Source organism: Streptomyces sp. NPDC004327 (assembly GCF_042873935.1).
Taxonomy (GTDB): Bacteria; Actinomycetota; Actinomycetes; order Streptomycetales; family Streptomycetaceae; genus Streptomyces.
Map to the genome: position 1 here is coordinate 446185 of NZ_JBIAME010000003.1, position 189931 is coordinate 636115.

Annotated in this window: 183 protein-coding genes and 4 tRNA genes (1 of these 187 cut by a window edge); 126 read left to right on the forward strand and 61 right to left on the reverse strand. The window is 72.1% G+C overall.

The annotated features are described in order from the left end of the window. A protein-coding gene (locus ACFYU9_RS12535; RefSeq protein WP_389204847.1) for a YccF domain-containing protein crosses the window boundary here: on the forward strand, positions 1–297 show its 3' portion. The gene continues 114 nt to the left of window position 1, outside the view; 297 of the gene's 411 nt are visible here — the last part of the coding sequence; the start codon falls outside the window, past its left edge; the stop codon is at positions 295–297. Positions 298–479: 182 nt separating this feature from the next. Here the strand turns inward: ACFYU9_RS12535 and ACFYU9_RS12540 are convergent, their stop codons facing one another. Beyond that, a complete protein-coding gene (locus ACFYU9_RS12540; RefSeq protein WP_389204846.1) occupies positions 480–1715 on the reverse strand; it encodes an APC family permease in 1236 nt (411 codons plus the stop codon). A gap of 69 nt (positions 1716–1784) precedes the next feature. Between ACFYU9_RS12540 and ACFYU9_RS12545 the strand changes: the two genes are divergently transcribed. Next, positions 1785–2054 carry a GlsB/YeaQ/YmgE family stress response membrane protein gene (locus tag ACFYU9_RS12545; protein ID WP_389204845.1) on the forward strand — a complete coding sequence of 90 codons (270 nt, stop codon included), beginning with the start codon at positions 1785–1787 and terminating at the stop codon, positions 2052–2054. On the opposite strand, the gene ACFYU9_RS12550 is transcribed toward ACFYU9_RS12545, so the two are convergent. Next, entirely contained in the window at positions 2051–2584 is a 534-nt protein-coding gene (locus ACFYU9_RS12550; protein ID WP_389344517.1) for a methylated-DNA--[protein]-cysteine S-methyltransferase, read from the reverse strand. The two genes, ACFYU9_RS12545 and ACFYU9_RS12550, sit on opposite strands and share 4 nt — an antisense overlap. A gap of 74 nt (positions 2585–2658) precedes the next feature. Next, entirely contained in the window at positions 2659–3150 is a 492-nt protein-coding gene (locus tag ACFYU9_RS12555; RefSeq protein WP_389204843.1) for a YajQ family cyclic di-GMP-binding protein, read from the reverse strand. 171 nt (positions 3151–3321) lie between these two features. On the opposite strand from ACFYU9_RS12555, the gene ACFYU9_RS12560 reads away from it, so the two are divergent. After that, a tRNA-Tyr gene (locus tag ACFYU9_RS12560) sits at positions 3322–3403 on the forward strand. 174 nt (positions 3404–3577) lie between these two features. Here ACFYU9_RS12560 and ACFYU9_RS12565 read toward each other — a convergent pair. The 4 genes from ACFYU9_RS12565 to ACFYU9_RS12580 all read right to left on the reverse strand — a co-directional run bounded on the left by ACFYU9_RS12565 (position 3578) and on the right by ACFYU9_RS12580 (position 6811). Further along, on the reverse strand, positions 3578–3982 hold the full coding sequence (locus ACFYU9_RS12565) for a hypothetical protein (RefSeq protein ID WP_389204842.1): 405 nt from the start codon (positions 3980–3982) through the stop codon (positions 3578–3580). Between the two features lie 3 nt (positions 3983–3985). Continuing rightward, entirely contained in the window at positions 3986–4657 is a 672-nt protein-coding gene (locus ACFYU9_RS12570; protein ID WP_389204841.1) for a DUF6313 family protein, read from the reverse strand. A gap of 202 nt (positions 4658–4859) precedes the next feature. Then, the gene (locus ACFYU9_RS12575; RefSeq protein WP_389344519.1) at positions 4860–5516 is read right to left on the reverse strand and encodes an SDR family oxidoreductase; all 657 of its coding nucleotides are present in this window, start codon (positions 5514–5516) and stop codon (positions 4860–4862) included. A 2-nt stretch (positions 5517–5518) separates the two neighbouring features. Continuing rightward, complete coding sequence (locus ACFYU9_RS12580; protein ID WP_389204839.1) at positions 5519–6811, reverse strand: amidohydrolase family protein; 1293 nt, start codon at positions 6809–6811, stop codon at positions 5519–5521. A gap of 233 nt (positions 6812–7044) precedes the next feature. Here ACFYU9_RS12580 and ACFYU9_RS12585 point away from each other — a divergent pair. The 6 genes from ACFYU9_RS12585 to ACFYU9_RS12610 all read left to right on the forward strand — a co-directional run bounded on the left by ACFYU9_RS12585 (position 7045) and on the right by ACFYU9_RS12610 (position 9612). Further along, positions 7045–7117: transfer RNA gene (locus ACFYU9_RS12585), tRNA-Thr, on the forward strand. 44 nt (positions 7118–7161) lie between these two features. Beyond that, a tRNA-Met gene (locus ACFYU9_RS12590) sits at positions 7162–7234 on the forward strand. A gap of 88 nt (positions 7235–7322) precedes the next feature. Continuing rightward, positions 7323–7487 carry a 50S ribosomal protein L33 gene (gene rpmG / locus ACFYU9_RS12595; protein WP_003956487.1) on the forward strand — a complete coding sequence of 55 codons (165 nt, stop codon included), beginning with the start codon at positions 7323–7325 and terminating at the stop codon, positions 7485–7487. Positions 7488–7613: 126 nt separating this feature from the next. Then, the gene (locus ACFYU9_RS12600) at positions 7614–8066 is read left to right on the forward strand and encodes a MaoC family dehydratase N-terminal domain-containing protein (RefSeq protein WP_389204838.1); all 453 of its coding nucleotides are present in this window, start codon (positions 7614–7616) and stop codon (positions 8064–8066) included. A gap of 2 nt (positions 8067–8068) precedes the next feature. Next, positions 8069–8497: a MaoC family dehydratase gene (locus tag ACFYU9_RS12605; protein WP_389344760.1), complete on the forward strand. Its 429-nt coding sequence runs from the start codon at positions 8069–8071 to the stop codon at positions 8495–8497. A 56-nt stretch (positions 8498–8553) separates the two neighbouring features. After that, the gene (locus tag ACFYU9_RS12610; protein ID WP_389344520.1) at positions 8554–9612 is read left to right on the forward strand and encodes a UDP-N-acetylmuramate dehydrogenase; all 1059 of its coding nucleotides are present in this window, start codon (positions 8554–8556) and stop codon (positions 9610–9612) included. Between the two features lie 124 nt (positions 9613–9736). On the opposite strand, the gene ACFYU9_RS12615 is transcribed toward ACFYU9_RS12610, so the two are convergent. Further along, a complete protein-coding gene (locus ACFYU9_RS12615) occupies positions 9737–10369 on the reverse strand; it encodes an NAD(P)-dependent oxidoreductase (protein ID WP_389344522.1) in 633 nt (210 codons plus the stop codon). A gap of 103 nt (positions 10370–10472) precedes the next feature. Here ACFYU9_RS12615 and ACFYU9_RS12620 point away from each other — a divergent pair, with 103 nt between their 5' ends. After that, a complete protein-coding gene (locus tag ACFYU9_RS12620) occupies positions 10473–11069 on the forward strand; it encodes a TetR/AcrR family transcriptional regulator (RefSeq protein ID WP_389204835.1) in 597 nt (198 codons plus the stop codon). A 9-nt stretch (positions 11070–11078) separates the two neighbouring features. Here ACFYU9_RS12620 and ACFYU9_RS12625 read toward each other — a convergent pair whose 3' ends face one another. Next, positions 11079–12110, reverse strand: a complete 1032-nt coding sequence (locus tag ACFYU9_RS12625) for an adenosine deaminase (protein ID WP_389344524.1) — start codon at positions 12108–12110, stop codon at positions 11079–11081. 128 nt (positions 12111–12238) lie between these two features. Further along, a complete protein-coding gene (locus tag ACFYU9_RS12630; protein WP_389204833.1) occupies positions 12239–13465 on the reverse strand; it encodes a pyridoxal phosphate-dependent aminotransferase in 1227 nt (408 codons plus the stop codon). A gap of 259 nt (positions 13466–13724) precedes the next feature. Between ACFYU9_RS12630 and ACFYU9_RS12635 the strand changes: the two genes are divergently transcribed. The 10 genes from ACFYU9_RS12635 (at position 13725) to ACFYU9_RS12680 (ending at position 27000) form a co-directional block, all read left to right on the forward strand. Further along, positions 13725–13797: transfer RNA gene (locus ACFYU9_RS12635), tRNA-Trp, on the forward strand. A gap of 106 nt (positions 13798–13903) precedes the next feature. Further along, the gene (secE, locus tag ACFYU9_RS12640) at positions 13904–14188 is read left to right on the forward strand and encodes a preprotein translocase subunit SecE (protein WP_389204832.1); all 285 of its coding nucleotides are present in this window, start codon (positions 13904–13906) and stop codon (positions 14186–14188) included. Positions 14189–14232: 44 nt separating this feature from the next. Beyond that, entirely contained in the window at positions 14233–15126 is an 894-nt protein-coding gene (gene nusG, locus ACFYU9_RS12645; protein ID WP_389344525.1) for a transcription termination/antitermination protein NusG, read from the forward strand. 159 nt (positions 15127–15285) lie between these two features. Further along, complete coding sequence (rplK, locus tag ACFYU9_RS12650; RefSeq protein WP_018543896.1) at positions 15286–15720, forward strand: 50S ribosomal protein L11; 435 nt, start codon at positions 15286–15288, stop codon at positions 15718–15720. A 105-nt stretch (positions 15721–15825) separates the two neighbouring features. After that, on the forward strand, positions 15826–16554 hold the full coding sequence (gene rplA, locus ACFYU9_RS12655) for a 50S ribosomal protein L1 (RefSeq protein WP_389204830.1): 729 nt from the start codon (positions 15826–15828) through the stop codon (positions 16552–16554). 160 nt (positions 16555–16714) lie between these two features. Further along, a complete protein-coding gene (locus tag ACFYU9_RS12660) occupies positions 16715–17647 on the forward strand; it encodes a hypothetical protein (protein WP_389344527.1) in 933 nt (310 codons plus the stop codon). Positions 17648–17932: 285 nt separating this feature from the next. Further along, positions 17933–18463, forward strand: coding sequence for a 50S ribosomal protein L10 (rplJ, locus tag ACFYU9_RS12665; protein WP_389204828.1), 531 nt, complete (start codon positions 17933–17935; stop codon positions 18461–18463). 116 nt (positions 18464–18579) lie between these two features. After that, on the forward strand, positions 18580–18966 hold the full coding sequence (gene rplL, locus ACFYU9_RS12670; RefSeq protein ID WP_389344529.1) for a 50S ribosomal protein L7/L12: 387 nt from the start codon (positions 18580–18582) through the stop codon (positions 18964–18966). 544 nt (positions 18967–19510) lie between these two features. Continuing rightward, positions 19511–22993, forward strand: a complete 3483-nt coding sequence (gene rpoB / locus ACFYU9_RS12675; RefSeq protein WP_389204826.1) for a DNA-directed RNA polymerase subunit beta — start codon at positions 19511–19513, stop codon at positions 22991–22993. Between the two features lie 107 nt (positions 22994–23100). Next, positions 23101–27000: a DNA-directed RNA polymerase subunit beta' gene (locus ACFYU9_RS12680; protein WP_389204825.1), complete on the forward strand. Its 3900-nt coding sequence runs from the start codon at positions 23101–23103 to the stop codon at positions 26998–27000. 68 nt (positions 27001–27068) lie between these two features. Here the strand turns inward: ACFYU9_RS12680 and ACFYU9_RS12685 are convergent, their stop codons facing one another. The 14 genes from ACFYU9_RS12685 to ACFYU9_RS12750 form a co-directional block, all read right to left on the reverse strand. Then, a complete protein-coding gene (locus ACFYU9_RS12685) occupies positions 27069–27332 on the reverse strand; it encodes a hypothetical protein (RefSeq protein ID WP_265863996.1) in 264 nt (87 codons plus the stop codon). Next, positions 27319–27567, reverse strand: a complete 249-nt coding sequence (locus ACFYU9_RS12690) for a hypothetical protein (protein ID WP_389344531.1) — start codon at positions 27565–27567, stop codon at positions 27319–27321. The genes ACFYU9_RS12685 and ACFYU9_RS12690 overlap by 14 nt, the downstream gene beginning before the upstream one ends. Positions 27568–27606: 39 nt before the next feature. Beyond that, positions 27607–28518, reverse strand: a complete 912-nt coding sequence (locus ACFYU9_RS12695) for a peptidoglycan-binding protein (protein WP_389204823.1) — start codon at positions 28516–28518, stop codon at positions 27607–27609. A gap of 79 nt (positions 28519–28597) precedes the next feature. Further along, positions 28598–28972 carry an ATP-binding protein gene (locus ACFYU9_RS12700; protein WP_389344533.1) on the reverse strand — a complete coding sequence of 125 codons (375 nt, stop codon included), beginning with the start codon at positions 28970–28972 and terminating at the stop codon, positions 28598–28600. 10 nt (positions 28973–28982) lie between these two features. Then, the gene (locus tag ACFYU9_RS12705; RefSeq protein ID WP_389204821.1) at positions 28983–29555 is read right to left on the reverse strand and encodes a hypothetical protein; all 573 of its coding nucleotides are present in this window, start codon (positions 29553–29555) and stop codon (positions 28983–28985) included. Then, a complete protein-coding gene (locus tag ACFYU9_RS12710) occupies positions 29555–30694 on the reverse strand; it encodes a hypothetical protein (RefSeq protein ID WP_389204820.1) in 1140 nt (379 codons plus the stop codon). The genes ACFYU9_RS12705 and ACFYU9_RS12710 overlap by 1 nt, the downstream gene beginning before the upstream one ends. A gap of 12 nt (positions 30695–30706) precedes the next feature. Then, positions 30707–31852 carry a hypothetical protein gene (locus ACFYU9_RS12715; RefSeq protein ID WP_389204819.1) on the reverse strand — a complete coding sequence of 382 codons (1146 nt, stop codon included), beginning with the start codon at positions 31850–31852 and terminating at the stop codon, positions 30707–30709. A 48-nt stretch (positions 31853–31900) separates the two neighbouring features. Next, a complete protein-coding gene (locus ACFYU9_RS12720; protein WP_389204818.1) occupies positions 31901–33115 on the reverse strand; it encodes a hypothetical protein in 1215 nt (404 codons plus the stop codon). A 46-nt stretch (positions 33116–33161) separates the two neighbouring features. Beyond that, positions 33162–34355 (reverse strand): hypothetical protein, encoded by a 1194-nt coding sequence (locus ACFYU9_RS12725; protein WP_389204817.1) that lies wholly within the window; start codon positions 34353–34355, stop codon positions 33162–33164. Positions 34356–34392: 37 nt separating this feature from the next. Then, a complete protein-coding gene (locus tag ACFYU9_RS12730; RefSeq protein WP_389344535.1) occupies positions 34393–35325 on the reverse strand; it encodes a phage distal tail protein in 933 nt (310 codons plus the stop codon). Between the two features lie 44 nt (positions 35326–35369). Then, a complete protein-coding gene (locus ACFYU9_RS12735; protein ID WP_389204815.1) occupies positions 35370–36626 on the reverse strand; it encodes a tape-measure protein in 1257 nt (418 codons plus the stop codon). After that, the gene (locus ACFYU9_RS12740; protein WP_389204814.1) at positions 36623–37819 is read right to left on the reverse strand and encodes a phage tail protein; all 1197 of its coding nucleotides are present in this window, start codon (positions 37817–37819) and stop codon (positions 36623–36625) included. The genes ACFYU9_RS12735 and ACFYU9_RS12740 overlap by 4 nt, the downstream gene beginning before the upstream one ends. Before the next feature lie 75 nt (positions 37820–37894). Continuing rightward, positions 37895–38617, reverse strand: coding sequence for a hypothetical protein (locus ACFYU9_RS12745; protein ID WP_389204813.1), 723 nt, complete (start codon positions 38615–38617; stop codon positions 37895–37897). Positions 38618–38758: 141 nt separating this feature from the next. After that, a complete protein-coding gene (locus ACFYU9_RS12750; RefSeq protein WP_389344537.1) occupies positions 38759–38950 on the reverse strand; it encodes a hypothetical protein in 192 nt (63 codons plus the stop codon). Between the two features lie 247 nt (positions 38951–39197). Between ACFYU9_RS12750 and ACFYU9_RS12755 the strand changes: the two genes are divergently transcribed. Beyond that, entirely contained in the window at positions 39198–40043 is an 846-nt protein-coding gene (locus tag ACFYU9_RS12755; RefSeq protein WP_389344539.1) for a hypothetical protein, read from the forward strand. A gap of 51 nt (positions 40044–40094) precedes the next feature. Here the strand turns inward: ACFYU9_RS12755 and ACFYU9_RS12760 are convergent, their stop codons facing one another. The 4 genes from ACFYU9_RS12760 to ACFYU9_RS12775 form a co-directional block, all read right to left on the reverse strand. Continuing rightward, the gene (locus tag ACFYU9_RS12760; RefSeq protein ID WP_389204810.1) at positions 40095–40358 is read right to left on the reverse strand and encodes a hypothetical protein; all 264 of its coding nucleotides are present in this window, start codon (positions 40356–40358) and stop codon (positions 40095–40097) included. 149 nt (positions 40359–40507) lie between these two features. Further along, on the reverse strand, positions 40508–40798 hold the full coding sequence (locus ACFYU9_RS12765) for a hypothetical protein (protein WP_389204809.1): 291 nt from the start codon (positions 40796–40798) through the stop codon (positions 40508–40510). A gap of 103 nt (positions 40799–40901) precedes the next feature. Beyond that, positions 40902–41513 carry a phage tail protein gene (locus ACFYU9_RS12770; RefSeq protein ID WP_389204808.1) on the reverse strand — a complete coding sequence of 204 codons (612 nt, stop codon included), beginning with the start codon at positions 41511–41513 and terminating at the stop codon, positions 40902–40904. A gap of 132 nt (positions 41514–41645) precedes the next feature. Then, positions 41646–42056: a hypothetical protein gene (locus tag ACFYU9_RS12775; protein WP_389204807.1), complete on the reverse strand. Its 411-nt coding sequence runs from the start codon at positions 42054–42056 to the stop codon at positions 41646–41648. 309 nt (positions 42057–42365) lie between these two features. On the opposite strand from ACFYU9_RS12775, the gene ACFYU9_RS12780 reads away from it, so the two are divergent. Further along, the gene (locus ACFYU9_RS12780; protein WP_389344541.1) at positions 42366–43208 is read left to right on the forward strand and encodes a hypothetical protein; all 843 of its coding nucleotides are present in this window, start codon (positions 42366–42368) and stop codon (positions 43206–43208) included. Positions 43209–43271: 63 nt separating this feature from the next. On the opposite strand, the gene ACFYU9_RS12785 is transcribed toward ACFYU9_RS12780, so the two are convergent. The 3 genes from ACFYU9_RS12785 to ACFYU9_RS12795 are packed head-to-tail and all read right to left on the reverse strand — an operon-like array spanning position 43272 to position 44792. Then, positions 43272–43481, reverse strand: coding sequence for a hypothetical protein (locus ACFYU9_RS12785; RefSeq protein ID WP_389204805.1), 210 nt, complete (start codon positions 43479–43481; stop codon positions 43272–43274). After that, positions 43475–44449, reverse strand: coding sequence for a hypothetical protein (locus ACFYU9_RS12790; protein ID WP_389344543.1), 975 nt, complete (start codon positions 44447–44449; stop codon positions 43475–43477). The genes ACFYU9_RS12785 and ACFYU9_RS12790 overlap by 7 nt, the downstream gene beginning before the upstream one ends. Beyond that, the gene (locus ACFYU9_RS12795) at positions 44442–44792 is read right to left on the reverse strand and encodes a WhiB family transcriptional regulator (protein ID WP_389344545.1); all 351 of its coding nucleotides are present in this window, start codon (positions 44790–44792) and stop codon (positions 44442–44444) included. The genes ACFYU9_RS12790 and ACFYU9_RS12795 overlap by 8 nt, the downstream gene beginning before the upstream one ends. Before the next feature lie 254 nt (positions 44793–45046). Between ACFYU9_RS12795 and ACFYU9_RS12800 the strand changes: the two genes are divergently transcribed. The 6 genes from ACFYU9_RS12800 (at position 45047) to ACFYU9_RS12825 (ending at position 51665) form a co-directional block, all read left to right on the forward strand. After that, on the forward strand, positions 45047–45505 hold the full coding sequence (locus ACFYU9_RS12800) for a helix-turn-helix domain-containing protein (protein WP_389204803.1): 459 nt from the start codon (positions 45047–45049) through the stop codon (positions 45503–45505). Positions 45506–45928: 423 nt separating this feature from the next. Further along, entirely contained in the window at positions 45929–46300 is a 372-nt protein-coding gene (rpsL, locus tag ACFYU9_RS12805; RefSeq protein ID WP_003948652.1) for a 30S ribosomal protein S12, read from the forward strand. A 2-nt stretch (positions 46301–46302) separates the two neighbouring features. Next, on the forward strand, positions 46303–46773 hold the full coding sequence (gene rpsG, locus ACFYU9_RS12810) for a 30S ribosomal protein S7 (RefSeq protein ID WP_389204802.1): 471 nt from the start codon (positions 46303–46305) through the stop codon (positions 46771–46773). 39 nt (positions 46774–46812) lie between these two features. Continuing rightward, on the forward strand, positions 46813–48939 hold the full coding sequence (gene fusA, locus ACFYU9_RS12815; RefSeq protein WP_389204801.1) for an elongation factor G: 2127 nt from the start codon (positions 46813–46815) through the stop codon (positions 48937–48939). Positions 48940–49099: 160 nt separating this feature from the next. Continuing rightward, positions 49100–50293 carry an elongation factor Tu gene (gene tuf / locus ACFYU9_RS12820; protein ID WP_389204800.1) on the forward strand — a complete coding sequence of 398 codons (1194 nt, stop codon included), beginning with the start codon at positions 49100–49102 and terminating at the stop codon, positions 50291–50293. A gap of 115 nt (positions 50294–50408) precedes the next feature. Beyond that, a complete protein-coding gene (locus tag ACFYU9_RS12825) occupies positions 50409–51665 on the forward strand; it encodes a peptidoglycan recognition protein (RefSeq protein ID WP_389344547.1) in 1257 nt (418 codons plus the stop codon). Between the two features lie 24 nt (positions 51666–51689). Here ACFYU9_RS12825 and ACFYU9_RS12830 read toward each other — a convergent pair whose 3' ends face one another. After that, entirely contained in the window at positions 51690–53696 is a 2007-nt protein-coding gene (locus ACFYU9_RS12830) for a PIG-L family deacetylase (protein WP_389344762.1), read from the reverse strand. A 91-nt stretch (positions 53697–53787) separates the two neighbouring features. Beyond that, entirely contained in the window at positions 53788–54564 is a 777-nt protein-coding gene (locus ACFYU9_RS12835; protein ID WP_389204798.1) for an RNA repair domain-containing protein, read from the reverse strand. Positions 54565–54696: 132 nt separating this feature from the next. On the opposite strand from ACFYU9_RS12835, the gene ACFYU9_RS12840 reads away from it, so the two are divergent. The 36 genes from ACFYU9_RS12840 (at position 54697) to ACFYU9_RS13015 (ending at position 79371) form a co-directional block, all read left to right on the forward strand. Further along, positions 54697–55890 (forward strand): hypothetical protein, encoded by a 1194-nt coding sequence (locus tag ACFYU9_RS12840; RefSeq protein WP_389344549.1) that lies wholly within the window; start codon positions 54697–54699, stop codon positions 55888–55890. 423 nt (positions 55891–56313) lie between these two features. Then, the gene (rpsJ, locus tag ACFYU9_RS12845) at positions 56314–56622 is read left to right on the forward strand and encodes a 30S ribosomal protein S10 (RefSeq protein ID WP_003948644.1); all 309 of its coding nucleotides are present in this window, start codon (positions 56314–56316) and stop codon (positions 56620–56622) included. A 13-nt stretch (positions 56623–56635) separates the two neighbouring features. Then, positions 56636–57280 (forward strand): 50S ribosomal protein L3, encoded by a 645-nt coding sequence (gene rplC, locus ACFYU9_RS12850; RefSeq protein ID WP_189948240.1) that lies wholly within the window; start codon positions 56636–56638, stop codon positions 57278–57280. A gap of 4 nt (positions 57281–57284) precedes the next feature. Next, entirely contained in the window at positions 57285–57935 is a 651-nt protein-coding gene (gene rplD, locus ACFYU9_RS12855; protein WP_389344551.1) for a 50S ribosomal protein L4, read from the forward strand. Next, the gene (rplW, locus tag ACFYU9_RS12860) at positions 57935–58252 is read left to right on the forward strand and encodes a 50S ribosomal protein L23 (RefSeq protein ID WP_282694359.1); all 318 of its coding nucleotides are present in this window, start codon (positions 57935–57937) and stop codon (positions 58250–58252) included. Before rplD ends, rplW begins: the two co-directional genes overlap by 1 nt. A 39-nt stretch (positions 58253–58291) precedes the next feature. Further along, on the forward strand, positions 58292–59128 hold the full coding sequence (gene rplB / locus ACFYU9_RS12865) for a 50S ribosomal protein L2 (RefSeq protein WP_282694360.1): 837 nt from the start codon (positions 58292–58294) through the stop codon (positions 59126–59128). Positions 59129–59140: 12 nt separating this feature from the next. Next, positions 59141–59422: a 30S ribosomal protein S19 gene (rpsS, locus tag ACFYU9_RS12870; protein WP_389204795.1), complete on the forward strand. Its 282-nt coding sequence runs from the start codon at positions 59141–59143 to the stop codon at positions 59420–59422. A gap of 44 nt (positions 59423–59466) precedes the next feature. Beyond that, the gene (rplV, locus tag ACFYU9_RS12875) at positions 59467–59814 is read left to right on the forward strand and encodes a 50S ribosomal protein L22 (RefSeq protein WP_030359020.1); all 348 of its coding nucleotides are present in this window, start codon (positions 59467–59469) and stop codon (positions 59812–59814) included. Continuing rightward, positions 59814–60647 (forward strand): 30S ribosomal protein S3, encoded by an 834-nt coding sequence (gene rpsC / locus ACFYU9_RS12880; protein ID WP_365337568.1) that lies wholly within the window; start codon positions 59814–59816, stop codon positions 60645–60647. Before rplV ends, rpsC begins: the two co-directional genes overlap by 1 nt. 5 nt (positions 60648–60652) lie before the next feature. Next, positions 60653–61072 carry a 50S ribosomal protein L16 gene (gene rplP, locus ACFYU9_RS12885; RefSeq protein ID WP_030494257.1) on the forward strand — a complete coding sequence of 140 codons (420 nt, stop codon included), beginning with the start codon at positions 60653–60655 and terminating at the stop codon, positions 61070–61072. Further along, positions 61072–61296: a 50S ribosomal protein L29 gene (rpmC, locus tag ACFYU9_RS12890; RefSeq protein WP_265864047.1), complete on the forward strand. Its 225-nt coding sequence runs from the start codon at positions 61072–61074 to the stop codon at positions 61294–61296. Before rplP ends, rpmC begins: the two co-directional genes overlap by 1 nt. Next, positions 61296–61577 carry a 30S ribosomal protein S17 gene (gene rpsQ / locus ACFYU9_RS12895; protein ID WP_386863973.1) on the forward strand — a complete coding sequence of 94 codons (282 nt, stop codon included), beginning with the start codon at positions 61296–61298 and terminating at the stop codon, positions 61575–61577. Before rpmC ends, rpsQ begins: the two co-directional genes overlap by 1 nt. A 104-nt stretch (positions 61578–61681) precedes the next feature. Beyond that, positions 61682–62050, forward strand: coding sequence for a 50S ribosomal protein L14 (gene rplN / locus ACFYU9_RS12900; RefSeq protein ID WP_003956455.1), 369 nt, complete (start codon positions 61682–61684; stop codon positions 62048–62050). A 2-nt stretch (positions 62051–62052) separates the two neighbouring features. Then, positions 62053–62364: a 50S ribosomal protein L24 gene (rplX, locus tag ACFYU9_RS12905; protein ID WP_030494259.1), complete on the forward strand. Its 312-nt coding sequence runs from the start codon at positions 62053–62055 to the stop codon at positions 62362–62364. Beyond that, a complete protein-coding gene (gene rplE / locus ACFYU9_RS12910) occupies positions 62361–62918 on the forward strand; it encodes a 50S ribosomal protein L5 (RefSeq protein WP_265864084.1) in 558 nt (185 codons plus the stop codon). Before rplX ends, rplE begins: the two co-directional genes overlap by 4 nt. A gap of 5 nt (positions 62919–62923) precedes the next feature. Beyond that, positions 62924–63109 carry a type Z 30S ribosomal protein S14 gene (locus ACFYU9_RS12915; protein WP_003956452.1) on the forward strand — a complete coding sequence of 62 codons (186 nt, stop codon included), beginning with the start codon at positions 62924–62926 and terminating at the stop codon, positions 63107–63109. Between the two features lie 223 nt (positions 63110–63332). Next, positions 63333–63731, forward strand: coding sequence for a 30S ribosomal protein S8 (gene rpsH / locus ACFYU9_RS12920; protein WP_041130779.1), 399 nt, complete (start codon positions 63333–63335; stop codon positions 63729–63731). Positions 63732–63751: 20 nt separating this feature from the next. Next, the gene (gene rplF, locus ACFYU9_RS12925) at positions 63752–64291 is read left to right on the forward strand and encodes a 50S ribosomal protein L6 (RefSeq protein WP_389204794.1); all 540 of its coding nucleotides are present in this window, start codon (positions 63752–63754) and stop codon (positions 64289–64291) included. Between the two features lie 3 nt (positions 64292–64294). Continuing rightward, positions 64295–64678, forward strand: coding sequence for a 50S ribosomal protein L18 (gene rplR / locus ACFYU9_RS12930; RefSeq protein WP_030759358.1), 384 nt, complete (start codon positions 64295–64297; stop codon positions 64676–64678). 45 nt (positions 64679–64723) lie between these two features. After that, entirely contained in the window at positions 64724–65329 is a 606-nt protein-coding gene (gene rpsE / locus ACFYU9_RS12935) for a 30S ribosomal protein S5 (protein WP_005313527.1), read from the forward strand. Then, a complete protein-coding gene (gene rpmD, locus ACFYU9_RS12940; protein WP_005313525.1) occupies positions 65329–65511 on the forward strand; it encodes a 50S ribosomal protein L30 in 183 nt (60 codons plus the stop codon). Before rpsE ends, rpmD begins: the two co-directional genes overlap by 1 nt. 2 nt (positions 65512–65513) lie before the next feature. Further along, positions 65514–65969 (forward strand): 50S ribosomal protein L15, encoded by a 456-nt coding sequence (gene rplO / locus ACFYU9_RS12945; RefSeq protein WP_169088488.1) that lies wholly within the window; start codon positions 65514–65516, stop codon positions 65967–65969. Between the two features lie 214 nt (positions 65970–66183). Beyond that, the gene (gene secY, locus ACFYU9_RS12950) at positions 66184–67503 is read left to right on the forward strand and encodes a preprotein translocase subunit SecY (protein WP_389204793.1); all 1320 of its coding nucleotides are present in this window, start codon (positions 66184–66186) and stop codon (positions 67501–67503) included. Then, a complete protein-coding gene (locus tag ACFYU9_RS12955) occupies positions 67503–68150 on the forward strand; it encodes an adenylate kinase (protein WP_389204792.1) in 648 nt (215 codons plus the stop codon). Before secY ends, ACFYU9_RS12955 begins: the two co-directional genes overlap by 1 nt. Before the next feature lie 98 nt (positions 68151–68248). Then, the gene (gene map / locus ACFYU9_RS12960) at positions 68249–69100 is read left to right on the forward strand and encodes a type I methionyl aminopeptidase (RefSeq protein WP_389344553.1); all 852 of its coding nucleotides are present in this window, start codon (positions 68249–68251) and stop codon (positions 69098–69100) included. 151 nt (positions 69101–69251) lie between these two features. Beyond that, complete coding sequence (gene infA, locus ACFYU9_RS12965) at positions 69252–69473, forward strand: translation initiation factor IF-1 (RefSeq protein ID WP_003956442.1); 222 nt, start codon at positions 69252–69254, stop codon at positions 69471–69473. A gap of 63 nt (positions 69474–69536) precedes the next feature. Then, on the forward strand, positions 69537–69650 hold the full coding sequence (gene rpmJ, locus ACFYU9_RS12970; protein ID WP_003956441.1) for a 50S ribosomal protein L36: 114 nt from the start codon (positions 69537–69539) through the stop codon (positions 69648–69650). Between the two features lie 186 nt (positions 69651–69836). Beyond that, entirely contained in the window at positions 69837–70217 is a 381-nt protein-coding gene (rpsM, locus tag ACFYU9_RS12975; RefSeq protein ID WP_015035595.1) for a 30S ribosomal protein S13, read from the forward strand. A 98-nt stretch (positions 70218–70315) separates the two neighbouring features. Beyond that, positions 70316–70720: a 30S ribosomal protein S11 gene (gene rpsK / locus ACFYU9_RS12980; RefSeq protein WP_003956432.1), complete on the forward strand. Its 405-nt coding sequence runs from the start codon at positions 70316–70318 to the stop codon at positions 70718–70720. Positions 70721–70878: 158 nt separating this feature from the next. After that, on the forward strand, positions 70879–71901 hold the full coding sequence (locus ACFYU9_RS12985) for a DNA-directed RNA polymerase subunit alpha (protein WP_003966937.1): 1023 nt from the start codon (positions 70879–70881) through the stop codon (positions 71899–71901). Between the two features lie 80 nt (positions 71902–71981). After that, complete coding sequence (gene rplQ / locus ACFYU9_RS12990) at positions 71982–72461, forward strand: 50S ribosomal protein L17 (protein WP_389204790.1); 480 nt, start codon at positions 71982–71984, stop codon at positions 72459–72461. 94 nt (positions 72462–72555) lie between these two features. Continuing rightward, positions 72556–73410, forward strand: a complete 855-nt coding sequence (truA, locus tag ACFYU9_RS12995; RefSeq protein WP_389205280.1) for a tRNA pseudouridine(38-40) synthase TruA — start codon at positions 72556–72558, stop codon at positions 73408–73410. 402 nt (positions 73411–73812) lie between these two features. Next, the gene (locus ACFYU9_RS13000) at positions 73813–75240 is read left to right on the forward strand and encodes a glycosyltransferase family 2 protein (protein ID WP_389344764.1); all 1428 of its coding nucleotides are present in this window, start codon (positions 73813–73815) and stop codon (positions 75238–75240) included. After that, entirely contained in the window at positions 75240–76247 is a 1008-nt protein-coding gene (locus ACFYU9_RS13005; protein WP_389204789.1) for a glycoside hydrolase family 26 protein, read from the forward strand. Before ACFYU9_RS13000 ends, ACFYU9_RS13005 begins: the two co-directional genes overlap by 1 nt. Beyond that, on the forward strand, positions 76244–77899 hold the full coding sequence (locus ACFYU9_RS13010; protein ID WP_389204788.1) for a glycosyltransferase family 39 protein: 1656 nt from the start codon (positions 76244–76246) through the stop codon (positions 77897–77899). The genes ACFYU9_RS13005 and ACFYU9_RS13010 overlap by 4 nt, the downstream gene beginning before the upstream one ends. Continuing rightward, positions 77896–79371, forward strand: coding sequence for a glycosyltransferase family 39 protein (locus ACFYU9_RS13015; protein WP_389344555.1), 1476 nt, complete (start codon positions 77896–77898; stop codon positions 79369–79371). Before ACFYU9_RS13010 ends, ACFYU9_RS13015 begins: the two co-directional genes overlap by 4 nt. Here the strand turns inward: ACFYU9_RS13015 and ACFYU9_RS13020 are convergent. Continuing rightward, positions 79365–80321: a hypothetical protein gene (locus tag ACFYU9_RS13020; protein WP_389344557.1), complete on the reverse strand. Its 957-nt coding sequence runs from the start codon at positions 80319–80321 to the stop codon at positions 79365–79367. The two genes, ACFYU9_RS13015 and ACFYU9_RS13020, sit on opposite strands and share 7 nt — an antisense overlap. Positions 80322–80377: 56 nt before the next feature. Between ACFYU9_RS13020 and ACFYU9_RS13025 the strand changes: the two genes are divergently transcribed. Further along, entirely contained in the window at positions 80378–82000 is a 1623-nt protein-coding gene (locus tag ACFYU9_RS13025; RefSeq protein WP_389344559.1) for an ABC-F family ATP-binding cassette domain-containing protein, read from the forward strand. Between the two features lie 45 nt (positions 82001–82045). Here ACFYU9_RS13025 and ACFYU9_RS13030 read toward each other — a convergent pair whose 3' ends face one another. Next, a complete protein-coding gene (locus ACFYU9_RS13030) occupies positions 82046–82984 on the reverse strand; it encodes an NADP-dependent oxidoreductase (RefSeq protein WP_389344561.1) in 939 nt (312 codons plus the stop codon). A gap of 113 nt (positions 82985–83097) precedes the next feature. Here ACFYU9_RS13030 and ACFYU9_RS13035 point away from each other — a divergent pair, with 113 nt between their 5' ends. From ACFYU9_RS13035 to glmM, 4 genes are all read left to right on the forward strand, one after another. Next, on the forward strand, positions 83098–83505 hold the full coding sequence (locus ACFYU9_RS13035) for a winged helix-turn-helix transcriptional regulator (protein WP_389204783.1): 408 nt from the start codon (positions 83098–83100) through the stop codon (positions 83503–83505). A 205-nt stretch (positions 83506–83710) separates the two neighbouring features. Continuing rightward, a complete protein-coding gene (gene rplM, locus ACFYU9_RS13040; RefSeq protein WP_389204782.1) occupies positions 83711–84154 on the forward strand; it encodes a 50S ribosomal protein L13 in 444 nt (147 codons plus the stop codon). 44 nt (positions 84155–84198) lie between these two features. Beyond that, positions 84199–84711, forward strand: a complete 513-nt coding sequence (rpsI, locus tag ACFYU9_RS13045) for a 30S ribosomal protein S9 (RefSeq protein ID WP_389204781.1) — start codon at positions 84199–84201, stop codon at positions 84709–84711. Between the two features lie 129 nt (positions 84712–84840). Continuing rightward, on the forward strand, positions 84841–86199 hold the full coding sequence (gene glmM, locus ACFYU9_RS13050) for a phosphoglucosamine mutase (protein WP_389204780.1): 1359 nt from the start codon (positions 84841–84843) through the stop codon (positions 86197–86199). Positions 86200–86375: 176 nt separating this feature from the next. Here the strand turns inward: glmM and coaA are convergent, their stop codons facing one another. Further along, entirely contained in the window at positions 86376–87386 is a 1011-nt protein-coding gene (gene coaA, locus ACFYU9_RS13055; protein WP_389204779.1) for a type I pantothenate kinase, read from the reverse strand. A gap of 195 nt (positions 87387–87581) precedes the next feature. Here coaA and ACFYU9_RS13060 point away from each other — a divergent pair, with 195 nt between their 5' ends. The 8 genes from ACFYU9_RS13060 (at position 87582) to ACFYU9_RS13095 (ending at position 95259) form a co-directional block, all read left to right on the forward strand. Further along, a complete protein-coding gene (locus ACFYU9_RS13060; protein WP_389344563.1) occupies positions 87582–88265 on the forward strand; it encodes a hypothetical protein in 684 nt (227 codons plus the stop codon). A gap of 63 nt (positions 88266–88328) precedes the next feature. Then, a complete protein-coding gene (gene glmS / locus ACFYU9_RS13065; protein WP_389204777.1) occupies positions 88329–90176 on the forward strand; it encodes a glutamine--fructose-6-phosphate transaminase (isomerizing) in 1848 nt (615 codons plus the stop codon). A 16-nt stretch (positions 90177–90192) separates the two neighbouring features. Further along, entirely contained in the window at positions 90193–90561 is a 369-nt protein-coding gene (locus tag ACFYU9_RS13070; protein WP_389204776.1) for a holo-ACP synthase, read from the forward strand. Between the two features lie 4 nt (positions 90562–90565). After that, the gene (locus ACFYU9_RS13075; protein ID WP_389344565.1) at positions 90566–92029 is read left to right on the forward strand and encodes an NAD(P)H-hydrate dehydratase; all 1464 of its coding nucleotides are present in this window, start codon (positions 90566–90568) and stop codon (positions 92027–92029) included. A gap of 72 nt (positions 92030–92101) precedes the next feature. Continuing rightward, positions 92102–93250 (forward strand): alanine racemase, encoded by a 1149-nt coding sequence (alr, locus tag ACFYU9_RS13080; protein WP_389204774.1) that lies wholly within the window; start codon positions 92102–92104, stop codon positions 93248–93250. 11 nt (positions 93251–93261) lie between these two features. Beyond that, positions 93262–94416 carry an alpha/beta fold hydrolase gene (locus ACFYU9_RS13085; RefSeq protein ID WP_389204773.1) on the forward strand — a complete coding sequence of 385 codons (1155 nt, stop codon included), beginning with the start codon at positions 93262–93264 and terminating at the stop codon, positions 94414–94416. A 13-nt stretch (positions 94417–94429) separates the two neighbouring features. Continuing rightward, positions 94430–94939, forward strand: a complete 510-nt coding sequence (gene tsaE, locus ACFYU9_RS13090) for a tRNA (adenosine(37)-N6)-threonylcarbamoyltransferase complex ATPase subunit type 1 TsaE (protein ID WP_389344567.1) — start codon at positions 94430–94432, stop codon at positions 94937–94939. Positions 94940–95049: 110 nt separating this feature from the next. Continuing rightward, positions 95050–95259 (forward strand): hypothetical protein, encoded by a 210-nt coding sequence (locus ACFYU9_RS13095; protein WP_389204771.1) that lies wholly within the window; start codon positions 95050–95052, stop codon positions 95257–95259. Between the two features lie 42 nt (positions 95260–95301). Here ACFYU9_RS13095 and ACFYU9_RS13100 read toward each other — a convergent pair whose 3' ends face one another. After that, on the reverse strand, positions 95302–95871 hold the full coding sequence (locus ACFYU9_RS13100) for a hypothetical protein (RefSeq protein ID WP_389204770.1): 570 nt from the start codon (positions 95869–95871) through the stop codon (positions 95302–95304). A 119-nt stretch (positions 95872–95990) separates the two neighbouring features. Between ACFYU9_RS13100 and tsaB the strand changes: the two genes are divergently transcribed. The 8 genes from tsaB (at position 95991) to ACFYU9_RS13140 (ending at position 101905) form a co-directional block, all read left to right on the forward strand. Beyond that, the gene (tsaB, locus tag ACFYU9_RS13105; protein ID WP_389204769.1) at positions 95991–96647 is read left to right on the forward strand and encodes a tRNA (adenosine(37)-N6)-threonylcarbamoyltransferase complex dimerization subunit type 1 TsaB; all 657 of its coding nucleotides are present in this window, start codon (positions 95991–95993) and stop codon (positions 96645–96647) included. Positions 96648–96664: 17 nt separating this feature from the next. Further along, positions 96665–97135, forward strand: a complete 471-nt coding sequence (gene rimI / locus ACFYU9_RS13110; protein ID WP_389205278.1) for a ribosomal protein S18-alanine N-acetyltransferase — start codon at positions 96665–96667, stop codon at positions 97133–97135. Then, positions 97125–98240, forward strand: a complete 1116-nt coding sequence (gene tsaD, locus ACFYU9_RS13115) for a tRNA (adenosine(37)-N6)-threonylcarbamoyltransferase complex transferase subunit TsaD (RefSeq protein ID WP_389344569.1) — start codon at positions 97125–97127, stop codon at positions 98238–98240. The genes rimI and tsaD overlap by 11 nt, the downstream gene beginning before the upstream one ends. Then, positions 98237–98527, forward strand: coding sequence for a hypothetical protein (locus ACFYU9_RS13120; RefSeq protein WP_389344570.1), 291 nt, complete (start codon positions 98237–98239; stop codon positions 98525–98527). Before tsaD ends, ACFYU9_RS13120 begins: the two co-directional genes overlap by 4 nt. Positions 98528–98563: 36 nt before the next feature. Beyond that, entirely contained in the window at positions 98564–99421 is an 858-nt protein-coding gene (locus ACFYU9_RS13125; RefSeq protein WP_389344572.1) for a polysaccharide deacetylase family protein, read from the forward strand. A gap of 125 nt (positions 99422–99546) precedes the next feature. Continuing rightward, a complete protein-coding gene (locus ACFYU9_RS13130) occupies positions 99547–99903 on the forward strand; it encodes a YciI family protein (RefSeq protein ID WP_389204765.1) in 357 nt (118 codons plus the stop codon). A 42-nt stretch (positions 99904–99945) separates the two neighbouring features. Next, complete coding sequence (locus ACFYU9_RS13135; RefSeq protein WP_389344574.1) at positions 99946–101208, forward strand: RNA polymerase sigma factor; 1263 nt, start codon at positions 99946–99948, stop codon at positions 101206–101208. 10 nt (positions 101209–101218) lie between these two features. Beyond that, positions 101219–101905, forward strand: a complete 687-nt coding sequence (locus tag ACFYU9_RS13140) for a hypothetical protein (protein WP_389204762.1) — start codon at positions 101219–101221, stop codon at positions 101903–101905. On the opposite strand, the gene ACFYU9_RS13145 is transcribed toward ACFYU9_RS13140, so the two are convergent. Then, positions 101850–103034, reverse strand: coding sequence for a methyltransferase domain-containing protein (locus ACFYU9_RS13145; protein ID WP_389344576.1), 1185 nt, complete (start codon positions 103032–103034; stop codon positions 101850–101852). The genes ACFYU9_RS13140 and ACFYU9_RS13145 overlap by 56 nt on opposite strands. A 101-nt stretch (positions 103035–103135) precedes the next feature. On the opposite strand from ACFYU9_RS13145, the gene ACFYU9_RS13150 reads away from it, so the two are divergent. The 3 genes from ACFYU9_RS13150 to groL all read left to right on the forward strand — a co-directional run bounded on the left by ACFYU9_RS13150 (position 103136) and on the right by groL (position 106770). After that, positions 103136–104227 (forward strand): polysaccharide deacetylase family protein, encoded by a 1092-nt coding sequence (locus ACFYU9_RS13150; RefSeq protein ID WP_389204760.1) that lies wholly within the window; start codon positions 103136–103138, stop codon positions 104225–104227. 479 nt (positions 104228–104706) lie between these two features. Continuing rightward, on the forward strand, positions 104707–105015 hold the full coding sequence (gene groES, locus ACFYU9_RS13155; protein WP_389204759.1) for a co-chaperone GroES: 309 nt from the start codon (positions 104707–104709) through the stop codon (positions 105013–105015). A gap of 126 nt (positions 105016–105141) precedes the next feature. Then, positions 105142–106770 carry a chaperonin GroEL gene (gene groL / locus ACFYU9_RS13160; protein WP_389204758.1) on the forward strand — a complete coding sequence of 543 codons (1629 nt, stop codon included), beginning with the start codon at positions 105142–105144 and terminating at the stop codon, positions 106768–106770. 135 nt (positions 106771–106905) lie between these two features. Here groL and ACFYU9_RS13165 read toward each other — a convergent pair whose 3' ends face one another. Beyond that, entirely contained in the window at positions 106906–107604 is a 699-nt protein-coding gene (locus ACFYU9_RS13165) for an ester cyclase (protein WP_389204757.1), read from the reverse strand. An 86-nt stretch (positions 107605–107690) separates the two neighbouring features. Between ACFYU9_RS13165 and ACFYU9_RS13170 the strand changes: the two genes are divergently transcribed. Continuing rightward, positions 107691–111146 (forward strand): hypothetical protein, encoded by a 3456-nt coding sequence (locus tag ACFYU9_RS13170; protein ID WP_389344577.1) that lies wholly within the window; start codon positions 107691–107693, stop codon positions 111144–111146. Here ACFYU9_RS13170 and ACFYU9_RS13175 read toward each other — a convergent pair. From ACFYU9_RS13175 to ACFYU9_RS13195, 5 genes are all read right to left on the reverse strand, one after another. After that, a complete protein-coding gene (locus ACFYU9_RS13175) occupies positions 111123–112154 on the reverse strand; it encodes a hydroxyacid dehydrogenase (RefSeq protein ID WP_389204755.1) in 1032 nt (343 codons plus the stop codon). The genes ACFYU9_RS13170 and ACFYU9_RS13175 overlap by 24 nt on opposite strands. A gap of 17 nt (positions 112155–112171) precedes the next feature. Then, the gene (locus tag ACFYU9_RS13180; RefSeq protein ID WP_389204754.1) at positions 112172–113035 is read right to left on the reverse strand and encodes a carbohydrate ABC transporter permease; all 864 of its coding nucleotides are present in this window, start codon (positions 113033–113035) and stop codon (positions 112172–112174) included. Next, positions 113032–113925, reverse strand: a complete 894-nt coding sequence (locus tag ACFYU9_RS13185) for a carbohydrate ABC transporter permease (RefSeq protein WP_389344579.1) — start codon at positions 113923–113925, stop codon at positions 113032–113034. The genes ACFYU9_RS13180 and ACFYU9_RS13185 overlap by 4 nt, the downstream gene beginning before the upstream one ends. Before the next feature lie 4 nt (positions 113926–113929). Further along, a complete protein-coding gene (locus tag ACFYU9_RS13190; RefSeq protein WP_389344581.1) occupies positions 113930–115255 on the reverse strand; it encodes an ABC transporter substrate-binding protein in 1326 nt (441 codons plus the stop codon). 121 nt (positions 115256–115376) lie between these two features. Then, positions 115377–116468 carry a substrate-binding domain-containing protein gene (locus ACFYU9_RS13195; protein WP_389344583.1) on the reverse strand — a complete coding sequence of 364 codons (1092 nt, stop codon included), beginning with the start codon at positions 116466–116468 and terminating at the stop codon, positions 115377–115379. A gap of 183 nt (positions 116469–116651) precedes the next feature. Between ACFYU9_RS13195 and ACFYU9_RS13200 the strand changes: the two genes are divergently transcribed. Further along, positions 116652–118589, forward strand: a complete 1938-nt coding sequence (locus ACFYU9_RS13200) for a DUF2264 domain-containing protein (RefSeq protein WP_389344585.1) — start codon at positions 116652–116654, stop codon at positions 118587–118589. Positions 118590–118737: 148 nt separating this feature from the next. On the opposite strand, the gene ACFYU9_RS13205 is transcribed toward ACFYU9_RS13200, so the two are convergent. Next, positions 118738–119511, reverse strand: a complete 774-nt coding sequence (locus ACFYU9_RS13205) for an SDR family NAD(P)-dependent oxidoreductase (protein ID WP_389204749.1) — start codon at positions 119509–119511, stop codon at positions 118738–118740. A gap of 67 nt (positions 119512–119578) precedes the next feature. Continuing rightward, positions 119579–120253 (reverse strand): MOSC domain-containing protein, encoded by a 675-nt coding sequence (locus ACFYU9_RS13210; RefSeq protein WP_389344766.1) that lies wholly within the window; start codon positions 120251–120253, stop codon positions 119579–119581. Positions 120254–120341: 88 nt separating this feature from the next. On the opposite strand from ACFYU9_RS13210, the gene ACFYU9_RS13215 reads away from it, so the two are divergent. Then, complete coding sequence (locus tag ACFYU9_RS13215) at positions 120342–121277, forward strand: LysR family transcriptional regulator (protein ID WP_389204748.1); 936 nt, start codon at positions 120342–120344, stop codon at positions 121275–121277. Between the two features lie 582 nt (positions 121278–121859). On the opposite strand, the gene ACFYU9_RS13220 is transcribed toward ACFYU9_RS13215, so the two are convergent. Continuing rightward, positions 121860–122192 (reverse strand): WhiB family transcriptional regulator, encoded by a 333-nt coding sequence (locus tag ACFYU9_RS13220; protein ID WP_389204747.1) that lies wholly within the window; start codon positions 122190–122192, stop codon positions 121860–121862. A 439-nt stretch (positions 122193–122631) separates the two neighbouring features. On the opposite strand from ACFYU9_RS13220, the gene ACFYU9_RS13225 reads away from it, so the two are divergent. The 4 genes from ACFYU9_RS13225 (at position 122632) to ACFYU9_RS13240 (ending at position 126990) form a co-directional block, all read left to right on the forward strand. After that, positions 122632–123243 (forward strand): response regulator transcription factor, encoded by a 612-nt coding sequence (locus tag ACFYU9_RS13225; protein ID WP_003948568.1) that lies wholly within the window; start codon positions 122632–122634, stop codon positions 123241–123243. Positions 123244–123492: 249 nt separating this feature from the next. Then, complete coding sequence (locus tag ACFYU9_RS13230; protein WP_389204746.1) at positions 123493–124095, forward strand: sigma-70 family RNA polymerase sigma factor; 603 nt, start codon at positions 123493–123495, stop codon at positions 124093–124095. 164 nt (positions 124096–124259) lie between these two features. Beyond that, on the forward strand, positions 124260–125759 hold the full coding sequence (gene guaB / locus ACFYU9_RS13235) for an IMP dehydrogenase (protein WP_389204745.1): 1500 nt from the start codon (positions 124260–124262) through the stop codon (positions 125757–125759). A gap of 106 nt (positions 125760–125865) precedes the next feature. After that, positions 125866–126990: a GuaB3 family IMP dehydrogenase-related protein gene (locus ACFYU9_RS13240; RefSeq protein WP_389204744.1), complete on the forward strand. Its 1125-nt coding sequence runs from the start codon at positions 125866–125868 to the stop codon at positions 126988–126990. Between the two features lie 83 nt (positions 126991–127073). Here ACFYU9_RS13240 and ACFYU9_RS13245 read toward each other — a convergent pair whose 3' ends face one another. Further along, complete coding sequence (locus ACFYU9_RS13245) at positions 127074–128327, reverse strand: nucleotide sugar dehydrogenase (RefSeq protein WP_389204743.1); 1254 nt, start codon at positions 128325–128327, stop codon at positions 127074–127076. A gap of 274 nt (positions 128328–128601) precedes the next feature. Between ACFYU9_RS13245 and ACFYU9_RS13250 the strand changes: the two genes are divergently transcribed. The 6 genes from ACFYU9_RS13250 to ACFYU9_RS13275 all read left to right on the forward strand — a co-directional run bounded on the left by ACFYU9_RS13250 (position 128602) and on the right by ACFYU9_RS13275 (position 141451). After that, entirely contained in the window at positions 128602–130314 is a 1713-nt protein-coding gene (locus tag ACFYU9_RS13250) for a glycerol-3-phosphate dehydrogenase/oxidase (RefSeq protein WP_389344587.1), read from the forward strand. 199 nt (positions 130315–130513) lie between these two features. After that, positions 130514–132847: a serine/threonine-protein kinase gene (locus tag ACFYU9_RS13255; protein ID WP_389344589.1), complete on the forward strand. Its 2334-nt coding sequence runs from the start codon at positions 130514–130516 to the stop codon at positions 132845–132847. Between the two features lie 81 nt (positions 132848–132928). After that, on the forward strand, positions 132929–135868 hold the full coding sequence (locus tag ACFYU9_RS13260) for a serine/threonine protein kinase (RefSeq protein ID WP_389344591.1): 2940 nt from the start codon (positions 132929–132931) through the stop codon (positions 135866–135868). A 211-nt stretch (positions 135869–136079) separates the two neighbouring features. Continuing rightward, complete coding sequence (locus ACFYU9_RS13265) at positions 136080–137762, forward strand: serine/threonine-protein kinase (RefSeq protein WP_389204739.1); 1683 nt, start codon at positions 136080–136082, stop codon at positions 137760–137762. A 114-nt stretch (positions 137763–137876) separates the two neighbouring features. Next, entirely contained in the window at positions 137877–139562 is a 1686-nt protein-coding gene (locus tag ACFYU9_RS13270; protein ID WP_389344593.1) for a succinic semialdehyde dehydrogenase, read from the forward strand. Between the two features lie 41 nt (positions 139563–139603). Then, positions 139604–141451, forward strand: a complete 1848-nt coding sequence (locus ACFYU9_RS13275; RefSeq protein WP_389344595.1) for a GMC oxidoreductase — start codon at positions 139604–139606, stop codon at positions 141449–141451. A gap of 638 nt (positions 141452–142089) precedes the next feature. Here the strand turns inward: ACFYU9_RS13275 and ACFYU9_RS13280 are convergent. Next, complete coding sequence (locus tag ACFYU9_RS13280) at positions 142090–142419, reverse strand: chorismate mutase (protein ID WP_389204736.1); 330 nt, start codon at positions 142417–142419, stop codon at positions 142090–142092. A 357-nt stretch (positions 142420–142776) separates the two neighbouring features. On the opposite strand from ACFYU9_RS13280, the gene guaA reads away from it, so the two are divergent. From guaA to ACFYU9_RS13300, 4 genes are all read left to right on the forward strand, one after another. Then, the gene (gene guaA, locus ACFYU9_RS13285) at positions 142777–144369 is read left to right on the forward strand and encodes a glutamine-hydrolyzing GMP synthase (protein WP_389204735.1); all 1593 of its coding nucleotides are present in this window, start codon (positions 142777–142779) and stop codon (positions 144367–144369) included. A 150-nt stretch (positions 144370–144519) separates the two neighbouring features. Then, positions 144520–145320: a class II aldolase/adducin family protein gene (locus ACFYU9_RS13290; RefSeq protein WP_389204734.1), complete on the forward strand. Its 801-nt coding sequence runs from the start codon at positions 144520–144522 to the stop codon at positions 145318–145320. A gap of 174 nt (positions 145321–145494) precedes the next feature. Beyond that, on the forward strand, positions 145495–146742 hold the full coding sequence (locus tag ACFYU9_RS13295) for a hypothetical protein (RefSeq protein ID WP_389344597.1): 1248 nt from the start codon (positions 145495–145497) through the stop codon (positions 146740–146742). Between the two features lie 277 nt (positions 146743–147019). Further along, positions 147020–147478: a DoxX family protein gene (locus ACFYU9_RS13300; RefSeq protein ID WP_389205276.1), complete on the forward strand. Its 459-nt coding sequence runs from the start codon at positions 147020–147022 to the stop codon at positions 147476–147478. Between the two features lie 156 nt (positions 147479–147634). On the opposite strand, the gene ACFYU9_RS13305 is transcribed toward ACFYU9_RS13300, so the two are convergent. Continuing rightward, positions 147635–149161, reverse strand: coding sequence for a PspC domain-containing protein (locus ACFYU9_RS13305; RefSeq protein ID WP_389344599.1), 1527 nt, complete (start codon positions 149159–149161; stop codon positions 147635–147637). Positions 149162–149318: 157 nt separating this feature from the next. On the opposite strand from ACFYU9_RS13305, the gene ACFYU9_RS13310 reads away from it, so the two are divergent. Continuing rightward, the gene (locus ACFYU9_RS13310; protein WP_389344601.1) at positions 149319–150581 is read left to right on the forward strand and encodes a PspC domain-containing protein; all 1263 of its coding nucleotides are present in this window, start codon (positions 149319–149321) and stop codon (positions 150579–150581) included. Beyond that, positions 150578–151282 carry a LuxR C-terminal-related transcriptional regulator gene (locus ACFYU9_RS13315; RefSeq protein ID WP_389204730.1) on the forward strand — a complete coding sequence of 235 codons (705 nt, stop codon included), beginning with the start codon at positions 150578–150580 and terminating at the stop codon, positions 151280–151282. The genes ACFYU9_RS13310 and ACFYU9_RS13315 overlap by 4 nt, the downstream gene beginning before the upstream one ends. An 83-nt stretch (positions 151283–151365) precedes the next feature. Here the strand turns inward: ACFYU9_RS13315 and ACFYU9_RS13320 are convergent, their stop codons facing one another. Further along, positions 151366–152463 carry an NlpC/P60 family protein gene (locus tag ACFYU9_RS13320; RefSeq protein ID WP_389344768.1) on the reverse strand — a complete coding sequence of 366 codons (1098 nt, stop codon included), beginning with the start codon at positions 152461–152463 and terminating at the stop codon, positions 151366–151368. Between the two features lie 340 nt (positions 152464–152803). Between ACFYU9_RS13320 and ACFYU9_RS13325 the strand changes: the two genes are divergently transcribed. Then, positions 152804–153157, forward strand: coding sequence for a hypothetical protein (locus ACFYU9_RS13325; protein WP_389204729.1), 354 nt, complete (start codon positions 152804–152806; stop codon positions 153155–153157). Positions 153158–153176: 19 nt separating this feature from the next. On the opposite strand, the gene ACFYU9_RS13330 is transcribed toward ACFYU9_RS13325, so the two are convergent. After that, on the reverse strand, positions 153177–154328 hold the full coding sequence (locus tag ACFYU9_RS13330) for an NlpC/P60 family protein (protein WP_389344603.1): 1152 nt from the start codon (positions 154326–154328) through the stop codon (positions 153177–153179). Between the two features lie 306 nt (positions 154329–154634). Here ACFYU9_RS13330 and pcrA point away from each other — a divergent pair, with 306 nt between their 5' ends. Further along, on the forward strand, positions 154635–157085 hold the full coding sequence (gene pcrA / locus ACFYU9_RS13335) for a DNA helicase PcrA (protein ID WP_389204727.1): 2451 nt from the start codon (positions 154635–154637) through the stop codon (positions 157083–157085). A 69-nt stretch (positions 157086–157154) separates the two neighbouring features. Here the strand turns inward: pcrA and ACFYU9_RS13340 are convergent, their stop codons facing one another. After that, positions 157155–158609: a peptidoglycan DD-metalloendopeptidase family protein gene (locus tag ACFYU9_RS13340; RefSeq protein WP_389344605.1), complete on the reverse strand. Its 1455-nt coding sequence runs from the start codon at positions 158607–158609 to the stop codon at positions 157155–157157. Between the two features lie 241 nt (positions 158610–158850). Then, complete coding sequence (locus ACFYU9_RS13345; protein ID WP_389344770.1) at positions 158851–159651, reverse strand: esterase/lipase family protein; 801 nt, start codon at positions 159649–159651, stop codon at positions 158851–158853. Positions 159652–159996: 345 nt separating this feature from the next. Here ACFYU9_RS13345 and ACFYU9_RS13350 point away from each other — a divergent pair, with 345 nt between their 5' ends. Then, positions 159997–160404, forward strand: a complete 408-nt coding sequence (locus ACFYU9_RS13350; protein WP_389204725.1) for a cobalamin B12-binding domain-containing protein — start codon at positions 159997–159999, stop codon at positions 160402–160404. A gap of 221 nt (positions 160405–160625) precedes the next feature. On the opposite strand, the gene ACFYU9_RS13355 is transcribed toward ACFYU9_RS13350, so the two are convergent. Continuing rightward, positions 160626–162236, reverse strand: a complete 1611-nt coding sequence (locus ACFYU9_RS13355) for a DUF5691 domain-containing protein (protein WP_389344607.1) — start codon at positions 162234–162236, stop codon at positions 160626–160628. A gap of 48 nt (positions 162237–162284) precedes the next feature. Further along, complete coding sequence (locus ACFYU9_RS13360; RefSeq protein ID WP_389344609.1) at positions 162285–163793, reverse strand: SWIM zinc finger family protein; 1509 nt, start codon at positions 163791–163793, stop codon at positions 162285–162287. Between the two features lie 149 nt (positions 163794–163942). Between ACFYU9_RS13360 and ACFYU9_RS13365 the strand changes: the two genes are divergently transcribed. The 5 genes from ACFYU9_RS13365 to sucD all read left to right on the forward strand — a co-directional run bounded on the left by ACFYU9_RS13365 (position 163943) and on the right by sucD (position 171746). Then, positions 163943–165064 carry an AAA family ATPase gene (locus ACFYU9_RS13365; RefSeq protein ID WP_389344611.1) on the forward strand — a complete coding sequence of 374 codons (1122 nt, stop codon included), beginning with the start codon at positions 163943–163945 and terminating at the stop codon, positions 165062–165064. Positions 165065–165222: 158 nt separating this feature from the next. Beyond that, complete coding sequence (locus ACFYU9_RS13370) at positions 165223–168030, forward strand: DUF5682 family protein (protein WP_389344772.1); 2808 nt, start codon at positions 165223–165225, stop codon at positions 168028–168030. Positions 168031–168052: 22 nt separating this feature from the next. After that, positions 168053–169210, forward strand: a complete 1158-nt coding sequence (locus ACFYU9_RS13375) for a VWA domain-containing protein (protein WP_389204719.1) — start codon at positions 168053–168055, stop codon at positions 169208–169210. Positions 169211–169662: 452 nt separating this feature from the next. Further along, positions 169663–170841 (forward strand): ADP-forming succinate--CoA ligase subunit beta, encoded by a 1179-nt coding sequence (gene sucC / locus ACFYU9_RS13380; RefSeq protein WP_389204718.1) that lies wholly within the window; start codon positions 169663–169665, stop codon positions 170839–170841. Positions 170842–170861: 20 nt separating this feature from the next. Further along, complete coding sequence (gene sucD / locus ACFYU9_RS13385; protein ID WP_384677300.1) at positions 170862–171746, forward strand: succinate--CoA ligase subunit alpha; 885 nt, start codon at positions 170862–170864, stop codon at positions 171744–171746. Between the two features lie 162 nt (positions 171747–171908). Here sucD and ACFYU9_RS13390 read toward each other — a convergent pair whose 3' ends face one another. Then, entirely contained in the window at positions 171909–173219 is a 1311-nt protein-coding gene (locus ACFYU9_RS13390) for a sigma factor-like helix-turn-helix DNA-binding protein (RefSeq protein ID WP_389204717.1), read from the reverse strand. 111 nt (positions 173220–173330) lie between these two features. Between ACFYU9_RS13390 and ACFYU9_RS13395 the strand changes: the two genes are divergently transcribed. Continuing rightward, positions 173331–174992, forward strand: coding sequence for a DUF6350 family protein (locus ACFYU9_RS13395; protein WP_389344613.1), 1662 nt, complete (start codon positions 173331–173333; stop codon positions 174990–174992). A gap of 5 nt (positions 174993–174997) precedes the next feature. Here ACFYU9_RS13395 and ACFYU9_RS13400 read toward each other — a convergent pair whose 3' ends face one another. Continuing rightward, on the reverse strand, positions 174998–175651 hold the full coding sequence (locus ACFYU9_RS13400) for a hypothetical protein (protein WP_389204715.1): 654 nt from the start codon (positions 175649–175651) through the stop codon (positions 174998–175000). A 274-nt stretch (positions 175652–175925) separates the two neighbouring features. Here ACFYU9_RS13400 and purN point away from each other — a divergent pair, with 274 nt between their 5' ends. The 3 genes from purN to ACFYU9_RS13415 all read left to right on the forward strand — a co-directional run bounded on the left by purN (position 175926) and on the right by ACFYU9_RS13415 (position 179694). Beyond that, the gene (purN, locus tag ACFYU9_RS13405; protein ID WP_389344615.1) at positions 175926–176546 is read left to right on the forward strand and encodes a phosphoribosylglycinamide formyltransferase; all 621 of its coding nucleotides are present in this window, start codon (positions 175926–175928) and stop codon (positions 176544–176546) included. Further along, positions 176530–178095 carry a bifunctional phosphoribosylaminoimidazolecarboxamide formyltransferase/IMP cyclohydrolase gene (gene purH / locus ACFYU9_RS13410; RefSeq protein WP_389204713.1) on the forward strand — a complete coding sequence of 522 codons (1566 nt, stop codon included), beginning with the start codon at positions 176530–176532 and terminating at the stop codon, positions 178093–178095. The genes purN and purH overlap by 17 nt, the downstream gene beginning before the upstream one ends. A gap of 132 nt (positions 178096–178227) precedes the next feature. Next, a complete protein-coding gene (locus ACFYU9_RS13415) occupies positions 178228–179694 on the forward strand; it encodes a DUF2079 domain-containing protein (RefSeq protein WP_389204711.1) in 1467 nt (488 codons plus the stop codon). A 123-nt stretch (positions 179695–179817) separates the two neighbouring features. Here the strand turns inward: ACFYU9_RS13415 and ACFYU9_RS13420 are convergent, their stop codons facing one another. Next, complete coding sequence (locus tag ACFYU9_RS13420; RefSeq protein ID WP_389204710.1) at positions 179818–180402, reverse strand: hypothetical protein; 585 nt, start codon at positions 180400–180402, stop codon at positions 179818–179820. Positions 180403–180682: 280 nt separating this feature from the next. Between ACFYU9_RS13420 and ACFYU9_RS13425 the strand changes: the two genes are divergently transcribed. From ACFYU9_RS13425 to ACFYU9_RS13450, 6 genes are all read left to right on the forward strand, one after another. Then, the gene (locus tag ACFYU9_RS13425; protein WP_389204709.1) at positions 180683–181543 is read left to right on the forward strand and encodes a bifunctional methylenetetrahydrofolate dehydrogenase/methenyltetrahydrofolate cyclohydrolase; all 861 of its coding nucleotides are present in this window, start codon (positions 180683–180685) and stop codon (positions 181541–181543) included. Then, on the forward strand, positions 181444–182034 hold the full coding sequence (locus tag ACFYU9_RS13430) for a DUF3017 domain-containing protein (RefSeq protein ID WP_389205273.1): 591 nt from the start codon (positions 181444–181446) through the stop codon (positions 182032–182034). The genes ACFYU9_RS13425 and ACFYU9_RS13430 overlap by 100 nt, the downstream gene beginning before the upstream one ends. A 398-nt stretch (positions 182035–182432) precedes the next feature. After that, positions 182433–183422 (forward strand): malate dehydrogenase, encoded by a 990-nt coding sequence (locus tag ACFYU9_RS13435; protein WP_389204708.1) that lies wholly within the window; start codon positions 182433–182435, stop codon positions 183420–183422. Positions 183423–183615: 193 nt separating this feature from the next. Continuing rightward, the gene (locus tag ACFYU9_RS13440) at positions 183616–185436 is read left to right on the forward strand and encodes a hypothetical protein (RefSeq protein ID WP_389344617.1); all 1821 of its coding nucleotides are present in this window, start codon (positions 183616–183618) and stop codon (positions 185434–185436) included. Beyond that, complete coding sequence (locus ACFYU9_RS13445; protein WP_389204706.1) at positions 185429–185806, forward strand: hypothetical protein; 378 nt, start codon at positions 185429–185431, stop codon at positions 185804–185806. Before ACFYU9_RS13440 ends, ACFYU9_RS13445 begins: the two co-directional genes overlap by 8 nt. 457 nt (positions 185807–186263) lie before the next feature. After that, the gene (locus ACFYU9_RS13450) at positions 186264–186893 is read left to right on the forward strand and encodes a hypothetical protein (protein WP_389344619.1); all 630 of its coding nucleotides are present in this window, start codon (positions 186264–186266) and stop codon (positions 186891–186893) included. Here the strand turns inward: ACFYU9_RS13450 and ACFYU9_RS13455 are convergent. Then, positions 186877–187641 carry an isocitrate lyase/phosphoenolpyruvate mutase family protein gene (locus ACFYU9_RS13455; RefSeq protein ID WP_389344621.1) on the reverse strand — a complete coding sequence of 255 codons (765 nt, stop codon included), beginning with the start codon at positions 187639–187641 and terminating at the stop codon, positions 186877–186879. The genes ACFYU9_RS13450 and ACFYU9_RS13455 overlap by 17 nt on opposite strands. Continuing rightward, on the reverse strand, positions 187638–188150 hold the full coding sequence (locus ACFYU9_RS13460; protein ID WP_389204702.1) for a carboxymuconolactone decarboxylase family protein: 513 nt from the start codon (positions 188148–188150) through the stop codon (positions 187638–187640). The genes ACFYU9_RS13455 and ACFYU9_RS13460 overlap by 4 nt, the downstream gene beginning before the upstream one ends. A 46-nt stretch (positions 188151–188196) precedes the next feature. Between ACFYU9_RS13460 and ACFYU9_RS13465 the strand changes: the two genes are divergently transcribed. Next, a complete protein-coding gene (locus tag ACFYU9_RS13465) occupies positions 188197–189654 on the forward strand; it encodes a PLP-dependent aminotransferase family protein (RefSeq protein WP_389344623.1) in 1458 nt (485 codons plus the stop codon). Positions 189655–189931: the final 277 nt, after the last annotated feature.

The following is a 189931-nucleotide window of genomic DNA, read 5'->3' on the forward strand; positions in this document are numbered from 1 at the left end:
ATCGCCGCCTTCCGCATCGCCCGCTACGCCCTGTGGCCCTTCGGCCACACCGTCGTCGACCGCCACGACGCGGGCGCGCCGTCCTGCGTGGGCAACGTGCTGTGGCTGATCCTGGCCGGCTGGTGGCTGGCCATCGGCCACATCGTCACGGGCATCGCGCAGTGCATCACGATCATCGGCATCCCGCTCGGCATCGCGAACTTCAAGATGATCCCGCTGTCGCTGATGCCACTGGGCAAGGAGATCGTGTCGACGGACGCACCCCACCCGGCGTACGGCGGCCCGCGGCCGTACTAGGGGGTGTCCTGCGCGCCCCTGAGCCAGAGTTGGCTCAGGGGCGCGAGGGCGCGTGGTTGGCTGCCAGGGGCCCGCGAGGGCGTGTGGCCGGCGGTGCGCCGGGTGCGGGAGGCTCAGCGGTGCGGCCGGCTCCCGGGGGCCCGGGAGGGCGTGTGGCCGGCGGTGCGCCGGGTGCCGGAGGCTCAGCGGTGCGGCGGGGCGGTCGGACGGCCCCGGCTGAGCGCGTACGCCACCACGCCGACCGCCAGCACGCCCGTGCCCGCGAGCACGGCGGCCGGCGGCAGCGCGAAGGCGAGCGCCGCGCAGCCGGCGAGGCCGAGCAGCGCCAGCGGCCGGTCCCGGCGGCTCAGCGTCCACGCGGAGGCGTTCGCGATGCCGTAGTAGACCAGCACGCCGAAGGACGAGAAGCCGATCGCGCCCCGCACGTCCGCCGTCGCGGCCACCACCGCCACCACCGCGCCCACCACGAGCTCCGCCACGTGCGGCACCTGGAAGCGCGGGTGGACGGCGGCCAGCGGGGCCGGCAGATAGCCGTCCCGGGCCATCGCGAGGGTCGTCCGGGACACGCCGAGGATGAGCGAGAGCAGCGAGCCGAGGGCCGCGACCGCCGCGCCCGCGGTGACCACCGGAACCAGCCAGTCCGCGTCCGCCGCCCGTGCCGCGTCCGCGAGCGGGGCGGGCGAGGCGGCCAGGCCGTGCGGGCCGAGGACGGCGAGGACGGTCACGGCGACGGCCGCGTAGACCACGAGCGCGATGCCGAGGGCGATCGGGATCGCCCTCGGAATGGTCCGCTCCGGGTCGCGGACCTCCTCGCCGAGCGTCGCGATCCGCGCGTACCCGGCGAAGGCGAAGAACAGCAGCCCGGCCGCCTGGAGCACCCCGCCCGGCGGGATCTCACCGGCCAGCGCGAGCCGTTCGGCCCGCCCGGCCCCGGCGCCCGCCACCACGACGGCGGCCAGGACGGCGAGGACGAACGCCACGATCAGCCGCGTCAGCCACGCCGACTTCCGGATCCCGCCGTAGTTGACGGCCGTCAGCGCCACGACGGCGGCGACCGCCACCGCGTGCGCCTGCGCGGGCCACAGGTACGCCCCGACGGTCAGCGCCATCGCCGCGCACGAGGCGGTCTTGCCGACGACGAACGCCCAGCCCGCCATGTACCCCCAGAACGGCCCGAGCCGCTCCCGCCCGTAGACGTAGGTGCCGCCGGAGGCCGGATAGCGGGCGGCGAGCCGCGCCGAGGCCATCGCGTTGCAGTACGCGACCACCGCGGCCACCCCGAGGGCCGGCAGCAGCCCCGGGCCGGCCGAGCGGGCCGCGGGGCCGAGCGCCGCGAAGATCCCGGCACCGACCATCGAGCCGAGCCCGATCACGACGGCGTCGAACACCCCGAGGGTGCGGCGCAGTTCCTGTGTCATGCACCGCACATTAGGGGGTGCGGAAGTCGCCGGGGCAACCGCCCGGGAACGCCGGGCGTCCTTCCTGACATGAGCATCATCGGATGGATCGTTCTCGGACTCCTCGCCGGAGTCATCGCCAAGATCCTGCTGCCGGGCCGCGACCCGGGCGGCCTGATCGGCACCACCGTCATCGGCGTCATCGGCGCCTTCGTCGGCGGCTGGCTGTCGGCCCACTTCCTGGACCGCCCGATCACCCGCGACTTCTACGACGGCGCGACCTGGCTTTCGGCCATCGGCGGCTCGCTGGTGCTGCTGATCGCCTACCGGCTCCTGTTCGGCAACTCGCGCGAACGCTAGGCGCGCGAAGGCCGGTCCGGGAGCGGCCGCTCCAGGGCTCCTTCGAGCCCCAGCAGCCACTCCTTGCGGTCGAGGCCGGCCGCGTAGCCGCGCAGGCTGCCGTCGGCCCCGATCACCCGGTGGCAGGGCCGCACCACGAGCAGCGGATTCCGCCCGATCGCGGTGCCCACGGCCCGTACCCCGGCGCCCGGCGAGCCGATCCGGCAGGCGATCTCACCGTACGAGACGGTCGTCCCGTACGGGATCTCGTCGAGCGCCCGCCACACGCGCCGCTGGAACTCCGTGCCGGACTCCTCGTCGCACGGCAGGTCGAAGCCGTCCCGCCGCCCCGCGAAGTACGCCCCCAGCTGCTCCACGGCCTCCTCGAAGGCCCCGTCCGCGCGCACCCAGCCGTCCTCGACGACGGCCGCGCCCTTCTGCCCCTCCAGGGACAGCGACCGCAGCACGACCCGGCCCCCGTCGGCGACCCGCCCCACCAGGAGCATCGCGCCGAGGGGTCCGTCGGTTCGGGTGTAGAGAGTGCTCGTCATGCGATCCAGTGTGCGCGGCCGCCAGGGGAGGCGGCTGGCGGTTTTCGGACGCCGGGCTCCGTGGTCCTGCCGGCTTACCGGTAGTTCACGAACTGCAGGGCGAAGTCGAAGTCCTTGCCCTTGAGCAGCGCGATCACTTCCTGGAGGTCGTCGCGGCTCTTCGAGCTGACGCGCAGCTCGTCGCCCTGCACCTGCGCCTTGACGCCCTTCGGGCCCTCGTCGCGGATGACCTTGGCGACCTTCTTCGCGTTGTCCTGGGAGATGCCCTCCTGGATGGAGGCGAAGAGCTTGTACTCCTTGCCGGACAGCTGCGGCTCGCCCTCCACGTCCAGCACCTTCAGCGAGATGCTCCGCTTGATCAGCTTGGACTGGAAGATGTCGAGGATGGCCTTGACCCGCTCCTCGCCGCTCGCCTGCATCAGGATCTTCTCGCCCGACCAGGAGATCGAGGCGTTGGTGCCCTTGAAGTCGTAGCGCTGGGTGATCTCCTTGGCGGCCTGGTTGAGGGCGTTGTCGACCTCCTGCCGCTCGACCTTGGAGACGATGTCGAAACTGGAGTCGGCCATGAGGTGAGGCTCCTTGCTCGGATGCGTTCGGGTACAGCACAAAGCGTAGCCACTGGCACCGCTGCCAACCCGTGATCAATCCGGTGGCGAAGCACCCCTGGGGATCGGGTATTGTTTTCCTCGTTGCCAGGGAGCGCAGCCGAAAAGCGGCTCCGAGGCAGCGAATCCCATGGCGGTGTGCCCGAGTGGCCAATGGGAGCGGACTGTAAATCCGTCGGCTTAGCCTACCCAGGTTCGAATCCTGGCGCCGCCACGCGATGAGAACGGCCCCCGTTCTGCGAAAGCAGAGCGGGGGCCGTTCTGCATGCCGTCCCCCGGATGCCGTCCCCCGGATGCCGTCCCCCGGATGCCGTCCCCCGGATGCCGTCTCCCGGATGCCGTCCCCCGGCTGTGACGCGCCCCTCAGGGCGCGCCACGGGCGCGGAACCTAGCCGCGCGGGGTGGTGGTGCCGAAGCCGTCGGGGCCGTCGCCGCGTTCCTCGCCGCGGTCCGGGTAGCGGGAGGAGGTCGTCGGGTCGTCCAGGGGGCGCGGGTAGAACGGCAGCGGGGCCAGGACGTCCGTGCGGGACCAGATGCGGTACTGCGCCGGCTCGGACGCGCGCTCGATCCACTCCTCGTCCGCGGGCTGGTAGTCGGCGTGCGGGACGTCGGCGATGTCCAGCAGGTCCTCCAGCATGCGCGTCGTCAGCGGGCCGTTCAGGTGCTCGGCGACGTCCTCGGAGCCCCAGCGGAGCACGCTCTCCGCGGCCCGGGTCAGACCCTCGGCGCTCGCGGTCGGGAAGGCCAGTGCGAGCGATGCCCGCACGATCTCGACGGCGTCCTCGGAACGCATCGCTCATCGCCTCCTTTCGCAGACGACGCAGAGCCCTCTGCGCGCGGTGAACACAAGACCCATCTTGCCGGAGTTCTGGGCCTGGCGGAGGCACTCGTGCCGGTCGAGATGGGCGTACTGCTGCGTGGACATCATGTCCCTCACGTACACCTCCCAGTGGTCCTGGGCCTTCGCCCAGTCGTTGCGGTGCGCGACCCGCACCCAGCTGTCGACGAAGTCCTGGCGGGCGTAGGAACCGTGGAAGTACGTGGCCAGGTCGTCGATGAGGCCCGGCGGGCGCAGCCGCTGCTTCAGCCCGCGCTGCTGGAAGAGCGTGCTGGTCGAGATCGACTTCACCCGGCTGATCCGCTCGGCGATCACATGACCGGCGAAGCCACCGATGATGGCCGGCACGAGCAGCCAGCCGATCAGCGACGCCGCCCACAGCAGGTTGTGCTCCGGCGCGTCGATCAGCGTGAACACGCGGTACACCTTGCTGGGGCTGGTCGCCCGGGCCGCCGAGACGTACACCACGACCAGGGCGACCGCCATCGGCAGCCCCCAGTCCACGATCCACTGGGTCACGCCCTTCAGTGCCTTCCGTGACCGCCAGACGCGGCGCAGGCTCCGGAACGGGCCCCGGCTCTTGGGTGGCAGGTTGAGCTGGGCCGGGACCGGAATGGGTCCGAAGGTCACGTGATCCCCCATGCGTCGTCGCGTTCGCGCGCAACCCGTGCTGACGACTCGCCAACTCGGCTACGGCGACGGCTGATTGTTACGCATGGGGGTGAGGTGTGGGGAACGGTCGACCGAAGAGGAACCGGAAGAAGAAGAACCGAAAGGGAGCCGGACCGGGCTCAGTTCCCCGCGATCGCCCTCACCGGCCGTTGTTCCGGGCTCAGTTGCCCGCGATGTCCTTCGCCGCCACCGACACCGGCACCGTGCCCGAGACGAGTTCGAGGGTCAGGCCGGCGGTGGCCGGGGTGTCCAGGAGCTCGGCGAGGACGGCGGCGACGTCGTCGCGCGGGACGGGCCCGCGGCCCGTGTGGGCCTCCAGGCGGACCAGACCGGTGCCCGCGTCGTTCGTGAGCATCCCCGGCCGCAGGATCGTCCAGTCGAGGCCCTCGTGTGCCCGTACGGCGTCGTCCGCGGCGCCCTTGGCCCGCAGATAGGCGTCGAAGACCTCGTCCCCCTGGTGCCCGGCGTCGGCGCCCATCGACGAGACGACGAGGAAGCGCCGCACACCCGCCGCCTCCGCCCCGTCGGCGAACAGGACCGCCGCCGCGCGGTCCACGGAGTCCTTGCGGTCCACGCCGCTGCCCGGTCCCGCGCCGGCCGCGAAGACGGCCGCGTCGGCGCCCCGCAGGGCCCCCGCGACCTCGTCGACGGACGCCGACTCCAGGTCCAGGACCAGCGGTTCGGCGCCGGCCGCCACCAGGTCGGCCGCCTGTTCGGGGCGGCGGATGATCCCCACCGGTTCGTGTCCGCCCGCGGCGAGCAGCCGCTCAAGACGCAGGGCGATCTGTCCGTGTCCTCCAGCGATGACTACGCGCATACTCACGACCGTACGGCCCCCGGCCCGCCCGGGCCTCCCGAGTCGGGCCTCTCCGGCCGCTCCGGCCGCACCTGCCGGGGCAGGTCGAGCGCCGCCGCCGAGTCGCAGTACTCCCGCACCGCGCTCGTCCGCGCCACCACCCGCCCCCGGTGCACCACGATCCGGCTGTACGCGAGCGAGAGCACGCCCGACAGCCGCTCGCCCCGCACCGCGAGCAGCTCCGCCGGGAAGCCCGCCTCGACCCGCACCTCCGGAAGGCCCATCGCCGCCCGCGCCGCCGCGCTCACCGCCCCGTACGCCTCCGCCTCCGGCAGCCCGCCCAGCGAGGCCAGCAGATAGGCCGGCTCCAGCGGGTCGCCGCGCCCCACCGGGTTCGACGCGTCACGCAGCGCCCCGCCGCCCGCCGCGACCCGCACCCCGGCGGCCCGCAGCAGCCGGACGGGGGCCGTGCCGCGCACATCGGTCGCCGCGCAGCCGCCCTGGGGCAGGCAGACCACCGTCACGCCGGCCGCCGCCAGCTGGTCCGCCGCCCGCCGGGCCGCGTCCGCGGGCAGCCGGGCCAGGCCCGCGCAGGGCCCGATCGTCACCCCGGGCCGCAGCCCCCCGGCCATCGCCGCGAGCCGCGCGAGCCGGGCCGGGTCGTCGCCGTCGGTGTGCAGGTCCACCGGGCAGCCGTGCTCGGCGGCCACCTCCAAGGCCGCCTCCACGTAGCCGGTCGGGTCCGGATCCAGGTCCGGGCGGCCGCCGACCACCGCCGCGCCCATCTTCACCGCGTCGCGCAGCATCGCGAGCCCGTCCGCCCCGGCCACCCCGGTGAGCAGTCGCGGCACCGCCACTGCCGCCAGGTCGGCGAGGCCGCGCAGCGACCGCCGGGTCTGCAGGACCGCCTCCAGCGGGCCGAGGCCGTGCACGTCCCCGATCCGTACGTGGGCGCGCAGCGCGGTCGCCCCGTGCCCGAGCTGGAGCAGCGCGGCCTCGGTGGCGCGGCGCTGGACCTCGTCGGCGGTGTGGGCGACGGGGCCGGGGGAGTCGGCGGTGAGCGCGGTGTCCGCGTGCGCGTGCGGCTCGGCGGGCGCGGGCAGCAGCAGATAGCCGGCCAGGTCGACGCGGGCCCCGACGGCGCTGAGGCTGCCGGCGGTGCCGACGGCCTCGATCCGGCCGCCGCCGAGCCGCACGTCCACGCTGCGGCCGTCGGTCAGCCGCGCGTTGCAGAGCAGCAGCGACGTGGCCTCGGCCGCGGTGGCCGCGGCCCGGTCGTCGGGCGGCGGCTGGGGCTGCTTGCTGTCGGCTGACAATCGGGCTCCTCTGGGCTCCGGGCACATGGCTCGCCAAGATCAAGATCACGCAGCGTGGGCCCGAGCCTAGGGGCGGTCGGAGCCGCCTTCGAGGAGGAGCGCAATAGTCGTACTGATGACTGCACGTGTGGCGTACGGGGCGCTGCCGCGGCTGACCGGGAAGCCCCTGTGCAGGGGGCCCGGGAAACGGATTTGGGTCCTGGGCCGAGGACCGTGTAATGTCTTCCTCGCTCGCCCCAATAGCTCAGTCGGCAGAGCGTCTCCATGGTAAGGAGAAGGTCTACGGTTCGATTCCGTATTGGGGCTCTGGTGAGAAGGAACCCGCCTTCGGGCGGGATCCAGATCATCAAAGCGGTGTAGCTCAGTCGGTAGAGCAAGCGGCTCATAATCGCTGTGTCACCGGTTCAAGTCCGGTCACCGCTACACACGGTAGCCGATTGTGGGGTCGGTCCTGCGATCGGCTACTCTTTCATGCGTTCATCCATCCATCCGTCCGTCAAGGAGCACTCACGTGGCTGCCACCGACGTCCGCCCGAAGATCACGCTGGCCTGCGTGGAGTGCAAGGAGCGGAACTACATCACCAAGAAGAACCGGCGCAACAACCCGGACCGTCTTGAGATGAAGAAGCACTGCCCGCGCTGCAACTCGCACACGGCGCACCGCGAGACGCGCTAACACAGGCTCGTATACGAGGCCGTCCCCAGCCGGGGACGGCCTCGTGTCGTTTCCCGGCACGTTCCCGGCACGTTCCACGCACTTTCCAGGCATCACTTGCTCACCCTTCCAGGAGGTATCGAGGCCATGGCTCTCGACCAGTCCTTCGTGGGCCGGACCTATCCGCCCACCGCGCCGTACGAGGTCGGCCGCGAGAAGATCCGCGAGTTCGCCGAGGCGATCGGCGACGCCAACCCGGCGTACACCGATCCCGAGGCCGCCAAGGCCCTCGGCCACCCCGACGTCGTCGCACCGCCGACCTTCGTCTTCGCGATCACCTTCAAGGCCGCGGGCCAGGTCATCGAGGACCCGCAGCTGGGCCTGGACTACAGCCGCGTGGTCCACGGCGACCAGAAGTTCGCCTACACCCGCCCGGTGCGCGCCGGCGACCGCCTCTCGGTCACCAGCACCATCGAGGCCGTGAAGTCCCTCGCCGGCAACGACATCCTGGACATCCGCGGCGAGGTCCACGACGCGACCGGCGAGCACGTCGTGACCGCCTGGACCAAGCTCGTGTCCCGCGCCCCCGAGGAGGCATGACCGTGACCGCGAAGATCACTTACGACGAGGTCGAGGTCGGCACCGAGCTGCCCGCGCAGACCTTCCCGGTGACGCGCGCCACCCTGGTCCGGTACGCCGGCGCCTCCGGTGACTTCAACCCGATCCACTGGAACGAGAAGTTCGCCAAGGAAGTCGGCCTGCCCGACGTCATCGCCCACGGCATGTTCACCATGGCCGAGGCGGCCCGCGTGGTGACCGACTGGGCCGGCGACCCGGCGGCCGTCGTCGAGTACGGCGTCCGCTTCACCAAGCCCGTCGTCGTCCCGAACGACGACGAGGGCGCCGTGATCGAGGTCTCGGCGAAGGTGGCCGCGAAGCTGGACGACCAGCGGGTGCGCGTGGACATCACGGCGACCGCGGCCGGGCAGAAGGTGCTCGGCATGTCGCGGGCCGTGGTCCAGCTCGGCTGACCGGCACGGACACCACGGGCCCCTTCCGTACGGGAGGGGCCCGTACTCTTGAGCCCGTGCACGTACTCCACGACGCCCCTCTCGCCCCCCTGACCACCTTCCGGCTCGGCGGACCCGCCGGCCGGCTCGTCACGGCCACCACCGACGACGAGGTCGTCGCCGCGGTCCGCGAGGCCGACGCCGCCGGGACGCCGCTCCTGGTGATCGGCGGCGGCTCCAACCTGGTCATCGGCGACAAGGGCTTCGACGGCACCGCCCTGCACATCGCCACCAAGGGCTTCTCGCTCGACGGGACCCGGCTCGAACTCGCCGCCGGCGAGGTCTGGACCGACGCCGTCGCGCGGACCGTGGAGGCCGGGCTCGCCGGGATCGAGTGCCTGGCCGGGATCCCCGGCTCCGCGGGCGCCACCCCCATCCAGAACGTCGGCGCGTACGGGCAGGACGTCTCCGCCACCATCACCGAGGTCGTCGCCTACGACCGGCGGGCCGAGGAGACGGTCGTCCTCACCAACGCCGAGTGCGCCTTCTCGTACCGCCACAGCCGCTTCAAGGACCAGCCCGACCGCTACGTCGTGCTCCGCGTCCGCTTCGAGCTCGCGGACGCCGACGGCATGTCGGCGCCGATCGCCTACCCGGAGACGGCCCGGGCCCTCGGCGTCCAGGCGGGCGACCGGGTGCCGCTGGCGACGGCGCGCGAGACCGTCCTGAGGCTGCGCGCCGGCAAGGGCATGGTGCTCGACCCGGAGGACCACGACACGTGGTCGGCCGGCTCCTTCTTCACCAACCCCATCCTCGCGGCGGGGGAGTACGAGACCTTCCTCGGCCGCGTCGCCGAGCGCCTCGGGCCCGACACCGCCGCGCCCGCGTACCCGGCGGGCGAGGACGGCGCGATGAAGACCTCCGCGGCCTGGCTGATCGACAAGGCCGGCTTCGTGAAGGGCTACGGCTCCGGCCCCGCCCGCATCTCCACCAAGCACACCCTCGCGCTCACCAACCGCGGCGAGGCGACCACGGAGGACCTGCTCGCGCTCGCCCGCGAGGTTGTCGCCGGGGTCCGGGACGCGTTCGGGATCACGCTGGTCAACGAGCCGGTGACGGTCGGCGTCGAGATCTGAGATCGGAGATCGGATCCGGGATCCGATCTGCTGGATTCGGGATCGGGAATCCGGGATCCAGGCTCCCGGATCCGGGAGCCAATCGCTCGGATCCTGGATCCGATCTCCCGGATCCCGGATCCGGTCAGTACGCCACGCCCACGCCCTGCTTCACCGTCGCCGCGTCGTCGATCATCGCCAGCATCGCGTGCGCCACGTCCGCGCGCGCCAGCGTGCGGCCGCGCGGTGGCGTGCCGCCGACCACGCGGCGGTAGCGGCCCGTGACCGGCTTGTCGGTGAGGCGGGGCGGGCGGACGGCGGTCCAGTCGGTCGCGCTCGCGGCGAGCTCGGCCTCCATCTCGCGCAGGTCGGCGTAGACGTCCTTCAGGAGCGAGTTGACGACCGCGAGCATGGCCCTGTCCGCGACGCCCTGGCCGGGCGGGACCGGGCCGAGCGGGGCGGCGCTGACGACGAGGAGGCGGCGGGTACCGGCCGCCTCCATGGCGCGCAGGACCGAGCGGGTCAGCCGGGCCGCGACGCCGGCGTCCGCGCGGCTGCGGGCGCCGAGGCCGGAGAGGACCGCGTCACGGCCGGAGACGGCCGCGCGCAGGGACTCAGGATCGGAGAGGTCGGAGCGGGCGACGTCGAGGCGCGGACCCGTGACGGTGAGGCGGGCCGGGTCGCGGACCACGGCGGTCACCTCGTGGCCCGCGTCCAGGGCCTGGCTGACGAGCTGCCGGCCGATGCCGCCGGTGGCACCGAAGACCGTGAGCTTCATGGCACACCCTCCTAGGGGTGGGTAAGTGTTCACTCACCTCTAGAGTGGGTAAGTACTCACTCACCCGTCAAGCCGTTTCGCCCACGAAATCCCAGGAGCCGCCGTGGACCAGAAGCCGACCCGGACCCGGATCGTCGACGCCGCTCGCGACCTCATGCGCACGGCCGGCCTGGCCCGTACGACCACCAAGGAGATCGCCAAGGCGGCCGGCTGCTCCGAGGCCGCGCTCTACAAGTACTTCTCCAGCAAGGAGGAGCTGTTCGTCACCGTCCTCAACGAACGGCTGCCGCGCCTCGGCACCCTCCTCGGCACGCTCGCCGTCGACCCGCAGGGCCGCGGCGTCGAGGAGAACCTCGCGGAGATCGCCCGCCGGGCCGCGCTCTTCTACGAGCAGACCTTCCCGATGGCGGCCTCCCTCTACGCCGAGCCGCAGCTCAAGGCCCGTCACGAGGAGGTCATGCGGGAGCTCGGCGTCGGCCCGCACAAGCCCATCGAGGGCCTCACCGAGTACCTGCGCGCCGAGCAGGCGCACGGCAGGATCTCCGCCGGCGCCGACTGCCAGGCCGCGGCGGCCCTGCTCCTCGGCGCCTGCGTGCACCGCGCCTTCGCCTGGGAGATGTCCCCCGACGGCAGGCCCCCGCAGCCCCTCGACGAGTTCGCCCGCTCGATCGCCCGCACACTGATGGCCGGCATCGCCTGACCGGGGCCGTCAGGCGGCCGGGGCGGCCAGCCAGTCGTCGATCCCGGAGAGCATCGTGCGGCGGACGTCCTCAGGCGCCGCCGAGCCCCGCACCGACTGCCGGGCCAGCTCCGCCAGCTCCGCGTCCGTGAAGGCGTGGTGGTCGCGCGCGATGCCGTACTGGGCGGCGAGCCGCGAGCCGAAGAGCAGCGGGTCGTCGGCGCCCAGGGCCAGCGGGACGCCCGCCTCGAACAGGGTGCGCAGCGGCACGTCCTCGTGCTTCTCGTACACGCCGAGCGCCACGTTCGACGCCGGGCAGACCTCGCACGTCACCTGACGCTCCGCGAGCTTGCGCAGCAGCCGCGGGTCCTCCGCGGCCCGCACGCCGTGGCCGACCCGGGCCGCCCGCAGGTCGTCCAGGCAGTCCCGCACGGAGGAGGGGCCGGTCAGCTCGCCGCCGTGCGGGGCCGCGAGCAGTCCGCCCTCGCGCGCGATGGCGAAGGCCCGGTCGAAGTCGCGGGCCATGCCCCGGCGCTCGTCGTTGGAGAGCCCGAAGCCGACCACGCCCCGCTCCGCGTACCGCACCGCGAGCCGGGCCAGGGTGCGCGCCTCCAGCGGGTGCTTCATGCGGTTCGCCGCGATCACGACCCGCATCCCGAGCCCGGTCTCGCGCGAGGCCGCGTCCACCGCGTCCAGGATGATCTCCATGGCCGGGATGAGGCCGCCGAGCAGCGGCGCGTACGAGGTGGGGTCGACCTGGATCTCCAGCCAGCCCGAGCCGTCCCTGACGTCCTCCTGGGCCGCCTCGCGCACCAGGCGCTGGATGTCCTCGGGCTCGCGCAGGCAGGAGCGGGCGATGTCGTACAGCCGCTGGAACCGGAACCAGCCGCGCTCGTCCGTGGCCCGGAGCCTGGGCGGTGTCCCGCTCTTGAGCGCCTCGGGGAGGTGCACCCCGTACTTGTCGGCCAGCTCGATCAGGGTGGTGGGCCGCATCGAACCGGTGAAGTGCAGGTGCAGATGGGCCTTCGGAAGGGTGCTGAGATCGCGGTGAACGTGCTCCATTGGCCGATCCTGCCGCACCCGAATGGACGAATACAGTCCGTTTCCCCGATCGGGACCTTGCTAGAACGTAAAAACGGGCCCCTGCTCCGGGAAGCAGGGGCCCTCACACCTCAACGTCAAGGGGAGCTTCAGTCGCGCGCCTCGGCGAGCAGCTTCTGCATCCGGGACACGCCCTCGACCAGGTCCTCGTCGCCCAGCGCGTACGAGAGCCGCAGGTAGCCCGGCGTGCCGAAGGCCTCGCCCGGGACGACCGCGACCTCGGCCTCGTCCAGGATCAGCGAGGCCAGCTCGGCCGAGGTCTGCGGGCGCTTGCCGCGGATCTCCTTGCCGAGCAGCGCCTTCACCGACGGGTACACGTAGAACGCGCCCTCGGGCGTCGGGCAGACGACGCCCTCGATGTCGTTGAGCATCTTCACGATCGTCTGGCGGCGGCGGTCGAAGGCGCGCCCCATCTCGGCGACCGCGTCCAGGTTGCCCGACACGGCGGCCAGCGCGGCCACCTGCGCCACGTTGGAGACGTTGGAGGTGGCGTGCGACTGGAGGTTGGTCGCGGCCTTCACGACGTCCTTCGGGCCGATGATCCAGCCCACGCGCCAGCCCGTCATCGCGTACGTCTTGGCGACGCCGTTGACCACGATGCACTTGTCGCGCAGCTCCGGCAGGACCGCCGGCAGGGACACGGCGGAGGCGTCGCCGTAGACCAGGTGCTCGTAGATCTCGTCCGTGAGGACCCACAGACCGTGCTCGACGGCCCAGCGGCCGATCGCCTCGGTCTCGGCCTCGCTGTAGACGGCGCCGGTCGGGTTGGACGGGGAGACGAACAGGACGACCTTGGTCCGCTCCGTGCGGGCCGCCTCCAGCTGCTCCACCGAGACGCGGTAGCCGGTCGTCTCGTCGGCCACGACCTCCACCGGGACACCGCCGGCGAGGCGGATCGACTCGGGGTAGGTGGTCCAGTACGGGGCCGGGACGATGACCTCGTCGCCCGGGTCGAGGATCGCGGCGAACGCCTCGTAGATGGCCTGCTTGCCGCCGTTGGTCACCAGGACCTGGGACGGGTCGACCTCGTAGCCGGAGTCGCGCAGCGTCTTCGCGGCGATGGCGGCCTTCAGCTCGGGCAGACCGCCGGCCGGCGTGTAGCGGTGGTACTTCGGGTTCTTGCACGCCTCCACGGCCGCCTCGACGATGTAGTCCGGCGTCGGGAAGTCGGGCTCACCCGCGCCGAAGCCGATGACCGGGCGCCCGGCGGCCTTGAGGGCCTTGGCCTTGGCGTCGACGGCGAGGGTGGCGGACTCGGAGATCGCACCGATCCGGGCGGAGACCCGGCGCTCGGTGGGAGGGGTAGCAGCGCTCATGCGGCCATCGTCCCAGACCTCTTCAGGCGCGTGTAAGCGGGTTTCACGGAGCGGACAGGAACGGTCATTCCCGGTCGTACACGCCCGCCGAGCGGGCTTTCGGCAGGGTTTCGTCAGGGTTTCGGCAGGGTCCGGAGAGGGCCGGTCGGCAGGCCGGCGAGTTACCTGTTCGACGTAAGGCCCCATGACCACGTACACTCACTGCTCGTTGGCCCTCACAGACCACATCTCACGATGCGGTAGGTTGGGGAAGCCACAAAGGGTCGTAGCTCAATTGGTAGAGCACCGGTCTCCAAAACCGGCGGTTGGGGGTTCAAGTCCCTCCGGCCCTGCTACACACACCACCTGGTTGTGTGCGCATGTACGTACTTCAATGCACCGCCGTGCGGCTCCATTCCGGGCGCGGCACGGCCACGACCCGGAATCAGGTGAGTGATCGTGACGGACGCCGTAGGCTCCATCGACATGCCTGATGCCGAGGATGCAGTGCCCGAGTCCAAGAAGACTCGGAAGGGCGGCAAGCGCGGGAAGAAGGGCCCTCTGGGTCGTCTCGCGACGTTCTACCGCCAGGTCATCGCCGAGCTCCGCAAGGTCGTCTGGCCCACGCGCAATCAGCTGACGACGTACACCACCGTGGTGATTGTCTTCGTCGTCATCATGATCGGCCTTGTGACCGTGGTTGACTATGGCATCCAGGAAGCAGTCAAGTACGTCTTCGGCTGACTTTTTGTTCCACCCCATCTGTATCGCAGGAAGAAGCAGCCACCGTGTCTGACGCGAACCTGAACGACGCCTTCGAGTCCGAGTCCGTCGAGGACGAGCTGGACATCGTGGAGGCGGCCGACGAGGACCAGGCCGAGGCTGCGGACGCCGAGGCCGGCGAGGCCGCTGAGGAAGCCGCCCTGGAGACCGAGTCCGACGAGGACGAGGTCGCCGAGGACGAGGCTGACGAGGACGAGGACACCGAGGTCTCCGACCTCGAGGCCGCCGAGGAAGAGGCCGAGGAGGCCGAGGAAGAGGCCGAGGCCGAGCCCGCCGCTCCCGTCGACCCCGTCGCCGCCCTCCGTGACGAGCTGCGCGGCCTGCCGGGCGAGTGGTACGTGATCCACACCTACGCGGGCTACGAGAAGCGCGTGAAGGCCAACCTGGAGCAGCGCGCCGTCTCGCTCAACGTCGAGGACTTCATCTACCAGGCCGAGGTCCCCGAGGAAGAGATCGTCCAGATCAAGAACGGCGAGCGCAAGAACGTCCGGCAGAACAAGCTGCCCGGTTACGTGCTCGTCCGCATGGACCTGACGAACGAGTCCTGGGGCGTCGTCCGCAACACGCCCGGCGTCACCGGCTTCGTCGGCAACGCCTACGACCCGTACCCGCTGACCCTGGACGAGATCGTCAAGATGCTCGCCCCGGAGGCCGAGGAGAAGGCCGCCCGCGAGGCCGCCGAGGCCGAGGGCCGCCCGGCTCCCGCCCGCAAGGTCGAGGTCCAGGTCCTCGACTTCGAGGTCGGCGACTCGGTCACCGTCACCGACGGCCCCTTCGCCACCCTCCAGGCCACGATCAACGAGATCAACGCCGACTCGAAGAAGGTCAAGGGCCTCGTCGAGATCTTCGGTCGCGAGACCCCGGTCGAGCTCAGCTTCGACCAGATCCAGAAGAACTGACACACCAGGTTTCCGGACAGGTCAGAGGGGCTGTGACAGCCCCTCTGACCTGCTCGGTTTTTAGCCGCACTGCTATACCCGTTATCGTGGTGCGGTATGCCTCCATCCGGATGACCGGATGGATCGGCTGAAAACTCTCACTAGGACCCGGAGAGAGCTATGCCTCCCAAGAAGAAGAAGGTCACGGGGCTTATCAAGCTCCAGATCAACGCTGGTGCGGCCAACCCGGCCCCGCCGGTCGGCCCCGCGCTCGGTCAGCACGGCGTCAACATCATGGAGTTCTGCAAGGCCTACAACGCCGCGACCGAGTCGCAGCGTGGCTGGGTCATCCCGGTGGAGATCACGGTCTACGAGGACCGTTCCTTCACCTTCGTGACCAAGACTCCGCCGGCCGCCAAGATGATCCTCAAGGCCGCGGGTGTGGAGAAGGGCTCCGGCGAGCCGCACAAGACCAAGGTCGCCAAGATCACCGAGGCGCAGGTCCGCGAGATCGCCACCACCAAGATGCCCGACCTCAACGCCAATGACCTGGACGCCGCGTCCAAGATCATCGCCGGCACCGCCCGTTCCATGGGCATCACGGTCGAGGGCTGATCAGCCCCCCTTGCCGCCCGGCGGTAGCCGGACATTGGCACCACCCAGTGGTAGGGCCGGCGCTGGCCCGCACCACGACTCCAACCTGAACCCACAGGAGCAGAAGTGAAGCGCAGCAAGTCCCTCCGGACTGCCGACGCCAAGATCGACCGGGAGAAGCTGTACGCCCCGCTCGAGGCCGTGCGTCTGGCCAAGGAGACCTCCACCACCAAGTTCGACGGCACCGTCGAGGTGGCCTTCCGTCTGGGCGTCGACCCGCGCAAGGCCGACCAGATGGTCCGTGGCACCGTGAACCTTCCGCACGGCACCGGTAAGACCGCCCGGGTCCTGGTCTTCGCGACCGGTGACCGTGCCGAGGCCGCGATCGCCGCGGGCGCCGACATCGTCGGTTCCGACGAGCTCATCGACGAGATCTCCAAGGGCCAGCGCCTGAACGAGTTCGACGCCGTCGTCGCCACCCCGGACCTCATGGGCAAGGTCGGCCGCCTCGGCCGCGTGCTCGGTCCGCGTGGTCTCATGCCGAACCCGAAGACCGGCACCGTCACCCCGGATGTCGCCAAGGCTGTCAACGACATCAAGGGCGGCAAGATCGAGTTCCGCGTCGACAAGCACTCGAACCTGCACTTCATCATCGGCAAGGTGTCCTTCGACGACACCAAGCTGGTGGAGAACTACGCCGCGGCTCTGGAGGAGATCCTCCGTCTGAAGCCGTCCGCCGCCAAGGGTCGCTACATCAAGAAGGCCGCCATCGCCACCACGATGGGCCCCGGCATTCCGGTCGACTCGAACCGCACCCGCAACCTCCTCGTCGAGGAGGACCCGGCCGCGGTCTGAGCCTGACGGCTCGGGAGCCGCGCCTGCGGCTCCAGCGTCCTGAAACCGCCCCTCGGGCCTCTTCGGAGGCCCGGGGGGCGGTTTTTTCGCTGGGGCGCTGTCGGTGCCCTGGGCTACGGTCGGTCCAGGCAAGACAAGCGATCCACAAGGGGTGGGACTCATGACCGTTTCCGTGTCCGCATGGAAGCGAGCGGGTGTGGCGCTGACGGCCGTGGCCGTCGTGACGGGCGTCGCCGGCTGTCAGGACGACGGCGACGAGGGCCAGAAGAAGCCCGCGGCGGCGCCGGCGAAGGCGGAGGGCCTGGGGGACGTGACGAAGGTCCTCACGGCCGCGTACGAGAAGACGTCGGCCGCGAAGTCGGCCAAGTTCACGATGACCATCGAGATGGCGGGCGCGGGCGCCGGGGCCGGCACCACCACCATGTCCGGTGTGCAGGGCTGGGACCCGGCCGTCATGGACGTCACCATGGACGGCGGCATGTTCGGCAAGGGCGCCGGCGGTCCCGGGAAGATCCGCATGATCATGCGGGACAACGTCATGTACATGGACATGGGCGCCAAGCAGGCCGCGCAGATGGACGGCAAGCGCTGGATGAAGATGGACTTCGCGGCCATGGCCGAGGAGTCCGGCGACCCGGCCCTGCAGAAGCAGATGACCCAGGGCCTGGGCGGCGCCAACCAGGACCCGGCGCAGCAGCTCGCCCTGCTGCTGCAGTCGCCCGGCATCAAGCACATCGGCCCGGAGAAGGTCGACGGCGTCCAGACCGAGCACTACAAGGGCTCGATCACCTTCGACGAGGCCGTGAACGGCAACAAGGCGTTCAAGGGCCTCCCGGAGAAGGACCGCAAGGCCCTGGCCGACAGCGTGAAGAAGGCCGGCGTGAAGGGCTACGACACCGAGCTGTGGGTCAACGAGGACGGCTACCCGGCCAGGATGGTCGTCGGCATGAAGATGCCGCAGGGCGCCATGAAGGTGACTGCCAACTATTCCGACTACGGCACCCAGGCCACCGTCCAGGCCCCGCCGGCCAAGGACACCTTCGACTTCATGGCGATGATGAAGGAGCTCGGCAAGGCCGGCGCCCCGTCCTGACCGCAGGCAGCCCGCCTGGGCCCGGGGGCCGATTTGCCCCCGGCCGTCCCCGTCACGTACGCTTCCCCAGAAGCCAAAGACCGCTGGTCGTCGCCGCGCCCGTAAGGGCACGGAGGCCGAAGGATTCGCTGAGAGACGCGAACGACCCGCGCAGGTGACTGTGGATGAGTTCCCGGGTCGTTTCGATTCGGTCGAGCTGAGCCCCGTGCGCCTGCGCCCGGGGCGTTTTCGTTTGTTCAGCCCCTTCTGAGCGGTCCTCATCACCCGGAAGGAGGCCGACGCACTATGCCGACGCCCAACAAGGCTGCATCGGTGGCCGAGCTCAAGGACGCGTTCCAGAGCTCCAACGCCGTCGTGCTGACCGAGTACCGGGGTCTCACCGTGGCGCAGCTCAAGACGCTGCGCCGTTCGCTCGGTGAGAACGCCCAGTACGCCGTGGTGAAGAACACGCTGACCAAGATTGCGGCCAACCAGGCTGGGATCACCTCGCTCGACGACCAGTTCGCTGGTCCGACGGGTGCCGCCTTCATCACCGGTGACCCGGTGGAGTCGGCCAAGGCTCTGCGTGACTTCGCCAAGGAGAACCCGAACCTCATCATCAAGGCTGGTGTCCTTGACGGTAAGGCTCTCTCCGCCGATGACATCAAGAAGCTTGCGGACCTCGAGTCCCGCGAGGTTCTGCTCAGCAAGCTGGCCGGTGCCTTCAAGGGCAAGCAGTCTCAGGCTGCCTCGCTCTTCCAGGCGCTGCCGTCGAAGCTCGTCCGCACCGTGGACGCTCTTCGCGCCAAGCAGGCCGAGCAGGGCGGTGCCGAGTAATTCGGCTCGCTTTCTGATCCTGGCCGCCTAGCGGCCCGGGTCGCAGCGGGCCCGACGTACGCCCGCCTCACCCAGTACATCCGGCACCTGCCGAATTAGTGGAAGGATCGCCCATCATGGCGAAGCTCACCCAGGACGAGCTGCTCGAGCAGTTCGAAGGCATGACCCTCATCGAGCTCTCCGAGTTCGTCAAGGCCTTCGAGGAGAAGTTCGACGTCACCGCCGCCGCGGCCGTCGCCGTTGCCGCTCCGGGTGCCCCGGGCGCCGGTGCCGCCGAGGCCGTCGAGGAGAAGGACGAGTTCGACGTCATCCTCACCGGCGCCGGCGACAAGAAGATCCAGGTCATCAAGGTCGTGCGTGAGCTGACCTCCCTGGGTCTGAAGGAGGCCAAGGACCTCGTCGACGGCACCCCGAAGCCGGTCCTCGAGAAGGTTGCCAAGGACGCCGCGGAGAAGGCCGCCGAGGCCCTCAAGGGCGCCGGCGCCTCCGTCGAGGTCAAGTAACACCTCGTCGCGCGCAGCGACTCCTTGCCGAGGGTGTAACGCTCTCGGTGCGAAAGGCGATCATCCATCTGGGTGGTCGCCTTTCGGCGTTCCCGGAACCGCGTGGCGGTGGTCGTGCGGGGCTCCGGAAGCGGAGTATGGTGATCTTCGCCGTGCGCCGCTCAGCGGCGGGGGCCTTGACGAACAGCACGGACCGCGCAATTCTCAGGACGCGTCGTCACATCGATCCGATTCCGAGGCATGGATCGACGACCGAACGGGCAGTATCGAGGTGCGCCGCAAGGCGCGCCGTACCGCGGAGTTGAGAGCAACGAGGGTCGCGAAGAACTCGCCCTGGACATCAGTGGGCCAAGTGGCTACACTGACCCTTTGCGCTGCCTGTTAGCTGCCCCCTGCCCGTCACCAGGGGCATACCCTCGCAACCGCTTCGCTGGTCGACCCACTCTGACCTGGCCTTTTGGCCAATCGGGTAATCGTCTTCCAAGGAGCTCCGCTAGGGACCGGTACGCGCGCAGTGAGTCCGAGCCCTCGGAAGGACCCCCTCTTGGCCGCCTCGCGCAACGCCTCGACCAATACGAACAACGGCGCCAGCACCGCCCCGCTGCGCATCTCCTTTGCAAAGATCAAGGAGCCCCTCGAGGTTCCGAACCTCCTCGCGCTCCAGACCGAGAGCTTCGACTGGCTGCTCGGCAATGCCGCGTGGAAGGCTCGCGTCGAGGCCGCCCTCGAGTCGGGCTACGACGTCCCCACGAAGTCCGGTCTGGAGGAGATCTTCGAGGAGATCTCCCCGATCGAGGACTTCTCCGGGTCGATGTCGCTGACCTTCCGCGACCACCGCTTCGAGCCGCCGAAGAACTCGATCGACGAGTGCAAGGACCGTGACTTCACCTACGGTGCCCCGCTCTTCGTCACCGCCGAGTTCACGAACAACGAGACCGGCGAGATCAAGTCCCAGACGGTCTTCATGGGCGACTTCCCGCTCATGACCAACAAGGGCACGTTCGTCATCAACGGCACCGAGCGTGTCGTCGTGTCGCAGCTCGTCCGCTCCCCGGGCGTGTACTTCGACTCCTCCATCGACAAGACGTCCGACAAGGACATCTTCTCCGCCAAGATCATCCCGTCCCGGGGTGCCTGGCTGGAGATGGAGATCGACAAGCGCGACATGGTCGGCGTCCGCATCGACCGCAAGCGCAAGCAGTCCGTCACCGTCCTCCTGAAGGCCCTCGGCTGGACCACCGAGCAGATCCTGCAGGAGTTCGGCGAGTACGAGTCCATGCGCGCCACCCTGGAGAAGGACCACACCCAGGGCCAGGACGACGCGCTGCTCGACATCTACCGCAAGCTCCGTCCGGGCGAGCCGCCGACGCGCGAGGCCGCCCAGACGCTGCTCGAGAACCTGTACTTCAACCCGAAGCGCTACGACCTCGCCAAGGTCGGCCGCTACAAGGTCAACAAGAAGCTCGGCGCCGACGAGCCGCTGGACGCGGGTGTCCTCACCACCGACGACATCATCGCGACCATCAAGTACCTGGTGCAGCTGCACGCCGGTGAGACCGAGGCCGTCGCGACCTCCGGTCAGACGATCGTCGTCGAGACCGACGACATCGACCACTTCGGCAACCGCCGCCTGCGCAACGTCGGCGAGCTGATCCAGAACCAGGTCCGTACGGGTCTCGCCCGCATGGAGCGCGTCGTGCGCGAGCGCATGACCACCCAGGACGTCGAGGCGATCACGCCGCAGACCCTGATCAACATCCGGCCGGTCGTCGCCTCCATCAAGGAGTTCTTCGGCACCAGCCAGCTGTCGCAGTTCATGGACCAGAACAACCCGCTGTCGGGTCTGACGCACAAGCGTCGTCTCTCGGCGCTGGGTCCCGGTGGTCTGTCCCGTGAGCGGGCCGGCTTCGAGGTCCGAGACGTGCACCCGTCCCACTACGGACGCATGTGCCCGATCGAGACCCCCGAAGGCCCGAACATCGGTCTGATCGGTTCGCTCGCCTCGTACGGCCGGGTCAACCCGTTCGGCTTCATCGAGACGCCGTACCGCAAGGTCATCGACGGCCAGGTCACCGACGAGGTCGACTACGTCACGGCCGACGAGGAGGACCGCTTCGTCATCGCCCAGGCGAACGCGACCCTGAACGACGAGCTCCAGTTCACCGAGCCCCGCGTTCTGGTCCGCCGCCGTGGTGGCGAGGTCGACTACGTCCCGCCGACCGACGTCGACTACATGGACGTCTCGCCGCGCCAGATGGTGTCGGTCGCGACCGCCATGATCCCCTTCCTCGAGCACGACGACGCCAACCGTGCCCTCATGGGCGCGAACATGATGCGTCAGGCCGTTCCGCTGATTAAGTCGGAGGCCCCGCTCGTCGGCACCGGCATGGAGTACCGCTGCGCCACCGACGCCGGCGACGTGCTCAAGGCCGAGAAGGCCGGTGTGGTCCAGGAGCTCTCCGCCGACTACATCACCGTGGCCAACGACGACGGCACGTACATCACGTACCGCCTGCACAAGTTCTCCCGCTCGAACCAGGGCACCTCGGTCAACCAGAAGGTCGTCGTCTCCGAGGGCGACCACGTGATCGGCGGCCAGGTCCTCGCCGACGGCCCCGCCACCGAGAACGGTGAGATGGCGCTCGGCAAGAACCTGCTCGTGGCGTTCATGCCGTGGGAGGGTCACAACTACGAGGACGCGATCATCCTGTCGCAGCGCCTCGTGCAGGACGACGTCCTCTCCTCGATCCACATCGAGGAGCACGAGGTCGACGCCCGTGACACCAAGCTCGGCCCCGAGGAGATCACCCGGGACATCCCGAACGTCTCCGAGGAGGTCCTGGCGGACCTCGACGAGCGCGGCATCATCCGCATCGGTGCCGAGGTCACGGCCGGCGACATCCTGGTCGGCAAGGTCACCCCGAAGGGTGAGACCGAGCTGACCCCGGAGGAGCGCCTGCTCCGCGCGATCTTCGGTGAGAAGGCCCGTGAGGTCCGCGACACCTCGCTGAAGGTGCCGCACGGCGAGACCGGCAAGATCATCGGTGTCCGCGTCTTCGACCGCGAGGAGGGCGACGAGCTTCCCCCGGGCGTGAACCAGCTGGTCCGCGTCTACGTCGCCCAGAAGCGCAAGATCACCGACGGTGACAAGCTCGCCGGCCGCCACGGCAACAAGGGTGTCATCTCCAAGATCCTGCCCATCGAGGACATGCCGTTCCTCGAGGACGGGACCCCGGTCGACATCATCCTCAACCCGCTCGGTGTGCCGTCCCGAATGAACCCGGGACAGGTCCTGGAGATCCACCTCGGCTGGCTCGCCAGCCGCGGCTGGGACGTCTCCGGCCTCGCCGACGAGTGGGCGCAGCGCCTCCAGGCCATCGGTGCCGACCAGGTCGCCCCCGGCACCAACGTCGCCACCCCGGTCTTCGACGGTGCGCGTGAGGACGAGCTCGCGGGTCTGCTCCAGCACACCATCCCGAACCGTGACGGCGAGCGCATGGTGCTCCCGTCCGGCAAGGCGCGCCTGTTCGACGGCCGCTCCGGCGAGCCGTTCCCGGACCCGATCTCGGTCGGGTACATGTACATCCTCAAGCTCCACCACCTGGTCGACGACAAGCTGCACGCCCGTTCGACCGGCCCGTACTCGATGATCACCCAGCAGCCGCTGGGTGGTAAGGCCCAGTTCGGTGGTCAGCGCTTCGGTGAGATGGAGGTGTGGGCGCTGGAGGCTTATGGCGCCGCGTACGCCCTCCAGGAGCTGCTGACGATCAAGTCCGACGACGTGACCGGCCGCGTGAAGGTCTACGAGGCCATCGTCAAGGGCGAGAACATCCCTGAGCCCGGCATCCCCGAGTCCTTCAAGGTGCTCATCAAGGAGATGCAGTCCCTGTGCCTCAACGTGGAGGTGCTGTCCTCGGACGGCATGTCCATCGAGATGCGCGACACCGACGAGGACGTCTTCCGCGCAGCGGAGGAGCTCGGCATCGACCTGTCCCGGCGCGAGCCGAGCAGCGTCGAAGAGGTCTGACGGGAGTCCGGTGCGGGGACTCGGTGCGAACCACTGAGTCCCCCGCCGGCCCCAGGACCCCCGTATCAGACCCACAGCCTTACAACCCTGAGAGGGATTGACGCATAGTGCTCGACGTCAACTTCTTCGACGAGCTCCGGATCGGTCTGGCCACCGCTGACGACATCCGTCAGTGGAGCCACGGCGAGGTCAAGAAGCCGGAGACCATCAACTACCGCACCCTGAAGCCCGAAAAGGACGGACTCTTCTGCGAGAAGATCTTCGGTCCGACCCGGGACTGGGAGTGCTACTGCGGCAAGTACAAGCGTGTCCGCTTCAAGGGCATCATCTGTGAGCGGTGTGGCGTCGAGGTCACCCGCGCCAAGGTGCGCCGTGAGCGGATGGGCCACATCGAGCTCGCCGCTCCCGTCACCCACATCTGGTACTTCAAGGGCGTCCCGTCGCGCCTTGGCTACCTGCTCGACCTCGCCCCGAAGGACCTGGAGAAGGTCATCTACTTCGCGGCGTACATGATCACGTACGTCGACGACGAGCGTCGTACGCGTGACCTGCCCTCGCTGGAGGCGCACGTCTCCGTCGAGCGCCAGCAGATCGAGAACCGTCGCGACTCCGACCTGGAGGCCCGCGCCAAGAAGCTCGAGAACGACCTCGGCGAGCTGGAGGCCGAGGGTGCCAAGGCCGACGTGCGCCGCAAGGTGCGCGAGGGTGCCGAGCGCGAGATGAAGCAGCTGCGCGACCGTGCGCAGCGCGAGATCGACCGTCTCGACGAGGTCTGGGCCCGCTTCAAGAACCTCAAGGTCCAGGACCTGGAGGGCGACGAGCTCCTCTACCGCGAGCTGCGTGACCGCTTCGGCACGTACTTCGACGGCTCGATGGGTGCCGCGGCGCTGCAGAAGCGCCTGGAGTCCTTCGACCTCGAGGAAGAGGCCGAGAAGCTCCGCGAGATCATCCGCACCGGCAAGGGCCAGAAGAAGACCCGTGCGCTCAAGCGCCTCAAGGTCGTCTCCGCGTTCCTGCAGACCGCGAACAGCCCCAAGGGCATGGTTCTCGACTGCGTGCCGGTCATCCCGCCGGACCTGCGTCCGATGGTGCAGCTCGACGGTGGCCGCTTCGCGACCTCCGACCTCAACGACCTGTACCGCCGTGTCATCAACCGCAACAACCGTCTGAAGCGTCTGCTCGACCTCGGTGCCCCCGAGATCATCGTGAACAACGAGAAGCGGATGCTCCAGGAGGCGGTCGACGCCCTCTTCGACAACGGCCGTCGTGGTCGCCCGGTCACGGGCCCCGGCAACCGTCCGCTGAAGTCCCTCAGCGACATGCTGAAGGGCAAGCAGGGTCGATTCCGTCAGAACCTGCTCGGCAAGCGTGTGGACTACTCCGCGCGTTCCGTCATCGTCGTCGGCCCGCAGCTCAAGCTGCACCAGTGCGGTCTGCCGAAGGCCATGGCGCTGGAGCTCTTCAAGCCGTTCGTGATGAAGCGCCTGGTCGACCTGAACCACGCGCAGAACATCAAGTCGGCGAAGCGGATGGTCGAGCGCGGCCGCACGGTCGTGTACGACGTCCTCGAAGAGGTCATCGCCGAGCACCCGGTTCTGCTGAACCGTGCCCCCACGCTGCACCGCCTCGGCATCCAGGCGTTCGAGCCGCAGCTCGTCGAGGGCAAGGCCATCCAGATCCACCCGCTCGTCTGCACCGCGTTCAACGCGGACTTCGACGGTGACCAGATGGCCGTCCACCTGCCGCTCTCCGCGGAGGCGCAGGCCGAGGCCCGCATCCTGATGCTGTCCTCGAACAACATCCTCAAGCCGGCCGACGGCCGTCCGGTGACGATGCCGACCCAGGACATGGTCCTCGGTCTGTTCTTCCTCACCACCGACGGTGAGCTCCGTGACGTCAAGGGCGAGGGCCGCGCGTTCGGCTCCACGGCCGAGGCGATCATGGCGTTCGACGCCGGCGAGCTCGCGCTGCAGTCGCAGATCGACATCCGCTTCCCGATCGGCACCGTTCCGCCGCGCGGCTGGGTTCCCCCGGTCGCCGAGGAGGGCGAGCCGGAGTGGCAGCAGGGTGACTCGTTCCGCCTGCGCACGACCCTGGGCCGCGCGCTCTTCAACGAGCTGCTGCCCGAGGACTACCCGTTCGTCGACTACTCCGTCGGCAAGAAGCAGCTCTCCGAGATCGTCAACGACCTCGCCGAGCGCTACCCCAAGGTGATCGTGGCGGCGACGCTCGACAACCTGAAGGCGGCGGGCTTCTACTGGGCGACCCGTTCCGGTGTCACCGTGGCCATCTCCGACGTCGTCGTTCCCGAGGCGAAGAAGGAGATCGTCCGCGGCTACGAGGCGCAGGACGAGAAGGTCCAGAAGCAGTACGAGCGCGGTCTGATCACCAAGGAAGAGCGCACTCAGGAGCTCATCGCGATCTGGACCAAGGCGACCAACGAGGTCGCCGAGGCGATGAACGCGAACTTCCCCAAGACGAACCCCATCTTCATGATGGTTGACTCGGGTGCCCGAGGAAACATGATGCAGATGCGGCAGATCGCCGGTATGCGTGGTCTGGTGTCGAACGCCAAGAACGAGACCATCCCGCGTCCGATCAAGGCGTCCTTCCGCGAGGGTCTGTCCGTCCTCGAGTACTTCATCTCGACGCACGGTGCCCGTAAGGGTCTCGCCGACACCGCCCTGCGTACCGCCGACTCGGGTTACCTGACCCGTCGTCTGGTGGACGTCTCGCAGGACGTCATCATCCGCGAGGAGGACTGTGGCACCGAGCGCGGTCTGAAGCTGCGGATCGCGGCCAAGGACGAGGCCGGTGTCCTGCGCAAGACGGACGACGTCGAGACCTCCGTGTACGCGCGGATGCTCGCCGAGGACGTCGTCGTCGACGGCAAGGTCATCGCGCCGGCCAACGTCGACCTGGGTGACGTGCTCATCGACGCCCTGGTCAACGCGGGCGTCGAGGAGGTCAAGACCCGTTCGGTCCTGACCTGTGAGTCCGCCGTCGGTACCTGTGCGTTCTGCTACGGCCGTTCGCTCGCCACCGGCAAGCTGGTCGACATCGGTGAGGCGGTCGGCATCATCGCCGCCCAGTCCATCGGTGAGCCCGGTACCCAGCTGACGATGCGTACCTTCCACACCGGTGGTGTGGCCGGTGACGACATCACCCAGGGTCTGCCGCGTGTCGTCGAGCTCTTCGAGGCGCGTCAGCCCAAGGGTGTCGCCCCGATCTCCGAGGCGGCCGGTCGCGTCCGCATCGAGGAGACCGAGAAGACCAAGAAGATCGTCGTCACCCCGGACGACGGCACCGACGAGACGGCGTTCCCGATCTCGAAGCGTGCCCGTCTGCTCGTGGGCGAGGGCGACCACGTCGAGGTAGGCCAGAAGCTCACCGTGGGTGCCACCAACCCGCACGACGTGCTGCGCATCCTGGGTCAGCGTGCCGTCCAGGTCCACCTGGTCGGCGAGGTCCAGAAGGTCTACAACTCGCAGGGCGTGTCGATCCACGACAAGCACATCGAGATCATCATCCGGCAGATGCTCCGCCGCGTGACGATCATCGAGTCCGGCGACGCGGAGCTGCTGCCGGGCGAGCTCGTCGAGCGCTCGAAGTTCGAGACCGAGAACCGCCGCGTGGTCCAGGAAGGCGGTCACCCGGCCTCGGGTCGTCCGCAGCTGATGGGTATCACCAAGGCGTCGCTCGCGACGGAGTCCTGGCTGTCGGCCGCCTCCTTCCAGGAGACGACCCGAGTCCTGACGGATGCGGCGATCAACGCCAAGTCCGACAGCCTCATCGGCCTCAAGGAGAACGTCATCATCGGTAAGCTCATCCCGGCCGGTACGGGTCTGTCCCGCTACCGCAACATCCGGGTCGAGCCGACCGAGGAGGCCAAGGCCGCGATGTACTCGGCCGTCGGCTACGACGACATCGACTACTCGCCGTTCGGCTCCGGCTCCGGCCAGGCCGTTCCGCTGGAGGACTACGACTACGGTCCGTACAACCAGTAAGTAGTGCGAACCGAAGGGCGGCACCCCGCGAGGGGTGCCGCCCTTCGGCGTTTCGTGCCGCGGGGGGCTCAGCGCGCGGTGAGCTCCCAGGCGGCGACGGCGACCGTGGCCACCGCGGCGAGCGCGCCGATGCTGGCCAGCGGCCAGCGGGACCGCTCCAGGGCGTCGAGCCGTGCCTCGTGGTCGGCGAGCTGCTTGTCCGTCTGGTCGCTGCGCTGGACGAGCAGGGCGAGCGAGCCGTCGACGCGGGCGAAGCCGGCCTCCAGGGTGCCGCGCAGCCGCTCCAGTTCGAGGGCCACGGCGACCGGGTCGTTCGGATCAGACTCGGTCATCGGCGGCCGCCTCCGGGAGCGCCTGGGGCAGGGTGCGCAGCCAGCCGGGGAGCAGGCGCTGAACGGCCGGCAGGGCCATCACCCGGGTGAGGGCGCCGGCGACGGCGAGCCCCCCGGCGACCCAGGGCAGGGTGGCGGGGAGACCGGAGGCGTCGACGATCTCCGGCAGGACGACGGCGATGCCGACGGCGGCCTGCAGCACGGTGCGGGCCGTCCGCTTGGCGGCTTCGGACATGGTGGTTCTCCTTGCGTGGGGGGTCTCGCGTGGTGGGGGCTACTGCACGAAGGGGACCTTCAGCGCGTTCCAGGAGGCGGCGCCCGGCCAGCCGTCGGCGTCGGAGCCGGAGAAGCCGAGCTTGCGCTGCCAGGCCGCGTAGGACTGGCGGTCGCTCTCGGACCAGCGCGGGCTGGGGCCGACCTGGTAGCGGCCGCAGCCCTCGGCGACCAGCCGGCGGCCCATCGCGGTGACGACGGGGGAGCTCGGGGTGGTCTTGAAGAAGGCGGTGCCGGGGAACGGCTGGTAGCGCGGCGTGGCCGGCTGGGCGGGGGCGGTGGGCTTGGCCGCGGGGGCCTTGCCGAGCCGCTGCTGCACGCGGCCGCGCATGACGGGCATGCCGAAGCCGCGCGGGTCGTTCTTCCAGTCGGACCACTCGGAGTGGCCGATGACGGACTTGGCGCCCCAGCCGTGGGCGCGGCAGAGCGCGGCCGAGACCCGCTCGATGGCGTCGAGCTGGACGGCCGGCCAGGGGTCGGTGCCGTTGCCGAGGTTGACGCACTCGAAGCCGTAGAAGCGCGAGTTGCCGTCGACGGCGCCGGAGCTGCCCTGGTGCTCGCGCGGGACCGGCGGCCGGTCCCCGTACGTCTCGCTGACCACGGCCTGGAGGACGGACGGGTCGCCGCCGCCCGCGTGGTTGGCGCGGCCGTTGGCGATCAGGTGGACGCTGCCGTCCTTGGCGATGACACCGTGGCACAGCGGGCCGGGCAGGCCCTCGTAGCCGTCGTAGCACATGGAGACGGTGTGCTCGGTGCCGCTGGAGACGCTGTGGTGGATCATCACGCCGACCACGGGACCCCAGGCCCCGTGACCGTCGCGGTTGTGGGTGCGCCAGCCGTCGTGCTCGACGACGGTGACGCCTTCGGCGCGGAGCGCGGCGACGAACCGGTCCGCGGTGAGGGGGGCTGCCATGTTTCCTCCGGGCATGAGAAAACCCCGGCCGGTTCGGTCGGCGCGGGGCGGGACGTACGGGGTGGGCTCGGAATGTCCGCTACGGGGCGGGCGTGGCCGGGGCCCAGGTGGCGCACAGCGCGGCGTAGGCGGCGCGGCGGCTCTCGAAGTCGGCGAGGGCGGCGCCGACGGCCCGCTGCACGGCGGTCTGGTCCGGGACGGCGGGGACGCCGTTCTGCGCCTGGATGATGACCAGGCCGGAGCCGCGCAGGAGGGAGTCGCCCGTGCCCTTCTCGTTGACCTCGGCGGTGACGTACACCGCCGGGTACTGCCCGGTCACCGGGTCGCGCTCCAGGGTGTAGCCGAGGCTGTTGTCGTACACGCGGACGTTGAGCGTGTGGCCGTTCTCGGTGATGACGGCGCGGCCCGCGTAGTCGATGGTGACGCCCCAGGGCTGGGTGGGGTCGATGTTCATGGTGTGCTCCTCAGGTCTGCGTGCCGTGGATGAGGACGGGCTGGGCGTAGACCGTGCCGGCCGTGGCCAGGGCCTGGATCTCGATGTTCATGGTCTGGCCGAACCGGGTCTTCATGTCGCCGGGCAGCAGGCCGGTGTAGTCGTACGTGGTGCCGGCGGTGACGGTGGGCCCGAACGGGGTGCTGTCGACGAGGACCCGCACCTGGCCGGTGCCGCCGGTCGACGCCGCCGTGCTGATGGCGAGCCGCATCTTCGGCTGCCAGATCGGGTTGGAGCAGCGGGCGATGGTCGTGAAGGAGGCGCTGGTGGTGGAGGGCCACTTGGCCGGGTCGACGGCCAGCGGCGGCATCAGCTGCAGCCAGGGCCTGGCCAGGCCGCCGGTCATGATGTCGTCCGAGAAGATCTCGTGGCTGTAGCCGTCGAACACCCGGATCAGCGGCCGGGTGAGGGTGATGTTGGCGGTCTGCGTCGCGGGCCGGAACTCGTTCGCGGCCGGGCGGGTGTTGACCGCGGTGGACAGTGCCTTCAGCCGGCGTTCCATCTGGTTCAGCCGGTCGATGATGTCCTCGGGCAGCTGGGGCATCAGGCCTCCTCAAGGTAGAGCTCGGCGGTGTCGGGACGGCCGCGCTCCGGGGGAGTGACCTTGACGCCGATGATCCGGTAGCGGGCGTCGAGGCCCTGGGAGAACCACTCGTCGGTGATCCGGATGCGGGCGACGCGGCCGATGAGCTGCGGCGGGACGACGCCGCCCAGGTGGATGCTGACCTGGGGGATCACCACGGCGCCCCGGGACTCGCCGAGTTCGCGGCCGGCGATGGAGTCGAGCGCGAGCGGGTCCGTGACCTCGTTGTGGTCCGAGGAAAGGTCGATCAGCGGCCAGCCGTCGACGAGCAGGTCGGTGGCGACCTGCTGGTTGGAGTAGAGCGGCCGGGACTCGGTGGCGGCGTTGGAGTTGACGGAGGCGCCGCGGGCCAGCGCGGTGGTGCCGCCGCGGGTCGCGTCGTACGGGAAGGAGTACGACAGGATGACGCCGGGCCGGTCGAAGATCAGGTCGGTCGCACCGTTGACGATCTTGGGCGCGCCGAGCCGGAGCTGCTTGATCCGGGCGCCGTTCGTGTTGGGGTCGGGGTCGCGGTAGACCAGGATCTGGTACTCGAAGCCGTTCTCCAGCTTGGAGATCTGGTCGAGCGCGTCCTGGTAGACGGTCTCGTCGCCGAGCCGCCAGGAGACCGTGCGCTTGTAGTCGGAGGACTCCTCGCCGAAGGTGATGCCGAGCCGGCGGGGCTCCTCGCCGGCGGGGGCGCCCGGGTAGTTCTGGACGTCGAGCTCCTGCCAGAGCCGGCGGGCGATCTCCAGCTGGTCGGTGGGGGTGTCGTACTTGATCTCGGTACGGATGCGGCGCCGGCTCGCGTACGAGTCGAAGGTCGCCGCCTGGATGCCGAGGGTCAGCACGCCGCGGCCGCTGGACTGCAGCGTGGTGGTCCAGACGATGCCGCCCCACCACAGGTCCCCGCCGCGCTCCAGGTAGACCGCGGTGCGGCCCTCGCGGACCTTCTTCACCCGCTCGGCGATGGCCTTGTCGGGGATGGGGATGGTGCCGGAAAGGGAGCCGGGCTTGCCGATGTAGTCGTCGAACTGGACGTCGCGCAGCGGCAGGATGTCCAGGGTCTGGTCGGTGAGCAGGTCGGTGAAGATGGCCCGGTAGGGCGTGTCGAGTGCCATGAGCGGGCCTCCTTACAGGACGTAGGTGGCGGAGATGCGGACGAACCGCCCGGCGGTCAGTACGCCGTTGGGCGACCAGGTACGCAGGTTGACCTGGCCGTTGTTGTAGATGTTGGCGCCGCCGGAGCCGAAGCCGTCGCAGGCCACGGCCTCGAAGTCCCAGGTGGGGCGCCAGCCGGCCGGGAGGGTGCAGACCGGTTCGTCGGTGATGTTGCCGGCGGCGTTGGAGGTGATGTCGGCGCCGTTGCGCACGACCGTGACGGTCATGGTGCACAGGCCGCTCTTGGTGCGGCGGGCGTTGTAGGAGTAGACCGTCCAGTTGGGCAGCGGGGTGGCGCCGGTGGTGATGGTCTCCACCTCGACCGGCGGCTGGTAGGCCACCCAGGCGCTGCCGTTCCAGCGCTGCAGCTGGCCGCCGTTGTAGTCGCGGTACTGGCCGGTGTAGCTGCCGGTGGTGACGGTGCCGCTGGGCGCGATGCCGCCGATCTCCTTGGGGTAGGCGACCCAGGCGGTGCCGTCCCAGCGCTGCAGGAAGTGCGCGTTGTCGTTGTCCTGGTACTGGCCCGGGTACGAGCCGGGCACGCCGGCGTTGTTGTAGACGGGCATGATGCCGCCGGACGAGACGGTCGTCTGGCGCAGGTCGGTGGCGGCGCCGCCGGCCCAGTCGATGCCGCCGTTGCCGGCGGAGGCGCCCTTCTTCACCTTGACGGTGAACAGGACCATCGAGCGGACGGGCGCGGCCGGGGCGACCGGAGTCGCCGACGGCTGGCCCTTGATGATCTCGACGACGGCGTCGTACTTGCCGAGGGCGTCGACGTCGTGGTCGTAGACGCGGACCACGACGAGGTCGATGCGGTCGTTGAGCGGGTCGCCGTCGGCGAAGGTGATGGTGATGTCCTCGTCGAGGGCGACCGGGTAGGCGCCGTCGGTGACGGCGCCGGCCTGGATGACGGCCTTGCCGTGGTAGACGGTGGCCGTCATCGGGCCCGAGGAGGCCATCCACAGGCCGCCGACCCGGTACTTGCCGTCGTACGTGCCGGGCAGGATGCCGGACCGGACGCCCAGCGGGTTGACGGGGGTGGTGGCGCCGATGTTGGTGACGCGGGTGTTCTGGCGGGTCTGGCCGGTGGGCAGCAGCCAGCCGGAGCGTACGGGCATGGGGTCTCCTGTGGATCGGGGCGGTCGGGCGGCTGGAGCGGCGCTCGGCTAGTACTGCGGGGTGACCTGGATGAAGGAGTTGTCGAACCAGGCCCGCACGTTGGCGTCGGAGGTCCGGTAGTACGAGGTGACCGTGTAGGTCTGGCCCGGCGTCAGGTTGTAGAGGCGCTGGGTGGTCGAGGCCGAGACGGCGGCCGTCGGGGAGGAGGACTTCGAGGCCATCGCGGCCAGTTCGTCGTCCAGGTCACGGATGACGGTGGAGCCCTGGGTGATCCGCACGCACATGTAGGCCGAGCTGGCGATGCCCGTGGTGCCGCTGTTCAGGCTCAGCTCCATGCGCGAACCGAAGGTGAGGATCGCCTGCCGGGACGAGGGGGCGACGAAGGTCACCGCCATCGGGTTCTCGGCCCGCTCGATGAGCGTGTTCACGTAGGTCGTCGAGAGCGTGTAACCCGCGTCCAGCGAGTCGTTGAAGTACGGCCCCGGGTACGCCGGAGCCCACGCCGAACCGGTCCAGCGCTGGAGCGGGCCGTCCGAGACGGCCCGGTACTGGCCGACGTAGGAGCCCTGCAGGGTGGAGGCGGAGTTCGGCACGACACCGCCGAGGGCCTCCGGGTACGCGACCCACTTGCCGCCGTCCCAGCGCTGCAGCTGGTTGTTCGGGGAGTCGATGTACGCGCCCGGGTGGGGGCCCGGCAGGATCTGGCCCTCGACCGGGATGATGCCGCCGGCCGCGACGACCGGGGTGCGCAGGTCCGTCAGGGACGTGGCCCACGGGATGCCGCCGTTGCCCGCGCTGGCGTTGGCCGGCACGAGCACCTGGTACAGCGGGAGGCTGCGCGGCGGGACGGCCGGGAGCTTCGGGGCGGCCTCGGGCACGCCCTGGATGACCTCGATGACGGCCTCGTTGCGGGTGCCGCCGTCGTAGAGCTTGTCGTAGACCCGCAGGACCACCAGGTCGAGGCGGCCGTACGTGGCGGAGCCGGCCGCGAAGGTGACCTGCTCGGCGGCCGGCAGGGTCACCGGGTAGACGCCCTGCGAGATGTCGCCCTGGATGACGGCGCGGCCCTCGGAGACGGTCGCCGTCATCGCGGAGGCGCCGGTCATCCAGAAGCCGGAGACCTTCCACTGGCCGCTGTAGGACCCCGGCAGGATGCCGGAGCGGACCTGGACGGGGTTGATCATGGTGGTGGGGGTCTGGGTGAGGCGGGTGTCCTCGCGGGTCTGGCCGGTCTCGGCGACCCAGCTGCTGCGCAGGTTCATGGGGTTCTCCTCGTCGGGAATTCGAGCAGGACGGTTCGGGACCGGGTCAGGACCGGATCCACTGGGCGGTGAGGGAGGTGTAGTAGCCGGAGCCGCCGAGCGTGCGGACCGCGGCCGTCTGGTTGTGGTAGCCCGCGAGCTGGACCGTGTTGCCCGCGTTGAACTTCATGAGGCCCTCGCCGCCGACGCTGGTGGCGCCCATGGATGCCGCGGTCATCCAGGTCATCCGGGGCACGCCGACGCCGCCGTTGACGGTGATGCGGGCACCGCGCACACCGTTGGTGGAGTCGCCGTTCCAGGTGATGTTGCCGGTGACCCGCCACCAGCCGGTGCGCGGGACGACGAACGTGTCGGTGCCGTTCCAGCCGTTGAAGTCGTCGATGTCGAGGAAGTTCATCGTGATCGGCGTCCACGCGTTCGGCGGCACGCTCTGCATCGCGGTCTGCGCGACGCTGAAGAGGATCGTCGCCTTGCCCTCGGCGTACTGCCAGGCCGCGCCGTCCCAGCGCTGCAGGATGCCGGCGTTGTCGCGGTACTGGCCGACGTAACTGCCGGTCGTCGCCGTGCCGTTGGGCGCGATGCCGCCGGTCGCCTTCGAGTACCCGACCCAGGCGGTGCCGTCCCAGCGCTGCAACTGGCCCGAGACGTCGCGGTACTGGCCGGCGTACACGCCGTTGAAACCGCTGGTCGGCATGATGCCGCCGAGCGCCGTCATCGGATAGTGCTTGGTGGTGACGGCGCCCGTCGTCCAGCCGATGCCGCCCGTGCCGGCGGAGGTGCCCGCCGGGACGGAGATCGTGTAGAGCTGGAAGGAGCTGCCGGGGCCCGAGGCCGGGACCTGCGGGGTGGCCGAGGGCGTGCCCTTGATCAGCCGGATCACGGCGTCGGTGGCGCCGCTCTTGTCGTAGGTGTCGTCGAGTACGGCCAGCTCGATCACGTCGATCCGGCCGTACTGCGGGTCACCGTCGGGGATGGTGATCGACTCGGGGGCGGTCACCGCGATCATGTACGCGCCCTGGGCGGTCTCGTTGCCCTGGATGACGGCCCGGCCGGTGCCGACCGTGCACTGCATCGCGGAGTCGCCGGTCAGAGCGAAGCCGCCCGGCACGATGCCGGGCCGCGAGCGCAGCGGGGGAGCGGTGGCGCTGCCGCTGCTGGGGGTGAGCAGCGCGGACAGGGCGATCCGGGTGTCCTCGCGGGTCTGGCCCGTGGACTGGAGCCAGGCGGCCCGTACGGTCATGGGGTCACTCCTTTACGGGTCGGGGCGGGGGCTTCGGTCACCACTCGGCGCTGCGCCAGCGGACGGTCATCAGCGCGTCGGGAGTGGCGGAGTCGGGGCGGAACGCCAGCTCGGTGCGGCCCGGCTCCAGCAGGAACAGCTCCTCCGGGCTGGAGTCGGCCATCGCGGTGTGACGGCGGGACGCGGTGTTGTTGAGCGTGACCGTGCCCGCGGCGGTGTCGACGACGAGCTCGTCGCCGGCGGCCAGGTCGATCGCGTACCGCAGCCGGCGCTTGCTGACCCGCTCGGTGACGGTCGGCATCGAGCAGGGGCCGCGGAAGACGATCACCGGGTGGGTGGCCGCGGAGCCGGTGTTCTCGGCGACGGCGTCACCGGTGGACTTGGCCTGGCCCCAGTTGAGCGGCCAGGTCAGCCCGTTCGGCACCCAGGTCAGACCGGACTCGGGCTGCGGGGCGGTGGTGGTGGCGGACTGCTCGTTGACGACGTAGCGGCGCGGGTCGGAGGCGAGCCACTGCACCGACATGCGCGTGCTGCCCTGGGTGGCGAAGCCCTGGTCGGCGGGGACGACGCGCTGGGCGATCCGGGCGCGTACGGCGAGCAGTTCGCCGTGCAGCCGGACGGTGAGCCAGCGCTCCTCCTCCAGGAGGCCGAGCGCCTGGCGCAGCGCGCGGACGGCCTCGGGCACGCCGTCGAAGTCGGGCATCAGCACGACCGTGCCGCCGACCTTGCGCGGCTTGGCGTAGCGGGAGCCCGACCAGGCGCCGTGCGAGGTGGGCCGGTCGGCGTCGGAGGAGTCGTACTCCGGCAGGTCCTCCCAGCCGGACAGGCCGGTCCGGTCGACGGCGAAGGGCGTGCCGGGGCCGATGAGAAGCCCGGCCCACTGCATCTGCCCGTCCTGGGTGATGAGCGAGCCGGGCGCGAGGTCGGCGGTGTAGCTGGATCCGGCGTATGCGGTTGTGGTCTCGGCCATGGGCCGTTCACCTCACTTCTGAGGGGGTGTCAGGGTGGGCAGGTTCAGCAGTGGGCGCCCGCGAGGAACAGCAGGTCCTCCGCGGTCGACCGGGGGCCGGCCCCGGGGTCCTCGTGGAAGTCCCGGATCCGGTGCGGCTGCCGCGGCGCCTCGGTGATCGCCGGGACGCGCCGGCTCTCCAGAGCGGTGAGCGGGTCGATGCGCGGGGCGTCGGGCGCGCCGGGGAAGACGACACCGCCCTCGGCGAGCATCGGGATCTTGGGGATGTCGACGCCGAAGTGCTTGCCGAGGAAGTCGAAGCTCAGCTTGTTGAGCCCGTCGATGATCCAGTTGGCGAAGGCGATGAGCCCGTCGATCGGTCCCTTGACGACGCCGATGACGGCGGTGAGGGCGCCCTTGATGAGCTCGCCCATGCCGTGCAGGGCGTTGCCGACCGCGTCCTTGGCGTGGCTGAAGAAGCCGGGCACGGACTCGGTGAAGAACGACAGGAGCGGGTGGATGACGTTCTTGATGGCGCCGATGGTGCTGGAGGCGATGCCGTGCAGCTGGTGGGTGGCGGAGGTGACGATGGACTGGACGTGGGAGAAGCCGTGGATCCCGTCCGCGATGATCTTCAGGGCGGTGGTGATGACGGTCAGGTACGCCTTGAAGTAGTTCATGACGAGCGTGCCGATGAGCTTCAGGATCGGCTGGAGGAACTTCCAGATGGACTGGAAGACCTTGAGGGCCTGCTGGAAGACCTGCTTCATGATCCGCTGGCCGGTCTCGGAGTTCATCGCGTAGTCGATGAGCCAGCCGGCGACCGGCATGAGGATGCCGAGGAGGAAGCCGAGCGGGTTGCTGCGCATGGCGAGGTTGATGCCGGTCATGGCGACGGAGGCGATCTCCATCACCAGGCCGAACTTGTCCATCAGGCCGGTGACGATGTCGGCGATGGGGAGCATGGGCAGCAGGAAGGTGAGGATGCCGCCGAGGCCCTTGCCGAGCTTGCCGAGGGCGCCTTTCGTGGTGCCCGCCTTGGTGCCGATGGACTTGACGCCGCTGTGGGCCTTGGAGCGGCCGAGCTTGGTGACGGTGTCGCCGGCGGAGGTGGCCTCGGCGCGGAAGCGCTTCAGGGTGGTGCCGGCGCCGCTCGCCTGGTCGGCGATGCGCTTGACCTTGCCCTCGGCGTCGCGGAACTTCGCGGTGGTTCCGCGCAGCGCGGCGGTCGCCTCCCGGATGTCCCTGCTGATCCGCTGCAGGGCGGGGGCGACTCCCGCGAGCAGATGGGTCAGCGGCAACTGCGCGGCGGCCGCACTCATCCGCGCGCCTTCGCCAGGTACATCAGCGCGTCCGCGGTCGACTGCGGGTCGCTGTTACGGGCCGCGTGGTAGTGCTCGATGTGCAGCCCGGCACCCTGGCCCGCCTGCAGCTGCGCGTGCATCCGGGCACGGCGGGCGGTGAGGGCGAGCAGCCGGTCCAGCTTGGAGAGCGGGAGGACGGCCTCGGCCTCGCCGGCCTCGGCGATGATCGCCGGGACACCGCCGGTGCGGGGCATGACGACACCACCGGTGGCGAGCATCGGGATGGTCGGGATGTGCACGCCGAAGGTCTTGCCGCCGACGAGCGGGACCCAGCCGGGGACGCTGACCTTGACCCCGTTGACCGCGCCGATCATCCGGTTGATCAGGCCGATCACGGCGTTGATCGGGGTGGTGACGGCGCTCTTGATGCCGTTGAAGGCGCGGGACGCGATGCCGCTGAGGGTGCCCCAGATGGCCGACATCTTGTCCTTCACCGCGGTGAAGGCGTTGGGGATCGTGCTCTTGATCCAGTTGACCACCGGGGTGATCACGGCCTTGATGCCGTTCCACACGGTGCCGATGACGGCCTTGATGGCCTTCATCACCGTGGTGATGACCGTCTTCCAGATGTTGACGTAGGTCTTGATGACGGTGGCGACGACCTTGACGACGCTGGAGATGGCCGACTTGATGCCGTTCCAGACCGTCTTGATGAGGGCGCCGGCCTGCTTCATGATCGGCCCGATGGCCTTCATGACGGTGCTGATCACCGTCTTGATGACGTCGAAGGCCTTCTTCATGATCGTCTGCATCGTCTTCGAGCGGGTCGCCATCTCGACGACCTTCTCGATGAGCGGCATGAAGAGTTCGAGCAGGCGGGCCAGGAAGTTGCCCTTCATGGACTTGTTGAGCTTGTCCTGGCCCTTGGACGCGTTGCCGGCGCCCTTCTCGTACTTGCTGAGCTTGCCGCCCGCGGACTCGCCGGTCTTGCCGGCCTTCGTCATGGACTTCTCGGCGTTGTCCGTGGCGGTCTTCAGGTTCTTGAGCTGAGAGGTGCTGGAGTCGGCGGAGGACTTGAGCTGCTTGACGCCGTTCGAGGCGGAGGTCGAGCCGCTGCCGACCTTGGTGACCGCCTGGGCGCTCTGGTCGGCGTTGGTCTTGAAGTTCTTGAGTGCCGACGACGTGCCGGCCAGTGCTCTCGCGAGGGACATGGTCACCTGATTTCAGGGTTCAGGGGGCGGGGAGGAGGGGGCGGAGGAATGCGGCCGCGGGCGGGCGGGGACCCGTCAGGCGGCACTCGCGGCGTTGCGAAGCGCGGTTCTCAGGTTGTTGAGGTCCTTCGTCGCTTCCGCGGCGTTCTTCTTCAGAAGGTTCTTCGCATTCGTTTCCTCACCGGCGAAGTACCGGGCCTTGATCCGGGCCTTCTGGGCGCGGTCCGCGACCTTCCTGGCGGCCTTGTCCGCCTTCTTGGCCTCGCGGTCCGCCTTCTTGGCCTCTCGTTCCGCCTTCTTCGCGTTGCGCTCGGCGGCGTAGTAGGCGTCAAGGCTGGCCTGTGTGTGGCCGCCGGGCCGGCGCGCCGCGTTGCGGGCGTCCGTGGCGGTCTGCGCGTCCCGCCGCCGGTCGGCCTGGTTGGTCCGCGACTCGGTGAACCGGGTCAGCGCGTCCTTGAGGTCCTGCTGCCGCTTGAAGAGCCTCTTCTGCTGTCGTTCCATCCTCAGCTGGAAGTGCTTGGCCGCGTCGGCGCGCTTCCAGCCCCACAGCTGCTTGCCCATCCAGGTGACGCCCTTCTCGTCGACCTTGAGGAAGGCGTAGCCGAAGGAGGCGAGGGTCACGCCGGCGAGTTCCGCCTTGAGGAGCGTGATGTCGCCCTTGATGCCCGATACCGAGCTCGACGCCCCGATGGCCGCCTTCTTGGTCTCGGTGTAGTCGGAAGGGCTGATCCAGGGGGCGATGGTGGTGAGTACGTCCTCCCCGAAACTGGGGGAGTGGTTGGGGTTTGGTGTTGCCATGGCTGTCCTCGATTCGGATGGTCGTGCCGAGGCGCACCCGGAAACACCTGAGCCGCCTGTCCCGGGGCGGGTGCAGGCGGCTCGTGAGCGTGGGCGGCGGGGATCGGTCCCGCCGGCGAGGCGTGGTGTGGTGTACGGGTGTCAGCGGCGGCGGAGTTCGGCGAGTGCGTCGTTCCAGCCGGCGGTGTACGCGCGGAACTCGCGAGCTTCGATCTCGGCGTCGAGGGTGGCGAGCAGTGTGCGCTTGTCGAGGGGACCGGGGCCGCGCAGCAACACGTCGATGCGGTCGTGGAGCGTGCTTTCTGAGCGGCTTCCCCCGGTCTCAGACGTCATGGTGCCCTGCCTTCCACTATCGAACGTGCGTACGGGCATTGTCGAACAAAGGTTCGAGCTTTGTCGAGTCCGAAACGCCTGACGGTGCGTCTTCCGGCCGGTGCTCCCAAGGGGTTGGTCCTTGATCGGGGCTGGTGTTCGACCGGGTACTCTGGAGGGCGCGTTCCCTGCACCTGACACAGTCGGGGGGCGAGGGGCGCGTAGGGGCGCGTGGGGACCCCGGGGGGTTGGAAGGCAGTGCGGACGCATGGATACGGAGCCGGGCGCTAGCCGGCGGGAGCGGGTCATCGACTGGCTCGAAGCCCATCCGGACCTGCCCCACCTCTTCGCCCGCCTCAGCGAGCTCGTCCACGTCGCCGGGTACGCCCCGGAGGACCTGGTCGTCGTGCCCCGCGCCGAGGTGGACCGCCGCGAGACCGCCGCGTTCACGGCGGGCTGGGCCGAGGCCGTCTCGGACGAACTCCCGCGCATCCGCCGCGAGTACGAGAAGCGGGTCGCCGACGCGTACGCCCAGGGCCAGGGCGACGCCCGTGGTATACGAAGACCGCCGCGGCGCACCGACACCGACCAGGGCGACGGCGCCCGGGTCATCGCGCTGCCCTTCGCCCGGCTGCTCGAACCGCCGGCCGTGGTGGTCGAGGCCGAGGAGCGCGTCCGCCGCGAGCGCGAGCTGTTCGAGCAGCGCGCCGAGCCCGACCTCGTACCGGCGCCCGCTCCCGCTCCGCCGCCCCCGCCGCCGCCCGCGCCCGCGCCCGCGCGCGTAGCGCAAGCCGCGCCCGAACCCGTGCCCGAGCCCGTATCCGATCCCGCTCCGGAGCCGGACGTCCTGGTGACGGCTCAGGAGAGCCGTGCGCGCAGGACCGCCCAGCCGGTGCGGAAGGTGGTACGAGGCAAGGGCGGGCGGCCGATCGTGCCGCCGCTCAACAGCCTCCCCGCACAGACGGGAACGGCCGCCGACCGGCGGGACACGGACTCGGTGGACCAGGGCGGACGCGGTGGCCGGACGCGGCGGCTCTCCGACCGGGCCAGGGCCCTGGAGGAGGAGCTGATCGCCGAGCGAGCACAGGAAGCGCCCCCGGAGCCCGCTCCCTGAGAACAGGGAACGGGCGCCGAGGGCCGTGGGGGATGGCACCGAAGGGCGGCGTCAGCCGAAGAAGCGGGCGAGGGCGCTGGGAGAGACCACCTCGTCGGCGGTCTCCTCCGGGAGGTCCTCGTCCGGATCGTCCTCGTCCTCGTCCATGACGCGCGGACGCGGAACGGGCTGCGGGGGCTCGGGCTGGTCGTCGTCCTCGCCGGTGTTGACACAGGCGAACATCCAGTTGGCGACCGCCAGATGGTCCACGGTGGCCGCGAGCAGATGGTCCGTGACCGTCCACTCGGCCGCCTCTCCGTGCAGCTCCCGCTGCACGGAGCTGTCCGTCGGCAGGTGCTGGATCAGTACCGAGAGGCGCCGGCTGGACAGCTCACCGCGGTACCAGTCGAGCAGATCGGTGCTGAAGTAGCGGAGCAGGTCCGCTTCAAGGGCCTCGGCGTGTTCGTCGACGAACTCGACGAGGCTCAGTCTTCCCCCAGGCCGAGCCCGGTCTCCTTGCCGTACGCCTCCAGGATGGCGGCGATGTCCTGCATGGTGATGTCGTGCTGCTCGAAGCTGGCGAACTGCTTCTCACCCATGAGGAGTTCGAGCAGCCCGTCCACGTCGTTGTCGTCGAGCTTGCGCAGGGCCTTCGCCGTCGCGCGGGAGAGCTCGGTGGGGAGGGTGTAGGACTCGCCGTCCAGTTCGAAGCTCCAGCTGCGGCCGGAAGCCTCCATGCGCTGGGCGCGAGCGGCGTTGACGTCGAAACGGGCCATGGTTGCGTACTCCTGTGTCCGAGTGAGTGAAGAGAGGAGAGGGGTGGGGCGGGGCGGTGTTCACCGCCCCGCCCCGGGTGGGGATGGCTCAGCCGTCCGTGGATCAGACGGTGGGGGAGTACTGGGCGTCCTTCATGATGAAGGTGGCCAGCGGCTTGCCGTCGCCCTTCGACATGGCCGAGAAGGTCACGCCCAGCGTGGACGCGGCCTTGCGGGCCAGCTTGATGTCGTCGGTCGCGGTGACCTGACCGTTCGGGATGATGAAGCGGTACTTGACCACGGTCGTGCCACCGGCCTTGACGTCGGTGAACTCCAGGCCGAGGGCGCGCACGTCCACGAACGGACGCTCGGCGATCTCGTAGCGGTAGGTGTCGACCGCCGGAGCCGCGTCCTGCTTGACGGAGTCGCCGCCCATGAAGAACGGCAGCGTGTCCTCGTTGAACTGCAGCATCGAGAACTTCAGCGACAGGTCACGGGCCGAGTAGATGTAGTGGACCGGGGAGACCGACTGCCACGAGTCGACGGCCTCCAGCTTGTCCTTCTTCGAGAAGGTGACGCCGTCGCCGGTGGTGAAACCGAGGTCCTTCCAGCCCGCGCCGGTCCAGTCGGCGGCGGAGTCGGCACCGAAGGAGGACGGCGCGGCGTTGCCGGCGGTGGCGACGTAGAGCTTGCCCTGTCCGGCGACGCGGATCTCGGCGGCGTTGTTTCCAGCCATGGTGGGGTTTCTCCTTGATGAGAGGGGTGAGGGCACCGCCCCGGGCCGTCAGGACCCGGGTACGGCAAAGGCCCCGCCGGACGGCGAGGCCTGGTCTGTGGGGCGCGCCCCCGTCAGAGGGCGGCGGGACCGTTACGGAGCGACGGTCAGGGAGAGCTGGATCAGGCAGAGGTAGCGGTTGGCGCCCCGGTAGAGGTAGTCGGGCGTCCAGCGCGGCCCGTCCATCTCCTCCACGTCCTGGACGAGGTTGTTGCCGATCTGCTTGCCGAGCGTCATGAGCAGGGACTTGCGGGCGGCGTTGGCGAGGATGTGGGCTGCGGGCTTGTTCGGGGCGTAGACCTCGAACTCGATCAGCGGCTTGTCCAGGTGCAGGTCGCCGATCCAGGCGCCGCCGCGGCGGTTGACGAGGACCGCGGTCTGCGTCCCGTCGAAGCCGGTCGGGGCCTGGGCGGCGATCGTGGCGCCGGCCAGCGCCGGGTCGGCCTTGAGGACGTCGACGACCAGCTTCTCGACGTCCGGGAACGCACTCGGGGGAGTGGTCATGACGGTTCTCCTCAGGGATAGGGGGAGATGAGGCGGGTGGTGCGGGGGGCCGCCCGGGGCGCTCGACGCGGGGAAGGGGCGGGGGCGCGGAGCGCTCCCGGACGGCGAACGGCGGAGACTGCGGCCCGTCTCGCGGGCACAGCTCCGCCGCTGCACCAACTGTGACAGAGAGCGTGCGCGCACGCAACTAGTTCGGTGACCAGTTCCCTCGAAACGTGCACACGCGTCCTCCAGGCGCCTCTGACCTGGGGTTTTGCGCATGAGGTGGTCGGGATAGGTTGAGCCTCCCCGATCCGGAGGAGCCTCCCCATGCCGCCCGTGACCCCCCGCCCCCGTCTCCTCTACGTCACCGACCTCGCCTACCCGGCCCGCGGCCGGCGCTACTGCGACGAGGACATCGACCTCACCGCCCGGCTGCGCGCCGAGTTCGACCTCGCCCTGTGCCACCCGCGCGACGCCGCCGCCCTCATGGCCGGCTTCGACGCCGTCGTCGTCCGCAACAGCGGCCCCGTCCTGCACTACCAGGACGCCTACGACGCCTTCCGGGCCCGGGCCGCGGCCACCGGCATCCGCGTCTACAACCCGCTGCACGGGCGCGGCGACATGGCCGGCAAGCAGTACCTGCTCGACCTCACCACCGCCGGACTCCCCGTCATCCCCACCGTCGACCGCGCCGCCGACCTCGACCGGCTCCCCGCCGCCGCGGCCTACGCGGTCAAGCCGAAGGCCGGCGCCGACTCCATAGGACTGCGCTTCCTCCCGTACGGGGAACTCGCCGGACTCGACTACGCCGAGGGCGCCGGGATCCTCGTCCAGCCGCGGATCGACTTCCGCTACGAGGTGTCGTTCTACTTCGTCGACGACCGCTTCCAGTACGCCCTCCACGCCCCCGACCCGGAGCGCCGCTGGGTCCTGGAGCCGTACCAGCCCACCCAGGACGACCTGCGCTTCGCCCGCCGCTTCGTCGACTGGAACACCCTCGACCACGGCATCCAGCGCGTCGACGCCTGCCGAGCGCCCGGCGGTGAGCTGCTGCTCGTGGAGCTGGAGGACCTCAACCCGTACCTGTCCCTCGACTGCGTACCGGAGGAGACGAAGGAGCGGTTCGTCACCGCCATGACGGAGTCGCTGCACGCCTTCCTCAAGGCGTGACGGCATGACGAAGGGCCCCTGTCCCGGGTGGGACAGGGGCCCTTCGTCTCCTCCGTACACGGCTCAGGCGGTACGAGGCCGCCGCCGCGCCAGGCGCTCCGCCGCGAACACGTCCTCCAGGCGGAACAGCTGCGCCCGGCCGGCCTTCCCCGCGGCCCGCAGGTGGCCCAGCTGGACCCACTTGCGGATGGTCGCCGGGGCCACCCCCGCCTCCTCGGCGGCGAGCGGGCCCGGGATCAGGGCCGGCAGGGAAAGCGCGGTCGAGCTCAGCATGAGGTCTCCTTCGTGTCGTCCATCGCCGCTTCGATCTCCTCCGTACGCGCCCCGGACGCGTCCGCGAGCTCCGCCCACTCCGCCTCCGGCCACAAGTGCCGGTACGCCGGGTCGTCCTGGCAGCCGCAGGCCGCGTCCGTGCACACGCACGCCGGGTTCACGCACAGCACCGCCCGGCGGTCCGGGAAGGCCCGCAGCGACACCGAGTCGCACCAGGGGCAGCGCCCCGCCACCCGGACCACCGTCTCCGCGTCGCCGAGCGTCCGCGCGCAGCGGCGCGCCATCCGGCGGACCTCGTCGCGCACGTGGCGGGCGAGCACGGGGTGCGCGGCGATCGCGTCGAGCAGCCCGACGATCCGGCGCAGCCGCTCCACGACGCCGGCCCGGCGCGGCCGGGGCAGCCCGAGGCGGGCGCACACGGCCTCCTCCAGCTCGACCACGCCGTCGGTGATGTCGCGGATGGCGTCGGAGATGTGCAGCCGGATCGGCGCGGCCCCGTGTCCGGGGACGGACAGGCCGTGCCGCTGCTCCAGGAGCAGCGCCTCGCGCCGCTCGGCGCGGATCAGCTCGTCGCGCCCCGGGTGCGGCGCGGTCGGCGCGGTCCCGGCGGGGGCCTTGCGGCCGGGCGCGAGCTCCTCGGCGAGCTCGGGGAACTGCCGGACGAGCGAGGCGGCCCAGAGCACGATGTCCCGCACGACCCGCTCGTCGGCCGTCCGCCGCGCGGCCGGGTCCCCGGCGGTGCCGTCCTGGGCGATGCCGTCCTGGGTGGTGGCGTCCTGGGTGGTGTCGTCCTGGGGGATGGCGTTGCGGGTGATGCCGTCCTGGGTGGTGGCGTCCGGGATGGTGCCGTCCTGGGCGATGCCGTCCTGGGGGATGCCGTCCTGGTTGGTGGCGTCCCGGGTGCTGTCGTCCTGGGTGCTGTCGTCCTGGGTGATGTCGTCCTGGGTGATGTCGCCGTCCTCAGCCACGGCCGCCTCCCGCCACGCTCGCGAGCGGCAGCCGGTCGCCGGCCTCGTCCAGGGCCGCGGCGAACTCCGCCGCCTGCGCCTCGTCGGGTGCCGCGGACGACTGGCCGCGGCGCCTGCGGGGCTTCACCGGGCGGCCGTTGCGCCACAGGCGGCCCGCGCAGACGCCGTCGAACCAGCTCTCGGCGGGGGCGACGGTCGTCTCGCACTCGCGGCTGACCGGGCAGACGGCGCAGGCCCGCAGGGCCGGGGCCGCCTCCTTGCCGCGACGGGAGAAGACGACGGTCGGGTCGAGGCCGGCGCACGCGGCGGCGGCCTGCCAGGGGGAGGAGTCGGGCTGGAGCAAGGGGTTCTCCACGTTCCGGGGCCCCGTTGCCCCTGGGGCCAGTGGGGCCTGTGGGACTCGTGAGGCCGACGAGTGCGGCGGCGAGCAACATAGACATGTTGCGTGCGAGCTCGCAACTACCTTCGTGTCGACCCCTGCCCGACCCCTTCACCGATTCGACACGATTGCGTGCTCGAAAGCACGTAATTCCGTGCGCGCAAGCACGCTAAAGTAAGGGGCCCGAAGGGTGGGGGAATAAACAGGGAGCGGTACAGATGAGCACTCAAGGGCTCGACGAGTTCGCGGCATGGGTCGAGGGCCTGATGCGCGCGCGCGGATACGACATCGACAGCCCCCGCGGCGGGGGCAAGTCGCGGATCGCGGACGAGGCGGGCGTGCACCGCGCGGCCGTGACGCGGCTGCTGCAGCGGCAGAGCATGCCCGACCTGGAGACCATGCGCAGGATCGCCCCGCTTCTCGGGGTGTCCGTCCGCGACATGCTGATCCGGTCGGGGCGGGTGACCCCGGAAGAGCTTCCGGTCGCCGCCGACCTGCTGCCGCCGAGCGACTGGCAGCCGACCATGGAGGACTTCGCGCGCTGGCTCGGGGTCCCCGACGAGCGGCTCGACGTCTTCGTCAAGGTGGTCCACCAGTTCCTGGAGCCCGAGCCGGCCGACGCCGGTGACGCCCGGGCCGCGGGCGCCGCCGAGGCGCGCCGCGCCGCCCAGGACTGACCCGCGGTCCCGGACCTCCCGTTCGGGACCGTGCGCCGGCACCGGACCCGCACCCCTTCGCGTACCCTTCCCGCACACCGCTCCGCATCTCGTCCCGTCCCCGCCGTGGCCCCCGGAACAACCCCCGGAATCGCCCCGGCTCCGCGCCGGACCGGCTTCTCCCCTGTCGCCCGGACCGTCGTGCGCGTGGGCATTTGTTTTGACCGGAGTGCATGCGATAGGTACGCTCATGCCTTGTGCCTGGGGTGTGCCCGGAGCCGTGTGCGTGTCCTCAACCGCACGTGGGTCTCCGAGACCGGCCACCGCGATCAGCGCCCCTTTCCGCCCTCGGCGGAGGTCCGCGCTATCCGACACACCCGACCGCGTGGGTCGGCGATGTTCCAGGTTAGTTTTACCGAACGGCACACAGAAACCGGAGAAGTAGTGCCTACGATCCAGCAGCTGGTCCGTAAGGGCCGGCAGGACAAGGTCGAGAAGAACAAGACGCCCGCACTTGAGGGTTCTCCTCAGCGCCGCGGCGTCTGCACGCGTGTGTTCACGACCACCCCGAAGAAGCCGAACTCGGCCCTCCGTAAGGTCGCGCGTGTGCGTCTGACCTCGGGCATCGAGGTCACGGCCTACATTCCGGGTGAGGGACACAACCTGCAGGAGCACTCCATCGTGCTCGTGCGTGGTGGCCGTGTGAAGGACCTGCCGGGTGTTCGTTACAAGATCATCCGCGGTTCGCTTGACACCCAGGGTGTCAAGAACCGCAAGCAGGCTCGCAGCCGCTACGGCGCCAAGAAGGAGAAGTAAGAATGCCTCGTAAGGGCCCCGCCCCGAAGCGCCCGGTCATCATCGACCCGGTCTACGGTTCTCCTCTTGTCACGTCGCTGATCAACAAGATCCTGCTGGACGGCAAGCGCTCCACCGCCGAGCGCATCGTCTACGGCGCCATGGAGGGCCTCCGCGAGAAGACCGGTGCTGACCCGGTCGTCACGCTGAAGCGCGCGCTCGAGAACGTCAAGCCGTCCCTCGAGGTCAAGTCCCGCCGTGTCGGTGGCGCCACCTACCAGGTGCCGATCGAGGTCAAGCCGGGTCGCGCGTCCACGCTGGCGCTGCGCTGGCTGGTCGGTTACTCCCGCGCCCGTCGCGAGAAGACCATGACCGAGCGCCTCATGAACGAGCTCCTCGACGCCTCGAACGGCCTCGGTGCTTCGGTCAAGAAGCGCGAGGACACGCACAAGATGGCCGAGTCCAACAAGGCCTTCGCGCACTACCGCTGGTAGTCGCAACCCACATCGAGACCGAGAGAAGACTGAAGCCTTATGGCTACCACTTCGCTTGACCTGGCCAAGGTGCGCAACATCGGCATCATGGCCCACATCGACGCGGGCAAGACGACCACCACCGAGCGGATCCTGTTCTACACCGGCGTCTCTTACAAGATCGGTGAAGTCCACGACGGCGCTGCCACGATGGACTGGATGGAGCAGGAGCAGGAGCGCGGCATCACGATCACGTCCGCCGCGACGACCTGCCACTGGCCGCTCGAGGACGTCGATCACACGATCAACATCATCGACACGCCGGGTCACGTCGACTTCACCGTCGAGGTGGAGCGTTCGCTGCGCGTGCTCGACGGTGCTGTGACGGTGTTCGACGGCGTGGCCGGCGTCGAGCCGCAGTCCGAGACCGTTTGGCGTCAGGCGGACCGCTACGGCGTTCCGCGTATCTGCTTCGTCAACAAGCTCGACCGCACCGGTGCCGACTTCTTCCGCTGTGTCGACATGATCGTGAGCCGCCTCGGCGCCACTCCGATCGTCATGCAGCTCCCGATCGGTGCCGAGGCCGACTTCGAGGGCGTCATCGACCTCGTCAAGATGAAGGCCCTCGTCTGGTCCGCCGAGGCGACCAAGGGCGAGATGTACGACGTCGTCGACATCCCGGCCGACAAGCAGGAGCTCGCCGAGGAGTACCGCGGCAAGCTCGTCGAGGCCGTCGCCGAGAACGACGAGGAGCTCATGGAGCTCTTCCTCGAGGGCGTCGAGCCCACCGAGGAGCAGCTCTACACCGCGATCCGTCGCATCACCATTGCCTCCGGCAAGGGCGGCGACACCACGGTCACCCCGGTGTTCTGTGGCACCGCGTTCAAGAACAAGGGCGTTCAGCCCCTGCTCGACGCGGTCGTGCGCTACCTCCCCTCCCCCCTGGACGTCGAGGCCATCGAGGGCCACGACGTCAAGGACGCGGAGCTGGTCGTCAAGCGCAAGCCGTCCGACGACGAGCCGCTGTCGGCCCTCGCGTTCAAGATCGCGAGCGACCCGCACCTCGGCAAGCTCACCTTCGTCCGGATCTACTCCGGTCGCCTGGAGGCCGGCACCGCGGTGCTGAACTCCGTCAAGGGCAAGAAGGAGCGCATCGGCAAGATCTACCGCATGCACGCGAACAAGCGTGAGGAGATCGACTCGGTGGGCGCCGGCGACATCGTCGCCGTCATGGGCCTCAAGCAGACCACCACCGGTGAGACGCTGTGCGACGAGAAGAACCCGGTCATCCTGGAGTCCATGGACTTCCCGGCGCCGGTCATTCAGGTCGCCATCGAGCCCAAGTCCAAGGGTGACCAGGAGAAGCTGGGTGTCGCCATCCAGCGTCTCGCGGAGGAGGACCCCTCCTTCCAGGTCCACTCGGACGAGGAGACCGGCCAGACCATCATCGGTGGTATGGGCGAGCTTCACCTCGACATCCTCGTCGACCGCATGCGTCGCGAGTTCAAGGTCGAGGCGAACGTCGGCAAGCCGCAGGTCGCGTACCGCGAGACGATCCGCAAGGCCGTCGAGCGCGTGGACTACACCCACAAGAAGCAGACCGGTGGTACCGGTCAGTTCGCCAAGGTGCAGATCGCGATCGAGCCCATCGAGGGCGGCGACGCCTCGTACGAGTTCGTGAACAAGGTCACCGGTGGCCGCATCCCGAAGGAGTACATCCCTTCGGTCGACGCCGGTGCGCAGGAGGCCATGCAGTTCGGCATCCTGGCCGGCTACGAGATGACTGGCGTCCGCGTCATCCTTCTCGACGGTGCCTACCACGAGGTCGACTCCTCCGAGCTCGCGTTCAAGATCGCCGGTTCGCAGGCCTTCAAGGAGGCCGCGCGCAAGGCTTCCCCCGTGCTCCTTGAGCCGATGATGGCCGTCGAGGTCACCACGCCCGAGGACTACATGGGCGAGGTCATCGGCGACATCAACTCCCGCCGTGGCCAGATCCAGGCCATGGAGGAGCGTCACGGTGCCCGCATCGTGAAGGGCCTCGTGCCCCTGTCGGAGATGTTCGGCTACGTCGGCGACCTCCGCAGCAAGACCTCGGGTCGCGCAAGCTACTCGATGCAGTTCGACTCCTACGCCGAGGTTCCGCGGAACGTCGCCGAGGAGATCATCGCGAAGGCCAAGGGCGAGTAACGCACCGCGTTTAACGCACCGCGTTCACACGCTTTAGGCTTGACACCGACCTCCGGGGTCGGACCCGACAAGGGAACGACCCCGGTGGACGGCACCCCAGCAAAGATCACCTGGCGCCGATGAACCAAGGCGTACAGAACCACTCCACAGGAGGACCCCAGTGGCGAAGGCGAAGTTCGAGCGGACTAAGCCGCACGTCAACATCGGCACCATCGGTCACATCGACCACGGTAAGACGACCCTCACGGCCGCCATTACCAAGGTGCTGCACGACGCGTACCCGGACCTGAACGAGGCCTCGGCCTTCGACCAGATCGACAAGGCTCCCGAGGAGCGCCAGCGCGGTATCACGATCTCGATCGCGCACGTCGAGTACCAGACCGAGTCGCGTCACTACGCCCACGTCGACTGCCCGGGTCACGCGGACTACATCAAGAACATGATCACCGGTGCCGCGCAGATGGACGGCGCCATCCTCGTGGTCGCCGCCACCGACGGCCCGATGCCGCAGACCAAGGAGCACGTGCTCCTGGCCCGCCAGGTCGGCGTTCCGTACATCGTCGTCGCCCTGAACAAGGCCGACATGGTGGACGACGAGGAGATCCTGGAGCTCGTCGAGCTCGAGGTCCGTGAGCTCCTCACCGAGTATGAGTTCCCGGGCGACGACCTGCCGGTCGTCCGCGTCTCGGCGCTCAAGGCGCTCGAGGGCGACAAGGAGTGGGGCGAGAAGCTTCTCGGCCTCATGCACGCCGTCGACGAGTCCATCCCGCAGCCCGAGCGTGACGTCGACAAGCCGTTCCTGATGCCGATCGAGGACGTCTTCACGATCACCGGTCGTGGCACCGTCGTCACCGGTCGTATCGAGCGTGGTGTCCTCAAGGTCAACGAGACCGTCGACATCATCGGCATCAAGACCGAGAAGACCACCACCACGGTCACCGGCATCGAGATGTTCCGCAAGCTGCTCGACGAGGGCCAGGCCGGTGAGAACGTCGGTCTGCTCCTCCGTGGCATCAAGCGCGAGGACGTCGAGCGCGGCCAGGTCATCATCAAGCCCGGTTCGGTCACGCCGCACACCGAGTTCGAGGCCCAGGCCTACATCCTGTCGAAGGACGAGGGTGGCCGTCACACCCCGTTCTTCAACAACTACCGCCCGCAGTTCTACTTCCGTACCACGGACGTGACCGGCGTCGTGACCCTCCCCGAGGGCACCGAGATGGTCATGCCGGGCGACAACACCGCCATGTCGGTCGCGCTGATCCAGCCGATCGCCATGGAGGAGGGCCTCAAGTTCGCCATCCGTGAGGGTGGTCGTACCGTCGGCGCCGGCCAGGTCGTCAAGATCACGAAGTAAGGTTCCTCGCGAACGTTACGGTCTGACCTGGTAGCTCGTTGAGCTGCTGCGAGGGCCCCGTACCACTTCGGTGGTACGGGGCCCTCCGCGTTTTCCCGGTATGGAATGGAGATGGGTGCGCCGTACGGCGCTGGGGACGGCCCTCGGGGTCGCGGCGGTGCTCGGGGTCCAGGCGGCCGCCAGCGGGGCCGGCGACCGCGCTGGACACGACGGACCGCGCCGGCTCGCGCTGACCGAACTGGGTGGCGGCGAGGCCGTGCTGACCCGGCGCACGACCGAGCCGTTCGAGCTGCTGGGGGTGAGCTGGACCGATCCGCACGCGGAGATCCACGGCCGGATCGAGGTGCGCACCCGGGACGCCGACGACGGCGAGTGGTCCGACTGGATCGCGCTCGCACCGCATCCGGCGGACCTGGACGGCGCGCGCCCGGGCGCGCCCGGCTCCACCGAGCCGGTCTGGGTCGGCGCCTCGGACGGCGCGGAGGTGCGGATCAGCGACGGGGGCGGTGACGGGGGCGGAGACCGTGACGGGGGCGGGAACGGCGAGGGCGACGGAGGCGGGGGCGGCGGTGTGCCGGGCCGGCTCCCCGCGGGGCTCGTGCTGGACCTGATCGACGCGGGCGGACGGCCGGTCGGTGCGGACGCCGCCGGACGGCCGGGTGGCGCGGACGCCGAGCCGGCCGTCTTCACCGCCGCCCTGCCGGGACGCTCCGACGGCCCGCCGTCCAGCGCCCCGCGCCCGGAGATCGTCTCCCGGGCCGAGTGGGGCGGCGAGGAGATCGAGGAGAAGACCCCGGAGCCCGCGCAGTACCTGCCGGGCGGCCGGATCAAGGCCGTGTTCGTGCACCACACGGCCGGCGCGGACTACCGGTGCGCGGACTCGGCGAGCATCGTGCGGAGCATCCTCGACTACCACGTGGACGTCGAGAAGTGGCGCGACATCGGCTACAACTTCCTCGTCGACAAGTGCGGCACGGTCTTCGAGGGCCGCAAGGGCGGCATCGACCAGCCGGTCCTCGGCGCCCACACCTACGGCTGGAACGCCGAGTCGACGAGCGTCGCCTTCATCGGCGACTTCACCGCCCAGGCGGCGCCGGAGCCGGCGCTCGCGGCGGCGGCGCGGGTGATCGCGTACAAGCTCGGGCAGTACGGGGTCGACCCGCGCGGCCGGGTCCGGCTGACGGCCGGCGCGACGCAGAAGAACTACTTCGGCGAGGCGTTCACCTACGGGCAGGTCTACGAGTTCGACGCCGTCTCCGGCCACCGCAGCGGCTTCGCCACCGAGTGCCCGGGCGACAGCCTGTACCCGCAGCTGCCCGGGCTCCGCGACCGCGCGGCGGGCGGCGGGGGAGTGCTCGGCCTCCTCAACTGACCGCGGTACAGAGCGGGTTGGGTCTTATCGCGGGCGCCACGCCCACGGCCGCGCGTCCGCCCCGAGCCCGACCACCGTCCCGGCGCCGTACAGGGCCGGATCGCCGGTCGGGACCACTCCCTGCGCCCGCACGAGGAGCCGGCGGGCGCGGTGCAGCTGGATCCGGCCGTGCACGTCACGGCCGAGCAGCACCGGATCGGGGCCGGGGCCGGGCGCGGCGGTGAGGTCGCCGTAACCGTCGAAGGCCGGCGCGCCACCCGTGGTGGCGCGCACCCGGCCCTCGGCGGGGGCCCGGTAGAAGACCTGGACGCCGTCCGGGCCCGCCGCCGGGACCGCGGCGACCGGATCGCCCGCGAGCGGCAGCGGGACCGCGAGCCGGCCGTCCACCCAGTGCCGTACGGCCGTCCGGCCCGCCGCCAGCAGGTGCACCCGGCCGTGCGTGTCGACCAGGGCCGTCAGACCGTCCTGGATCTCGTCCTTGCCGGAGTCGGCGGGCAGCGCCCGCCACGGGCCCCAGCCGCCGTCGGCGGCCCGCACGCGGGTGGAGACGCCCTTGTCGGCGTTCCGCACGAAGAGGTGGACCGTGCCGTCCGGGGCGGCGACCGCCACAGGAGAACCGATTCGGCGCCCCCGGTCGTCGCCGCGCTCCGGGTTGCCGAGGCCCCGCCAGGCCAGGAACGGCCCGCCGGGGGAGCGCTGCTCGAGGAGGACCAGCTCGCGCCGGTTGGCGCCGCCGCGCCCTTCGAGCGCGGCGAAGCGCACGCCGAAGAGCAGCAGCCGCCCGTCGCCGAGCACCGCCGAGCCCAGCGCGGGCACCAGCGGCCCGCCGCCCAGGTCCTCGGGCTCGCCCCACACCCCGGAGTGCGGCGCGCTCTCCCGCCAGCGCACCGCCCGCAGGCCGAGCACCCCGTACGCGGCGAGCCGGCCGCCCGGCTCCTCGGCGAGCCGCGGGCGGGCGCCGGGCCAGCGGTGGTGGGTGGCGCGCACCCAGCCCTTGCGGTTGGTCATCGGACGGTTCCCGCCCTGCCCGTAGTCGCCGCAGCCGCCGGGATTGCCGCAGTCCCAGGACGGGTCGCCGCCGTACGGGACGAGGTGCGCGGCCTTCTCCTTCAGCACCTGCGGCGGCAGGTTCTTGGGCCAGTGCCGGTTGTAGTAACCGCGGAAGCCGGTCGTGGTGAACGCCGGCACCGGCCCGCCGTCCGCCGTGGCGTCGGCGACCCAGCGCAGCAGCGCCGCCCAGGTGAAGCAGGCGACGGCGGTGTGGTCGCCGTGGTCGGAGTAGCCGGGCTGCTCGCTGTTGCGGTTGGCGGAGGCGACGTCGCCGGTCTGGATGTCCGGATCCGGGTCGAGGGTGTGCACGACGGTCGGCCGGTACGTGGCCAGGAGCCCGGCCAGGACCTCGACGAGCTGCTCGTGGTCGTAGGTGTCGGCGCGGGTGACGGGCGAGCCGGTGGAGAACTGGGTGCGCAGCTCCAGGGCCCGGTCCTCCCACAGCGCGGGCACGGCCATGTAGCGGCGCGGGGTGTGCATGGGCAGGTTGAGGAAGATCAGCTCGACCCGGCGCCCGTCGTGCTCCAGGACGTCGTGCTCGGCGCGCCGCCCGCCGGTGAGCGTGATGACCCGCCGGTCCCAGGCCGTGAACTTGTCGAGGCCCAGCGCCTCCGCGTACGCCTGCCGCAGGCCCTGGTGGCGCGCGGAGGAGTAGGCGGCCTTGTCGGGCTCGGCCTGCGGCATGCCCGGCAGCCCGTTCTTGCCGATGTGCTCGCCCGCCGTCACGTACACCGACACCAGCGGCACCCCGGCGTCGAGCAGCCGCTGGCTGTCCGGGTTCATGAAGTACAGGTCGTCGTCCGGGTGCGCGGCGAACTGCATGAGCAGCGCCCGCCGGCCCGTCGCGATCGGCCGGCCCGGCGCGGGATCCGCCGACCGGGTGGTCCGCGGCGGCTGGGGTACGGAACATCCGGCGACGGCCGCGACCGCCGCGGCGGCGAAGGCCGTCGCCGCTCCCGCGAGCACGCTGCGCCGCGCCACTGATCTGCTGTCCACCGGTCGTGTGTCCCTCGTGTGCGTGTTCCGTGCCGAGCCCGTGCGCCCGGCTAGACGGATTTTCGAGGGCGCGGGTTCAACCCAGCGGCACGGTGGCGCGCACCTTCATGGGTTCGTCACCCCGCCGGGCGAGCACCACCAGCTCCTCGACGCGCACGGAGGCGGTGCCGAGCAGCTCCGCGCACTCGGCGGCGAGCACGGCGGGCGTACGGGAGCGGCCGAGCGACAGGTGCGGGGTGAAGGCCCGCTCGTCCACGCAGAGCGGGAAGCGCTCCTCCAGGGCCTCCCGCAGCCGCAGCCAGGGCCCGACGCCCGCGGCGGCCGGGTCGAGCCACACGGTGGCGTCCGTGCGGTGCCGGAACCAGCGCACGCCGTGGAGCCGGGCGCGGAACGGCTCCACGGTTCGCAGCGCGGCCGCGACCAGCGGGATCGCCTGCAGGAACGCGGACTCGGGCACGAACCCGTAGACGACGTTGACGTGCGGCGGCCAGCGGCGGATCTGCCGGTCGTGCACCCGCCGGATGTCCTGGATCGCCGGCCACAGCCAGTCCGGCGGCAGCCAGGCCACGGCCGTCCGGTACGTCGGCGCCGCCGCCAGCACGTCGGTGTGCACCCGTCCCGCCGCCGACTCGTCGAGCCGGTCCAGATGCGCCGCCCGGTCCCAGACGACCTCCCCGTCCGCCTCGAAGAACACCACCCGGTGCCAGGGGATCTCGCCGCCGGGCACGAAGTCGACCAGATCGACACGGGCCGGCGCGTCGGTGCCGCGCTCGGCGATCCCCATGACGAAGCGCTCGGCGTCGAGGCGCGGATCCCAGAGCACCCGGTGGTAGACCTCGTCGCTGGTGCGCATACTCCGCCTCTGCCCGGATTCGACCGGTCACGAACTGATCAAGAGGCTCTGACCTGGGTTTTCCGCCCGTCCGGCGGTGTGAGAGCGTCCGCTTCGCACGATGCGGCAGGCAAGCCAGGGGTGGGACACAAGATGAGCGACAAGCCGTCGGACCAGCCGTCGGTCTCCGACGAGGACTGGGCCGCGTTCGTCGAGAACGCGCGCGAGCAGGGCCTCGGCACCGAGGAGCAGTCGAAGGCGCTGCGCAAGGTCAGGCCGAAGAAGGCCCCGAAGGCCCCGAAGGCCCCGAAGGCTCCGAAGGCTCCGAAGAGGCAGGAGCCGGCGGGCTGGCGCACCGGCCCGGCCTGGCAGGAGATGAACGGCCGGGCCGCGCGCAGGCGGAAGGTCAAGGGCGTGGTGGGCATCGCCCTGGCGGCCGCTCTCGCGCTCGTCGCCGTACGCCCGCAGCTGTTCACCGGTCTGCTGCCGGACGACGTCACCTCGGCCCTGCCGTCCAGCTGGAGCGACCGTCCCGAGGACACCACCCCGCTCGCCGCCGAGACCGCCGCCCCGACGTCCGCGCCCGACGACGTCGACCCGGACCGCCCGACCCTGAAGGAGCCCTTCAGGGGCTCTCCGGCCGTGCGGTGGGCGGATGGGGCGGCGGGCATCGAGCCGCCGGCGGCGAAGGCGACGGGCTGGATGTCGAAGAAGCAGGTCGAGGACGCTCTGAAGCGCTCCAAGGACTTCCTGGTCGCGTCGAACCTGGACCCGGCGGTGCTGAAGGGCGGCAAGCCGAGCGCGGCGCTGAGGCTGATCGATCCGAAGTTCGGGAACCTCCGGTCCGAGGTGGAGCAGGCGCTGGCCCGGCCCACCGAGGAGCACGACCCGACGATCGTCTTCAGCCGGTTCGACCCGGCCGAGGCGCGGGTCGTGGGCTCCGTGGTGAAGATCCGGGGGCGGATGAGCGTGGAGAAGGGCACGGGCAAGGACAGCGGACAGGTGCTCGTCCACACCGACTACACCTTCGTCTACCCGGTCGTGAAGGCGCGGCCGGGCGCCGACGCGGTGGAGCGGTCGATCGTCCGCCGTGTGCTCACGTTCTCGTTCGTCGACCCGGCCAGGTTCCGGGCCACCCCGGGCAAGCTGGGCGTGAGCGACTGGGACGCGCAGTTCGGCAACAACGACTGCGCACATCCGGGGAACGGTTTCCTCCGGCCCACCTTCGACGAGGACCGTGCCGCCCTGCCGCAGCCGAGCCGGTCGGGCGCGGCGGTCGACCCGTACGACCGGAGCAAGACCCTCGGCGAGCTGCCGCGCGGTTGCGGCACCGTCACGCGCAGCTGAGTCGCGCCGGGCGCACCGTGCCCCTGTGTGTACCTGAGCGTGACGTGGGGTACAGTCTTCGCCCCGATTGGCGGCCACCAGGCCTGGTATGGCAGACTAGCGGGGTTGCTCGGTTGAGTGCCGATGCTGCGCGCCTCCCGCCGGGAGGACCGGAAGCGAGTCCCACAGTACTCGTCGCCCCTTCTCAGGAGCGGACGTACGGGAATCTTCCGGGAAGTGTCAGCGGGGTACCGACCAGGCGCCCGGTGGGTGTTCCACCCCCGGCTCCGCGGGTTTTTCAGGGCCCGCACCCCCTTGGTTGGGAAATCCTTCGGGAGTTCTTCGTAGAGGGAGTGCGACACGCCCGACCGCGTGGGTCGGAGGAGGAGTCGGCAGATCCCCTGGGTTCCAGAGCGTTTCTAGACAAAGGACTACTGAGTAGCCATGGCGGGACAGAAGATCCGCATCCGGCTCAAGGCCTACGACCACGAGGTCATCGACTCCTCGGCGAAGAAGATCGTCGAGACGGTGACCCGCACTGGTGCGTCGGTCGCGGGCCCGGTGCCGCTGCCCACTGAGAAGAACGTGTACTGCGTCATCAAGTCGCCGCACAAGTACAAGGACTCGCGCGAGCACTTCGAGATGCGCACGCACAAGCGCCTCATCGACATCCTCGACCCCACGCCGAAGACGGTTGACTCGCTCATGCGCCTCGACCTGCCGGCTGGTGTCGACATCGAGATCAAGCTCTGAGGTGACGCGCGAGATGGCTAAGAACATCAAGGGCATCCTGGGCGAGAAGCTCGGCATGACGCAGGTCTGGGACGAGAACAACCGGGTCGTCCCGGTGACCGTCGTCAAGGCCGGCCCGAATGTCGTGACCCAGGTGCGTACGAACGACGTCGACGGTTACGAGTCGGTCCAGATCGCCTTCGGCGAGATCGACCCGCGCAAGGTGAACAAGCCCCTCAAGGGCCACTTCGCCAAGGCCGACGTCACCCCGCGCCGTCACCTCGTCGAGATCCGTACCGCTGACGCCAGCGAGTACACCCTCGGCCAGGAGATCACCGCCGAGGTCTTCGAGGCGGGCATCAAGGTCGACGTCACCGGCAAGAGCAAGGGCAAGGGCTTCGCCGGTGTCATGAAGCGCCACAACTTCCGTGGTGGCAAGGCTTCCCACGGTGCCCACCGCGTGCACCGCAAGCCGGGTTCGATCGGTGGCTGCGCCACCCCGGGCCGCGTCTTCAAGGGCATGCGCATGGCCGGCCGCATGGGCAACGAGCGCGTGACCACCCAGAACCTGACCGTTCACGCCGTTGACGCGGAGAAGGGCCTGCTGCTCATCAAGGGCGCGGTTCCTGGTCCGAACGGCGGCCTCGTCCTGGTCCGCACCGCGGCCAAGGGGGCCTGAGGATATGAGCACCATTGACATTCTGTCGCCCTCCGGCGACAAGACCGGGACCGTCGAGCTCCCGGCCGAGATCTTCGACGCCAAGATCAGCATCCCGCTGATCCACCAGGTCGTCGTCGCGCAGCTGGCCGCCGCCCGTCAGGGCACGCACAAGGTCAAGACGCGTGGCGAGGTCCGTGGTGGTGGCAAGAAGCCGTACCGCCAGAAGGGCACCGGCCGCGCCCGCCAGGGTTCGACCCGCGCCCCGCAGTTCGCCGGTGGTGGCGTCGTGCACGGTCCCGTGCCGCGTGACTACTCGCAGCGGACCCCGAAGAAGATGAAGGCCGCCGCCCTGCGCGGTGCCCTCTCCGACCGGGCGAACCACTCCCGCATCCACGTCGTCTCCGGCGTGGTCGAGGGTGGCGTTTCCACCAAGGCCGCCAAGACGCTGTTCGGCAAGATCTCGGAGCGCAAGAACCTGCTCCTGATCGCCGAGCGCACCGACGAGGCCGCGTGGCTGTCCGCCCGCAACCTGCCCCAGGTGCACATCCTGGAGCCGGGCCAGCTGAACACGTACGACGTGATGCGCTCTGACGACGTGGTCTTCACCCAGGCCGCGTTCGAGTCCTTCGTGTCTGGCCCCAAGGCCGATGACAACGAGGGGAACGAAGCCTGATGGCCGAGATCACCAGCAAGACCTTCACGGACCCGCGCGACATCCTCGTCAAGCCGGTTGTCTCCGAGAAGAGCTACGCGCTGCTCGACGAGAACAAGTACACGTTCATCGTCGCGCCCACCGCCAACAAGACCCAGATCAAGCAGGCCGTCGAGGCGGTCTTCTCGGTCAAGGTCGCCGGGGTCAACACGATCAACCGCCAGGGCAAGCGCAAGCGCACCCGCACCGGTTTCGGCAAGCGCGCCAACACCAAGCGCGCCATCGTGACCCTTGCTGAGGGCAACCGAATCGACATCTTCGGCGGCCCGACCGCCTAACGGCGGTCGAGTCGTCCGATATCGGACGAGGACTGAGAAATGGGTATCCGCAAGTACAAGCCGACTACGCCGGGCCGTCGTGGCGCCAGCGTCGCCGACTTCGTCGAGATCACGCGGTCCACGCCGGAGAAGTCGCTGGTCCGCCCGCTGCACAGCAAGGGTGGCCGTAACAACACCGGTCGTGTGACCGTCCGTCACCAGGGTGGTGGCCACAAGCGCGCCTACCGTGTGATCGACTTCCGTCGTCACGACAAGGACGGCGTGCCGGCCAAGGTCGCTCACATCGAGTACGACCCCAACCGCACCGCGCGCATCGCGCTGCTCCACTACGCGGACGGCGAGAAGCGCTACATCATCGCCCCGCGTGGTCTGTCGCAGGGTGACCGGGTCGAGAACGGCCCCACGGCCGACATCAAGCCCGGCAACAACCTGGCCCTCCGCAACATCCCGGTCGGTACCACGATCCACGCGATCGAGCTCCGTCCCGGCGGTGGCGCCAAGTTCGCCCGCTCCGCAGGTGCCTCCGTGCAGCTGCTCGCGAAGGAGGGCACCATGGCCCACCTCCGCATGCCTTCCGGCGAGATCCGCCTGGTCGACGCCCGCTGCCGCGCCACCATCGGTGAGGTCGGCAACGCCGAGCAGTCGAACATCAACTGGGGTAAGGCCGGCCGCAAGCGCTGGCTCGGCGTTCGCCCGACCGTCCGCGGTGTGGCGATGAACCCGGTTGACCACCCGCACGGTGGTGGTGAGGGCAAGACCTCCGGTGGTCGCCACCCGGTCTCCCCGTGGGGTCAGAAGGAGGGTCGTACTCGTTCGCCGAAGAAGGCTTCGAACAAGTACATCGTCCGCCGCCGCAAGACGAACAAGAAGCGCTAGGAGCGGGTTTAGATGCCGCGCAGTCTCAAGAAGGGGCCCTTCGTCGACGACCACCTCGTAAAGAAGGTGGACGCCCAGAACGAAGCCGGCACCAAGAACGTCATCAAGACCTGGTCCCGTCGCTCGATGATCATCCCCAGCATGCTGGGTCACACCATCGCGGTGCACAACGGCAAGACCCACGTCCCGGTGTTCGTCACCGAGTCGATGGTCGGCCACAAGCTCGGCGAGTTCTCGCCGACGCGCACCTTCCGGGGTCACGTCAAGGAAGACCGGAAGTCGAAGCGCCGCTAGTAGCGGATCGCATTCAGACACGTAAGTAACTGAGAGGGACAACCATGGAAGCCAGGGCCCAGGCGCGGTACATCCGCGTTACGCCCATGAAGGCCCGCCGCGTGGTGGACCTTATCCGTGGCATGGATGCCACGGAGGCTCAGGCTGTTCTGCGATTCGCTCCGCAGGCAGCCTCCGTGCCGGTCGGCAAGGTGCTCGACAGCGCCATTGCCAACGCCGCGCACAACTACGACCACACGGACGCTTCTTCGCTGTTCATCAGCGAGGCGTTCGTCGACGAGGGTCCGACCCTGAAGCGGTTCCGTCCGCGTGCCCAGGGCCGTGCCTACCGGATCCGCAAGCGGACCAGCCACATCACCGTGGTCGTCAGCAGCAAGGAAGGAACCCGGTAATGGGCCAGAAGGTTAACCCGCATGGGTTCCGGCTCGGCATCACCACGGACTTCAAGTCCCGCTGGTACGCCGACAAGCTGTACAAGGACTACGTCAAGGAAGACGTCGCCATCCGCCGGATGCTGACGTCCGGCATGGAGCGCGCCGGCATCTCGAAGGTTGAGATCGAGCGCACCCGCGACCGCGTCCGCGTTGACATCCACACCGCTCGCCCGGGCATTGTCATCGGTCGCCGTGGCGCCGAGGCCGACAAGATCCGTGGCCAGCTGGAGAAGCTGACCGGCAAGCAGGTTCAGCTGAACATCCTCGAGGTCAAGAACCCCGAGGTCGACGCTCAGCTGGTGGCCCAGGCCGTCGCCGAGCAGCTGTCCTCCCGCGTCTCCTTCCGTCGGGCCATGCGCAAGAGCATGCAGTCCGCCATGAAGGCCGGCGCCAAGGGCATCAAGATCCAGTGTGGTGGCCGTCTCGGCGGCGCCGAGATGTCCCGCTCGGAGTTCTACCGCGAGGGTCGTGTGCCGCTGCACACGCTGCGCGCGAACGTCGAGTACGGCTTCTTCGAGGCCAAGACCACCTTCGGCCGCATCGGCGTGAAGGTCTGGATCTACAAGGGCGACGTCAAGAACATCGCCGAGGTCCGCGCCGAGAACGCTGCTGCCCGTGCGGGCAACCGCCCGGCCCGTGGCGGCGCTGACCGTCCGGCCGGCCGCGGTGGCCGCGGTGGCGAGCGTGGCGGTCGCGGTCGCAAGCCGCAGCAGGCTCAGGCTGCCGAGGCCCCCAAGGCCGACGCTCCCGCCGCCGCTCCGGCTGCTGAGAGCACCGGAACGGAGGCCTGACCGAAATGCTGATCCCCCGTAGGGTCAAGCACCGCAAGCAGCACCACCCGAAGCGCAACGGTATGTCCAAGGGTGGCACGCAGGTTGCGTTCGGCGAGTACGGCATTCAGGCCCTCACCCCGGCCTACGTGACCAACCGCCAGATCGAGGCCGCGCGTATCGCGATGACCCGCCACATCAAGCGTGGCGGCAAGGTCTGGATCAACATTTACCCGGACCGCCCGCTCACGAAGAAGCCTGCCGAGACCCGCATGGGTTCCGGTAAGGGTTCGCCGGAGTGGTGGATCGCGAACGTCAAGCCCGGTCGGGTGATGTTCGAGCTGTCCTACCCGAACGAGAAGATCGCGCGTGAGGCTCTGACTCGTGCGGCTCACAAGCTGCCGATGAAGTGCAAGATCGTTAAGCGCGAGGCAGGTGAGCTGTGATGTCGGCCGGTACCAAGGCGTCCGAGCTGCGCGAGCTGGGCAACGAGGAGCTTGTTGGCAAGCTCCGCGAGGCCAAGGAAGAGCTGTTCAACCTCCGCTTCCAGGCGGCGACGGGTCAGCTCGAGAACCACGGTCGGCTCAAGTCCGTCCGTAAGGACATCGCCCGGATCTACACCCTGATGCGCGAGCGCGAGCTGGGCATCGAGACGGTGGAGAACGCCTGATGAGCGAGAACAACGTGACTGAGAAGACCGAGCGCAACGCCCGCAAGGTCCGTGAGGGCCTCGTCGTCAGCGACAAGATGGACAAGACCGTCGTCGTCGCTGTCGAGGACCGCGTCAAGCACGCGCTGTACGGCAAGGTCATCCGCCGTACGAACAAGCTCAAGGCTCACGACGAGCAGAACCAGGCCGGCGTCGGCGACCGCGTCCTCCTCATGGAGACCCGGAAGCTCTCGGCGTCGAAGCACTGGCGTGTCGTCGAGATCCTCGAGAAGGCCAAGTAATCCCTCCTAGGGGGACCCCCTAGGAACAGTTCCGCCAGGCTCGGTGGGGTCCGCTAGTCACTAGCGGCCCCCGCCGGGAACCGGCAGACAATCAGGAGATAGACGTGATCCAGCAGGAGTCGCGACTTCGCGTCGCCGACAACACTGGTGCCAAGGAGATCCTTTGCATCCGTGTTCTCGGTGGTTCGGGTCGCCGCTACGCGGGCATCGGTGACGTCATCGTCGCCACCGTCAAGGACGCGATCCCCGGTGGCAACGTGAAGAAGGGTGACGTCGTCAAGGCGGTCATCGTTCGCACCGTCAAGGAGCGCCGCCGCCAGGACGGCTCGTACATCCGCTTTGACGAGAACGCCGCCGTCATTCTGAAGAACGACGGCGACCCTCGCGGCACCCGCATCTTCGGCCCGGTCGGCCGTGAGCTGCGCGAGAAGAAGTTCATGAAGATCATCTCGCTCGCGCCGGAGGTGCTGTAAGCATGAAGATCAAGAAGGGCGACCTGGTACAGGTCATCACCGGCAAGGACAAGGGCAAGCAGGGCAAGGTCATCGCGGCCATGCCGGCTGAGAACCGCGTCCTCGTCGAGGGTGTCAACCGGGTCAAGAAGCACACGAAGGCCGGCCCCAACCAGGCCGGTGGCATCGTGACGACCGAGGCTCCGGTCCACGTCTCCAACGTCCAGCTGGTCGTGGAGAAGGACGGCAAGAAGGTCGTCACGCGTGTCGGTTACCGCTTCGACGACGAGGGCAACAAGATCCGCGTTGCCAAGCGGACGGGTGAGGACATCTGATGGCTACCACCACTCCGCGTCTCAAGACGAAGTACCGCGAGGAGATCGCGGGCAAGCTGCGTGACGAGTTCAAGTACGAGAACGTCATGCAGATCCCCGGCCTCGTGAAGATCGTGGTCAACATGGGTGTCGGCGACGCCGCCCGTGACTCGAAGCTGATCGAGGGCGCGATCCGCGACCTCACCACGATCACCGGTCAGAAGCCGGCCGTCACCAAGGCCCGCAAGTCCATCGCGCAGTTCAAGCTGCGTGAGGGTCAGCCGATCGGTGCCCACGTCACGCTCCGTGGCGACCGCATGTGGGAGTTCCTGGACCGCACCCTGTCGCTCGCGCTTCCGCGCATCCGCGACTTCCGCGGCCTGTCCCCGAAGCAGTTCGACGGCCGTGGCAACTACACCTTCGGTCTCACGGAGCAGGTCATGTTCCACGAGATCGACCAGGACAAGATCGACCGCGTCCGGGGTATGGACATCACCGTGGTCACCACGGCGACCAACGACGACGAGGGCCGTGCCCTTCTGCGTCACCTCGGCTTCCCGTTCAAGGAGGCGTAAGCGAGATGGCGAAGAAGGCTCTCATCGCGAAGGCTGCCCGCAAGCCCAAGTTCGGTGTGCGTGCGTACACGCGCTGCCAGCGCTGCGGCCGCCCTCACTCCGTGTACCGCAAGTTCGGCCTCTGCCGCGTGTGCCTTCGTGAGATGGCTCACCGTGGCGAGCTGCCGGGCGTGACCAAGAGCTCCTGGTAATTCCCCTTCGCCCTCTGGGCGTTGGTGAATGACCGGAGTCTCTCGGTAAGCATTGGGCTGGCGGAGGCCCCACCCGTAATGCCGTAGGCTTGCAGGGTTGGGCGTCCGCCGCCCGTACGACTTACTACGCCGTAGGTCCACCGCACCGCACCCGCCCCGTCTCGGATCGGGGAGAGGGATGGTGCACCAGGAAACCCCGGCGAGAGAGGCCGAAGGCCAATTCATGACCATGACTGATCCGATCGCAGACATGCTCACGCGTCTGCGTAACGCGAACTCGGCGTACCACGACTCCGTGACGATGCCGCACAGCAAGATCAAGTCGCACATCGCGGAAATCCTCCAGCAGGAGGGCTTCATCACCGGCTGGAAGGTCGAGGACGCCGAGGTCGGCAAGAACCTCGTTCTCGACCTGAAGTTCGGTCCGAACCGTGAGCGCTCCATCGCGGGCATCAAGCGGATCTCGAAGCCGGGCCTCCGGGTTTACGCGAAGTCCACCAACCTGCCGAAGGTCCTCGGCGGCCTGGGCGTGGCGATCATCTCCACGTCCCACGGTCTCCTGACCGGTCAGCAGGCGCAGAAGAAGGGCGTGGGTGGGGAAGTCCTCGCCTACGTCTGGTAGTCGGGAACGGAGGAAAAGCTATGTCTCGCATTGGCAAGCTCCCCATCCCGGTTCCCGCCGGCGTGGACGTCACCATCGAGGGCCGCACGGTCACCGTCAAGGGCTCCAAGGGCTCGCTGACGCACACCGTCGCCGCTCCGATCGAGATCGTTAAGGGCGAGGACGGCGTTCTCAACGTCACCCGTCCGAACGACGAGCGTCAGAACAAGGCCCTGCACGGCCTGTCCCGCACGCTGGTGGCCAACATGATCACCGGTGTGACCGCGGGGTACACGAAGGCGCTCGAGATCAGCGGTGTCGGTTACCGCGTGGCCGCGAAGGGCTCCGCTCTGGAGTTCCAGCTCGGCTACAGCCACCCGATCCTGGTGGAGGCCCCCGAGGGCATCTCCTTCAAGGTCGAGTCGCCGACCAAGTTCTCGGTCGAGGGCATCGACAAGCAGAAGGTCGGCGAGGTCGCCGCCAACATCCGCAAGCTGCGCAAGCCCGACCCGTACAAGGCCAAGGGTGTCAAGTACGCGGGCGAGGTCATCCGCCGCAAGGTCGGAAAGGCTGGTAAGTAAGCCATGGCATACGGTGTCAAGATCGCCAAGGGCGACGCTTACAAGCGCGCTGCCAAGGCGCGCCGTCACCTGCGCATCCGCAAGAACGTGTCGGGTACGGCGGAGCGTCCGCGCCTCGTCGTGACGCGCTCGAACCGCGGCATCACCGCGCAGGTCATCGACGACCTCAAGGGTCACACCGTGGCGTCGGCGTCCCACCTGGACGCTTCGATCCGCGGTGGCGAGGGCTCCAAGTCCTCGCAGGCCCAGCAGGTCGGCGCCCTGGTCGCCGAGCGCGCCAAGGCCGCCGGTGTCGAGGCCGTCGTGTTCGACCGTGGTGGCAACAGGTACGCCGGGCGCATTGCCGCTCTGGCTGACGCCGCCCGCGAAGCCGGGCTGAAGTTCTAAGCCCCGGTTCCGGGACTAACGGACGTAACAGAGAGAGGTATTCCAATGGCTGGACCCCAGCGCCGCGGTAGCGGTGCCGGTGGCGGCGAGCGGCGGGACCGGAAGGGCCGCGACGGTGGCGCTGCCGCCGCCGAGAAGACCGCGTACGTTGAGCGCGTCGTCGCGATCAACCGCGTCGCCAAGGTTGTGAAGGGTGGTCGTCGCTTCAGCTTCACTGCGCTGGTCGTGGTGGGCGATGGTGACGGCACCGTCGGTGTCGGTTACGGCAAGGCCAAGGAGGTGCCGGCCGCCATCGCCAAGGGTGTTGAGGAGGCCAAGAAGCACTTCTTCAAGGTCCCCCGTATCCAGGGCACCATCCCGCACCCGATCCAGGGCGAGAAGGCTGCGGGCGTCGTCCTGCTCAAGCCGGCTTCCCCCGGTACCGGTGTTATCGCCGGTGGCCCGGTGCGCGCCGTTCTCGAGTGCGCCGGCGTTCACGACATCCTGTCGAAGTCGCTCGGCTCCGACAACGCGATCAACATCGTGCACGCGACCGTGGCGGCCCTCAAGGGCCTGCAGCGTCCCGAGGAGATCGCGGCCCGCCGCGGTCTGCCGCTCGAGGACGTCGCCCCCGCGGCTCTGCTTCGTGCGCGTGCTGGGGCGGGTGCGTAATGGCTCGCCTCAAGATCACGCAGACGAAGTCGTACATCGGTAGCAAGCAGAACCACCGTGACACCCTGCGTTCGCTCGGGCTCAAGCGCCTGAACGACGTGGTCGTCAAGGAGGACCGCCCCGAGTTCCGCGGCATGGTGCACACCGTCCGCCACCTCGTGACGGTTGAGGAGGTCGACTGATCATGGCGGAGAACAACCCGCTCAAGATCCACAACCTCCGTCCCGCCCCGGGCGCCAAGACCGCCAAGACCCGTGTGGGTCGTGGTGAGGCGTCGAAGGGTAAGACGGCCGGTCGTGGTACCAAGGGCACCAAGGCCCGTTACCAGGTTCCGGAGCGCTTCGAGGGTGGCCAGATGCCCCTCCACATGCGCCTCCCGAAGCTCAAGGGCTTCAAGAACCCGTTCCGCACCGAGTACCAGGTCGTGAACCTGGACAAGCTGGCCGCGCTCTACCCGCAGGGTGGCGAGGTCACGGTGGCCGACCTGGTCGCCAAGGGTGCTGTTCGTAAGAACCAGCTCGTCAAGGTCCTTGGCCAGGGCGAGGTCTCCGTGGCGCTGCAGGTGACGGTCGACGCCGTCTCCGGCTCCGCCAAGGAGAAGATCGCCGCCGCCGGCGGCACCGTCACCGAGCTCGTCTGAGACGACTCGATGGCTTGAACATCCAACCGGGGATGCCTCCCAAAAGGGGCATCCCCGGTTGGTCGTTCCTAGGGGACCTATGTCGCCGGTAAGGTGGCGTCCACTGTCTAGAGTGCGAGCGGTCTGCCCGCGGGTGCTCCGGACCGATCACTACTCAGTCGAACCTCAAGACCGTCACCTCTGACGCACGTGCGCGGGGGTCGCAGGAGGCACCGTGCTCACCGCGTTCGCCCGGGCGTTCAAGACGCCCGACCTGCGCAAGAAGCTGCTCTTCACGCTCGGCATCATCGTGCTGTACCGGCTCGGGGCACACGTCCCCGTGCCCGGCGTCAGCTACGAGGCCGTCCAGCAGTGTGTGGATCAGGCGAGGCAGGGCAGCAACAGCCTGTTCGGCCTGGTCAACATGTTCAGTGGCGGGGCGCTGCTGCAGATCACCATCTTCGCGCTCGGCATCATGCCGTACATCACGGCGAGCATCATCCTGCAGCTGCTGACCGTCGTGATCCCGCGCCTGGAGAACCTCAAGAAGGAGGGCCAGGCCGGCACCGCCAAGATCACGCAGTACACGCGTTATCTGACGGTCGCCCTCGCGATCCTCCAGGGCACCGGCCTCGTCGCCACCGCCCGTAGCGGCGCGCTGTTCAGCGGTTGCACCGTCGCGAGCCAGGTCGTCCCGGACCAGTCGATCTTCACCACCGCCGTCATGGTCATCACCATGACCGCCGGTACCGGTGTGGTCATGTGGCTCGGCGAGCTCATCACCGACCGCGGCATCGGCAACGGCATGTCGATCCTCATGTTCATCTCGATCGCGGCCGGCTTCCCGGGCGCCCTGTGGGCCATCAAGACGAGCGGCAAGCTCGCCAAGGGCTGGATCGAGTTCGGCACCGTCATCCTCATCGGCTTCGTGATGGTGGCCCTCGTCGTCTTCGTCGAGCAGGCCCAGCGCCGGATCCCGGTGCAGTACGCGAAGCGCATGATCGGCCGCAGGTCGTACGGCGGTACGTCCACTTACATCCCGCTCAAGGTGAACCAGGCAGGTGTGATTCCTGTCATCTTCGCCTCGTCGCTGCTCTACATCCCGGCGCTCATCGCGCAGTTCTCCAACTCGACCGCGGGATGGAAGACCTGGATCGAAGCCCACTTCGTCAAGGGTGACCACCCGTATTACATCGCCGCCTACTTCCTTCTGATCGTCTTCTTCGCGTTCTTCTACGTGGCCATCTCGTTCAACCCCGAGGAAGTCGCGGACAACATGAAGAAGTATGGTGGCTTCATCCCGGGTATCCGGGCTGGTCGACCTACTGCCGAGTACCTGAGCTACGTGCTCAACCGGATCACTTGGCCGGGCTCGCTGTATCTGGGTCTGATCGCTCTCGTGCCGACGATGGCGTTGGCAGGCTTCGGTGGTGCCAACCAGAACTTCCCGTTCGGTGGCACCAGCATCCTCATCATCGTGGGTGTGGGTCTGGAGACCGTGAAGCAGATCGAGAGCCAGCTCCAGCAGCGCAATTACGAAGGGTTCCTCCGCTGATGCGAATCGTCCTCGTCGGACCGCCCGGGGCCGGCAAGGGAACGCAGGCCGCGTTCCTTGCCAAGAACCTGGACATCCCGCACATCTCCACGGGTGACCTGTTCCGTGCCAACATCTCGCAGGGCACCGAGCTGGGCCTCGCGGCGAAGGGTTACATGGACCGGGGCGAGCTCGTCCCGGACGAGGTGACCATCGGGATGGCCAAGGACCGCATGGAGCAGGCGGACGCCGCCAAGGGCTTCCTGCTCGACGGGTTCCCGCGCAACGTGGCCCAGGCCGAGGCGCTGGACGTCGTCCTCAAGGAGGACGGCATGCAGCTGGACGCGGTCCTGGACCTGGAGGTCCCCGAGGACGAGGTCGTGAAGCGGATCGCGGGTCGCCGCGTCTGCCGCACCGACTCCGCGCACGTCTTCCACGTGACGTACAACGCCCCGAAGACCGAGGGCGTCTGCGACGTCTGCGGCGGCGAGCTCTTCCAGCGCCCGGACGACTCCGAGGAGACGGTCCGCACGCGCCTGGAGGTCTACCACACGCAGACCGAGCCGATCATCGACTACTACAAGAAGCAGGGGCTCGTCGCGACGATCTCCGCTCTCGGCAAGGTCGACGAGGTCACGGCGCGGGCGATGGACGCGCTGAAGAAGTAACCCAAGATCGCTGCGATACGGCCGCGGTGCCCGGAAGGGGCGCCGCGGCCGTATCGTTGTTCCGACCCCTGTTCTCCGACGGAAAGGCCGCGGCCGAGATGGTGCAGATCAAGACCCCCGAGCAGATCGCGAAGATGCGCGAGGCGGGGCTGGTCGTCGCGGCCATCCACGCGGCCACCCGTGAGGCGGCGGTGCCGGGCGCCACGACGAAGGACCTCGACGAGGTCGCGCGCAAGGTGATCGCCGACCACGGGGCGAAGTCGAACTTCCTCGGGTACGGCGGCTTCCCCGCCACCATCTGCACCTCGGTGAACGAGGTCGTCGTCCACGGCATCCCGGACGACAAGACCGTCCTCAAGGACGGCGACATCATCTCCATCGACGCCGGCGCGATCGTCGACGGCTGGCACGGCGACGCCGCGTACACCTGCTTCGTGGGCGCCGGTCACGCACCGGAGCTGGTCGAGCTCTCCCGGGTGACGGAGGAGTCGATGTGGGCCGGCATCGCGGCGATGAAGCTCGGCGGGCGGCTCGTCGACATCTCGAAGGCGATCGAGACGTACATCAAGCGCCAGCCGCGCCCGGCCGTGGGCGACCACAGCCTGGGTCGCTACGGCATCATCGAGGACTACGGCGGCCACGGCATCGGCACCGAGATGCACATGGACCCGCACCTGCTGAACTACGTCTCCCGCAAGCGCGGCAAGGGCCCGAAGCTGGTCCCCGGCCTCTGCCTCGCGATCGAGCCGATGGTCTCGCTGGGCACCCCGCAGACCGAGGTCCTCGCCGACGACTGGACGGTCATCACCACCGACGGCACCTGGTCCTCCCACTGGGAGCACAGCGTGGCACTGACGGAGGAGGGCCCGCTGGTCCTCACCGCGGTCGACGGCGGGAAGGCGAAGCTGGCGGAGCTGGGCGTCGTGGCGGCGCCGGACCCGCTGGCGTAAACGCCCGCGTAACGATCTTCTACGGTGGGCAAACTCCCCGGATTCGTCTTTTCACGGGGCCTGACGTAGACTGATGCGTCGGCTCTCGTGTACCCGTGTGTCCGCACTCGGAGCGAGAGTCGATCAAGGTAGCCGATTCGAAGGGCGAAGCGTGGCCAAGAAGCAAGGTGCCATCGAGATCGAGGGCACCGTGATCGAGTCCCTGCCGAACGCCATGTTCAAGGTGGAGCTCCAGAACGGTCACAAGGTCCTCGCGCACATCTCCGGCAAGATGCGGATGCACTACATCCGAATCCTTCCGGACGACCGGGTCGTCGTGGAGCTGTCTCCGTACGACCTGACGCGTGGCCGGATCGTCTACCGGTACAAGTAGATCTTGCCCGCACCCCGCGGTTCCACGCGGGGGGTGGCACTGACCCGGAGAACCTCACATCCCATGAAGGTCAAGCCGAGCGTCAAGAAGATCTGCGACAAGTGCAAGGTGATCCGCCGTCACGGCCGGGTCATGGTCATCTGCGACAACCTGCGCCACAAGCAGCGCCAGGGCTGACGCACGCCGACCGACCTGCATTTCGCAGTTCTTCGCGCGACGCATAGCAATACGTACATACGCAGAGCCCGCCCAGCCCATCAGGGTCGGCGACACCTCCGGCGGGGGCCGGGGACTCGATTCGTACCTCATACGGCGATCGGGACCGGTTCTGCAGCAGACCCCCGAGAACACAGGAGCCATTGAATGGCACGCGTTTCCGGTGTTGACATCCCGCGCGAAAAGCGTGTGGTGGTCGCACTCACCTACGTCTTCGGCATCGGGCGTACCCGGTCCGAGGAGATCCTCGCCGCTACCGGCGTGAACCCGTCCACCCGTGTCCGCGACCTTGCCGAGGAAGACCTCGTCAAGATCCGCGAGTACGTGGACGCCAACCTCCAGACCGAGGGTGACCTCCGCCGCGAGATCGCGGCCGACATCCGCCGCAAGGTCGAGATCGGCTGCTACCAGGGTCTGCGCCACCGTCGTGGCCTGCCCGTCCGCGGTCAGCGCACCAGCACGAACGCTCGTACCCGCAAGGGCCCGCGTCGCGCCATCGCCGGCAAGAAGAAGCCGGGCAAGAAGTAGTCCTCAGCGGACACTGCGGTCCTTCGGGGGGCGACCCCCGAACCCGCGTTTCCCACGGTCTTCGCTGCAGGACCGACCACCTCCCGTAGGAGTTATAGATGCCCCCCAAGGGTCGTCAGGGCGCTGCCAAGAAGGTGCGCCGCAAGGAAAAGAAGAACGTCGCTCACGGCCACGCGCACATCAAGAGCACGTTCAACAACACGATCGTCTCGATCACGGACCCGTCCGGCAACGTGATCTCCTGGGCCTCCGCCGGCCACGTCGGCTTCAAGGGCTCGCGCAAGTCCACCCCCTTCGCCGCGCAGATGGCCGCCGAGTCGGCCGCCCGCCGCGCGCAGGAGCACGGCATGCGCAAGGTCGACGTCTTCGTCAAGGGTCCCGGCTCCGGCCGTGAGACCGCGATCCGCTCCCTCCAGGCCACCGGCCTCGAGGTCGGCTCGATCCAGGACGTCACCCCCACCCCGCACAACGGCTGCCGTCCGCCGAAGCGCCGCCGCGTCTGACGCAGCGACGCCTGTGCGTCTTTGAGAGTCCGGGCGGTACGACCCCGAAAGGGGACGTGCCGCCCGTACCCTTGGCAGTACCTCGCAGTACTGGCACCACCTGGCAGTACCTGTCGGACGTCAAATAGTGGGCGTCCACAAACGAAGGAAACGAAGACATGCTTATCGCTCAGCGTCCTTCGCTGACCGAAGAGGTCGTCGACGAGTTCCGCTCCCGGTTCGTCATCGAGCCGCTGGAGCCGGGCTTCGGCTACACCCTCGGCAACTCGCTCCGCCGCACGCTCCTCTCGTCGATCCCCGGCGCTGCTGTCACCAGCATCCGCATCGACGGTGTCCTGCACGAGTTCACCACCGTGCCGGGCGTCAAGGAGGACGTCACCGACCTCATCCTGAACATCAAGCAGCTGGTCGTCTCCTCGGAGCACGACGAGCCGGTCGTGATGTACCTGCGCAAGCAGGGCCCGGGTCTGGTCACCGCCGCCGACATCGCCCCGCCGGCCGGTGTCGAGGTGCACAACCCCGACCTGGTCCTCGCCACGCTCAACGGCAAGGGCAAGCTGGAGATGGAGCTGACCGTCGAGCGCGGTCGCGGCTACGTCTCCGCCGTCCAGAACAAGCAGGTGGGCCAGGAGATCGGCCGTATCCCGGTCGACTCCATCTACTCGCCGGTTCTGAAGGTCACCTACAAGGTCGAGGCGACCCGAGTCGAGCAGCGCACCGACTTCGACAAGCTCATCGTCGACGTCGAGACCAAGCAGGCCATGCGCCCGCGTGACGCCATGGCGTCCGCCGGCAAGACCCTGGTCGAGCTGTTCGGTCTCGCCCGCGAGCTGAACATCGACGCCGAGGGCATCGACATGGGCCCGTCCCCGACGGACGCCGCCCTGGCCGCCGACCTGGCGCTGCCGATCGAGGAGCTCGAGCTCACCGTTCGGTCGTACAACTGCCTCAAGCGCGAGGGCATCCACTCCGTGGGTGAGCTCGTCGCCCGCTCCGAGGCCGACCTGCTCGACATCCGCAACTTCGGTGCGAAGTCGATCGACGAGGTCAAGGCGAAGCTGGCCGGCATGGGCCTGGCCCTCAAGGACAGCCCGCCCGGGTTCGACCCGACCGCCGCCGCCGACGCGTTCGGCGCGGACGACGACGCCGACGCCGGCTTCGTCGAGACCGAGCAGTACTGATAGCTGCCCGCAGGCATCCGCCTGCGGGGCCCTGACACCGGTACCTCATACGGCCGGTGCAGATCTCAAGGAGAAACACCATGCCGCGTCCCGCGAAGGGTGCCCGCCTCGGCGGTTCCGCCGCTCACGAGAAGCTGCTCCTCGCCAACCTGGCGAAGTCGCTGTTCGAGCACGGCCGCATCACGACGACCGAGGCCAAGGCCCGTCGTCTGCGTCCCGTCGCCGAGCGCCTCATCACCAAGGCGAAGAAGGGCGACATCCACAACCGTCGCCTGGTGCTGCAGTCGATCACGGACAAGGGCGTCGTCCACACGCTCTTCACCGAGATCGCCCCGCGCTACTCGGAGCGTCCGGGTGGTTACACCCGTATCACCAAGATCGGCAACCGTCGTGGCGACAACGCCCCGATGGCCGTGATCGAGCTGGTCGAGGGCGAGATCGCCAAGAAGGCGACCGTCGCCGAGGCCGAGGCCGCCACCAAGCGCGCCGTCAAGGAGGCCGACGAGGCCGCCGCGGTCGAGACCCAGGCCGCCGAGAACACGGACGCGCAGGACGCCTGAGCGTTCTGACGATCTCGTCTCGTGTTGCGGGCCCGTACCCCCAGGGGTGCGGGCCCGCTCCCGTGTGTTTGAGAGGATTTACGGCGTGACTGACGTGCGTGACGAAGTGCGGCCCGGGTTCGTGCGGATCCGGCTCGACCTGTCCTACGACGGGACGGACTTCTCCGGCTGGGCCAAGCAGGCCGGCGGCCGGCGGACCGTCCAGGGCGAGATCGAGGACGCCCTGCGCACCGTGACCCGCTCCCAGGAGACCTTCGAGCTGACCGTCGCCGGCCGCACCGACGCCGGTGTGCACGCGCGCGGCCAGGTCGCGCACGTGGACCTGCCGGAGGAGCTGTGGCAGGAGCACCGCGAGAAGCTGCTGCGGCGGATGGCCGGGCGGCTGCCGCACGACGTGCGGATCTGGCGGCTGACCGAGGCCCCGGCGGGCTTCAACGCGCGCTTCGCGGCCGTCTGGCGCCGTTACGCGTACCGGGTCACCGACCACCCGGGCGGTGTCGACCCGCTGCTGCGCGGCCACGTGCTGTGGCACGACTGGACGCTCGACATGGACGCGATGAACGCGGCGGCCGAGCGGCTGGTCGGCGAGCACGACTTCGCCGCGTACTGCAAGAGGCGCGAGGGCGCGACCACCATCCGGACCCTGCAGGAGCTGCGCTGGGAGCGCCGGCCCGACGGGATCATGGAGGCCACGGTCAAGGCCGACGCCTTCTGCCACAACATGGTCCGCTCGCTGGTGGGCGCCCTGCTGTTCGTCGGCGACGGCCACCGTCCGGTGGAGTGGCCGGCGAAGGTGCTGGCGGCCGGGGTGCGGGACTCGGCGGTGCACGTCGTACGGCCGCACGGCCTCACCCTGGAAGAGGTCGGCTACCCGGCCGACGACCAGCTCGCGGCCCGCAGCCGCGCGGCCCGCAACAAGCGGTCGCTGCCCGGCGCCGGCTGCTGCTGATCACCCGCCGCGCACCCGCGGCTCGTCCCCGCTGGTCACCCGCCGGGTGACCGCGGCTCGTCCCCGTTGACGGCTGGTGACCTTCATCCAATCCGGCAAATCGGGTTAAAAGGACTTATCCTTCGGTCGCGTCGCGCCCTCGCGCGTGCCCTCCCGGCTTACGTTTCCGCACATCGCCCCCTTTCGCTGCGCGGAGAAGGTGTCGGGAGTTCTGGGATGAGTGCAACTGAGGCCCGTCTGATCGGGCCGGGCACAGCAACACGACCGGCCGAACCGCGGCTTCCGTACGACGACCCGGGACCGGGCGCCGTCGGGCTGCTGCCGGCGCCGCCGTCCGATGACGAGAGGTACCTGTACGCCCGGCGCCGGCTGTGGGTGCTGACGGCCACCTCGCTGGTGAGCATGGGCTGCCTGGCGCTGAGCCAGTTCCGGCTCGCGGCCGCCACGCCGCTGCTGTGGCTGTTCGCGCCGCTGCTGGCCTTCACGGTGGTCTACTACCTGATCTCGCTCCGGGTGAACGCCTTCACCCGCGACTTCGACGTCGAGGGCCACCGCCGCCTGGTGCGCGAGTGGCGACCCGAGCAGTACCCGAGCGTCGACGTCTTCCTGCCGGTGTGCGGCGAGCCCATCGAGGTCCTGCACAACACCTGGACCCATGTGCGGGCGCTCGCCGACCGCTATCCGGGCGTCTGCGTGCCGTTCGTCCTGGACGACTCGGCCAGCCCCGAGCTGCGGGCCATGGCCGAGGACTTCGGCTTCCGCTACGGCACCCGCTCCCGGCGCGGCTGGTTCAAGAAGGCCGGCAACCTGCGCTTCGGCTTCGACCAGACCGACGGTACGTACGTCCTCATCCTCGATGCCGACTTCGCGCCGCGCGCCGACCTCCTGGAGGAACTCCTCCCGTACATGGAGCAGGACAGCCGGACCGCGATCGTCCAGTCGCCGCAGTTCTTCCGGGTGCTCGACGCGCAGAACTGGATCGAGCGCGGCGCCGGCGCCGTACAGGAGCTGTTCTACCGGGCCGTCCAGGTCTCCCGGCAGAGCCGCGACGGCGCGATCTGCGTCGGCAGCTGCGCCGTCTACCGGCGCGCGGCCCTGGAGGAGAACGGCGGCACCACGCTCATCGAGCACTCCGAGGACGTCCACACCGGCTTCGACCTGCGCAGCCTCGGCTGGGACCTGCGCTATGTGCCGGTCGCCGTGGCGGCGGGCGTCTGCCCGGACAGCGCGGGAGCGTTCTTCAACCAGCAGTACCGCTGGTGCGCGGGCTCCATGAGCCTGCTGGGCAGCAAGAAGTTCTGGCAGGCCAGACTCCGCCTCAGCAGCCGGCTCTGCTATCTGTCCGGGTTCTTCTACTACATCCACACGGCGCTGTTCACCTTCGTCGCGCCGCTCCTGCCGATCGTGCTGCTGCTCGCCTTCCCCGACCAGCCCCGGTTCGAGAACGTGTGGCTGGTGCTGCCCGGCATCGCGTACACCACCGTCGTCTTCCCGCTGTGGCACCGCGTCCCGTACCGCCTGGAGGCCTGGGCGGTGCGGATGATGTACTCCTGGGCCCACGTCTTCGCGATCTGGGACATCTTCGCCGGCACCCGCATGGGCTGGCAGGCCACCGGCTCCAGCCAGGCGCGGCGCAACGGCACCCGGCGGTTCTGGATCGGCCTGTGGGCGTGGGGCGGCGGCACGGCCCTGCTCTGGGTCGGCGCCGCGGTCTGGCGGATGGTCACCGTCGACGTGTACGACTTCGCCCTGCTGCTGTCCTCCGGGCTCTTCTACGCGCTGATCGTCTGCCGCGCCCTGGTCCAGCCCCGGACGGAGGCCGTCGCCTGATGCGCATCCGGTTCCCCGCGGCGGCCGCGCTGCTCGCCGCGCTGCTGCTCGCCGCCACCGCCTGCACCACCCCGGACCGGGACGGCCGCCCGCCCGCCGGGGTCCGCGGTCAGCAGGCCGCCCCGCAGCCCGCGGTCCAGGTCCCCTACGACGTCCGTCCGCTGCTGCGGCCGGAGAAGAAGTACTTCGGCGTCTCGACCGCCGGCGCCCCGAACTCCATGAAGCCGGTGGAGGCGTACGCCCGGAAGGTCGGCAAGCGGCCGAACCTCATCGGCTACTACGCGGCCTGGGGCGACGGCTTCGACATCAGCGGGGTGCGCAACGCCTGGGAGTCCGGCGCGCTGACCGTCGTGTCCTGGGAGCCCTTCGACACGACTCCGGAGGACATCGCCGCGGGCACGTCGGACGAGTACATCCAGAAGTACGCGCGGGCCGTGCGCAGGCTGAACCTGCCCGTCGCGATCACCTTCGCCGACGAGATGAACGGCGCCTGGGAGACCTGGGGCACCGAGGGCACCACGCCCCAGGCGTACGTCAAGGCGTGGCGGCACATCCACGACGTCTTCCAGGACGTCGGCGCGGCCAACGTGATCTGGGCGTGGTCGCCGAACGTCGTCAACCCGGTCCGGAGCGTCGCCCTCCAGCCGTACTACCCGGGAGACGCCTACGTCGACTGGGTCGGCCTGATCGGCTACTTCACCTACAACGAGACGCCGGACACCTTCAAGGAACTGTTCGGGCCGACGATGGACGAGGTCCGGGCCTTCAGCGGCAAGCCCTTCCTCCTCCTGGAGACGGCCGCCGAGCGCGGCTGGCGCCGTGACGCCGACGTGCGGGCGCTGGTCAAGGGCGCCGCGGAGGATCCCGACGTCCTCGGCTTCGTCTGGTTCGACCACGTGGCGGCCCGCGCGGACTGGCGGCTCGACGAGGACTCGAAGACGACGGACGAGTTCAAGCAACTGGCAGCAGACGACATCTACGGCTTCGACGTGCGGAAGATCAGATGACATCCACAGACCCAGGCCACAGAGCGACCCTCCCGGCGGCCCCGCAGGCCGCCGCGCACCGCCCCGTACTGCCCGTCCCACCCGCCCCCCACGCCCCGCCCGCGGCCCCCGCCGGCTATCGCGTCCCCCGCCCGGCGCGGACGGCCTGGACCGCGGCCGGGAGCCCCCGGCGCACCTGGGCCTCGCGCGGGGTCCTGCTCGGCGTCCTGTTCCTGCAGGCGGTGCTCTCGCTCCGCCTGGACAACACGGCCTACTCGGACGAGGCCCTCTACATCACCGCCGGCCACGTGGAACTGGCCCACCTGCTGCACGGCGCCCCGGTGCTGACCGACTACGCGAGCTACTTCTCCGGCTCCCCGACGCTCTACCCGATCGTGGCCGCCCTGGCCGACGCCTGGCTCGGCCTGACCGGGGCCCGGCTGCTGAGCCTCGCGTGCATGCTCGGGGCCACCACGCTGCTGTACGGGACGACCCGCAGGCTCTTCAACGAGCGGGCCGCGCTCGCCGCCGCCGCCCTGTTCGCCGTGACCCAGTCGACGGTCGCCCTCGGCTGGTTCGCCACCTACGACGCGGCGGCGATCCTGCTGCTCGCCCTCGCGGCCTGGATCCTCGTCCGGACCGACCGGGCGCACCCGGGCTGGGCCGCGCTCGCCGCGCCGGTCGCCGTGCTCGCCGCCGGAACCAAGTACGCCGCCGCGCTGTACCTGCCGACGCTGATCGTCCTCGCCGTCCTGGTCGCCTGGCCGCACCGCGGCCGGGCGAGCCTCTGGCGGGCCGCGGCCTTCACGCTGGCCGTCGGCGCGCTGCTCGCGGCCGGGCTGTACGGGACGGACCTGCTCGCGGGCGTGCGGATGACCACCACGGCCCGCGCGCACGGCAACGAAGAGGCGCTCCACCTCCTCGAGAAGTCGGTGACCTGGTCGGGCCTGCTGTTCCTGACCGCGTGCGGCGGCGCCGTCGCCTACGCCCGGCGCGGCCGGATGAACGAGTCCCCGGATACCCGGCGCCACCCGGTGCCCGGCCGGGCCTGGCGGGTGCTGCTCGGCGTGCTGCTGTGCGGCACGGCGCTGCTCGCCCCGGCGTACCAGATCCACCTGCACACGTCGGTCGCGCTCTACAAGCACCTCGGCTTCGGCCTGTTCTTCGCCGCGCCGCTGGCCGGCGTGGGCCTCACCCGGCTCGTCGGCGCGCACTTCCGCAACGCGCAGCTCGCCTGCGCCCTGTGGGTCGTGATGCTCTGTCTCGGCATGGTGCAGTCGGTGGAGCGATTCGGCAGCTGGCCGCCCTCCGGCCAGCTCACCGCGACGCTCCGGCAGTACGTCACCCCGGGCGAGGGCCGCTACCTCGCCTCGCTGCCCAACGTGCCCGTGTACTACCTGCGGGACGTCACCGACCACACGCACTGGACCTCGCTCTACTGGATCGGCTACCGGGACGCCGACGGCGTCGAGCACCACGACGACGACGGCTACCGCAGGGCGATCGCCGACGGCTGGTTCGACCTGATCGTGCTCGACGGGGTCACCGTCCCGCAGAAGGACAAGGTCATCGCCACGGCCCTGCGGGACAGCGACAAGTACCGGCTCCTCGGCACCCTGCCGTTCCGGCTGGGCGAGGGCCAGGGCTCCTACCGGATCTGGGTGAGACGATGAGCACGCCGACCGTGCGGGACGCCCGGCGCGGCGCGCTCGTGACCTTCCTGCTGCCGACGGCGGTGGCGCTGCTGTGCGTCCTCACCCGGCTCGGGCACCGCCAGCCGTGGTTCGACGAGTACGCCACCTGGTGGGCGTCCTCGCTGCCGTCCGCCGCCTTCCACCGGCTCACCGAGCACGTCGACATCGTCTTCGTGCCGTACTACTCGTTCATGCACGCCTGGACGTGGCTCGCCGGCACCTCCACCACCGCGCTGCGGCTGCCCGGGGCGCTGGCCATGGCGGCCGCCGCCGGGCTCGTCGGGCTCATCGGCCGCCGGCTGTTCTCCGCGCGCGCCGGAACCGTCGCCGGGCTGCTCTTCGCGCTGCTCCCGACGGTCAGCCGGTACGGCCAGGAGGCCCGCCCGTACGCCTTCGCGATGTTCTTCTCGCTGCTCGCCACGCTCCTGCTGCTGCGCGCCGTCGGACGTCCCTCGCTGAAGATCTGGGCGGCCTACACCGTCACCGTCGCGCTGACCGGTTTCAGCCACCTGGTCGCGCTGAGCGTGCTCCTCGCGCACGGCGTGATCGTGCTGCGGGCCCGGCGGTCCGGCAACCACGTCGCGCACTGGGCGTTCGCCGCCGCCGCGGTCGGCGGGACGTCCGTGGTCCTGCCCATGGTGTACCGGAGCACGGCGCAGAGCAGCCAGATCGGCTGGAACGACGTCTCCCGCCGCGACCTGCTCTGGTACGCGTCCGACCTGCTCGGGAACTGGCCCGTCGCCACGGTCGTGCTCGCCCTCGCCCTCCTCGGGCTGTGGGCGGCCGGCCGCTCCACCGCCGGCGCGCTGGCGACCTGGGCGCTGGTGCCGCCGGTGCTGACCGCCGCGACCGGCGAGTGGCTGCACCTCTTCCTGCCGCGCTACCTGCTGTTCACGCTCCCCGCGTGGGTGCTCCTCGCGGCGGCCGGGCTGGTCCGGGTCGCCGACCTGGTGACCGCCGCCGGCCGCGGCACGCCGTGGGCGCGGTTTCGTACCGGAGCCCTCGTGGCGGCCGCCGTGGCCGGATTCGTCCTGCTGAGCCTGCCCAACCTGCGCAGCGTCCGCGAGGACCTCCCGTACGAGCCCGACTACGCGGGCGCGGCCCGGATCGTGAAGGCCGGCCAGCGCCCCGGCGACGGCATCGTCTACCACCACACCCTCAACGCGCGGATCGCCATGACGTACCAGCTGCGCGAGGGCGCCCGGCCCGCGGACGTGCTGATGAAGCGTGCCCCGCAGCTGACCGGCTGGTTCGCGGCCCACGAGTACGACACCCCCGACCAGTACCTGGCCGGCACCGACCGCGTGTGGTTCGTCTCACCCGGCGACGAGGACCCGTACGCCTACATGGTCGAGGCGAAGGAGAGGGCCCTCAAGGACGGCTACACGGTGGCCCGCACCGAGCGGCTGCGCCATGTGACCGTCCAGCTGCTGCAGCGCCGCACTCACTGACCGGGAGCCCCGGCCGCCGCCGACGCCTGGGCGCGGCCGCGGGCGTAGATCTGGTTGAAGGCGAAGGTGCCCAGGTCGTCGCTGGCCTTGAAGACAGCCTGGTCACCGGTGGTGACCTTCTTGCCGCTGAGGAACCCGGCCTGGGTGAGGTAGACGTAGCGGCCGATCGAGTTGGTGCGGCGCAGGCAGACGGTGGCGTGGCAGAAGTCGCCGACGCCCCCGCCGGTCAGCGGCGCGATGCCGCCGGTGGCCTGCTTCTTCGCCTTCATGGCCTGCTCGTCGGTGGGGAAGACGGCGACGCCGACGGTGACGGCGACGCCGTCCTTCACGTAGGTGGCGCGCAGCACCCTCGTGCAGCCGTTGGCGTTCAGGACCGGGCCGAGGCCGCCCTGGGTGACCGCCGCGCAGCTCGCGGTGGAGGAGGTCGCGCCCTTGGCGTACGCGCGGCCGTTCATGGTCAGCTTCCGGCCCGGGAACAGGCCCTCGGCGCTCAGCGGCGCCTTGTCCTTCTTCGCGTCGGAGATGTAGTCGCGCGGGTTCGGCGGCGGCAGCGGGGCGACCGAGGAGAACGACGGGGCCGGGGTCGCGCTGTCCGAGGGGACGGCCGGGCCGGTCGCCGTCGGGCCGCCGTTCTTCGCCTCGTCGTTGCTCTTGTTCGTGGCGACGATCGCGGTCGCCACCACCGCGCCCACGGCGACCGCGGCGACCGCGCCGCCGATCACCACCAGCTTGCGCCTGCGCCGGCCGCTCGCGGCGGAGGCGTCGGCGAGCGCGCCCCAGTCAGGGGTGCCGGAGCCGGACTGCGGTGCCCGGGCGCCGGCGAACGGGTCCGGCTGCTGTCCGTAGGGCTGTGACTGCTGCCACTGGCCCGGCTGCTGCGGCTGCTGTCCGTACGGCTGCTGTCCCTGCCCCTGGCCCTGCTGCGGCCACTGCGGTCCCCCAAAGCTCATGCGCGGCATCCTAAACCGCTTGGGATACGGCGGTGCGGCCGGTGACAATGCCCCCTATGGGACACGTCGAAGCCGCACATCTTGAGTACTACCTGCCCGACGGGAGGGTCCTGCTCGGGGACGTCTCCTTCCGGGTCGGCGAGGGCAACGTCGTCGCCCTGGTCGGCGCCAACGGCGCGGGCAAGACGACCCTGCTCCGGCTGGTCTCCGGCGAGCTGCAGCCGCACGGCGGCACCGTCACGGTCAGCGGCGGCCTCGGTGTCATGCCGCAGTTCGTCGGCTCCGTGCGCGACGAGTCCACCGTCCGCGACCTGCTCGTCTCGGTCGCGCCCGCCCGCATCCGCACGGCCGCGAAGGCGGTCGACGAGGCCGAGCACCGGATCATGACGGTCGACGACGAGGCCGCGCAGATGGCGTACGCGCAGGCGCTCAGCGACTGGGCCGAGGTGCAGGGCTACGAGTTCGAGACCCTCTGGGACATCTGCACCATGGCCGCGATGGGCGTGCCGTACGACAAGGCGCAGTTCCGCGAGGTGCGCACGCTCAGCGGCGGCGAGCAGAAGCGGCTCGTCCTGGAGTACCTGCTGCGCGGCGCCGACGAGGTGCTGCTCCTCGACGAGCCGGACAACTACCTGGACGTCCCCGGCAAGCGCTGGCTGGAGGAGCGGCTGCGGGAGACCCGCAAGACCGTGCTCTTCATCTCCCACGACCGCGAGCTGCTCTCCCGCGCCGCCCAGAAGATCGTGGCCGTCGAGCCCGGCCCGGCCGGCTCCGACGTGTGGGTGCACGGCGGCGGCTTCGACACCTTCCACGAGGCGCGGCGCGAGCGCTTCGCCCGCTTCGAGGAGCTGAAGCGGCGCTGGGAGGAGAAGCACGCCCAGCTGAAGAAGCTCGTGATCAACCTGCGGCAGGCGGCCGCGGTCAGCCACGAGATGGCCTCGCGGTACGCGGCCGCGCAGACCCGGCTGAAGAAGTTCGAGGAGGCCGGCCCGCCGCCGGAGCCGCCGCGCGAGCAGGACATCCGGATGCGGCTGCGCGGCGGCCGCACCGGCGTGCGGGCCGTGACCTGCACGGACCTGGAGCTCACCGGCCTGATGAAGCCGTTCTCGCTGGAGATCTTCTACGGGGAGCGGGTCGCCGTCCTCGGCTCGAACGGCTCCGGCAAGTCCCACTTCCTGCGACTCCTCGCCGGCGACCCGACGGTCGCCCACACCGGCGAGTGGAAGCTCGGCGCCCGGGTCGTCCCCGGCCACTTCGCCCAGACCCACGCCCACCCCGAACTCCAGGGCCGCCCGCTCGTCGACATCCTGTGGACCGAGCACGCCAAGGACCGCGGCGCGGCGATGTCGATGCTGCGCCGCTACGAGCTGGAGCGCCAGGGCGACCAGCCCTTCGACAAGCTGTCCGGCGGCCAGCAGGCCCGTTTCCAGATCCTCCTGCTCGAACTGGCGGGCACGACGGCGCTGCTCCTGGACGAGCCGACCGACAACCTGGACCTGGAGTCCGCGGAGGCCCTCCAGGACGGCCTGGAGTCCTACGAGGGCACGGTCCTCGCCGTCACCCACGACCGCTGGTTCGCGAAGAGCTTCGACCGCTATCTGGTCTTCGGCTCGGACGGCGTCGTGCGCGAGACGAGCGAGCCGGTATGGGACGAGCGACGGGTGGAGCGGGCGCGCTAGGGCCTGTCCGGCGGATCGGGGCCGGGGCCGGGGCCGGGAGGGGCTCTACGGGACCAGCACCAGCCGGCCGCGCAGGCCGCCCGCCGCGAGGCGGGCGTGCGCCCGGGCGGCCTCCGCGAGGGGGAGGGTCCCGGCCAGGCGCGGGGTGAGGGCGCCCCGGTCGGCGAGGGCCGCCAGCCGGGCCAGGCCCGCCCGGTCGGCGCGGACCCAGACCGGGACGACCCGGATGCCCCGCAGGGGGTACGGGGCGCCGCCCGCCACCAGGGCCGCGAAGCCGCCGCCGGTGCGGACCGCGTCGAGGGCGGCGGCCCCGAGGACGGCGCCGTCCAGGGCCGCGGCCACGCCGCCGGGGACCAGCTCCCGGACGGCCTCGCCGAGGCGCGGGGCGTCGGCGGGCACGAAGAGCCCGGCGCCCAGGCCCCGCACCAGGTCCTCGTCGCCCGTACGGGCCGTCGCCACGACCCGCAGGCCGCGCGCGGCGGCCAGCTGCACGGCGTAGCCGCCGACCGCGCCCGCCGCGCCCGTGACCAGGACCGTCTCTCCGGCGGGCAGGTCCAGCGCGTCCAGGGCCTGCAGGGCGGTGAGCCCGGCCAGCGGCAGGGTCGCGGCGGCCGCCGGGCCGAGCTCCGAAGGGGCCGGGGCGACCGCTTGGGCGTCCAGGACCACGTACTCCGCCTGGGTGCCGAGCGGCACGTCCAGGCGGTCGTTCATGCCGATGACCCGGTCGCCGGGTGCGAGGCCGCTCACGCCCGGACCGGTCTCCTCGACGACGCCGGCGACGTCCCAGCCGAGGCCGGTGCGGCCCTGGCCGGCCATCAGGCCGGCCTGTGCGAGGACGCCGGCGCGGGTCGCGAGGTCGACCGGGTGGACGGTGGCGGCCTCGACCCTGATCAGGACCCGTCCGGGTCCGGTCGCGGGCACCGGGACCTCGGCGATCCGCAGGACCTCGGGGCCGCCGAAGGTGTCGATGACGAGAGCGCGCATGGCCGGGGCCTTCCCTGGGGAGCGGTGTGCTGACGCCACGAACCTAGGGAGAGCTACTCTCCGTGGGGAAGTACGTACCCGGGAGTGCGTACCGCACCGGAAGGAGCGTGCCGATGGGCACCCGCACCGCCGCCGAGCGCCGCGAGGAGGCCCGGCGCGCCTATGACGCCTATCTCGCCGAGTGCCCCGCCCGGCAGCTCCTCGACCGGCTCTCCGACAAGTGGGTCACGCTGCTCCTGAACGCCCTCGCGGACGGCCCGCGCCGCTACGCCGAGCTGGGGCGGAAGGTCGCCGGGGTCAGCCAGAAGATGCTCACGCAGACCTTGCGGGGCCTGGAGCGCGACGGTCTCGTCGCCCGTACGGTCACCCCGGCCGTGCCCGTCCGGGTCGACTACGCGCTGACCCCGCTGGGGGAGAGCCTGCTGCCGGTGGTGCGGGCCGTGAAGGAGTGGGCGGACGGGCACATCGAGGAGGTCGCCGCCGCCCGGGAGGCGTACGACGGGGGCGCCGACGCGTTTTGACCCGCCCGGGGGAGCCCGGGTACGCTTCTGCTTTGTTATGCGTATTGGCTTCGTCGTTCTCACGCGAAAGAGCCCTTACGCAAGTTCCCTGGAGCAGTTACCAGTGGCTCGCATACGGGCAGTGTTCCCGGCAGTGCAGGCCCCAGCTGCATGATCGCTTCAGGTGTGTCTGGACTCCATCCACTGAAGAAGCGAAGGCTACGAAGTGCGTACGTACAGCCCCAAGCCCGGCGATGTCACTCGCCAGTGGCACATCATCGACGCTCAGGACATCGTCCTGGGCCGTCTCGCGACGACGGCTGCGACCCTCCTGCGGGGCAAGCACAAGCCCGTCTACGCGCCCCACATGGACATGGGTGACTTCGTCGTCATCATCAACGCCGACAAGGTGCACCTGTCCGGCAACAAGAAGACCCAGAAGATGGCCTACCGCCACTCTGGCTACCCGGGTGGTCTGCGCTCCGTCCGTTACGACGAGCTGCTCGACAAGAACCCCGAGAAGGCCGTCGAGAAGGCCATCAAGGGCATGCTCCCGAAGAACACCCTGGGCCGTCAGATGCTCTCGAAGCTGAAGGTCTACGCGGGCGAGAACCACCCGCACGCTGCCCAGCAGCCGGTCCCGTTCGAGATCACCCAGGTCGCGCAGTAGTTCCGGCCACACCCCCTAAGAACGAAAGAAATCTGAGGAGCATCGTGGCCGAGACCACCCCCGAGACCCCCGTCGACGAGTTCGAGGGCGTCGAGGAGTACACCACCGAGACCGAGATCGTCGAGGGTGACTACACCTCCGAGTCCCTCGCGTCCCGCTTCGGCGACCCGCAGCCGGCCGCCGGCCTGGGCCGTCGCAAGAACGCCATCGCCCGCGTCCGGATCGTTCCGGGCACCGGCAAGTGGAAGATCAACGGTCGCACCCTTGAGGACTACTTCCCCAACAAGGTGCACCAGCAGGAAGTCAACGAGCCCTTCAAGGTGCTCGAGCTCGACAACCGCTACGACGTCGTCGCCCGCATCGCCGGTGGCGGCGTGTCCGGCCAGGCCGGCGCCCTGCGCCTCGGCGTGGCCCGTGCGCTGAACGAGGCGGACGTCGAGAACAACCGCCCGGCGCTGAAGAAGGCCGGCTTCCTTTCCCGCGACGACCGTGCGGTCGAGCGCAAGAAGGCCGGTCTCAAGAAGGCCCGTAAGGCCCCGCAGTACAGCAAGCGTTAATCGCCTGCGGCCTGCTTGGTCATCCGTACGCCCCGGCGGCACTCCCGTGCTGCCGGGGCGTACGGCTTTTTCACTTCTTGCTTTCATAATCTGGGCATCGCATTTTCGGAGCACTTTCGGAGGACAGCTGTGGGACGACTCTTCGGCACGGACGGGGTGCGTGGCGTGGCCAACGCCGACCTGACGGCGGAGCTGGCGCTCGGCCTGTCGGTCGCGGCCGCTCACGTGCTCGCCGAGGCCGGCACGTTCGAGGGCCATCGGCCGACCGCCGTGGTGGGGCGTGACCCGCGCGCCTCGGGAGAGTTCCTGGAGGCCGCCGTCGTGGCCGGCCTCGCCAGCGCCGGCGTCGACGTGCTGCGCGTCGGCGTGCTGCCCACGCCGGCCGTGGCATACCTCACCGGCGCGCTCGGCGCCGACCTCGGCGTCATGCTGTCCGCCTCGCACAACGCCATGCCCGACAACGGCATCAAGTTCTTCGCCCGCGGCGGCCACAAGCTCGCCGACGAGCTGGAGGACCGCATCGAGTCCGTGTACGAGGAGCACCGCACCGGCGCTCCCTGGGACCGGCCCACCGGCGCGGGCGTCGGCCGGGTCAGCGACTACGACGAGGGCTTCGACCGCTACGTCGCCCACCTCATCGCCGTCCTCCCGAACCGGCTCGACGGTCTGAAGATCGTCCTCGACGAGGCGCACGGCGCCGCCTCCCGCGTCTCGCCCGAGGCCTTCTCCCGGGCCGGCGCCACCGTCGTCACCATCGGCGCCGAGCCCGACGGCCTCAACATCAACGACGGCTGCGGCTCCACCCACCTCGGCCTGCTCAAGGCCGCCGTGGTCGAGCACCAGGCGGACTTCGGCATCGCCCACGACGGCGACGCCGACCGCTGCCTGGCCGTCGACCACACGGGCGCCGAGATCGACGGCGACCAGATCCTCGCCGTCCTCGCCCTCGCCATGCGCGAGGCCGGCACGCTGCGCGGCGACACCGTCGTCGCCACCGTCATGTCGAACCTCGGCTTCAAGCTGGCGATGGAGCGCGAGGGCCTCTCGCTCGTCCAGACCGCGGTCGGCGACCGCTATGTGCTGGAGTCCATGAAGGAGCACGGCTACGCCCTCGGCGGCGAGCAGTCCGGCCACGTCATCGTGCTCGACCACGCCACCACCGGCGACGGCACCCTGACCGGTCTGATGCTCGCGGCCCGGGTCGCCGCCACCGGCCGGACCCTCGCCGACCTCGCCGGCGTGATGGAGCGGCTGCCGCAGGTCCTCGTCAACGTGCCGGACGTGGACAAGACCCGCGTGCAGACCTCCGCCGAGCTGGCCCACGCCGTCGACGACGCCGAGCGCGAGCTGGGCACCACCGGCCGCGTGCTGCTGCGTCCCTCGGGCACCGAGCCGCTGGTGCGGGTCATGGTCGAGGCGGCGGACATCGAGCAGGCCCGGTCGGTCGCCGGACGCCTCGCGGACGCGGTGAAGTCGGCGCTCGGCTAGGCCGCGTGACGCGCCGTCGGCCCCCGCGCTCCTCGTGAGCGCGGGGGCCGACGCCGTATCAGCCGAAGCTCGGACCGGACCTTGCGGAGACTCAGTCCTTGCGGAGTCCCAGTCCTTGCGGAGTCCCAGTCCTTGCGGAGTCCCAGTCCTTGCGGAGTCCCAGGACTTACGGGGACTCAGAGCTTGCGGAGGCTCAGCTTCTGCACCTTGTGGTCCGCTCCCTTGCGCACGACGAGCGTCGCCCGGCCGCGCGTCGGGGCCACGTTCTCCAGGAGGTTCACCTTGTTGATGGTCCGCCACATCGTGCGCGCGTAGTCCAGGGCCTCCTCCTCGGAGACCTGCGTCCAGCGCCGGAAGTACGAGGACGGGTCCTGGAAGGCGGTCTGGCGCAGCTTGCGGAAGCGGTTGAGGTACCACTGCTCGATGTCCTCGGCGCGCGCGTCCACGTACACGGAGAAGTCGAAGTAGTCCGCGAGACCGACCCGCGTCCGCCCGTCCTTGCCGGGCAGCGCGGGCTGCAGCACGTTGAGCCCCTCGACGATGAGGATGTCGGGGCGGCGCACGACGAGCTTCTCGTCGGGCACCCGGTCGTAGATGAGGTGCGAGTAGACCGGCGCGGAGACCTCGTCCTTGCCCGCCTTGACGTCCGCGACGAACCGGGTCAGCGCCCGCCGGTCGTACGACTCGGGGAAACCCTTGCGGGACATCAGCCCGCGCGCCTTCAGCTCCTCCATCGGGTAGAGGAAGCCGTCGGTGGTGATGCGCTCCACCCGCGGGTGCTCGGGCCAGCGCGCGAGCAGCGCCTCCAGGAGCCGGGCGACCGTCGACTTGCCGACGGCGACGGATCCGGCGACGCCTATGACGAACGGCGTGCCGCGCTGCTCGGCCCGTTCGCCGAGGAAGGTGTTGAGCGCGCCGCGCAGCCCGCTGGTGGCCTGGACGTACAGATTGAGCAGGCGCGACAGCGGCAGGTAGATGTCCCGCACCTCGTCGAGGTCGATGACGTCCCCGAGCCCGCGCAGCCGTTCCACCTCGTCGGCGGTGAGCGGCAGCGGCGTCTTGTCCCGCAGCGCGCTCCACTGCGCCCGCGTGAGGTCGACGTACGGCGTCGGCTCGGCGACCCGGCGAGAGCCGGAGCCGTTGCTGTTCCCGTTCCCCTTGGGGCTTCGTGGCGGCGAATCGATCACCCGCCCATTGTCGTGGGTGCCTGGCGCGAGCGGGGGGTGGGGTGGGTCACTCGGCGGAGGCGGCGCTCGGCGGGGCGCCGCGCCGTCGCGATCCGGTACCGCGTGGTCATGACAGGGGTGGGCGCGCATAGGGTGCCTACCGATTCCGCTTCCCCGCCGAGTTCCCCGCCTGGTCCCCTGCCGAGAGAGTCAGAGATGCGCCCCACCCCGCTCCGCCGTCCCGCCGTCGCCGCTGCCTCCGCCGCCGTCCTGGCGCTGGTGCTGACCGCCTGCGGCGGTGACGACAAGCCGAGGGAGGACAGCGGGAAGGCCGACGCCTCCGCGTCCGCCGCCGCCAGGCCCGACGTACGGGCGCTGCCCGCCGCCGCGCTCGACGGGCTGGCCGTCGGCCCGGCCGACCTCAGGGGCTACCGGGTGACGAAGGTGGCGGGCGCGGGCGTCGTCAACGTCGGCGACGTCAGCTCCGACAAGCCGGCCTGCGAGCCGCTGGCCGAGGCCCTGGCCGGCGCCGCGCCCGGCACGCCGACGACCACCGCGCACCGCGAGGCGGTGAAGGCGCGGGCGACGACGGGCCTGGTGCTCGGCTCGTACGACGGGGAGGGCGCGCAGCGGGCGTTCGCGTCGCTCAGGGCCGCGGGCACCGACTGCGCCCGGGGCTTCCGCCTGGTGTCGGCGGCCGGGACCGACGACATCACCGCGCTCGCCCCGAAGCCCGTGACCGTGGCCGCCGCCGACGAGGCCCTCGCCTGGACCGTCACCGGAAAGAAGACCGGCGCCGGCGCCCTGCTGGTCTTCCGCAAGGGCAACAGCCTCGTCGCCGTCACCGCCGGCGAACTCCCCACCGCCGTCGCCGACGCGCAGGCGGCCAGGCTGCGCTGACTCCGGCCGAGTCCGGCTGAGTCAGTCCGGCCGGTGGGCCGGGTTCCGCCGTAGGCTGCCGCTATGTGCGGAATCGTGGGTTACGTCGGCGGACAGTCGGCGCTCGATGTGGTGATCGCCGGCCTGAAGCGGCTCGAATACCGCGGCTACGACTCGGCCGGAGTCGCGGTGCTCTCCGACGGCGGCCTCGCCGCGGCCAAGAAGGCCGGAAAGCTCGTCAACCTGGAGAAGGAACTGGTGGAGCGGCCGCTGGCCGGCGGCTCCACCGGCATCGGACACACCCGGTGGGCCACCCACGGCGGCCCCACCGACGCCAACGCCCACCCGCACCTCGACAACGCGGGCCGGGTCGCCGTCGTCCACAACGGCATCATCGAGAACTTCGCCGCCCTGCGGGCCGAACTCGCCGAGCGCGGCCACGATCTGCTCTCCGAGACGGACACCGAGGTCGTGGCCCATCTGCTCGCCGAGGAGTTCTCCTCCGTCGGCGACCTCGCCGAGGCCATGCGCCTGGTGTGCAAGCGGCTCGACGGCGCCTTCACGCTGGTCGCCGTGCACACCGACCAGCCGGACGTCGTCGTCGGCGCCCGCCGCAACTCCCCGCTCGTCGTCGGCGTCGGCGAGGGCGAGAACTTCCTCGCCTCGGACGTCTCCGCCTTCATCGCCCACACCCGTTCGGCGATCGAGCTCGGCCAGGACCAGGTCGTCGAGCTCACCCGCGACGGCGTCACCGTCACCGGCTTCGACGGCGCCCCCGCCGACGTGCGCGCCTTCCACGTCGACTGGGACGCCTCCGCCGCCGAGAAGGGCGGCTACGCCTCCTTCATGCTCAAGGAGATCGCCGAGCAGCCGAAGGCCGTCGCCGACACCCTGCTCGGCCGGATCGACGCCGAGGGCCGGCTCCGCCTCGACGAGCTGCGCATCGACGACGCCGTGCTCCGCGAGGCCGACAAGATCGTCATCATCGCGTGCGGCACCGCCTTCCACGCCGGACTCATCGCCAAGTACGCGATCGAGCACTGGACCCGGATCCCCTGCGAGGTGGAGCTGGCCAGCGAGTTCCGCTACCGCGACCCGATCCTCGGGCAGCGCACCCTGGTCGTCGCGATCTCCCAGTCCGGCGAGACCATGGACACCCTGATGGCGCTGCGGCACGCGCGCGAGCAGGGCGCCAAGGTGCTCGCCGTCTGCAACACCAACGGCTCCACGATCCCGCGCGAGTCGGACGCCGTGCTCTACACGCACGCCGGCCCCGAGGTCGCCGTCGCGTCGACGAAGGCGTTCCTCACCCAGCTCGTCGCCTGCTACCTCCTCGCGCTCTACCTCGGCCAGGTCCGCGGCACCCAGTGGGGCGACGAGATCCACGCCGTCGTCCGCGAACTGGCCGGGAGCGCCGACAAGGTCGAGCAGGTCCTGGAGACCATGGAGCCGGTGCGCGCGCTGGCCCGCTCGCTCGCCGGCCACGACACGGTCCTCTTCCTCGGCCGGCACGTCGGCTATCCGGTGGCCCTCGAAGGCGCGCTCAAGCTCAAGGAACTCGCCTACATGCACGCCGAGGGCTTCGCCGCCGGCGAGCTCAAGCACGGGCCGATCGCCCTCGTCGAGGAGGGCCTGCCGGTCGTCGTCGTGGTGCCCTCACCGCGCGGCCGCGCCGTCCTCCACGACAAGATCGTCTCCAACATCCAGGAGATCCGCGCCCGGGGCGCACGCACCATCGTCATCGCGGAGGAGGGCGACGAGGCCGTCGTCCCGTACGCCGACCACCTCGTCCGCGTCCCGGTGACGCCTACGCTGCTCCAGCCGCTGGTCGCCAGCGTGCCCCTCCAGGTCTTCGCCTGCGAACTGGCCACGGCCCGGGGCAACGAGGTCGACCAGCCGCGCAATCTGGCCAAGTCCGTGACCGTGGAGTGAGTGAGGTAGTGGACAGATGATCATCGGGGTGGGGATCGACGTGGCGGAGATCGACCGCTTTGCCGCGTCACTGGAACGTACGCCGGGGCTCGTCCAGCGCCTCTTCGTCGAACGCGAGCTGCTGCTGCCGAGCGGCGAGCGGCGCGGCACGGCCTCGCTCGCCGTGCGCTTCGCCGCGAAGGAGGCACTGGCCAAGGCCCTCGGCGCGCCCGGGAACCTGCACTGGACGGACGCCGAGGTGTACGTCGAGGGCAGCGGCCGGCCGCGGCTGCGGGTCCGCGGCACCGTCGCCGCCCGCGCCGCCGAACTGGGCGTGAAGCACTGGCACGTGTCCCTCAGCCACGACGCGGGGGTGGCGTCGGCGGTGGTGATCGCGGAGGGTTGATCCCATGCGTACCGCTTACCGCGTGGAGACCGTACGGGCCGCCGAGGCCGAACGGATGGCCCGGCTGCCCGAGGGCGCCCTGATGCAGCGGGCCGCGGCCGGCCTCGCGGCCGCCTGCTGCTCGCTGCTCGGGAAGGGACGGGTGTACGGCGCCCGGGTCGTCCTGCTCGTCGGCAGCGGCGACAACGGCGGCGACGCGCTGTACGCGGGCGCGCGGCTGGCCCGGCGGGGCGCCGGGGTGACGGCGGTGCCGCTGGGGGAGCGGGCGCACGAGGGCGGCATGGCGGCGCTGCGCCGCGCGGGCGGCCGCGTGGTCGGCCCGCACGACGACCCCTATGACGTGCTCGCCTCCGCCGACCTGGTCCTGGACGGGATCACCGGGATCGGCGGCCGGGGCGGGCTGCGGCCCGACGCCGTGCCCGTCGCCCGGGCCGCGCGAGGCTCCGACGCCGTCGTCGTCGCCGTCGACCTGCCCAGCGGCGTCGACGCCGACACCGGCGAGGTCGCGGGCGAGGCGCTGCGCGCCGACGCGACCGTCACCTTCGGCACGTACAAGCCCGGACTGCTCGTCGACCCGGCCCGCGAGTACGCCGGCGCGCTGCGGCTCGTCGACATCGGGCTCGCCGCCACCCTGCCGTCCGTACCCGACCTGGAGGCCCTCCAGCACGAGGACGTGGCCCGGCTGCTGCCCGTACCCGCCGCGGAGAGCGACAAGTACCGGCGCGGTGTCGTCGGCGTCGTCGCCGGCTCCGCCCGCTACCCCGGCGCCGCCGTCCTCGCCGTCGCGGGCGCGCTGCGCGGCGGCGCGGGCGCCGTCCGGTACGTCGGCCCGGCCGCCGACGCCGTCATCGCCGCCCACCCCGAGACCCTCGTCCACGCCGGCCCGCCGGCGAAGGCGGGCCGGGTCCAGGCCTGGGTCGTCGGGCCGGGCCTCGGCGACGGGCCCGGCGTGGCGGAGGTGCTCGCCTCCGACGTCCCCGTCCTCGTCGACGCGGACGGCCTGCGCGACCTCACGCCCGAGGCCGTGAAGTCCCGTACCGCGCCCACCCTCCTCACCCCGCACGCCGGCGAGGCCGCGGCCCTCCTCGGCACCTCCCGCGAGGAGGTCGAGTCGGCCCGCCTCACCGCGGTCCGCGAACTGGCGGCCCGCTTCGGCGCCACGGCCCTGCTCAAGGGCTCCACCACCCTGGTCTGCGGCCCCGGCGGCGCCGGCCCGGTCCGCGTCAACCCGACCGGCACCCCCTGGCTGGCCACGGCCGGCAGCGGCGACATCCTCTCCGGCCTCGCCGGCTCGCTCCTGGCGGCGGGCCTCGGGGCGGTGGACGCCGGCTCGGCGGCGGCGTACCTCCACGGCCTGGCGGCCCGCCGCGCCTCGGGCGGCCCGCACGGCGAGGGCACGGCGCCGATCGCGGCGGGCGACGTCGGGGCGGCGCTGCGGGCGGCCTGGCGGGACGTGACGGGGGGCTGAGCGGGGCGCGGCCCCGCCCGAGGGCGACCGGGTACGCGGCCCCCGCCCCCCGACCTGAGAGACTGGGCGACGATGACTGAGACACAGCCGCCCCGCCGAGCCCGCGCCGAGATCGATCTCGGGGCGCTGCGTGCGAACGTCCGCACGCTGCGCGCCCTGGTCGCGCCACACGTCCAGGTGATGGCCGTGGTCAAGGCGGACGCGTACGGACACGGGGCCGTGCGGTGCGCGCGGGCCGCGCTGCAGGCGGGCGCGACCTGGCTGGGCACGGCGACGCCGCACGAGGCGCTGGCGCTGCGGGCGGCGGGCCTGACCGAGGCGCGGATCATGTGCTGGCTGTGGACGCCCGGCGACCCCTGGGACCAGGGCATCGAGGCCGGACTCGACATGTCGGTCAGCGGCATGTGGGCACTGCGGGAGGTCGTCGAGGCCGCGCAGGCCGTCGGCCGGCCCGCCCGCATCCAGCTCAAGGCCGACACCGGCCTCGGCCGCAACGGCTGCCAGCCCGCCGACTGGCCCGAGCTGGTCTCCGAGGCGCTGAAGGCCGAGGCGCAGGGCCTGGTGCGGATCACCGGCCTGTGGTCGCACTTCGCCTGCGCCGACGAGCCCGGGCACCCGTCGATCGCCGCCCAGCTGGACGTCTTCCGCTCCATGCTCGACTTCGCGGAGCAGGCCGGCGTCGAGCCCGAGGTGCGCCACCTCGCCAACACGCCCGCCACGCTCACCCTCCCCGAGACCCACTTCGACCTGGTCCGCCCGGGCATCGCCATGTACGGCGTGTCGCCCGACCCGGCCGTCGGGACCCCCGCCGACTTCGGGCTGCGCCCGGTGATGTCGCTGAAGGCGAGCGTGGCCCTGGTCAAGCAGGTGCCGGGCGGCCACGGCGTGTCGTACGGGCACCACTACGTCACGCCCCACGAGACCACGCTCGGCCTGATCCCGCTCGGCTACGCCGACGGCATCCCGCGCCACGCCTCGAACCGCGGCCCGGTGCTGGTCGGCGACCGGGTGCGGACGGTGGCCGGGCGGGTCGCCATGGACCAGTTCGTCGTCGACCTCGAAGGCGACACGCCCGAGCCGGGCGCGGAGGCGGTGCTCTTCGGCCCCGGCGACCGGGGCGAGCCGACCGCGCAGGACTGGGCCGAGGCCGCCGACACCATCGCGTACGAGATCGTCACCCGGATCGGCGCGCGCGTCCCGCGCGTCTACGTGGGCGACTGAGGAGGACGGCGGTGGCCGACGACACCTGGCGGCGGGCCGGCTGGGCCGGTGCCGCGATAGGCGTGCTCGCCGCCGGCGCGGCGGCGGGCGTCGCCCTCGAACGGCTCACCGTGGGCCGCTCCGTCCGCCAGAAGGCACGGCTGGCGCTGGACGCCGAGGGCCCGTACGGCGCCCTGCGCGGCACGCCGGGCCGGGCGGTCGCCGACGACGGCACCGAGCTGTACTACGAGGTCGACGACGTGGAGCCGGACCCGTCCGCGCCCCGCCGGCGCCGGCTCTTCGGCCGCCGGACCCCCGCCCCCGTCACCGTCGTCTTCAGTCACGGCTACTGCCTCAGCCAGGACTCCTGGCACTTCCAGCGCGCCGCCCTGCGCGGCCTGGTCCGCACCGTGTACTGGGACCAGCGCAGCCACGGCCGTTCCGGGCACGGCGTCGAGCAGTCGGGACCGGACGGGGTGCCGGTCTCCATCGACCGGCTGGGCCGCGACCTGAAGGCCGTCCTCGACGCCGCCGCGCCCGAGGGGCCGCTGGTGCTCGTCGGGCACTCCATGGGCGGCATGACGATCATGGCGCTCGCCGACCGCTACCCGGACCTGGTGCGCGAGCGGGTCGTCGGCGTCGGCTTGGTCGGCACCTCGGCGGGGAGGCTCGGCGAGGTCAGCTACGGCCTGCCGGTGGCCGGCGTCAACGCGGTGCGCCGGGTGCTGCCGGGCGTGCTGCGGGCGCTCGGCTCGCAGGCGGAGCTGGTGGAGCGCGGGCGGCGGGCCACGGCCGACCTGTTCGCCGGGCTGATCAAGAAGTACTCGTTCTCGTCGAAGGACGTCGACCCGGCGGTCGTGCGGTTCGCCGAGCGGATGATCGAGTCGACGCCGATCGACGTGGTCGCCGAGTTCTACCCGGCCTTCGTCGAGCACGACAAGACGGCGGCGCTCGCCGCCTTCCGGGACCTGCCGGTGCTCGCCCTCGCCGGCGACCACGACCTGGTCACCCCCAGCTCGCACACCGAGGCCATCGCCGACCTGCTGCCGGACGCCGAACTGGTGATCGTGCCCGACGCGGGCCACCTGGTGATGCTGGAGCACCCGGAGGCGGTCACGGACCGGATCGCCGACCTGCTGGCGCGGGCCGGCGCGGTGCCCGTCGCGGGCCAGGCACCCCCTGGGTAGGTAGGTTGGCGCAATGGACACTCCGCTCGACCAGGCCGCTCCGGTCAACCAGGTCACCCTCGAAGTCGACTCTCCCGAGCGCATGCAGGAGCTCGGCCGCCGTCTCGCCGGGCTGCTGCGCCCCGGCGACCTCGTGATGCTCACCGGCGAGCTCGGTGCGGGCAAGACCACGCTGACCCGCGGCCTCGGTGAGGGCCTGGGCGTGCGCGGCGCGGTCACCTCGCCGACCTTCGTGATCGCCCGCGTCCATCCGTCCCTCTCCGGCGGCCCGGCGCTCGTCCACGTGGACGCGTACCGGCTCGGCGGCGGTCTCGACGAGATGGAGGACCTGGACCTCGACGTCTCGCTGCCCGACTCGGTGGTGGTCGTGGAGTGGGGCGACGGCAAGGTCGAGGAGCTGACCGACGACCGGCTGCACGTGTTCATCCACCGCGTCGTGGGCGACACGGACGACGACCGGCGGACCCTGGTCCTGAACGGCATCGGCGCGCGGTGGGCGGCCGCCGACCTGGCGTTGACCTGAACGTACGTAGGTTCCGACAACCTGTCGGGAAAATGTTGCGCCCGCGCTCCCAACCGTGGTCACATGGAGGCACGAGCTGGTTAGGTGTACCTAACCTACGGGAGGCAGGCATGGCGACGCCAGAGCGTGAGGACCGCGAGGGCAGCAGCGCGCACCGGGCGGAGAACGTCTCGATGAGAGAGCTGCTCGCCGCCTGCGCCGCCGCCAGCGCCGTGTCGACCCCGCCGCGCGAGCGCGAGACGCCGGAGCCCGCGGCGGTGGCGGACGACGAGCCCGAGGCCGTGCGCCCGGTGCGGCCCGCACGCGACGAAGCCGCCTGAGCCGTACGGCGCCGAGCCGTACGGCAGGGGACCGGACAGGCCCTACGCGACCACGACGACCTTCGCGCCGATCGACGCGAACGTCCACAGCGCGTCGCCGTCCGCCCGCTTCATCCGGATGCCGCCGGTCTTCTTCGCCGGATCCGGGGCCGGCGTCGAGCCGTCCACCGCCGCGCTGAAGCCGACCGACACGTCCTGCGCCGTCGTGAACCGCACCACGTGCTCGATCTGCACGCCGTCGGAGCCGCGCACCGAACCGGACCGCGAGGTCACCGCGTAGGCGCCCGGAGCCGGCGAGATCGTGCTCGGCATGACCGAGAAGGTGCGCGTGACCTGGTTCCGCGCGTCCACCAGCCACACCCGGCGCTCGCCGAGCCCGTACACCACGCGCTCGCCCGTGCCGGAGTTCGCGGGCAGCGCCGACGGGTCCTTCCGCGGGTGCGCCGGCTTGCCGCTCGGCACGGCCGAGGGCGCCGCGGCGGGCGTCCGCGGCCGGGCCGCGAGCTCGGCCGGCGAGGGCGCGTGCGCCGACGCCTGATAGGCGAGGAAACCGACCGCGGCGACGGCCGCCGCGGTGAGCCCGGCCACGAATCCCGAGCTGCTCCGTGCCACCGCGCGCCCCTTCTGTCGTACGTACGTATCGGTGTCAATCTGACGGGCTGACCGTAGCAGCCGTCCCGGCCGCGGGACGGGGCGCCGCACCCCCACGCCCGGCGCCGTAGGCTGTTCGCGTGCTCTTGCTCGCCATGGATACCGCCACACCCGCCGTCACCGTCGCCCTCCACGACGGCGACTCCGTCGTCGCCGCGACGAGCCAGGTCGACGCCCGCCGGCACGGGGAGCTGCTGCTGCCCGCCGTCGACCGGGTGCTCAAGGAGGCCGGGCTGACGCTCGACGCGGTGACCGGACTCGTCGTGGGCGTCGGCCCCGGCCCGTACACCGGACTGCGCGTCGGCCTCGTCACCGCCGCCGCCTTCGGCTCCGCGCTCGGCGTCCCGGTGCACGGCCTGTGCACGCTCGACGGACTCGCCCACGCCTCCGGCATCGACGAGCCCTTCGCCGTCGCCACCGACGCGCGGCGCAAGGAGGTCTACTGGGCGCGCTACGAGGACTCCCGTACGCGGGTGACCGAGGCGTCCGTCGACCGGCCCGCCGACATCGCCGGGCAGCTCGCCGGCCTGCCCGTCGTCGGCGCCGGGGCCCGGCTCTACCCGGACGCCTTCCCCGACGCCCGCGACCCCGAGCACCAGTCCGCCGCCGCGCTCGCCGCCCTCGCGGCCGAGAAGCTGGCGGCGGGCGGCGAGGGCTTCCTCGACCCGCTGCCGATGTACCTGCGCCGCCCCGACGCCCAGGTGCCGAAGAACTACAAGGTGGTCACGCCCAAGTGAGCGCCGTGCTCCGTGAGATGCGCTGGTGGGACCTGGTTCCCGTGCTCGCGCTCGAAGCCGAGCTCTTCCCGGAGGACGCCTGGTCGGAGGGGATGTTCTGGTCGGAGCTGGCGCACGCCCGCGGGCCGCGCGCGACCCGGCACTACGTGGTGGCCGAGGACGGGGCCGGCCGGCTCGTCGGCTACGCGGGGCTCGCCGCGGCCGGCGGCCTCGGCGACGTCCAGACCATCGCCGTCGCCCGCGACCAGTGGGGCACGGGCCTCGGCGCCCGGCTCCTGACCGACCTCCTGCAGGCCGCGACCGCCTTCGAATGCGAGGAGGTCCTCCTCGAAGTGCGCGTGGACAACACCCGGGCCCAGAAGCTCTACGAGCGCTTCGGCTTCGAGCCCATCGGCTTCCGCCGCGGCTACTACCAGCCCGGCAACGTGGACGCGCTCGTGATGCGACACACCGTTCAAGGAACAGAGACTGATTCAGATGGCTGCTGACGAACCGCTCGTACTCGGCATCGAGACCTCCTGCGACGAGACCGGCGTCGGCATCGTCCACGGCACGACCCTGCTGGCCGACGCCGTCGCCTCCAGCGTCGACACCCACGCCCGTTTCGGCGGCGTGGTGCCCGAGATCGCCTCCCGCGCGCACCTGGAGGCGATGGTCCCGACGATCGAGCGCGCCCTGAAGACGGCCGGCGTCTCGCCGAAGGACCTCGACGGCATCGCCGTCACCGCCGGCCCCGGCCTCGCGGGCGCGCTGCTGGTCGGCGTGTCGGCGGCCAAGGCGTACGCGTACGCCCTCGGCAAGCCGCTCTACGGGGTCAACCACCTCGCCTCGCACATCTGCGTCGACCAGCTGGAGCACGGCCGGCTGCCCGAGCCGACCATGGCGCTGCTCGTCTCCGGCGGGCACTCCTCGCTGCTGCTGTCCAGCGACATCACCTCCGACGTGCGGCCGATGGGCGCGACCATCGACGACGCGGCGGGCGAGGCCTTCGACAAGATCGCCCGCGTCCTCGACCTGGGCTTCCCGGGCGGTCCGGTCATCGACCGGCTCGCCAAGGAGGGCGACCCGGCCGCGATCGCCTTCCCGCGCGGGCTGTCCGGCGCCAAGGACCCGGCGTACGACTTCTCCTTCTCCGGTCTGAAGACCGCCGTGGCCCGCTGGATCGAGGCCAAGCGGAACGCGGGCGAGGACGTGCCGGTGCGGGACGTGGCCGCCTCCTTCCAGGAGGCCGTCGTCGACGTGCTCACCCGCAAGGCCGTCCGGGCCTGCAAGGACGAGGGCGTCGACCACCTGATGATCGGCGGCGGCGTGGCCGCCAACTCGCGGCTGCGGGCGCTGGCCCAGGAGCGCTGCGAGCGGGCCGGCATCCGGCTGCGGGTGCCGCGGCCGGGCCTGTGCACGGACAACGGCGCGATGGTCGCGGCGCTCGGCGCCGAGATGGTGGCGCGCGGGCGGGCGGCCTCCGACCTGGAGCTGTCGGCGGACTCCTCGCTGCCGGTGACGGAGTCGCACGTGCCCGGGGCGCACCACCACGGCCACGACCACGACCACGACCACGTGCACGAGGTCAGCAAGGAGAACCTCTACTCATGAGGATCGCCCTGATGTGGGAGGCACGGGCGGCCGAGGGGCGCGGCGCCGAACTCCTCGACTGGACGCGGGCCCAGGAGCTGCCGGGTGAGCCGCTGCGCCGGGAGACCTTCCGCGCTCCCGGGGACCGGGTCCTCGTCCTCACCTGGTGGGAGACGGCGGACGGTCTGGACGCCGAGCTGCCGGAGCTGCCGGAGCCGGACGGGGACCTGATCTCCCGTCCGGTCCACCGCTGGCGCTTCGAATCACTCGACGATCAGGTGAACGATCAGTCGGATAGTCGTATCTAAGGCAACCTTTCGGCGGTTCCGGGCATCCCACAGCGCGTGAAGAAGACGATCGCGCTGTGGGCGGCGCTGACCGCCGTGGCTCTGTTCGCGACGACCGCGTGCACGGCGGCCGACGCCGACGCCCCGGCTCCGGGCGCCCGCACGGCGACCGCCTCGCCGGGCGACAGGACCCCGGACGCCGGTGCCTCCGGCGCCGGTGCCTCCGGCGCGCGCGCCGCCGCGTACCGCAAATGGGGCCTCAAGCCCTTTGCGGCCCCGCCCGCCCCGCCCGCGAAGAAGCCGGCCCTGCGCACGGCCGGCGGGTCCGTGCCCGTCGTCAGCGACATCCCCACCGCCGAGAAGATCGTCTTCATCACGATCGACGACGGCGCCGAGAAGGACCCCGCGTTCGTCGCGATGATGCGCGACCTGAAGATCCCGGTGACGATGTTCCTCACCGACGCCGCCATCCGCTCGGACTACCCGTACTTCACGCGCCTCGCCGCCGAGGGCAACGGCATCGCCAACCACACCCTCACCCACCCCAACCTGCGCACCCTCTCCGCCGAGGCGCAGCACAAGGAGATCTGCGGCCAGCAGGAGAAGCTGACCAAGGAGTACGGCAAGGCCCCGCGCCTCTTCCGCCCGCCCTACGGCAACTTCAACGCGGCCACCCGCGCCGCCGTCGCCCGGTGCGGCCTCGACGCGATCGTGCTCTGGCGCGAGTCCATGCAGATCCAGAACATGCAGTACCAGCGCCCCGACCGGAGGCTCCACCCCGGCGACATCATCCTGGCCCACTTCCGCGGCCCGTCCGAGCTCAAGGGCCGCACCATGACGCAGATGATGACCAACCTGCTCCGGCACATCCAGGAGCAGGGCTTCACGGTGGCCCGCCTGGAGGACTACCTCTAGGAGAACGGGCCCGGAGGAACGGGCCCGGAAAAAACTTCGGCACGGGTGTCGATGCGGCCGCGGCCCGTTCGACGTATGAGTGGAAGGCGGGGAACGGCCCCGCCACCGCACCCCGAGGAGTCACCATGCCGCGCTTCATGTCCCTCGTCCGCATCGAGGAGAACACCATCGACATGGCGGAGGCCGGTCCCGAGTTCGGCGAGCGCATGGGCGCCCTCCTGGAGGAGATCACCAAGGCCGGCGTCATGCTCGACACGGCCGGCCTCACGCCGACCGCCGAGGCCACCCGGATCACCTGGCAGGACGGCAGGCTGTCGTACACCGACGGCCCGTTCACCGAGACCAAGGAGGTCGTCGGCGGCTACGCGCTGATGCAGTGCAAGGACAAGGCCGAGGCCCTGGAGTGGGGCCGCCGCTTCCTGGAGGTCCACCCGGCGAAGTGGACCGTCGGCCTGGAGCTGCGCCAGCTCGACGAGGGCTGACGGCGCACGCCGATGTCACAGGCGGCTGCCACAGTGTGAAGTGTGACGGTGGAGAGTTCGCTGGAGACGGTCTTCCGGTTGGAGTCGGCGCGGATCGTCGCGACCGCGGCCCGGATCGTGCGTGACGTCGGCATAGCCGAGGAGATCGCCCAGGACGTGCTGGTCGCCGCCCTGGAGCAGTGGCCCGAGTCGGGCGTCCCGGAGCGTCCGGGAGCCTGGCTCACGGCCGCGGCCAAGCACCGCGCCGTCGACCTGGTGCGCCGCCGCGAGACGTACGCGCGCAAGCTGGCCGAGCTGGGCCGCACGCTCGACGAGGCGGCGTACGACCCCGAGCCGTCCGGGCCCGGCGACATCGACGACGACATGCTGCGGCTCGTCTTCACCGCCTGCCACCCGGTGCTCTCCGCCGAGGCCCGCACGGCGCTCACCCTGCGGCTCGTCGGCGGCCTGCGCACCGACGAGATCGCCCGCGCCTTCCTCGTCCCCGAGCCCACGGTCGCCCAGCGGATCGTGCGGGCCAAGCGCACGCTCGCCAAGGCGGACGTGCCCTTCGAAGTGCCGTACGGAGCCGACCGGGCGGCCCGGCTCGGCTCGGTCCTCGAGGTCATCTACCTGATCTTCAACGAGGGGTACGCGGCGACCGCCGGCGACGACCTGCTGCGCCCCGGCCTGTGCGAGGACGCCCTCCGGCTGGCCCGGCAGCTCGCCGCCCTGATGCCGAAGGAGGGCGAGGTCCACGGCCTCGCCGCCCTCCTGGAGCTCCAGGCGTCGCGGACGGCGGCCCGGACCGGGCCCGGCGGGGCGCCCGTGCTCCTCGCCGACCAGGACCGCACCCGCTGGAACCGGCTGCTGATCCGGCGCGGCTACGCGGCCCTGGAGCGGGCCGTCGAGGCGGGCGGCGCCACCGGGCCCTACGCCCTGCAGGCCGCCGTCGCCGCCTGCCACGCGCGCGCGGTGACGTACGCGGAGACGGACTGGGCCACCATCGCCGCGCTCTACGGGCGGCTCGCCGCCGTCGCCCCCTCGCCGGTCGTCGAGCTCAACCGGGCGGTCGCCGTCTCCATGGCCGAGGGCCCCGAGGCCGGCCTCGCGCTCGTCGACGCCCTCGCCGCCGCGCCGGACCTCGACCGCTACCACCTGCTGCCGAGCGTCCGCGGCGACCTGCTGGCCCGCCTCGGCCGGGGCACCGAGGCGCGCGCCGAGTTCGAGCGGGCCGCCGCCCTGACCCGTAACGAGCGCGAGCGGGCCCTGCTGCTCCAACGGGCCGCACGGGCCGCCCGGATGGGGGACGACGACGTGTCCTAGGCTCCTTCGCATGCCCCGCCGAACCGCGCTGCCGCAGCTTCCGCCGCCCCCGCCGCCCGCCGCACTGCAGAGCTGGCCGGACCGAGCGGCCCGGCTCGCCGACCGCGCGCTCGCCCTCGACGACCTGGCCCGGCGCGCGCTCGGCATCGGACGGCTCGCGCTGTTCCTGACCTGGCTCGCGCTGCTCCAACTCGGCTGGGGGCTCGTCGGCGTGGGCCTCACGGCCTTCGACGGCGGTGCGATCGTGGACCCGATCTCCTGGATCCTCTGCATGTTCAGCGGCGTCCTCGGGCTCGGCGTGCTGGTCCCGGGCGTCTGGCTGACCGTACGGAGCCTGCGCCGCGACCGGGTGGTGCACGAGCGGTTCGTCCAGTGGGCCGCCCTCGACCGCGACCCCGTGGCCGACGCCCGGCTGCGCGCGCCGGGCCTGAGCGTCTGCTGGCTGCTGCTGTCCTTCGCGCTGTGCGCGGTCGGCCTGTGGACGGCCTTCGCCGTGCCGCTCACCACCACACGGGACAACGGCGGCTACCCGTTCGTCGTGTACGGCATGGGCGCGGCGCTCCTGCTGTGGGTGACCGGCCTCACCGGCCTCGCCAAGGCCGCCGGCCACTACCGGATCGCGGTCCGCCTCACCGGCCCGGTCAGCGGCCCGCCGGGTGACCGATCAGCATCGTCGGCGCTCCCGCGACCCGAGTGAGCAGCACCGTCGCGGAGTGGGGGCCCTTCGGCTTCACCTTGCGGCGGATCTCCTCGGGCTCGACGGCCGAGCCGCGCTTCTTCACGGTGAGCGTGCCGACCTCCCGCTCCCGCAGCAGGGCCTTCAACTTCTTGAGGTTGAAGGGGAGTTCGTCGGTGATCTCGTAGGCGGCGGCGTACGGGGTGGGGCGCAGCTCGTCCGCCGTCACGTACGCGATGGTCCCGTCGATCAGCCCGCCGCCGAGCTGCTCGGCGACCTCGGCCACCAGGTGCGCACGGATGACGGCGCCGTCGGGCTCGTACAGATAGCGGCCGACGGGCCGGACCGCCGGGTCGGGGAGCGTGCCTCCGGTGAGCGACGCGCCGCCGGGCAGCAGGGTGGCGCGGCGGGCGCCGGGCTCGGTGCCGAACCAGAGCACGGCCTCCTTCACGTCGCCGCCGTCCGAGATCCACTCCGCCTCGGCCTCCGCCGGCACCGCCTCGTGCGGGACGCCCGGCGCGATCTTCAGGGCCGCGTGCGGGGCCTTCCGGGCCGCCTCGATCGCCCAGGACAGCGGCGGAGAGTACGCCTCCGGGTCGAAGATCCGGCCCCGGCCGCCGCGCCGCGCCGGGTCGACGAACACGGCGTCGTACGGGCTGGTGTCGATCTCCGTCACGTCCGCGCACCGCACCTCGATCAGGTCGCCGAGCCCGAGCGCCGCCGCGTTGGCGCGCGCGGTCTCGGCGGTCAGCGGGTCGCGGTCGACGGCGAGCACCGAGATCCCGGCCCGGGCGAGCGCGATCGCGTCCCCGCCGATGCCGGAGCACAGGTCGGCCACGCTGCGGACGCCGAGCGCCTCGAGGCGGGCCGCGCGGTAGGCGCCGACGGTGGCGCGGGTGGACTGCTCGACGCCGTTGGGCGTGAAGTACATCCGGTACGCGTCCTCGGCGCCGAACTTCGCCACCGCCCGCTGCCGCAGCCGGGCCTGCCCGAGCGCCGCCGACACCAGCTCGGCGGGATGCTCCCGGCGCAGCCGGGAGGCGACCGCCAGCTCCTGGGCGGGGTCGTAGTCACGCAGGGCGTCGAGCAGGGCCTGCCCCTCGGGGGCGAGCAGGGCGGCGAAGGCGTCGAGGTCGGTCACCCCACCCATTGTCGTGGTCGCGGGCGGTGTGGGCCGCCCGGGGGACGGTGCGGGCGGCGACGGTGGTGTCGGGGCGGCGCGGGGGCGCGGCGCTGACAGGATGCGGCGCCATGCAGCTAGTACGACAAAAGGGACAACAGGGGCGACGAGGGCGAGCGCGCGCCGTACGCGTGACCGGCGCCGCCCTGCTCGCCGCCGCACTCGCCTCCGCCTGCGCCGGCCCCGGCGACAAGGACGCCCCGGCCCCCGCCGCCGCGCCCGCCAAGCAGGGAGCGCAGCCGGGAGCCAAGCCCGGGGCCAAGCCCGGGACCGACCCCGGAGCCAAGCCGGCCGCCGGCCAGCAGGCGGCCGGCGAGCAGGCGGGCAAACAGGGCAAACAGGCACCGGGCAAACAGCCGCCGGGCAAACAGCCGCCCGGGCAGCCGGCGGCCGGCAAGCAGGGCGCGGCCGCCGCGCTCGACGCCTACGTGCGCCGGGTGCGCGAGGCGCGGGCCGCGCGCGTGGCGGCGGCGAAGAAGTGGGGCCTGGCCAAGCCGCCGCTCGACGCGCCCGAGCCACCCGCCGTGAAGCCGGAGATCACCACCCGCAAGGGCTTCGAGACCGACGGCGAGGACATGCCGCCGGTCTTCACCACCGTGCCGACCAAGCAGAAGGTCGTCTTCCTGACGATCGACGACGGCGCGGAGAAGGATCCCGACCTGATCCGCATGATGAGCGACCTGAAGATCCCGTACAGCGCCTTCCTCAGCAACTACCTGGTGAAGGACGACTACGGCTACTTCAGGAAGATGCGGGACTCCGGCGTCGCGCTCTACAACCACACGCTCACCCACCCCTATCTGCCCGGTCTCGACTACGACGACCAGAAGGAGCAGATCTGCGGGATGCAGGACATCATGCAGAAGCAGTTCGGCACCCGCCCCAAGCTCTTCCGCCCGCCCTACGGCAACTACAACGAGGACACCCTGCAGGCCGCCAAGAAGTGCGGCGTGAAGGCGGTCCCGCTGTGGGCGGAAGAGGCGTTCGTGGACCACATGGAGTGGCGCGAATGGGACCAGGACCTGCACCCCGGGGACATCATCCTCACCCACTTCCGGGGCAAGGCGGACTGGAAGGGCACCATGCCGGACATGGTCCGTCGGCTGATGAAGGTCGTGACGGACAAGGGGTACGCGGTGGCGAAGCTCGAGGACTACGTGTGAGCCGGGCGCGCCGGCTCACCGCCGCCCTGGCCCTGGCCGGCGCGCTGTTCGCCCTCCCGGCCTGCGCGTCCTCGGTCGACCCGATCGAACGGCTCGGCCGCAAGGCGGCGGAGAAGGTCACCCCGCGGCCGCGCCCCAAGCCGGCCGCGGTGCGCCCTTCGCGGTCCGCCGCGCCTCGCATCGTGCCCCTCGGGCCCCTGGTGCCCCTCGGATCCCGCGGGTCTCTCGGGCCTCTCGTACGGAACCGCGGAATCCGTCCGGACGTTCCCTCCGTTCGGGCCGCCGCGCACGCCACGGGGTCGTGAATTGGCACTCCGCTTGACCGAGTGCTAATCGCGGCCATAGTCTCGGCTCTGGCACTCCCCGCAGGAGAGTGCCAACACAGCGACGGGCAGGTCCGGCACCCGCGACGACGGATCGACCTGGTCGCCACCTCAGACAGTTAACCCCGTGAGATCTCCGAAGGGGGAGGTCGGATCGTGACGACCGCCAGCTCCAAGGTTGCCATCAAGCCGCTTGAGGACCGCATCGTGGTCCAGCCGCTCGACGCCGAGCAGACCACGGCCTCCGGCCTGGTCATCCCGGACACCGCGAAGGAGAAGCCCCAGGAGGGCGCCGTCCTCGCCGTGGGCCCGGGCCGCTTCGAGAACGGCGAGCGCCTGCCGCTCGACGTTCAGGTCGGCGACGTCGTGCTCTACAGCAAGTACGGCGGCACCGAGGTGAAGTACAACGGCGAGGAGTTCCTCGTCCTCTCGGCTCGCGACGTTCTCGCGATCATCGAGAAGTAAGTCACCAAGGACCATCCCAGGCACCTTGCAGATGCCTTGAACTGCGCCCCCGACCCCCTGGATTCCCGCGGGCGTCGCGGGGCGCAGTTTCGTTCCAACGATTTCCGAGAGGGCTGAACCGCTCCCATGGCGAAGATCCTGAAGTTCGACGAGGACGCCCGTCGCGCCCTTGAGCGCGGCGTCAACAAGCTTGCCGACACGGTGAAGGTGACGATCGGCCCCAAGGGCCGCAACGTCGTCATCGACAAGAAGTTCGGCGCGCCCACCATCACCAACGACGGCGTCACCATCGCCCGCGAGGTCGAGCTCGAGGACCCGTACGAGAACCTCGGCGCCCAGCTGGTGAAGGAGGTGGCGACCAAGACCAACGACATCGCGGGTGACGGCACCACCACCGCCACCGTGCTCGCCCAGGCCCTGGTCCGCGAGGGTCTGCGCAACGTCGCCGCCGGCGCCTCGCCGTCGTCCCTGAAGAAGGGCATCGACGCCGCCGTCAAGGCCGTCTCGGACGAGCTCCTCGCCACCGCGCGCCCGATCGACGACAAGGCCGACATCGCCGCCGTCGCCGCGCTCTCCGCGCAGGACCAGCAGGTCGGCGAGCTCATCGCCGAGGCCATGGACAAGGTCGGCAAGGACGGTGTCATCACCGTCGAGGAGTCCAACACCTTCGGCCTGGAGCTCGACTTCACCGAGGGCATGGCCTTCGACAAGGGCTACCTCTCCCCGTACATGGTGACCGACCAGGAGCGTATGGAGGCCGTCCTCGACGACCCGTACATCCTGATCAACCAGGGCAAGATCTCCTCCATCCAGGACCTCCTGCCGCTGCTCGAGAAGGTCATCCAGTCCGGCGCCTCCAAGCCGCTGCTGATCATCGCCGAGGACGTCGAGGGCGAGGCCCTCTCCACTCTCGTCGTCAACAAGATCCGTGGCACCTTCAACGCCGTCGCCGTCAAGGCGCCCGGCTTCGGTGACCGCCGCAAGGCGATGCTCCAGGACATGGCCGTCCTCACCGGCGCCACCGTCATCTCCGAGGAGGTCGGCCTCAAGCTCGACCAGGCCGGTCTGGACGTGCTGGGCACCGCCCGCCGCGTGACCGTCTCCAAGGACGACACCACCATCGTCGACGGTGCCGGCTCCTCCGAGGAGGTCGTGGGCCGCGTCAACCAGATCAAGGCCGAGATCGACGCCACGGACTCCGACTGGGACCGCGAGAAGCTCCAGGAGCGCCTCGCGAAGCTGGCCGGCGGCGTGTGCGTGATCAAGGTCGGCGCCGCCACCGAGGTGGAGCTGAAGGAGAAGAAGCACCGTCTGGAGGACGCCATCTCCGCGACCCGCGCCGCGGTCGAGGAGGGCATCGTCTCCGGTGGTGGCTCCGCGCTCGTCCACGCCGTCAAGGTCCTCGAGGGCAACCTCGGCAAGGAGGGCGACGAGGCCACCGGTGTCGCCGTCGTCCGCCGCGCCGCCGTCGAGCCGCTGCGCTGGATCGCCGAGAACGCCGGCCTCGAGGGCTACGTCATCACCTCGAAGGTGGCGGAGCTGGAGAAGGGCAACGGCTTCAACGCCGCCACCGGCGAGTACGGCGACCTGGTCAAGGCCGGCGTCATCGACCCGGTCAAGGTGACGCGCTCCGCCCTGGAGAACGCCGCCTCCATCGCCTCCCTGCTGCTCACCACCGAGACCCTCGTGGTGGAGAAGAAGGAAGAGGAGCCGGCGGACGCGGGCCACGGCCACGGCCACGGCCACTCCCACTGAGGCCCCCAGCCTCGGTAGCTCTCCGTAGCTCATGAGGCCGAGGCCCGGTGTTCCCGTCGCGGGAGCACCGGGCCTCGCCCGTTTCCCGAGTGCACGCCGCCAGGGCCTGTCCGGCCATGATCCGCCGGACGGGCGCTAGGACTCGATCACGCCGAGCAGCCCCATCAGGCCGAGCAGGTCGTACTGCCACCACCCCTCGACGATCTTCCCGTCGTCCCGGCAGCGGTAGATGGTCATCCCGGTCATGGCCACCTTGATGCCGGTGGGCTGGAGCCCCATGAAGTCGCCCGTGTGGGTCGCGTTCCAGGTCCAGCGCGTGCACACCCGGTCGCCCTCGGCGATCTGGTCGTCGATCTCGAAACTGAAGTCGAAGCCCTTCCGCCACATCTCGGCCTCGCGCCGCAGCGCGTCCATGCCGATGGTGTCCTGCTCGTTGTGGGGATCGTGGTCGTGGTACGACTCCGCGACCACCTCGTCGAGCGGCGGCAGCTCACCCTCCGCCCCGAGCAGCTCCAGGAGCCGACGGGCGTTGGTCTTGTAGAGGGCCTCGTCCCGCACGACGTCCAGGTCGGTGAAGGTGGGCATCTCGTCGCAGAGCGCGACCATCTCCCGGAAGATCTTGTCCGTCTCGGGGAGCTGCGAATTGCGCATGGCCACGTCGTACGAGGGGAACTCGACGATCTCCACGACATGCGAGGCGTCGGAGCGATCGGTGCCGACGATGCTGTGGGTGGCGGTGCGCTTGCCCTTGGTGGATTCGACCCACCGGTCCATCAGCCGGTTCAGGTCCTCGGCCCGGCTGGTCTTGAGATCGATGATCTGTACGAAGGTCATGGCGCCTCCCGGAGACGTCAGCGAGCCCGGTAGGACCCTTCCAGTCTAGGTCCGGGAACGGGGGATGCCCTGGCAGCATGGAGGCCATGGAACGGGGGACCGAGCGGGGGATCGGCGTCGAGAACGCCGAGGGCGTCGTGGTGATCGGCGACGGCAACCGGGTCGCGGTGGGTACGGGTGCGGCGCACCCCGTCCGCTCCGGCTACCGGGAACAGGTGCGGCGTCTCGCACCCGACGAACTCGTCGGCCGCGAGCGGGAGCTGGCCGAGCTCGAAGCCTTCTGCCGCCCGGGCGCCGGGGCCGGCTCCGGGCCGGCGTACGTGTGGTGGCGGGCGGACGCGTGGGCGGGCAAGACCGCCCTGCTCGCCTGGTTCACCCTGAACCCGCCGCCGGGCGTGCGGCTCGTCTCCTTCTTCGTCACCGCCCGCATGGCCGCCCAGAACGACACCACCGCCTTCACCGACGTCGTCCTGGAACAGCTCGCCGAAATCGCCGGAGAACCCCTCCCCGCGCTGCTCACCGCCGCCACCCGCGAGGCCCATCTGCTGCGCCTGTACGGGACCGCCGCCCGCGCCTGCGCGGCGCGCGGCGAACGGCTCGTGCTCCTGGTCGACGGCCTCGACGAGGACCGCGGCGTCACCACGGGCGCCGACGCCCACTCGATCGCCGGCCTGCTGCCCGCCGACGGCCTCCGCGTGATCGTCTCCGGCCGCCTCAACCCGCCGCTCCCGCCCGACGTCCCCGACGGCCACCCGCTGCGCGACCCGGCCGTCGTACGGCTCCTGGCCCCGTCCCCGGCGGCCCGCGCCATCCGCGCCGACGCCGAACGCGAACTGAAGCACCTCCTCGCCGGCGGCGGCCTGCCCTACGAACTCCTCGCCCTGCTCACCGCCTCCGGCGGCGGCCTGACGGCGGACGACCTGGCCGGCCTGACCGGTGAGGTCCCGTACCGGGTGAAGGATCTGCTGCGTACGGGACCGGGCCGGACGTTCGCGCTGCGCGGCGACGGCTACCTCCTCGCCCACGAGGAACTGGCCGTCGGCGCGAGGGAGATGCTGGGTGAGCGAGAACTCGCCCGGTGGCGCGAGGCCTTGCACGCCTGGGCCGAGGAGTGGCGGGCACGCGGTTGGCCCGAGGGCACGCCGGACTACCTGCTGCGCGGGTACGTGGCGATGCTGCGGGCCGCCGAGGACGTGGACCGGCTGACGGGCTGCGCGCTCGACGCCGTACGGCACGACCGGATGCTGGCGGCGACGGGCGGGGACGCGGCGGCGCTCGACGAGGTCGCGGCGGCGGGGGAGGAGCTGCTTGCCCGGTCGTCACGGCCGGACGCCCTCGTCGTGATGCTGCGGCTGGCGCTGCGGCGCTCGGCGCTGAAGGCCCGTAACGGGGTGGTCCCGGCGCAGCTGCCCGCGGCCTGGGCGGAGTTGGGTGAGACGGACCGGGCGCTGGCCCTCGCGCGCGGGCTCGAACCGGCGAACCGGGCACGTGCGCTGTGCGCCGTGGCGGAGGTGCTGCGCGGCGCGGGCGACCCGGGGCAGGCGTACGCCGTGCTCACCGAGGCCGGGACGGCGGCCCTGGGCACCCGGGAGCCCGAGCGGACCTTCACGCTCTGGACCGTGGGTTCGGCCTGGCTGGAGGCGGGCGACCTCGACCGGACGGAACGCGTGATGCACGCCCTGCCCGAGGGCTCGCGAAGCCGCCTGCTGCTCGACCTGATCGGGGCCTGGGCCGGCGCGGGCGACGTCGAGCGCGCGCTCGGCGCGGCGCGCGACGAGAAGGACCGGCGGACCCGGGACGAGGGCTTCGCGGTCGTCTGCGGCGCCCTTGAGGCCGCGGGCCGAGGCGCCGAGGCGCTCGACCTCGCGCGCGGGGCGGAGGGCCGCGCCCGTGCCCTGGCCCTGATCCGGATCGGAGGTGCCCGGCGCGGGCCCGGCCGGGAGCCGGCGGCGGACGCGCTGGTCGAGGAGGGGCTCGCCCACGTCGCGTGGGAGGACCTCGAAAAGGACACGCGCTTCGCCGGTGACCTGGTCACCGTGCTGGTCGCCGACGGGGCGGTCGAGCACGCCGAGCGGCTGGTCGCGGAGGCACGGGTACGACTGGAGCGGCGCGACCGGCGGCTGCCGGTGGACGGGCTCCCGCTCGCGTCGATGCGGGTGGCGCTGCTCCTCGGCCTGGTGCGGGCGGGCGAGCCGGACCGCGCCGAGTCGCTGCTCGGCCTGCTCGGCGCGCCCCACGACCGGGGTCGGGTCATGGCGGAGCTCGCCGAGCACTGGGCCCGGCAGGGCGCGGTGGAGCGGATCGAGCCCCTGCTGGACGGGGTGACCGACCCCTTCTTCCGCGTCCGCCTCGTGGAGGCGCTGATCGGGGCCCTGGTCATGGCGGGGCGGGAAGGTGACGCCGAGGCGCTGGCCTGGCGGGAGACGGCGCCGGCCGACCGGCGCGGGCTCGCCCTGAAGGTGCGCCTGGTGCGGGCGCTGACGGCGGCGGGACGGGGGGAGCGAGCGGGGGAGCTCCTCGGCCGGGTCGAGGCCGAGTGCCGGGAGCCCCGGCCGGAGGAAGCGGCCCCGGTTCTCGGCGCCGTCGCGGAGGAGCTGACGCTGGCGGGCCACCGGGAAGAAGCGCACCGGCTCACCGAGGGCCTGACGGCCGGGACCGACCGGGAGCCCGAACTGCTGCGGGTGGTGCGGGGCCTGGTCGCGGCGGGCCGGCACGAGGAGGCGGCCCGGGAGGCGGAGGGGGCCCGGTCCAACCAGCGCGACTACCTCCGGAAGTTGGTCGCCCGCTGCCGGGACGTGCGCGGAGCCGGTCAACTCGCCGAGGAGTTCGACCGGCCGGTGGCCGACCGGGGCTGTGTGACCGTCGAGGTGCACGAGGACGTGCCGCGCCCGCTGCCCGCGCCCCTCCCGTCCGCCCTCCCCTCGGACGCGGAGACGGCGGCTGAGCGGGCCCGGGCGCTGCACACGGAGGGCCGGGAGGAAGAGGCGGCCGCGGCGCTCGACCACGCGGTGGCGGCGATGCGCCGGGTGCTGCGGCGCACGGCCGCGCCGCTGGCGACCGTGGTGCGGGCCCAGCGGGAGCTGGGAACGACGGCGGAGCTGGCCGCGCTCCTGGACGAGGCGGAGACGTACGTACGACTTCTCACCGGGCAGCGGGAGCTCGCGCATCTGGCCCGGGCCTGTGTCGCCGGTGGCTTCCCCGACCGGGCGGTGTCCCTCATGCGCGACCTGGGCCCGGCGGACTCCAGGGGCGACATCGCTGATCAGCTGAGCCTCGTCCGGGTCCTGGCCCGGGCCGGGGAGCACGCCCGCGCGGAGCGCCTGCTCGGCTCGCTCGCCCCGCTCGGCAGCCTGTGCACTCCCGCGTACGCGCACCTCGCCGCCGAGCACCCCGACGCGGCCTCCGGCCGCGAACTCGCCGCCCACGCCCTCCACCTCGGCCCCTGGTACGACGCCCTGCCCGGCCTCCTCGCCCACGCCCCCGAGGCCGTCCCCCTCGTCGTCGCCGAGGCCGAGCGGCTACGCCGAGCGCTGCAGATCTGAGGCCCGCACCTCCTCGGCGAACGGCTCGCCCCGCGCGTACCTGGCCACCTCGTCGAGGGCATGGTCGGCCATCCGGTGCAGCTCGTTGCCGAGCGAGCCGGCCACGTGCGGGGTGAGCAGCACGTTGGGCAGGTCCCACAACGGGGAGTCGGCGGCGGGCAGTTCGGGATCGGTCACGTCGAGGACGGCGTGCAGTCGGCCGCTGGTGACGTGGGGCAGCAGGGCGTCCTCGTCGACGAGCGAGCCGCGCGAGGTGTTGATCAGGGTCGCGCCGTCGGGCATCGCGGCCAGCTGGGCCGCGCCGATCATGCGGTAGGTGGCGGGGAGCTGGGGCGCGTGGACGGAGACGACGGTGCTGCGGGCGCACAGCTCGTCGAGGCCGACGAGTTCGACGCCGGGCGGGGGCGTGGTGACGTACGGATCGTGGAGCAGGACGTCGAGGTCGAAGGGGCGCAGCAGGTCGAGGACGCGGCGGCCGATGCGGGAGGCGCCGATGATGCCGATGGTGCGGCGGTGGTTGCCCCAGGTGGCGGACTCGGTGAGCCAGGACCGGTCGGTGCGCAGCTCGGCGTACCGCCGGGCGGAGTGCAGCACCTGCTTTCCGGCGAGGAGGATCACGGCGAGCGTGTACTCGGCGACGGGCAGCGCGTTGGCGGCGGCGGCCGAGGTGACGTGGATGCCGCGTTCCCAGCAGGCGTCGGTGATGTGGTGCTTGACCGAGCCGGCGGCGTGGACGACGGCCTTGAGGCGCGGGGCGCGCGCGAGGACGTCGGAGGTGAGCGGGGTGGCGCCCCAGCAGGTGAGGAGGACCTCGGCCCCGGCGAGCGCGGCGGCGGCCGCGGGCGTGGGCGCGGTGAGGTCGTGGGCGACGAGGTGCGGATCGGTGCGGGCGAGGGCGGCGAGACGGGTGCGGTGGGCGTCGGTGAGGAGGTGCTCGGCGACGCCCGGGCCCATGGCCAGCAGGAGTCCGGGCCTGTGGTCGGGGCGGTTGTCAGTGGTGGGGTGCATGCTGGGAACTGCGCTCCTCACTTGACGCTGCCGGCGGTCAGACCCGCCTTCCAGTGGCGCTGGAGGGAGACGAAGGCGACGACGAGGGGGACGACGGCGAGCAGGGATCCGGTGACGACGAGGGGGTAGTAGCCGGGTTCGGCGTGGGCGTTGCTGTTCCACGCGTAGAGGCCGAGGCTCAGCGGGAAGAGCTTCTGGTCCGAGAGCATCACCAGGGGGAGGAAGAAGTTGTTCCAGATCGCGGTGAACTGGAAGAGGAAGACGGTCACGAAGCCCGGCATGATCATGCGCAGCCCGATGGACCAGAAGGTGCGCAGCTCGCCGGCCCCGTCGATACGGGCGGCTTCGAGGGCCTCGTCGGGGATGTAGCCGGCGCTGAAGACGCGGGCGAGGTAGACGCCGAAGGGGTTGACGAGTACGGGGACGAGGACGGCCCAGTAGGTGTTGACGACGCCCGCCTCGCTCGCGAGCAGGTACATGGGCAGGGCGAGCGCGGTGGTCGGGACGAGCACGCCGAGCAGGACGACGCCGAACAGCTTCTCCTTGCCCCGGAAGTCGTACTTGTCGAAGGCGTAGCCCGCGGCGACGCTCACCAGCGAGCAGCCGAGGGCGCCCACCACCGCGTAGAGAAGGCTGTTGAGGTACCAGCGGAAGTAGATGCCGTCGTCGTGAGCGGCGAGCCGGCTCAGGTTGCCGCCGAGGTCGAAGCCCTCGAAGGAGAAGGCGTTTCCGGCGAGGAGTCCGCCGGCGTCCTTGGTGGCGGCGGTGAGCAGCCAGGCGAGGGGGAAGAGCATGTAGCCCGCGGCGAGGACGAGGGCGCCGTTGACGGCGGTCCTGGAGAGCCAGATGCTCGGGCGGCGGTTGCGGGACCGGCTGCTCATGCGGCCTGCTCCTTCCGGCGGGCGCCCGTCAGCCGGGTCACGGCGAAGGACAGCAGCGCCGCCGTCAGCGCGAGCAGGACGGCCGTGGCCGCGGCCAGGCCGTAGTCGTTGCGGTCGAACGCGGCGGTGTAGGCGTACATGTTGGGCGTCCAGGTGGAGGTGACGGCCGAGCCCGTGCCCTTGTTGAGGATCAGCGGTTCGGTGAAGAGCTGGAGCGAGCCGATGACCGTGAACAGCGCCACCATCACCAACGACGGCCTGATCAGCGGCAGTTTGATGGCGAGGGCGGTGCGCCAGGCGCCGGCGCCGTCGACGGTGGCGGCCTCCAGGACGGAGCGGTCGATGGCCTGGAGCGCGGCGTAGAAGATCACCACGTTGTAGCCGAGCCATTCCCACAGCGCGATGTTGACGACGGAGGGGAGGGAGCCCTCGGGGGAGAAGAAGTCGAAGCCGGTGCCGCCGGCCTCCATGGCCTGGACGACCGGGCTGAGCTGGGGCGTGTAGAGGTAGACCCAGATCAGCGCGGCGATGATGCCGGGGACGGCGTGCGGCAGGAAGAGCGCCAGCTGGAAGAGGCGGCGGGCGCGGGCGAGGGCGGAGTCCAGCAGCAGGGCGAGGCCGAGGGCCCCGGTGAGCAGCAGCGGGATGTAGAGCAGGCAGTAGCCGAGCAGCACGCCGAAGCCCTCGCGGAAGGCCCGGTCACCCAGCGCCGCGGTGTAGTTGTCGAGTCCGCTGAAGACGGTCTCGGTGCCGCCGAAGCCGAGCCCCGACTGCTTCTCGGTGAAGAGGCTGAGCCAGCCGGCGTAGCCGATCGGCACCACCATCACCGCGGTGAACAGCAGGAAGAACGGGGCCAGCAGGGTCGCCGCCGCGCGGGTGCGGGCCTTCACGGGATCAGCCCTCGACCTTCAGGCCGCGCTTGGTGAGCTCGGCGACGGTGGCGTCGTGGCCGGCCCTCACCGCGTCGGCGATGGTCGGACCGCCCTGGGCGATCTTGCCGAACTGGTCCTTGATGGTGGTGTTGGTGGTGCCGGTGCTCGGCCCCCAGGCCCAGTTCTTCTGGATGGTGGCGCCGGACTGCTCGAAGAGGGCGTAGATGTCCTCGCCGCCGTAGTAGCTCGCGTCGAAGACGGACTTGGCGACCGGGCGCAGCGCGGTGGCGGCGGGGAAGGCGCTGGAGGTGCCGGAGGCGATGCGGGCCTTCACGCCGGCCTCGGTGGTGGACATCCACTCGGCGAACTCGACCGCCGCGGCCTTCTTCTTGCTGCCCTTGGTGACGGCGAAGGAGGTGCCGCCGAGCATGCCGCTGGCCGGGGTGCCCCAGTTCGGCATGGGCGCGACGGCCCACTTGCCGCTCTGCTCGGGCAGGGTGCCCTTGAGGACGCCCGCGCCCCAGGAGGCGCCGAGGTAGCCGATGGTGGTGCCGTTCTTCAGCGAGCCGGTCCACTCGGGGCTGAAGGAGGCGTCCATGTGGACGAGGTCGGCGTCGAGCAGGCCCTGCCAGTAGTTCGCGACCCTGGTGGTGGCCGGGTCGGTGGTGTCGATCTTCCAGGTGTCGTTCTCGGCCTTGAACCACTGGGCGCCGGCCTGCCAGGCCATGGCCTCGAACGTCGTCGGGTCGTCCGGGAAGAAGGTGGCGATCCGGGCCTTGGCGTCGGCCTTCTTCACCTTCTCGGCCGCCGACTTGAACGCGTCCCAGGTCTTCGGGACCTCGACGCCGTACTTCGCGAAGAGGTCCTTGCGGTAGTAGAAGGCCTGCGGGGCCGCGTCGAAGGGCACGGCCCAGCTCCTGCCGCCGAGGGTGGTGAGCTCGACGGCCTGCGGCAGCAGCTTGGCGCGGTCCGCTTCGGTGAATCGGTCGCCGATGTCCTGCAGGGCGCCGGAGGAGACGAACTCGGGGAGCGAGGAGTACTCGATGGAGACCAGGTCGGGGGCGTTGCCCGCCTTCACCGCGTTGGAGATCTTGGCGTAGCCGCCGGCGGTGCCCGAGGGGATCTCCTCGAAGACGACCCGGATGTCGTCGTGCGAGGCGTTGAAGGCGGCGACGACGTCCTTGGAGCCCTTGGCCCAGCCCCAGAACGTGAGGGTCACGGGCCCGGCGGAGTCCTTGGAGGTACCGGAGTCACCGCTTCCGCCGCAGGCCGTGAGGACGGCCAGGGCGGCGGCGGTGCCGGCTATGACACGGGTGGTTCTGGTCCGACTGCTCCAACTGCTGCTCACGGCACGGCTCCTGACACGGCGGCGTGGACGGGTTGGCCGTGATCCTGGGACGGTTCATGAGCGAAGTCAAGAGCGAAAGATTGATTGATCGAAAAAAGATCAAACCGAACGGGGTGGCCGACTACCCGCGGGGCGCCCCGCACGAGTCCCGCACCCGCAGCCGCGGCAGCAGGCTCAGATGCCGCTGCGCCCGCTCCTCCCCGCCGCTCTCCAGGACCCGCTCCACCAGCAGCTCCGTGGCCTGCCGGCCCACCTCCCGCTTGGGCGGGGCGACCGCCGTCAGCGGGGTGTCGGCGAGCGCGGCGACCTCGTCGTCGTACGCGATCAGGGCCAGGTCCTCCGGCACCCGCACGCCCAGCTCCGCGAGCCGCTGCACGATCTGGATCGCGTCCACGTCGTTGTGCACGAGCGCCGCGCTCGCCCGCCCCCCGGTCACCGCCCCGTGCAGCGCCCGCACCGCCCGCTCGAAGCCCTCCGGATCGGTCTCGGCCGGCACGGAGTCGATCACCGCCCGGGGCGCGTCGAGGTCCAGGGCGCGCAGCGCCTCGGCGTAGCCGGCGCGCACCGCGAGCGCCGTCGGGCTGTCGCCGCGCGCGACCAGGAGCGGGGTCGCGTGGCCGAGTCCGATCAGGTGGCGCACGGCGAGCAGCACCCCGTGCGCGTGGTCCGACGACACCCGGTCGAGGACGTCGAGCGGGCTGCCCGGATCCGCCCGGCGCTCCACGAGCACGGCCGGCACCGGCAGCCCGGCCAGCCAGTCCCCGTAGGCCGGCCGGTCCTCCGGGCCGCGCCAGCCCGGCGCCACCAGGACGCCCTCGGCGCCCGCCGCGAGCAGCCCCTCGGTGCGGGCCCGGTCGTCCTCGGGCCGGTAGTCGGAGATCCGCAGGATCAGCCGGGCGCCGGCCCGCGCGGCGGCCTCGTGGGCACCGCGGATGACCTCGGCGAAGTAGTACGTGGCGGAGGGCGCGAGCAGCCCGAGCACCAGGCCGCCGGCGCCGGGCCCGGATCCGGCGGGCCCCGGGGCGCCCTCGGGCCAGGACACCTGGCCGTGCACCCGGTCGAGCAGGCCCTTCGCGGCCAGCGCCTCGACGTCCCGGCGCGCGGTCACGGGGGAGACCCCGAGCAGTCCGGCCAGGTCGGAGACGCGGGCCGTGCCGCGCTCGCGCACCAGGGCCAGGAGTCGGTCGTGTCGTTCGGCAGCACTCTCGCGCACGGCGCGGTTCCCCCTTGCGGTGGTGGTCGTCCCCCGACCTTAGAGCAGGTCGAGTCGAAATGATCGAACGGAAGAAGTTTCGATCATTCGCTCCGATTCCTCTTGACGTTCGATCGAAGCGTGTTCAGGATTCCGGGCGACGCCGACGTCACCCCGCGGAAGCACGGAATCCCAGGGAGCATCATGCAACCGCCGCCCGAGAACCGGGAGCTCAGTCCGTACACCGGCTGGACCCGCGCCCACTGGGAGCACGCCGCCGACCGGCTGCTGCGCGCCGTCCGCCCCCACGCCTCGCCCGGCGGCGGCCTGATCGGCCTCCCCGGACCCCGCCCCAGCTGGTCCGGCGCCCGCTCCGACGGCCTGGAGGGCTACGCCCGCACCTTCCTCCTCGCCGCCCTCCTCGGCGCGGACACCACCCGGCCCGGCGCCGACGCCCATCCCGGCGCGGACGCCCATCCCGGCGCGGACACCACCCGGCCCGCCGCCGCCCTCCTCGGCGCCGCCGCCCGACCCTGCGCCGACGCCCATCTCGACCGCTACGCCGCCGGACTCGCCGCCGGCACCGCGAAGCCCGGCGGCGACGGTCCCGACGACTGGCCGCTCATGGCCGACACCCGCCAGGCCGTCGTCGAGTCCGCCTCCGTCGCCCTCGCCCTGCGCCTCACCCGCACCCGCCTCTGGGACCGGCTCGACGACCCCGTCCGGCAGCGGACCGTCGACTGGCTGCTCCCCGCCCTCGACCCGTCCCCCGTCGACAACAACTGGTGGCTCTTCGGTCTCACCGTCGCCGGCTTCCTCCAGGACGCCGGCATCGAGACCGACCGCGCCGCCGCCACCATCACCCGCTCCCTCGACCGGATCGAGCGCTGGTACCTCGGCGGCGGCTGGTACAGCGACGGCGACAACCGCGCCTTCGACCACTACAACGCCTGGGCCCTGCACCTCTACCCCGTCCTGCACGCCCACCTCGCCGGCGACCGCGCACTGCTCGACCGCCACGGCCCCCGGCTGCGCGCCCAACTCGACGACCACGTCCACCTCTTCGACGCCGACGGCGCCCCCGTCCCGTACGGGCGGTCCCTGACCTACCGCTTCGCCGCCGCCGCGGCCCCCTGGCTCGGCGCCCTCACCGGACACACCCCGCTCACCCCCGGCGCCACCCGCCGGCTCGCCTCCGGCGCCCTGCGCCACTTCCTCGACCGGGGCGCCACCGACGAGCGCGGCCTGCTCACGCTCGGCTGGCACGGCCCCTACGAGCCCGTCCTCCAGCCCTACTCCGGACCCGGCTCCCCCTACTGGGCGTCCAAGGGCTTCCTCGGCCTGCTGCTCCCCGCCGACCACCCCGTGTGGACCGCGACCGAGGAACCGCTGCCCGCCGAACGCGCCGACACCGTACGGCCCTTCGGCCCCACCGGCCTGCTCGCCCAGACCACCGCCGCCGACGGACTCGTCCGCCTCCACAACCACGGCAGCAACCACGTACGGCCTGCCGAGAGCCCCGGGTCCGGTGCCGACGACCCCGGCTACGCCCGCCACGCCTACTCCACCCGTACCGGACCCACCACCGCCCCCGACCCCGCCGACAACCACTTCGCGCTGCTCCTGCCCGACGGCACCGCCACCGCCCGCGGCCCCGCCACCCCGCTCGGCACCGGCCCCGACCGGGCCCTGTCCGCACACCATCCGCTGCCCGGCGTCCGCGTCGTCTCCGCCGTCCTCGTCCACGGCCGCGCCGAGGTCCGCGCCCACCTCGTCCTCGGCGCCCCGGACGGGACCCCCGTACGGCAGACCGGCTGGACCACGGGAACCACGGCCGACACCCCGGTCTCCCAGCTCCACCCCGTCCACGGCTACGCCCCCGAGGTCGCCCGACTCCCCACCGGCGCCACCCTCCAGGGCCCCGGCCCGACCCGCACCCCGGCACTCCACGGCACCACCCACGGCCCCGAGACCCTCTTCGTCGCCCTCGCCTCCCTCACGGCAGAACCCGACCCGGCCCCCGTGGCCGGCCTCGCTGACGTCCGGGTCACCGGCCCCCGCACGCTCACGGTGACCTGGCAGAACGGCACCACCGCACGTCTCGATCTCGCCGACTCCGACTGTGGAGGCGGACGTGCATGATGCGATCTCGCGTTGTGCCGAGGCATTCACGTAAGCGGTACGAGGGCCCAGGCGCGGAGCGCCTCGTAAGGGAGTCCCGTACCCCATCCCGTAAGGGTTCCCATGACCCCGTAAGGCCCCGTAAGGCCCCGTAAGACCCCGTACGGGGTCACTGCGGGCCGTACTTGCGGCCCGCCTTCGACGACACGCCGCCGAGCAGCGCGCGCGGCGCCAGCTTCACCACGCCCATCAGCGCCTTGTAACGGGGATCCGGGACGGACAGCGTCCTGCCCCGGGCCAGATCGGTCAGCGCCGCGGCCACCAGTTTGTCGGCGTCCAGCCACATCCAGCCCGGGATGTTGTCCGTCCCCATCCCCGCCCGCTCGTGGAACTCCGTCCGCACGAAGCCGGGGCACAGCGCCATCAGCCGCACGCCACTGCCCGCGAGGTCCCGGGCCGCGCCCTGGGTGAACTGCACGACCCACGCCTTGGACGCGCCGTACGTGCCGCGCGGCACGAACGCGGCCACCGAGGCGACGTTCACCACCCCGCCCCGGCCGCGCGTGCGCATCGCCGCGGACGCCGCCGAGGTCAGCCGCAGCACCGCCTCGCAGTGCACCTTCAGCATGGTCAGCTCGTCGGCCATGGACACTTCGAGGAAGCGGCCCTTGTTGCCGAACCCGGCGTTGTTGACGAGCAGGTCGACCGGGCGCTTGGTGTCGGAGAGCCGCGCCTCGACGGCCGTGATGCCCTCCTCCGTGGAGAGGTCCGCGGTGAGCACCTCGGCCTCGATCCCGTGCCGGTCGTGCAGCTCGGTGGCCTGCTCGCGCAGCCGCTTCATGTCCCGGGCCACCAGGACCACGTCATGTCCGTCGGCGGCGAGCCGCCGCGCGAAGGCGGCGCCGATGCCGGCGGTCGCGCCCGTAATCAGTGCAGTCGTCATACGCGGCACGTTAGCCCGCGCCGTGTGGAGGCCGTGTGCGGGAATCCACCGCCCTCGGGCGGCGGCCTTATCGCTTCGCGTACTTGTCGGCGTACGTGCGCGCGAGCCCGAGCAGCCCCGACTCCATCCACTCGGCCGCCACCAGCGTCTCCGGCAGCAGCGAGCGGTCGGTCGTCGCCGCGTGGTGCAGCCGGGCGACGGTGATGTCGTGGGCGGGTCGGTGGACGATCTCGATGCCGTCGCCCGCCCGGACCTCGCCCGGGACGATCACCCGGCAGAACGCGCCGGGCCCGGCCGCCGACTCGTTGAAGCGGCGGACCCAGCCGGCCTCGTCGAGGAAGCCGGCGAAGGTGCGGCACGGGATGCGGCCGCCGGTCACCTCCAGGACCACCTGCCCGCCGATCCGCCAGCGCTCGCCGAGCAGGGCGTTGTTCACGTCGAGGCCGCGGGTGGTGAGGTTCTCGCCGAAGGAGCCGGGCGCGAGGTCGCGGCCGAGTGCGCGCTCCCAGTGGTCGAGGTCCTCGCGCGCGAAGGCGTACACGGCGCGGTCGTTCCCGCCGTGGAAGCGCAGGTCGCAGACGTCGTCCCCGGCGACCCCGCTCGACGCCGTGCCGGCGGGGCCCGGCGCGTCGAGCCGCACGGGCCCGGCGACCGGCCGCTTGTCGATGCCCGTCTCGCCCGAGGGGGCGTTCGTGTACTCCACGGCCTTGGCCCGGCCCGCGTTCACGCTCAGCAGCTCCATCGACTCCATGGCCGCACCCTAATCCGAACACCTCAAAGCTGACCAGCGAAATTCGCCTGCGGACCCAAGACCCGCTTATGCTCGACGCATGATCGAGGCCCGCCACCTCCGTGTCCTGCGCGCCGTCGCCGCCACCGGCTCCTTCTCCGCCGCCGCGCGCGAACTCGGCTGCACCCAGCCCGCGGTGAGCCAGCAGATGAAGGCGCTCGAAGCCTCCGCCGGCACGCCGCTGCTCGTCCGCACCGGCCGCGAGACGCGGCTCACCCAGGCCGGCGAGGCCCTGGTGCGGCACGCCTCCGGCATCCTCGCCGGGCTGACCGCCGCCGAGGAGGAGGTCGCCGCCATCGCGGGCCTGCGGGCCGGCCGGGTCCGCCTGGTCTCCTTCCCCAGCGGCAGCTCCACCCTCGTCCCCACCGCCCTCGCCGCCCTGCGCGCCGCCCACCCCGGCACCCGGGTCTCCCTCGTCGAGGCCGAGCCGCCGCGCTCGGTGGAGATGCTGCGCGAGGGCGACTGCGACGTGGCGCTCGCCTTCCGCTACGGCAGCGGGCCGGACGCCGCGGGCCGCGAGGCCTGGGACGACCTCGTCGTGCGCCCGCTGCTCGCCGACCGGCTCGTCGGCCTGGTCCCCGAGGGCCACCGGCTGGCCGGCGCGGACCCGGTCGCGATCGGCGAGCTCGCCGAGGACCCCTGGATCGCGGGCTGCCCGCGCTGCCGCCGCCAGCTCGTCGACGTCTGCGAGGCGGCGGGCTTCACGCCCCGCATCGACTTCGCCACCGACGACTACCCGGCCGTGGTGGGCCTGGTGGGCGCGGGCCTGGGCGTCGCCGTCCTGCCGGCCCTCGCCATCGAGTCCGTACGGCCGCGGGGCGCGGTCACCGTCACGGTCGAACCGGCCGTAGACCGCGAGATCGTCGCCCTGACCCTTCCGGACCTGGCCCAGGTCCCGGCCGTCGCCGCCACCCTCGACGAACTCGCCCGCGCGGCCACGCGCGCGTCGACGGGATCGAGGCCGGCGGGCGCGTAGGCGCCGGCCGTACGGGGCCGGGAAACGCGGGCCGGGCCGCCGTTCGGCGGATCCGCGCGCGACCGCGCCGCACGGTGGCGGGCCGGGGCGGCCGCGCGCCGGGGCCGGCCCCGCGCGGGCGCCGCACGCGATCCCGGCGCGGCGCCCCGCGGCGCGCCGGGCCCCGCTCTTCCGGCCCCGCCCGACGCCGTTCGGGTGACGGGCGCGCGGGGCCGTACGAGTGGTCCGCGGCGCGGCCGTACGGGTGAGGTCACGCCCTCGCGCGGCCGAGCGCGCGGGGTCGTACGGGCGTGCGCCCCGGGGCCGTCCGGGTGAGACGGTGCGGGCCGTCGGAGTGAGTGCCCCGGGTCCGTACGGGTGAGGGCCCTGCCGCCGTACGGGGGACGACCGCGGGCGCGGGCCGCGACCGTACGGGTGAGAGGGTCGGGCCGTACGGGTGAGGGCCCGTCCGGCGGGCCGGGGGCCGGACGGGGCCCTGACCGCGTCGCGCGCCCCCGGGCCGCGCGCGGTGCGGCGCCCGGTGTGCCGGCCCGTCAGGTCCCGTACGGGAAGCACCGGATGAGGAAACGTTCCTTCAGGACTTCAGGTCGTGGCGGCCGCCCTCGCCGTCGCGGTCGTGGTCGTGGTGACCAGGCGGTTGCGCGCCCGGCCCATGAGTTCCTCGCGTTCGTCCTCGGTGAGGCCGCCCCAGACGCCGTAGGGCTCCCGTACGGCGAGCGCGTGTGCCGCGCACTCCGCGCGTACCGGGCACCGCATGCAGACCTCTTTCGCCGAGTTCTCGCGCGCACTCCGTGCCGCGCCGCGCTCTCCCTCGGGGTGGAAGAACAGGGAGCTGTCCACTCCGCGGCAGGCCGCGAGGAGTTGCCAGTCCCACAGATCGGCGTTGGGTCCGGGAAGGCGGGAGAAATCTGCCATTGCGCTAGTCCCCTTGAAACCGTGTCGAGCGGATACGGATTGGTGGGCGGGTGGATGGCTGATCGACGGGGGCCCTTCGCCCCCGCGGGTCTCGGATACCTACCGTCTACTGTCTAAGTAGATGTAAATATGACTCATTGCGAATCTAGCCACAGACACCGCAAAAAGGGAAGAAAACCCGCTAAATGGGGCATAGGTTCGGGTGAAGGGCGGATGACCTGCGGCGCTCTCCTCCGCGTACGGTCCCTCACGTAGAGTGCCGAAGGTCGCCGTCCGACCCGTAACTCTTTCGAGTGACCATCGTTGAGAGTGCGAGGCGGTTGAAGGAACAAGCGCTCGGGCAGGTGTCCGAGGGCGTCAACCGCACAGGTGACCCGACGTACCAGCCCTGGAGGCTCAAGGTGACGCGCATCAGCTGCGAGAGCCGCGGAGGTCAGTCATGACATCCGTCCTCGTCTGCGACGACTCCCCGCTTGCCCGAGAGGCCCTTCGCCGTGCGGTAGCGACCGTGCCCGGCGTCGAGCGCGTGACCACCGCGGCCAACGGCGAGGAAGTCCTCCGCCGCTGGGGCGCGGACCGCTCGGACCTCATTCTCATGGACGTGCGCATGCCCGGTCTGGGCGGCGTGGAGACCGTCCGCCGGCTGCTCTCCGCGGACCCCGGCGCCCGCATCATCATGCTCACCGTCGCCGAGGACCTGGACGGCGTCGCGCTCGCCGTCGCCGCCGGTGCCCGTGGCTATCTGCACAAGGACGCCTCGCGCGCCGAGCTGCGGGCCACCGTCACCCAGGCCCTCGCCGACCCGACCTGGCGGCTCGCCCCGCGCCGGCTGCGCTCGGCCGAGATGGGCGCGGCACCCACCCTCACCGCCCGCGAGATCCAGGTCCTGGAGGGCATGAGCCACGGCCGCTCCAACGCGGAGATCGGGCGCGAGCTCTTCCTCTCCGAGGACACCGTCAAGACGCACGCACGGCGCCTCTTCAAGAAGCTGGGCGCCTCGGACCGGGCGCACGCCGTCGCGCTCGGCTTCCGCTGGGGCCTGGTGCGCTGACCTGCGGCCGTCGGCCGCATCCCCGTCCGCCGCGGGGCGGACGGGGTGGGCTTGTGTCACTTCCCCGCGGAATGCCGCATCCTTGAAGACGTGGAGTTCCTCGGGGACGAGACGAGCGAGCCGACGGAAGAAGACAAGCGGAAGGGGAGGGCGCAGGAGATGAGTGCCGGCGCACCTGCTCATAACGCTTCGGTGCACAAGTACGAGCGCGGTGCCGCGAACGAAGCGGCGCCGGGGCACCATGGAGCGATGCGCGACGACGATGCCGTGGGGTCACCCGTGCCCGCCGGGCAGGGGGAGATCGGTGCGCTGGTACGCCGTGCCGTCGAGGGGGACGCGCAGGCGACGCACGACCTCCTCGCGCGCGTGCACCCACTCGCCCTGCGCTACTGCCGCACCCGGCTGAACCGGCTGCCCGGTGACGCCCGCCACTTCACCGAGGACCTGGCCCAGGAGGTCTGTGTCGCCGTCCTCATGGCGCTGCCGCGCTACAAGGACACCGGCCGGCCCTTCGAGGCGTTCGTCTTCGCCATCGCCGGACACAAGGTCGCCGACCTCCAGCGGGCCGCCATGCGGCACCCGGGGTCGACGGCGGTGCCCTCCGACGAGATGCCCGAGCGGCCCGACGACTCCCTCGGCCCCGAGGAGCGGGCACTGCTCAGCGACGACGCCGAGTGGGCCAAGAAGCTGCTCGCCAACCTCCCGGACAACCAGCGCGAGCTGCTCGTGCTCCGGGTGGCCGTCGGGCTGACGGCCGAGGAGACCGGGCAGATGCTCGGCATGTCCCCGGGTGCGGTCCGGGTGGCGCAGCACCGCGCGCTGAGCCGGCTGCGGGCACTGGCCGAGCAGTAGCCCCGCCAGTAGTCCGGACCGGTAAGGCTCGCGAGGGACAGGTGTCCCTCACGTACACGTGCGAACGTCCAAAGATCCTTACTGATCTTGCTCGTGGAATGAGACACGGCCGCAGCCCGTTAGCATGGACATCCGCACCGATCAAGGCCACTGGGGAAGGTGTCATGACCAACATCGACGGAGTGCCCGAGAAATTCGCGACACTCGGGTTGACCTACGACGATGTGCTGTTGCTGCCGGGTGCATCCGAGGTGCTCCCCAACGCGGTCGACACCTCGTCCCGCATCTCTCGTAACGTCCGGGTCAACATCCCGCTGCTCTCCGCGGCGATGGACAAGGTCACCGAGTCCCGCATGGCGATCTCGATGGCCCGCCTGGGCGGCGTCGGCGTGCTGCACCGGAACCTCTCCATCGAGGACCAGGTCAACCAGGTCGACCTGGTGAAGCGTTCCGAGTCCGGCATGGTCACCGACCCGATCACCGTGCACCCCGAGGCGACGCTCGCCGAGGCGGACGCGCTGTGCGCCAAGTTCCGCATCAGCGGCGTCCCGGTCACCGACCCGGCCGGCAAGCTCCTCGGCATCGTGACCAACCGCGACATGGCCTTCGAGAGCGACCGCAGCCGTCAGGTCCGCGAGGTCATGACGCCGATGCCGCTCGTCACCGGCAAGGTCGGCATCTCCGGCGTGGACGCCATGGAGCTGCTGCGCCGCCACAAGATCGAGAAGCTGCCGCTGGTCGACGACCAGGGCGTGCTCAAGGGTCTGATCACCGTCAAGGACTTCGTCAAGGCGGAGCAGTACCCGAACGCGGCGAAGGACTCGGAGGGCCGGCTCCTCGTCGGCGCCGCCGTCGGCGCCAGCCCGGAGTCGCTGGAGCGCGCCCAGGCGCTCGCCGCGGCCGGTGTGGACTTCCTGGTCGTCGACACCTCGCACGGCCACAACAGCAACGCCCTGAGCTGGATGGCGAAGATCAAGTCCAGCGTGAACGTCGACGTGATCGGCGGCAACGTCGCCACGCGTGACGGCGCGCAGGCGATGATCGACGCCGGTGTCGACGGCATCAAGGTCGGCGTCGGCCCGGGCTCCATCTGCACCACCCGCGTGGTCGCCGGCATCGGCGTCCCGCAGGTCAGCGCCATCTACGAGGCGTCCCTCGCGGCCCGTCCGGCCGGCATCCCGCTGATCGGCGACGGTGGCCTGCAGTACTCGGGCGACATCGGCAAGGCGCTGGCCGCCGGTGCCGACACCGTGATGCTCGGCAGCCTCCTCGCGGGCTGTGAGGAGTCGCCCGGCGAGCTGCTCTTCATCAACGGCAAGCAGTTCAAGTCGTACCGCGGCATGGGCTCGCTCGGCGCCATGCAGTCCCGCGGCCAGGCCCGGTCGTACTCGAAGGACCGCTACTTCCAGGCCGAGGTCGCCTCCGACGACAAGCTCGTGCCCGAGGGCATCGAGGGCCAGGTGCCCTACCGCGGCCCGCTGGCCAACGTGCTGCACCAGCTCGTCGGCGGTCTCCGCCAGACCATGGGCTACGTGGGCGCAGGCACCATCGAGGAGATGGAGTCGAAGGGCCGCTTCGTCCGGATCACGGCCGCGGGTCTCAAGGAGAGCCACCCGCACGACATCCAGATGACGGTCGAGGCGCCGAACTACAGCAGGAAGTAAGGCTCGGCGACACGAGGGGCGGTTCCGGCAGGTGGCCGGAGCCGCCCCTTCCGCGTGCGTCGGGGATACTGGTAGGCGCAGACACAGAGGGAAAGGCCACACAAACGTGACTGAGATCGAGATCGGGCGCGGCAAGCGCGGCCGCAGGGCGTACGCGTTCGACGACATCGCCGTCGTGCCGAGCCGGCGCACCCGGGACCCGAAGGAGGTCTCGATCGCCTGGCAGATCGACGCCTACCGCTTCGAGCTGCCCTTCCTGGCCGCCCCCATGGACTCGGTCGTCTCGCCGCAGACCGCCATCCGCATCGGCGAGCTGGGCGGCCTCGGCGTGCTGAACCTCGAGGGCCTGTGGACCCGCTACGAGGACCCGCAGCCGCTGCTCGACGAGATCGCCGAGCTCGACGAGGCCACCGCGACCCGCCGTCTGCAGGAGATCTACGCCGCGCCGATCAAGGAGGAGCTGATCGGGCAGCGCATCAAGGAGGTGCGCGACGCGGGTGTGGTCACCGCCGCCGCGCTCTCCCCGCAGCGCACCGCGCAGTTCTCCAAGGCCGTCGTCGACGCCGGCGTGGACATCTTCGTCATCCGCGGCACGACCGTCTCCGCCGAGCACGTCTCCGGCGCCGCCGAGCCGCTGAACCTGAAGCAGTTCATCTACGAGCTCGACGTGCCGGTCATCGTCGGCGGCTGTGCCACCTACACGGCCGCCCTCCACCTGATGCGCACCGGCGCCGCGGGCGTCCTGGTCGGCTTCGGCGGCGGCGCCGCGCACACCACGCGCAACGTGCTCGGCATCCAGGTCCCGATGGCCACCGCCGTCGCGGACGTGGCCGCCGCCCGCCGCGACTACATGGACGAGTCCGGCGGCCGCTACGTGCACGTCATCGCCGACGGCGGCGTCGGCTGGTCGGGCGATCTTCCGAAGGCCATCGCCTGCGGTGCCGACGCCGTCATGATGGGCTCCCCGCTGGCCCGCGCCACGGACGCGCCCGGCAAGGGCCACCACTGGGGCATGGAGGCCGTCCACGAGGACGTGCCGCGCGGCAAGCTGGTCGACCTGGGCATCGTCGGCACCACCGAGGAGATCCTCACCGGCCCGTCGCACACCCCGGACGGCTCCATGAACCTCTTCGGCGCCCTGCGCCGCGCGATGGCCACCACCGGCTACAGCGAGCTCAAGGAGTTCCAGCGCGTCGAGGTCACGGTCGCGGACGCGCAGCACAAGCGCTGACGCCACCGGCGTACGCATAAGGGCCCCGCACCGGGTGGTGCGGGGCCCTTCGCCGTACGTGAGGGGCCGGGGGCGGACAGGCCCTAGAGCCGGTGGGCCGCGCCCGCCGGGGTCGCGCCGCGCGTGTCGAGGAGCAGCTGGGCCTTCACGGCCAGGCCCTGGAGGTCGTACGTGCGGTGGTGCTGGAGCAGGATCGTGAGGTCGGCGTGGGCGGCGGCCTCGTAGAGGGAGTCGGCTCGGGGGACCGGCAGGTCGCGGACGCGCCAGTCGGGGACGTGCGGGTCGTGGTAGCTCACGCTCGCGCCCAGGTCCATCAGGCGGCGGGCGATCTCGTCGGCGGGGGAGCCCTGGCGGTCGGCGAGGTCGGGCTTGTACGTGATGCCGAGCAGCAGGATCCGGGCGCCGCGGGCGGACTTGCCGTGCTCGTTGAGGAGGGTGGCGGAGCGCTGCACGACGTACCCCGGCATCCGCTCGTTGACCTGGCCGGCGAGTTCCACCAGACGCAGCGGGCGGTGGGCGCCGACGGTGTCCACGGGCACGCCGTGGCCGCCGACGCCGGGCCCCGGGCGGAAGGCGTGGAAGCCGAAGGGCTTGGTCTCGGCGCAGCGGATGACGTCCCAGAGGTCGACCCCGAGCTCGTGGCAGAGCACCGCCATCTCGTTGACGAGGGCGATGTTCACGTGCCGGAAGTTGGTCTCCAGGAGCTTGACGGTCTCGGCCTCGCGCGGGCCGCGCGCGCGGACCACCTTGTCGGTGAGGCGGCCGTAGAAGGCCGCGGCGGACTCGGTGCAGGCGGGGGTCAGGCCGCCGATCACCTTGGGGGTGGCGGAGAAGTCGCGCGCCCCGCCGTGCGTCCGGCCGCCCGGGTCGAGCCGGCCGGGGGAGTAGGCGAGGTGGAAGTCGCGTCCGGCGCGCAGCCCCGAGCCGGTCTCCAGGAGCTCGCGCAGCGGGCCCTCGGTGGTGCCGGGCGGCACCGGGGACTCCAGGAGGACGGTGGTGTGCGGGCGCAGCCGGGCGGCGAGGGCGCGGGCGGCCGCGGTGACGGCGCCGAGGTCGAGCGTGCCGTCGGGCGCGGGCGGGGTGGGGGCGCAGATGACGGCGGTGCGGACCCGGCCGAGTTCGCCCGTGTCGGTGGTCGGCCGGAAGCCCGCGGACAGCATCCGGCGGATCTCGGCGGCGGTGAGGGACCCGTCGACCGGGGGGCGTCCGGCGGTGAGTTCGGCGACGGGGCGGGGGTCGGTGTCGTAGCCGATGGTGTCGATGCCGGCCGCGGTGGCCGCCTGGGCGAGCGGGAGTCCGTGGTGGCCGAGGCCGATGACGGCGAGATCAGCGGGCATGGGGGATGGGCCGTCCTTCCCAGGAGCCGGTTAGCCGGAGGGGACGCGGTGCGCAAGCCCTGTGGACCGAAGGTGGCCGACGCAATGTCAGACTAAGCGTAAATATGACCGATATGTGGCATTGCGAGGGTGAAGGTCGCCGAGTGTTATCCACAGGGTGGGGCGGGGGCGGTGGCTGAAGTCGGCGGGGCGGGACAGAATCAGGACTGTGAGCCGGGCCACACAGGCCCGGTCCGTGCACCGGTCAGACGGAGGACGACGGGAGGCAGCAACCGTGAGGACAGCGACACTGGGGCCCGCCGAGCGCACCGAGGCGCTCGCGGCCATGGCCGAGCGCGAACTGGACGTACTGGTCGTCGGCGGCGGGGTCGTCGGCGCGGGCACCGCGCTCGACGCCGTCACCCGAGGCCTCTCCACCGGCCTCGTCGAGGCCCGCGACTGGGCCTCCGGCACCTCCAGCCGCTCCAGCAAGCTCATCCACGGCGGCCTGCGGTACCTGGAGATGCTCGACTTCGCGCTCGTCCGCGAGGCCCTCAAGGAGCGCGGCCTCCTCCTCGAACGGCTCGCCCCCCACCTGGTCAGACCCGTCCCGTTCCTCTACCCCCTCCAGCACAAGGGCTGGGAGCGGCTGTACGCGGGCTCCGGCGTCGCCCTGTACGACGCGATGTCCGTCTCCTCCGGCCACGGCCGCGGCCTGCCCGTCCACCGCCACCTCAGCCGGCGGGGCGCCCTGCGCGTCGCCCCCTGCCTGCGCAAGGACGCCCTCGTCGGCGCCCTGCAGTACTACGACGCCCAGATGGACGACGCCCGCTTCGTCACCACCCTCGTCCGCACCGCCGCCTTCTACGGGGCCAGGGCCGCCAGCCGGGCCCGGGTCACCGGCTTCCTGCGCGAGGGCGAGCGGGTGGTCGGCGCCCGCGTCCAGGACGTCGAGACCGGCGGCGAGTACGAGATCCGGGCCCGCCAGATCGTCAACGCCACCGGAGTGTGGACCGACGACACCCAGGCCCTCATCGGCGAGCGCGGCCAGTTCCACGTCCGCGCCTCCAAGGGCATCCACCTCGTCGTGCCCAAGGACCGCATCCACTCCACCACCGGACTCATCCTGCGCACCGAGAAGTCCGTCCTGTTCGTCATCCCCTGGGGCCGCCACTGGATCGTCGGCACCACCGACACCGGCTGGGACCTCGACAAGGCCCACCCCGCCGCCTCCAGCGCCGACATCGACTACCTGCTCGAACACGTCAACGGCGTCCTCGCCACCCCGCTCACCCGCGACGACGTCCAGGGCGTCTACGCGGGCCTGCGCCCCCTGCTCGCCGGCGAGTCCGACGCCACCAGCAAGCTCTCCCGCGAACACACCGTCGCCCACCCCGTGCCCGGCCTGGTCGTCGTCGCCGGCGGCAAGTACACGACCTACCGCGTGATGGCCAAGGACGCCGTCGACGAGGCCGTCCACGGACTCGACAAGCGCGTCGCCGCCTGCGTCACCGAGGACACCCCGCTCCTCGGCGCCGAGGGGTACAAGGCCCTGTGGAACGCCCGCGCCGGCATCGCCGCCCGCGCCGGCCTGCACGTCGCCCGCGTCGAGCATCTCCTCGGCCGCTACGGCTCCCTGACGGAGGAGATCCTCGACCTCGTCGCCGCCGAGCCCGCCCTCGCCGCACCCCTCCCGGCCGCCGAGGACTACCTGAAGGCCGAGATCGTCTACGCCGCCTCCCACGAGGGCGCCCGCCACCTCGACGACGTCCTCACCCGCCGCACCCGCATCTCCATCGAGACCTTCGACCGGGGCACCCTCAGCGCCCGCATGTGCGCCGAACTCATGGCGCCGGTGCTCGGCTGGGACTCCGGACAGATCGACAAGGAGGTCGAGCACTACGAGAAGCGGGTCGAGGCCGAGCGCGAATCGCAGCGCCAGCCCGACGACCTGACGGCCGACGCGGCCCGCCTCGGAGCCCCGGACATCGTGCCGATCAGGCCTTAGGGCCTGTCCGGACACGTCTCAGAGGCGTCTCAGGGGCGTCTCAGGCGCGTGTCAGGGGCGTCTCGGGCTTCTCGCAGTTCGGACCCGGGGGAGGCAGCGGTCGCGGAGTGAGGGACAATGAGCTCTCTTCCAGGGCGGGTTGCCGCAGAACGCGGGAGCTCCGGACGCGGGCGAGAAACAGGGATCGCAGAGGGGACGCATGTCGGAGGCGGAGCAGTCGCGGAACACGGGGCAGGCCCCCCGGCGGAACGCCGCCGCGGGCGCCGCCACCGACGCCGACCGGGACAGGATCCCGGCCGCGCGCGCGGCGGAGCAGGACGAGGCGGCGGCCGAGGCCGGGCAGCAGACGGACGCGCGGGCGGAGGACGCCGGGCGGGCCGCGGCGGAGCCCGACGGCGCCGTCGCGCCCGAGGAGCCCACGGACGCGCGCCCGGCGGGCGGCGAAGCGGCGGGCGGGAAGGGCGAGACGGGTGCCGCCGACCCGCGGCGCCAGGGCGCCGCGCCGCGCGCCGAGCGGCCGGCGGTCGGGCTGGCCAAGACCGCCGCCGGCGGCGGGTCGACCGACGGCGCCGCACCGGCGACCGGCTTCGGGGCCGACGCGACCGGAACGGGCGTGCGGAGCCGCAAGGCTGACGCCCCGTCCGCCGAGGGCCGGCTGCTCGCCGGACGGTACCGGCTCGGCGTCGTCCTCGGACGCGGCGGCATGGGCACGGTGTGGCGCGCGGTCGACGAGACGCTCGGCCGGACCGTCGCCGTCAAGGAACTGCGCTTCCCCAACAGCATCGACGACGACGAGAAGCGACGCCTCATCACCCGGACCCTGCGCGAGGCCAAGGCCATCGCCCGGATCCGCAACAACGGCGCCGTGACCGTCTACGACGTCGTCGACGAGGACGACCGCCCGTGGATCGTCATGGAGCTCATCGAGGGCAAGTCCCTCGCCGACGCGATCCGCGAGGACGGCACGCTCACCCCGCGCCGCGCCGCCGAGGTCGGCCTCGCCATCCTCGACGTGCTGCGCTCCGCGCACCGCGAGGGCATCCTGCACCGCGACGTGAAGCCGTCCAACGTGCTGATCGCCGAGGACGGCCGGGCCGTCCTCACCGACTTCGGCATCGCCCAGGTCGAGGGCGACCCGTCGATCACCTCCACCGGCATGCTCGTCGGCGCCCCCTCGTACATCTCGCCCGAGCGCGCCCGCGGCCACAAGCCCGGCCCCGCCGCCGACCTCTGGTCGCTCGGCGGCCTGCTCTACGCGGCCGTGGAGGGCAGCCCGCCCTACGACAAGGGCTCCGCGATCGCCACGCTCACCGCCGTGATGACCGAGCCCGTCGACCCGCCGAAGAACGCGGGCCCGGAGCTGGAGAAGGTCATCTACGGCCTGCTCGCCAAGGACCCGGCCGACCGGCTCGACGACGCCGGCACCCGCGCGCTGCTGCGCGCCGTGCTCGACGCGCCGGAGGCGCCGCCGGAGCCGGGCCCCGAGGCCACCAGGGTCGTACCGCTGCCGCCACTCCCGCCGCTGCCCGAGCGCCCCGCCGCGCCCCCGGTCACGTCCGGCAAGGAGAGGAAGCCGGCCCGTGAGAAGGCCGGCGAGGCGACCGCCGAGCGGCTGCGCGGCGCGCTGAAGTCGGTGCGGAACGCGGCCGCAGCCCCGGCCGGCCCCGCGCGCCCGGCCGGCCCCGGCACCCCGGACCGGCCCGCGGCGGCCAGGGCGTCGCTCACCGACGTCGTGCCGCGCCGCACCCTGGTGATCATCGCCGGCGTCGTGCTGCTCACGCTGCTCGGCATCATCCTGTACGCCTCCCTCGGCGGCGGCCAGGACGGCACCGACCAGGGCAAGGGCGGCAAGACCGGCGGCACCGCCGCCACCGCGGGCGCCGCGTCCGGCGGCGGGAACACCGACAACTCGCCGAGCGGCCCGACCCAGCAGGGTGGCGGCGGCAAGCCGGCCGCCAACAGCGGCGGCCAGAGCGGCGGCGCGCCCAGCACGCCCGGCGGCGGCGACCAGGGCGGCGACGGCAACGCCAACGGCAACGGCGGCGGCAAGGGCAACGGCGGCGGCGCGACGCTGCCCGCCGGGTACGCCATGGTCACCAACGACCGGTTCCACTTCTCGATGGCGATGCCCACCGCCTTCCGGCTCACCGCCGTGGCCGGACAGAACTCGGGCGGCATCTTCAACGCCGCCGAAGGTGCCTTCCCGCGCGTCCAGGTCGACTTCAACGACAGCCCCAAGGACGACGCGGCCGCCGCCTGGCGCGCCGCCATGGCCGCGGTCGCCGCGACCAGCAACGGCTACCGGCACATCGGCATACACCCGGTCTCGTACAAGGGCTATCCGACCGTCGCCGACTGGGAGTTCGAGCGCAACCAGGGCGGTCAGCGGGTCCACGTGCTCAACCGCGGCTTCAAGGTCGACGGCGAGCGCGGCTACTCGATCATGGTCAGCTGCCGCGCCGACCAGTGGGACGCGGCGGAGTGCAAGACGCTGCGGGAGACGGCGTTCGCCACGTTCAGCCCCAAGGACTGACCGGCGGACGTATCGTGAGAGGCCCCGTCCCGAGACCGTGAGGGCGGGGCACGGGGGACGGCAGGCGCGTGGGGAGGCGTCGTGGACGACTACTCGGGAAGGGTGCTCGCGGACCGCTACCGCCTGCCCCTGCCTCCGGCCGACGCGTACGAACACGTCGAGACGCGCGCCTTCGACACCTACAGCGGCCAGGAAGTGCGGATCCGTCAGGTGCCGCTGCCGGAGGTCGTCGACGCCGAACTCCTCGACGGCCGGCCCTACACGGACCCCGGCCGCGCCACCCGAAGACCGGCCGACCCGGCCGTCCGGCGCGCCGTCGAGGCCGCGCAGGCCGCCGCCCGCATCCCCGACCACCCGCGCCTCGACCAGGTCTTCGACGTGTTCGCCGAGGCCGGCTCGCTCTGGATCGTCAGCGAGTCCGTCCCCGCCACCTCGCTCGCCGGGCTCCTCGCCGAGGGCCCGCTCAGCCCGTACCGGGCCGCCGAGATCGGCGCCGACCTCCTCACCGCCCTGCGCGCCCTGCACGCCCACGGCTGGACCCACCGCAACGTCACCGCGCGCACCGTCCTCGTCTGCGACGACGGCCGGGTCGTCCTGACGGGCCTCGCCGCCGGCGCGGCCGAGGAGGCGCTGTGCGGCTACGCCCCGGTCCCGCCGGAGGACGAGTTCGGCCCCGAGCCGTTCGAGGCGTACGCATCGGAGCCGTACGAGCCGGAGGCGTACGAGCCCGAGGCGTACGCGGAGGAGGCCCCGGAGACGTACGAGGCCGAGGCGTACGAGTCCGAGAACCACGAGTCCGAGGCGTACGGCTCCGAGACCTACGAGTCCGGGGCGTACGAGTCCGACCCCGGCGTGCCCGGACTCCCCGCCGCCCGCACCGGCTACGGCCCCCACGGCACCCCGTACGGCACCTCCGTCGTGCCGCCGCGCGGCGTCGAGCCGGTCCACGGCCAGGCCGGCGAGGCCGACCAGGGCGACGGCGACGGGTCCGGTGAACCGGACGCGCCCGGACGCACCGGTTACGGGCCCCACGGTGGCACGCCCTACGGCGACGCCGGACGCGCGGGCGGCAGGCCCGAGCTGCCCGCCGCGTCCGGCGTGCCCGCGTCCGGGGTGCCGGCGGACGCCGACGTGCGGGCGGCCAGGGCCGGGGCGATCGCGGCGTACCGGGCGGGGGCCAGGGCCGCGGCGAGCATCGGGGACACCGGGGCGCTGCCGGTCCAGCGCGCGGCCCAGCCCGCGCCGTCCACCCCGTCCACCCCGCCCGCCCCTTCCACCGCGCCGTCCACCCCGTCCCCCGGCGGGCCGCCCGTTCCGCCCGAGCCACGGTGGTGGGCGCGGACGGACGACGACGGGGACGACGCCGACCTCGACGACGAGGACGACGAGGGCGGGCCGACCCCGCCGCCCCGCGCGTACCTCGCCGGGAGCTGGAGCGACGGGCCGCACGCCTCACGCGACGGCGGGCGCAGCGTTCCGGCGGGTGGCGGAGGCCCCGCGCTGCCCGCGCTGCCGGCCGGATACACGGCGGCGACACCGGCCCAGCGCCCCGCCTCCGAGCCCGTCACCGGCTCCGGCTCCGGCTCCGGTTCCGCCGCAGCGCCCGGCGCGGAGCCGTACCGCGGCCCGGTGACCCGGCTCGCCGCCGAGCGGGCCCGGCAGACCCGGATGGCCCTCGTCGGCGCGGTCACCGAGCGCTGGGCGCCCGAGCAGGCCGGCCCGGTGCACGAGCACTGGCGGCTGGCCCCGCCCATCGGCCCGGCCACCGACCTGTGGGCGCTGGGCGCGCTGCTGTACCGGGCCGTGCAGGGCCATGCCCCGTACCCCGAGGACAGCGCCGCCGAGCTGGTCCAGCTGGTCTGCGCCGAGCCGCCCGCGTTCGCCGAGGAGTCCGGCCCGCTGCGGCCGGTCGTCGAGTCGCTGCTGCGCCAGGACCCGACCGAGCGCCCCGACGTGGAGGAGCTGAGCGGCTGGTTGCGCTCCCTCGTGCGGTCGGCGCCCGAACCGGACGCCGGCCTCGGCGTCGTACCGCTGCCGTCGCCCGACGCCAAGCGGCTGCCCATCGTGCGCCGACGCGGCGAGCTGGTGCGACGGCGCCGCAAGGGCGCGGCCGCGAACGGGCGGCACCGGCACGCCCGGGGCCGCGCCGTACGTGAGACCCCGCACCAGGACACCTCGCTGCACGACCTGATGCACGGCCACGAGACGGCGCGCGGCGAGGAACTGACGCACGACCACGAGCCGGTGCTGGACGAGATCCCCCAGCGCGCCCCACGAGCCCCTCGCGCCTCCGGGCGCCCCTCGGGATCCCCACGCTCCCTCGGCCGTACGCTGCTTGTCCTGATCCTGCTGCTGCTCGGCGGGGCCGTCGCGTACGCCGTGCTGGTCCTGCCCGGGCGGGAACAGGGCGGCAAGAACGGATCGTCGGCGGCGCCGTCCCAGGCACCGACCTCCGCCGCGCCGTCCTCCGGCGCGTCCACCGGCGCCCCGGCCACCCGCCCGCCCGCGTCCTCCCGGCCGCCTGCCGCCACCACCCCGCCTGCCGGCGACCCCTCGGCGCCCGCGCTCGCCCCCGGTTACGACCTGCGCGAGGATCCCGAGGGCTTCCAGGTCGGCGTGCCGAAGGGCTGGCGGCGCAGCCCGATCAACGACGCCGGGCAAGTCCGCTTCACCGGCGGCGACTTCACCCTGGTCGTCGTCCCGGGCAGGGATGCGGTTCAGGCCAATGGTGACGACCCGCTGGCGTACCAGAGCACCAAGGAGCGCGAGCTGACTCCGTGGCGCGAATCCTCCTGGTCGAGCGCCTCCGGCCTGCGCCGTGTCGACATCGGCCGGCGTGCCACGGCCGAGGGGCAGTTCACCTGGCAGGACAGCACCGGGCGCGAGGTTTTCGTGCGCAACCTGGCGCTGATCGACCGCGGCCGCTATCACGTGGTCCAGGTCATCGGCCCGTCGAGCGAGCGGGACAAGGTCTCGGAGATCTACGAGCAGGCGACGAAGGCGTACCGCGTCACGCGCTGACGGCACTCCGCGTGGCGCGCGATCGCCCCTGAGCGGCGCCGGAATGGCGCTTGAACGGTGCTCGAACGGCGCTCGTACGGTGGCGAACAGGGCGTGTCGGACTGGCTGAAAGTCACCCCCGGTCACAGTGTTGTTCCTTAACCCGCCCCGAGGTTCCGCGCACGGCCTTGTGCTCCGTACCCTTGTTTCCGAAGCAAACAGGCGGGGGCACGTGGAACAGTCTGAGAGCACCGGAACCGGACTTCTGCTGGCCGGGCGTTACCGGTTGGGCGAGTCCATCGGGCGTGGCGGCATGGGCAAGGTCTGGCGCGCGCACGACGAGGTGCTGCACCGTGTGGTGGCCGTCAAGGAATTGACGGCGGGCCGGTTCGTGGCCGAGGCCGACCGGCTGGTTCTGCATGCCCGGACCCAGAAGGAGGCCCGGGCGGCTGCCCGGATCACCCATCCGGGCGTGGTCACCGTGCACGACGTCCTGGAGCACGACGACCGTCCGTGGATCGTGATGCAGTACGTGGACGGGCCCTCGCTCGCGGACGCCGCCAAGGCGGACGGGACGATCGAGCCGCGCGAGGCGGCCCGGATCGGCCTGCACGTCCTCGGCGCGCTGCGCGCCGCGCACGCGGCCGGCGTGCTGCACCGGGACGTGAAGCCGGGCAACGTGCTGCTCGCGCGCGACGGCCGGGTGCTGATCACGGACTTCGGCATCGCCGCGATCGAGGGCGACAGCTCGATCACCCGGACCGGCGAACTCGTCGGCTCCATCGACTATCTGGCGCCCGAGCGGGTGCGGGGCGGCGACCCTGGCCCGGCCTCCGACCTGTGGTCGCTGGGCGCGACGCTCTACACGGCGGTGGAGGGCACCTCGCCGTTCCGCCGCGGCTCGCCGATCAGCACCATGCAGGCGGTGGTGACCGAGGAGCCGCCGTATCCGGACCAGGCCGGTCCGCTCGCCCCGGTCATCGTCGCGCTGCTGCGCAAGGACCCGGACCAGCGCCCGCGCGCGGACGAGGCCGAGCGCATGCTGCTCGACGCCATGGAGGGCCGCAGACCCGAGGCCGCGCAGGCGTACGTGCCGACGCGCCCGGTGCCGGCCGAGGAACTGGCCGCCGCCGCCCCGTCCGTGACGACGCCGCAGCCCGTCCCGCACGAGGCGCCCCGGCCTGCCGAGGCGCCCGCCCCGGCGCCCACGGGCTCCACCGTCCTGTCCGGCCCGCCCGCTGCGCGCCGCGGCCGCTGGCGCGTCGCGCTGCTCGCCGCCGTGGCCGCGGGCCTGCTCGCCGGCGGCGCGGTCTTCGCCACCATGACCCACCTGGGCGGTCTCGGCGGTGGCGGCAGGGACGGCGGCGACCGCAACGGCAAGACCGACCCCACCACCGACCCCACGACCGACCCGACCTCCGCCGCGAGCAAGGGCCCCAAGGGCGCCATCCCGGTCGGCTGGCACCGCGTCGACGACCCGGCGGGCGTCAGCCTGCTCGTCCCCGACGGCTGGAAGCGCCAGAAGGACGGCGACTCGATCGACTACACACCGGACAAGGGCCGCCACCGCATCCGGATCAGCATCGACAAGTCCCCGGACTTCGAGAACCCGTACGTGCACATGCTCGACGTCGAGAAGAGCCTGGAGAAGCGGCTGCCCGCCTACCAGCGCGTGGTCCTGAACCAGAACACCTTCCGCGACCAGGTCGACTCCTGCGTGTGGGAGTTCACCTGGCAGGAGCGGACGACCTTCCCCGGACCGCGCCACGCGATCGACCAGGTGTACTACGAGGACGACGGCACGGAGTACGCCGTCTACATGTCCTCGCCGGAGGAGGACTGGGCCCGTACGAGGGAACAGTTCGACATCGTGAAGAAGTACTGGCGGACTCCTGGAGATGCCGTAAGTCCCTGACGAGCCCCTGATCAGGGCTTATGTGCCAGCGATCGCTGGCGCGATGTGCGCAGGGGGTGAAAAGACGTTACCGCCGGGTACCCAAAGCCCGGAATGCGGCCTACCCTCACCCTCATGACGGACTCGACCGCCCCGACGGACTCGACGGAACCGCAGGCCCTCCCCGGCACGGACCGGCCCACCGCGACGAAGGCCGCGACCTCGCTCGCCGCCGCCGGCACCAACCCGGTGGCGCCCGCGCCCGCCGGCGCCCGCGGCGCCGCCGACGTCGTCACGCCCGAGCTGGTCGCCCGGCTCACCCGCGGGGTCGCCGGCTCCGGCCGTACCGCCAACCACACCCCGTTCACCGGCGAGAAGCTGGCGGACCTGCCCGAGTCCACCCCCGAGGACGTCGCCGACGCCTACGCGCGCGCCCGCGCCGCCCAGCGCGCCTGGGCCGCGACCCCGGTCCGGGCCCGCGCCGCCGTGCTGCTCCGCTTCCACGACCTGGTCCTGCGCCGCCAGGCCGAGGTCCTCGACCTCATCCAGCTGGAGACCGGCAAGGCGCGGCTGCACGCGCACGAGGAGATCCAGGCCGTCGCCGTCGCCGCGCGCCACTACGGCCGCAAGGCCCCCGCGTACCTGCGTCCCAAGCACCACACCGGCGTCGTGCCGACCCTCACCAAGGTCACCGAGCTGCGCCAGCCGCGCGGGGTCGTCGGCCAGATCGCGCCCTGGAACTACCCCCTGGAGCTGTCGGTCGGCGACGCCCTGCCCGCCTTCGTCGCCGGCAACGCCGTCGTCATGAAGCCGGACACCGAGACCGCGCTGACCGCCCTGTGGGCCCGTGACCTGCTGATCGAGGCCGGCCTGCCCGCCGAGGTCTTCCAGGTCGTCCTCGGCGAGGGCCCGGTCGTCGGCCCCGAGGTCGTCCGGCACGCCGACTACGTGTCCTTCACCGGCTCCACCCGCACCGGCCGCGAGGTCGCCCAGGGCGCCGCCGCCCGGCTCGTCGGCGTCAGCCTCGAACTCGGCGGCAAGAACGCGATGATCGTCCTTGGGGACGCCGACGTCGAGAAGGCCGCCGCCGGCGCCGTCCGCGCCTGCTTCTCCTCCGCCGGCCAGCTGTGCATCTCCATCGAGCGGCTGTACGTGCACGAGTCCGTCGCCGACGACTTCGTGGCCCGCTTCGCCGCCCGCACCAAGGCCATGCGGCTCGGCAACACGCTCGCGTACGGCGCCGAGATGGGCTCCCTCGTCGGCGAGCGCCAGCTGGCCACCGTCACCCGGCACGTCGAGGAGGCCGTCGCCAAGGGCGCCAGGCTGGTCGCCGGCGGTGTCGCCCGCCCCGACATCGGCCCGTACTTCTTCGAGCCGACCATCCTCGACGGCGTCGAGGCGCCGATGGCCGTCTGCGCCGAGGAGACCTTCGGGCCCGTCGTCTCGATCTACCGCTTCACCGACGAGGACGAGGTCGTCGAGCTGGCCAACGCCACCCCGTACGGCCTGAACTCCTCCGTCTGGACCACCGACTCGCGCCGCGGCCACGCCATCGCCGCCCGGCTGCGCACCGGCACCGTCAACATCAACGAGGGGTACGCGCCCGCGTACGGCAGCGTGCAGTCCCCGATGGGCGGCATGAAGGACTCCGGCCTCGGCCGGCGCCACGGCTCCGAAGGCATCCTCAAGTACACCGAGGCGCAGACCGTCGCCCAGCAGCGGCTGCTCCCGCTCGCCCCGTCCCTCGGGATGGACGACGAGAGGTACGCGGCCTTCATGAGCACGTCCCTGAAGGTCATGAAGGCCCTGCGCCTGCGCTGACCCGCCCCGACCCGCCTGCCCGATCGCGTACGAGGAGAGCCATGACCGCGGTACCCCCTGCCCGGAACCAGGAATCGGACGGTCCCGACGCCTCGGACGGCGCGTACGACTACGACGTCGTCGTCGTCGGCTCCGGCTTCGGCGGCTCGGTCACCGCCCTCCGGCTGACCGAGAAGGGCTACCGGGTCGGCGTCCTGGAGGCCGGCCGCCGCTTCGCGCGCGCCGAGCTGCCGAAGAACTCCTGGGACCTGAAGAACTTCCTGTGGGCCCCGGCCCTCGGCCTCTACGGCATCCAGCGCATCCACCTGCTCGGCAACGTCATGGTGCTCGCCGGCGCGGGCGTCGGCGGCGGCTCGCTCAACTACGCCAACACCCTCTACGAGCCGCTCGCGCCGTTCTTCGACGACCCGCAGTGGAAGGACATCACCGACTGGCGCTCCGAGCTCGCGCCGTACTACGACCAGGCCAAGCGGATGCTGGGCGTCCGGCTCAACCCGACGATGACCCCGTCGGACGTGCACCTGAAGGCCGCCGCCCAGAACATGGGCATCGGCGACACCTTCCACATGGCGCCGGTCGGCGTCTTCTTCGGCGACGGCAAGGACGCCGGCGGCGACGGCGCGGAGGGCGAGGGCGGCGCGGCGAAGGTGAAGCCGGGCACGGAGGTCGCCGACCCGTTCTTCGGCGGCGCCGGCCCCTCGCGCAAGGCGTGCGTCGAGTGCGGCGAGTGCATGACCGGCTGCCGGCACGGCGCCAAGAACACCCTCAACGAGAACTACCTCTACCTCGCCGAGAAGGCGGGCGCGGTGGTCCACCCGATGACCTCGGTCGTCGCCGTCACCGAGGACTCCCGCGGCGGCTACGCGGTGAGGACCCTGCCCACCGACAACCGCAAGAAGGGCGCCGGCCGCACCTTCACCGCCCGCAAGGTCGTGATCGCCGCCGGCACCTACGGCACCCAGACGCTGCTGCACCGGATGAAGGACACCGGTCTGCTGCCGCACATCTCCGGCCGCCTCGGCGAGCTGACCCGCACCAACTCCGAGGGCCTGGTCGGCGCGCAGACCACCGACCGCCGCTACCGCAAGCGGCACGGCAAGGCCAAGGCCGACTTCACCCGCGGCGTCGCCATCACCTCGTCCGTGCACCCGAACGAGAACACCCACATCGAGCCGGTGCGCTACGGCAAGGGCTCCAACTCGATGGGCAGCCTCACCGTCCTGCAGGTGCCCTACGGGGCCCACCGGGTCCGCAACTGGCTGCTCGGCCTGGTCCGGCACCCGGCGCTCGCCGTGCGCTCGCTGTCCAACTGGCACTGGTCGGAGCGCACCATCATCGGCCTGGTCATGCAGTCCCTGGACAACTCGCTGACCACCTACCGCAAGTCCGGCGGCCTCGGAAAGGGCCTGCTCACCGCCCGCCAGGGCCACGGCGCGCCGAACCCGGTCCAGATCGCGGAGGCCACCGAGGCCGCCACCCTGCTCGCCGAGGAGATCAACGGCTTCGCCGGCTCCAACGTCGGCGAGCTCATGGGCACCCCGCTCACCGCGCACTTCCTCGGCGGCTGCCCGATCGGCGCGGACGCCCAGTCCGGGGTCATCGACCCGTACCACCGGCTCTACGGCCACCCGGGCATCTCCGTCGTCGACGGCGCGTCGGTCTCCGCCAACCTGGGCGTCAACCCGTCGCTGACGATCACGGCGCAGGCGGAGCGGGCCATGTCCTTCTGGCCCAACAAGGGCGAGGAGGACCCGCGGCCGCGGCAGGGCGAGGCGTACGTCCGGGTCGCCGCCGTCGAGCCCAAGTCCCCGGCGGTGCCGGCCGACGCCTTCGGCGCGCTGAAGCTGCCGTTCCTGGGCATCCCCGCGGTCCCGCCGAAGAAGGCGTGAGCCCGGCCGGTCCCCTGCCGGAACGGATTCCGGAAAACAGAAGAGGCGCTGCACCCCCCTCCGAGTGCAGCGCCTCTCCAGTTTCTGGGTGGTGCTGCATAGGAGACCGGTGACCTGGGGGATTGGTTGTAGCGCTCTCACGGAATCTTTATGTGACGCGCGTCACGTGCGGGCGGGTGCGGTGTCCGGACACGGAGCCGGGGCCCCGCGGCGCGATTCCGGTCGCGGCGCGGGACCCCGGTGCGGGCGCCGGGGGAGGCGGGCGCCACGCGGGAAGGGAGGGAACGAGTGTGGGGGTGTGGGAGCGGGGACGCGGGGAGGTCGGATCGTTCGGCCGGTTGCGGTCGGCCCCGGGCGTCCCCGGGACCGACCGCCCTTTCTGGGTGACCGGGCTGCTGTCCCCTGCCGTCCGGTCACACGCGCTGGAGCGAGGTCCCACGACGTACCGAGAGGTACGCCACACGCCCCAGCGAAGCCACGCGTGGTCTTCATCGGGCCCGCCCCTGGCTGGCACGGACACCACCACCAACGAACCGGCGCCCGGCCCGGTCACGCGCCGTACGGGTGAGACGGCGACCGAACTCGGGTGCGGTGACCACCCCCGTACGGGCCGGGGGCGCGCCGGGCCGCCCGGGACGTCAGACGCGGCCGCGGCACAGCTCCAGCATCGTCATCGCGAGCGCGGTGCCCGGCTTGCCGAGGGCGTCGCGGTAGTGGCCGAGGACCTCCATCTCGCGGGCCAGGTTCACCCGGCGGCCGCCGGAGGAGATCCGGGCCTCCTGGATGACGGCCGAGACGGCCATCCGTTCCTGGATCAGCCCGATGATCCGGTCGTCGAGCGCGTCGATCCGCTCGCGGGCGTCGCCGATCAGGGCCGCGGCCTCGTCGGTGCGGGCGCCGGTCTGCTCGGCGGCGGTCCTGGTGGCGGTGCTCGCGGTCGTGGCGGTCATGGTGGTCGTGGCGGTCATGGCGGGGCTCCTCGGTGCTGGACGGGGTTGCCCCGGAGCGGCACGGCCCGGGAAACGACAAGCGCCCCGGGCCTTGTCGGCCCGGGGCGCCTGGGAAGTCGCTTGTCAGTTGCTCAAGCAGCACGACCATGGCATCCGGACCGGCCGGTGCCATAGGTAAAGACGAAGGTCGTGAGCTTGCGCATGGGGCACAGTATGGCCCCCGCGGCGCGCCCGGCGGCAACCCGGGCCCGGATGGTGAGACGAAGGCCACCCCGGTTCGGATGGTGAGACGAAGGGCAAGCGCGCCGCGCCGGTAGAATCGACAAATAGCCCCCCTCTCGGGGAACCCTCTCCTACCGCCGGAAGGCCGCCGTAGTGTCATCAGCGACTCCCGCTGCCGCGCCCGACGTCACCAACCCGGACGTAGTCCTCGTTGTCGACTTCGGCGCCCAGTACGCCCAGCTCATCGCCCGTCGCGTCCGTGAGGCGCGGGTCTACAGCGAGATCGTCCCGTCCACCATGCCGGTGGCCGAGATGCTGGCCAAGAAGCCGAAGGCGATCATCCTCTCCGGCGGCCCGTCCTCCGTGTACGCCGAGGGCGCCCCGCGCCTGGACCGCGAGATCTTCGAGGCCGGCGTCCCCGTCTTCGGCATGTGCTACGGCTTCCAGCTGATGGCGACCACCCTCGGTGGCACCGTCGACAACACGGGCGCCCGCGAGTACGGCCGCACGCCGCTGCACGTCTCCAAGGCCGGCTCGACCCTCTTCGAGGGCACCCCGGTCGAGCAGTCCGTGTGGATGTCGCACGGCGACGCCTGCTCCGCCGCGCCCGAGGGCTTCGCCGTCACCGCGTCCACCGACGTCGTGCCGGTCGCCGCCTTCGAGAACGACGAGAAGAAGCTGTACGGCGTCCAGTACCACCCCGAGGTGCTGCACTCCACGCACGGCCAGCAGATCCTGGAGCACTTCCTCTACCGCGGCGCCGGCATCGAGCCCACCTGGACGACCGGCAACGTCATCGAGGAGCAGGTCGCGGCCATCCGCGCCCAGGTCGGCGGCAAGCGCGCCATCTGCGGTCTGTCCGGCGGCGTCGACTCCGCCGTGGCCGCCGCGCTCGTGCAGAAGGCCATCGGCTCCCAGCTCACCTGCGTCTACGTCGACCACGGCCTGATGCGCAAGGGCGAGACCGAGCAGGTCGAGAAGGACTTCGTGGCCGCCACCGGCGCCAACCTGGTCGTCGTCGACGCCCAGGAGCGCTTCCTGAACGCGCTCGCCGGCGTCTCCGACCCGGAGACCAAGCGGAAGATCATCGGCCGCGAGTTCATCCGCGTCTTCGAGCAGGCGCAGCTGGAGATCCTCCAGGAGGAGGGCCCCGAGGTCGCCTTCCTGGTCCAGGGCACCCTGTACCCGGACATCGTCGAGTCCGGCGGCGGCACCGGCACCGCCAACATCAAGTCCCACCACAACGTCGGCGGCCTCCCCGACGACATCGAGTTCGAGCTCGTCGAGCCGCTGCGGCAGCTCTTCAAGGACGAGGTCCGCATGGTCGGCCAGGAGCTCGGCCTGCCGGAGGAGATCGTCCAGCGCCAGCCGTTCCCCGGCCCCGGCCTCGGCATCCGCATCGTCGGCGAGGTCACCAAGGAGCGCCTGGACCTGCTGCGCGAGGCCGACGCCATCGCCCGCGAGGAGCTGACGGCCGCCGGTCTCGACCGCGAGATCTGGCAGTGCCCGGTCGTGCTGCTCGCCGACGTCCGCTCCGTCGGCGTCCAGGGCGACGGCCGCACCTACGGCCACCCGATCGTGCTGCGTCCGGTGTCCTCCGAGGACGCCATGACGGCCGACTGGTCGCGCCTGCCGTACGAGGTGCTCGCCCGCATCTCGACCCGCATCACCAACGAGGTCGCCGACGTCAACCGCGTCGTTCTCGACGTGACCAGCAAGCCGCCGGGCACCATCGAGTGGGAGTAGTCCCGCCGGCCCGTGCGTGAAGCCGCCGCCCCTGATTCGCACCAGGGGCGGCGGCTTCGCCGTTCCCGGGACGCTCCGTGGCGCGGCCCGCGGGACCCGGCTCCGTCCGGACTCTGGTGAGTTGACCGGCCGGGCGTTACCTTCCGGCCCATGACCGAGATACCGGTGTCCGTCCCGGCGCCCGTCCCCGTCGACCAGCTCCACTTCGCGATGCCGCCCGTCCACGCGACGAGCGCCGAGGAGCGCACCCACCGCAAGCGCCGGCTGGCCGCCGCGCTCCGGGTCTTCGGACGGCTCGGCTACGAGGAGGGCGTCTCCGGGCACATCACCGCGCGCGACCCGGAACACCCCGACTGCTACTGGGTGAACCCCTTCGGCGCGCCCTTCGCCGAGCTCACCGCGAGCGATCTGATCCTGGTCAACGGCGACGGCCAGGTCGTGTACGGCGCCCACCACGTCAACCAGGCCGCCTTCACCGTGCACGCCCAGGTCCACCGGGCCCGGCCCGACGTCGTCGCCGTCGCGCACACCCACTCCACGCACGGACGGGCCCTCGCCGCGCTCGGCGAACTGCTCGACCCGATCACCCAGGAGGCGTGCGCCTTCTACCAGGACCACGCCCTCTACGACGCCTACACCGGTGTCACCGTCGACCCCGAGGAGGGCAGGAGGATCGCGGTCGCCCTCGGCGGCCTCAAGGCGCTCGTGCTGCGCAACCACGGTCTGCTCACGGTCGGTTCCTCCGTGGACGCGGCCGCCTGGTGGTTCATCGCCATGGAACGCTGCGCCCAGGTGCAGCTCACCGCGCGGGCCGCGGGCAAGCCGGTCGTGATCGACCACCGCGACGCCGTCGCCACCCGCGAACAGCTCGGCAGCGACCTGGTGGCCTGGATCAACTACCAGCCCCTGTGGCGGCGGATCAGCCGCACGGAACCCGAACTCCTGTCGTAGTGAACGTCGTAGAACACGCCTTTCCGTCAATGTGATGACTCTCCAATCACTCGTGTGACAAGGGTGGTACGCCCGCTATGCGGGCAGGGGATGCGACACAATTCCCGGGAATCGACAGCCAGTTGACGAACCGTGGGCAACGGGCGACGGACGGATCGGGAAGTGGGCGGCGCCGTGGCGGTGCAAGAGGCGAGACAGTACGGGACGGACGCGGGGCACCCGCCGGACGGCGGCTGCCCGCACTGCGAACGCTCCGGCCACCGGCGGGCCGTCGCCGCCTTCCTCGCCCGGCGCGACGAACTCGCCACCGGTCACGGCGTGCCCGCCGCCCTCGCCCACTCGCCGGTCGCCTCCCGCCAGTGGGTCTCCGACGAACTCGCCCAGTCCGCCCGCACCGTCACCGCCCGCGGCCGCGAGACCGGCGACGCCCGCCGCGACCGGATCCGCCGGGCCACCCTCGCCACCGTGTGGGGCGCCGTGCTCGCCCTCCTCCTCGGACAGACCCTCACCGCCCTCGGCACCGGCTGGACCGGCACCCGCAGCGCCGCCCTGGGCACCGCGCTGCTGCTCGCCGCCGCCCTGACCGCGGCCGCCCGGCCGCACCGCGACCGCGGCGGCGTCCTCGCCCCGCTGCTCGGCGAGGACAACCGGCTCTCCACCTCCCGAACCGTCGCCGCCGGCTGGCTCCTCCTCTCCGGCTACACCGTCCTGTTCCTCTCCGTCCGCCAGGCCACCGGCGCACCCCACGTCGACCTGGGCCTGCGGCGCGGCGCCGGACTGCTCGCCGTCCTCGCCCTGGTCGGCTGGACCACCGTCACCGCCCGGCTGATCGTCTCCCTGCGGGTCGCCGCCCGGCGCCTGCAGAAGGTCCGCGCCGACCGGCCCCGCCCCGCCGACCTGCTCTGCGACGACGACGGCCGCGCCTCCCTCACCGACGTCCAGTACGTCCTGGTCTCCACCGCCGTCCTCGCCTTCGCCGCCGTCCGTCTCGGCCGCGCCCCCGACCGGCTGCCGGAACTGCCCTGGGCGCTCGTGCTGCTCGTCGCCGTCTCGGTGACCGGCTACCTCTTCGGCAAGTGCGCCGAGGGCGGCCGGCCCAAGATCTTCTCGGTGGTCCGGGCCCGCGAGGCCGGCGACCTCGACGCCCCGATCCGCACCGGCGACGACATCGAGATCCGCGGCATCGGCTTCGTCCCGCCCGGCGCCACGGCCCCCGACCCGATGACCCGGCTCGTCGTCCGCATCGGCCCGGTCCACGCCCACGTCCCGCTCGTCCCGGTCCCCGGCGGCTTCGCCAACCCCACCGACACCGCCCTCACCGTCCCGCTCCCCGCCGACGTGGAACCGGGCCGGGTGGAGGTCTGGGCCGTCACCGCCGCCGGAGTCGAGACCAACCGGGTCACGATCGACGTCGTCGACTGACCTCCCCTGTCTCCGGCACAGGAACTCCGGGGACAATCGGTCCTCGGACAGGGGTGCGAGATCGGAGAGGCGGCCTCAGATGACGGAACGGACGGGCGGGGCGACGGACGGGACCACGCACGGGACGACCGGCGGGGGCGACGGCCGCGACGGCGGGCCCGACGGAGCGACGGCGCCCACCGGGACGGCCGGGCCCGCGCCCGCGCGGGCCGCGGCGGTGGCCGCAGCCGGTGCACGTGCCACCAGCGGCGCCGTTGGCTTCGGCGGCTTCGGCGGCCTGCGGGCGGTCGCCTCCCGCTACTCCCTGGTCCCGCTGCGGATCTTCCTGGGCGTCACCTTCCTCTACGCCGGGCTCGACAAGCTCACCGATCCGGCCTTCCTCTCCGCCACCGGCTCCCAGTCGATCGGCGAGATGATGCGGGGCGTCCGCGACACCTCGGCCCTGCCGGCCCTCGTCGACCTGGCCCTCCACAGCCCCGTCGGCTTCGGCTACGCCCTGGCCCTCGGCGAGCTCGCCGTCGGCATCGGCACGCTCCTCGGACTCCTCACCCGGGTCGCCGCGCTCGGCGGGGCGCTGATCTCGCTGAGCCTGTGGCTGACGGTCAGCTGGCAGGCGAGCCCCTACTACCTCGGCAACGACCTCGCCTACCTCATGGCCTGGCTGCCGCTGCTGCTGGCCGGTGCCCCCGTCTTCTCGCTGGACGCCCTCCGCGCCGCGCGCCGGCGTATCCGGTAGGCCGTCCAGGAGGCGAACGCCGCGAGCCCGAGGCCGCCGCTCAGCACCGGTATCACCACGTACCAGGCGACGGACCAGGCGCCGGCCGCGTCCCCCGCGAACAGTGCCGCGAGGGCCAGGGCCGCCGCGCCCAGGACCAGCCGGCCCGGGCGGAACTCATGAAGCAGCACGGATGACCTCCACCTGTCCGAGCCCGACCTCGAGCGAGAGGTCGAGGGTGCCGCCCGGGGTGACGCCCGGCGGCGGGAGAAGCGTCCGGGACTCGTCGAGATCCGGCGCGATGTCGATGTCCCCCTTCGGGGACGAGTACGAGGACGGCGCCGGCGGGACCGGCGGCGCCGGCGGGACCGGCGGCGCCGGCGGGGTCGGCGCGGCGGGAGCGGTCGGCGCCGCGGGCGTGGCCGCGGTCGCCGCCGGGCCGGACGGGGTCGCCGCCGGGGCGGTGGGGGCCGCCGGCGCCGGCACGTGCTGCGGGGGCAGCCGCAGATCGCCCAGGCTCGCCCGCGCCCGCAACCGCACCGTGGCGTTCAGCGGCACGATCACCTTCAGCTTGCCCGCGCCGACCTCCACCCGCGTGGTCACCGTCGTGCCCGGCGGGACGGCCAGATGCGACAGGTCGAGCGTGCCGATCCCGGTGCCCAGCTCGTAGCTCGGCTGCACGGCCGCGACCGTGGCCGGGCGCCAGGTCTCCCGCGCCCAGACCGTCGAGATGTCCTTCGGCAGCACCGACGCCACCGCCAGCAGACCCGTCGTCAGGACCATCAGGAACAGCGTGCCGAACCCCGTGCGGCCCAGGAAGCTGCTGACGGCCAGACCCGCGCCGATCACCGCGAGCGCGGCCGCCAGACCGATCTGCAGGCTGGTGCCCAGCGGATGGCTGTGCCACGTCAGCCCCGTGCCCAGACCGCCCGCGAGCAGGGCGAGCAGGAACACCAGACCGCCGATCGACACCTGGCTGTCGTCCGCCCTGCGCGCCGGGGCCGCCGGCCGGCCCGGCGCGGTCCGGGGCGGACCCCACTGCTGGCCGGGCTTGGGCACCTCGCCGTGGACCAGACCGTCCTTGTCGACGATCCCGTGCGGGCCCCAGAGATAGCCGATGGCCACCTTCCCGGTCGAGCCGTCCTTGACTATCGGGTCCCGCCACCAGGACGGGAACTCCACCAGCGGCGGCGCCATCGTCTCCGGCGGCGCCTCGGCGACCGCGAGGGCGGCGGCCGGGTCTATCCGGCCGCCCTCCTCGGCGGTCGCCGCGACCGCCCGGCGCCGCTGCGACCACACCGCCGCACCGCTCACCGCGAGCGACAGGACCAGCGTGAACGCCAGCAGGCCGCCGTTGTGCAGCGTGGACAGGAAGATCCCGCAGCCCACCAGCGCCATCAGCACCGCGGACAGCGAGGAGCCCGAGACCCGGCCGGTCAGCAGCCTGCGCCCCTCGTTGTCCTCCTCGCCCGCGAGCGGGACGAGCAGCCACGCGAAGCCGTAGAAGATCAGTCCGACGCCCCCGGTCACCGCGAGCACGCCCAGCACGACCCGGAATATCACCGGGTCCAGGTCGAAGTGCCGGCCGAGACCGCCGCACACGCCGGCCACGACCTTCTGCCCGCGCGACCGCCGGAGCGGCGGGGCGGGAGGGGCGTCCGCCGGCGGCGGCGCCTCGGCTTGCGAAGGCATCGAACTCGTCATGCGTCCATGGTGACCGGCCCGGACCCCGGAACGGCACCGGGACCGACCCTGGCCCGACCCTGATCTTCCGCGCCGCGGGCACCCTGAGACGTTTCCAGGGTCGATATCCGGGCCGACCCTGATGTCCGGGGGCCGCCGGACGTGTGACGATCAGTGCATGTCCGCAGCCGCTCGCGTCGCCGACCTCGACGAACCACCCGTCCGCAAGCTCTACCGGAGCGCCGACGGGCGGTGGCTCGGCGGTGTCGCCCGCGGTCTCGCCGGACACCTCGGCCTGCCCGTGGTCTGGGTCCGGGCCTTCTTCGTGGCCCTCGGCTTCACGCACGGCCTCGGCGCGCTGCTGTACGCGGTGTTCTGGATCGTCGTCCCGCTCGGCGTCGGCGGCCGCGCCGCCCCGCGCCCCATGTTCGAGACCACGCCCGAGGGCCGCAGGCGCCTGCGCAAGCCCGACAAGGGCCAGGTGCTCGCGCTCATCGTGCTGGGGCTCGGCGTCTCCGCGCTCCTCGGCAGCGTCAAGATCGACCAGGAGGCCGGCCGCTACATCTGGCCGACCCTCCTCATCGGCGTCGGCGTCGTCCTCGTCTGGCGGCAGGCGGACAACGCCCGCCGGGCCAGCTGGACCGACCCCGACCGGCGCCGGCACGCCTTCCAGCTCGCCCGCGGCCTCGTCGGCGTCGCCCTCGTCGGCACCGGCCTCGCCGTCTTCCTCGTCCTGCGCGGCTCCGTCACCGAGCTCGGCACGGCGCTCACCGCCGCGGTCGCCGTGCTCACCGGCATAGCCCTGCTCGCCGGGCCCTGGCTGGTGCGCATGTCGCAGGACCTCAGCGAGGAGCGCACCCTGCGCATCCGCGCCCAGGAGCGCGCCGAGGTCGCGGCCCACGTCCACGACTCGGTCCTGCACACCCTGACCCTGATCCAGCGCAACGCCGACGACGCCGGCGAGGTCCGCCGGCTCGCCCGCGCCCAGGAGCGGGAGCTGCGGAACTGGCTGTACAAGCCGGAGGGCACGGGCAAGGAGGAGGAGCCGACGACCCTCGCCGAGGCGGTCAAGCGGGCCGCGGCCGAGGTCGAGGACAAGCACGGTGTCCCGCTGGAGGTCGTGGTCGTCGGCGACTGCCCGCTCGACGAGAAACTCGCCGCGCAGATGCAGGCCGCGCGCGAGGCGATGGTCAACGCCGCCAAGTACGGTGGCGAGGGCGGGCCGGTGCAGGTCTACGCGGAGGTGGAGGGCCGGACGGTCTTCGTCTCCGTCAGGGACCGCGGGCCCGGCTTCGACCTGGACGCGGTGCCGGACGACCGGATGGGCGTACGAGAATCGATCATCGGCCGGATGCAGCGCAACGGCGGATCGGCACGGCTGAGATCCGTGCCGGGCGGGGGCACCGAAGTGGAGCTGGAGATGGAGAGGGCGGACGGATGAGCGACGGGAACGGCACGGAGACGGCGGGGCGGGACCCGGAGCGCCGGGTGCGGGTGGTGCTCGTCGACGACCACCGCATGTTCCGCACCGGAGTGCAGGCCGAGATCGGCCGGACCGACGTGACGGGCGTCGAGGTGGTCGGCGAGGCCGCCGACGTGGACCAGGCGGTCACGGTCATCACGGCCACCCGCCCCGAGGTCGTCCTCCTCGACGTGCACCTGCCGGGCGGCGGCGGGGTCGAGGTGCTCCGCCGCTGCGCGAGCCTGATGACGGCCGCCGAGAACCCGGTCCGCTTCCTCGCCCTGTCGGTCTCCGACGCCGCCGAGGACGTCATCGGGGTCATCCGCGGCGGCGCCCGCGGCTATGTCACCAAGACGATCACCGGCACCGACCTGGTCGACTCGGTCTTCCGGGTCCAGGAGGGCGACGCGGTCTTCTCCCCGCGCCTGGCCGGCTTCGTCCTCGACGCCTTCGCCTCGACGGACGCGCCGCCGGTGGACGAGGACCTGGACCGGCTCACCCAGCGCGAGCGCGAGGTGCTCCGGCTGATCGCCCGGGGGTACGCGTACAAGGAGATCGCCAAGCAGCTCTTCATCTCCGTGAAGACGGTCGAGTCCCATGTCTCGGCGGTGCTGCGCAAGCTCCAGCTCTCCAACCGGCACGAGCTGACCCGCTGGGCGGCCGCCCGCCGTCTGGTCTGAGGCCCGCGAGAACCGGCCCGGGCGCCGGGTCCGCGCCAGCCGGTCCAGAGCGCCCGGCCCGCGCCAGCCGCCCCGGGCCCGGGTCAGCCGACGCGGGTGGCGCCCGCGAAGGGCATCTCGTCGATCGGGGCGATCCGGACCGGGGCGCCCGGCCGGGGGGCGTGGATCATGCGGCCGCCGCCGATGTAGAGCCCGACGTGGCTGATGCCGGAGTAGAAGAAGACCAGGTCGCCCGGGGCCAGTTCGGAGCGGGAGACCCGGGTGCCGGCGTTGATCTGGGTGTAGGTGGTGCGCGGCAGCGAGACGCCGGCCGCCCGCCAGGCGGCCTGGGTGAGCCCCGAGCAGTCGTAGGCGGAGGGGCCGGTCGCGCCCCACACGTAGGGCTTGCCGAGCTGGGCCTCGGCGAAGGCGATGGCCGCGGCGGCCCGGCCGGTCGGCGCCGTGAGCGGCCCGCGGTCGGCCGAGGCCCGGTCGGCCCGGTCCGCGGCCGCGCCGCCCGCCGGGCCGGAGGCGGACGCGCCCGCCGCGTCATGGCTTCCGGCGGCCACGGCGGCCTCGTACCGGGCGCGTTCCTCGGCGGTGAGCCGGGCGAGCAGGGCACGGGCGGCGTCCAGCTTGGTCCGTACGGCCGCCTTCTGCGTGCGCAGCTCGGCCTCGTGGGCCTTCAGCTCCCGCAGCCGGTCCGCCGAGCGGGCGCGCAGCTGGTGCACGGCGGCGAGCTCACGCCGTACGGCGGCGATGGCCGCGGCCTGGCGGTCGCCGGCCTTCTCGGCGAGCGCGGCCCGCTCCAGGTACTGGTCCGGGTTCGAGGTGAGGGCGAGCTGGATCGCCGGGTCGAGGCCGCCGGAGCGGTACTGGGCGGCGGCGACGGCGCCCAGGGAGTCGCGGGAGCGGTTCAGCCGCTCGGTGCGGCGGGCGGCCTCGTCGCGCAGCCGGTCGAAGGCGGCCCGTGCCTGGTCGGCCTGCTCCTTCGCGCCGTTGTACTTCTCGGTGGCGGCCTCGGCCTCCTCGTACAGCCGGTCGACGTCTGCCTTGACCTGTGCGGGGGTGGGACGGGGCGCTGCGTGCCCGGAGCCCTCGAAGACGGTCGCGGTGGCCGCGGAGGCGAGGGCCAGGGTGGCGGCGGTGCGGACCGCCTGGCCACCGAAGGAGGAGTGCTTGGGCTTGCGGTGCGCTGCCACGAGGGCGGTCACATCCTCTCCCTGTGGGGGACGCTGCCCGCCGGGGCCGGCGGCGGTCCGCACAGGGGAGACGGGCCGCCGCCGGTTTTCTCGGCGGGGGTGGCCGACAACCGCCGGAAGCGGCGGAGGTGGGGAGCCGGTCACCTGGGTGAGGACGCTAAACCTGGCCGTCGACCGCGAGCGGGAGTTGACCGCTATTGGCGCCAGATGACGTTCCGGGACCGCTTTCCTTCGGCCGGCGTGAGGTCGGACAGCGCATCGGGCAGCCGCCTGACCGAAGCCCCGGACAACCTGGACCCGCCCCGAAGGCGGTGCTATGGGCCCCGTTAGGCTCCGCCCCATGGACGTACTCATCAATGTCTTCGTCGCCCTGCACATCATCGGAATCGGCGCGCTGCTCGGCGGATTCCTCGCCCAGATGAAGGCGATGGGTGCCGGTACGGCCCGCTTCACCCCGGGGATGCTGCACGGCGCCCTGACCATGCTGGTCACCGGCGCCGTCCTGGTCGGCATCCACCAGGCCGAGGGCCACACCCTGAACAACATCAAGATCGGCATAAAGATGGCGATCCTGGTCGTCGTCCTCGGGCTGGTCTACGTCAAGCGCGACGAGGAGCGGGTCGACAAGGCCCTCTTCGGCGCCGTCGGCGGCCTGACCATGGCGAACATCTTCATCGCCACCCTCTGGGTCTGACCGCCGCCGGCGCGGTCCCTCAGGCCGGGCGCACCGAACCGTAGATCGGCATGTAGTAGATCGACTCCTCGCGCACGTACGCGCCCGGCTTCGGCGCGTGGATCATCTTGCCGCCGCCGATGTAGATCCCGACGTGGCTGATGTCGTCGTAGAAGAAGACGAGATCGCCGGGGAGCAGATCGGCGGTGGCGACCCGGGTGCCCACCTTCACCTGGTCCCAGGTGGTCCGCGGCAGCGTCACCCCGGCGGCCCGCCAGGCGGCCTGGGTGAGGCCGGAGCAGTCGTACGAGCTCGGGCCGGTCGCGCCCCAGACGTACGGCTTGCCGATCTGGGCGCGCGCGAAGGCCAGCGCGTCGGCGGCCTTGGCCGCGTACGAGGAGCCGCCGGAGGACGGCGGCGGCGTGGTGGGAGACGTCGTCGGGGCCGGGGTGGGGGCGGGTGTGGCGTTCTGCTGCTCGCGCTTGCGGGCGGCCGCGGCGGCCTCCGCCTTCGCCCGCTCCTCCGCCTCCAAGCGGGCCGCCGCCTCCCGCTCGCGCTCCAGCTCCGCGAGCCGGGCCTTCTCCTCGGCCGTCAGCTTCGCCAGCAGGGCGCGCGCCTCGGCGAGCTTGTCCTGCACGGTCCGCTTGCTCGTGCGCAGCGCCTGCTGCGAGGCGGTCAGCCCGGCCAGGCTGCGGGTCGCCTCGGTGCGCTCCTTCGCCGCCGCCGCGCGCTGTGACTCGTACTCCTCGACGGCCGTGCCCTGCCGCTCGGAGAGCCGGTCCATCAGGTGCCGCTGCTCGAAGTAGTCCTGCGGGCTGTCCGCGAAGATCAGGGTGGCCGTCGGGCCGACGGCGCCGGCGCGGTACTGGGCCGCCGCGTACGAGCCGAGGGCCCGGCGCGAGACGTTGATCTGTTCCGTGCGGCGGGCCACGTCGTCGAGGATCCGGCCCACCTTGCGCCGCTGGCGGTCGGTGGCCTCCTTGGCCCGGTCGTACTGCTGGGTCGCCACCCCGGCCTCCCGGTACAGCCGGTCGACCTTCTTCTGGATCTCCTCGACCGACGGCTTCGGCGCCGCGGGCGCGGCCTCGGCGCCCTGCGCGGGCAGCAGGGTGACCGAGGCGAGCGCGGCCGTCGTGACACCGACGGCGGTGGCGTGGGGGCGGGTGCTGCGCGGCTTGCGATGGGATGCCAAGGCGGCATCTCCTTCCGTGGACGCCGACCGGTGAGGGTGGGGGTTCGGCGTGGGCCGCCCGCTCGGCGCGGTTCGCCGACGGAAGCGAGGGGTAGGGGACGGGCCGCTTGGGCGAGCACGCTAGCGAGCCGTGGGACGGGTGGGAAGGCCGGTGCGCCATATGTCCGATACGTTTTCGTGACCTGAAGCGGATCATCGCCCTCCGTGAATCCGCGGTCACGTTCATCACGTTCACCGCCGTGTTCGCGGTCTCACTTCGCGCGACGGGGACCGGGTGTCAGTGGGGCGCCCTAGACTCGATAGGCGATGAGCAACAGCCTCTTTGACGACAGCTTCCTGGCGAGCCTCCAGAACCACGCGGAGGAGCCCCCGCCCCTGCCCGAGGACGACCACCACGGCGCCCCGGCCGCGGAGGAGGTCCCGCACGACCTCTTCGGGGACCACTTCGACGCGCCCCCGGCCGACCGGGACCCGTACTACCGCGACGGCGCCCACCGCCCCGTCGTGGACCCCGCCGCGCTCCTCGACGGGCTGAACGAGCAGCAGCGCGCCGCCGTCGTCCACATCGGCTCGCCCCTGCTCATCGTGGCCGGCGCCGGCTCCGGCAAGACCCGGGTGCTGACCCACCGCATCGCCCACCTGCTGGCCACCCGGCACGTCCACCCCGGCCAGATACTGGCGATCACCTTCACCAACAAGGCCGCCGGCGAGATGAAGGAGCGCGTCGAGCAGCTCGTCGGCCCGCGCGCCAACGCCATGTGGGTGTCCACCTTCCACAGCGCGTGCGTCCGCATCCTGCGCCGCGAGTCGAAGAAGCTCGGCTTCACGTCCTCCTTCTCGATCTACGACGCCGCCGACTCCAAGCGCCTGATGGCGCTGGTCTGCCGCGACCTGGACCTCGACCCGAAGAAGTTCCCGCCGAAGTCCTTCAGCGCCAAGATCTCCAACCTGAAGAACGAGCTGATCGACGAGGAGAGCTTCGCCGACCAGGCCGCCGACGGCTTCGAGAAGACGCTCGCCCAGGCCTACCGGATGTACCAGGCGCGGCTGCGCGAGGCCAACGCGCTGGACTTCGACGACATCATCATGACGACGGTCCACCTGCTCCAGGCGTTCCCGGACGTCGCCGAGCACTACCGCCGCCGCTTCCGCCACGTCCTCGTCGACGAGTACCAGGACACCAACCACGCCCAGTACACGCTCGTCCGCGAGCTGGTCGGCGAGGGGTACGAGGACCTGGAGCCGGCCGAGCTGTGCGTCGTCGGCGACGCCGACCAGTCCATCTACGCCTTCCGCGGCGCGACCATCCGCAACATCCTCCAGTTCGAGGAGGACTACCCGGACGCGACCACGATCCTCCTGGAGCAGAACTACCGCTCCACGCAGACGATCCTGTCCGCCGCCAACGCCGTCATCGAGCGCAACGAGTCCCGCCGCCCCAAGAACCTGTGGACCAACGCGGGCGCCGGCGCGCAGATCACCGGGTACGTCGCCGACACCGAGCACGACGAGGCCCAGTTCGTCGCCGACGAGATCGACCGGCTCACCGACGCCGGCGACGCCAAGGCCGGCGACGTCGCCGTGTTCTACCGCACCAACGCCCAGTCCCGCGTCTTCGAAGAGATCTTCATCCGCGTCGGCCTGCCCTACAAGGTCGTCGGCGGCGTGCGCTTCTACGAGCGCAAGGAGGTCCGGGACGTCCTCGCCTATCTGCGCGTCCTCGCCAACCCCGAGGACAACGTGCCGCTGCGCCGCATCCTCAACGTGCCCAAGCGCGGCATCGGCGAGCGCGCCGAGGCGATGATCGACGCCCTCGCACTGCGCGAGCGGATCACCTTCCCGCAGGCACTCAAGCGCGTCGACGAGGCGTACGGCATGGCGGCCCGCTCCGCCAACGCCGTCAAGCGCTTCAACACGCTCATGGAGGAGCTGCGCACCATCGTCGACTCGGGCGCCGGACCCGCCGTGGTCCTGGAGGCCGTGCTCGAACGGACCGGCTATCTCGCCGAGCTGCAGGCGTCCACCGACCCGCAGGACGAGACCCGCATCGAGAACCTCCAGGAACTCGCCGCCGTGGCCCTGGAGTTCGAGCAGGAGCGCGGCGAAGAGGGCGGCACCCTCCCGGAGTTCCTGGAGCAGGTCGCGCTCGTCGCCGACTCCGACCAGATCCCCGACGAGGACGAGGAGGGCGCGGGCGTCATCACGCTGATGACCCTGCACACCGCCAAGGGCCTGGAGTTCCCGGTGGTCTTCCTCACCGGCATGGAGGACGGCGTCTTCCCGCACATGCGCGCGCTCGGCCAGACCAAGGAGCTGGAGGAGGAGCGCCGCCTGGCGTACGTGGGCATCACCCGCGCCCGCGAGCGGCTCTACCTGACCCGCTCCGCGATGCGCAGCGCCTGGGGCCAGCCCTCGTACAACCCGGCCTCGCGCTTCCTGGAGGAGATCCCGCCCGCGTATCTGGAGTGGAAGCGGACCGGCCCGATGGCCAAGCCCGCCGGGCCGACCTCGGGGATCACCTCCTCGTTGTCGTCCTCGCGCTCCCGCTCCGGCCCCTCCGGCTTCGCCACCCGCCGCACCAGCGACAAGCCGGTGATCTCGCTCCAGGTCGGCGACCGGGTCACCCACGACCAGTTCGGCCTGGGCACGGTCATGGCCGTGCAGGGCGCGGGCGCGGACGCGCAGGCCACGATCGACTTCGGCGACGAGAAGCCGAAGCGGCTGCTGCTGCGGTACGCGCCGGTCGAGAAGCTGTAGCCACGGCCGTTGTGCGAGAGGGCCCCGGCCGCTTCGGCGGTCGGGGCCCTCTCGTGTGCGCGTGACGGGTCAGCTCAGCGGGTCGAGGCCGTGGCTGAGCAGCCAGGGCAGCGGGTCGATCGCCGCGCCGCCGTTCGGCCGGACCTCGAAGTGGAGGTGCGGGCCGGTGGAGTTGCCGGAGTTGCCGGAGTACGCGATGACGTCGCCGGCCTTGACCTGACCGGAGCGGATCTTGGTGCTGCTGAGGTGGCAGTACCAGGTCTCGGTGCCGTCCGGGGAGGTCACGATCGCCATGTTGCCGTAGGCGCTGTTCCACTGGGTGCGGACGGTGCCGTCGGTCGCGGACATCACGGGCGTGCCGTACTGCACGGGGAAGTCGATGCCCGTGTGCAGCGACATCCAGTTGACGCCGGCCTGGCCGAAGCGGGCGCTGAGCTGGTGCAGCTTCACCGGGAGGAGGTACTTGGGCCGCAGCGCCTCCTTGCGTGCGGCCTCCTCCTCGCGCTTCTTGCGCTCCGCTTCCTGGCGCAGCTTCAGGTCGATGCGCTCCTGGGTGCGGCTGGCACGGTCGCCGAAGTCGCGGGCGTCGGCGCTGAGCGCGGCGAGCTGGGTGTCCAGCTTGCTGTTGGCGGCGACCTGCTTGACGGAGGCCGGGTCGGCGGCGGCCATGGACGTCGTGTCGTCCTTGGTGTCGCCGCCGCTGTCGGTGAGGCCGCCGACCGAGGCGGCGGCGATGCCGGCCACGCCCATCACGCAGGCGGAGGGGACGGCGACGGTCAGGAGCGCGGAGCGCTTGGCGGGCGTACGGCGCCGGCCGCGGCTGCCGCCGCCGGAGCGGCGCACGGAGCGGGCCGGGAGTTCGCCGTGGGCGACGTCGGCGGCCGGAGCGGGCGCGGTGGCGAGGCCGGCGTCGTCGTGCTCGCCGTCGTACGCGGTCTCGTCCTCGGCGTACCCGGCGCCGAGGAGGTCCGGGTCGAGCTCCAGGGCGATCATGGTCTCGGCGTCGTGGAAGGCGTCGGGCGCGTGCTCCGGCTCGGCCTCCGCCTCCGGGGCCTGCGGCTGCTGCTCGTACGACTCCTGGTACTGCTCCTGGTACGACTCCTGGTACTGCTCGTCGTACGGGCCCTGGTACGCGGCCGGGTCGTAGGCGTACTCGGCGGCGGGCTCGGGGGTGTACTGCTGCGGTACGAGCGGCTCGGCCGGGACCTGGTTCCAGGCGGCGGCGTCGTAGGCCCCGGTGTCGTAGCCCGGCGTCGTCCACTGCCCGTACTCGACGGACTGCTGGGGCTGGGCCCCGGTCCAGGCGGTGGCGTCCCACTGGGCGGTCGCGGTGTACGAGCCGTAGGCGTTCGCGTCCCACTGGCCGGTGTGGCCGTAGTCGTACTGCGCGTACTGCGTGTGACCGCTCTGACCTGCGTCGTAACCGGTTTCGGCGTAGGTGCCGAACAGGGGGTCGACCGTGTAGCTGCCCGTGGTCCGGGTGGCGTCCGTGTCGTACCCGGCGTGGGGGTGCTGGTCGTTCACCAACTTCTCTCTCGCCTCGACAGCAGGGGGTGGAGCTGGGTGGAGCGGGGGGTCAAGCAGTGGCGTGACTGTACCCGGCGGTACACGGGGCGGACAATCTTCGGAGGGTTTCGAGCCACGGGGAAACGGGCAATCGGCCGCGTTTCGGGGGGTAGCGGAGACAGCCTTGGCCCTGTGTTCGAAGAACGTTCGAAGAACGGCAACCGGAACGGCGACCGGAACGGCAGCTTCTGGCGGCCCGTCAGGCGACGGAAGCGGCTCCGGGGCCGGCGTGCGGGCCGTGTCCGCGGCCGTCTCCGTCCCCGTTTTGCGCGCCGGCCGCCGGACCGCCGTCGGAGAGCGCCCGCAGGATGCCGGCCGCCACCGCCGGATGGACCGGCAGCGCGAGGTGCCCGACACCGCTGACCCGCACGTTCTCCACGAGGAGGTCCGGGTGGTCGAGCCGGGCCGTCTGCACCGGGACCATCACCTCGTCCAGATCGCTCCAGAAGCTCACGAACCGCGTACGGCAGCCCGGCGCCGGACCCGCCAGCTCGCGCAGCACCTCCGAGCCCGGCCGCATCTGGCGCACCAGCGGATGCGCGTCGGCCAGCGGCACGAACGTGGTGCCGGAGTGCGGGGTGCCGAGCATGACGAGCGTGCGCACCCGCGCGTCACCGCCCAGGCGCTGTACGTAATAACGGGCGATGAGGCCGCCCAGGCTGTGGCCCACCAGATCGGCCTCGGTGTGCCCGGTGCGCTCCAGCAGCTCCTCCACCCGGCGGGCGAGCAGCTCGGCGGCGGTGCGCAGGTCGTCGGTGAGCGGGGAGTAGTTGAGCGAATCGACCCGGTCACGGCTCCGTCCGTCGCGGGCGAGGGCGCGGCGCAGCAGGACGAAGACGGAGCGGTTGTCCACGAAGCCGTGCAGCAGGATCACCGGGCGCGGGCCGCTCGCGGCGGCCGTCGCGGCGGTGGCCGGGCGGCGGCGTTCCGTGATCAGGCCGGAGGGGTAGAGGACCAGATGGCCGGCGAGGACCGCGAGCTCCAGGGCGGCGGCCTTCATCCGGTCGGCGAGCGCGCCGGCGGAGTGCTCGTCGGCGGAGTACGTGTCGGCCGATCGCTCGCCGTCGGACTCGCCCGAGGCCGGCGGATCGGTGGGTGACGGGGTGGGGGTGGGCTCCATCGCCGACCTCCGTACGGTGCGGCGGGCCGCCGCACCTCCCGTGCCGTGCGGCTGACGGCGCGGGCGTACGGCGGCTCCGTGGCGGCTCCTCCGGGGGCGATCAAACGTCCCACGTGTGATTTCCCCCTCCCCGGCCACCGCGAAACGGCCAGGTGCGGGATGCTGGCGATAACGTTCGTTCACCTCCCCGGCAATCAGGCGCGGGGGTCGCATGTGGAGGCAGTGATGGGTGTGACCGGTCCGATCCGCGTGGTGGTCGCCAAGCCGGGTCTCGACGGCCACGATCGCGGGGCCAAGGTGATCGCGCGGGCGCTGCGCGACGCCGGTATGGAGGTCATCTACACGGGCCTGCACCAGACGCCCGAGCAGATCGTCGACACCGCGATCCAGGAGGACGCCGACGCCATCGGCCTGTCGATCCTCTCGGGCGCGCACAACACGCTCTTCGTGAAGGTCATCGAGCTGCTGAAGGAGCGCGACGCGGAGGACATCAAGGTCTTCGGCGGCGGCATCATCCCCGACGCGGACATCCCGCCGCTGAAGGAGAAGGGCGTCGCGGAGATCTTCACGCCGGGCGCGACCACCGCGTCGATCGTGGAGTGGGTCAACGCCAACGTGCGCGTGGCGGCCTGACGGTCCTTCCGCACCCCGTGACGTGACCGGGTGACGCGAGCCGGTGACATGCCCCGGCTCCGTGACCTGGTCACGTGACCGGGCGACCGCCGTACGGGCGGCCGCCCCGTTGCGTTCGTCCGGCTCGGTGTCACGCCGCGTCGTGCCCCGCACGCCCCCCGGCACCCCCCGCTCCCGCCGCGTCGTGCCCCGCACGGCCCCGCATCCCCGCTCCCGCCGCGTCACGTGGCCGTCGGCTCCGTCTCCGTCTCCGCCTCCATCAGCTCCGCGTGCATCGCGGCGCGCAGTTCCAGGGTGGAGACCAGGCGCTGGAACGCCTCCGACCAGTAGCCGCCGGCACCGGGGGAGGCGTCCTCCGTTTCGGCCGGGAGCGTGGTCAGGGCCGCGAGGCGGCCGGCGGTCCGAGGTGCGAGGCAGCGCTCGGCCAGGCCCATCACCCCGCTGAAGCTCCACGGATAGCTGCCCGCGTCCCGCGCGATGTCCAGGGCGTCGACCACCGCCCGACCCAGCGGCTCCGACCACGGCACCGCGCACACCCCGAGCAGCTGGAACGCCTCCGACAAGCCGTGCGCCGCGATGAACGAGGCCACCCAGGACGCCCGCTCCTCGGGCGCGAGCGTCGAGAGCAGCTGGGCGCGCTCCGCGAGCGAGGACGTGCCGGGGCCGGCCGTCTGCGGCGCGGCCGGCGTGCCGAGCAGGGCCCGCGACCAGTCCGCGTCCCGCTGCCGCACCGCCGCCCGGCACCAGGCGGCGTGCAGCTCGCCGCGCCAGTCGTCGGCGACCGGCAGGGCCACGATCTCCTCCGGGCTCCGCCCCCCGAACCGCGCGGGCCAGCAGTGCAGCGCCGCGGCCTCCACCAGCTGGCCCAGCCACCACGAGCGCTCGCCGCGCCCCGAGGGCGGCGTCGCCGACACGCCGTCGTGCCGCATGCCCGCGTCGCACTCGTGCGGCGCCTCCACCACGATCTGTGCCGCCCCCTCCGTACGGTCGAGGGACACGCACGACACGGCCCGCTCGGCCATTCGCGCGGCCAGCGCCGACGACGGCAGCGCGGACAGCAGCTCGGCGGCCGTCGCCCGCACGTTGCGGCTGCGGTCGGACAGGGCCGCCTCCAGGAACTCCTCGTCCGCCGGGCCGAGCCCCGCGCGCAGCGAGTCCAGGAACATCAGCCGGTCCTCCGCCCGCTCGGCCTCCCACGTCGACGCGAGCAGGCCCCGGCCCCCGTCCGGATCGTGCGCCCGTACGGCGGAGAGCAGCGCGACCCGCTCGGCGAACAGGCCCTCGTCCCACAGCGCGAGGACGGCCTCCCGGTCCGCCGGGTCGGGCAGCGCGCCACCCGCGCCCGCGCCGCGCAGCGCGAACTTCCACTCCGGGTTCAGCCGGGCCAGCCACAGCCCCCGCGGACCGGCGAACGCCAGCGTCTGCGGCCGCAGATCGGTGCGAGCCCGGGCAGCGTCGAGCAGCGCGGGCAGCGCGGTGGCGGGCGCGCGGTAGCCCCGCTCGTTCGCCGCCGCCAGCCACTGCGGCAGCAGCTCCGCCAGATCCGGCGCCGCCCCGCGCCGCCCCCCGGACGGCGCGGGCGCGGCCCGGCCCGCGAGCAACTGACCCAGCCTGCGCCCGGCCGCCGCGGGCAGCGCCGCCCGCCCGTCCGGCGGCGCCGGCTCCGGTGGCCGCGCGGCCGGTCCGGGCCGCAGCCCGGCCCTGCGCCGTACGGTGTGCACCGCGGCGGCGTCGAGCAGCGCGGCGGGTGCCGCGTCCCCGGCGGTGCGCGCGGGCGGCCTGCGGTCCGTGCCCAGCAGGGCCGAGGTGACGAGCTCTTCCCAGGCGTCCATGGACTCCTCCAGAGATAGAGAGATGGGTGGACCGACGCGGTTTCGCGGTCAGACGAGCGGCACCGTCTCGCCGGGTGCCGCGGGACCCCAGGCGGCCAGCGGTCTGAACCCCTCGTGCCCGACCTCGCCGAACACCGTCACCGGCTCCCCGCCGGAGAGCGCGACGAGCCGCCAGAGCCCGGGGCCGCCCTGGGCGGCGCGGGTGAGGGGTATGCCCTCTGCGACCCCGACCCCATCTCCGTCCTCGTCCCCGCCCCTGTCCTCGTCTCCCTCGCCGGCCTGGAAGGGCCCCGCGTCCGCCAGTTGCCAGCCGTACTCCGCGCGCGCCGGGACGACGTCCGCCAGCGTGACCGGCCAGGCGTCCAGCCACGGGTCCTCGCTCAGCGCGCGGCCGTAGGCGGCGAGGGCGGCGGCGACGGGGCCGCCAGGAGGCGGGGTCGCGGCGGCGGCAGGGGAGGCGGCAGGGGAGGCGAACTGCTCGACCAGTTCGGCGCGGAGGGCGGCGGCGCCCTCGTACGGGCGGAGCGCGGCGTCGAGTACGGCGCCGACCGGGAGGGCGAGCTGCGGGGCGCGGCCGGCCGCGCCGAAGGAGAGGAGCAGGGCCGTGCGGCCCGACTCCTTGCCGTACAGCCAGATGCGACGAGTCGTCAGACGCGAGTCGGCCGAGTCGTACTGTGCCATCACCAGCCAGTGGTCGCGCACCACCGGCCCGTCCTGCGGGGCCGTCAGACCGACCCGGGTGCGGACGGTCGCGGCCAGCGGGGCCGGGAGGCGGTCCGCTTGCAGCCACGCCCGGGCGAGGAGATGGGCCAGCGCGCACTCCTCCAGGAGCCGGACCGGCCAGCCGGGACCCGAGCCCGGCAGGGCGCCCAACTCCCGGACCCGGGCGGCGAGTCCGGGAGCCTGCGCGTCGACCATGCGGGCCGCCGTCTCCTCCCACTGCCCGTACCCCGTCTGCTCGGCCGCGGCGAGGCCGCCGCGCAGCAGATCCGCCAGCCGCTGCTCCAACTCCCGCGCGCCCGCCGTGATCCTGGCCGCCCGCCGCTCGGCGCGCCGCCGCGCCGCCTGCGGGTCGGCCGGACCCGGTTCCGCGCCGTCGGCCGCCACCCGCTCCTGCCGGGCCGTCAGCCACTCCCGCGCCCAGTCGGGCGGCGCGGCGGCGGCCCCGACCTCCCCCTCGGCCCAGAGCAGCAGGAGCCCCAGCGCGTGCTTGCACGGGAACTTCCGGCTCGGACAACTGCACGCGTACGCCGGGCCCGTGAGGTCCACGACCGTCCGGTACGGCGTCCGCCCGCTGCCCTTGCACAGCCCCCAGACGGCCCCGGCCCCACCGCCGGCCGCGGCCTCCCCGCCCGTACCACCGCCGGCCGCGGCCTCCCCGCCGGTCCCGCCCCCCGCGCCGACCTCCGTTCCGGCCCCCGTGCCGACCCCTGCCCCGGCCCCCGTCCCGGACCACGGGCCCGGCGTGCCCAGCGTGCTTCCCGCTCTGCGCGACGCGTCGTCAGGAGCCAGTGCCAGCACCTGATCAGACGTCCAGCGCACCCCCTGCTCAGTCATGCGAACGACCGTACGGGCCGCCACTGACAATCGTCCCGGCACGCCTCCCACCTGCGGTTTCCATGTGCCGTCCACAGGCACGGGCCGATTGTCAGTGGCGTGGTGCACCGTGGAACGCACAGCAGGTCGAACGATCTGGAGGGGGACCCATGAACCTGCCCGAAAACGCCACGGACACCGCCACCGAGCAGGCTCTGGCCCTGCGGCCGCACGCCGAGGACGCCTTCGCCCATGAACTCGCCGCGCTCGCCGCCGCCGACGACCGGCCCCGCCCGGCCCGCTGGCGGCTCTCGCCGTGGGCCGTCGCCACCTACCTCCTCGGCGGCACGCTGCCCGACGGCACGGTGATCACACCGAAGTACGTCGGCCCGCGCCGGACCGTCGAGGTCGCCGTCACCACGCTCGCCACCGACCGCGCCCTGCTCCTGCTCGGCGTCCCAGGCACCGCCAAGACCTGGGTGTCCGAGCACCTGGCCGCCGCCGTCAGCGGCGACTCCACGCTGCTCGTGCAGGGCACCGCCGGCACGCCCGAGGAAGCCATCCGCTACGGCTGGAACTACGCGGAACTGCTCGCCAAGGGCCCCAGCCGCGCCGCGCTCGTGCCCAGCCCCGTCATGCGGGCCATGGCGCGGGGCATGACCGCCCGGGTCGAGGAGCTGACCCGGATCCCCGCGGACGTCCAGGACACCCTCATCACGATCCTGTCCGAGAAGACCCTGCCCATCCCCGAACTGGGGGAGGAGGTCCAGGCCGTCGGCGGCTTCAACCTCATCGCCACCGCCAACGACCGCGACCGCGGCGTCAACGACCTGTCCAGCGCGCTGCGCCGCCGCTTCAACACGGTCGTGCTGCCGCTGCCCGCCACCCCTGACGCCGAGATCGACATCGTGGCCCGGCGCGTCGACCAGATCGGCCGCTCGCTCGACCTGCCGGCCGTACCGGAGGGCGTCGAGGAGATCCGCCGGGTCGTCACCGTCTTCCGCGAGCTGCGCGACGGCGTGACGGTGGACGGCCGGACGAAGCTCAAGTCGCCCTCCGGGACGCTCTCGACGGCCGAGGCGATCTCCGTCGTGACGGGCGGGCTCGCGCTCGCCGCGCACTTCGGCGACGGCGTGCTGCGGGCCGGCGACGTCGCCGCCGGGCTGCTCGGCGCGGTGGTCCGCGACCCGGCGGCCGACCGGCTGATCTGGCAGGAGTACCTGGAGACGGTGGTCCGCGAGAGAGACGGCTGGAAGGACTTCTACCGCGCCTGCCGCGAGGTGAGCGCGTGACCCGCCCGGCGGGCAGCGGCCCGCTCGCCGTCGGCCGGGCGGCGGACTCGATGACGTGTGGCCGGGGCGCCGGCGCCCCGGCCGGCGAAGACGTCGCCGAGACGCCGGAGACGCCCGGAACAGCGCCGACCGCGCCTGCCGGCCCTGTGCCCGGGCCGATGGCCGTGGCGCCGACGGTTCCTGGCGGAGCCGCGCCCGGACTCACCGCTACCGCGGCGACTGCTTCCGCCGGACCTGTGCCTGGGGCGACGGCCGTGGCGGCGACGGATCCTGCCGGCGTCGCGCCCGGACTCACCGCTACCGCGGCGACTGCTTCCGCCGGACCTGTGCCCGGCCCGGCGGCCGCGGTTGCCGCCACCGCGCCCGTCACGGCGGCCACCGCGCCCGTCACGGCCGCCACCGCGGCGTCCCCTGGCCGCCCCGTCCCCGGTCCGCTCCTCCTCGGCGTCCGGCACCACGGGCCCGGGTCCGCCCGGGCCGTGCTTGCCGCGCTGGAGGCCGGGCGGCCCAAGGCCGTGCTCGTGGAGGGGCCGCCGGAGGCCGACGGACTGGTGGCGCTGGCCGCGGAGGAGGGGATGCGGCCGCCGGTGGCGCTGCTCGCGCATGCCGTGGAGGACCCGGGGCGGGCCGCGTTCTGGCCGATGGCCGAGTTCTCGCCGGAGTGGGTCGCCATCCGCTGGGCGCTCGCGCACGGCGCGGAGGTCCGCTTCGTCGACCTGCCCGCCGCGCACACCCTCGCCGCCGGCGACGGCGAAGCGGCGGGGCCGCGCGTCGACCCGGTCGCGGAGCTGGCCGCGGCCGCCGGGTACGACGACGCCGAGCGCTGGTGGGAGGACGTCGTCGAACTGCGCGGCACGGCCGACCCGTTCGCCCCGTTCGAGGCGCTCGCCGAGGCCATGGGCGCGCTGCGCGAGGAACACGGGCACGGGGGCCACGCCCGCGACCTGGTGCGCGAGGCGCACATGCGGATCCGGCTCCGGGCGGCCCGCAAGGAGTTCGGGGACGACGTGGCCGTCGTGTGCGGCGCCTGGCACGTCCCCGCCCTGCGCCGCCGGACCACCCTCACCGCCGACCGGGCCCTGCTCAAGGGGCTTCCCAAGGTGCGGACGGCGCTGACCTGGGTGCCGTGGACGCACCGCCGGCTGGCCCGCCACTCCGGCTACGGGGCGGGCATCGACGCTCCCGGCTGGTACGCGCACCTGTTCACCGCCGCCGACCGGCCGGTCGTCCGCTGGATGACCAAGGTCGCCGGACTGCTCAGGGACGAGGACGTGCCGGTCTCCTCCGCGCACGTCATCGAGGCCGTACGGCTCGCCGACACGCTCGCCGTGCTGCGCGGCCGGCCGCTGCCCGGGCTCGACGAGACCACCGACGCCGTGCGGGCCGTCATGTGCGACGGCTCCGACGTGCCGCTCGGCCTGGTCCGCGACCGGCTCGTCGTCGGCGACGTCCTCGGCGTCGTCCCGGACGGGGCGCCCGCCGTCCCGCTCCAGCGCGACCTGGAACGGCTCCAGCGCTCCCTGCGGCTCAAGCCGGAGGCGCACGAGCGGGAGCTCGACCTCGACCTGCGCAAGGAGACCGACGCGGCGCGCGGCCGGCTGCTGCACCGGCTGCGCCTCCTCGGCGTCGACTGGGGCGTCCCGGTCCCCGGCCGTGCCTCGACCGGCACCTTCCGGGAGAGCTGGCGGCTGTACTGGCAGCCCGAACTCCATGTGCGGGTCGCCGAGGCGGGCGTCTGGGGCACCACGGTCGAGGCCGCCGCGACCGCCAAGGCCGAGGCGCTGGCCGCCGCGGCGGACGACCTGGCCGCCGTCACCGCGCTGGCCGAGCAGTGCCTGCTCGCCGGGCTCACCGACGCCCTGCCCGCCGTGCTGCGCGCCCTCGCCGACCGCGCCGCGCTCGACGCGGACGTCGCCCACCTCGCCCAGGCCCTGCCCGCCCTCGCCCGCTCGCTGCGCTACGGGGACGTGCGCGCCACCGACACCACCGCGCTCGGCGAGGTCGCCGCCGGCCTCGCCGAACGCGTCTGCGTCGGCCTCCCGCCCGCCTGCGCCGGCCTGGACGCCGACGCCGCCACCGAGATGCGCGGCCGCCTCGACGGCGTCCACGCGGCGATCGCCCTCCTGCCGGCCCGCCCACCAGCAGCACCGGAGCGATCCGCCGCGGACGGCTCGACCGCCGCCCCGGCCGACACCGGCCGGGTTCCCGGAGCCCGTACGGGAGGCGCCGGAGCATCCGGTGGCGCCGGGGAGGCCGCCGTGCCCAGTCGGCCCCTCACCCCGCCCACCACGCTCCCGGTCACCGCCGACCAGGCCCCAGGCGCCGCCCGGCCCGCGGCCCTGCCCGACGCTGCCCGGCCCGCCGACCAGGCCCCAGGCGCCGCCCGGCCCGCCGACCAAGCCCCAGGCACCGCCCCGCCCGCCACCACCCGGCCCCCCTCACCGGTCCCCGGGCCCCCGCCCGCTCCCGGGCTCGCCGAGCGGTGGGGCGGCGCGCTGCACCGCCTTGCCACGCGGGACCGGGTGCCCGGGGTGTTGCGGGGGCGGGCCGTGCGGTTGCTGCTCGACGACGGGCGGCTCGGGGAGGACGAGGCCGCGCGGCTGATGGGGCTCGCGCTGTCGCCGGGGACGGCGCCCGCCGACGGCGCCGCGTGGATCGAGGGTTTCGTGGGCGGCGGCTCCGGGGGCGGGCTGCTGCTCGTGCACGACGAGCGGCTGCTCGGACTGGTCGACGCGTGGCTGAGCGCCGTACCGGCGGACGCGTTCACCGGGGTGCTGCCGCTGCTGCGGCGCACGTTCGGCGCGTACGAGCCCGGGGTGCGGCGCGCGCTCGGCGAGCTGGTGGCGCGCGGGCCGGCGCGCGGCGGGGCCGCGAGCCCGGCCGTGGCGACACCCGGCTTCGGCGCCGCGCTCGACGAGGAGCGCGCCGATGCCGTACTGCCCCTGCTCCAGCTGATCCTCGGATGATTCCCGGAACGGAGGTCCACTCATGAGCACGCCCACGAGCGACGACGAGCGGCTGCGGCGCTGGCGCCTGGTCCTCGGCGGCGGACCGGCCGACGGCACCGGCCGCGCGCTGACCGGCGCCGACGCCGCGATGGACGGCGCGCTCACCGCGCTGTACGACAAGGGACCGGGTGACGGGCCGCGCGGCACGGAGCGTTCCGCCGGGCTCGGCGGCTCCGCGCCGTCCGTCGCGCGCTGGCTCGGCGACATCCGCACGTACTTCCCCAGCAGCGTCGTGCAGGTCATGCAGCGCGACGCGATCGACCGGCTCGGGCTCGCCGCGCTGCTCCTGGAGCCGGAGATGCTCCGGGCCGTCGAGGCGGACGTCCACCTCGTCGGCACGCTGCTGTCCCTCAACAAGGCCATGCCGGAGACGACCAAGGAGACCGCGCGGGCCGTCGTGCGCAAGGTCGTCGACGACCTGGAGCGGCGGCTCGCGAGCCGCACCCGCGCCGCACTCACCGGCGCGCTCGACCGCTCGGCCCGGATCAGCCGGCCGCGCCACCGGGACATCGACTGGGACCGGACCGTCCGCGCCAACCTCGGGAACTACCTGCCCGAGCACGGCACGGTCGTGCCCGAGCGGCTGATCGGCCACGGCCGGGCCTCGCGGGCGGTCCGGAAGGAGGTCGTGCTCTGCGTCGACCAGTCCGGCTCGATGGCCGCCTCCGTCGTCTACGCCTCCGTCTTCGGCGCCGTCCTCGCCTCCATGCGGTCGATCGCCACCCGCCTGGTCGTCTTCGACACGGCCGTCGTCGACCTCACCGACCGGCTCGACGACCCCGTCGACGTCCTCTTCGGCACCCGGCTCGGCGGCGGCACGGACATCAACCGGGCGCTCGCCCACTGCCAGTCGAGGATCACCCGCCCCGCCGACACCGTCGTCGTCCTCATCAGCGACCTCTACGAAGGCGGAATCCGTGACGAGATGCTGAAGCGGGTCGCCGCGATGAAGGCGTCCGGCGTGCGGTTCGTGGCGCTGCTCGCGCTCTCCGACGAGGGCGCGCCCGCCTACGACCGGGAGCACGCCGCCGCCCTCGCCGCGCTCGGCGTCCCCGCCTTCGCCTGCACCCCCGACCTCTTCCCCGAGGTCATGGCCGCCGCCCTGGAGAAGCGCCCGCTGCCGATACCCGAGCGGTGACGGCACCGGTCCGCCAGGAGGGACGGGTCAGGCGGGGCGGGTACGGATTCCGCAGGCCGCCCGGTGCGGAATCCGTCGCCGGAGCACCACTCGGACGGACGTGTGGACCGTCACTGAGGCCCATATCACAGTGGTGTCCGGTCGGCCCTCGCTCCGGCGCCCGGCGTGCCGTGAGGCGGGCAACCCCCGCCCCCAGCCTGCCGCGAGGGCGTCCGGGGGCACCACCCCGGGTTCTACGGAAAGCCCCGCCGCCCCTACGATCTGTGACCCGTATCACCGCCAGGTTGTGATCTGCGATTTAGGGCCGCACGTCCCACGGGGATAACCTGCGAGACGGACATGCCGCGTCCACGGTCACCGTGTACGCCTCCCTAGTGACAGCGCAGTCACGTTGCCCTTCGCGGCACGCCCACGCAGACAACGAACCGCGATCATCTAGAAAAGGGACGCGCGTGGACCTGTTCGAGTACCAGGCGAGGGACCTCTTCGCCAAGCACGGTGTACCGGTGCTGGCCGGTGAAGTCATCGACACGCCTGAGGCGGCGCGCGAGGCCACCGAGCGGCTTGGCGGCAAGTCGGTCGTCAAGGCGCAGGTGAAGGTCGGCGGCCGCGGCAAGGCCGGCGGCGTCAAGCTCGCCGCCACCCCGGACGAGGCCGTCGCCCGCGCGACGGACATCCTGGGCATGGACATCAAGGGCCACACGGTCCACAAGGTGATGATCGCGGAGACCGCTCCGGAGATCCTCGAGGAGTACTACGTCTCGTACCTCCTCGACCGCACCAACCGCACCTTCCTCGCGATGGCCTCCGTCGCCGGTGGCATGGACATCGAGGAGGTCGCCGCGACGACCCCCGAGAAGCTCGCCAAGGTCCCGGTGGACGCCAACAACGGCGTGGACATCGAGAAGGCCCGCGAGATCGTCGCCCTGGCGAAGTTCCCGGCCGAGGTCGCCGAGCAGGTCGCCGAGGTCCTCGTGACCCTGTGGAAGACCTTCGTCGCCGAGGACGCGCTCCTCGTCGAGGTCAACCCGCTCGCGAAGGTCGCCTCCGGCGACGTCATCGCCCTCGACGGCAAGGTGTCCCTGGACGCCAACGCCGACTTCCGCCAGCCGGAGCACGAGGCGCTCGAGGACAAGGCCGCAGCCAACCCGCTCGAGGCTGCCGCCAAGGCCAAGGGCCTCAACTACGTCAAGCTGGAGGGCGAGGTCGGCATCATCGGCAACGGCGCCGGCCTGGTCATGTCGACCCTGGACGTCGTCGCGTACGCCGGTGAGAACCACGGTGGCGTGAAGCCCGCCAACTTCCTCGACATCGGTGGCGGCGCCTCCGCCGAGGTCATGGCGAACGGCCTGGAGATCATCCTCGGCGACAAGGACGTCAAGTCCGTGTTCGTCAACGTCTTCGGTGGCATCACCGCCTGTGACGAGGTCGCCAACGGCATCGTCCAGGCCCTGGAGCTCCTCGCCTCGAAGGGCGAAGAGGTCACCAAGCCGCTGGTCGTGCGACTGGACGGCAACAACGCGGAGCTGGGTCGCAAGATCCTGTCCGACGCCAACCACCCGCTGGTGCAGCGCGTGGACACCATGGACGGCGCGGCCGACAAGGCCGCCGAGCTCGCGGCTGCGAAGTAAGGGACGAGGACTAAACAGCCATGGCTATCTTCCTCAACAAGGACAGCAAGGTCATCGTCCAGGGCATGACCGGTGCCACGGGCATGAAGCACACCAAGCTCATGCTGGGTGACGGCACGAACATCGTCGGCGGCGTGAACCCGCGCAAGGCCGGCACGTCCGTCGACTTCGACGGCACCGAGATCCCGGTCTTCGGCACCGTCGCCGAGGCGATGGAGAAGACGGGCGCCAACGTCTCCGTCCTCTTCGTCCCGCCGGCCTTCGCCAAGGCCGCCGTGGTCGAGGCGATCGACGCCGAGATCCCGCTCGCCGTCGTCATCACCGAGGGCATCGCCGTTCACGACTCCGCCGCGTTCTACGCGTACGCCGTCGAGAAGGGCAACAAGACCCGCCTCATCGGCCCGAACTGCCCCGGTCTCATCACCCCGGGCCAGTCGAACGCCGGCATCATCCCGGGCGACATCACCAAGCCGGGCCGCATCGGCCTGGTCTCGAAGTCCGGCACGCTGACGTACCAGATGATGTACGAGCTCCGTGACCTCGGCTTCTCCTCCGCCGTCGGCATCGGTGGCGACCCGGTCATCGGCACCACGCACATCGACGCCCTGGCGGCCTTCGAGGCCGACCCGGACACCGACCTGATCGTCATGATCGGCGAGATCGGCGGCGACGCCGAGGAGCGTGCGGCCGACTTCATCAAGGCCAACGTCACCAAGCCGGTCGTCGGCTACGTCGCGGGCTTCACCGCGCCCGAGGGCAAGACCATGGGCCACGCCGGCGCCATCGTCTCCGGCTCCTCCGGCACCGCCCAGGCGAAGAAGGAGGCCCTCGAGGCCGCCGGTGTCAAGGTCGGCAAGACCCCGACCGAGACCGCCAAGCTGGCGCGCGCGATCCTCGCGGGCTGACCTCGCACAGCAGCCCGACGGGCCACGCGGCCGTCAGGTCGCGACGAGCCGCAAGGCCGTCACGAGCCGTGAGGCCGTGAGGCCGTGAGGCCGTGAACGAGTGGGCCCCGCCCCTCCCGGGAAACCGGGCGGGGGCGGGGCCCACTCGCGCGTTCACGCCGCTCACTCGGCCCGGGGGATCAGGCGTTCCGGGCCCGGGTTCGGGGCCGTGCGCAGCAGCTCGCGGATCACCACGTCCACCGGGCGCAGCTTCTGCGGGCCGCCGCGGACCGGGACGCCGTCGACGACCTCGCCGGGCGCGTTGACCGGGATGTAGCGGGTCGGCGCGGTGGCCGCGGTGAACGCCGTGACGGCGATCAGCGCCGCCGACACCCCGACCACGGCCCGGGTCAGCCGCCGCGACCGCAGCTCGCTGCCCGTACGCACCGCGCGCGCCTCGGGCAGCGTCGCCGTCGGCGCCTCCGCGACGAGCGCGCCGAGCCGCTGCTGCAGCACCTCGGGTTCGCCGAGCTCGGGGATCCGGCGCGCGATGGCCGTCCGGGCGTGCAGCAGGCGGTTCCCGGCGGCCGGGGTGCTCGCCTCGGTCTCCGCCGCCGTCTCCGGCAGGTCGAGGCCGAGCCCGTCGTACAGCAGGACGGTGCGGCGGTACGGCGCCGGCAGCTCCAGGAGCGCCCCGAGGAGGGCCTGCCGGGACGCCTCGGTCGGGGCCGCGTCCGGGTGCCGGTGGCGGCGCCGGAAGCGGTGCCAGGGCGACAGCGCGTACTCGTACGCGGCCGCGCGCACCCAGCCCACCGGATCGCGGTCGCGCGCGACCTCGGGCCAGTGCCGCCAGGCGTGCAGGAAGGCGTACTCGACGGACTCCCGGGAGAGCCGGCGGCGCCCCGTGAGCAGATACGTCTGGTGCGCGAGCCCGGGCGCGGCGTACGCGTAGAGCGCGTCGAACGCGCCCTCGGGCGTGAGCCCGGGAGCCGCCTCCGGCTCCTCGGCGGAGCCGGGTGCCCGCGGATCCGCCGGTACGGGACCGGCGGCCCCGTGCGCGGCCGCCGCCGGCCGCGGGTCCGCGGCGGCCGGTCCGCCCCGTCCGGCCGGCGCCGCGGGCTCCGGGGCCGGTTTCAGGCGCTCCTCGCCCCGTCCTGGCACGGCCTTCGGGCCCTTCGTCAGCGGCACCGCCGGTGCCTTCGGCGGGCGGGCGGCGCCCTTCGCCGCCGCGCGGGGGCGGGTGGCGGCGAAGGCGGGGCGGGCCGGTTTCCCGGTGCGGGGCGCGGTGGGCTCCTCGTACACGCCGAGCAGCTTCGCGTACGCCTCCCGCTTGCGTCCCCTCGGGGAACTGCGGCCGGTCTCCCAGGCCCGGACGGTGGCGCGGGTGACGCCCAAGGCCTCGGCGACCTGCTCCTCGCTCAGCGGGAGCGCCTCACGCAGCCGGCGCCGCTCCTTGGGGGAGGGCAGCACGACGGACGGACTCGTCGGACTCATCGAGGTCGACCTCCCGCGGCGCAGCTCTGGGCGGAAAAGTACATAAACGTATCTTGAGCGACACAACGGCCATTCGCCTGTTACGAGGGCAAACCGCGTGTCGCTGGCAGCATGACTTCCGTGACCCACCTGACCGCGGGGCAGCGCCCGCCGCTGGTGCCCGACGTCCCGGTCCAGGGCCGCCGGCCGGCCGCCCTGGCCACCGCCTTCGTGCGCGGCGGCGTCGCGGCCGGGCTGGGCCTCGGGGCCCTCGCCGTGCTGGTGACGGCCGCCTGGATCGCCTCGCCGTACCCGGACGGCGGGCCCGGCGGCGCACTGCACACCGCCGCCGGGCTGTGGCTGCTCGCCCATGGGAGTGACCTGCTGCGCCTGGACACCGTCTCCGGCGTCCCCGCGCCGCTCGGCGTCACACCGCTGCTGCTCGGCGTCCTGCCGCTGTGGCTCGCGCACCGCGCGGTCCGCGACACCCTCGACCCCGGCGACGGGCGGCCGACGCCGTCGCCGGCCGGGGCGGTGGCGGCGGTGGCCGGGGGATATCTGCTGGTCGCGGCGGCGGTCGTGGTCTACACAGAGGCTGGCGCCTTCCCCGCGGACCTGGTCACCGCGGGCGCCTGGACGCCGGCCACGGTGCTGGCCGCGGCCGCCGCCGGCGCCTGGACGGCGCACGGCCGGCCGCTGCCGGCGCCGGAACGCTCCGCGGTCGCGCTGCGCGCCGCCGGACTCGCGCTCACCGCGCTGCTCGGCGCGGGGGCGGTGCTCGTCGGGACCTCGCTGCTCTGGCACGTCGGCGCGGCACAGACGTCGTTCGACGGGCTCGCGGACGAGTGGTCGGGGCGGATCGCGGTCACGCTGTTGGTGCTGGCGCTGCTGCCGAACGCCGTCGTGTGGGGCGTGGCGTACGGGCTCGGCCCCGGCTTCGCCCTCGGCACGGGCGCCCTCGTCACCCCGCTCGGCTTCACCGGCGCGCCGGCCCGCCCGGACTTCCCGCTGCTCGCCGCGCTGCCCGGCCCGGGACCCGGCAGCTGGCCGCACTGGGCGGCCGCCGCCGTCCCGCTACTCGCCGCCCTCGCCCTCGGCCGCCGGGTGGGCCGCGCCGCCGCCGGCTGGAGCCTCCGGGACACGGCCCTGACCGTCCTCGCCGCGGGCTCCGCCTGCGCCGCCGCCGTCGCCGTCCTCGCCGCCGCGGCCGGCGGCCCGCTCGGCCCGGGGCGGCTCGCCGCCTTCGGTCCGGTCTGGTGGCGGACGGGGGCGGCGGCGCTGGTCTGGTTCCTGGCCCTCGGCGCGCCGACGGCCTTCGCGGTACGGGCCTGGGGGCGGCGCGCACAGCGCCGGGCGGCCCGGGCGGCCGCCTCCGTACCCGTACCCGTACCGCTCCCGGACGACCCGACTCCGCCGGGCCCGCCCTCCGACGCCGCCGGCGCCCTGGCCCGGCTCGACGCGCTCGACGCCCTGGACGCGCTGGACGACGATCCGGCCGACGAGGGCTACGACTACCTCCCGGCCGCCTGGGAGCCCCCGCCGCCCGCGCCCGGACCTCCCGCAGCCTCAGCGCGCCCGGATCCCGGGTCCTCCGATCCCGAGTCCGCCGCTCCGGAGTCCTCTGATCGCGAGCCCACTGGTCGCGAGCCCACTGGTCGCGAGCCCACTGGTCGCGAGTCCTCTGATTCCGGGCGCCCTGTTCCCGCGTCCTCCGGTCCTGGGTCCCCGGGTCCTGAGCCCTGGGATCCCCAGTCCTCGGATCCGAGGTCCTCGGCGCCGGGCCCCCAGGACTGAGCCTGCTACTCCCGCACCCCGAACGTGTCCTGCAGCGGCTTCGGCAGCAGGCTGTTGCAGGCCAGCTGGCTCTGCTTCGTCAGGGCGTCCGCACGGCACTCGTAGAAGTCGCGGTAGGCGAGCTGTACCGCGAAGCCGCTCGCGACGATCATCAGCGCGACCGAGGCGGTGACGAGACCGGCGATCGCCGCCGTCTGCTTGGAACGGGCGGCCGCCGCGGTCGCGGCCAGGGCGGCGGGGGACTGGGGGCCCTCGGGAGTCTTGGGCCTGGTGCGCAGGGCGCTGATGGCCCAGTAGGCGCCGAGGGCGCCGAGGAGGAGGGCGAGTTCCTGGATGAAGAAGGAGAAGAAGAAGGCCCACATGCCGGAGAGCACGGCATAGCGGGCGCGGCGCTGGGCGGGGTCCGTCGGGTCCCAGCGCAGCCCGGGGCCCTGGCCGCCGTCAGGGCCGCCCTGACCGCCGCCCTGGCCGCCCGAGGGCTGGTCGGGGCGGCGGCCGAAGCCGTCCGAGGAGCGGCCGGGCTGGCTGGCGCTCCAGCCGGGGCCGGACGCGCCGTCGTCCGAACCTTCCGGGTGCCGTGGCTGCCACGGCTGGTCCGGCTGGCCCTCCGGCGGCGGTGCGAACGGGTTGTTGTCGTTCGTGGACTGGCGCTCCGGCATCTGCTGGACGTCTTCCCTCTGTCTGTCGACGGTCTGTCGTAGGCGTTGACGACGGTCTGTCGTAAGCGGCTGCGGCCCTCGTGCGGCCCCGGTGCGGCCCGTTCCGGCGGGCCTTCGGCCCCTGACGCTACCGCCCGGTCACGCCCCCGTCCCGTGGGGGCCTTCCGGAGTGCCGGTATCGTTGCTGACGGTCGGGCCCTTCGTAGGGTTCCCCGTATCGAGGGATGCGATTCGTTCGTACGACCGCACAAACACCACGGAAAGAGTGACCCCAGTGGCTGCCGCCCGTCTCGTCGTCCTGGTCTCCGGCTCCGGCACGAACCTCCAGGCGCTCCTCGACGCGATCGCCGCCGACCCCGAGGGCTACGGAGCCGAGATCGTCGCCGTCGGCGCCGACCGCGACGCGATCGCCGGTCTGGAGCGGGCCGAGCGCGCCGGGATCCCCACCTTCGTGTGCCGGGTCAAGGACTTCGGGACCCGCGAGGAATGGGATCGCGCCCTGACCGAGGCCACCGCCGCGTACGAGCCGGAGCTCGTCGTCTCGGCCGGCTTCATGAAGATCGTCGGCAAGGAGTTCCTCGCCCGCTTCGGCGGCCGGGTCGTCAACACCCACCCGGCGCTCCTCCCGAGTTTTCCCGGTGCCCACGGCGTGCGCGACGCACTCGCCTACGGGGCCAAGGTCACCGGATGCACCGTCCACTTCGTCGACGACGGCGTCGACACCGGCCCGATCATCGCCCAGGGCGTGGTCGAGGTGCGGGACGAGGACGATGAGGCCGCGCTCCACGAGCGCATCAAGGACGTCGAGCGCTCGCTGCTCGTCGAGGTCGTGGGGCGACTCGCCCGCAACGGCTACAGCATTGAGGGACGAAAGGTTCATGTCGGTGAGCACTGACACCGTTAAGCCCATCCGCCGCGCGCTGGTCAGCGTCTACGACAAGACGGGGCTCGAAGAGCTGGCCCGTGGTCTGCACGAGGCCGGCGTCGAGCTGGTCTCCACCGGCTCCACCGCGTCGAAGATCGCCGCCGCCGGCGTCCCGGTCACCAAGGTCGAGGAGCTGACCGGCTTCCCCGAGTGCCTGGACGGCCGCGTCAAGACGCTGCACCCGCGCGTGCACGCCGGCATCCTCGCCGACCTGCGCCTGGAGTCGCACCGCGCGCAGCTCGCCGAGCTCGGCGTCGAGCCCTTCGACCTGGTCGTCGTGAACCTGTACCCGTTCCGCGAGACCGTCGCCTCCGGCGCCTCGGCGGACGAGTGCGTCGAGCAGATCGACATCGGCGGCCCGTCGATGGTCCGCGCCGCCGCCAAGAACCACCCGTCCGTGGCGATCGTCACCAGCCCGGAGCGGTACGCCGACGTGCTCGCCGCCGTCCAGGCCGGCGGCTTCGACCTGGCCGCCCGCAAGCGGCTCGCGGCGGAGGCGTTCCAGCACACCGCCGCCTACGACGTGGCCGTGGCCTCCTGGTTCGCCGACGACTACGCGGCGGCGGACGACAGCGGCTTCCCCGACTTCCTCGGCGCCACCTACGCCCGCGAGAACGTGCTCCGCTACGGCGAGAACCCGCACCAGGGCGCCGCGCTCTACGTCGACGGCACCGGCGGCCTCGCGAAGGCCGAGCAGCTGCACGGCAAGGAGATGTCCTACAACAACTACACGGACACCGACGCCGCGCGCCGGGCCGCCTACGACCACGCCGAGCCGGCCGTCGCGATCATCAAGCACGCCAACCCGTGCGGCATCGCGGTCGGCGCCGACGTCGCCGAGGCGCACCGCAAGGCGCACGCCTGCGACCCGCTGTCCGCGTTCGGCGGCGTCATCGCCGTCAACCGCCCGGTGTCGGTCGAGATGGCCGAGCAGGTCGCCGAGATCTTCACCGAGGTCATCGTGGCCCCCGGCTACGAGGACGGCGCGGTCGAGATCCTCGCCAAGAAGAAGAACATCCGCGTCCTGCGCGCCGAGGGTGCCCCGAGCAACCCGGTCGAGGTCAAGCCGATCGACGGCGGCGCCCTGCTCCAGGTCACCGACCGCCTGCAGGCCGAGGGCGACGACCCGGCGAACTGGACCCTGGCCACCGGCGACGCCCTGTCGGAGGCCGAGCTCGCCGAGCTCGCCTTCGCCTGGAAGGCGTGCCGCGCGGTGAAGTCCAACGCGATCCTGCTCGCCAAGGACGGCGCCTCGGTCGGCGTCGGCATGGGCCAGGTCAACCGCGTCGACTCCGCCAAGCTGGCCGTCGAGCGGGCCGGCGAGGAGCGGGCCCGTGGCGCGTACGCCGCCTCGGACGCCTTCTTCCCGTTCCCGGACGGCCTGGAGATCCTCACCGCGGCCGGCGTGAAGGCCGTCGTGCAGCCGGGCGGCTCGGTCCGCGACGAGCTGGTGATCGAGGCCGCGCAGAAGGCGGGCGTGACGATGTACTTCACCGGCACGCGCCACTTCTTCCACTGATCGCACCCTGATCCGTCCCTGATCCGTGCAGTGCCGCAGGCGGGCCGCCCGCCCGCCTGCGGCCCTCCGCCGTCCGCGTGACTCTGTTCTAATGGGTTGCTCTTCTGTCGGCGGCTGGTCCATGGGGGCGCGGTGTTGGATGTGCAGAACGGGTCCGCGGCGGACGCCCGGGTTCCCGCGGCCAGGAAGCCCGCGGAGGAGGGCCGCGCCGAGCCGCCCGTCCCCGCGCCCGCGCCCGTGCTTCCGTACGCCGCCCTCGCCACCGTCCTCGGCGCGCTCTACTTCCTCTACTCCTGGATCCAGTACGAGCGGTTCCGCACGCCCTCCTGGGACCTCGGGATCTTCGAGCAGTCCGTGCGGGCCTACGCGGAGCTGCGCGCCCCGATCGTCGACATCAAGGGGCCCGGCTTCCTCATACTCGGGGACCACTTCAGCCCGGTGACGGCGCTCGTCGCGCCGCTCTACTGGCTGTGGTCCTCCCCGCTCGCGCTCCTCTTCGCGCAGGCCGCGCTCTTCGCCGCCTCCGCCGCGATCGTCGGCCGCACCGCCCAGCAGGTGCTCGGCAGCCGGGCCGCCGGCATCTCCCTCACGGTCGCCTACGGGCTCTCCTGGGGGCTCCAGGAGGCCGTCAAGTCCGACTTCCACGAGATCGCCTTCGCCGTCCCGCTGCTCGCCCTGACCTGCCGGGCGCTGCTGCTCGGCCGCTGGACCGCGGCCGCCGCCTGGGCCGCGCCGCTCGTCCTCGTGAAGGAGGACATGGGCCTGACCGTCGCCATGGTCGGCGCGGTCCTCTTCGTCAAGGGGCGGAAGCGCCTCGGCGCCTGGCTCGCCGCCTTCGGCACCGCGTTCTTCGCGCTCACCGTGCTCGTCCTCATCCCGGCCGCCAGCAAGGCCGGCCAGTACGACTACTGGGCCAAGATCGACAAGACCGGCGAGGGCGCGGACGTGTCCGCGCTCGACTCGCTCGTCGGCGCCTTCGGCCACGCCGAGAAGTGGGAGATGCTCCTCTTCCTCGTCGGCATCACCGGCTTCCTGTGCCTGCGCTCCCCGCTGATGCTGCTCGTCCTGCCGACGCTCGGCTGGCGCTTCCTCTCCCAGGACCCGAACCACTGGGGCATGTTCTGGCACTACAGCGCCATCCTCATGCCGGTGGTCTTCCTCGCCCTGGTCGACGCGGTCCGGGCGGTGCGCACCTCGCCGCGCGCCTGGCTCGCGTCGTACGGGAAGGTCGCTGTCCCCGTCGCCACGGCGATCGCGGCCGTGCACGCCCTGAACATGCCGCTGCACGAGCTGCTGCGCTCCGAGACGTACGCGACCGACGCCCGCGTCGAGGACGCGCGGCGGGCGGTCGCGGCGGTGCCGGCGGGCACGAGCGTGGAGACGAACGTGACGCTCATGGCCCATCTGACCGGCGACCACACCGTCTACTGGGTCGGCGGCGCGCCCGGCGTGCGCCCCGACTACATCGCCCTGGACCTCAATTCCGGCTGGTCCCAGCCGGTCACCGACCCGGCGGGCCTCGCGGGCCAGCTGCACCCGGGGGCGCGCTACGAGGTGACGGCGCAGGAGGGCCAGTTCGTGGTGCTGAAGCGGAGCTGAGCCGCCGGCGGCGCGTGCGCCGGCGGACCCGCGGGCGCGTCACGTACGGACCCCCACGTACGCGGAAGGGGCCCGGTTCCAGACGGAACCGGGCCCCTTCCGCTGCCGCGGGCGTGCCGCGGATCAGACGCGCGGGCGCTTGAACCAGGCCGCGCCGTCGGCCTTCGCCACGAAGACGACGATCAGGATCGCCAGGACGAGGTGGATCAGGCTCAGCGGGAACCAGGGGTAGATGCTGAACACGATCGCCAGCGAGGCGAGCACGATGATGCCGGTGCGGGCACCGCTGCCGCCCTTGCCGCACTGGAGCGCGCCCCAGATGGCACCGGCGAGGAAGAGCACCGCGAGCACGATCAGCGCGTAGATCATGCCCGTGCCGAACTTCGTGACCGTGTCGAAGTTCGAGTCGGCCTTGAGCTGCGGGTCGTCCTTCAGCTTCTGGACGGCGGCGAGGCCGAGCACCAGGATCGCCAGGCCGATGACCTGGAGGCCCGCGATGACCCACAGCATGACGCGCGCGGCCTTGACCGTGCCCGGCATCTCCATCGGGGCGCCGTAGCCGCCGGGGGCGCCGTACGCCGGGGCGGCCGGGTAGCCGTAACCCTGCTGCGGCGGGACGCCCTGCGGGGCCTGCTGCGGGTAGCCGTAGCCGGGCTGCTGGCCCTGGGGCTGCTGGCCGTAGGGGTTGTTCGGGTCGCCGAAGCTCATCGAGGAGTTCCTCCGTTGTTTTCTTGCGGGGACGACGCGGCCCGCGCGGAGGAATGTTCAGCACGTGTGTCACAACGTATGAGCGGTTTTGCCCCCCGGCACTGCCCGCGGCTTTGCGCGGATCATCGTCGTCACATTGGCGACTTCTTGTCCAGTCGATAGGCGGTGAATACGCGCCGGAGTTGTGCAGTTGCAATCTGCGCCTCCGTTCCGCGGGCCGAAGCCCGGCCTTCTCCCGCCGAATTGGAAACCGGTGGGGGTCATCCGGGAGGATGGCCGCATGAGCGCCCAGATTCTCGATGGCAAGGCCACCGCAGCCGCGATCAAGTCCGATCTGACCGTCCGCGTGGCGGCCCTCAAGGAGCGGGGCGTGACGCCCGGACTCGGCACGATCCTGGTCGGCGACGACCCGGGCAGCCGCAAGTACGTGGCAGGCAAGCACCGCGACTGCGCCGAGGTCGGCATCGCGTCGATCCAGCGCGAACTGCCGGAGACGGCGAGCCAGGAGGAGATCGAGGCGGTCGTCCGGGAGCTCAACGCGGACCCGGCGTGCACCGGTTACATCGTGCAGCTGCCGCTGCCCAAGGGCATCGACGAGAACCGCATCCTGGAGCTGATGGACCCGGCCAAGGACGCCGACGGCCTGCACCCGACGAACCTCGGCCGGCTCGTCCTCAACGAGCCCGCCCCGCTGCCCTGCACGCCGAACGGCGTCATCACGCTGCTGCGCCGCTACGGCGTGGAGATCGCCGGCGCGGAGGTCGTGGTCGTCGGCCGCGGCGTCACCATCGGGCGCCCGATGCCGCTGCTGCTGACCCGCCGCTCCGAGAACGCCACCGTGACGCAGTGCCACACCGGCACCAAGGACCTCTCGGCCCACCTCAAGCGCGCCGACATCATCGTCGCCGCGGCCGGTGTCGGGCACCTGATCAAGCCGGAGGACGTCAAGCCGGGCGCGGCCGTGCTCGACGTCGGCGTCTCGCGCAACGGCGACGGCAAGATCGTCGGCGACGTGCACCCGGGCGTCGCCGAGGTCGCCGGCTGGATCTCGCCGAACCCGGGCGGTGTGGGCCCGATGACCCGCGCCCAGCTCCTGGTCAACGTCGTCGAGGCCGCCGAGCGCGCGGCCGGGGTCCGCTGACCGTGTCCTCCGCCGACGTACCCCAGGGCGAGCGCGAGCCCGCGGGCGAGCGTGAGCCGGCGGGCGAGGAGGGCGGCGAGGGCGCGGCGGCCTCGCGCCGGCACCCGCGGGCGAAGCTGACCACGACGACCGCCCGCCCCGAGGGCGGCGGCCGTGCGGCGCCCGGCGACGCGCCGGCGCCCGCGCGTCAGTGGCCGCTGCTCACCGTGCTCGGGATGACCGCGCTCGGCCTGCTCGTCACCGGCACCGACCTGTTCGCGCAGTCCTTCCGCGTCGGCACCCTGCTGATCGGCGCGGCGCTGCTGACCGGCGCGGTGCTGCGGCGGGTGCTGCCGTCGGTGGGGATGCTGGCGGTGCGCTCGCGGTTCACCGACATGATCACGTACGGCGTGATGGGCGGCCTGATCGTGCTGCTCGCGCTGATGGTGCAGCCGGAGCCGTGGCTGCGGATCCCGTTCCTGGAGGACGTCCTCCATCTGACGGTCAGCTGAGCCGGTCCCGGGGCGTGGCCGAATGGAGACGGCCCCGGGGCGGTCCCGAACCGGCTTCGCGGCGGCCGCCTCGACGGTCACGGCGCCCGTCCTCTCCCCCGTGGGAGGACGGGCGCCGCCGTGTTCAAGGGTCATGTACGTGCCAAGCGCGGATCAAGGTCCGCCGGGCCGTTGTGGCACGGAGGTGACGGAAGTGACCATTCCGCTACGTCCTCGTTCCCATGGGGCGGGCGAGTGGCAGTGAGCCGCACCACAAGGGGGTGGGGGTGCACATGCCCCCGGGTCCGATAGCCTGATCGCTGGATATCTCTTCACGTCGAGACATCGATCGATCAGGGGGAGACATCCAGCATCAGGGGCAACGGAACCCCACCGCCAGCTGTCTTCTGGAGATCGCCATGACCCGCACTCCCGTGAATGTCACCGTGACCGGCGCGGCCGGCCAGATCGGCTACGCGCTGCTCTTCCGCATCGCCTCCGGCCACCTGCTCGGCGCGGACGTGCCGGTCAAGCTGCGCCTCCTGGAGATCCCGCAGGGCGTCAAGGCCGCCGAGGGCACCGCCATGGAGCTCGACGACTGCGCCTTCCCGCTGCTCAAGGGCATCGACATCTTCGACAACCCGAACCAGGGCTTCGAGGGCGCCAACATCGGTCTGCTCGTCGGCGCCCGCCCGCGCGGCCCGGGCATGGAGCGCGGCGACCTGCTCGCCGCCAACGGCGGCATCTTCAAGCCGCAGGGCGAGGCCATCGCCGCGCACGCCGCCGACGACATCAAGGTCCTGGTCGTCGGCAACCCGGCCAACACCAACGCCCTGATCGCCCAGTCCGCCGCCAAGGGCGTCCCGGCCGAGCGCTTCACCGCCATGACCCGCCTGGACCACAACCGCGCCCTGACGCAGCTGGCCCAGAAGACCGGCTCCTCGGTCACGGACATCAAGCGCCTCACCATCTGGGGCAACCACTCCGCGACCCAGTACCCGGACATCTTCCACGCGGAGATCGCCGGCAAGAACGCCGCCGAGGTCGTCGACGACCAGGCGTGGCTGGCCGACACCTTCATCCCGACCGTCGCCAAGCGCGGCGCCGCGATCATCGACGCCCGTGGCGCGTCCTCGGCCGCCTCCGCTGCCAACGCCGCCATCGACCACGTCCACACGTGGGTCAACGGCACCGCCGAGGGCGACTGGACCTCCATGGGCGTCCCGTCCGACGGCTCGTACGGCGTCCCGGAGGGCCTCATCTCCTCCTTCCCGGTCACCTGCAAGGACGGCAAGTACGAGATCGTCCAGGGCCTGGACATCAACGAGTTCTCCCGCGCCCGCATCGACGCCTCGGTCAACGAGCTCGTCGAGGAGCGCGACGCGGTGCGCGAGCTCGGCCTGATCTGAGCCCACTCGCCCGACGGACGGAGTGAGCTCGGCCTGATCTGAGCCCGCTCGTCCGACGGACGGAGTCCGGCGCGGCTTGCGCGAGCTCGGCCTCATCCGAGTCCCGGCAGCCTCCGCCGCCCCCGGCACGCATGTGCTGACATAGCGTCACCCGGTGCCCCCGGCCCTTTCGGCCGGGGGCGCCGTGCGTTCTATGCTGGCTGCTCCGTTTCCGCCAACTGACCGGAGAATTCGGACAGTTCGGTATCTCGGGGGAACCTTGACACAGTCGTTCGTACCTCAGCAGCCAGGTCCGCCACCCGGCACTCCCGCCGCCGACCCGCGCGGCAACCCGAGCACCAGCGAGGCCACCCGGCTGCTCTGCGCCGGCACCTACCTCGACGACACCTTCCGCGACGCGGTCATCGAGCAGCTCTACGTCCACGAGGAGCGCGTCGTCGCGCCCTCCCTCGGCATCGACGCCGCCCGCGTCCTCGCCCACGCCCTGCGCGCCCGCCGCATCGAACTCGGCTGGGCGGCCGCGATCCTGGCGCTCTGGATCGTCGCCTTCCCGCTCACCAAGGGCCTGGTCCTGCTCCTCGCCCTGCCCTTCGTGTTCCTCGGCGTCGCCCGCTGGATCCGCGGCCGCGCCTCGAACGCGCCCCTCTACCGCGTCGTCCCCGCCTTCCTCCTGCGCTGGTACGGACGGCTGAGCCTCCTCCAGTCCGTGCTGCTCCTGCTGGTCCTCGCGTTCGCCGGCGAGGAGACCCGCTGGGAGTTCCTCGGCGGCCTCGACGACACGACCGGACCCTTCGCCCTCGCCCTCGCCGCGGGCGCCGCCCAGGAGCTGTGGGGCATCGGCCGGCTGGAGGTCTGGATCACCATCGCCGTGCCGCTCCTGATCGCCTGGGCGGTGGCCGCGCAGCGCGGCCAGTCCGCCCGCTCGCTCACCAACGAGCTGCACCGCGACCACTTCGCCGACCTCGCCCGTGACCCCGCCGAGCAGGCCCAGGGCGCCCGGTTCCACCGGCTGCGCGACCGGATCCGCACCGAGCAGCACTCCCGGCTCGTCCTCTACCGCTCCGAGATCCCGTTCTGCGGCGCCGGCGAGCCGTACGAGCCCTGGTCGCTCTCCGTCGAACTGGTCCCCCGCAAGGACCTGGACGGCCGCGTGCCCGAGCCGCTCGACAACAGCGCGATCATGCGGCACATCGTGCCGCTCCTGGAGGCCCTGCGGGTGCCCTCGCGGCACGGCTCCCCGCAGCTCCAGGCCGCCGTGCGCGACCGGCTGCGCGGCCTGGAGATCGACGAGGTCGTCTTCCTGCCGGTCGGCAACCTGCCGAGCCGCGCCGCCGCCCCGTACACCCCCGAGTTCTTCGAACAGCAGCGGTCCGCCGCCATCGAGGAGGGCGGCGAGCCCCGCCGTCACTTCCTGCGGATCCGAGTCGGCGGCTGGGGCGAGGAGATCGTCACCACCGTCTTCGTCCGGGTCCACACGCAGGGCGGCATGCTGATGCTGGAGGTCGCCCCGCACGTGCTGCGCCCGGTCGACCAGTGGTTCCGCTACGCCGACCGGATCGCCGCGCGCTACCGCAACAACCACTACTTCGGAAAGGCCGCCTGGGCCCTCGGCCGCACCCCGCGCTCCGCCGGACAGGCCGTGGTCACCCTGGTGAAGGCGCTCGGCCAGGTCTGGCGGCTCGCCACCGGCGGGCACGCGGGCGCGCTGCCCGAGGGACCGCGGTACTCCGTGCGCGAACTGGGTTCCGACGGCAGCGCCTCGCTCTTCCAGGAGATGGACGTCAGCCGCTACCTGAAGAGCGTCCAGGACCGGGTGGCGGGCGGCGTGACCGTGGCGCTGCGCGAGGCGGGGTACGAGACCGCCGAGTTCGAGCAGAAGATCGTGCACGTCGCGGAGGGCGGGACGTTCATCGAGAACACCAAGGGGAACGTCACCATCGGCGACCACAACACCGTCACCAGCAAGACCTTCCACACCGGCACCACCACGAAGACCGGAGGCGACCGTGGCTGACAACGACAACTCCGCGCCCGGCGGCATTCACGTCACCAACACCGGCGGCAACGTCACCATCGGCGACCACAACACCGTGTCGTACACGGTGCGGGGCGCCGAGCCCGCCCGCGACGAGCGGCAGGAGGAACTGCTGCGGGCGATCCGCGAGCTCCGCGCCGACCTGACCCGCGTCGTCGCCTCGGAGCAGACGGCCGCCCTGGACGCCGAACTCTCCGACGCCGAGGACGAGATCGAGGGCATCGGCGCCGCGAGCCCGGGCCGCCTCACGGGCCTGCGCCGGGCCCTCGCCGACGCCGGCGCCCTCACCGGTCTCCTCGCCTCGGGCGCCGCCGTCGCCCAGGCCGTCGCCGCACTGCTCGGAGGCTGAGATGAGCAAGGGCGGGGGAGGGGGCGGAGCGTGGTGGAACGACGAGGCGCAGAGCTGGGAGACGGGCGCGCCGGCGACGCCGAAGACACCGGATCCGGGTCGCGCGCCTGAGGCCGCGCCGCCGCCTCCGGCCGCGCCCGCGGCGCCCCCGCAGACCGTTCCGGCACCCGGAGCCGTGGGCGGTCCCGAGCCGACCACCGGCTCTGGACCTGTGGCCGGCCCCGGGCCTGTGGTCGGCCCCGGACCGGTGGTCGGCCCCGGACCGGTGGTCGGCCCCGGGCCGGTCGTCGCGCCCGCACCCATCGTCGTGCCGGCGCCCGCGCCCGCGGCTGGGCCCGGCCCCGCACCCGCACACGGCTACGACCCCGCAGCCCACGGCCCCGTCGTACCGCCCCCGCCGCCCTATCTGCCCGGGCCTCCGCCCGCGCCCCGGTCGGGGCCCTCGCGGAACGTGCTCGTGGCCGCCGCCGTGGTGGCGGTGCTCGTGGCCGGGGGCGTCGGGGGCTGGCTGCTGTGGGGGCGCGACTCGGGTACGGGGCCGGGGCCGACGGCCGGGCCGAGTGCGACCGCGTCCGAGGCGCCGGTCACCTCGTCCGGTGCGCCCTCCGCCTCCGACTCCGCGTCCGATTCCGCGTCGCCGTCCGAGGGCGCGCCGCCTCCCGGGACCCGGCTGGTCGAGGACGTCGCCGGCTTCACGATCGCCGTGCCCGAGGGCTGGAACCGCACCACGTCCGGGGCGAGCGTGTTCTACAACGCGCCCGACGGGGCGAGCCTGGTGCAGGTGTTCACGATCGACGAGCCCGGCCTGAGCCCGTACGACGCGCTCCGGGAGACCTCGCGGAACCTCGCCGAGAAGAACCCCGGCTACCAGGAGATCAGCCTCGAACGGACCGGGACGGACGGGAAGGAGGCCGAGCTGGTGTACGCGTACGACCGGACGGAGGGCCGCCGGAAGGTCGTCGACCGGGCCTTCACCGGCAGCGACGGGCGGCAGTACGCCGTGCTCGCCGCCGGGCCGGAGACGGACTGGCCCGGGCAGCGGGAGACCCTCGACACGGCCCTCAGGTTCTTCAAGCCCGGTTCGTGACCGGCTCGTCGGCCGGTTCCGTGAGCAGCTCGCGGGCGAGTTCGCCGACGCCCGCGAGCGTGCGCCGGAGCAGTCCGGGCCCGAAGGTGATCCGGGTGGCGCCCAGCGCGCCGAGCTCGGCGAAGGACGGGTCGCCGGGCCGGGCCAGGAAGTTCAGCGGCCCGGTGACGCCCGCGTCCCGCAGCGCGGGCAGGTCGGCGGCCGGAGCCGTGATCGGATAGACGCAGTCCGCGCCCGCCGCCGTGTAGAGGCGGGCGCGCCCGGCGGCGTCGGCGACGGTGCCGCCGTGCAGGTACGTGTCCACGCGCGCGTTGACGACGAGCGCGGACCCGGCCGCCGCCCGCACGGCGGCGAGCCGTTCGGCCTGCTCGTGCGGGTCGCGGAGCGGACGGCCCCGACCGACCCCCGTACGGTCGGAGTCCTCCAGGTTCACGCCCACCGCGCCCGTCTCCAGGACCCGCGCGACCAGTTCCTCGGGCGCAAGCCCGTAGCCGTCCTCGATGTCGGCGGTCACCGGTACGCCCACGCCCCGGGCGATCCGGGCGACGGCGGCGAACATCTCGGCGGGCGGCGTGTGCCCGTCCTCGTATCCGAGCGAGGCGGCGATCCCCGCGCTGGGCGTGGCCAGGGCGGGGAAGCCGGCCTCTTCGAAGGCGCGCGCGGAGGCCACGTCCCAGGGCCCCGGCAGGACCAGCGGGCGGGTGGCGGGCCGCTCGTGGTGCAGCGCCCGCAGGATGTCGGCGGTCACCGCTTGAACATCCCCGGCGTGTAGTGGCCCGGCACCATGCGGGTGGAGACGGCGATGCGGTTCCACGAGTTGATGACCGTGATCGCGCCGATGAGGTGGGCGAGCTCGGCCTCGTCGAAGTGCTCGGCGGCCTGGGCGAAGACCTCGTCCGGCACGAAGCCGTCGGTGAGGACGGTGACGGCCTCGGTCAGCGCCAGGGCGGCGGCCTCGCGCTCGGTGTAGAAGTGCCGCGACTCGCGCCAGGCGGCCAGCTGCACGATCCGCTGCACGGACTCGCCGGCCGCGAGGGCGTCCTTGGTGTGCATGTCGAGGCAGTAGGCGCAGTTGTTGATCTGCGAGGCGCGCAGCTTGACCAGCTCGTAGAGGACCGGGTCGACGTGCTTCGACGCGGCGATCTCCAGGCCGACCATGGCCTTGTAGAAGTCCGGGTGCAGCTCGGCGAAGGCGATCCGGGCGGGGTGCTCGTGTGCGTACTCGGTCTGCTGGGTGCCGTTCACGGTGGTCGTCATGCGATCACCGTACGGGCCGGGTGGTGCCCGGGTATGGTCCATTTCCATGGCAAACGAGTGGGCCACTTTCGGCGCCGACCTGCACCTGGACCTCGGCGGAACCGGCGGAACCGGCGGAACCGGCGGAACCGGCGGAACCGGCGGGCAGGGGCTGCGCCACGGGCTGATGGACGCGCTGCGGGAGGCGGTGCGCAGCGGGCGGCTGGCGGCGGGGACGCGGCTGCCGTCCTCGCGCCAGCTCGCCGCCGACCTCGGCGTGGCGCGGAACACCGTCGCCGACGCGTACGCGGAGCTGGTCGCCGAGGGCTGGCTCACCGCCCGGCAGGGCTCCGGCACCCGGGTGGCCCCGCGGTCCGCCGCGCGCCGCCCGGAGCGCAGCCGTACGGCCGCGCCCGCCGCCTCCCGTACGGCCCCCGGCGCCCCCGCGCACAACCTGCGCCCCGGCACGCCCGACCTCTCCACCTTCCCGCGCGCCGACTGGCTCAAGGCGGCCCGCAAGGCGCTGACGACCGCGCCCAACGAGGCCTTCGGCTACGGCGATCCGCGCGGCCGGATCGAACTGCGCACCGCGCTCGCCGAGTACCTGGCAAGGGCCCGGGGCGTGCACGCGCGGCCCGAACGGATCGTGGTCTGCTCGGGGTTCGTGCACGGGCTGATGATGATGGCGCGGGTGCTGCGGGACCGCGCGGTGCGGGAGGTGGCCGTCGAGTCGTACGGCCTCGACGTCCACTGGAAGCTGCTGGCCCGCGAGGGCCTGCGGATGCCGGCCCTGCCCTTCGACGAACGGGGCACCCGCGCCGAGGAGTTGGCGGCGATGAGCGGGGTCGGCGCGGTCCTGATGACCCCGGCCCACCAGTTCCCCATGGGCGGCGCCCTGCACCCCGACCGGCGGGCGGCGGCCGTCGACTGGGCGCGGGCCACCGGCGGGCTGATCCTGGAGGACGACTACGACGGGGAGTTCCGCTACGACCGCCAGCCCGTCGGCGCCCTCCAGGGCCTCGACCCGGAGCGGGTGGTCTATCTCGGCACGGCGAGCAAGTCCCTCGCGCCGGGCCTGCGGCTCGCGTGGATGGTGCTGCCGGAGCACCTGGTGGCGGAGGTGACGGCGGCCAAGGGCGAGGTCGACTGGACGTCGTCGGCGACCGACCAGCTGACCTTCGCGGAGTTCCTCGGCTCGGGCGCGTACGACCGGCACGTCCGCGCGATGCGGCTGCGCTACCGGCGCCGCCGCGACCAGCTGGTGGCCGCCGTCGCCGCGGCCTCGCCCGGGACGCGGGTGAGCGGCATCGCGGCCGGCCTGCACGCCGTCCTCGAACTCCCCGAGGGCACCGAGGCCGCCACCGTCGGCTCGGCCGCCTTCCAGGGCCTCGCCGTCGTCGGCATCAACCGCTTCCGCCACCCGGACACACCGGTCACGAAGGACGCGCTGGTGGTGGGCTACGCGACGCCGACGGACAGCGCGTGGGCGGGGGCGCTCCAGGCACTGTGCCGGGTGCTGCCCTGACCGGCCGGCGGGGGCTGCGCGGGGCCCGCGCCTAGGCGCGGGCCGGCTCCTCGGCGGCGAGTGGCTCGCTGAGCCGGGTCGGCGTCGGTGGCGGGTCCGCGCCTGTGCCTGTGCCGGCTCCTCCTCGGTCACCGCCTGGCCGAACCGCGTCGGCGTCAGCAGCCGGGCCGCGCCTACGCCCGTGCCGGCTCCTCCTCGGTCACCGCCTGGCCGAACCGCGTCGGCGTCAGCAGCCGGGCCGCGCCTACGCCCGTGCCGGCTCCTCCTCGGTCACCGG

Excerpts from the sequence above, each read along its gene's own strand:
- ACFYU9_RS12540 (WP_389204846.1), bottom strand. The coding sequence starts at position 1,715 with ATGACACAGGAACTGCGCCGCACCCTCGGGGTGTTCGACGCCGTCGTG.
- ACFYU9_RS12545 (WP_389204845.1), top strand. The coding sequence starts at position 1,785 with ATGAGCATCATCGGATGGATCGTTCTCGGACTCCTCGCCGGAGTCATC.
- ACFYU9_RS12550 (WP_389344517.1), bottom strand. The coding sequence starts at position 2,584 with ATGACGAGCACTCTCTACACCCGAACCGACGGACCCCTCGGCGCGATG.
- ACFYU9_RS12555 (WP_389204843.1), bottom strand. The coding sequence starts at position 3,150 with ATGGCCGACTCCAGTTTCGACATCGTCTCCAAGGTCGAGCGGCAGGAG.
- ACFYU9_RS12565 (WP_389204842.1), bottom strand. The coding sequence starts at position 3,982 with ATGCGTTCCGAGGACGCCGTCGAGATCGTGCGGGCATCGCTCGCACTG.
- ACFYU9_RS12575 (WP_389344519.1), bottom strand. The coding sequence starts at position 5,516 with ATGCGCGTAGTCATCGCTGGAGGACACGGACAGATCGCCCTGCGTCTT.
- ACFYU9_RS12600 (WP_389204838.1), top strand. The coding sequence starts at position 7,614 with ATGGCTCTCGACCAGTCCTTCGTGGGCCGGACCTATCCGCCCACCGCG.
- ACFYU9_RS12615 (WP_389344522.1), bottom strand. The coding sequence starts at position 10,369 with ATGAAGCTCACGGTCTTCGGTGCCACCGGCGGCATCGGCCGGCAGCTC.
- ACFYU9_RS12625 (WP_389344524.1), bottom strand. The coding sequence starts at position 12,110 with ATGGAGCACGTTCACCGCGATCTCAGCACCCTTCCGAAGGCCCATCTG.
- ACFYU9_RS12630 (WP_389204833.1), bottom strand. The coding sequence starts at position 13,465 with ATGAGCGCTGCTACCCCTCCCACCGAGCGCCGGGTCTCCGCCCGGATC.
- rplK (WP_018543896.1), top strand. The coding sequence starts at position 15,286 with ATGCCTCCCAAGAAGAAGAAGGTCACGGGGCTTATCAAGCTCCAGATC.
- ACFYU9_RS12660 (WP_389344527.1), top strand. The coding sequence starts at position 16,715 with ATGACCGTTTCCGTGTCCGCATGGAAGCGAGCGGGTGTGGCGCTGACG.
- rplJ (WP_389204828.1), top strand. The coding sequence starts at position 17,933 with ATGCCGACGCCCAACAAGGCTGCATCGGTGGCCGAGCTCAAGGACGCG.
- rplL (WP_389344529.1), top strand. The coding sequence starts at position 18,580 with ATGGCGAAGCTCACCCAGGACGAGCTGCTCGAGCAGTTCGAAGGCATG.
- ACFYU9_RS12685 (WP_265863996.1), bottom strand. The coding sequence starts at position 27,332 with ATGACCGAGTCTGATCCGAACGACCCGGTCGCCGTGGCCCTCGAACTG.
- ACFYU9_RS12690 (WP_389344531.1), bottom strand. The coding sequence starts at position 27,567 with ATGTCCGAAGCCGCCAAGCGGACGGCCCGCACCGTGCTGCAGGCCGCC.
- ACFYU9_RS12695 (WP_389204823.1), bottom strand. The coding sequence starts at position 28,518 with ATGGCAGCCCCCCTCACCGCGGACCGGTTCGTCGCCGCGCTCCGCGCC.
- ACFYU9_RS12700 (WP_389344533.1), bottom strand. The coding sequence starts at position 28,972 with ATGAACATCGACCCCACCCAGCCCTGGGGCGTCACCATCGACTACGCG.
- ACFYU9_RS12705 (WP_389204821.1), bottom strand. The coding sequence starts at position 29,555 with ATGCCCCAGCTGCCCGAGGACATCATCGACCGGCTGAACCAGATGGAA.
- ACFYU9_RS12710 (WP_389204820.1), bottom strand. The coding sequence starts at position 30,694 with ATGGCACTCGACACGCCCTACCGGGCCATCTTCACCGACCTGCTCACC.
- ACFYU9_RS12715 (WP_389204819.1), bottom strand. The coding sequence starts at position 31,852 with ATGCCCGTACGCTCCGGCTGGCTGCTGCCCACCGGCCAGACCCGCCAG.
- ACFYU9_RS12720 (WP_389204818.1), bottom strand. The coding sequence starts at position 33,115 with ATGAACCTGCGCAGCAGCTGGGTCGCCGAGACCGGCCAGACCCGCGAG.
- ACFYU9_RS12725 (WP_389204817.1), bottom strand. The coding sequence starts at position 34,355 with ATGACCGTACGGGCCGCCTGGCTCCAGTCCACGGGCCAGACCCGCGAG.
- ACFYU9_RS12730 (WP_389344535.1), bottom strand. The coding sequence starts at position 35,325 with ATGGCCGAGACCACAACCGCATACGCCGGATCCAGCTACACCGCCGAC.
- ACFYU9_RS12735 (WP_389204815.1), bottom strand. The coding sequence starts at position 36,626 with ATGAGTGCGGCCGCCGCGCAGTTGCCGCTGACCCATCTGCTCGCGGGA.
- ACFYU9_RS12740 (WP_389204814.1), bottom strand. The coding sequence starts at position 37,819 with ATGTCCCTCGCGAGAGCACTGGCCGGCACGTCGTCGGCACTCAAGAAC.
- ACFYU9_RS12745 (WP_389204813.1), bottom strand. The coding sequence starts at position 38,617 with ATGGCAACACCAAACCCCAACCACTCCCCCAGTTTCGGGGAGGACGTA.
- ACFYU9_RS12750 (WP_389344537.1), bottom strand. The coding sequence starts at position 38,950 with ATGACGTCTGAGACCGGGGGAAGCCGCTCAGAAAGCACGCTCCACGAC.
- ACFYU9_RS12755 (WP_389344539.1), top strand. The coding sequence starts at position 39,198 with ATGGATACGGAGCCGGGCGCTAGCCGGCGGGAGCGGGTCATCGACTGG.
- ACFYU9_RS12765 (WP_389204809.1), bottom strand. The coding sequence starts at position 40,798 with ATGGCCCGTTTCGACGTCAACGCCGCTCGCGCCCAGCGCATGGAGGCT.
- ACFYU9_RS12770 (WP_389204808.1), bottom strand. The coding sequence starts at position 41,513 with ATGGCTGGAAACAACGCCGCCGAGATCCGCGTCGCCGGACAGGGCAAG.
- ACFYU9_RS12775 (WP_389204807.1), bottom strand. The coding sequence starts at position 42,056 with ATGACCACTCCCCCGAGTGCGTTCCCGGACGTCGAGAAGCTGGTCGTC.
- ACFYU9_RS12780 (WP_389344541.1), top strand. The coding sequence starts at position 42,366 with ATGCCGCCCGTGACCCCCCGCCCCCGTCTCCTCTACGTCACCGACCTC.
- ACFYU9_RS12785 (WP_389204805.1), bottom strand. The coding sequence starts at position 43,481 with ATGCTGAGCTCGACCGCGCTTTCCCTGCCGGCCCTGATCCCGGGCCCG.
- ACFYU9_RS12800 (WP_389204803.1), top strand. The coding sequence starts at position 45,047 with ATGAGCACTCAAGGGCTCGACGAGTTCGCGGCATGGGTCGAGGGCCTG.
- rpsG (WP_389204802.1), top strand. The coding sequence starts at position 46,303 with ATGCCTCGTAAGGGCCCCGCCCCGAAGCGCCCGGTCATCATCGACCCG.
- fusA (WP_389204801.1), top strand. The coding sequence starts at position 46,813 with ATGGCTACCACTTCGCTTGACCTGGCCAAGGTGCGCAACATCGGCATC.
- ACFYU9_RS12835 (WP_389204798.1), bottom strand. The coding sequence starts at position 54,564 with ATGCGCACCAGCGACGAGGTCTACCACCGGGTGCTCTGGGATCCGCGC.
- ACFYU9_RS12840 (WP_389344549.1), top strand. The coding sequence starts at position 54,697 with ATGAGCGACAAGCCGTCGGACCAGCCGTCGGTCTCCGACGAGGACTGG.
- rpsJ (WP_003948644.1), top strand. The coding sequence starts at position 56,314 with ATGGCGGGACAGAAGATCCGCATCCGGCTCAAGGCCTACGACCACGAG.
- rplC (WP_189948240.1), top strand. The coding sequence starts at position 56,636 with ATGGCTAAGAACATCAAGGGCATCCTGGGCGAGAAGCTCGGCATGACG.
- rplD (WP_389344551.1), top strand. The coding sequence starts at position 57,285 with ATGAGCACCATTGACATTCTGTCGCCCTCCGGCGACAAGACCGGGACC.
- rplW (WP_282694359.1), top strand. The coding sequence starts at position 57,935 with ATGGCCGAGATCACCAGCAAGACCTTCACGGACCCGCGCGACATCCTC.
- rplB (WP_282694360.1), top strand. The coding sequence starts at position 58,292 with ATGGGTATCCGCAAGTACAAGCCGACTACGCCGGGCCGTCGTGGCGCC.
- rpsS (WP_389204795.1), top strand. The coding sequence starts at position 59,141 with ATGCCGCGCAGTCTCAAGAAGGGGCCCTTCGTCGACGACCACCTCGTA.
- rplV (WP_030359020.1), top strand. The coding sequence starts at position 59,467 with ATGGAAGCCAGGGCCCAGGCGCGGTACATCCGCGTTACGCCCATGAAG.
- rpsC (WP_365337568.1), top strand. The coding sequence starts at position 59,814 with ATGGGCCAGAAGGTTAACCCGCATGGGTTCCGGCTCGGCATCACCACG.
- rplP (WP_030494257.1), top strand. The coding sequence starts at position 60,653 with ATGCTGATCCCCCGTAGGGTCAAGCACCGCAAGCAGCACCACCCGAAG.
- rpmC (WP_265864047.1), top strand. The coding sequence starts at position 61,072 with ATGTCGGCCGGTACCAAGGCGTCCGAGCTGCGCGAGCTGGGCAACGAG.
- rpsQ (WP_386863973.1), top strand. The coding sequence starts at position 61,296 with ATGAGCGAGAACAACGTGACTGAGAAGACCGAGCGCAACGCCCGCAAG.
- rplX (WP_030494259.1), top strand. The coding sequence starts at position 62,053 with ATGAAGATCAAGAAGGGCGACCTGGTACAGGTCATCACCGGCAAGGAC.
- ACFYU9_RS12915 (WP_003956452.1), top strand. The coding sequence starts at position 62,924 with ATGGCGAAGAAGGCTCTCATCGCGAAGGCTGCCCGCAAGCCCAAGTTC.
- rpsH (WP_041130779.1), top strand. The coding sequence starts at position 63,333 with ATGACCATGACTGATCCGATCGCAGACATGCTCACGCGTCTGCGTAAC.
- rplF (WP_389204794.1), top strand. The coding sequence starts at position 63,752 with ATGTCTCGCATTGGCAAGCTCCCCATCCCGGTTCCCGCCGGCGTGGAC.
- rplR (WP_030759358.1), top strand. The coding sequence starts at position 64,295 with ATGGCATACGGTGTCAAGATCGCCAAGGGCGACGCTTACAAGCGCGCT.
- rpsE (WP_005313527.1), top strand. The coding sequence starts at position 64,724 with ATGGCTGGACCCCAGCGCCGCGGTAGCGGTGCCGGTGGCGGCGAGCGG.
- rpmD (WP_005313525.1), top strand. The coding sequence starts at position 65,329 with ATGGCTCGCCTCAAGATCACGCAGACGAAGTCGTACATCGGTAGCAAG.
- rplO (WP_169088488.1), top strand. The coding sequence starts at position 65,514 with ATGGCGGAGAACAACCCGCTCAAGATCCACAACCTCCGTCCCGCCCCG.
- ACFYU9_RS12955 (WP_389204792.1), top strand. The coding sequence starts at position 67,503 with ATGCGAATCGTCCTCGTCGGACCGCCCGGGGCCGGCAAGGGAACGCAG.
- map (WP_389344553.1), top strand. The coding sequence starts at position 68,249 with ATGGTGCAGATCAAGACCCCCGAGCAGATCGCGAAGATGCGCGAGGCG.
- rpmJ (WP_003956441.1), top strand. The coding sequence starts at position 69,537 with ATGAAGGTCAAGCCGAGCGTCAAGAAGATCTGCGACAAGTGCAAGGTG.
- rpsM (WP_015035595.1), top strand. The coding sequence starts at position 69,837 with ATGGCACGCGTTTCCGGTGTTGACATCCCGCGCGAAAAGCGTGTGGTG.
- rpsK (WP_003956432.1), top strand. The coding sequence starts at position 70,316 with ATGCCCCCCAAGGGTCGTCAGGGCGCTGCCAAGAAGGTGCGCCGCAAG.
- ACFYU9_RS12985 (WP_003966937.1), top strand. The coding sequence starts at position 70,879 with ATGCTTATCGCTCAGCGTCCTTCGCTGACCGAAGAGGTCGTCGACGAG.
- rplQ (WP_389204790.1), top strand. The coding sequence starts at position 71,982 with ATGCCGCGTCCCGCGAAGGGTGCCCGCCTCGGCGGTTCCGCCGCTCAC.
- ACFYU9_RS13000 (WP_389344764.1), top strand. The coding sequence starts at position 73,813 with ATGGGCTGCCTGGCGCTGAGCCAGTTCCGGCTCGCGGCCGCCACGCCG.
- ACFYU9_RS13005 (WP_389204789.1), top strand. The coding sequence starts at position 75,240 with ATGCGCATCCGGTTCCCCGCGGCGGCCGCGCTGCTCGCCGCGCTGCTG.
- ACFYU9_RS13010 (WP_389204788.1), top strand. The coding sequence starts at position 76,244 with ATGACATCCACAGACCCAGGCCACAGAGCGACCCTCCCGGCGGCCCCG.
- ACFYU9_RS13015 (WP_389344555.1), top strand. The coding sequence starts at position 77,896 with ATGAGCACGCCGACCGTGCGGGACGCCCGGCGCGGCGCGCTCGTGACC.
- ACFYU9_RS13020 (WP_389344557.1), bottom strand. The coding sequence starts at position 80,321 with ATGAGCTTTGGGGGACCGCAGTGGCCGCAGCAGGGCCAGGGGCAGGGA.
- ACFYU9_RS13025 (WP_389344559.1), top strand. The coding sequence starts at position 80,378 with ATGGGACACGTCGAAGCCGCACATCTTGAGTACTACCTGCCCGACGGG.
- ACFYU9_RS13030 (WP_389344561.1), bottom strand. The coding sequence starts at position 82,984 with ATGCGCGCTCTCGTCATCGACACCTTCGGCGGCCCCGAGGTCCTGCGG.
- ACFYU9_RS13035 (WP_389204783.1), top strand. The coding sequence starts at position 83,098 with ATGGGCACCCGCACCGCCGCCGAGCGCCGCGAGGAGGCCCGGCGCGCC.
- ACFYU9_RS13060 (WP_389344563.1), top strand. The coding sequence starts at position 87,582 with ATGCGCCCCACCCCGCTCCGCCGTCCCGCCGTCGCCGCTGCCTCCGCC.
- glmS (WP_389204777.1), top strand. The coding sequence starts at position 88,329 with ATGTGCGGAATCGTGGGTTACGTCGGCGGACAGTCGGCGCTCGATGTG.
- ACFYU9_RS13070 (WP_389204776.1), top strand. The coding sequence starts at position 90,193 with ATGATCATCGGGGTGGGGATCGACGTGGCGGAGATCGACCGCTTTGCC.
- ACFYU9_RS13075 (WP_389344565.1), top strand. The coding sequence starts at position 90,566 with ATGCGTACCGCTTACCGCGTGGAGACCGTACGGGCCGCCGAGGCCGAA.
- alr (WP_389204774.1), top strand. The coding sequence starts at position 92,102 with ATGACTGAGACACAGCCGCCCCGCCGAGCCCGCGCCGAGATCGATCTC.
- tsaE (WP_389344567.1), top strand. The coding sequence starts at position 94,430 with ATGGACACTCCGCTCGACCAGGCCGCTCCGGTCAACCAGGTCACCCTC.
- ACFYU9_RS13095 (WP_389204771.1), top strand. The coding sequence starts at position 95,050 with ATGGCGACGCCAGAGCGTGAGGACCGCGAGGGCAGCAGCGCGCACCGG.
- rimI (WP_389205278.1), top strand. The coding sequence starts at position 96,665 with ATGCGCTGGTGGGACCTGGTTCCCGTGCTCGCGCTCGAAGCCGAGCTC.
- tsaD (WP_389344569.1), top strand. The coding sequence starts at position 97,125 with ATGGCTGCTGACGAACCGCTCGTACTCGGCATCGAGACCTCCTGCGAC.
- ACFYU9_RS13120 (WP_389344570.1), top strand. The coding sequence starts at position 98,237 with ATGAGGATCGCCCTGATGTGGGAGGCACGGGCGGCCGAGGGGCGCGGC.
- ACFYU9_RS13130 (WP_389204765.1), top strand. The coding sequence starts at position 99,547 with ATGCCGCGCTTCATGTCCCTCGTCCGCATCGAGGAGAACACCATCGAC.
- ACFYU9_RS13140 (WP_389204762.1), top strand. The coding sequence starts at position 101,219 with ATGCCCCGCCGAACCGCGCTGCCGCAGCTTCCGCCGCCCCCGCCGCCC.
- ACFYU9_RS13145 (WP_389344576.1), bottom strand. The coding sequence starts at position 103,034 with ATGGGTGGGGTGACCGACCTCGACGCCTTCGCCGCCCTGCTCGCCCCC.
- ACFYU9_RS13150 (WP_389204760.1), top strand. The coding sequence starts at position 103,136 with ATGCAGCTAGTACGACAAAAGGGACAACAGGGGCGACGAGGGCGAGCG.
- groL (WP_389204758.1), top strand. The coding sequence starts at position 105,142 with ATGGCGAAGATCCTGAAGTTCGACGAGGACGCCCGTCGCGCCCTTGAG.
- ACFYU9_RS13165 (WP_389204757.1), bottom strand. The coding sequence starts at position 107,604 with ATGACCTTCGTACAGATCATCGATCTCAAGACCAGCCGGGCCGAGGAC.
- ACFYU9_RS13170 (WP_389344577.1), top strand. The coding sequence starts at position 107,691 with ATGGAACGGGGGACCGAGCGGGGGATCGGCGTCGAGAACGCCGAGGGC.
- ACFYU9_RS13175 (WP_389204755.1), bottom strand. The coding sequence starts at position 112,154 with ATGCACCCCACCACTGACAACCGCCCCGACCACAGGCCCGGACTCCTG.
- ACFYU9_RS13180 (WP_389204754.1), bottom strand. The coding sequence starts at position 113,035 with ATGAGCAGCCGGTCCCGCAACCGCCGCCCGAGCATCTGGCTCTCCAGG.
- ACFYU9_RS13200 (WP_389344585.1), top strand. The coding sequence starts at position 116,652 with ATGCAACCGCCGCCCGAGAACCGGGAGCTCAGTCCGTACACCGGCTGG.
- ACFYU9_RS13205 (WP_389204749.1), bottom strand. The coding sequence starts at position 119,511 with ATGACGACTGCACTGATTACGGGCGCGACCGCCGGCATCGGCGCCGCC.
- ACFYU9_RS13210 (WP_389344766.1), bottom strand. The coding sequence starts at position 120,253 with ATGGAGCTGCTGAGCGTGAACGCGGGCCGGGCCAAGGCCGTGGAGTAC.
- ACFYU9_RS13215 (WP_389204748.1), top strand. The coding sequence starts at position 120,342 with ATGATCGAGGCCCGCCACCTCCGTGTCCTGCGCGCCGTCGCCGCCACC.
- ACFYU9_RS13220 (WP_389204747.1), bottom strand. The coding sequence starts at position 122,192 with ATGGCAGATTTCTCCCGCCTTCCCGGACCCAACGCCGATCTGTGGGAC.
- ACFYU9_RS13225 (WP_003948568.1), top strand. The coding sequence starts at position 122,632 with ATGACATCCGTCCTCGTCTGCGACGACTCCCCGCTTGCCCGAGAGGCC.
- ACFYU9_RS13230 (WP_389204746.1), top strand. The coding sequence starts at position 123,493 with ATGCGCGACGACGATGCCGTGGGGTCACCCGTGCCCGCCGGGCAGGGG.
- guaB (WP_389204745.1), top strand. The coding sequence starts at position 124,260 with ATGACCAACATCGACGGAGTGCCCGAGAAATTCGCGACACTCGGGTTG.
- ACFYU9_RS13245 (WP_389204743.1), bottom strand. The coding sequence starts at position 128,327 with ATGCCCGCTGATCTCGCCGTCATCGGCCTCGGCCACCACGGACTCCCG.
- ACFYU9_RS13255 (WP_389344589.1), top strand. The coding sequence starts at position 130,514 with ATGTCGGAGGCGGAGCAGTCGCGGAACACGGGGCAGGCCCCCCGGCGG.
- ACFYU9_RS13270 (WP_389344593.1), top strand. The coding sequence starts at position 137,877 with ATGACGGACTCGACCGCCCCGACGGACTCGACGGAACCGCAGGCCCTC.
- ACFYU9_RS13275 (WP_389344595.1), top strand. The coding sequence starts at position 139,604 with ATGACCGCGGTACCCCCTGCCCGGAACCAGGAATCGGACGGTCCCGAC.
- ACFYU9_RS13280 (WP_389204736.1), bottom strand. The coding sequence starts at position 142,419 with ATGACCGCCACGACCACCATGACCGCCACGACCGCGAGCACCGCCACC.
- ACFYU9_RS13290 (WP_389204734.1), top strand. The coding sequence starts at position 144,520 with ATGACCGAGATACCGGTGTCCGTCCCGGCGCCCGTCCCCGTCGACCAG.
- ACFYU9_RS13305 (WP_389344599.1), bottom strand. The coding sequence starts at position 149,161 with ATGACGAGTTCGATGCCTTCGCAAGCCGAGGCGCCGCCGCCGGCGGAC.
- ACFYU9_RS13310 (WP_389344601.1), top strand. The coding sequence starts at position 149,319 with ATGTCCGCAGCCGCTCGCGTCGCCGACCTCGACGAACCACCCGTCCGC.
- ACFYU9_RS13315 (WP_389204730.1), top strand. The coding sequence starts at position 150,578 with ATGAGCGACGGGAACGGCACGGAGACGGCGGGGCGGGACCCGGAGCGC.
- ACFYU9_RS13325 (WP_389204729.1), top strand. The coding sequence starts at position 152,804 with ATGGACGTACTCATCAATGTCTTCGTCGCCCTGCACATCATCGGAATC.
- pcrA (WP_389204727.1), top strand. The coding sequence starts at position 154,635 with ATGAGCAACAGCCTCTTTGACGACAGCTTCCTGGCGAGCCTCCAGAAC.
- ACFYU9_RS13345 (WP_389344770.1), bottom strand. The coding sequence starts at position 159,651 with ATGAAGGCCGCCGCCCTGGAGCTCGCGGTCCTCGCCGGCCATCTGGTC.
- ACFYU9_RS13350 (WP_389204725.1), top strand. The coding sequence starts at position 159,997 with ATGGGTGTGACCGGTCCGATCCGCGTGGTGGTCGCCAAGCCGGGTCTC.
- ACFYU9_RS13355 (WP_389344607.1), bottom strand. The coding sequence starts at position 162,236 with ATGGACGCCTGGGAAGAGCTCGTCACCTCGGCCCTGCTGGGCACGGAC.
- ACFYU9_RS13360 (WP_389344609.1), bottom strand. The coding sequence starts at position 163,793 with ATGACTGAGCAGGGGGTGCGCTGGACGTCTGATCAGGTGCTGGCACTG.
- ACFYU9_RS13365 (WP_389344611.1), top strand. The coding sequence starts at position 163,943 with ATGAACCTGCCCGAAAACGCCACGGACACCGCCACCGAGCAGGCTCTG.
- ACFYU9_RS13370 (WP_389344772.1), top strand. The coding sequence starts at position 165,223 with ATGGCCGTGGCGCCGACGGTTCCTGGCGGAGCCGCGCCCGGACTCACC.
- ACFYU9_RS13375 (WP_389204719.1), top strand. The coding sequence starts at position 168,053 with ATGAGCACGCCCACGAGCGACGACGAGCGGCTGCGGCGCTGGCGCCTG.
- sucD (WP_384677300.1), top strand. The coding sequence starts at position 170,862 with ATGGCTATCTTCCTCAACAAGGACAGCAAGGTCATCGTCCAGGGCATG.
- ACFYU9_RS13390 (WP_389204717.1), bottom strand. The coding sequence starts at position 173,219 with ATGAGTCCGACGAGTCCGTCCGTCGTGCTGCCCTCCCCCAAGGAGCGG.
- ACFYU9_RS13395 (WP_389344613.1), top strand. The coding sequence starts at position 173,331 with ATGACTTCCGTGACCCACCTGACCGCGGGGCAGCGCCCGCCGCTGGTG.
- ACFYU9_RS13400 (WP_389204715.1), bottom strand. The coding sequence starts at position 175,651 with ATGCCGGAGCGCCAGTCCACGAACGACAACAACCCGTTCGCACCGCCG.
- purH (WP_389204713.1), top strand. The coding sequence starts at position 176,530 with ATGTCGGTGAGCACTGACACCGTTAAGCCCATCCGCCGCGCGCTGGTC.
- ACFYU9_RS13420 (WP_389204710.1), bottom strand. The coding sequence starts at position 180,402 with ATGAGCTTCGGCGACCCGAACAACCCCTACGGCCAGCAGCCCCAGGGC.
- ACFYU9_RS13425 (WP_389204709.1), top strand. The coding sequence starts at position 180,683 with ATGAGCGCCCAGATTCTCGATGGCAAGGCCACCGCAGCCGCGATCAAG.
- ACFYU9_RS13435 (WP_389204708.1), top strand. The coding sequence starts at position 182,433 with ATGACCCGCACTCCCGTGAATGTCACCGTGACCGGCGCGGCCGGCCAG.
- ACFYU9_RS13440 (WP_389344617.1), top strand. The coding sequence starts at position 183,616 with ATGCTGGCTGCTCCGTTTCCGCCAACTGACCGGAGAATTCGGACAGTT.
- ACFYU9_RS13460 (WP_389204702.1), bottom strand. The coding sequence starts at position 188,150 with ATGACGACCACCGTGAACGGCACCCAGCAGACCGAGTACGCACACGAG.
- ACFYU9_RS13465 (WP_389344623.1), top strand. The coding sequence starts at position 188,197 with ATGGCAAACGAGTGGGCCACTTTCGGCGCCGACCTGCACCTGGACCTC.